Annotated in this window: 200 protein-coding genes, 1 tRNA gene, 1 rRNA gene and 10 pseudogenes; 108 read left to right on the forward strand and 104 right to left on the reverse strand. The window is 68.5% G+C overall.

The genetic code is table 11. The annotated features are described in order from the left end of the window. From rrf to ACIA6A_RS36840, 3 genes are all read left to right on the forward strand, one after another. Positions 1 to 88 (forward strand): 5S ribosomal RNA (rrf, locus tag ACIA6A_RS36830); the annotation flags it as partial. Between the two features lie 2,091 nt (positions 89 to 2,179). Continuing rightward, the gene (locus ACIA6A_RS36835) at positions 2,180 to 2,974 is read left to right on the forward strand and encodes a Replicase polyprotein 1ab (RefSeq protein WP_396102895.1); all 795 of its coding nucleotides are present in this window, start codon (positions 2,180 to 2,182) and stop codon (positions 2,972 to 2,974) included. 33 nt (positions 2,975 to 3,007) lie between these two features. Continuing rightward, a complete protein-coding gene (locus ACIA6A_RS36840; RefSeq protein ID WP_396102694.1) occupies positions 3,008 to 4,024 on the forward strand; it encodes an HAD-IIA family hydrolase in 1,017 nt (338 codons plus the stop codon). Between the two features lie 12 nt (positions 4,025 to 4,036). On the opposite strand, the gene ACIA6A_RS36845 is transcribed toward ACIA6A_RS36840, so the two are convergent. Next, the gene (locus ACIA6A_RS36845) at positions 4,037 to 4,372 is read right to left on the reverse strand and encodes an alkyl sulfatase C-terminal domain-containing protein (RefSeq protein ID WP_396102696.1); all 336 of its coding nucleotides are present in this window, start codon (positions 4,370 to 4,372) and stop codon (positions 4,037 to 4,039) included. 134 nt (positions 4,373 to 4,506) lie between these two features. On the opposite strand from ACIA6A_RS36845, the gene ACIA6A_RS36850 reads away from it, so the two are divergent. The 15 genes from ACIA6A_RS36850 (at position 4,507) to ACIA6A_RS36920 (ending at position 21,306) form a co-directional block, all read left to right on the forward strand. Further along, on the forward strand, positions 4,507 to 5,553 hold the full coding sequence (locus ACIA6A_RS36850; protein WP_396102697.1) for a phasin family protein: 1,047 nt from the start codon (positions 4,507 to 4,509) through the stop codon (positions 5,551 to 5,553). Positions 5,554 to 5,744: 191 nt separating this feature from the next. Beyond that, positions 5,745 to 5,900 carry a hypothetical protein gene (locus ACIA6A_RS36855; protein WP_396102698.1) on the forward strand — a complete coding sequence of 52 codons (156 nt, stop codon included), beginning with the start codon at positions 5,745 to 5,747 and terminating at the stop codon, positions 5,898 to 5,900. Continuing rightward, positions 5,900 to 6,760 carry a TlyA family RNA methyltransferase gene (locus tag ACIA6A_RS36860; protein WP_396102699.1) on the forward strand — a complete coding sequence of 287 codons (861 nt, stop codon included), beginning with the start codon at positions 5,900 to 5,902 and terminating at the stop codon, positions 6,758 to 6,760. Before ACIA6A_RS36855 ends, ACIA6A_RS36860 begins: the two co-directional genes overlap by 1 nt. Before the next feature lie 43 nt (positions 6,761 to 6,803). Beyond that, the gene (locus ACIA6A_RS36865) at positions 6,804 to 7,691 is read left to right on the forward strand and encodes an NAD kinase (RefSeq protein WP_396102700.1); all 888 of its coding nucleotides are present in this window, start codon (positions 6,804 to 6,806) and stop codon (positions 7,689 to 7,691) included. A gap of 55 nt (positions 7,692 to 7,746) precedes the next feature. Next, complete coding sequence (gene recN / locus ACIA6A_RS36870; RefSeq protein ID WP_396102701.1) at positions 7,747 to 9,495, forward strand: DNA repair protein RecN; 1,749 nt, start codon at positions 7,747 to 7,749, stop codon at positions 9,493 to 9,495. A gap of 84 nt (positions 9,496 to 9,579) precedes the next feature. After that, positions 9,580 to 10,758: a putative cytokinetic ring protein SteA gene (gene steA / locus ACIA6A_RS36875; RefSeq protein ID WP_396102702.1), complete on the forward strand. Its 1,179-nt coding sequence runs from the start codon at positions 9,580 to 9,582 to the stop codon at positions 10,756 to 10,758. Positions 10,759 to 10,786: 28 nt separating this feature from the next. Beyond that, positions 10,787 to 11,716: a copper transporter gene (locus ACIA6A_RS36880; protein WP_396102703.1), complete on the forward strand. Its 930-nt coding sequence runs from the start codon at positions 10,787 to 10,789 to the stop codon at positions 11,714 to 11,716. Positions 11,717 to 11,775: 59 nt separating this feature from the next. Beyond that, positions 11,776 to 12,636, forward strand: coding sequence for a hypothetical protein (locus tag ACIA6A_RS36885; protein WP_396102704.1), 861 nt, complete (start codon positions 11,776 to 11,778; stop codon positions 12,634 to 12,636). Further along, a complete protein-coding gene (murJ, locus tag ACIA6A_RS36890) occupies positions 12,633 to 14,201 on the forward strand; it encodes a murein biosynthesis integral membrane protein MurJ (protein WP_396102705.1) in 1,569 nt (522 codons plus the stop codon). Before ACIA6A_RS36885 ends, murJ begins: the two co-directional genes overlap by 4 nt. Then, complete coding sequence (locus ACIA6A_RS36895) at positions 14,198 to 15,328, forward strand: glycosyltransferase family 4 protein (RefSeq protein ID WP_396102706.1); 1,131 nt, start codon at positions 14,198 to 14,200, stop codon at positions 15,326 to 15,328. Before murJ ends, ACIA6A_RS36895 begins: the two co-directional genes overlap by 4 nt. Next, the gene (locus tag ACIA6A_RS36900) at positions 15,325 to 17,517 is read left to right on the forward strand and encodes a hypothetical protein (protein ID WP_396102707.1); all 2,193 of its coding nucleotides are present in this window, start codon (positions 15,325 to 15,327) and stop codon (positions 17,515 to 17,517) included. The genes ACIA6A_RS36895 and ACIA6A_RS36900 overlap by 4 nt, the downstream gene beginning before the upstream one ends. A gap of 91 nt (positions 17,518 to 17,608) precedes the next feature. After that, positions 17,609 to 19,333, forward strand: a complete 1,725-nt coding sequence (locus ACIA6A_RS36905; RefSeq protein WP_396102708.1) for a CTP synthase — start codon at positions 17,609 to 17,611, stop codon at positions 19,331 to 19,333. Then, positions 19,330 to 19,923 (forward strand): NUDIX domain-containing protein, encoded by a 594-nt coding sequence (locus tag ACIA6A_RS36910; protein ID WP_396102709.1) that lies wholly within the window; start codon positions 19,330 to 19,332, stop codon positions 19,921 to 19,923. Before ACIA6A_RS36905 ends, ACIA6A_RS36910 begins: the two co-directional genes overlap by 4 nt. A 115-nt stretch (positions 19,924 to 20,038) precedes the next feature. Further along, on the forward strand, positions 20,039 to 20,464 hold the full coding sequence (locus ACIA6A_RS36915) for a hypothetical protein (protein ID WP_396102710.1): 426 nt from the start codon (positions 20,039 to 20,041) through the stop codon (positions 20,462 to 20,464). A gap of 86 nt (positions 20,465 to 20,550) precedes the next feature. Continuing rightward, complete coding sequence (locus tag ACIA6A_RS36920) at positions 20,551 to 21,306, forward strand: glycosyltransferase family 2 protein (protein WP_396102711.1); 756 nt, start codon at positions 20,551 to 20,553, stop codon at positions 21,304 to 21,306. A gap of 15 nt (positions 21,307 to 21,321) precedes the next feature. Here ACIA6A_RS36920 and ACIA6A_RS36925 read toward each other — a convergent pair whose 3' ends face one another. The 10 genes from ACIA6A_RS36925 to ACIA6A_RS36970 form a co-directional block, all read right to left on the reverse strand. Beyond that, the gene (locus tag ACIA6A_RS36925; RefSeq protein WP_396102712.1) at positions 21,322 to 21,963 is read right to left on the reverse strand and encodes an HAD family hydrolase; all 642 of its coding nucleotides are present in this window, start codon (positions 21,961 to 21,963) and stop codon (positions 21,322 to 21,324) included. A gap of 27 nt (positions 21,964 to 21,990) precedes the next feature. Continuing rightward, positions 21,991 to 22,917, reverse strand: coding sequence for a phosphotransferase family protein (locus tag ACIA6A_RS36930; RefSeq protein ID WP_396102713.1), 927 nt, complete (start codon positions 22,915 to 22,917; stop codon positions 21,991 to 21,993). Continuing rightward, on the reverse strand, positions 22,914 to 23,876 hold the full coding sequence (locus ACIA6A_RS36935) for an aldo/keto reductase (RefSeq protein WP_396102714.1): 963 nt from the start codon (positions 23,874 to 23,876) through the stop codon (positions 22,914 to 22,916). The genes ACIA6A_RS36930 and ACIA6A_RS36935 overlap by 4 nt, the downstream gene beginning before the upstream one ends. Positions 23,877 to 23,893: 17 nt before the next feature. Beyond that, on the reverse strand, positions 23,894 to 24,583 hold the full coding sequence (locus tag ACIA6A_RS36940; RefSeq protein WP_396102715.1) for a hypothetical protein: 690 nt from the start codon (positions 24,581 to 24,583) through the stop codon (positions 23,894 to 23,896). Beyond that, positions 24,561 to 25,169: a hypothetical protein gene (locus ACIA6A_RS36945; protein ID WP_396102716.1), complete on the reverse strand. Its 609-nt coding sequence runs from the start codon at positions 25,167 to 25,169 to the stop codon at positions 24,561 to 24,563. The genes ACIA6A_RS36940 and ACIA6A_RS36945 overlap by 23 nt, the downstream gene beginning before the upstream one ends. Further along, on the reverse strand, positions 25,163 to 25,816 hold the full coding sequence (locus tag ACIA6A_RS36950; RefSeq protein WP_396102717.1) for a hypothetical protein: 654 nt from the start codon (positions 25,814 to 25,816) through the stop codon (positions 25,163 to 25,165). Before ACIA6A_RS36950 ends, ACIA6A_RS36945 begins: the two co-directional genes overlap by 7 nt. 42 nt (positions 25,817 to 25,858) lie before the next feature. After that, positions 25,859 to 26,953, reverse strand: coding sequence for an AIR synthase-related protein (locus ACIA6A_RS36955; RefSeq protein WP_396102718.1), 1,095 nt, complete (start codon positions 26,951 to 26,953; stop codon positions 25,859 to 25,861). A 166-nt stretch (positions 26,954 to 27,119) separates the two neighbouring features. Continuing rightward, a complete protein-coding gene (locus ACIA6A_RS36960; RefSeq protein ID WP_396102719.1) occupies positions 27,120 to 28,355 on the reverse strand; it encodes an MFS transporter in 1,236 nt (411 codons plus the stop codon). Further along, positions 28,352 to 28,930: a helix-turn-helix domain-containing protein gene (locus ACIA6A_RS36965; protein WP_396102720.1), complete on the reverse strand. Its 579-nt coding sequence runs from the start codon at positions 28,928 to 28,930 to the stop codon at positions 28,352 to 28,354. The genes ACIA6A_RS36960 and ACIA6A_RS36965 overlap by 4 nt, the downstream gene beginning before the upstream one ends. Positions 28,931 to 29,000: 70 nt before the next feature. Further along, on the reverse strand, positions 29,001 to 29,813 hold the full coding sequence (locus ACIA6A_RS36970) for a pentapeptide repeat-containing protein (RefSeq protein ID WP_396102721.1): 813 nt from the start codon (positions 29,811 to 29,813) through the stop codon (positions 29,001 to 29,003). 164 nt (positions 29,814 to 29,977) lie between these two features. Between ACIA6A_RS36970 and ACIA6A_RS36975 the strand changes: the two genes are divergently transcribed. Both ACIA6A_RS36975 and ACIA6A_RS36980 read left to right on the forward strand, forming a co-directional pair. Then, positions 29,978 to 30,397, forward strand: coding sequence for a nitroreductase family deazaflavin-dependent oxidoreductase (locus ACIA6A_RS36975; protein WP_396102722.1), 420 nt, complete (start codon positions 29,978 to 29,980; stop codon positions 30,395 to 30,397). Positions 30,398 to 30,401: 4 nt separating this feature from the next. Next, positions 30,402 to 31,136: a PP2C family protein-serine/threonine phosphatase gene (locus ACIA6A_RS36980; RefSeq protein WP_396102723.1), complete on the forward strand. Its 735-nt coding sequence runs from the start codon at positions 30,402 to 30,404 to the stop codon at positions 31,134 to 31,136. Here ACIA6A_RS36980 and ACIA6A_RS36985 read toward each other — a convergent pair whose 3' ends face one another. Then, positions 31,137 to 32,297, reverse strand: a complete 1,161-nt coding sequence (locus ACIA6A_RS36985) for a cellulose-binding domain-containing protein (protein WP_396102724.1) — start codon at positions 32,295 to 32,297, stop codon at positions 31,137 to 31,139. It abuts the gene before it with no gap. A 293-nt stretch (positions 32,298 to 32,590) separates the two neighbouring features. Between ACIA6A_RS36985 and ACIA6A_RS36990 the strand changes: the two genes are divergently transcribed. After that, entirely contained in the window at positions 32,591 to 32,998 is a 408-nt protein-coding gene (locus tag ACIA6A_RS36990; RefSeq protein WP_396102725.1) for a hypothetical protein, read from the forward strand. Positions 32,999 to 33,097: 99 nt separating this feature from the next. On the opposite strand, the gene ACIA6A_RS36995 is transcribed toward ACIA6A_RS36990, so the two are convergent. Together ACIA6A_RS36995 and ACIA6A_RS37000 are read right to left on the reverse strand one after the other, a co-directional pair. After that, entirely contained in the window at positions 33,098 to 33,415 is a 318-nt protein-coding gene (locus ACIA6A_RS36995) for a hypothetical protein (protein ID WP_396102726.1), read from the reverse strand. 38 nt (positions 33,416 to 33,453) lie between these two features. After that, positions 33,454 to 34,116 (reverse strand): DJ-1/PfpI family protein, encoded by a 663-nt coding sequence (locus tag ACIA6A_RS37000; protein ID WP_396102727.1) that lies wholly within the window; start codon positions 34,114 to 34,116, stop codon positions 33,454 to 33,456. Between the two features lie 96 nt (positions 34,117 to 34,212). On the opposite strand from ACIA6A_RS37000, the gene ACIA6A_RS37005 reads away from it, so the two are divergent. Then, positions 34,213 to 35,160, forward strand: a complete 948-nt coding sequence (locus tag ACIA6A_RS37005) for a GlxA family transcriptional regulator (protein ID WP_396102728.1) — start codon at positions 34,213 to 34,215, stop codon at positions 35,158 to 35,160. 118 nt (positions 35,161 to 35,278) lie between these two features. On the opposite strand, the gene ACIA6A_RS37010 is transcribed toward ACIA6A_RS37005, so the two are convergent. Together ACIA6A_RS37010 and ACIA6A_RS37015 are read right to left on the reverse strand one after the other, a co-directional pair. After that, entirely contained in the window at positions 35,279 to 36,595 is a 1,317-nt protein-coding gene (locus tag ACIA6A_RS37010; protein WP_396102729.1) for a hypothetical protein, read from the reverse strand. Further along, on the reverse strand, positions 36,592 to 37,170 hold the full coding sequence (locus ACIA6A_RS37015) for an RNA polymerase sigma factor (protein WP_396102730.1): 579 nt from the start codon (positions 37,168 to 37,170) through the stop codon (positions 36,592 to 36,594). Before ACIA6A_RS37015 ends, ACIA6A_RS37010 begins: the two co-directional genes overlap by 4 nt. A 364-nt stretch (positions 37,171 to 37,534) precedes the next feature. On the opposite strand from ACIA6A_RS37015, the gene ACIA6A_RS37020 reads away from it, so the two are divergent. Continuing rightward, entirely contained in the window at positions 37,535 to 37,969 is a 435-nt protein-coding gene (locus ACIA6A_RS37020; protein WP_396102731.1) for a GNAT family N-acetyltransferase, read from the forward strand. 67 nt (positions 37,970 to 38,036) lie between these two features. Here the strand turns inward: ACIA6A_RS37020 and ACIA6A_RS37025 are convergent, their stop codons facing one another. Together ACIA6A_RS37025 and ACIA6A_RS37030 are read right to left on the reverse strand one after the other, a co-directional pair. Further along, the gene (locus ACIA6A_RS37025; protein ID WP_396102732.1) at positions 38,037 to 38,588 is read right to left on the reverse strand and encodes a GNAT family N-acetyltransferase; all 552 of its coding nucleotides are present in this window, start codon (positions 38,586 to 38,588) and stop codon (positions 38,037 to 38,039) included. 104 nt (positions 38,589 to 38,692) lie between these two features. Next, positions 38,693 to 39,316: a TetR/AcrR family transcriptional regulator gene (locus tag ACIA6A_RS37030; RefSeq protein WP_396102733.1), complete on the reverse strand. Its 624-nt coding sequence runs from the start codon at positions 39,314 to 39,316 to the stop codon at positions 38,693 to 38,695. Between the two features lie 108 nt (positions 39,317 to 39,424). Here ACIA6A_RS37030 and ACIA6A_RS37035 point away from each other — a divergent pair, with 108 nt between their 5' ends. Beyond that, on the forward strand, positions 39,425 to 40,207 hold the full coding sequence (locus ACIA6A_RS37035; RefSeq protein WP_396102734.1) for an SDR family NAD(P)-dependent oxidoreductase: 783 nt from the start codon (positions 39,425 to 39,427) through the stop codon (positions 40,205 to 40,207). A gap of 12 nt (positions 40,208 to 40,219) precedes the next feature. Here the strand turns inward: ACIA6A_RS37035 and ACIA6A_RS37040 are convergent, their stop codons facing one another. Next, positions 40,220 to 41,626, reverse strand: a complete 1,407-nt coding sequence (locus tag ACIA6A_RS37040) for a polysaccharide lyase family 1 protein (RefSeq protein ID WP_396102735.1) — start codon at positions 41,624 to 41,626, stop codon at positions 40,220 to 40,222. A gap of 273 nt (positions 41,627 to 41,899) precedes the next feature. On the opposite strand from ACIA6A_RS37040, the gene ald reads away from it, so the two are divergent. The 4 genes from ald (at position 41,900) to ACIA6A_RS37060 (ending at position 45,656) form a co-directional block, all read left to right on the forward strand. After that, positions 41,900 to 43,015, forward strand: coding sequence for an alanine dehydrogenase (ald, locus tag ACIA6A_RS37045; protein ID WP_396102736.1), 1,116 nt, complete (start codon positions 41,900 to 41,902; stop codon positions 43,013 to 43,015). 14 nt (positions 43,016 to 43,029) lie between these two features. Continuing rightward, positions 43,030 to 43,932, forward strand: a complete 903-nt coding sequence (locus ACIA6A_RS37050; protein WP_396102897.1) for a site-specific tyrosine recombinase XerD — start codon at positions 43,030 to 43,032, stop codon at positions 43,930 to 43,932. 112 nt (positions 43,933 to 44,044) lie between these two features. Continuing rightward, entirely contained in the window at positions 44,045 to 44,977 is a 933-nt protein-coding gene (locus ACIA6A_RS37055) for a ParA family protein (protein WP_396102737.1), read from the forward strand. A gap of 4 nt (positions 44,978 to 44,981) precedes the next feature. Beyond that, positions 44,982 to 45,656: a hypothetical protein gene (locus tag ACIA6A_RS37060; RefSeq protein ID WP_396102738.1), complete on the forward strand. Its 675-nt coding sequence runs from the start codon at positions 44,982 to 44,984 to the stop codon at positions 45,654 to 45,656. 16 nt (positions 45,657 to 45,672) lie between these two features. On the opposite strand, the gene ACIA6A_RS37065 is transcribed toward ACIA6A_RS37060, so the two are convergent. Together ACIA6A_RS37065 and ACIA6A_RS37070 are read right to left on the reverse strand one after the other, a co-directional pair. Continuing rightward, positions 45,673 to 46,275, reverse strand: coding sequence for a hypothetical protein (locus ACIA6A_RS37065; protein WP_396102740.1), 603 nt, complete (start codon positions 46,273 to 46,275; stop codon positions 45,673 to 45,675). Next, positions 46,265 to 46,963 carry a sigma factor-like helix-turn-helix DNA-binding protein gene (locus ACIA6A_RS37070; protein ID WP_396102741.1) on the reverse strand — a complete coding sequence of 233 codons (699 nt, stop codon included), beginning with the start codon at positions 46,961 to 46,963 and terminating at the stop codon, positions 46,265 to 46,267. Before ACIA6A_RS37070 ends, ACIA6A_RS37065 begins: the two co-directional genes overlap by 11 nt. A gap of 61 nt (positions 46,964 to 47,024) precedes the next feature. Here ACIA6A_RS37070 and ACIA6A_RS37075 point away from each other — a divergent pair, with 61 nt between their 5' ends. Further along, a complete protein-coding gene (locus ACIA6A_RS37075) occupies positions 47,025 to 47,483 on the forward strand; it encodes a hypothetical protein (RefSeq protein WP_396102742.1) in 459 nt (152 codons plus the stop codon). On the opposite strand, the gene ACIA6A_RS37080 is transcribed toward ACIA6A_RS37075, so the two are convergent. The 8 genes from ACIA6A_RS37080 to ACIA6A_RS37115 all read right to left on the reverse strand — a co-directional run bounded on the left by ACIA6A_RS37080 (position 47,465) and on the right by ACIA6A_RS37115 (position 51,251). Beyond that, on the reverse strand, positions 47,465 to 47,689 hold the full coding sequence (locus ACIA6A_RS37080; protein WP_396102743.1) for a DUF6924 domain-containing protein: 225 nt from the start codon (positions 47,687 to 47,689) through the stop codon (positions 47,465 to 47,467). The genes ACIA6A_RS37075 and ACIA6A_RS37080 overlap by 19 nt on opposite strands. 71 nt (positions 47,690 to 47,760) lie before the next feature. Continuing rightward, positions 47,761 to 48,651 carry an NmrA family NAD(P)-binding protein gene (locus tag ACIA6A_RS37085; protein WP_396102744.1) on the reverse strand — a complete coding sequence of 297 codons (891 nt, stop codon included), beginning with the start codon at positions 48,649 to 48,651 and terminating at the stop codon, positions 47,761 to 47,763. Positions 48,652 to 48,710: 59 nt separating this feature from the next. Continuing rightward, positions 48,711 to 49,142 carry a MarR family winged helix-turn-helix transcriptional regulator gene (locus ACIA6A_RS37090; protein ID WP_396102745.1) on the reverse strand — a complete coding sequence of 144 codons (432 nt, stop codon included), beginning with the start codon at positions 49,140 to 49,142 and terminating at the stop codon, positions 48,711 to 48,713. A 119-nt stretch (positions 49,143 to 49,261) separates the two neighbouring features. Further along, a complete protein-coding gene (locus ACIA6A_RS37095; RefSeq protein WP_396102746.1) occupies positions 49,262 to 49,618 on the reverse strand; it encodes a nuclear transport factor 2 family protein in 357 nt (118 codons plus the stop codon). Further along, a complete protein-coding gene (locus tag ACIA6A_RS37100) occupies positions 49,615 to 50,067 on the reverse strand; it encodes an SRPBCC domain-containing protein (protein WP_396102747.1) in 453 nt (150 codons plus the stop codon). Before ACIA6A_RS37100 ends, ACIA6A_RS37095 begins: the two co-directional genes overlap by 4 nt. Continuing rightward, positions 50,064 to 50,411, reverse strand: coding sequence for an ArsR/SmtB family transcription factor (locus ACIA6A_RS37105; RefSeq protein WP_396102748.1), 348 nt, complete (start codon positions 50,409 to 50,411; stop codon positions 50,064 to 50,066). The genes ACIA6A_RS37100 and ACIA6A_RS37105 overlap by 4 nt, the downstream gene beginning before the upstream one ends. 53 nt (positions 50,412 to 50,464) lie before the next feature. Continuing rightward, positions 50,465 to 50,950, reverse strand: a complete 486-nt coding sequence (locus tag ACIA6A_RS37110) for a hypothetical protein (RefSeq protein WP_396102749.1) — start codon at positions 50,948 to 50,950, stop codon at positions 50,465 to 50,467. A gap of 106 nt (positions 50,951 to 51,056) precedes the next feature. Next, positions 51,057 to 51,251, reverse strand: a complete 195-nt coding sequence (locus tag ACIA6A_RS37115) for a hypothetical protein (RefSeq protein WP_396102750.1) — start codon at positions 51,249 to 51,251, stop codon at positions 51,057 to 51,059. A 497-nt stretch (positions 51,252 to 51,748) separates the two neighbouring features. On the opposite strand from ACIA6A_RS37115, the gene ACIA6A_RS37120 reads away from it, so the two are divergent. Beyond that, positions 51,749 to 52,156, forward strand: a complete 408-nt coding sequence (locus ACIA6A_RS37120; protein WP_396102751.1) for a hypothetical protein — start codon at positions 51,749 to 51,751, stop codon at positions 52,154 to 52,156. 172 nt (positions 52,157 to 52,328) lie between these two features. Beyond that, on the forward strand, positions 52,329 to 52,817 hold the full coding sequence (locus ACIA6A_RS37125; RefSeq protein ID WP_396102905.1) for a hypothetical protein: 489 nt from the start codon (positions 52,329 to 52,331) through the stop codon (positions 52,815 to 52,817). Here the strand turns inward: ACIA6A_RS37125 and ACIA6A_RS37130 are convergent. Together ACIA6A_RS37130 and ACIA6A_RS37135 are read right to left on the reverse strand one after the other, a co-directional pair. Next, complete coding sequence (locus ACIA6A_RS37130; RefSeq protein WP_396102752.1) at positions 52,737 to 53,045, reverse strand: AzlD domain-containing protein; 309 nt, start codon at positions 53,043 to 53,045, stop codon at positions 52,737 to 52,739. The two genes, ACIA6A_RS37125 and ACIA6A_RS37130, sit on opposite strands and share 81 nt — an antisense overlap. Further along, positions 53,042 to 53,740 carry an AzlC family ABC transporter permease gene (locus ACIA6A_RS37135; protein ID WP_396102753.1) on the reverse strand — a complete coding sequence of 233 codons (699 nt, stop codon included), beginning with the start codon at positions 53,738 to 53,740 and terminating at the stop codon, positions 53,042 to 53,044. Before ACIA6A_RS37135 ends, ACIA6A_RS37130 begins: the two co-directional genes overlap by 4 nt. Positions 53,741 to 53,794: 54 nt before the next feature. Between ACIA6A_RS37135 and ACIA6A_RS37140 the strand changes: the two genes are divergently transcribed. From ACIA6A_RS37140 to ACIA6A_RS37160, 5 genes are all read left to right on the forward strand, one after another. Next, positions 53,795 to 54,379 (forward strand): CGNR zinc finger domain-containing protein, encoded by a 585-nt coding sequence (locus ACIA6A_RS37140; protein WP_396102754.1) that lies wholly within the window; start codon positions 53,795 to 53,797, stop codon positions 54,377 to 54,379. A gap of 336 nt (positions 54,380 to 54,715) precedes the next feature. Next, positions 54,716 to 55,477 (forward strand): TnsA-like heteromeric transposase endonuclease subunit, encoded by a 762-nt coding sequence (locus ACIA6A_RS37145; RefSeq protein WP_396102755.1) that lies wholly within the window; start codon positions 54,716 to 54,718, stop codon positions 55,475 to 55,477. Continuing rightward, complete coding sequence (locus tag ACIA6A_RS37150) at positions 55,474 to 57,318, forward strand: Mu transposase C-terminal domain-containing protein (RefSeq protein WP_396102756.1); 1,845 nt, start codon at positions 55,474 to 55,476, stop codon at positions 57,316 to 57,318. The genes ACIA6A_RS37145 and ACIA6A_RS37150 overlap by 4 nt, the downstream gene beginning before the upstream one ends. 38 nt (positions 57,319 to 57,356) lie before the next feature. Beyond that, entirely contained in the window at positions 57,357 to 58,367 is a 1,011-nt protein-coding gene (locus ACIA6A_RS37155; RefSeq protein ID WP_396102757.1) for an AAA family ATPase, read from the forward strand. Then, a complete protein-coding gene (locus ACIA6A_RS37160; RefSeq protein ID WP_396102758.1) occupies positions 58,364 to 59,383 on the forward strand; it encodes a hypothetical protein in 1,020 nt (339 codons plus the stop codon). The genes ACIA6A_RS37155 and ACIA6A_RS37160 overlap by 4 nt, the downstream gene beginning before the upstream one ends. Before the next feature lie 40 nt (positions 59,384 to 59,423). On the opposite strand, the gene ACIA6A_RS37165 is transcribed toward ACIA6A_RS37160, so the two are convergent. Beyond that, positions 59,424 to 59,972, reverse strand: a complete 549-nt coding sequence (locus tag ACIA6A_RS37165) for an NUDIX domain-containing protein (protein ID WP_396102759.1) — start codon at positions 59,970 to 59,972, stop codon at positions 59,424 to 59,426. Positions 59,973 to 60,177: 205 nt separating this feature from the next. On the opposite strand from ACIA6A_RS37165, the gene ACIA6A_RS37170 reads away from it, so the two are divergent. After that, complete coding sequence (locus tag ACIA6A_RS37170) at positions 60,178 to 60,672, forward strand: DinB family protein (RefSeq protein WP_396102760.1); 495 nt, start codon at positions 60,178 to 60,180, stop codon at positions 60,670 to 60,672. On the opposite strand, the gene ACIA6A_RS37175 is transcribed toward ACIA6A_RS37170, so the two are convergent. From ACIA6A_RS37175 to ACIA6A_RS37190, 4 genes are all read right to left on the reverse strand, one after another. Further along, positions 60,659 to 61,468 carry a DUF5984 family protein gene (locus tag ACIA6A_RS37175; protein ID WP_396102761.1) on the reverse strand — a complete coding sequence of 270 codons (810 nt, stop codon included), beginning with the start codon at positions 61,466 to 61,468 and terminating at the stop codon, positions 60,659 to 60,661. The two genes, ACIA6A_RS37170 and ACIA6A_RS37175, sit on opposite strands and share 14 nt — an antisense overlap. A 16-nt stretch (positions 61,469 to 61,484) precedes the next feature. Continuing rightward, entirely contained in the window at positions 61,485 to 61,781 is a 297-nt protein-coding gene (locus ACIA6A_RS37180) for a hypothetical protein (RefSeq protein WP_396102762.1), read from the reverse strand. Then, positions 61,781 to 62,101, reverse strand: a complete 321-nt coding sequence (locus ACIA6A_RS37185; protein ID WP_396102763.1) for a hypothetical protein — start codon at positions 62,099 to 62,101, stop codon at positions 61,781 to 61,783. The genes ACIA6A_RS37180 and ACIA6A_RS37185 overlap by 1 nt, the downstream gene beginning before the upstream one ends. 125 nt (positions 62,102 to 62,226) lie before the next feature. Beyond that, positions 62,227 to 62,790: a TetR/AcrR family transcriptional regulator gene (locus ACIA6A_RS37190; RefSeq protein ID WP_396102765.1), complete on the reverse strand. Its 564-nt coding sequence runs from the start codon at positions 62,788 to 62,790 to the stop codon at positions 62,227 to 62,229. 96 nt (positions 62,791 to 62,886) lie between these two features. On the opposite strand from ACIA6A_RS37190, the gene ACIA6A_RS37195 reads away from it, so the two are divergent. Then, on the forward strand, positions 62,887 to 63,843 hold the full coding sequence (locus ACIA6A_RS37195) for an SDR family oxidoreductase (RefSeq protein ID WP_396102766.1): 957 nt from the start codon (positions 62,887 to 62,889) through the stop codon (positions 63,841 to 63,843). Between the two features lie 2 nt (positions 63,844 to 63,845). Here ACIA6A_RS37195 and ACIA6A_RS37200 read toward each other — a convergent pair whose 3' ends face one another. The 3 genes from ACIA6A_RS37200 to ACIA6A_RS37210 all read right to left on the reverse strand — a co-directional run bounded on the left by ACIA6A_RS37200 (position 63,846) and on the right by ACIA6A_RS37210 (position 65,530). Beyond that, on the reverse strand, positions 63,846 to 64,130 hold the full coding sequence (locus ACIA6A_RS37200; RefSeq protein ID WP_396102767.1) for a hypothetical protein: 285 nt from the start codon (positions 64,128 to 64,130) through the stop codon (positions 63,846 to 63,848). A gap of 122 nt (positions 64,131 to 64,252) precedes the next feature. After that, entirely contained in the window at positions 64,253 to 64,834 is a 582-nt protein-coding gene (locus ACIA6A_RS37205; protein WP_396102768.1) for a TetR/AcrR family transcriptional regulator, read from the reverse strand. Between the two features lie 9 nt (positions 64,835 to 64,843). Beyond that, entirely contained in the window at positions 64,844 to 65,530 is a 687-nt protein-coding gene (locus ACIA6A_RS37210; protein ID WP_396102769.1) for a type 1 glutamine amidotransferase domain-containing protein, read from the reverse strand. A gap of 102 nt (positions 65,531 to 65,632) precedes the next feature. Here ACIA6A_RS37210 and ACIA6A_RS37215 point away from each other — a divergent pair, with 102 nt between their 5' ends. Then, a complete protein-coding gene (locus ACIA6A_RS37215; RefSeq protein ID WP_396102770.1) occupies positions 65,633 to 66,196 on the forward strand; it encodes an isochorismatase family protein in 564 nt (187 codons plus the stop codon). 4 nt (positions 66,197 to 66,200) lie between these two features. Next, the gene (locus ACIA6A_RS37220) at positions 66,201 to 66,953 is read left to right on the forward strand and encodes a class I SAM-dependent methyltransferase (RefSeq protein WP_396102771.1); all 753 of its coding nucleotides are present in this window, start codon (positions 66,201 to 66,203) and stop codon (positions 66,951 to 66,953) included. Between the two features lie 8 nt (positions 66,954 to 66,961). Here ACIA6A_RS37220 and ACIA6A_RS37225 read toward each other — a convergent pair whose 3' ends face one another. From ACIA6A_RS37225 to ACIA6A_RS37235, 3 genes are all read right to left on the reverse strand, one after another. Then, positions 66,962 to 67,171 (reverse strand): hypothetical protein, encoded by a 210-nt coding sequence (locus ACIA6A_RS37225; RefSeq protein WP_396102772.1) that lies wholly within the window; start codon positions 67,169 to 67,171, stop codon positions 66,962 to 66,964. A 202-nt stretch (positions 67,172 to 67,373) separates the two neighbouring features. After that, complete coding sequence (locus ACIA6A_RS37230) at positions 67,374 to 68,183, reverse strand: MerR family transcriptional regulator (RefSeq protein WP_396102773.1); 810 nt, start codon at positions 68,181 to 68,183, stop codon at positions 67,374 to 67,376. A 51-nt stretch (positions 68,184 to 68,234) separates the two neighbouring features. Further along, positions 68,235 to 68,945 (reverse strand): winged helix-turn-helix transcriptional regulator, encoded by a 711-nt coding sequence (locus tag ACIA6A_RS37235; RefSeq protein WP_396102774.1) that lies wholly within the window; start codon positions 68,943 to 68,945, stop codon positions 68,235 to 68,237. 85 nt (positions 68,946 to 69,030) lie between these two features. Between ACIA6A_RS37235 and ACIA6A_RS37240 the strand changes: the two genes are divergently transcribed. Further along, positions 69,031 to 69,669 (forward strand): maleylpyruvate isomerase family mycothiol-dependent enzyme, encoded by a 639-nt coding sequence (locus ACIA6A_RS37240; protein WP_396102775.1) that lies wholly within the window; start codon positions 69,031 to 69,033, stop codon positions 69,667 to 69,669. Between the two features lie 162 nt (positions 69,670 to 69,831). Here the strand turns inward: ACIA6A_RS37240 and ACIA6A_RS37245 are convergent, their stop codons facing one another. Next, positions 69,832 to 70,017, reverse strand: coding sequence for a hypothetical protein (locus tag ACIA6A_RS37245; RefSeq protein WP_396102776.1), 186 nt, complete (start codon positions 70,015 to 70,017; stop codon positions 69,832 to 69,834). Positions 70,018 to 70,209: 192 nt separating this feature from the next. Between ACIA6A_RS37245 and ACIA6A_RS37250 the strand changes: the two genes are divergently transcribed. From ACIA6A_RS37250 to ACIA6A_RS37270, 5 genes are all read left to right on the forward strand, one after another. After that, the gene (locus ACIA6A_RS37250; protein ID WP_396102777.1) at positions 70,210 to 70,752 is read left to right on the forward strand and encodes a SigE family RNA polymerase sigma factor; all 543 of its coding nucleotides are present in this window, start codon (positions 70,210 to 70,212) and stop codon (positions 70,750 to 70,752) included. Then, positions 70,749 to 71,420 (forward strand): hypothetical protein, encoded by a 672-nt coding sequence (locus ACIA6A_RS37255; RefSeq protein WP_396102778.1) that lies wholly within the window; start codon positions 70,749 to 70,751, stop codon positions 71,418 to 71,420. The genes ACIA6A_RS37250 and ACIA6A_RS37255 overlap by 4 nt, the downstream gene beginning before the upstream one ends. A 143-nt stretch (positions 71,421 to 71,563) precedes the next feature. Further along, complete coding sequence (locus ACIA6A_RS37260; RefSeq protein WP_396102779.1) at positions 71,564 to 72,760, forward strand: segregation and condensation protein A; 1,197 nt, start codon at positions 71,564 to 71,566, stop codon at positions 72,758 to 72,760. 653 nt (positions 72,761 to 73,413) lie between these two features. Continuing rightward, positions 73,414 to 74,163: an SMC-Scp complex subunit ScpB gene (scpB, locus tag ACIA6A_RS37265; protein ID WP_396102898.1), complete on the forward strand. Its 750-nt coding sequence runs from the start codon at positions 73,414 to 73,416 to the stop codon at positions 74,161 to 74,163. Further along, positions 74,150 to 74,929 (forward strand): pseudouridine synthase, encoded by a 780-nt coding sequence (locus ACIA6A_RS37270; protein ID WP_396102780.1) that lies wholly within the window; start codon positions 74,150 to 74,152, stop codon positions 74,927 to 74,929. Before scpB ends, ACIA6A_RS37270 begins: the two co-directional genes overlap by 14 nt. Here the strand turns inward: ACIA6A_RS37270 and ACIA6A_RS37275 are convergent. Then, positions 74,871 to 75,806, reverse strand: coding sequence for a DMT family transporter (locus ACIA6A_RS37275; protein ID WP_396102781.1), 936 nt, complete (start codon positions 75,804 to 75,806; stop codon positions 74,871 to 74,873). The two genes, ACIA6A_RS37270 and ACIA6A_RS37275, sit on opposite strands and share 59 nt — an antisense overlap. Before the next feature lie 179 nt (positions 75,807 to 75,985). Between ACIA6A_RS37275 and cmk the strand changes: the two genes are divergently transcribed. The 6 genes from cmk (at position 75,986) to ACIA6A_RS37305 (ending at position 81,180) form a co-directional block, all read left to right on the forward strand. Further along, the gene (gene cmk / locus ACIA6A_RS37280) at positions 75,986 to 76,666 is read left to right on the forward strand and encodes a (d)CMP kinase (protein WP_396102900.1); all 681 of its coding nucleotides are present in this window, start codon (positions 75,986 to 75,988) and stop codon (positions 76,664 to 76,666) included. Further along, entirely contained in the window at positions 76,663 to 78,087 is a 1,425-nt protein-coding gene (gene der / locus ACIA6A_RS37285) for a ribosome biogenesis GTPase Der (protein ID WP_396102782.1), read from the forward strand. Before cmk ends, der begins: the two co-directional genes overlap by 4 nt. Positions 78,088 to 78,198: 111 nt before the next feature. After that, a tRNA-Pro gene (locus ACIA6A_RS37290) sits at positions 78,199 to 78,275 on the forward strand. 167 nt (positions 78,276 to 78,442) lie between these two features. Next, positions 78,443 to 79,570 (forward strand): tyrosine-type recombinase/integrase, encoded by a 1,128-nt coding sequence (locus ACIA6A_RS37295; RefSeq protein WP_396102783.1) that lies wholly within the window; start codon positions 78,443 to 78,445, stop codon positions 79,568 to 79,570. Positions 79,571 to 79,789: 219 nt separating this feature from the next. Beyond that, the gene (locus tag ACIA6A_RS37300) at positions 79,790 to 80,020 is read left to right on the forward strand and encodes a helix-turn-helix transcriptional regulator (protein WP_396102784.1); all 231 of its coding nucleotides are present in this window, start codon (positions 79,790 to 79,792) and stop codon (positions 80,018 to 80,020) included. Beyond that, positions 80,017 to 81,180 carry a hypothetical protein gene (locus ACIA6A_RS37305; RefSeq protein WP_396102785.1) on the forward strand — a complete coding sequence of 388 codons (1,164 nt, stop codon included), beginning with the start codon at positions 80,017 to 80,019 and terminating at the stop codon, positions 81,178 to 81,180. Before ACIA6A_RS37300 ends, ACIA6A_RS37305 begins: the two co-directional genes overlap by 4 nt. Before the next feature lie 104 nt (positions 81,181 to 81,284). Here the strand turns inward: ACIA6A_RS37305 and ACIA6A_RS37310 are convergent, their stop codons facing one another. Together ACIA6A_RS37310 and ACIA6A_RS37315 are read right to left on the reverse strand one after the other, a co-directional pair. Continuing rightward, on the reverse strand, positions 81,285 to 81,491 hold the full coding sequence (locus ACIA6A_RS37310; protein WP_396102786.1) for a helix-turn-helix transcriptional regulator: 207 nt from the start codon (positions 81,489 to 81,491) through the stop codon (positions 81,285 to 81,287). Positions 81,492 to 82,029: 538 nt separating this feature from the next. Continuing rightward, on the reverse strand, positions 82,030 to 82,533 hold the full coding sequence (locus ACIA6A_RS37315; RefSeq protein ID WP_396102787.1) for a hypothetical protein: 504 nt from the start codon (positions 82,531 to 82,533) through the stop codon (positions 82,030 to 82,032). A 269-nt stretch (positions 82,534 to 82,802) separates the two neighbouring features. Here ACIA6A_RS37315 and ACIA6A_RS37320 point away from each other — a divergent pair, with 269 nt between their 5' ends. Continuing rightward, entirely contained in the window at positions 82,803 to 83,753 is a 951-nt protein-coding gene (locus ACIA6A_RS37320; RefSeq protein WP_396102788.1) for a hypothetical protein, read from the forward strand. Positions 83,754 to 83,888: 135 nt separating this feature from the next. Further along, positions 83,889 to 84,518, forward strand: coding sequence for a hypothetical protein (locus tag ACIA6A_RS37325; protein WP_396102789.1), 630 nt, complete (start codon positions 83,889 to 83,891; stop codon positions 84,516 to 84,518). 180 nt (positions 84,519 to 84,698) lie between these two features. Here the strand turns inward: ACIA6A_RS37325 and ACIA6A_RS37330 are convergent, their stop codons facing one another. Further along, a complete protein-coding gene (locus ACIA6A_RS37330) occupies positions 84,699 to 85,763 on the reverse strand; it encodes a tyrosine-type recombinase/integrase (RefSeq protein WP_396102790.1) in 1,065 nt (354 codons plus the stop codon). A gap of 488 nt (positions 85,764 to 86,251) precedes the next feature. On the opposite strand from ACIA6A_RS37330, the gene ACIA6A_RS37335 reads away from it, so the two are divergent. Beyond that, a complete protein-coding gene (locus ACIA6A_RS37335; RefSeq protein WP_396102791.1) occupies positions 86,252 to 88,279 on the forward strand; it encodes a DUF2397 domain-containing protein in 2,028 nt (675 codons plus the stop codon). A 120-nt stretch (positions 88,280 to 88,399) separates the two neighbouring features. Here ACIA6A_RS37335 and ACIA6A_RS37340 read toward each other — a convergent pair whose 3' ends face one another. The 3 genes from ACIA6A_RS37340 to ACIA6A_RS37350 form a co-directional block, all read right to left on the reverse strand. Then, positions 88,400 to 89,050: a hypothetical protein gene (locus tag ACIA6A_RS37340; RefSeq protein ID WP_396102792.1), complete on the reverse strand. Its 651-nt coding sequence runs from the start codon at positions 89,048 to 89,050 to the stop codon at positions 88,400 to 88,402. A gap of 35 nt (positions 89,051 to 89,085) precedes the next feature. Continuing rightward, positions 89,086 to 92,655 (reverse strand): hypothetical protein, encoded by a 3,570-nt coding sequence (locus ACIA6A_RS37345; protein ID WP_396102793.1) that lies wholly within the window; start codon positions 92,653 to 92,655, stop codon positions 89,086 to 89,088. Between the two features lie 166 nt (positions 92,656 to 92,821). Then, entirely contained in the window at positions 92,822 to 93,253 is a 432-nt protein-coding gene (locus ACIA6A_RS37350; protein ID WP_396102794.1) for a hypothetical protein, read from the reverse strand. A gap of 650 nt (positions 93,254 to 93,903) precedes the next feature. On the opposite strand from ACIA6A_RS37350, the gene ACIA6A_RS37355 reads away from it, so the two are divergent. Further along, entirely contained in the window at positions 93,904 to 97,584 is a 3,681-nt protein-coding gene (locus tag ACIA6A_RS37355) for a hypothetical protein (RefSeq protein ID WP_396102795.1), read from the forward strand. Further along, positions 97,581 to 98,708 (forward strand): hypothetical protein, encoded by a 1,128-nt coding sequence (locus tag ACIA6A_RS37360; RefSeq protein WP_396102796.1) that lies wholly within the window; start codon positions 97,581 to 97,583, stop codon positions 98,706 to 98,708. The genes ACIA6A_RS37355 and ACIA6A_RS37360 overlap by 4 nt, the downstream gene beginning before the upstream one ends. Positions 98,709 to 99,488: 780 nt before the next feature. On the opposite strand, the pseudogene ACIA6A_RS37365 reads toward ACIA6A_RS37360, so the two are convergent. From ACIA6A_RS37365 to ACIA6A_RS37400, 8 genes and pseudogenes are all read right to left on the reverse strand, one after another. Beyond that, positions 99,489 to 100,749 (reverse strand): annotated as a pseudogene (locus ACIA6A_RS37365) (IS701 family transposase). A gap of 132 nt (positions 100,750 to 100,881) precedes the next feature. Further along, a complete protein-coding gene (locus ACIA6A_RS37370) occupies positions 100,882 to 101,730 on the reverse strand; it encodes an HNH endonuclease (protein WP_396102797.1) in 849 nt (282 codons plus the stop codon). A gap of 254 nt (positions 101,731 to 101,984) precedes the next feature. Beyond that, positions 101,985 to 104,828 carry a Z1 domain-containing protein gene (locus tag ACIA6A_RS37375; RefSeq protein ID WP_396102798.1) on the reverse strand — a complete coding sequence of 948 codons (2,844 nt, stop codon included), beginning with the start codon at positions 104,826 to 104,828 and terminating at the stop codon, positions 101,985 to 101,987. A gap of 8 nt (positions 104,829 to 104,836) precedes the next feature. Beyond that, the gene (locus tag ACIA6A_RS37380) at positions 104,837 to 105,805 is read right to left on the reverse strand and encodes a PD-(D/E)XK motif protein (protein ID WP_396102799.1); all 969 of its coding nucleotides are present in this window, start codon (positions 105,803 to 105,805) and stop codon (positions 104,837 to 104,839) included. A 15-nt stretch (positions 105,806 to 105,820) separates the two neighbouring features. Beyond that, entirely contained in the window at positions 105,821 to 107,329 is a 1,509-nt protein-coding gene (locus ACIA6A_RS37385; RefSeq protein ID WP_396102800.1) for an ATP-binding protein, read from the reverse strand. Between the two features lie 54 nt (positions 107,330 to 107,383). Beyond that, on the reverse strand, positions 107,384 to 108,007 hold the full coding sequence (locus ACIA6A_RS37390; protein ID WP_396102801.1) for a hypothetical protein: 624 nt from the start codon (positions 108,005 to 108,007) through the stop codon (positions 107,384 to 107,386). Continuing rightward, complete coding sequence (locus tag ACIA6A_RS37395; protein WP_396102802.1) at positions 108,007 to 109,659, reverse strand: helicase-related protein; 1,653 nt, start codon at positions 109,657 to 109,659, stop codon at positions 108,007 to 108,009. Before ACIA6A_RS37395 ends, ACIA6A_RS37390 begins: the two co-directional genes overlap by 1 nt. Next, positions 109,656 to 112,007, reverse strand: a complete 2,352-nt coding sequence (locus tag ACIA6A_RS37400) for an ATP-binding protein (RefSeq protein ID WP_396102803.1) — start codon at positions 112,005 to 112,007, stop codon at positions 109,656 to 109,658. Before ACIA6A_RS37400 ends, ACIA6A_RS37395 begins: the two co-directional genes overlap by 4 nt. Before the next feature lie 692 nt (positions 112,008 to 112,699). Here ACIA6A_RS37400 and ACIA6A_RS37405 point away from each other — a divergent pair. Then, positions 112,700 to 113,128 (forward strand): annotated as a pseudogene (locus ACIA6A_RS37405) (transposase); the annotation flags it as partial. Positions 113,129 to 113,163: 35 nt separating this feature from the next. Here ACIA6A_RS37405 and ACIA6A_RS37410 read toward each other — a convergent pair. Then, positions 113,164 to 113,955 carry a very short patch repair endonuclease gene (locus ACIA6A_RS37410; protein ID WP_396102804.1) on the reverse strand — a complete coding sequence of 264 codons (792 nt, stop codon included), beginning with the start codon at positions 113,953 to 113,955 and terminating at the stop codon, positions 113,164 to 113,166. Further along, positions 113,952 to 115,226 carry a DNA cytosine methyltransferase gene (locus ACIA6A_RS37415; protein WP_396102805.1) on the reverse strand — a complete coding sequence of 425 codons (1,275 nt, stop codon included), beginning with the start codon at positions 115,224 to 115,226 and terminating at the stop codon, positions 113,952 to 113,954. Before ACIA6A_RS37415 ends, ACIA6A_RS37410 begins: the two co-directional genes overlap by 4 nt. Before the next feature lie 181 nt (positions 115,227 to 115,407). Here ACIA6A_RS37415 and ACIA6A_RS37420 point away from each other — a divergent pair, with 181 nt between their 5' ends. Both ACIA6A_RS37420 and ACIA6A_RS37425 read left to right on the forward strand, forming a co-directional pair. Further along, on the forward strand, positions 115,408 to 116,343 hold the full coding sequence (locus ACIA6A_RS37420; protein ID WP_396102806.1) for a hypothetical protein: 936 nt from the start codon (positions 115,408 to 115,410) through the stop codon (positions 116,341 to 116,343). A 183-nt stretch (positions 116,344 to 116,526) separates the two neighbouring features. Further along, entirely contained in the window at positions 116,527 to 117,249 is a 723-nt protein-coding gene (locus tag ACIA6A_RS37425) for a DUF4259 domain-containing protein (protein ID WP_396102807.1), read from the forward strand. A gap of 19 nt (positions 117,250 to 117,268) precedes the next feature. On the opposite strand, the gene ACIA6A_RS37430 is transcribed toward ACIA6A_RS37425, so the two are convergent. The 3 genes from ACIA6A_RS37430 to ACIA6A_RS37440 all read right to left on the reverse strand — a co-directional run bounded on the left by ACIA6A_RS37430 (position 117,269) and on the right by ACIA6A_RS37440 (position 119,837). Continuing rightward, positions 117,269 to 117,832, reverse strand: coding sequence for a BTAD domain-containing putative transcriptional regulator (locus tag ACIA6A_RS37430; RefSeq protein WP_396102901.1), 564 nt, complete (start codon positions 117,830 to 117,832; stop codon positions 117,269 to 117,271). After that, a complete protein-coding gene (locus ACIA6A_RS37435; RefSeq protein ID WP_396102808.1) occupies positions 117,733 to 119,169 on the reverse strand; it encodes a hypothetical protein in 1,437 nt (478 codons plus the stop codon). The genes ACIA6A_RS37430 and ACIA6A_RS37435 overlap by 100 nt, the downstream gene beginning before the upstream one ends. An 80-nt stretch (positions 119,170 to 119,249) precedes the next feature. Then, a complete protein-coding gene (locus ACIA6A_RS37440; RefSeq protein WP_396102809.1) occupies positions 119,250 to 119,837 on the reverse strand; it encodes a hypothetical protein in 588 nt (195 codons plus the stop codon). An 85-nt stretch (positions 119,838 to 119,922) separates the two neighbouring features. On the opposite strand from ACIA6A_RS37440, the gene ACIA6A_RS37445 reads away from it, so the two are divergent. Beyond that, positions 119,923 to 120,969, forward strand: coding sequence for an ATP-dependent nuclease (locus tag ACIA6A_RS37445; RefSeq protein WP_396102810.1), 1,047 nt, complete (start codon positions 119,923 to 119,925; stop codon positions 120,967 to 120,969). Here ACIA6A_RS37445 and ACIA6A_RS37450 read toward each other — a convergent pair. Beyond that, positions 120,921 to 121,271, reverse strand: coding sequence for a hypothetical protein (locus tag ACIA6A_RS37450; RefSeq protein WP_396102811.1), 351 nt, complete (start codon positions 121,269 to 121,271; stop codon positions 120,921 to 120,923). The two genes, ACIA6A_RS37445 and ACIA6A_RS37450, sit on opposite strands and share 49 nt — an antisense overlap. Positions 121,272 to 121,298: 27 nt before the next feature. Between ACIA6A_RS37450 and ACIA6A_RS37455 the strand changes: the two genes are divergently transcribed. The 4 genes from ACIA6A_RS37455 to ACIA6A_RS37470 all read left to right on the forward strand — a co-directional run bounded on the left by ACIA6A_RS37455 (position 121,299) and on the right by ACIA6A_RS37470 (position 126,782). Beyond that, positions 121,299 to 122,876: a UvrD-helicase domain-containing protein gene (locus ACIA6A_RS37455; protein ID WP_396102812.1), complete on the forward strand. Its 1,578-nt coding sequence runs from the start codon at positions 121,299 to 121,301 to the stop codon at positions 122,874 to 122,876. 955 nt (positions 122,877 to 123,831) lie between these two features. After that, the gene (locus tag ACIA6A_RS37460) at positions 123,832 to 124,107 is read left to right on the forward strand and encodes a hypothetical protein (RefSeq protein ID WP_396102813.1); all 276 of its coding nucleotides are present in this window, start codon (positions 123,832 to 123,834) and stop codon (positions 124,105 to 124,107) included. A 330-nt stretch (positions 124,108 to 124,437) separates the two neighbouring features. Further along, complete coding sequence (locus ACIA6A_RS37465) at positions 124,438 to 125,340, forward strand: hypothetical protein (protein ID WP_396102814.1); 903 nt, start codon at positions 124,438 to 124,440, stop codon at positions 125,338 to 125,340. A gap of 536 nt (positions 125,341 to 125,876) precedes the next feature. Beyond that, on the forward strand, positions 125,877 to 126,782 hold the full coding sequence (locus tag ACIA6A_RS37470; protein ID WP_396102815.1) for a hypothetical protein: 906 nt from the start codon (positions 125,877 to 125,879) through the stop codon (positions 126,780 to 126,782). A gap of 111 nt (positions 126,783 to 126,893) precedes the next feature. On the opposite strand, the pseudogene ACIA6A_RS37475 reads toward ACIA6A_RS37470, so the two are convergent. The 7 genes and pseudogenes from ACIA6A_RS37475 to ACIA6A_RS37505 form a co-directional block, all read right to left on the reverse strand. After that, positions 126,894 to 127,058, reverse strand: a pseudogene (locus ACIA6A_RS37475) (type IV secretory system conjugative DNA transfer family protein); the annotation flags it as partial. A gap of 370 nt (positions 127,059 to 127,428) precedes the next feature. Continuing rightward, complete coding sequence (locus ACIA6A_RS37480; protein WP_396102816.1) at positions 127,429 to 128,535, reverse strand: DICT sensory domain-containing protein; 1,107 nt, start codon at positions 128,533 to 128,535, stop codon at positions 127,429 to 127,431. A gap of 144 nt (positions 128,536 to 128,679) precedes the next feature. Next, positions 128,680 to 129,927 (reverse strand): metallophosphoesterase, encoded by a 1,248-nt coding sequence (locus ACIA6A_RS37485; protein ID WP_396102817.1) that lies wholly within the window; start codon positions 129,925 to 129,927, stop codon positions 128,680 to 128,682. A 76-nt stretch (positions 129,928 to 130,003) separates the two neighbouring features. Then, positions 130,004 to 130,651 carry a TetR/AcrR family transcriptional regulator gene (locus ACIA6A_RS37490; RefSeq protein WP_396102818.1) on the reverse strand — a complete coding sequence of 216 codons (648 nt, stop codon included), beginning with the start codon at positions 130,649 to 130,651 and terminating at the stop codon, positions 130,004 to 130,006. Next, positions 130,620 to 130,922, reverse strand: coding sequence for a hypothetical protein (locus ACIA6A_RS37495; RefSeq protein ID WP_396102819.1), 303 nt, complete (start codon positions 130,920 to 130,922; stop codon positions 130,620 to 130,622). The genes ACIA6A_RS37490 and ACIA6A_RS37495 overlap by 32 nt, the downstream gene beginning before the upstream one ends. Before the next feature lie 2 nt (positions 130,923 to 130,924). Then, positions 130,925 to 131,383: a VOC family protein gene (locus tag ACIA6A_RS37500; RefSeq protein ID WP_396102820.1), complete on the reverse strand. Its 459-nt coding sequence runs from the start codon at positions 131,381 to 131,383 to the stop codon at positions 130,925 to 130,927. 38 nt (positions 131,384 to 131,421) lie between these two features. Beyond that, positions 131,422 to 132,447: an aldo/keto reductase gene (locus ACIA6A_RS37505; RefSeq protein ID WP_396102821.1), complete on the reverse strand. Its 1,026-nt coding sequence runs from the start codon at positions 132,445 to 132,447 to the stop codon at positions 131,422 to 131,424. A gap of 439 nt (positions 132,448 to 132,886) precedes the next feature. On the opposite strand from ACIA6A_RS37505, the gene ACIA6A_RS37510 reads away from it, so the two are divergent. Continuing rightward, the gene (locus ACIA6A_RS37510; RefSeq protein ID WP_396102822.1) at positions 132,887 to 133,042 is read left to right on the forward strand and encodes a hypothetical protein; all 156 of its coding nucleotides are present in this window, start codon (positions 132,887 to 132,889) and stop codon (positions 133,040 to 133,042) included. Positions 133,043 to 133,325: 283 nt separating this feature from the next. On the opposite strand, the gene ACIA6A_RS37515 is transcribed toward ACIA6A_RS37510, so the two are convergent. Further along, the gene (locus tag ACIA6A_RS37515) at positions 133,326 to 133,682 is read right to left on the reverse strand and encodes a DoxX family protein (RefSeq protein ID WP_396102823.1); all 357 of its coding nucleotides are present in this window, start codon (positions 133,680 to 133,682) and stop codon (positions 133,326 to 133,328) included. Positions 133,683 to 133,688: 6 nt separating this feature from the next. Further along, on the reverse strand, positions 133,689 to 134,504 hold the full coding sequence (locus tag ACIA6A_RS37520; protein ID WP_396102825.1) for an SDR family NAD(P)-dependent oxidoreductase: 816 nt from the start codon (positions 134,502 to 134,504) through the stop codon (positions 133,689 to 133,691). A gap of 157 nt (positions 134,505 to 134,661) precedes the next feature. Here ACIA6A_RS37520 and ACIA6A_RS37525 point away from each other — a divergent pair, with 157 nt between their 5' ends. Continuing rightward, positions 134,662 to 135,240: a TetR/AcrR family transcriptional regulator gene (locus ACIA6A_RS37525; protein ID WP_396102826.1), complete on the forward strand. Its 579-nt coding sequence runs from the start codon at positions 134,662 to 134,664 to the stop codon at positions 135,238 to 135,240. Here ACIA6A_RS37525 and ACIA6A_RS37530 read toward each other — a convergent pair. Next, a complete protein-coding gene (locus tag ACIA6A_RS37530) occupies positions 135,138 to 135,416 on the reverse strand; it encodes an alpha/beta hydrolase (protein WP_396102902.1) in 279 nt (92 codons plus the stop codon). The genes ACIA6A_RS37525 and ACIA6A_RS37530 overlap by 103 nt on opposite strands. A 235-nt stretch (positions 135,417 to 135,651) precedes the next feature. Between ACIA6A_RS37530 and ACIA6A_RS37535 the strand changes: the two genes are divergently transcribed. The 10 genes and pseudogenes from ACIA6A_RS37535 to ACIA6A_RS37580 all read left to right on the forward strand — a co-directional run. Then, positions 135,652 to 135,942 (forward strand): carboxymuconolactone decarboxylase family protein, encoded by a 291-nt coding sequence (locus tag ACIA6A_RS37535; protein WP_396102827.1) that lies wholly within the window; start codon positions 135,652 to 135,654, stop codon positions 135,940 to 135,942. Positions 135,943 to 135,944: 2 nt separating this feature from the next. After that, positions 135,945 to 136,967, forward strand: a complete 1,023-nt coding sequence (locus ACIA6A_RS37540; protein ID WP_396102828.1) for a zinc-dependent alcohol dehydrogenase family protein — start codon at positions 135,945 to 135,947, stop codon at positions 136,965 to 136,967. A 17-nt stretch (positions 136,968 to 136,984) separates the two neighbouring features. Beyond that, on the forward strand, positions 136,985 to 137,392 hold the full coding sequence (locus ACIA6A_RS37545; RefSeq protein WP_396102829.1) for a cupin domain-containing protein: 408 nt from the start codon (positions 136,985 to 136,987) through the stop codon (positions 137,390 to 137,392). 106 nt (positions 137,393 to 137,498) lie between these two features. Next, entirely contained in the window at positions 137,499 to 138,521 is a 1,023-nt protein-coding gene (locus tag ACIA6A_RS37550; protein ID WP_396102830.1) for an aldo/keto reductase, read from the forward strand. Between the two features lie 106 nt (positions 138,522 to 138,627). Continuing rightward, entirely contained in the window at positions 138,628 to 139,830 is a 1,203-nt protein-coding gene (locus ACIA6A_RS37555) for an MFS transporter (protein WP_396102832.1), read from the forward strand. Positions 139,831 to 139,975: 145 nt separating this feature from the next. Next, complete coding sequence (locus ACIA6A_RS37560) at positions 139,976 to 140,443, forward strand: hypothetical protein (protein ID WP_396102834.1); 468 nt, start codon at positions 139,976 to 139,978, stop codon at positions 140,441 to 140,443. A gap of 87 nt (positions 140,444 to 140,530) precedes the next feature. Next, on the forward strand, positions 140,531 to 141,322 hold the full coding sequence (locus tag ACIA6A_RS37565; RefSeq protein WP_396102836.1) for a hypothetical protein: 792 nt from the start codon (positions 140,531 to 140,533) through the stop codon (positions 141,320 to 141,322). 55 nt (positions 141,323 to 141,377) lie between these two features. After that, positions 141,378 to 141,836, forward strand: a complete 459-nt coding sequence (locus ACIA6A_RS37570) for a hypothetical protein (RefSeq protein ID WP_396102837.1) — start codon at positions 141,378 to 141,380, stop codon at positions 141,834 to 141,836. A 357-nt stretch (positions 141,837 to 142,193) separates the two neighbouring features. Next, on the forward strand, positions 142,194 to 145,448 hold the full coding sequence (locus ACIA6A_RS37575; RefSeq protein ID WP_396102839.1) for an RHS repeat-associated core domain-containing protein: 3,255 nt from the start codon (positions 142,194 to 142,196) through the stop codon (positions 145,446 to 145,448). Between the two features lie 278 nt (positions 145,449 to 145,726). Beyond that, a pseudogene (locus ACIA6A_RS37580) lies at positions 145,727 to 146,079 on the forward strand (transposase); the annotation flags it as partial. A gap of 456 nt (positions 146,080 to 146,535) precedes the next feature. Here ACIA6A_RS37580 and ACIA6A_RS37585 read toward each other — a convergent pair. Continuing rightward, positions 146,536 to 146,823, reverse strand: coding sequence for a hypothetical protein (locus ACIA6A_RS37585; RefSeq protein WP_396102840.1), 288 nt, complete (start codon positions 146,821 to 146,823; stop codon positions 146,536 to 146,538). 5 nt (positions 146,824 to 146,828) lie between these two features. Then, positions 146,829 to 149,291: a nidogen-like domain-containing protein gene (locus ACIA6A_RS37590; protein WP_396102841.1), complete on the reverse strand. Its 2,463-nt coding sequence runs from the start codon at positions 149,289 to 149,291 to the stop codon at positions 146,829 to 146,831. 551 nt (positions 149,292 to 149,842) lie between these two features. Between ACIA6A_RS37590 and ACIA6A_RS37595 the strand changes: the two genes are divergently transcribed. Continuing rightward, complete coding sequence (locus ACIA6A_RS37595; RefSeq protein WP_396102843.1) at positions 149,843 to 150,604, forward strand: DUF1963 domain-containing protein; 762 nt, start codon at positions 149,843 to 149,845, stop codon at positions 150,602 to 150,604. Between the two features lie 56 nt (positions 150,605 to 150,660). Here the strand turns inward: ACIA6A_RS37595 and ACIA6A_RS37600 are convergent, their stop codons facing one another. Then, positions 150,661 to 153,708, reverse strand: a complete 3,048-nt coding sequence (locus ACIA6A_RS37600; RefSeq protein WP_396102844.1) for a glycoside hydrolase family 9 protein — start codon at positions 153,706 to 153,708, stop codon at positions 150,661 to 150,663. Positions 153,709 to 153,972: 264 nt separating this feature from the next. Here ACIA6A_RS37600 and ACIA6A_RS37605 point away from each other — a divergent pair, with 264 nt between their 5' ends. Further along, positions 153,973 to 154,395 carry a hypothetical protein gene (locus ACIA6A_RS37605; RefSeq protein ID WP_396102845.1) on the forward strand — a complete coding sequence of 141 codons (423 nt, stop codon included), beginning with the start codon at positions 153,973 to 153,975 and terminating at the stop codon, positions 154,393 to 154,395. A 227-nt stretch (positions 154,396 to 154,622) separates the two neighbouring features. Here ACIA6A_RS37605 and ACIA6A_RS37610 read toward each other — a convergent pair whose 3' ends face one another. The 6 genes from ACIA6A_RS37610 to ACIA6A_RS37635 all read right to left on the reverse strand — a co-directional run bounded on the left by ACIA6A_RS37610 (position 154,623) and on the right by ACIA6A_RS37635 (position 157,251). Next, on the reverse strand, positions 154,623 to 155,204 hold the full coding sequence (locus ACIA6A_RS37610; RefSeq protein WP_396102846.1) for a hypothetical protein: 582 nt from the start codon (positions 155,202 to 155,204) through the stop codon (positions 154,623 to 154,625). Continuing rightward, complete coding sequence (locus ACIA6A_RS37615; protein ID WP_396102847.1) at positions 155,204 to 155,788, reverse strand: DUF6286 domain-containing protein; 585 nt, start codon at positions 155,786 to 155,788, stop codon at positions 155,204 to 155,206. Before ACIA6A_RS37615 ends, ACIA6A_RS37610 begins: the two co-directional genes overlap by 1 nt. Continuing rightward, positions 155,785 to 156,204, reverse strand: coding sequence for an Asp23/Gls24 family envelope stress response protein (locus tag ACIA6A_RS37620; protein ID WP_396102848.1), 420 nt, complete (start codon positions 156,202 to 156,204; stop codon positions 155,785 to 155,787). Before ACIA6A_RS37620 ends, ACIA6A_RS37615 begins: the two co-directional genes overlap by 4 nt. Beyond that, a complete protein-coding gene (locus tag ACIA6A_RS37625; protein WP_396102849.1) occupies positions 156,197 to 156,376 on the reverse strand; it encodes a DUF2273 domain-containing protein in 180 nt (59 codons plus the stop codon). The genes ACIA6A_RS37620 and ACIA6A_RS37625 overlap by 8 nt, the downstream gene beginning before the upstream one ends. A 90-nt stretch (positions 156,377 to 156,466) precedes the next feature. Further along, positions 156,467 to 156,748, reverse strand: a complete 282-nt coding sequence (locus tag ACIA6A_RS37630) for a hypothetical protein (RefSeq protein ID WP_396102850.1) — start codon at positions 156,746 to 156,748, stop codon at positions 156,467 to 156,469. Between the two features lie 32 nt (positions 156,749 to 156,780). Then, a complete protein-coding gene (locus tag ACIA6A_RS37635) occupies positions 156,781 to 157,251 on the reverse strand; it encodes an Asp23/Gls24 family envelope stress response protein (RefSeq protein WP_396102851.1) in 471 nt (156 codons plus the stop codon). Positions 157,252 to 157,486: 235 nt separating this feature from the next. On the opposite strand from ACIA6A_RS37635, the gene ACIA6A_RS37640 reads away from it, so the two are divergent. Next, on the forward strand, positions 157,487 to 158,110 hold the full coding sequence (locus tag ACIA6A_RS37640; RefSeq protein WP_396102852.1) for an RNA polymerase sigma factor: 624 nt from the start codon (positions 157,487 to 157,489) through the stop codon (positions 158,108 to 158,110). Further along, positions 158,107 to 158,565 carry a hypothetical protein gene (locus ACIA6A_RS37645; RefSeq protein ID WP_396102853.1) on the forward strand — a complete coding sequence of 153 codons (459 nt, stop codon included), beginning with the start codon at positions 158,107 to 158,109 and terminating at the stop codon, positions 158,563 to 158,565. Before ACIA6A_RS37640 ends, ACIA6A_RS37645 begins: the two co-directional genes overlap by 4 nt. Positions 158,566 to 158,612: 47 nt before the next feature. Here ACIA6A_RS37645 and ACIA6A_RS37650 read toward each other — a convergent pair whose 3' ends face one another. Further along, positions 158,613 to 159,686 carry an LCP family protein gene (locus ACIA6A_RS37650; RefSeq protein WP_396102854.1) on the reverse strand — a complete coding sequence of 358 codons (1,074 nt, stop codon included), beginning with the start codon at positions 159,684 to 159,686 and terminating at the stop codon, positions 158,613 to 158,615. 3 nt (positions 159,687 to 159,689) lie between these two features. Next, positions 159,690 to 160,487, reverse strand: a complete 798-nt coding sequence (locus ACIA6A_RS37655) for a polysaccharide deacetylase family protein (protein ID WP_396102855.1) — start codon at positions 160,485 to 160,487, stop codon at positions 159,690 to 159,692. A gap of 374 nt (positions 160,488 to 160,861) precedes the next feature. Between ACIA6A_RS37655 and ACIA6A_RS37660 the strand changes: the two are divergent. The 5 genes and pseudogenes from ACIA6A_RS37660 to ACIA6A_RS37680 form a co-directional block, all read left to right on the forward strand. Then, positions 160,862 to 161,809 (forward strand): annotated as a pseudogene (locus ACIA6A_RS37660) (GAF domain-containing protein); the annotation flags it as partial. 150 nt (positions 161,810 to 161,959) lie between these two features. Beyond that, positions 161,960 to 162,316, forward strand: coding sequence for a methyl-accepting chemotaxis protein (locus tag ACIA6A_RS37665; RefSeq protein ID WP_396102903.1), 357 nt, complete (start codon positions 161,960 to 161,962; stop codon positions 162,314 to 162,316). 17 nt (positions 162,317 to 162,333) lie between these two features. Next, positions 162,334 to 162,954, forward strand: a complete 621-nt coding sequence (locus ACIA6A_RS37670; protein WP_396102856.1) for a carbonic anhydrase — start codon at positions 162,334 to 162,336, stop codon at positions 162,952 to 162,954. Between the two features lie 48 nt (positions 162,955 to 163,002). Further along, the gene (locus ACIA6A_RS37675) at positions 163,003 to 163,728 is read left to right on the forward strand and encodes a peptidylprolyl isomerase (protein WP_396102857.1); all 726 of its coding nucleotides are present in this window, start codon (positions 163,003 to 163,005) and stop codon (positions 163,726 to 163,728) included. Between the two features lie 81 nt (positions 163,729 to 163,809). Further along, the gene (locus ACIA6A_RS37680; RefSeq protein ID WP_396102858.1) at positions 163,810 to 166,113 is read left to right on the forward strand and encodes a putative bifunctional diguanylate cyclase/phosphodiesterase; all 2,304 of its coding nucleotides are present in this window, start codon (positions 163,810 to 163,812) and stop codon (positions 166,111 to 166,113) included. 19 nt (positions 166,114 to 166,132) lie between these two features. On the opposite strand, the gene ACIA6A_RS37685 is transcribed toward ACIA6A_RS37680, so the two are convergent. The 6 genes from ACIA6A_RS37685 to ACIA6A_RS37710 form a co-directional block, all read right to left on the reverse strand. Next, positions 166,133 to 167,869, reverse strand: coding sequence for a family 20 glycosylhydrolase (locus ACIA6A_RS37685; RefSeq protein WP_396102859.1), 1,737 nt, complete (start codon positions 167,867 to 167,869; stop codon positions 166,133 to 166,135). Between the two features lie 435 nt (positions 167,870 to 168,304). Then, positions 168,305 to 168,577, reverse strand: coding sequence for a hypothetical protein (locus tag ACIA6A_RS37690; protein WP_396102860.1), 273 nt, complete (start codon positions 168,575 to 168,577; stop codon positions 168,305 to 168,307). Continuing rightward, positions 168,574 to 169,878 (reverse strand): Na+/H+ antiporter NhaA, encoded by a 1,305-nt coding sequence (gene nhaA, locus ACIA6A_RS37695; RefSeq protein ID WP_396102904.1) that lies wholly within the window; start codon positions 169,876 to 169,878, stop codon positions 168,574 to 168,576. The genes ACIA6A_RS37690 and nhaA overlap by 4 nt, the downstream gene beginning before the upstream one ends. Positions 169,879 to 170,192: 314 nt before the next feature. After that, the gene (locus tag ACIA6A_RS37700) at positions 170,193 to 170,573 is read right to left on the reverse strand and encodes a hypothetical protein (RefSeq protein ID WP_396102861.1); all 381 of its coding nucleotides are present in this window, start codon (positions 170,571 to 170,573) and stop codon (positions 170,193 to 170,195) included. Between the two features lie 13 nt (positions 170,574 to 170,586). Continuing rightward, on the reverse strand, positions 170,587 to 177,972 hold the full coding sequence (locus ACIA6A_RS37705) for a LamG-like jellyroll fold domain-containing protein (RefSeq protein WP_396102862.1): 7,386 nt from the start codon (positions 177,970 to 177,972) through the stop codon (positions 170,587 to 170,589). A gap of 445 nt (positions 177,973 to 178,417) precedes the next feature. Then, complete coding sequence (locus ACIA6A_RS37710; RefSeq protein WP_396102863.1) at positions 178,418 to 179,977, reverse strand: methyl-accepting chemotaxis protein; 1,560 nt, start codon at positions 179,975 to 179,977, stop codon at positions 178,418 to 178,420. A gap of 249 nt (positions 179,978 to 180,226) precedes the next feature. Between ACIA6A_RS37710 and ACIA6A_RS37715 the strand changes: the two genes are divergently transcribed. Both ACIA6A_RS37715 and ACIA6A_RS37720 read left to right on the forward strand, forming a co-directional pair. Further along, positions 180,227 to 180,784 carry an FAD-dependent monooxygenase gene (locus ACIA6A_RS37715; RefSeq protein WP_396102864.1) on the forward strand — a complete coding sequence of 186 codons (558 nt, stop codon included), beginning with the start codon at positions 180,227 to 180,229 and terminating at the stop codon, positions 180,782 to 180,784. 14 nt (positions 180,785 to 180,798) lie between these two features. After that, complete coding sequence (locus ACIA6A_RS37720) at positions 180,799 to 181,974, forward strand: FAD-dependent monooxygenase (protein WP_396102865.1); 1,176 nt, start codon at positions 180,799 to 180,801, stop codon at positions 181,972 to 181,974. Here ACIA6A_RS37720 and ACIA6A_RS37725 read toward each other — a convergent pair. Beyond that, entirely contained in the window at positions 181,967 to 182,491 is a 525-nt protein-coding gene (locus ACIA6A_RS37725; protein WP_396102866.1) for an AraC family transcriptional regulator, read from the reverse strand. The genes ACIA6A_RS37720 and ACIA6A_RS37725 overlap by 8 nt on opposite strands. Before the next feature lie 195 nt (positions 182,492 to 182,686). Here ACIA6A_RS37725 and ACIA6A_RS37730 point away from each other — a divergent pair, with 195 nt between their 5' ends. From ACIA6A_RS37730 to ACIA6A_RS37745, 4 genes and pseudogenes are all read left to right on the forward strand, one after another. Next, positions 182,687 to 183,175 (forward strand): MarR family winged helix-turn-helix transcriptional regulator, encoded by a 489-nt coding sequence (locus tag ACIA6A_RS37730; RefSeq protein WP_396102867.1) that lies wholly within the window; start codon positions 182,687 to 182,689, stop codon positions 183,173 to 183,175. A 64-nt stretch (positions 183,176 to 183,239) separates the two neighbouring features. Next, positions 183,240 to 183,899 (forward strand): annotated as a pseudogene (lgt, locus tag ACIA6A_RS37735) (prolipoprotein diacylglyceryl transferase); the annotation flags it as partial. Positions 183,900 to 183,961: 62 nt separating this feature from the next. Continuing rightward, complete coding sequence (locus tag ACIA6A_RS37740; protein ID WP_396102868.1) at positions 183,962 to 184,828, forward strand: MBL fold metallo-hydrolase; 867 nt, start codon at positions 183,962 to 183,964, stop codon at positions 184,826 to 184,828. 11 nt (positions 184,829 to 184,839) lie between these two features. Continuing rightward, positions 184,840 to 185,247, forward strand: a complete 408-nt coding sequence (locus ACIA6A_RS37745) for a carboxymuconolactone decarboxylase family protein (RefSeq protein WP_396102869.1) — start codon at positions 184,840 to 184,842, stop codon at positions 185,245 to 185,247. A gap of 72 nt (positions 185,248 to 185,319) precedes the next feature. Here the strand turns inward: ACIA6A_RS37745 and ACIA6A_RS37750 are convergent, their stop codons facing one another. The 3 genes from ACIA6A_RS37750 to ACIA6A_RS37760 form a co-directional block, all read right to left on the reverse strand. After that, positions 185,320 to 186,249: an alpha/beta hydrolase family protein gene (locus ACIA6A_RS37750; RefSeq protein ID WP_396102870.1), complete on the reverse strand. Its 930-nt coding sequence runs from the start codon at positions 186,247 to 186,249 to the stop codon at positions 185,320 to 185,322. Next, positions 186,246 to 186,707 (reverse strand): YybH family protein, encoded by a 462-nt coding sequence (locus tag ACIA6A_RS37755; RefSeq protein WP_396102871.1) that lies wholly within the window; start codon positions 186,705 to 186,707, stop codon positions 186,246 to 186,248. The genes ACIA6A_RS37750 and ACIA6A_RS37755 overlap by 4 nt, the downstream gene beginning before the upstream one ends. A 70-nt stretch (positions 186,708 to 186,777) precedes the next feature. Beyond that, a complete protein-coding gene (locus ACIA6A_RS37760) occupies positions 186,778 to 187,188 on the reverse strand; it encodes a winged helix-turn-helix transcriptional regulator (RefSeq protein WP_396102872.1) in 411 nt (136 codons plus the stop codon). Positions 187,189 to 187,269: 81 nt separating this feature from the next. Between ACIA6A_RS37760 and ACIA6A_RS37765 the strand changes: the two genes are divergently transcribed. Further along, on the forward strand, positions 187,270 to 188,205 hold the full coding sequence (locus ACIA6A_RS37765) for an NmrA family NAD(P)-binding protein (protein WP_396102873.1): 936 nt from the start codon (positions 187,270 to 187,272) through the stop codon (positions 188,203 to 188,205). A gap of 38 nt (positions 188,206 to 188,243) precedes the next feature. On the opposite strand, the gene ACIA6A_RS37770 is transcribed toward ACIA6A_RS37765, so the two are convergent. Beyond that, complete coding sequence (locus ACIA6A_RS37770; RefSeq protein ID WP_396102874.1) at positions 188,244 to 189,065, reverse strand: helix-turn-helix transcriptional regulator; 822 nt, start codon at positions 189,063 to 189,065, stop codon at positions 188,244 to 188,246. Positions 189,066 to 189,205: 140 nt separating this feature from the next. Here ACIA6A_RS37770 and ACIA6A_RS37775 point away from each other — a divergent pair, with 140 nt between their 5' ends. Beyond that, positions 189,206 to 189,604 carry a nuclear transport factor 2 family protein gene (locus ACIA6A_RS37775; protein ID WP_396102875.1) on the forward strand — a complete coding sequence of 133 codons (399 nt, stop codon included), beginning with the start codon at positions 189,206 to 189,208 and terminating at the stop codon, positions 189,602 to 189,604. Between the two features lie 41 nt (positions 189,605 to 189,645). Continuing rightward, on the forward strand, positions 189,646 to 190,362 hold the full coding sequence (locus ACIA6A_RS37780; protein ID WP_396102876.1) for a helix-turn-helix transcriptional regulator: 717 nt from the start codon (positions 189,646 to 189,648) through the stop codon (positions 190,360 to 190,362). A 6-nt stretch (positions 190,363 to 190,368) separates the two neighbouring features. Here the strand turns inward: ACIA6A_RS37780 and ACIA6A_RS37785 are convergent, their stop codons facing one another. After that, positions 190,369 to 192,093, reverse strand: coding sequence for an amylo-alpha-1,6-glucosidase (locus ACIA6A_RS37785; RefSeq protein WP_396102877.1), 1,725 nt, complete (start codon positions 192,091 to 192,093; stop codon positions 190,369 to 190,371). 84 nt (positions 192,094 to 192,177) lie between these two features. Here ACIA6A_RS37785 and ACIA6A_RS37790 point away from each other — a divergent pair, with 84 nt between their 5' ends. From ACIA6A_RS37790 to ACIA6A_RS37805, 4 genes are all read left to right on the forward strand, one after another. Next, positions 192,178 to 192,510: a DUF2256 domain-containing protein gene (locus tag ACIA6A_RS37790; protein ID WP_396102878.1), complete on the forward strand. Its 333-nt coding sequence runs from the start codon at positions 192,178 to 192,180 to the stop codon at positions 192,508 to 192,510. A gap of 243 nt (positions 192,511 to 192,753) precedes the next feature. Beyond that, positions 192,754 to 193,674 (forward strand): NAD(P)H-binding protein, encoded by a 921-nt coding sequence (locus ACIA6A_RS37795; RefSeq protein WP_396102879.1) that lies wholly within the window; start codon positions 192,754 to 192,756, stop codon positions 193,672 to 193,674. Next, complete coding sequence (locus tag ACIA6A_RS37800; protein WP_396102880.1) at positions 193,671 to 194,387, forward strand: lysostaphin resistance A-like protein; 717 nt, start codon at positions 193,671 to 193,673, stop codon at positions 194,385 to 194,387. The genes ACIA6A_RS37795 and ACIA6A_RS37800 overlap by 4 nt, the downstream gene beginning before the upstream one ends. 126 nt (positions 194,388 to 194,513) lie before the next feature. Beyond that, positions 194,514 to 196,169, forward strand: coding sequence for a serine/threonine-protein kinase (locus tag ACIA6A_RS37805; RefSeq protein ID WP_396102881.1), 1,656 nt, complete (start codon positions 194,514 to 194,516; stop codon positions 196,167 to 196,169). A gap of 40 nt (positions 196,170 to 196,209) precedes the next feature. Here ACIA6A_RS37805 and ACIA6A_RS37810 read toward each other — a convergent pair whose 3' ends face one another. Continuing rightward, positions 196,210 to 197,685 carry a GGDEF domain-containing protein gene (locus ACIA6A_RS37810; protein ID WP_396102882.1) on the reverse strand — a complete coding sequence of 492 codons (1,476 nt, stop codon included), beginning with the start codon at positions 197,683 to 197,685 and terminating at the stop codon, positions 196,210 to 196,212. A 1,065-nt stretch (positions 197,686 to 198,750) separates the two neighbouring features. On the opposite strand from ACIA6A_RS37810, the pseudogene ACIA6A_RS37815 reads away from it, so the two are divergent. The 5 genes and pseudogenes from ACIA6A_RS37815 to ACIA6A_RS37835 all read left to right on the forward strand — a co-directional run. Further along, positions 198,751 to 199,416: pseudogene (locus ACIA6A_RS37815) on the forward strand (glycoside hydrolase family 43 protein); the annotation flags it as partial. 366 nt (positions 199,417 to 199,782) lie between these two features. Continuing rightward, a pseudogene (locus tag ACIA6A_RS37820) lies at positions 199,783 to 201,726 on the forward strand (glycoside hydrolase family 43 protein); the annotation flags it as partial. Positions 201,727 to 201,853: 127 nt separating this feature from the next. Further along, positions 201,854 to 203,425 carry a serine/threonine protein kinase gene (locus ACIA6A_RS37825; protein ID WP_396102883.1) on the forward strand — a complete coding sequence of 524 codons (1,572 nt, stop codon included), beginning with the start codon at positions 201,854 to 201,856 and terminating at the stop codon, positions 203,423 to 203,425. 83 nt (positions 203,426 to 203,508) lie between these two features. Beyond that, complete coding sequence (locus tag ACIA6A_RS37830; RefSeq protein WP_396102884.1) at positions 203,509 to 204,192, forward strand: response regulator transcription factor; 684 nt, start codon at positions 203,509 to 203,511, stop codon at positions 204,190 to 204,192. A 49-nt stretch (positions 204,193 to 204,241) separates the two neighbouring features. Continuing rightward, entirely contained in the window at positions 204,242 to 205,276 is a 1,035-nt protein-coding gene (locus tag ACIA6A_RS37835; RefSeq protein WP_396102885.1) for a sensor histidine kinase, read from the forward strand. A gap of 397 nt (positions 205,277 to 205,673) precedes the next feature. On the opposite strand, the gene ACIA6A_RS37840 is transcribed toward ACIA6A_RS37835, so the two are convergent. The 3 genes from ACIA6A_RS37840 to ACIA6A_RS37850 form a co-directional block, all read right to left on the reverse strand. Next, positions 205,674 to 206,210, reverse strand: coding sequence for a sigma-70 family RNA polymerase sigma factor (locus tag ACIA6A_RS37840; protein WP_396102886.1), 537 nt, complete (start codon positions 206,208 to 206,210; stop codon positions 205,674 to 205,676). A gap of 338 nt (positions 206,211 to 206,548) precedes the next feature. Beyond that, a complete protein-coding gene (locus ACIA6A_RS37845) occupies positions 206,549 to 207,331 on the reverse strand; it encodes an alpha/beta fold hydrolase (protein WP_396102887.1) in 783 nt (260 codons plus the stop codon). A gap of 10 nt (positions 207,332 to 207,341) precedes the next feature. Beyond that, on the reverse strand, positions 207,342 to 208,133 hold the full coding sequence (locus ACIA6A_RS37850; protein ID WP_396102889.1) for an alpha/beta hydrolase: 792 nt from the start codon (positions 208,131 to 208,133) through the stop codon (positions 207,342 to 207,344). 200 nt (positions 208,134 to 208,333) lie between these two features. Here ACIA6A_RS37850 and ACIA6A_RS37855 point away from each other — a divergent pair, with 200 nt between their 5' ends. Next, positions 208,334 to 208,819 carry a helix-turn-helix domain-containing protein gene (locus tag ACIA6A_RS37855; protein WP_396102890.1) on the forward strand — a complete coding sequence of 162 codons (486 nt, stop codon included), beginning with the start codon at positions 208,334 to 208,336 and terminating at the stop codon, positions 208,817 to 208,819. On the opposite strand, the pseudogene ACIA6A_RS37860 reads toward ACIA6A_RS37855, so the two are convergent. After that, a pseudogene (locus ACIA6A_RS37860) lies at positions 208,700 to 209,014 on the reverse strand (aldehyde dehydrogenase family protein); the annotation flags it as partial. The gene ACIA6A_RS37855 and the pseudogene ACIA6A_RS37860 overlap by 120 nt on opposite strands. A 156-nt stretch (positions 209,015 to 209,170) precedes the next feature. Here ACIA6A_RS37860 and ACIA6A_RS37865 point away from each other — a divergent pair. The 3 genes from ACIA6A_RS37865 (at position 209,171) to ACIA6A_RS37875 (ending at position 213,723) form a co-directional block, all read left to right on the forward strand. Next, positions 209,171 to 210,514 carry an NAD(P)/FAD-dependent oxidoreductase gene (locus ACIA6A_RS37865; RefSeq protein WP_396102891.1) on the forward strand — a complete coding sequence of 448 codons (1,344 nt, stop codon included), beginning with the start codon at positions 209,171 to 209,173 and terminating at the stop codon, positions 210,512 to 210,514. 12 nt (positions 210,515 to 210,526) lie between these two features. Next, positions 210,527 to 210,736, forward strand: coding sequence for a hypothetical protein (locus ACIA6A_RS37870; RefSeq protein WP_396102892.1), 210 nt, complete (start codon positions 210,527 to 210,529; stop codon positions 210,734 to 210,736). Positions 210,737 to 210,879: 143 nt separating this feature from the next. After that, the gene (locus tag ACIA6A_RS37875) at positions 210,880 to 213,723 is read left to right on the forward strand and encodes a BTAD domain-containing putative transcriptional regulator (protein WP_396102893.1); all 2,844 of its coding nucleotides are present in this window, start codon (positions 210,880 to 210,882) and stop codon (positions 213,721 to 213,723) included. A gap of 87 nt (positions 213,724 to 213,810) precedes the next feature. On the opposite strand, the gene ACIA6A_RS37880 is transcribed toward ACIA6A_RS37875, so the two are convergent. Both ACIA6A_RS37880 and ACIA6A_RS37885 read right to left on the reverse strand, forming a co-directional pair. Beyond that, positions 213,811 to 215,238: a sugar porter family MFS transporter gene (locus ACIA6A_RS37880; RefSeq protein WP_396102894.1), complete on the reverse strand. Its 1,428-nt coding sequence runs from the start codon at positions 215,236 to 215,238 to the stop codon at positions 213,811 to 213,813. A 77-nt stretch (positions 215,239 to 215,315) separates the two neighbouring features. After that, a pseudogene (locus tag ACIA6A_RS37885) lies at positions 215,316 to 216,176 on the reverse strand (glycogen debranching enzyme); the annotation flags it as partial.

The following is a 216,176-nucleotide window of genomic DNA, read 5'->3' on the forward strand; positions in this document are numbered from 1 at the left end:
CGGTCTCATTCCGAACCCGGAAGCTAAGCCCTCCAGCGCCGATGGTACTGCACTCGGGAGGGTGTGGGAGAGTAGGACGCCGCCGGACTCAACGTACAGTCGAGGGCCTTCCCCGGATGGGGTTGGCCCTCGACTGCTTTTGTGCGTTCGGCGCCTAGTAGCGTTGTACGGACGCCGACCCGGCGTGGCACGTGCGAGCCGGCGGGCGTGAGCTCGTACGCAGCGTCGTGCGAGGTTGATCTGACGTTTGTACCAGCAGTACCCCCTGTACGTGATGTTGTGTTCCCCGGCCAGCCGCGCCCCCGCGCCGGTAGTGCCGAACCTCGGAAGGAAATGACCCGTGAACCCAGGACCGCAGGACAGCGGCAACCGCGACGACGAGGCCCGGCCCCGCCGCGAGGGCGGCTCCGAGGGCTACTCGCGCGGTGACCGAGGAGATCGGGGCAGCGACCGCGGAGCCCCGCGTCGCGACAGCTCCGGCGGCGACCGTGGTGGTTTCCGTGGCGGTTCGAGCTCGGGTGGCTACCAGGGCAACCGTGGCGGCAGCAGCGACCGTGGCGGCTACCAGGGTGGGGGTGACCGGGGCGGGTTCCGTGGCGGTGACCGTGACCGCGGCAGCTCCGGCGGTGACCGGGGCGGGTTCCGCGGCGGCTCCTCCAGCGGTGGCGACCGGGGCGGCTACCAGGGCAGCCGGGGTGGTCCGTCCTCCGGTGGGTTCCGTGGCGGCTCCAGTTCGTCCGGTGGCTACCAGGGCAACCGTGGTGCCGGCAGCGACCGTGGCGGCTACTCCGGTGGCGGCGACCGCAGCGTCGAGCGCGGTGGCTACTCCAGTGGTGGTGGCGACCGTGGTGGTTTCCGTGGCGGCGACCGTGACCGCGCCCCCCGTGAGGGTGGCGACCGCGGTGGGTTCCGTGGCGGCTCCAGCTCGGGCGGCTACCAGGGCAACCGCGGTGGCAGCAGTGACCGTGGCGGGTACCAGGGTGGTGGCGACCGGGGTGGTTACTCCGGTGGTGGCGACCGTGGTGGGTTCCGTGGTGGCGACCGTGACCGTGGCGCCTCGTCCGGTGGCGACCGTGGCGGCTTCCGCGGTCCCCGTGAGGGCGGCGACCGCGGCGGGTTCCGTGGCGGTTCCAGCTCGGGCGGTTCCAGCTCGGGTGGCTACCAGGGCAACCGTGGCGGCAGCAGTGACCGTGGCGGGTACCAGGGTGGCGGCGACCGGGGTGGTTACTCCGGTGGTGGCGACCGTGGTGGGTTCCGTGGTGGCGACCGTGACCGTGGCGGCTTCTCGGGTGGTGGCGACCGCGGTGGGTTCCGTGGTGGCGACCGGCCGGGTAACCGCAGTGGTGGCGCCGGCTACCGCGGCGATCGTCCCCAGGGCGACCGGCCGCAGGGTGACCGTCCGTACGGCGATCGCCCGCAGGGTGACCGTCCCCAGGGCGACCGCGGCCCCCGCGAGGGTGGATTCCGCGGTGGCTCCAGCTCCGGTGGCGACCGTGGTGGCTTCCGTGGCGGTTCGAGCTCGGGTGGCTACCAGGGCAACCGTGGCGGCAGCAGCGATCGTGGCGGCTACCAGGGTGGCGGCTACCAGGGTGGCGGCGATCGCGGTGGCTACCAGGGCGGCGGCGACCGGGGTGGTTACTCCGGCGGTGGCGACCGCGGTGGGTTCCGTGGCGGCGACCGTGACCGTGGCGGCTCCTCCGGTGGCGACCGTGGCGGCTTCCGTGGTGGCGACCGTGGCCCCCGCGAGGGTGGCTTCCGTCCGGACCGCGCCCCGCGCGACGCCGGCGACCGTGGTGGGTTCCGTAACGACCTGGACCGTGGATCGCGTGACAGCGCTCCCCGTGAGGGTGGCTTCCGCTCCGACCGCGCCCCGCGTGACGGTGGCGGCGACCGCGGTGGGTTCCGTGGCGGCGACCGCGACCGCGGCGCCTCCTCCGGTGGCGACCGTGGCGGCTTCCGCGGTGGCGACCGTGCCCCCCGCGAGGGTGGCTTCCAGGGCAACCGCGGCAACGACCGTGGGCCGCAGGACCGTGGTGGGTTCCGGGACGAGCGTGGGCCGGGCAGCGATGAGCAGCCGGCTTTCAAGGCTCCCGAGATCCCCGAGGACATCGCCGCGAACGACCTGGACAAGGACGTGCGTGCCGAGCTGCTGAGCCTGTCGCGGGACACCGCCGACAAGGTGGCCCGGCACCTCGTGGCCGCGGGCCAGATCATCGACGAGGATTCCGAGCTGGCGTTGCAGCACGCGATCGCCGCGCGGCGGATGGCGTCGCGGATCGCCGTGGTGCGCGAGGCCGTCGGCCTGGCCGCCTACGCCGCCGGTGACTGGACGACCGCGATCGCCGAGCTGCGGACGTACCACCGGATGACGGGCAAGCAGACCCACCTGGCCGAGCTGGCCGACTGTGAGCGGGCGCTGGGCCGTCCGGAGCGGGCGATCGACCTGTTCCGTGGTGCGGACCGGGAGACCCTCGACAAGGCCGGCGCGATCGAGCTGCTGATCGTGGCCGCGGGTGCCCGTGGTGACCTCGGTCAGCACGAGGCTGCTGTGGCGATGCTCCAGGTCAAGGAGCTCAGTGGGGACGCCGACGCGGAGTGGGCGGCACGGCTGCGGTACGCGTACGCCGACGCGCTGCTCGCCGCGGGTCGCCGCGATGAGGCCCGGGAGTGGTTCTCGCGCGCCGAGGCCGCGGACACCGAGGACCTCACCGACGCCGCGGAGCGGCTCCTCGAGCTCGACGGTGTCTCGATCGAGGGCGACGACGAGGACGACGAGCAGGCCGAGGACGAGGTCAAGGCCGAGGCGGACCAGGGCGAGGCCGGCCTGGACGACGAGGATGACGACGAAGACGACGACGACAGCGACGAAGATGCTGACGACGACGACGACGACGACGACGAGGCGGCCGAGCCGGTTGCCAAGTCTGTCGACGGTGCGGCTGTGAAGTCCGAGGGCGACGCCGACAAGGCCTGAGCCTGTCGGCTGGCGGACCGCATCCGACGGCGGATGCGGCGTGACGGAGGAGTAGGCGTGACGGATCGGCTTGTCGACGGGTACGACCTGGTCATTTTCGACCTGGACGGGGTCGTCTATCTGATCGACAAGCCGATCGCCGGGGCGGCCGAGGCCGTTTCCCGGCTACGGGCCGACGGCACCTCCCTGGCGTACGCGACGAACAACGCGTCCAGGCGTGCGGCGGACGTCGCGGATCTGCTCAACGGTATGGGTGTTTCGGCGGAGCCGGACGAGGTGCTGACCTCGGCCGGCGCCGCCGCCGCGCGTTTGGCCCAGACCTTGCCGGCGGGTGCGCCGGTCCTGGTGGTGGGGGCCGAGGCTTTGAAGGCGGAGGTACGCGACGCCGGGCTGACCCCCGTCGAACGGCTCGAGGACAACCCGGCCGCGGTGGTCCAGGGCTTCGGCCCGGACGTCGGCTGGAAGGTCCTGGCCGAGGCCGCGCTGGCGGTCCGGGCCGGCGCGATGTGGGTGGCGACGAACACCGACCGCACCCTGCCCAGCCCGCGGGGAGCGCTGCCCGGCAACGGGTCGCTGGTGTCGGTGCTGCGCACGGCGCTGGACCGCGAGCCCGACCTGGTGGTCGGCAAGCCGGCCCCGGCGCTGTTTGAGACGGCCGCGTCACTGTCGAAGTCCCGTCGGCCGCTCGCGGTCGGGGACCGGCTCGACACGGACATCGAGGGCGCGGTGGGTGCCGGCATGGACAGTCTGCTGGTGCTGACCGGGGTGAGTGGCCCGGCCGAGGTGCTGGCCGCGCCCGCGTCCCGGCGCCCGACGTATGTGGCCGCCGACCTGGCGGGGCTTTTCGCTCCGGCGGAGGCGGCGGTCATCCCGGCGAACGGTGCCGAGGCCGGTGGGTGGCGGCTGGTCGACGGGCGGCTCGACGGTACGGGTGCGCCGGTGGACGCGCTGCGGTTGCTGGCCGGATACGTGTGGGGCGGCGGCCGTCCCACGAGCGGATCCGACGAGGCCGGCAAGCTGCTGGCCGAGTGGGGTCTGACCGCCGGGTAGGCGATCCGCCGCTCAGAGCAACTTGCGGAGTTTCAGCAGGTCGAACGGGTTCGCCTTGATGGCGACCTGGCGCGACGCGATCGCCTTGGTGACGTCCAGCCGGCCGGTCACCAGGGCGATGAGGTCGTCGCTGTCCGCGGTGAGGGCGATCTTGGCTTTCGGGTCGTCACCGTCGGTGATGTCCAGCAGCCGGCCGCCTTCGAGGCGGGCGTGGAACGCGGTGGACAGGTCCGGTACGCGGCAGGCCAGGGTTCGGTCGAGGTCGAGTTTCCCCCGGGTCGCCGCGTTGGCGTCCAAGCGGGCGGCGAGCTTTTCCAGCGCCGTACGGCATTCCTCAGCGGTGGCCATTGGGGACCTTCCTTCGCGACACCTGATCTCGTACCGCACGGTACCCGACGGCCGGTGAGGGTATGCCCGGTAGCGTGGCAGCAGCGAAAAGCGCGGGCGGTGAGCCTGGTGTGGCGCTGAGAGGGGAGCCGACGATGCAGGACGCATGGCGGGCGTATCTGGAGATGGCGCTCGGCTTGACGGAGGCACCGCGCCGAAAAGCGCAGAAGGTCGCCGGAGAGCTGCTGAACAAGGGTGGAGCCACCGCGGGTCAGTTGCAGGGCCTCGTCGAGGACCTGATGACCACCGGCGTGGCGAACCGTGAGGCACTGACGAACATCGTGCGTTACGAGGTGGACCGGGCCCTGGGCAAGGTCGGGCTCGCGACGGTGGACGAGGTGTCCGATCTCAACACGCGCGTGAAGGATCTCGAGCGGCAGCTGCGCGAGGCCCAGGCCCGCGCGGAGGCGGCGGAGGCGGACGGCGGCGTGACCCTGGCCGAGCCCGGCCCGGCGAACCCGGCAGCCGCGTCGGCCGCGGCCAAGAAGGCGGCGGCCAGCAAAGCAGTGGCCAGCAAAGCGGTGGCCGAGAATGCTGTGGCCGAGAAGGCGGTGGCCGGGGACGGGGTTCCGCCCGTCCAGCGGCCCGTGGCCAAGAAGGCTGTGGCCAAGAAGGCTGTGGCGAAGAGGGCGGTCAAGGCGACGCCCGGCGCAATGCCGGCGGCGAGGACCGTGGCCCCGGATGCGATTCCGGCCGCCGATGCGGCTGCGGCTCCGGCCCCGCCGGTCAAGGCGGTGGCGAAGAAGGCGGTGAAGGCCGTGAAGGCGACGCCGGCCACGACCGGCCCCGGGGCGGAGGCGCCAGGGAAGGCGGTGCCGGCGAAGGCCACGACGGTCGCCAAGACCGCGCGGAAGGCCGCCAAGGCGGCGCCCGCTGTCCACGGTGAGCCGGGGACGGCGGTGGCGCCCACGGCGTCCGTGAAGGCCGCCGCGGCGGAGACGGAGCTACCCCCGGTGGCCGGCAAGCCCGCGGCGGCGGCAAAGCCTGCGGTGGCGGGCAAGCCTGCGGTGGCGGGGCCCGCGGCCGTGAAGAGGGCTGCGAAGAAGGTTGCTCCCGCGAAGAGGAGCACTCCCGCTAAGAACACAGCCGCCGTGGATGTCCCGGCGGCGGAGACCGACAGCGCGCCGGAGGCCACGTCGTGACGTACCCGCATCAGCAGCCGCGGCCCGGTGGGTTCCGGCCCGGGCCTCCCCCCGGGGGGCCGCGTCCCGGTCAGCCGCAGCCGGGTGGGTTCCGGCCGTCCCCGGGACAGCCGGGCCAGGGCTACCAGGGCCAGGGCAACCAGGGCCAGGTGCCGCAGGGCCAGCCGGCGCGGGCCGAGGTTACGCCGGGGATGCTCGAGGGGTCCGAGTCGACGGGGCATCCGGCCGTCGACGCTGTTCTGCAGTCGCTGGCCAATGCCGCCTCGCTCGCTCCGGCTGAGCAGCTCGCCGAGTACGAGGCCGCGCACCAGGTGCTGCAGGAGACGCTGGCGAGTATCGATCACTGATGGCTCGTCGCGCACGGCTGGACGCCGAACTGGTACGTCGCAAGCTTGCCCGGTCCCGGGAGCAGGCCGCCGCGCTTGTCGCCGCGGGCCGGGTGCAGGTGCGGGGGAGTGTGGCCCAGAAGGTGGCCACGATGATCGACCCGGCCGATCCGGTGGTCGTCACGGGGGAGGACCCGGCTGACGGGTACGTGTCGCGGGGCAGTCACAAGCTCGTGGGCGCGCTGAAGGCGTTCACAGGTATCGACGTGACGGGCCGGCGTTGCCTGGACGCCGGCGCGTCCACGGGTGGCTTCACCGATGTGCTGCTGCGGGAGGGCGCCGCCCAGGTGTACGCCGTGGACGTCGGGTACGGGCAGTTGGCGTGGCCGCTGCGTACCGATGATCGGGTCGTCATCATGGAGCGCACCAATGTTCGTACGTTGACGCCGGAGATGGTGGACGGCCCGGTCGCGCTGACGGTGGCCGATCTTTCGTTCATCTCGTTGCGGCTTGTTCTTCCCGCGCTGGCGGCTTGTACCGCGGCGGACGGGGATCTGGCGTTGATGGTGAAGCCTCAGTTCGAGGTGGGCAAGGAGCGGGTGGGTTCCGGCGGGGTGGTGCGGGACTGGCGGTTGCGGGCCGAGGCGGTGCTGGATGTGTCCGCCGCGGGGGCCGCGCTGGGGCTCGGGGTGGCGGGGGTGGCGGCGAGTCCGTTGCCCGGGCCGAGTGGCAATGTGGAGTTCTTCGTGTGGTTCCGGCGGGACGCACCACCGGCTGACGCGGAACGGGTACGCGCCGTGGTCGCGGCGGGGCCCTCCGGCGAGGTAAATTCCGGCGGGCCGGCATCGACGCCGGTTTCGCCCCCGATGGAGGACGTGTGACGGGTTCCACGCTTCTGCCCCAGACCTTCGTTGGAGACGCCGCATGAGCCGCTCGGCGCTGATGGTCACGCACACCGGACGTAAGCAGAGCCTGCAGCATGCCCAGACGATGGCCCGGGATCTGGTCGCGGCCGGTTTCGAGGTGAAGGTCATCGCCGAGGAGGTGGCCGATCTGGAGCTGCCGCCCGGTGTCACCCCGGTCGACGATCCGGCCGCGGCCGAGGGGGTGGACATCGTCTTCGCGCTCGGCGGGGACGGTACGTTCCTGCGGGCGGCGGAGCTGGCGCGCCCGGCGAAGGCGCCGTTGCTGGGGATCAACCTGGGCAAGGTGGGCTTCCTGGCCGAGGCCGAGCTGCACAACATCGATCAGACCGTGCGGGACATCGTCGCCGGGGACTACACGGTGGACGAGCGGCTCACGCTGGATGTCCGGGCGGAGTACGACGGCCGGTTGATCGCCGATTCGTGGGCGCTCAACGAGGTCAGCGTGGAGAAGGGGCAGCGGGCGCAGATGCTCGAGCTGCTCGTGGACGTGGACGGGCGCCCGTTGTCGCGGTATGGCTGTGACGGTGTCGTGTGCGCCACACCGACCGGGTCGACGGCGTACGCGTTCTCGGCGGGTGGGCCGGTGGTCTGGCCCGAGGTGGAGGCGTTGCTGCTGGTGCCGATCAGTGCGCACGCGTTGTTCAGCAAACCTATCGTGACGGCGCCGACCTCGACGTTCGTGCTGACGGTGGATCCTTACACGTCGTTCGCGTCGATGTGCTGCGACGGTCGGCGGACGTGGGATCTGCCGCCTGGTGCGCAGGTCACGGTGCGTCGTGGTGATCTTCCGGTGCGGTTGGTGCGGCTGAATCCGAAGCCGTTCACGGACACGCTGGTGGCCAAGTTCCACCTGCCGGTCGAGGGCTGGCGTGGCAATCGACGCTGATCACCTGGCGGACGCCGGTGGGCAATTGTCGGTGGGCACCGATACTGTTCGCCCTGTGCTTGAGGAACTGCGAATCACCGGCCTGGGCGTCATCGACGACACGACGCTCCGGTTGACCACGGGCATGAACGCGATCACCGGCGAGACCGGTGCGGGCAAGACGATGGTGGTGACCGGTCTGGGCCTGCTGTTCGGGGGCCGGGCCGACGCCGGTCGGGTGCGTGCCGATCCCGGCCGGGCCATGGTCGAGGGCCGGTTGCGCCTGGACGGCCGGCTGGCCGACGCGGTGCAGACCCGGATCACCGACGCGGGTGGTGAGGTCGACGACGACGGGTCGGTGCTGCTGAGCCGCACGGTGACGATCGAGGGCCGGTCGCGGGCGCATGTGGGTGGGCGCAGCATGCCCGTCTCGATGCTGACCGAGGTCGGTGAGCAGGTCGTGGCGGTGCACGGGCAGTCCGACCAGCTGCGGATCCTGCGTCCGGCCGAGCAGCGGGCCCAGCTGGACCGTTATGCCGGGCCGGAGCACGAGAAGCTGCTGGCGACCTATCGGCAGGCGTTCTCGCAGTGGCGTGCGGTGGTCGACGATCTGGCCGACCGGCGGCGCAACGCCCGGGAGCGTACCCAGGAGGCGGAGCTGCTGAAGCTGGGTCTCGACGAGATCAGCCGGGTGGATCCGCAGCCGGGTGAGGACGACGACCTGCGGGCCGAGGTGCAGCGGCTGGAGCACGCCGAGGGGTTGCGTACCGCGGCCGCGGTGGCGTCCCAGGCTTTGGCCGGCGGGGTCGAGGCGACCGACGACGACACGCTGGACGCGACCCAGTTGCTGGGCACCGCGAAGCGGACGCTGGAGGCGCAGACCGGGGTGGATCCGGGTCTGGCGGAGCTGGCCGGGCGCATCGAGGAGGCCGCGACGCTGGTGGCGGACGTGGCGTCGGAGTTGTCGGCGTACCTGTCGCAGCTGGACGCGGATCCGGCGCGGCTGGAGATGATCTACGAGCGGCGGGCGGCGTTGCGGGCGCTGACCCGTAAGTACGCCGATGACGTCGAGGGTGTCATCGCGTGGGCCGACCATGCGCGGTCGCGGCTGGCGTTGCTGGACACCTCGGACGAGGTGCTCGAGGAGCTGGAGAAGGACCGGGTCCGGCTGGCCGGTCAGGTCGCCGAGCTGGCGGGCCGGGTGACGGCGGCGCGGGTGGAGGCGGCCGGGCGGTTCTCCGAGCAGGTGAGTGTGGAGCTGGCCGGGCTGGCGATGCCGCATTCGCGGGTGGAGATCGTGGTGCTGGCGCGGACGCCGGGCCGTGACGAGCCGGTGATCGGTGAGCTGGCGGTGGGCCCGGACGGTGCGGACGAGATCGAGATCCGGTTGATCGCGCATCCGGGTGCTCCGGCGTTGCCGTTGCAGAAGGGCGCGTCGGGCGGTGAGCTGTCGCGGGTGATGCTGGCCATCGAGGTGGTGTTCGCCGGGGCCGGTGGGCCGCCCACGCTGGTGTTCGACGAGGTCGACGCCGGGGTCGGTGGTCAGGCGGCGGTGGAGATCGGCCGGCGGCTGGCGCGGCTGGCGCGTACCCATCAGGTGCTGGTGGTGACGCATCTGCCGCAGGTGGCGGCGTTCGCGGACCGGCATCTGGTGGTCGCGAAGGACACCGGTGGCGCGATCACGACCAGTGGTGTGAAGATCGTCGAGGAGACGGACCGGGCGCGGGAGCTGGCGCGGATGCTGGCCGGGTTGCCGGATTCGGATCTGGGCATCGCGCATGCCGAGGAATTGCTGGCGGTCGCTGATCGTGAGAAGCGGGGATAGTTAGGACCAACTATGCCCCTTTTGGGGGTGACGTTGTGCATGTCGCGTGCAAGCGGCTGGACGAGGCGTGTCAGGATGACGAGGATGCGACTTCCCACCTTGCGCCGGACCCGGAGCGTCGAACCCGGGGGCCTGTCCGGCACGGCTCGACTCGACCGCCGGACCAAGCGCCTGGTCGGGCGGTTGCGCCCGGGTGAGATCGCGGTCATCGACCACGTCGACATCGACCGGGTGGCGGCTGACTCGCTGGTCGCGGTCGGGGTCGCGGCGGTGCTCAACGCGAAGCCGTCGATCTCCGGGCGGTATCCGAACCTGGGGCCCGAGGTGCTGGTCCAGGCCGGGATCGTGCTCATCGACAACCTGGGCGAGGAGATCTTCGACGGGTTGAGCGAGGGTGCCGTCGTCAGCATCGACGGTGACACGATCCTGCTCGACGGGGAGCCGGTCGCCGCCGGTATCCGGCAGGACGCGCAGAGTGTGTCCGCGTCGATGGCCGACGCCCGTGAGGGTCTGTCGGTGCAGCTCGAGGCGTTCGCGGCGAACACCATGGATTACCTGAAGCAGGAGCGCGACCTGCTGCTCGACGGCGTCGGTGTGCCCGACGTCGAGACGCAGATCTCGGGGCGCCACGTGCTGATCGTGGTCCGTGGTTATGACTACAAGGCCGACCTGGACGTGTTGCGGCCCTACATCCGTGAGTTCAAGCCGGTGCTGATCGGCGTGGACGGCGGTGCCGACGCGCTGGTGGAGTCGGGTTACACCCCGGACATCATCATCGGTGACATGGATTCGGTGACCGACGACGTGCTGCGCTGCGGTGCCGAGGTGATCGTGCACGCGTATCCGGACGGCCGGGCTCCGGGTCTGGCCCGGGTGCAGGGCCTCGGGGTGGAGGCGATCACGTTCCCGGCGGCGGCCACCAGCGAGGATCTCGCGATGTTGCTGTCCGACGACAAGGGTGCGTCGCTGATCGTGGCGGTGGGCACGCACGCGAACCTGGTGGAGTTCCTCGACAAGGGCCGTGGCGGCATGGCGTCGACGTTCCTGACCCGGCTCAAGGTCGGTGGCAAGCTGGTCGACGCCAAGGGTGTGAGCCGGCTCTACAAGCAGAACATCTCCGGGTCGTCGCTGCTGCTGCTGGTGCTTTCGGCGGTCGCGGCGCTGGCGGCGGCGGTGGCGGTGTCTACCATCGGGAAGGCCTACCTCTCCGTGGTGTCCGAGTGGTGGGACAATCTGGTCTTCCAGTTAGGACAGCTCTTCTGACCCGCGATTCGGACCAAGAGGCTCTGGCGTGATCAACTTCAGGTACCACGTGGTGTCGCTCACCGCGGTCTTCCTCGCTCTCGCGATCGGGCTGGTGGTCGGCACGGCCGCCCTCAACGGTCCGGTGGCCGACAGCCTGAAGGCCAACGTCGAGGCGCTGCGCAAGGACAACGGCAACTACCGCGACCAGGCCAATCAGTATCGCGAGGAGCTCAACCGCAGTCAGGACTTCGCGACCGAGCTGTCGCCGGCGCTGCTGAACGGCCGGCTGGCGGATCGTCGTCTCGCCGTGGTGGTGCTGCCGTCGGGCAAGGACTACGCCGAGGGGGTGACCTCGATGCTGAAGGTCGCCGGGGCCACGATCACGGCGCAGGTCCAGATCGAGGACAAGTTCTTCGACCCGGCCAACGTGTACGAGCTGCTGGAGCTCGCCGAACGGGCGTCGCGTCCGACGGTGTCGTCGGAGGGTCTGCCGCTCAACAGCAACGGGGTGGAGACGTCGAGTGCTCTGCTGGCGGTGGCGCTGCTGCAGAAGACCGTGGCGGTGACCCCTCAGGACCTGACGGCGGTGCTCACCGCGTACACGGAACCGGGTTACCTCTCGGTGGGTGACGATCCGGCCGCGGGTGCCGATGCGACGGTGATCGTGTCGGGTCTGCCGCCGGTGGATCAGAACGCGGCGAAGAAGAACCAGAACGCGGTGACGCTGACCGGGGAGTTCGTGCGTAATCACCCGGTGGTGATCGCGGGCAACGGTATCGGTGACGGGAACCTGGTGTCCGAGGTGCGGGGTGACCCGACGCTGGTCAAGAGCGTTTCGACGGTCGACAACGTCAGCACCGCGCAGGGGCAGCTCGCGACCGCGCTGACGGTGATCGAGCGGCTGGTGGCGGGCAAGGTCGGTCAGTACGGTCTGGACGCCGGCGCCTCGTCGCAGGTCCCGAAGGTCGCCGGCTGAGTGCCGGTTCACTAGACTCGGGGCCCGTCGCAACTCGGGTCGAGGCAGGGAGCACACGCATGGCCAGCAGGGTGACCTCGTCCGGCCTCGGGGCGCTGGCGGCGCGGGCCGCGCTCGCCTGGATCCGTGGTGACCAGCGGGCCGCTCAGCTGGAGCGCACGAATTTCCACGGTGCCACGGTCACTCTCGCGGGTGGTCCCGCGCTGGCGCTGGGGGCGACCCTGGGTGCGGCGCTCGGTGCTCCGGGCCCGGCGGCCGCGGCCGCGGTGGTCACCGCGGGCACGGCGTCGGGTGCGGTCGGTCTGTACGACGACATCGTCGGTGACCGGCCGGGGCAGAAGGCGAAGGGTTTCAAAGGTCATCTCGCGGCGCTCGGTGCGGGCCGGGTCACCAGTGGGCTGATCAAGATCGCCGGGGTGGGTGCGGCGGGGCTGATCGCGTCGGCGTTGCTGGCCCGCGACCCGGGTGTGCGCGCTCATCCGGGCCGTCGTGACGCCGGGGCGTTGCGTCGTACGGGTGATGTGCTGCTGGGTGCCGGGGTGATCGCCGGCACCGCGAACCTGCTGAATCTGCTCGATCTGCGGCCCGGGCGGGCGCTGAAGGCGGCGACGGTGATCGGGGCGCCGCTGGTGGCCGGGCGGGGTGGCGCGATGACCGCGGGCACGCTGGGTGCCGGTGCCGCGCTGCTGCCGGCCGACCTGGGCGAGGAGATCATGCTGGGCGACGCCGGGGCGAACGCGCTGGGTGCGCTGCTCGGGGTGGCACTGGCGGCGAGGACCGGGCCGTTCGGGCGGGCGGTGGCGCTGAGTGTGCTGGCCTCACTGACCGCGGCCAGTGAGAAGGTCAGCTTCACCACGGTCATCCAGGACACGCCGTGGCTGCGGGCGGCCGACGCGCTGGGCCGGCGCCCGGCTCCGTGACCGCTACCCGTTCGCGGGCGGCCGGGCTGGCGGGTGCCGCCGCCGTCATCACCGTGCTGACCGTGCTGGCCCGGATCGCCGGTTTCGGCCGTACGTTCGTGTTCCTGCATACCGTGGGCGCCGATGGGCTGGCGAACGTCTACAACGCGGCCAACACCATCCCGAACATCGTCTTCGAGCTGGTCGCCGGTGGTGCGCTGGCCAGTCTGGTGGTGCCGTTGGTCGCCGGGGCGGTGGCGGCGGGGGACCGGGAGCGGGTCGGTGCGGTGGCGTCGGCGTTGCTGAGCTGGGTGCTGGTGGTGATGGTGCCGCTTGCGGTGCTGGTGGCGGTGCTGGCCGGCCCGATCGCGGGGCTGCTCGACGTGCCCGCCGCCGATCAGCAGGTGGCGGCGCGGATGTTGCGGGTGTTCGCCCCTCAGCTGCCGTTGTACGGCATCGGGATCGTGCTGACCGGGGTGCTGCAGGCCCATCACCGGTTCGCGTGGCCGGTCATCGCGCCGCTGCTGTCGAGTGTGACGGTGATGGGGGCGTATCTGGGTTATGCCGCGGTGGACGGGGCGCGTACGGGTTTCGGTGGTCTGAGCCGCGGCGGGGAGTGGCTGTTGTCGGCCGGGACGACCGCGGGTGTCGTGGTGCTCGCGCTGTGCCTGCTGATCCCGCTGTCCCGGCTGGGGTTGCGGTTGCGGCCGGCGTTGCGGTTCCCCGGCGACGAGGGACGTCAGGCGGTCCGGCTGGGCTGGGCCGGGGCGGTCACCGTCGGTGCGCAGCAGGTCATGGTGCTGGTGGTGATCGCGCTGGCGGTCGATGGCCCGTTGACGGCGTACAACGCGGCGCAGACGGTGTTCCTGCTGCCCTGGGCGGTATTGGCGGTGCCGTTGGCGACCGCCGTCTACCCCCGGTTGTCCACGGCGGTGTCGCAGGGTGACGAGGGCGCGTATGCCGCGTCGCTGGCGTCGACCGCGCGGACGGTCGTGCTGATGGCCGGGCTCGGTGCGGCGGCGCTCGGTGCGGTGGCCTGGCCGGCGGCGAGTCTGATCGGGGCGCCGGCGGCCGCGCCCGCGATCGTCGGGTTCGCGCCCGGGCTCATCGGTTACGCCCTTTTCGCATTGTTGTCCCGGGCGTTGTACGCGCGGGGGGCGACGGTCGCCGCCGCGGCTGCCACGGCGGTGGGCTGGGGTGTCGCCGCGGTCGCCGCCCTGGTGCTGTCGGCGGTGCTGGCCGAGCCCCGGCAGGCCGCCGGGCTGGGCGCGGCGAACGCGATCGGGATGTCGGTCATCGGGGTGCTGCTGGTGCTGGCCGTGCGCCGCCACGCCGGGCCGGCCGCGCTCACCGGGCTGATGCGGGCGACGCTCGTCGGTATCGTGGCGGCCATCGTCTCCGGGGCGGCCGGGTGGCTGGTCGTGGACAGTCTGGGCGGCGGCACCCCGGGAGCCGGGCGGAGCCTGCTGCAAGGCATGCTGGGCGGCATCGTGGTCGCGGTGGTGTTCCTCGCGGTGGTGTTCCCGCTCGACCGCCGTGATCTGGGGCCGCTGGTCTCGAGGGTAACCAGGAGGGTACGCAAGTGAGCGACGTGGCGCAGGCGCCCTGGCGGGGATCGGTGGCGCTCGTGCTGGGCTCCAGCACCGGTGGGGTCGGCCAGCATGTCCTGTCGCTCGTGCGGGGCCTGACCGGCGGTGGTTGCCGGGTGCTGGTGTGCGGTCCCGCCGCCACCGATCAGCATTTCGGGTTCTCGGCGGCCGGTGCGGACTTCGCCGCGGTGGAGATCCCGGCGAGTCCGGGCCCGCAGGATTCGGCCGCGATCCGGTCGCTGCGCCGGGCGCTGGCCGGCCGGGACGTCGACGTCGTGCACGCGCACGGGCTGCGGGCGTCGTTCGTCGCCTGTCTGGCCCGCCCGCCGGCCCCGGTGGTGGTGACCTGGCACAACGCGGTCCTGGCCAAGGGGTTGCGGGGCAGTGCGTCGGCGCTGGTCGAGCGGGTCGTGGCCCGGTCGGCGACGTTGACGCTGGGTGCTTCGCAGGACCTGGTCGACCGGGCCCGCGCGCTCGGTGCCCGGGACGCGCGGCTGGCCCCGGTCGCCGCGCCGGTGATGGCCGCGCCGAAACGCAGCCGGGCGGCGGTGCGGGCCGAGTTCCGCCTGGCGGGTGACGCGCCGCTGATCCTGTCGGTGGGCCGGCTGCACCCGCAGAAGCGTTATGACCTGCTGGTCGAGGCGTCGGCGCGGTGGCGGGAGCTGAACCCCGCGCCGGTGACGGTGGTGGCCGGTTCCGGGCCGAGCTACATGCAGCTGGCGCAGCGGGCCTCGGTGCTGCGGGCCCGGTTCCACCTGCTCGGGCACCGTACCGATGTGGCGGACCTGCTGGCCGGCGCCGACCTGGCCGTGATCACCAGTGACTGGGAGGCGCGGCAGTTGTTCGCGCAGGAGGCCCTGCGGGCCGGGGTGCCGTTGATCGCCACCGCGGTCGGTGGGTTGCCGGAGCTGGTCGGGGACGCGGCGGTGCTGATCGCGCCGGGTGAGGTGGACGCCGTGGACACCGCGGTGCGCGAGATGCTCACCGACGACGGCAAGCGGACCGAGTACGCGCAGCGGGCGTTGCGCCAGGCCGCCACGTGGCCCACCGAGCGGGACACGATCGCCGACGTCCTGGCCGCGTACGCGTCGGTTGCCGCGACCACCCGGGCCCGGCAGGGGTGAAAGCCGTCCTGCCGAGCCTGAAGGGCCGGTCGTGGGTGCCGTACCTGCTGGTCGCGCTGACGGTGGCGGCGAGCCTGGCCGGGCTCACCGTGCGCCCCGCGACCGGGGTGGGCGAGGAGACCGCCGACTACGTCATCGTCGCCGGGGCCGCCGGGCTGCGCTGGGACGACCTGGATCCGCAGCGCACCCCGGCACTGTGGCAGGAGGCGCGGGCCGGGGCGATCGGCTGGCTGTCGGTGCGCTCGGCGCACGCCACGACCTGCCCGGACGACGGCTGGCTGACGCTGGGGGCGGGGAACTTCGCGGTCTGGGACGCCGACCGGGTCACCGGGCAGTGCCGGCCGGTGGCGCCGGCGATCGAGCAGCCCGACGGGATCGGCGCGAACCTGCCGGAACTCGCCGGGGTGGTCCGGTCCAACGCCGACGACCAGCCGTTCAACGCGGTGCCGGGCGCGCTGGCCGAGTCCAACCGCTGCACGTACGCGGTGGGTGCCGGCGCCGCGATCGCGGCGGCCCGCCCGTTCGGCCGGGTGGACCGGTATGCGGCCACGCTGCCGGCCGACCCGACCGGTCTGTTCGGCATCTGCCAGCTCAACCTCGTCGACCTGGGCACGATCAGTGGTTCCGGCGCGGTCCGGCAGTCGCAGGTCGCGCAGGCCGACGCCACGCTGGCCCGGGTGCTGGCGGCCCGCCCGCCGCGGTCGCTGGTGGTCGTCGCGGGGGTCGGCGACACCGACACCACCTCCCGGCTGCACGTGGCCATCGCCGAGGGCCCGGGCTGGGACAACGGATGGCTGACCTCGCCCGGGACCGGCCGCGAGGGGTACGTCCAGCTGGTCGACCTGGCCCCGACGATCCTGACCGCGCTGGGCCGGCCCGCGCCGGACGGCCTGTTCGGCGGGCGCACGGCCACGGTGACCGGTGGCCGGCCGGTCGACCCGGCCGACGCGGTGCTCGGCCGGCACGACGCGAACCAGCGGGCCGGCGCGCAGCTCGGTATCGCCGGCACGTTCTTCCTCGGCCTGGCGATCGTGCAGATCGCGTTGTTCATCCTGGTCGTCCCGCTGATGATCCGTGCGCGCCGGCATGCCGGGCCGACCGGTCCCGCGTCGCCGTCGCGGCTGCTGGTGCGGGTCACCGAGGTGCTGCTCATCGCGTCCGGGCTGACCATCCCGGCGGCGCTGCTCGCCGACGCGGTGCCGTGGTGGCGGGCCGGTCATCCCGTCATCGTGTTCGCGTCGCTCACGTTCGCGCTGGTCGCGGCCGGCACCGCGGCGATCCGGTTCGCGCCGCGGTACGGCCGGACCCTGTGGCCGCTGGGGCTGGTCGCGGGCGCGGCCGTCGCGGTGATCACCGTCGACCTGTTCACCGGTGCGGAGTTGCAGCTCAACGGCGTCGCCGGGTATTCCGCGATCGAGGGATCGCGGTATGTCGGGCTGGGCAGTGTCGGGTTGGGCGTGTTCGTCGCCGGGGCGCTGGTCGTCGCCGGGTGCCTGGCCCAGCAGGTCCGCCGGCGGTGGCGCCCGGTCGTGGTGGTGCTGATCGGCGGCTTCGCGGTGATCATGGTCGGGAGTCCGTACCTGGGGGCGGATCCGGTGGGTGCGGTCGCGGTGACCGGCGGGGTGTGTGTCGCCGCCGCGATCAGCACCGGGGGCTGGCTGACGTTCCCGCGCTTCGCGTGGGCCACCGTCGCGGCGGTGGCGGTCACCATCGGTTTCGCGGTGCTCGACCTGCGCCGCCCGGAGCAGGAGCGGGGCACGCTGGGCCGGTTCGTGACCGAGTTGTTCGACGGCAGTGCCGGCCCGGCGATCCAGCGGGCGGCGTCGTCGAGCGGGCACGCCCTGGACAGCCCGCTGACGTTGCTGGCGCTGGCCGGTGCGCTGATGCTGGCGTTCAGTCAGTTCTCCGCGTGGGGTGGCCTCAACCGGGTCTTCGGGCTGCATCCGGCGTTACGGGCCGCGCTGGGTGGCACCACGGTGGCGGTGCTGATCGCCGGCGTGCTGCAGGGGGCCGGTTTCGGGGTGGCCGGGGCGGCCGCCGCGGTCGCCGTCCCGCTGCTCGTGCTGACCACGATGCGAGTGCTCGAACACGCTGCGGATCGGACCCGTCCCGAGGGGGAGACCGACGGGCCCGGGGGCCCGGGGTTGACACGCACGACGAGCAGCCCGGACGTACGCGTCCCGTCGTAGGTGTTACTGTGAAATCCCGTGGATGGCGCTTGCGTTAACTACGTTAGTCGCCGGTCTGCAAGACCGAACTGACCGACCACGGGAGCAGGCCTTGGCACCAACAGTGCGCGCGACTCGGCACATCTTCGTCACCGGAGGCGTCGCCTCCTCGCTGGGCAAGGGCCTCACCGCCTCCAGCCTCGGCAATCTGCTGACCGCACGCGGACTGCGGGTCGTCATGCAGAAGCTCGACCCCTACCTCAACGTCGACCCCGGCACGATGAACCCGTTCCAGCACGGTGAGGTCTTCGTCACCGAGGACGGCGCCGAGACCGACCTCGACGTCGGCCACTACGAACGGTTCCTCGACCGCCCGCTGTCGGCGAAGGCGAACGTCACGACCGGCCAGATCTACTCGGCCGTCATCGCCAAGGAACGCCGCGGCGAGTACCTCGGTGACACCGTGCAGGTCATCCCGCACGTCACCAACGAGATCAAAGAACGCATCTTCGCGATGGCGTCGCCCGACGAGTACGGCCGCACACCCGACGTGGTCATCACCGAGGTCGGCGGCACGGTCGGTGACATGGAGTCACTGCCGTTCCTCGAGGCGATCCGGCAGGTGCGCCACGAGATCGGCCGTGACCGGGTGTTCTACCTGCACGTGTCGCTGATCCCGTACCTCGCGCCGTCGGGTGAGCTCAAGACCAAGCCGACCCAGCACTCGGTCGCCACGCTGCGCAACATCGGTATCCAGCCCGACGCGCTGGTGTGCCGCAGCGACCGGGAGATCCCGGACAAGCTCAAGCACAAGCTGTCGCTGTACTGCGACGTCGACCGGGAAGCGGTCGTGGCCTGCCCGGACGCGCCCAGCATCTACGACATCCCCAAGGTGCTGCACCGGGAGGGACTCGACGCGTACGTGGTCCGCCGGCTGGGCCTGTCGTTCCGGGACGTGGACTGGTCGACGTGGGACGACCTGCTGGAGCGGGTCCACCACCCGCGCCGCACGATCACCGTGGCGCTGGTCGGCAAGTACGTCGACCTGCCGGACGCCTACCTGTCGGTCAGCGAGGCCATCCGCGCGGCCGGTTTCGCCAACCTGGCGAAGGTGCAGCTGCGCTGGGTGCCCAGCGACGACTGCGACACCCCGGCCGGTGCCGCTGCCGCCCTGAAGGGCGTCGACGGCATCGTCATCCCCGGCGGTTTCGGGATCCGCGGCATCGAAGGCAAGATCAACACTTCCATGTACGCGCGTGAGCACGGCGTGCCGATCCTCGGGCTCTGCCTCGGCCTGCAGTGCATGACGATCGACGCGGCCCGTAACCTCGCCGGGCTCACCGGGGCCAACTCGCTGGAGTTCGACGAGCAGGCCACCCACCCGGTGATCTCGACGATGGCCGACCAGGAGGACATCGTCGCGGGTAAGGGCGACCTCGGTGGCACGATGCGCCTCGGCGCGTACCCGGCGGCGCTGACCCCCGGCTCGATCGTCGCCGAGGCGTACGCGAGCACGGAGATCTCCGAGCGGCACCGGCACCGCTACGAGGTCAACAACGCGTACCGGGCGAAGCTCACCGACGCCGGCCTCACGTTCTCCGGCACGTCCCCGGACGGGCGTCTGGTCGAGTTCATCGAGCTGGACCGCGACACGCACCCGTTCTTCGTCGCGACCCAGGCCCACCCGGAGCTGAAGAGCCGGCCGACCCGGGCGCACCCGCTGTTCACCGCGTTCGTCAAGGCCGCCGTCGACTACGCGTCCGCCGACGAGCTGCCGGTCGCGGTCGCCGCGTCCGCGGAGCCGGACACCTCGGCGTCGGCGGTCGCCGCGTCATGACGGCCTTCGCCCACGAGACCCGGTCCCGGACCGAGCGGTACACCGGCCCGATCTTCACCGTGCACACCGACGAGGTCACCATGTCCGGCGGCGGCACCGCCCGCCGGGACATCGTGACCACGAAGAACGCGGTCGGTGTGGTAGCCCTCGACGAGGTCGGCCGGGTGGCGCTGATCAAGCAGTACCGGCACGCGGTCGGCACCCAGCTGTGGGAGCTCCCGGCCGGGCTGCGCGACGTCGCGGGTGAGGACCTGGTCGTCGCCGCGGCCCGGGAGCTGGCCGAGGAGGCGGACCTGGTCGCGGCCCGCTATGACCTGCTGGTCGACCTGCACACCTCGCCGGGCTTCACGGCCGAGACCATCCGGATCTTCCTGGCCCGGCAGCTGTCGGCGGTCCCGGACGACGCCCGCCACGAGCGGACGGACGAGGAAGCCGACATCGAGCTGGCCTGGGTCGGTCTCGACGAGGCGGTGGCCATGGTGCTGCGCGGCGAGATCACCAACGCCGCCGCGGTGGCCGGTCTGCTGAGCGCGGCCCGGGCCCGCGACGACGGCTGGGCCACGCTGCGCCCGGCGGACACCCCGTGGTGACGTACCGCTGAACGCATGGGGGATCGCCGCTGCCCGCGGCGGTCCCCTTTTTTTGTTGAGCGGGACCTTAGCCGGGCTTGAGACTGCGTTGAGGTGCCGAGCCGAACTATGGGGCATGAGCGCAAAGAACGAGGTTGTCGTCGGTGCGGTTTCGGTGGTCGCGGGTCAGGGCCGGGCATCGGGTACGGGGGTCGAGGCCAGCGTGGTGCTGCCGAACTGCCGGCCGGCCGGGGATCTGCGGGAGCCGGTGACGCACATCGCCCAGACCCTGTTCGCCCAGGGCATCTCGTTCGAGGTCATCGTGGTCTGCACCGAGGACACCGAGACCTGCGTGCACCCGGTCGCGGACCTGAGCTTCGTGCGGGTCATCGAGGCGCCGGGCGCCGAGCGCGACGAGGCCGTCGAGTACGCGACCGGTGAGGCCCGTGGGGTCTGGGTCGCGGTCGCCGACGACGCCCAGGTCGACCCGTTCCAGGTCGCCGAGGGTCTGCACCGCGCCCGGGAGCTGTCCCTCGACGAGATCACCGCCCCGAACGCCTGATCCCCCGGGTCGGTCGCCTGATTCCTTGCGCCGGGTTTGAGACCGGCTGGAGACCGCCTTGAGGGAGCCGCCCGATCTGATCGGGCATGAACGCCACCGCAGTCACCGCCGCCGCCCCCGATCTCACCGTGGTCGTGCCGTTCTACAACCCCGGGCCGGCGCTGCGCCGGACGGTCGAGCGGCTGGTCGGCTGCCTGCGGGACGCCGGGGTGGCGTACGAGGTGATCGCGGTGTCGGACGGCTCGACCGACGGCTCCCCGGCGACACTGGCCGGGCTGGCCGGGGTCACCGTCCTGGACAACCCGGTCAACCAGGGCAAGGGTGCGGCCCTGCACCAGGGCTTCGCCGCCGCCCGCGGCGCGTGGATCGGGTTCATCGACGCCGACGGTGACATCGACCCCCGGCACCTGGTCGACTACCTGAACGTCGCCCGCGCCGGTGGCCATGCCGTGGTCTACGCCGACAAGCGGCACGCGGCGTCGGTCAGCGCGGCCGGCGGCGTCCGCAAACTCGTGTCGATCAGTTACTCGACGCTGGTCACCGCGATGTTCGGCCTCGGTGTGCGCGACACCCAGACCGGCTGCAAGATCATCCGCCGTGAGGTGCTCACCGCGCTCCTGCCCCGGCTACGGGAACGCCGTTTCGCGTTCGACCTGGAACTGTTCGTCGCGGCGAAGGCGGCCGGCATCGACGACCTGCGGGGTGCCCCGGTGCGCCTGGAGGCCCGGGTGGCCGGCTCGACCGTCACGACGGCGAGCATCGCCCGCACGATCCGTGACACGTTCACGATCCACGCCCGCCGCCGCAACCACCACTACGCGGCCTTCGAGCTCGCCGCCTGATCCGGGCCGGGTGCGTCAGTCCGCCAGCAGGAACGGCAGGACGTCGCGCAGGTCCTCGGTGTCGACAAAATGTCCGGCGGCCTGCCGGGCGGCCTCGGACGCGTTGATCGCGACGGCGGTGCCGGCCGCCCGGAACAGCGGGACGTCCGAGCGGGAGTCACCCACCGCGGCCACGTCACCGAGTTTGTAACCGTGCTCGGCGCACCACTGCTCGACGAAGTCGAGTTTGCCGTCCTCGCTGATGTGCGCCCCGACGCGGCCGGTGAGCCGGCCGTCGACGTATTCCATCCGCGCGCCGGAGAGGGCGGCGAAGCGGTAGGCGTGCGGGAGCTGCTCACCCGCGAACGTCCAGGCGAGTGTCGCGAGCAGCAGCTGCGCACCCTGCTCGGCCAGGGTGTCGAGGGTCTCGGCGACCCCGCCGATCCAGGGTGCGTCACGCAGGTGGTGGCGGATGTCGTCGGCGGTCAGGCCGGCGAACAGCCGCGCCTCGCGCGTCGCGAACTCGACGTTGTCGATCTCGTAGGCGGTGTAGGCGCGCTCGAGTTCCTCGACCGCCGCCAGGGTGCCCATCGAGCGGGCGATGACCAGCGAGGCGCTGGTGCCGCGCAGCAGCGTGCCGTCGAGGTCGAAAGCGATCACCGGGAAACGTACGGACATCGGGGGTCTCCTTGTCGTCGGGACGGTTCAGGCCCATCCGGTACGGCGGCGCAGCCACTGCTCGCAGAGTCTGCCGAAACGGGCCTCGTGGGCGCGCAGGTGCGGTGACCACTGCGGGTCCGGGGTGCCGCCGCTGTGCAGGTAGAAGCCCGTCATGGTGGCGAGGAAGACGGTGATGGCGTCCGGGTCGGCGTCGCGGGTCGCCGGGAGCTCACCCAGCAGCGGCTCCGGGTCACCGCCCGCCGCGGCCACCGCCGGCAGCAGATAGACGAGGTCGACCCAGTCGGCACCGACGCAGGCCCACGCCCAGTCGACGGCGACCACGTCACCGGCGGTGGTGCGGATGAGGTTGTCCTGCCGCAGGTCCGCGTGCAGCAGTGTGGTGCCACTGCTGGCCTCGATCCATCGATGTTCCATGTCGAGCAACGTGTCGGCGTGGCGCCGCTGCCAGGGGCTCAACGCGTCCGCGGCGGCGAGGTTACGCCAGCCGTGGAACAGCGGGCCGAGCGGTTCGCCGATGCCGCGTACCCCGGGGACGGGGTTGGGGCTCAGCACCTCACCCATGCGGTGCAGGGCGTCCAGGACGGCCCGCAGGTCGCCGGGGTCCGCCAGGTCCGGGGTGTGGCCCTCGACGTCGTCGTAGCAGAGCAGGATCCAGTCGCCGGTGTCCTCGGCGAACCGCAGCCGGGGTGCCGGGGTGCCGGTGGGCAGCGCGGCCGAGATCGTCGCTTCCATCCGGTAGTCGCCGGCCAGTTCGTGCCCGGCCGGGATGGCTTTGAGGAACGCCCGGGCTCCGGTGGACAGCCGCAGCCGGGCGGCGACCCCGTCGGTGAAGCCGCCCGGCTGGCTGTCCGCGCCGACGACCCGGGCGTGCAGCCGGGTCTCGGCGTGGGCGCGGACCGGCGGCGGCAGATCGCTCCACCGCCGCCGGCCCCGGTGCTGGTCGCTCGTCAAGCACGCACTCCCGGCATCATCGCGTCGATCCGGGCCCGGACGCCCGGGCTCAGCACGGTGGTGGCGGCCAGCGCGTTGTCGCGTGCGTGGCCCACGTCACGTGTGCCTGCCAGCGTAGTGGTGACGTCGCGCTGGGCCAGCAGCCAGGCCAGCGCCAGCCGGGCCGGGGACAGGTCGAGTTCGGCGGCGAGGTCGCGCAGGTCCGCGGCGGTGGCCAGGTGCCCGGGCCGGACGTCGGCGGCGAAGAACCGGGCGTGGTTCTCGACGCAGAAGAAGTCGTCGTTGCCGATCACACCGCCGCGCCAGTCCGTGAACGCCGAGTCGGCCCGCACGGCTCCGGTGAGCAGGCCGTAGCTCAAGGCCCCGTACGTCATGACGCCGACGTCGTACTCCGCGCACAGGGGCCCGTACGTGTGCAGTTCCTCGCGGTAGAGCACGGAGGCCTGGATCTGCAGGTAGTCCAGGTCGCCGGTGCGGGCGCAGGCCGTGACGTCGTCGAGGGGGAAGTTCGACAACCCCACGGTGGCGGCCAGCCCTTCGGCCTTGAGCGCGACGAGCGCTTCCCAGGCGGCGTCGACCGGGGTGGACGGTGACGGCCAGTGCAGCAGGTACGCGTCCACGTGCGACCGGCCGAGACGCCCCAGGGACGCGGTCAGCGCGGCCCGCATACCGGCCGGGCTGAAATGGGTCTCGTCCTCCGGGGCGACCTTGGTGCACACCTTGATCTCGGGGTGCCCGCGCAGGGCGGCGCCGACGACGATCTCGGATCCGCCGCCCCCGCCGTACACCTCCGCGGTGTCGATCCAGTTGACCCCGGCGTCGCAGGCGGCGTGCACGGCCCGGACCACGTCGGTGGTGGAGGTGTTGGGCCCCCACGTCCCGCCGCCGCCGGCCTCCCACGCCCCGAAGCCGACGGGGGAGAACCCGGCGGGATTGACGGTGCTGGTGTTTTCTCGCATCAGATCCGGATCCCTGGTCAGATGAGGACGGGAATGGGCTGGCGGCGGTGGATCCGGGCCCAGACGGTGCCGTCCGAGCGGTCGTCGGCCACGAGCGCGTCGGCGACCCCGTCCAGGTAGGCCGGGCGGTGCCGGCGCACGTGGACGGTCAGCCGGGCCCGGACCGCTTCCGCCCAGTCGGTGTCCAGGCCGGCGCGGGTCAGCAGCCGGTCCAGCAGCCGCCCCCAGCCGTTGATCCGGCACTGCCGTTCGATGCCGTGCCCGCCCCGGAACTTGTAGGCGACCGGGAAGCGGTACAGCAGTTCCAGGGCGTGGAGTTGTTCCAGGTCGGTGGCGAGCCGGGCGGTGTCGACGGGCACGCCCGCGGCGACGTCGAGCAGCCCGGCGACGGAGGCCTCCGAGGCGAGGTAGATGTTGCCCTGGTAGACGTTCTCGGCGCGGACCACGTCGTCGAACAGCGCGAGGCTGCGGACCAGGCGTACCGGCTCGGTCAGGGTGGCGGCCACGGCCGGGTCGGTGAGCAGGGCGGCGGGGTCGCCCGTGGTGGTGACGGTGGTTTCCGCGCTGTGCCAGGCCAGCTGCCGGGCCCCGGTGAGTTCCGGAGGCACGTGCACACTCACCCCGGGCACGGTCGCGGTGGCGTTGAGGTCGGGCCAGGCCAGCAGGCGTACGTGCGGAGCCAGGTCACGCAGCGGTGTCGTCGGCACGGGTGTCTCCTCTCTCGGTGATCCGTGCGCCCCACGTGTGCAGGACCCCCACCAGGGCGGGGTCGGTGGCGGCCAGGTGCGGTGAGCAGATCAGCCAGACGTCGGCGTCGAACAGGGTGTCGAGGACGACCAGGCCGACCCGGCGCATGCTGTCACCGGTCTCGACACACTCGACGGCGATGTCCGCGATCTCGGGGACGTACTGCTCCACCGAACCACGTACCGTGCGCAGGCTGAAGTTGTCCCCCCACCGGGCGGTGGCGTAGTCGCGGGCGATGGTGCCGTATTCCGAGACGAGCCGGATCGGGCGGCGCAGCCGGCGGGGATGCGGCAGGCCGAGTGCGCAGACCCGGATCCGGTACCACGCCAGCGGGGCGACCCGCTGCACCCGGGCCACGGTCTCGGTCAGCCATTCGTCGCCGGCGATCCCCACGTCCAGGGCGCCCTCCGCGACGAGGGTGGGGATGTCCGGCATCCGCAGGTAGCGGGGCCAGAGCTCGGTACGCGGCAGCAGGGTGGACAGGGTCGTGACGGCGGCCTGGGAACGGGAGAGCAACCGTCCCTTGGGCATCCCGAGTCTCAGCACGGCATCGCTTTCCGTCGGTAGGGCCGGATCGCGCCGTGTTCGCGCAGCTGCCGGTCCTCGATGCGGGTGGTGGACTCCGCGCGCCGCATCGCCTGGGCCAGTTCGCCGAGTTCCTCCAGCGCCCAGGCGAGGGCCCGTTCCGGTTCGAGCCGCCCGTACAGGTCCCGGCAGGTGTCCTGCAGGTCCCGCAGCTCGGCGGCGTCGGTGGCGGCCGGTGTCGTGGCCAGGGCCGGGCAGGCCTTGGCCAGCGCGGGCAGGGTCTCCTGTTCGGCCTCGGCGATGGTGTTCCCCGGGTCGTCGGCGGGCGGTGTGGCGGCGCGCAGCAGCCGGAGCCGTTCGGGTTCCGGGAGCGTGGCCAGATCGGTGCCCTCGGCTTCGATCGCGCACACCGCGAGCCAGCCCGCTTCGTGGAAGGCCATGCTGCCGCGCATCACGATCGGCCCGCCACGGTCGAGGTGCAGCACGGCGGCCCGCGCTCCGGGCCGGATCGTCAGGGTGCCGAGCAGGCAGACATCGGCCCGCCGGGCGGCGAGCCAGGCCAGCAGCGGCCCGTGGTCCGGGCCGGGTTCGCCCGGGAAGTGCCGGCCCTCGACGGTGAACCCTGTTCCTGTCCGGGTCACCACCACCGCGTACGGGCCGGTCCGCATGTCACTAGTGAGGTCTTCTGCGCCCAACTCACCCTCCCAGGGTCAGCTGATGGTCAGTTGGCTTCCGGTGAACTCGACGGCCAGCGACGGCACGGACACCGATGTCTCCCCGGCGACGACCTCGCCGGCCACGAACGCCGGATATCCGGCGGCCCGGGCGATGGCGACGGTGCGATCGGCATCCGGTTCGGCGACCACGGCGACGAAACCGAATCCCATGTTGAACGTGGCATAGGCCTCGGCCGGGTCCATGGCGGTCCGGTCGACGAGGAATTGCAGAACCTCGGGGATCGGCGGCAACCGGTCGATGACATAACGGACCCGGGCGGTGGAGCGCATCATTTTCAGCAGGCCGTGCCCGGTGATCGGATTGAGGAATCGTGGTATCACCTCCGACGCGAGCAGGGCGCGGACGAAAGCGGGATAGAGGACCGAGGGATCGAGCAGGGCGGCGCCGAGATCCCGTCCGCTGGGCAGGGTGGTCCGCCACCCCTGGGGCAGCTCGGCGGCGACCCGCCGGGCCAGTGACGACCCGTTGGTGTGCAGCCCGGAACTGGGGAGCACGACGATCCGGTCCCCGGGTGCCACCTCGGTGCCGAGGACCGGGGCGCGTCCCGACGGCACCAGGGCGAGGGCGCTGCCCCCGAGCTCGATCCCGGCTCCGGTGAGCATGCCCGGCAGCGCCGGTGACTCGCCACCGCCCCAGGCGGCGCCGGACTGCTCGCAGGCGTGCTGCCAGCCGGCGAGCAGCTGCAGGGACTTGTATTTCCCGGTGTACCAGGCGGCATTCCCAGTGGCGAAATAGGCGGTGACCACCAGCGGGTTGGCGCCCACCGACACGACGTCGTTCACGATGGCCGCCACCGCGTCGACGGCGACGTCGAAGAACCGGCTCTCACCGGTCAGGTCGTACCACTGCTCGGCGATGACGGACTTGGTGCCCAGCCCCTCGGTGGTCAGCGCCAGCGTCAGCGGGCCGACCTCGATCACGTAGGCGGCGGCACCCCGCGACCCCGGCACCTCCCGGGCGCCGCCGCCGGCGAGCAGGCCGCTGGTCGCCGCGGCTCTCTCGATGGCGGACCGTTTGACCTCGTCCAGGACGGAATAATCCACTCCCGACCGTTGGTACTCCTGCACGCAACCACCTCCGTGCTCATTCACGGGCGACCGGCAAGTCGCCCGTGAACCCATTATGCGGCGGCCTGCGGACAAGAATGCATTCATTCATGGAATGCACTTCTTTCGAGGTATCCGAATTGGCACGGTCGGATTCCCGACGAAAGGGTTGGGATCTTCCAATATGCTATTTGCATTCAGCTATGTCAATGGGTGTGGATCCCGGCGCGCCCGCCCCGGGCAGGATGGCCCGGCGCAGGGTGGGTGCGCGGAGAGCCGTGGCGGCCCCGGCGGCGGCGATCGCACCGCCGAGGACGAACGTGGGGCCCGGGCCGTAGCGGCCGGTGAGCAGTCCGGTGAGACCGTAGCTGAGCGGGATGGTGCCGAACGTCGCGACGCTGAAGACGCTCATGACGCGGCCCAGCTGATCGGCGCGGGTGGTGGCCAGCGTCAGCGCGCCGGTCAGGGACGCGGCGACGCCGGCTCCCAGGCCGAGCACCGTTGCCGCGGCCACCGCCCAGGGCAGCGCCGGTGCGGTGCCGATGCCCGCGACAGCGCCTGCCATCAGCGCGGCACCGCCCGCGATGCACAGGCCGGGCCGGGGCAGGCGGCCGAGGACGGCCAGGGCCAGGGCGATCAGGGCCGCGCCGAGGCCGAATCCGCCGAGGATCCAGCCGACGCCGGCCGAGCCCCAGCCCCGTGCGGCGGCCAGCAGCGGCAGGCCGGTGTTGACCGGGCCGGTGAACGCGAACTCGGTGACGGCCGACACCAGCAGCAGGGCGGGCAGCAGCCGGTGGCCGCGCACATAACGCAGGCCGTCGGCGACGTCGCTGGTCAGCCGTTGCGGTGCGGTGGCGTCCGGGGTTGCGGGCGCGGGCAACAGGCGGGTGGCGGCCAGGGTGCCGACCGACACGGCGAGCAGCACGGCGGTGCAGCCGAAAGCGGCCGCGATGCCCTGGTGGGCCACGAGGTAGCCGGCGAGCGGGGCGCCGGCGACCAGGCCGGCGCGCTGGACCGTCATCCGCATCCCCTGCAGCCGGACGAGCTGATCGGCGGGCACCAACCGGGCGGGCATCGCGCCGACCGCGGGCAGCAGCAGGGCGTCGAGGACGCCGAAGACGACGGACACCAGGATGAGCAGGAGCGGTGACGGCCCGGTGGCGACGAGCAGGACGGCCGCGGCGGCGAGCACCAGGGTGCGGCTGGTGTCGCTGACCAGGGCCAGCTTCTTGGCGCCGATCCGGTCGCTGAGCGCGCCGCCGACCAGCAGGACCAGCAGGCGGGGGATCGAGCCGGCGGCCAGGATCAGGCCGACCTGGGCCGGTTCGGCGACCTGGACGGCGGCCCAGGACAGGGCGATGAAATAGATCTGGTCGGCGATCAGGGACAGGCCGAGACCGGCCAGCCACCAGAGCACATTCATGGCCGGTACGGGAATCCGTGCATGATGGTCATGACGTGTTCCCGGCCGTCGTCGTCGGTGGCCGCCCGGCCGGCCTCGGCCCACTTGTGGATCACGGCCTGGAGCTCCTGCTGGAGTTGCGCCAGTTCAGCATGGGTCAGGCGCAGCAGGGCGTCACTGGAGAACGACGCGCTGGTCCACTCCGGCCCCCAGCTCGGCTGTTCCTCCTCGAACTGGCGCAGCCGCATCAGGTGGTTCTCCAGCAATAGCCGTTTCACCGCCGCGGACGCCGCCCGCTGCTCCGGGGTGCCGGAGAAATCGTTCTGCGACCACCGGAAGCCCGTCGAGCTCAGCCGCCACCAGCGTTCCCGCTGATTGGGGGAGCGGTCCGGGGCCTCGGCGATCAACCCGTGCGCGGCGAGTTGCCGCAGGTGGTAACTGACCAGGGCGGGGGATTCGTCGACCAGTTCGGCGAGCCGGGTCGCGGTCGCGGCTTCCTCGGCGCTCAGGGCGTAGTAGAGGCGTACGCGCAGGGGGTGGGAGAGGGCTTTCAGCTCCCGGACGTCGTTCAGTTCACGCGGCTCGGACGGTGACATCGACCCACCGTACATCCAAAGGGTTTCTTTCGAAAGATTCCTTTAGAAGCGCACCGACCTCGGACCGGGCCTACCCCGGCAGCCGGGTCTGCGCATCCGTCCTGGCCGTGGCCACCTGCGTCGCGGTCAGGTTCGTCACGGCGGAGAGATTCACGCCCCGCAGGTCCGCGCCGGTCAGGACCGCACCCGCCATGTTCGCCTCCGGCAGGTAGGCGTTGCGCAGGTCCGCCCCCGTCAGGTCCGCGCCCGTCAGGTCGGCGCGGTTCAGGATCGCACTGTTCAGATCGGCGTTCGCGAGGTGCGCGGCACCGAGATCCGCGAGGTTGAGAGCGGCCCGCCGCAGCCGTGCTCCGCTCAGGTCCGCCCCATGGAGTTCCGCGTCCCGCAGATACGCGCTCTGCAGGTCGGTCCCCTGAAGATGCGCCGTGTTCAGGTTCGCGTTCTCGAGGCTGAGCAGGGTGTTCGAGAAATCGAGCGGCCCGGCCGCGGGATGCGGGCGGCTGCTCAGGACCGTGACGGCGGCCCGGACGTCCGCCGGGGACGGGGCAGCCGTCCCGGTCGTCGTCCCCGGCGGGCGCGGGGCGTGGGTGCGGACGAACGCGCTCAGCACGTGCACCACCGCGGTCTCGTCATCCGGTGAGTCGATCATCAGGCGCTGCAGGGCGTAGATGCCGCCGAGGCGGATCGACAGCTTGTCGGCCGTCTGCTCGTCCTCCTGCCCGAGGTGGTCGATGGCGGCGCTGAACCGGTCCGCGACCTGGCCCTGCAGCGCGATCCGGCGTTGTTCCACGTTGGCGTTGTGGCTGATCTTCACCGTTATCCCGACGAAGACGACCGAGGCGATGGCGACGACAGCGGTCACGATGCCGACGACGGCGGTCACCGACGACTGCCAGCCGGACTTGCTCGCTTCCGGCTGCGCAGTGCGGACGTCCGGATCCGAATCTTCCCGTGGATTACTCATATCGCCGGTAGCAACGCGTGGCGCGGCGTCAGGTTTTCCGCGCGGTGCGGAATCACTCCATCGGGCGCGGGTACGGTCGAGTCATGACTTCCGCTACCGATCTGCACGGTGCCGAGCACGTCGCACGCTACCTGGAAACCGAGGGTGAGGACGGGTTCCTCTGGCGCAACGACACCACCATCCTCATCCTGTTCACCACCGGGCGTAAGACCGGGGAGCAGCGCTCGCACGCCCTGATCTTCCGCGAGTTCGAGGGCGCCTACCTCGTCGTCGCGTCCAAGGGCGGCAACGACGCGCCGCCCGCCTGGTACGTCAACCTCGAGGCCGACCCGAACGTCGAGGTCCAGGTCAAGGGCGACCGCTTCAAGGCCACCGCGCGCACCGCCACCCCGCAGGAGAAGCCCGCGATGTGGGCGACGATGGTCGACGCGTGGCCCGACTACGACGAATACCAGAAGAAGACCGACCGGGAGATCCCCGTCGTGGTGCTCGAGCGCGCCTGACCGAGTGGATATCCGTACGGGCGGATGGGCCGTATCCGGACGGACGCTGACCGCCGCCGCCGGCAGTGTCGTCGGCGCGCGGTATCAGGCGAACTACGACGTGCTGCACCTCGGCGCCGCCCGGCCGGTCGCGGTGGTGGCCGACGGGATGGGCGACGGCCCGGGCAGCGCGGCCGCCGGGCGGACCTGCGTCGAGGTGTTCGTCCGGGAGACCGCGGGTGCTGTGGGGCCGGGCGCGTTGCGGGCCGCGGTGGGTGAGGTTCAGCGGGCTGTGCTTGCCGTGGGGCGGGGCATTCCCGGGCTGACCGGGTGCACGCTCACCGCCTTCGTCGGCGGCGAGGACGGTGCCTGGCTCGTGCAACTGGGCGACTCGCGGGTCTACCGGATGCGTGACGGGCTGCTCGAACTGCTCACCACCGATCACACCGCGGCCTGGACCGGAGTGCTGCACGGCTGGTTCACCCAGGACTCACCGCAGGCCCGGGCCGCCCGGTACCGGCTGCACCGCTACGCCGGGCACCCCGGCGAACCGGAGCCTGACGTGATCAACATCAGCCTCCGGTCCGGGGACGTCCTGCTGCTGTGCACCGACGGGGTCAGCGACCAGCTTTCGTACGAGCGCATGGCTCAGATCCTGCAAGGTTTTCCTGATCCGATGGCGGCGGTGCGGGAGCTGCTCGACGATCCGTTGCCGGCCGGGGACGACAACGCGACCGCCGTGATCATCCGGGTCGAGTGATCAACAGCCGATGCGGGCGCCGGCCACTTTTACGTCGTCGTAGTACAGGGTGTCGGCGCCCTCGCCGTAACTTTCCCAGCCCAGGCGCAGGTCGGTCAGGCGCGGGCGGTAGGTACGGTTGAGCCACTGGCTGTCGATGTCGTGGGTGGGCACCCCGTCCTGGCGCAGGCCCGGCACCGAGACCCCGTCGAGCCAGGTCTCCATCGTGCCATCGGACCCGTTGACCGAGAACTCCACACAGGTCCACGTGCCGACCGGTAGCGGGCGGGACAGGGCGACCCCGGCCGGGCTCTGCTCGGGCAACGTCGCGTCGTCGGAGGCCCGGTTCCACTGCAGGGCGGCGTTCTGCCCACCGAACCGCAGATCCTTGTTGCCGTCGGCGGCGTCGCGCAGGGCCACGGCCGTGGTGTGCGCGACCGGCAGGGCGGTGGTGTGCCGCACCCAGTACCGCACGTACCAGGCGGTGGCCGCCGGGTCGATGATCTTGCTGTTCGCGGCGAAGACATGGTTGCAGTACCCGGCGGCGCCGTTGATCCGCAGCGACGTGGTCCCGGTGTGCGCGACGGTCTTGTCGATGGTGGCGGTGCCCGCCCCGGAACAGTCGGGAGCCGACACCGACCAGTCCCCAGCCGGCGCCCCGGCGGCCTGCGACTCGAAACTGTCCCCGGCCCCGGACGAAGGCGGCGGTGTGGTCGGGGGCGGTGTGGTCGGGGGCGGGGTGGTGGGCGGCGGCGTGGTGGGTGCGGGCGTCGTCGGGGTCGGTGTCACGGGACCCGCGCACGAGACGCCGTTGACCGCGAAGTCGGTCGGAGCGGTGTTGGTGCCGGAATACGTTCCCTGGAACCCGAACGACGCCGACCCGCCGGTCGGCAGGGAACCGTTCCAGCCGGCGTCGCGAGCGGTGACCACCTTGCCGGACTGGGTGACCCCGGCGTTCCAGGCCGAGGTGACCTTCTGATCACCGGGGAACGTCCAGGTCAGCGTCCACGCGGTGACCGGGGCACCATTGTTGGTGAGCTTCACGTCGGCGGTGAACCCGGTGTTCCACGAATTGGCCGTCCAAGCGACGTCGCAGGCGGTGGCCGCCTGAGCCGGCGAGGCGGCGATGCCGGCCGCGGCGAGAATTGCGGCCGCTCCGGCCGCGAGAGATCTCTTGTGCACGATGGCCTCCACGTCGTCAGGGCGGCCCCGATGGCTGGGAGCGCTCCCATATATAGACGATCGTAGGTTTACAAGCCGGAAATGTGAAGCGCCGGACATTCGGGATCGGGCGTCCGGCATGACGGCCTCCGCCCGCCGCCGCGTGGAGGCCTGCCCGGTTCCGTCGCGTAAAAGGTGAGCAGGACCTCAAGTAAGACCAAGATCCTCCGATCGGCTGTGGGTCGGAGCGCTGCACACACCGAGGCTTCAAAGGGCTCGCCATGAAGAGGATTTTTGTCACCGTCTCGACGGCATTGATCAACATCGGGCTGATCGGTGCCGCCGCGCCGGCCCAGGCTCAACCCGTCGTCACCCACACCTCGGCAGGCAAGATCGAACGGGAGTTGTACCTGGTGCCCGCCGGGATCGGCGACTCTTCCTGCAGGAACGGGACCTTGCAGTACGGCATCTCGCTTGCTGCTCTGCCGAACGTCGCCCGGTCGATGGATTTCAGGACCACGGTGCCCGGCCGCGGCGTCATAGCGTTCGATGATCTTTATTTCGACCAGTACGACAGCAAAGCCTGGTATTCGGCGTGCGTGTCCAAGGGCGGCTACAAGGTCATCGCCGCGTCCAAGCGCCTCAAGGTCACCGGCAAGGACGTCGCTACCGGGCGCAGTGTCAAGCCGCGCAATGTCAAGGTCTACGTCACCGAGTGCTGAGTAAGGGCGCCGCGACGGCATCCGTCGTCTGGCCGTCGGAATGCCAAGAACGCGTCTGCCTGTGCCCAACGCTGTCCGATGTTGCGAGTGGCAACGCGGTCACTCTGGTGCGCGCTCTCCGCTGACTGTGGAGCGGGGGAGTCGTCCGGCGCGGGAGTGGCCGGTGAGTGCGTCGCCGGTCACGGTGACGTCGTACTCGAGGTTGAGTCGCAGGGGTTTGGTGATGGTCTGCTTCCAGGTCACCCGTTCGCCGTCGGGGGTGCGGTCGATCGCGATGTCACGCAGGGGTGTCTGCTCGCCTTCTCCGATCGCGGTGCCCTCGATGCCATGGGGCGTTTCGGTGAATGCGTAGCGGGCGTCGATGCTGCCGATGGGGGTCTTCATCCGCAGGTGCCAACGGCCGAGGAGGTCGCTCATGGTGATCTTCTCCCGGATTCTCGTGGTGTGGTCGGGCGTCACGCCGCGACGGGGATTCGTCCGGTGCGCTTCCAGGTGGTGCCGCGGCGCTCGTACTCGAACAGTTCTTCCACCGCGTGGGCGATCTGCGGGCCGAAGTCGCGTTCGAGCAGGTAGAGACCGAGGTCGAGGCCGGAGGTGACACCTGCGGCCGAGACGAGGTCCCCGTCGTCGACGACGCGGGCGCGTACCGCTTGGGCGCCGGTGGCGTCGAGCATGTCTATGCCCAGCGTATGGGTGGTGACGGCGCGGTTCTCGAGCAGTCCGCCCATGGCCAGTCCCAGTGATCCGCCGCAGACGGTGGCGACCGTGACCTGCGGATTGTCCAGTGCGGATCGGATCAACGGGATCGCCGGGCCGGCGGCGAACCGGGCGAGGAGGACGGGGATGGTGTCGACGTCGTCGGGGTCCCCGTCGACGGGACCGGAGGCGCCGGGAACGATGAGGTATCCCGGTACGGCAGGATCGAGTGTTGCCGTTGCGGTGAGGGCGATACCGGGGGTGCCGGAGACGACCTCGCGCGGGCCGTCGGCGCTGACGTACTCGAGTGCGAGGCCCGCGCCCATGGCGTCACTGCCCGCGGTGAGGACCTCGAAAGGGGCGACGGCGTCGAGCGGGTCGAAACCGTCGAAGAGCACGAACTGAACACGTGGTACGGGCATGGCTCCATTCTTCGGGTGACCGGCGCGCCTGGCTAATGGCTACAAGGACATCATTCGCCTTTATCTGGCCACGGCCCACGGGGTAGGTTGAGCGCCGTGCATACGGTGGTGGTGCTGGCCCTGGACGATACGATCGCCTTCGATCTGGCCACACCGATCGAGGTTTTCGGGCGGGTCAGGCTGCCGGACGGCCGGCCTGGTTACCGCCTCGTGGTGGCCGGTGAGGAGTCCTCGGTGGGGGCGGGGCCGATGCGTATCCAGGTCATGGCCGGCCTGGAGGAGACGCGCCGCGCGGACCTGATCGTGGTGCCCGGCTGCAACGATCTGTCACGCCCGTTGTCTCCCGGCGTCCTCAATGCCCTGCGGGACGCGGCCAAGGACGGCACGCGCATAGCCTCGATCTGCGTCGGGGCGTTCACCCTGGCCGCCGCCGGTGTCCTCGACGGTCTGCGCGCGACCACCCACTGGCTGGCATCGGAGCAGCTGGCCCGGCAGTACCCACGGATCCGGGTCGATCCGGACGTTCTCTACACCGACAACGGCCAGGTCCTGACCTCCGCGGGAGCCTCCGCCGGCCTCGACCTGTGCCTGCACATCGTCGAGCGTGACCACGGTGTCGCCGTCGCCGCCGATGCGGCACGCCTGGCGGTGGCGCCACTGCAGCGAACAGGCGGGCAGGGCCAGTACATCCTGCGCAACCGCCCGACTGACAGCACCGCCACGCTGGAGGGCACTCTGCAGTGGATCGAGGAGAACGCGCATCGGCAGCTGTCGCACGCTGACATCGCCGACGCCGCCCGGGTGAGCACCCGAACCCTCACCCGCCGGTTTCAGGCAGAGACCGGGCAGAGCCCGATCCAGTGGCTCACCGGCGTCCGTATCCGACACGCGCAGGAACTGCTCGAGACGACCGGACACACCGTCGAGTCCATCGCCGGGCGGGTCGGGTTCACCTCGGCGAGCAACTTCCGCAGCCAGTTCGCCCAGGCCGTCGGAGTCAGCCCCGGCGCTTACCGCAAGACCTTCCGGGCCGACGGCAACTGATGCCGCTCGCGGCCCTCCCGGCAGCGGTGATCAGCGGAAATGAGGCCGCGATCGTGCATATGGCAAAGCCGTCGAATTACCGGCCGCTCTCGATGCAGGTCCGGAGAGGTCCGACCCGTCAGAGGTTGATCGGTTGTTCGGCCAGGACGCGGCCGTCGTCGCCGTACACCGTGATCGTCCGCTGGTCGGCGCCGTCGTTGAGGTTGATGCCGGCCAGAACGAAGGTCCGGTCGATGACCGGTACGGTGATCGCGCGGTGGCCGGTGCCGCTCAACGACACCGTGGCGGCGCGGTCGTCGGTGACCAGGCCGGTGACGGCGACGGTTTCACTGCCGTGCTTCGCGGTGGAGAAGTCGTAGAAGACGGTGTGGGTGAACAGGTACGGGTTCACCGGGACCTCGTCCGCCCGTACCCCGTTGCTGTCGGCGCCGTCGTCGACCAGCAGCTCGGCGGTGCCGGCGGACCCGGCCGCCCCGGTGGTCGTACAGACCGCGAGCATCCCGTCGTAGCGGGCGAGGTGCAGGTGGTCGTTGACGGTCAGGTCGGTTCTACCGGTTGTTTTCCAGGCGTGCGCGTCCACGAGCGGCGGGAACCCGGCCAGCCCACGGCAGGGCGCAAACGCGGCCTGCCCCGGCGACGGCTGCGGCCGGTCGGTGCGTGGTGCGACGGCCGCCGGCAGGTGCGCGGCGTCGACCGCGATCGTCGTCGCCGCCCGGGATGCCGTCGCCCCGACGGACAAGCGCAGGGTTCCCGGCGCAGCGGTCAGCGAGTTCGGCAGGACGAACACGCCGTCACGGACCACCGCGGGCTCACCGTCCGTCGTGGTCGGCCACTGCAGGTGATCGTCGAACACGCTGAGGCTCTTGACGTCCGGGCCGACGATGCCGGCGGCGGTCCCGGTGGGCGACAGGTAGGTAAGGTCGGCGTCGCCGGCCGGTGCCCCCGCGACGGACAGCGACACCGTCTCCGGGGTCAGCTCGCAGAAGCGGGCGGTGTCGCCGGAACGGTACGCGACAACCGTCGCACCGCGCGCCGACGCCGTGAACAACGCCGTGCCCAAGGCCGATCTGCCGTTCTGCACTGTTCCGGCCTGGGCACGGCCGCAGCGGGCTGCATCGGCAGCAGACACCCCGTCGTGTACGGCGTACCTCTGCTCCACAGGCAGGATGTGGAAGGTGTCGGAGTTGCCCGGTCCGGCCGGCGTCGCCGCCGGTGCGTGGCCGGCGGTCGGCGCGTCACCGGTACGCAGGTGGTGCAGCAGCACGGCGCCGAGTCCCGTCACGGCGAAGACCGCCAGCGTCACGCCCGTCGCGGCAGCGCGAGCGGTCCGGGCGCCGGTGCGTTCGGCGATGCCCTCACCGAGGCGTTGCCGGGCCACGGTCCGGACGGCGGGCGGCAGGGGACGGCGGTCGGGGAGATCGTCGAGGTTGATCACATGCACTCCTCGGTGACGGTTTGCTGGAGGCGGATGCGGGCGCGGTGTAGCCGTGACTGCACGCTGTGGACCGTGATACCGAGGATGTCGGCGGCGTCCTCGATCCGCGTGTCACCGAGGAGGCACAGCTGTACCGCCTCGCGCTGGGCGCGGGGCAGGCCGTCGACCGCGGCGAGCACCCGGGTGAGGCGGTCGGCGGCGGCGTCGCGTTCCACCACCCGCTGTGCGGGGTCCGGGGTGTCCCGGCTGATCAGCCGCGGCAGCGCACGCCGCAGGCGGGCGAGGCGACGGCGTTCACCGCGGCAGACATTGGTAGTGACGACGTAGAGCCAGGGCAGCGCGCTGCCGTCCACCAGTCGCATGTCATGCCGTCGCCGCCATGCGGTCAGGAAGACCACCGAGAGCAGGTCGTCGGCCTCGGCCCAGGACCCGGCCAGCCGGAAGGCGAAGTTCCACACCTTCTCGGCGTGCTGCTCGTAGAGTTCGGTGAACGCCGCCTGTTCCCCGCGAAGAATGGCCGGGTGCAGCAGCGTATCGGAGTTCCCGGCAGGGCGGTCGGCACCGTCGAGGGCCACGGCGCCGCTGACCGTAATGCGCAGGGGCATCATCGGCGCGGGCCGTCAGGATCGAACACAGTCACATCCCACTAATGGCCGCACTACCTTGATCAGCGCACCTCGTCGTGGTGAACCACGTCACTATTCCGGCCGCTGCGCCGATCCGGGCCGCGAACCATGTGCCGGCCGCGACCATCGGCAAGGACGTGGTCACGGCACTGGCGGCCTCCCACCGGACGGGCAGGTGGCCGTGACACCGAGACAGACGGTCACAGCTGCGGTGTTCTGCTGACTCGGCCGCGCGGCAGTGCGCTCGGCGGTCACGCACATGGTGGACATAAATGGGATGCGTGGAGAAGAACCGACGGCAAGGATCGCTTTCATGCAGAGCGCGAAGGTCGACATCCGGCCCTACTCGGATGCCGATTGGGAAGCGATCGCCGGCATCCACGACACCGCACGCCTCGACGAGCTGCGCGGCTCCGCCGGTGTGGAGGCGTTCCTGACTCTCGCGCAGACCGCCGAGGACGAGGGTTTGTTCGACGGTTGGTTGTATGTCGACCCTCAGCGCTACCGGCAGGGTGTCGGCAGAGCGTTGTTACGGCACGCGCTTGCGGCAGCCGGCCCCCGGGTGGAGGTCACCGTGCTCGACGGCAATCCGGCAGCCTTGGGGCTCTACATGAGCGAGAGCTTCAGGATCACGGAGACCCGGACCGGCCCGCTCGTCGGCAACGAGGCCTTCACCGCCACGGGCCACATCATGCACCGCGACGCCCCGATGGATGCCCGTTCTCCCGTTCCGGTCCGGACCGTCTGAGGTCAACGGAAGGTGCCCGATTCCCGCATACAGCGCACGGGACCCCTCGGTGACGGGTCCTGATGGACTAAAGCTCGTGCTCCTGGGCCGAGGAGGCTTGCTGTTGTGTGCGGGCAGCGGACTGGTCCACGAAGCCGAGTCGGCGGTTCATCGCGATGGCGGTCTGGTTGCGCGGGTGATGGAAGGCCACCAGGCGTCGGTAGCCCGATGATCGAACGAAGCGGACTGCCAGCAGTTTCAACGCGAGGGACAAGCCCTTGCCGCGGTGGGGGCCAAGCACTCCGGTCATCTCGGAGAATGCGAACTGTTGATCGGGGTGCAGGGAGGTGGCAGACATCGCGATCCAATCGTCGCCCCGGGTGGCGACTATGACACCGTTCGGGTCGAAGGTTGCGACATCGATGCGCTGGGTCACGTACTCGTCGTAGGTGTAGAACGGCCCTCGGCCGGGGATGTCTGCCGAACAGGCCTTGTTCAGGTCGTAGAGCGCCCGATGGTGCTCTGGTGCATTGCCAAGGGCGGCCACCGTCGTGAACCGCGTGCCTGACGCCTCAGCCTGTTGCAAGTAGCGCTCGAAGCTCGCTTCGTCGAACCTTTTGACGTCCAGTTCGAGTTTCACCCACTCCACCATGGCATCAGACCCTACCGATGGGTTCAGATCGGGCGCGCCGGGTCGGGTTCGCTGTGCGGGAGCCGGGCTCGGGCTGTTGAGCGGGTCCGGTGTCATCCGGGGCTGTGGGACGGGCGTGAGCCGGCCGGCCAGGCGGCCATGGCCAGGTCGGCGGTGGCGGTGAGTTCTGCCGCCGTGGCGCCGTCGCGGGCGCGCTGGGACATGCCGTGCATGACGGTGATGAAGTATGCGGCCAGCTTCGCGGGGTCGGCTGTCGCTGGGATCTCGCCCTCCTGCTGGGCGGTTGTCAGGCGCTTCACGAAGGTGCCGACGTTGGCGTTGCGCAGGTCGCGCAGGTAGATGGCGACGTCCACGTCGGCTGCGGCCGCGCTGCAGAGCAAGTTGCCGGCCGGGGTTCCGGGGTCGGTGTACATCGCCGCCGCGTCGAGCAGGATGCGGCGGAACGCGTCGTGGGCCGTGGGCTCGCGTGCCATGGCGGCCCAGATGAACTCTCCGGCGGGGGAGCGGCCGTACGTCTCGACGACTTCGTTGAACAGCGACCTCTTGTCGCCGAACGCGGCGTAGAGGCTGCCGGGCCGGATGCCCATCTCCCGGGTCAGGTCGCTGATCGCGGTCGCTTCGTAGCCGTTCTCCCAGAACAAGCGGGTGGCGGCAGCCAGCGCCGCCGCCCGGTCGAAGGCGGGCGGCCGGCCTCGCCGCACGTCTGTTGTGTCCACGCTCCCATTCTAGAGCGATCACTCAAGAGTGGCGCGGCAAATTCTTGGACGATCGCTCAAGAACGGGGTACGGTGTTTCTTGAGCGATCATTCAACAAAGGAGCGGTCATGTCAGGTGCACTGGAGAACAAGGTTGCGCTCGTCACCGGCGGCAGTCACGGGATCGGCCGGGCGACGGTCGAACGACTCGCCCGCGACGGGGCGACCGTCGGGGTCGGCTACGGCCACGACGAGCCGGCCGCCCGCGACACGGTGGAGCGCATCCGCAAGGACGGCGGGCGCGCCTTCGCCGTGCACGCTGAGCTGGGCACGACGGGAGACGCGGCGCGTCTCTGGGCCGCCTTCGACGAGGCGGGCAAGGAGGAGGCGGGCAAGGAGTACGTGCCCGACGGGCAGCTCGACATCCTCGTCCACAACGCGGCCAAGGGCAGCTTCGCCCGGCTGGCCGACCTCCCCGAGGACGAGTTCGATCAGGTGATCGCGGTGAACGTGAAGGCGCCGTTGTTCATCACGAAGCTCGCGTTGCCGCGACTGCGCGACGGCGGCCGGATCATCACCGTCTCCAGTCTCGCGGCCACCGTCGCGAGCCCGGAGCTGCTCGCGTACGGCGTCAGCAAGGCGGCACTGAACACGTTCACCCGCGACCTGGCGGTGGATCTGGGCCCGCGCGGGATCACCGTCAACGCGGTGTCACCCGGCATCGTCATGACCAGGAACAGTCAGTATCTGCGCGACGACCAGGGGCTCGCGGCGCAGCAGGTGGCGCGCGTCGCGCTCGGCCGGCTCGGTGAGCCGGAGGACGTGGCGAGCATCATCGCGTTCCTCGCCTCCGACGAGGGGCGCTGGGTGACCGGTCAGGTGATCGACGCGTCGGGTGGCACCGCGCTGTGACGACGGCCCGGATCAGCCGATCCGGCCGGCTCCCGCCGCGGCCGCCACGACCAGCGGGACGGTGACGGTGGGGTCGAGGCGGTGGCGCAGGGTGGGGGTCCAGCCGGCGTCGGGGCTCAGGTCGGGGTTGTAGGCGGCGTTGTGCACGGCCACCAGGTCGACCGGGCGGGGGAGGGCGTTGCCGGTGCGGACCAGGGTGCCGATCGCGGTGATCCGGGTGCCCTTCCAGTCCTTGATCAGGTCGGCGGGGTCGACCTCGGCGCCGCGGACAAAATAGTTGTTCTCCGCGTAGATGCTGGATTCGACGCCCACGCCCAGGGCGTACGCGAAATTTTCGTCCGTTGCCTTGTAGAAGTTGTTGAAGACGTCGACCTGGCCGAAACGGACCCGCGGGGCGCGCTGCAGCGCGTTGCTGAACCGGTTGTGGTGCACGGTGACCCGCAGTTTGCCGACGTCTACGCCGGGGGTGTCGGTCGAGCCGATCAGCATGGTCTTGTCGTGGTTGAAATAGTCGTTGTAGGAGACCGTGACCAGGTCGGAGCCGCGGATGATGTCGCTGGCACCGTCGTGGACCTGGTACGGGCGGCCGAGGCGGATCGGCTGGGAGCTGTCCGGGTTGTCGCCGTCGCTGAAGGTGTTGTGGTCGAGCCACACGTTGGTGGCGCCGCTGAGCGAGACGAGGTCGTACAGCGAGTTCCAGTTGCCGGTCGTGCCGTCGGTCGGGTCCCAGGCGGGGAAGCAGTCGGCGGCGTCGGAGAACGCGATGTTGCGCACGATGACGTTGCCGATAGTGGTGAGGGTCAGGCTGCCGTGCTCGATGCTCGCGCCGTTGACGCCGAGCAGCGTGGTGTTGGCGGGGACCGGGATGCGGATCTGGGCGCCCTGGATGCGGGTGGAGCGGACCCGGGCGTCCTCGAGGGGGCCGGACGGCTTGGTGGCGCGGCCCCAGACCGCGGGGTCGTAGGCCTGCAGGAACGCGTCGAGGTCGTAGGCCGGGTCGGCGAAGTCGTCGCAGGTCAGGGGTTGTCCGGCGGCGTCGGTGCTCATGTCGATGCGGCCGCTGACCACGACGATCCTGGGCGCGGGGTCGGTGCCGTCGCCGAGCGCGGCGAGCAGTTCGGCCCGGTTGTGCACGACCGTGGTGTGCGCGGCGTCGGCCGCCGATCCGCCGGTGGTCCCGGTGCCGGCCGCGGCCCAGCCGTCGTCGGCCGCGAGAGTCTGCCGCGCCAGCCGCCCGGCCCACCCCGAAAGCCCACCGGTCGCGGAAAGCCCGCCGGTCGCGGAAAGCCCACCGGTCGCGGGAGAAGCGGGCGGGGAGAGTGCGGCGGCGGGGCCGGTGGTGGTGGCGGGGCCCGCGGTGGTGGCGGGGACGGTCAGAGCGAGGGCGGTCACGGCGGCGGTCAGGAACGGTGCGGGCATGGGTTCTGCTCCCCGGGGACGGTGGAAAGCGCTTACCCCGACACGTTCACACGGGCTCCGGAGTGGGTCAACGGATCGGCGTGTGCAGGAAGTTTGCAGTCAGCGCGGGTGCCGGCGGACCGCGTAGCCGGGGAGCGGTTCGCCGAAGAGCGTGCGCACGGTGTCGTCTCCAGATCTTGATCGGCGGGTAACCGATCGGCAGTATCGTCCATTAGGTGGGACGGTAGTCTCCGACAGAACCTCGCCTCTGCCCCCGAAAGGACGGTGTCGGCTGTGCGGGTCGGCATTCCGAGCGAAGTCAAGAACAACGAGTTCCGGGTGGCCATCACCCCGGCCGGGGTCTACGAGTTCCGGCGCAACGGCCACGACGTCGTCGTGCAGGCCGGAGCGGGTGCCGGGTCGTCGATCACCGATGAGGACTATGTGGCCGCCGGGGCGACGATCGTCGCGGGCGCGGACGACGTGTGGGCCGGCGCCGACCTGGTGCTGAAGGTCAAGGAGCCGATCGCCGAGGAATACTCGCGGATGCGCGAGGGGCAGGTGCTGTTCACCTACCTGCACCTGGCCGCGTCGAAGGAGTGCACGGACGCGCTGGTGGATCGCAAGGTCACCGGGATCGCGTACGAGACGGTCGAGCTGCCGGACCGGTCGCTGCCGCTGCTGGCCCCGATGTCCGAGGTCGCGGGCCGGCTCGCGCCGCAGGTCGGCTCGTACCATCTGATGCGCTCCGGTGGTGGCCGTGGCGTGCTGATGGGTGGTGTGCCGGGGGTCTATGCGGCGAAGGTCGTCGTGATCGGTGCCGGGGTCTCCGGGATGAACGCGGCCGCGATCGCGCTGGGGATGCAGGCCGAGGTGCTGGTGCTGGACAAGAACATCGCCCGGCTGCGGGCCGCCGACGCGGACTACCGTGGTCATCTGCAGACGATCGCCTCCAACGCGTACGAGATCGAGAAGGCCGTGATCGACGCCGACCTGGTGATCGGCGCGGTGCTGGTGCCGGGTGCGAAGGCGCCGAACCTGATCTCCAACGAGCTGGTGTCGCGGATGAAGCCGGGCAGCGTGCTCGTCGACATCGCGATCGACCAGGGTGGATGCTTCGAGGATTCGCGGCCGACCACGCACGCGGACCCGGTCTATCCGGTGCACCGGTCGATGTTCTACTGCGTGGCGAACATGCCCGGGGCGGTGCCGCACACCAGCACGTACGCGCTGACGAACGTCACCCTGCCGTATGCGCTGGAGCTGGCGAACCGGGGCTGGCGGGAGGCGATCAAGGCGGATCCGGCGCTTGCCCTGGGGCTCAACACCCATGACGGGCACGTGGTCTACGGGCCGGTCGCGGACGCGCACGGGATGACGGCGGTCCCGCTCGCCGAGGTGCTCAGCTGACGCTCGCCACGGTGGTGCGGACCTATCTCGACCACCTGACGGTCGAGCGTGGTCTGTCACGCAACACGCTCTCCTCGTACCGTCGGGATCTGGATCGGTATGTGGAGTCCTTGACCGCGGCCGGTGTCGCTGAGCTGGCCGCGGTCACCCGGGCGGATCTGACCCGGCACCTGATGGAGTTGCGGGAAGGAACAACGGACCATCCGGCATTGTCGGCCGCGTCGGCGGCGCGGGCTGTTTCAGCGGTACGGGGTCTGCACCGTTTCGCCGTCCGTGAGGGCCTCGTCGGGGCCGACGTGAGTCGTGAGGTGAAGCCGCCGCCGACCCCGAAACGGCTCCCGAAGGCCCTGGACGTGGACCAGGTGACCCGGTTGCTGTCCTCGGTCACCGGCGACGAGCCGCTGGCACTGCGGGACCGGGCGTTGCTGGAGTTCCTGTACGGGACCGGGGCGCGGATCTCCGAGGCGGTCGGCCTGGCGATCGACGACCTGGACGAGGCGCTGGTCACGCTGCACGGCAAGGGTGGGCGGACCCGGATCGTGCCGCTGGGTTCGTACGCGCGCTCCGCACTGGACGCGTACCTGGTGCGAGGTCGTCCGCCGCTGGTCACGGCGGGCAGGGGCACCCCGGCGGTGTTCCTGAACGCGCGTGGGGGAGCGCTGTCGCGGCAGAGCGCGTGGACGATCCTGCACCGGGCCGCGCAGACGGTGGGTCTGCCGGCCGACGGCCCGCGGGCGGTGTCGCCGCACACCCTGCGCCATTCGTACGCCACCCATCTGCTCGACGGCGGGGCCGACGTCCGGGTCGTGCAGGAGCTGCTGGGTCACGCGTCGGTGACCACGACGCAGGTGTATACGTTGGTGACAGTGGAGCGGTTGCGGGAGGTCTACGCCACCGCACACCCCCGCGCTCGTTAACGGGTGGGTACCAGTGCACGACACGCCGAACGGGTGACCCCGGATGGGCGGTCTTCGTGGCGTACAGTCGGGCATCGGCTCCGGATTGCGGGTCGAGAGGGGGCTAGAGGACATGGCTGGGAACGGCGAACGCGCGGAGGCCTGGACCTCGGCCCTGAGGGAGCAGCAGAATTCCCTCGACCTGGGCGCCGACCTGGGTCCGGCGGATCCGACTGCGTACACCATGCGCAGGCCGATCCCCGAACCGATGCCGAAGGACCGGCACGGACCCGCGCGGATCATCGCGCTGGCCAACCAGAAGGGCGGCGTGGGTAAGACCACCACGACCATCAACCTGGGTGCGGCCCTCGCCGAGTACGGCCGCAAGGTCCTGCTCGTCGACTTCGACCCGCAGGGCGCGTGCTCCGTGGGCCTCGGTGTCAACCCGCACAACCTCGACCTGAGCATCTACAACCTGCTCATGCAGGACGACGTCAGCGCCGAGGACGTCATCATCAAGACCGACGTCGCCGGCCTGCACCTGCTGCCCGCCAACATCGACCTGTCCGCGGCCGAGATCCAGCTGGTCAACGAGGTCGCCCGGGAGATGGCCCTCGCCCGGGTGCTGCGCACGGTGCGCAAGGAATACGACTTCATCCTGATCGACTGCCAGCCGTCGCTGGGCCTGCTCGCGATCAACGCGCTGACCATCGCGCACGGCGTGCTCATCCCGCTGGAGTGCGAGTTCTTCAGCCTGCGCGGTGTCGCGCTGCTGCTCGACACCATCGACAAGGTCCGCGAGCGCCTCAACTTCGACCTCGAGCTCGAGGGCATCCTCGCGACCATGTACGACTCCCGCACCACCCACTGCCGGCAGGTCCTGCAGCGGGTGGTCGAGGCGTTCGGTGACAAGGTCTACCAGACCGTCATCACCAAGACGGTGAAGTTCCCTGAGTCCACGGTGGCCGGCGCGCCGATCACCAGCCTCGACCCGGCATCGTCCGGGGCCCGGAACTACCGGCAGCTCGCCCGTGAGGTCATCGCCGCACAGGCGGAGCGGAGCTAGCCCGTTGCTGTTCGCCCTCGGTGAGCCGGTCGCGTTCATCGCGCTCGTGCTCTCGTTCCTGCTGGCCCTGGTGCTGCGCGCGGTGGCGATCCGGGTGTCCGCGCGTTCCCTCGGCCTGGTCCACGGCAACGAGTCGATCAGCCCCCGCCTGCGTGAGGACGTCGACCCGTTCGGCGCGGTGGCCGCCGCCATCGGCGGCATGGGCTGGGGAAAGACCATCTCGGTGGACGAGATCCCGCGCTTTCGCGGCCGGGGCCGCGCCGCCGCGGTCTTCCTGTCCGGCCCGCTGGTCACGATCGTCGCGGCCCAGTTCTTCTTTGTGGCGTACGCGCTGACGACCACCCAGAACGTGCTGAGTTTCCTGAGCCCGTCGGATCTGCTGCGCGGCCTCAGCCTGCCGGTCACCGACCAGGTGCTGCTGTCGTTCGGCGCGGGCCTGCTCACGTTCGGCCTGCTGGCGCTGATCCCGATCCCGCCGCTCGACGGTTTCGGCGTGATGTGGTCGGCGGTGCGCCGGCCCGGTGCCGGCCTGCAGTGGATGCGGCTCTGGTTCGAGGAGAAGAACATCGGGGTCCTGCTCCTGCTGGTCTTCTGCTTCTTCCCCCTGGCCCGCCCGATCCTGCTGCTCATCCTCGACGTCCTGGGCCTGCTGTTCATCCGCCTCTGGGGCAACGTCTGACCCGCAGATTCTGGTGTCATGTGGTGTCGCCGTCGAACGGCGTCATGATCGATACCTGATCACCATCAGCGAGGTTGGCTGTCGATGTCAGTTCCACGGTGTCCGTGCCGGCCGATCCGGTGACCGCTGCCCGGCCGATGGTGATGGCACCGAGGTGGTCGCCCTGCTGCGACGGGTCTGCCACCAGGACCCGGTTGCCCTGGTTGATCTCCATCTTCTCCCCGGCCGGGATGCGTTCCATGAGAAGCTTTCCGCCGGTGCCGCGGACGGACCCGGGCGAACTGGTGACCACGTCGATCGTGGCCCGGCTGCGGCTGGGGTCGATCGTTGTCACCCGTCCGACCAGGCCTTCCGCGACGACGGCGAGCTGACCCGGCCGCACTGCCCGGTTCGCCGGGAATACCACCACGATCTGCTGGTCACTGCGCTTGACGACGTCGCCGCGCACGCCTTGCGCGTCAGTCGCGGACGGGAGCGCCCGGACGATGAAACGCCCCGTGGCGGTGAGGGGGCCCGGCCTGAGTTCCTGATCGACCGTGGTGGTCGAGATCTGCACTGTGGTGACGCCGGGCATGGCGACGGCAATGGCGTAGGTGTCCCAGAAGGCGTCACCCGCCACGTCGGCCGGTCCGCTCAACCGAGAGCTGACCAGACTGACCACCGGGGTCGTGACCGGGTCGGGCACCGGTCGATCGGCGCGCAGCCGCAAGGCGCCGCCGGCGGTCGCGTCGCCGGTGAAGAACGCCAGCCGTGCTGCCTTCTGCCTGTGGAGCCGGGCCGACCGCGACCACCCGGAACGTCGTCACCAGGATCGCCAGGCACACCGCGGCCGCCGCTGCCCCGGTGACCCGTCGCCGGGCCCGTAGCCGGCGTGCTCGCCGCAGAATCCGATCCTCGTAGCCTCCGGACGGATTGACGTGCTCGACCAGCTCGGCCAGCCCATCGTGCAATTCGGTAGGACTAGGCACATCGCACCTCGTGTTCAGCCGCCGCGTCGGCGTGGACCCACCGTGTGCGCAAGGTCTGCAGGCCCGGGAGGAAAGACTTTTGACCGTGCCCACCGAGCAGTCCAGAACCTTGGCCGTGTCCTGCTCCGACAGATCCTCGTAATAGCGCAGCACGACCGCGGAGCGCTGTCGTGCTGACAACCCGTCCAGGGCGCGGCGTAGCCAGTCGCGCTGATCCACCATGACGTACTCGTCTCGTGTCCGGCCCTCGGCCTTTCCCTGATCGCCGCACAACAGGCAGGCCGTCCGCAGCAGCGAGCCGTATCTCGCCCGGACGAAGGCCGTCACCCAGAAATTCATGCTGATCAACTCTTGCTGGCCTCGGCACGCCATGTGGCCGGAGGAAGGACACAATCGGTGGATGATCAGTAATGAGATCGGCTTCGACTGCCGGCAACGCGGCGACGACGGGCCACTGGAGGTCATCGCGTGCATCGACGGAGCACCGCTGACCGAGCTGATCGACAAATTCGAGATCGCGGCCAGGATGCAGCCCGCAGGCGACTGCTACGGCGGGTTGATCCCCGAGTTCTACCGATTCGGCCCCATGGCGGACCACTTCCGTGGACAGTCCACCGCCGCACCGGGATCGAAGACGCCCGTGCTCGGCTGCGAATGCGGCGAGTGGGGATGCTGGCCGCTCGTGACCACCATTACCGTGACCGATGACCAGGTGATCTGGGACGCGTTCGAACAACCTCACCGCAAAGCGCGCGACTACTCGGGATTCGGCCCGTTCCGGTTCGAGCGCCGCCGGTACGACGAAGCCCTGGCAACCCTGACGGCGGCGGAAGCCTTGCGTCAGTCGAAGCCTCGGTAGGTTCCGGTCTCGTCGGCGGCAGCATCGATGTCGACGAGTTGCTGGATCGTCACCCCGGCGTAGGTGGTGTCGCTGACGACGGTGGCCATCCGGTAATCGCCGACGCTGCTCAGGATCTCTGTGAACGCTTCCCAACGACGGTCGTCATCGAAGTCCGTGCGAAGGACCAGCGAGGTCAGGTCATCGGATGGAGGCAACGGCGGCATGGAAAGATCATCCAGAGGTACGGGCCGGCGCAGTGAGCTGATTCGGCAGGCCGTTCATCACGGCCGGAGGCTCAGGAGCCAGCCACGTCTGTGGGCGCGGTCCAGCCGGTGGACCGGATCCACTCGGCCAGGTCCAGGGTGGCCGGCTCGATCGAGCGCACCACCTCGAGGTCCGACGGGGATCCCGCCGCCTCCGCGAACTGGCGGAACATCGCCCGGTCAAGGTCGCTGGGGAGCACGCTCAACGGGAGGGCCTCGTACCGTGCCGGGAGCCCGGCGCGCGCGCCGAACGCCGCGGCGATCTGGGGGCCGGTCAGCTCGTCGCCGACGAGCTCGACGACTCCGCCGGGGGCCTCCGCGGTGTCGAGCAGGAGTGCGGCGGTGACCCGGCCGATGTCCCTGATCGAGATCATCTTCAGGGCGACGTCCGCCGGCAGCGGCAGCCTCAGCACGATCTCCCCATGCTCCAGGCTCGGTGCCATCACGCTCGCGAAGTTCTCCATGAAGGCGGTCGCGCGCACCATCGAGGCCCGCAGGCCGGATTTCCTCAGGTGCTCCTCGATCCAGTGCTTCGAGTCGTGGTGCGGCACACCCGACTCCCGGTCCGCGCCGAAGACCGAGTTGAACACGACGTGCGGGACGTGTGCCGCGACCGCCGCGTCGACGAGCGCGGTGCCGATGCGGATCTCCGCCTCGACCTCGTCGAGGTTGTTCGCCTCCGGGCTCATGAAGGAGAACGCCTCGACCGCCGTCAGCGCGGCGGCCAGCGACGCCGGGTCGTCGGCCCGGACGGCCGCCAGTTCGACGCCGCGGGCGGCCAGCGCCTGAGCCCTGCCGGACCGCGGGTCGCGGACCAGGGCCCGTACCCGCGCCTTGTGGTCCAGCAGTGCGTCGACCACCGCCCCGCCCTGGTGTCCCGTCGCGCCGAAGACGGCGATCGTGCCGGTCGTCTGTGTGCTCATTGCTGTCACCCTTCACTAGTTCATGGCATGAACGAAACTAGTTCATGCCATGAACTACGTCAAGGTTGGTTCGAGGCAGGTGAGGAGAGGTCCGAGGTATCCACGATGGCGGTGGCTACCCGCTCGAAGTCACGCTGGTCGTCGGCGTCGAGGTTCCCCGCGATCTCGGGCAGGCGCTTGGTGATCTCGGCGTAGAACGCCTCGGCGAGCACCTTCCCCGTGGGTGTCGCACTGAGCATGACGACCCGCCGGTCCTGCGCCGAGCCCGCCCGGCCGACCAGTTCACGCCGCGCGGTGCGATCGACCAGCTGGCTCAAGGCGTTCTTGGTCATACTCAGCGACGCGGCGAGGTCAGCCATCTGCCGTGGCTCGTTCCTGACCGCGCAGAGCAGCGTGGCCTGCGAGGGGGTCAGGTCGAACTCGGCGCAGATCTGCGCATACTTGCGTTGGATCACGACCGAGAGCCAGAAGAGCTTGTCGCCATAGTCCACGCCGGCCTCCCCGTCCGATGACGAACGATCAGCCTACTCGTCGCGGGCCGCCGACCACCCTCGCAACGGTCCCCGCCCGGATCAGCGACATCGAGGTGACCCGGAACGGCCTGCACACGTCATGGCAACGGGACGACGTAGGAGTCGACCCGGGCGATGAGGCCGTCGCGGAAGGTGAACAGGTCGTTGAAGGCGAAGCGGAACGGCCCGTGCTCGGTGCTGACGCCGCTGCCCTCGCCGGTGCTGACGACCACGGATCCGTCCTCGTAGACGCGCTGGACGTCGAGGTCCGGGCTGCCGGTGAACGCCGGGTTCTCGATCTCGCCGTCGAACTCGGTTTTTCCCTGGGTGGTCCGGTGGCCGTGGATGACCCAGGCCACATCGTCGGTGAGGGTGGCGAGGATCATCGGGTGATCGCCGGCCCGGAAGCCGTCGAAATACCGGGCGACAAGGTCGCGCTGAGCGGTCTGTGTCACGGGTTTCTCCGTTCTGGCTGGGTGAGGTGTGCAACGAGGGCGTCGATGATCGACGTGAGCCCCTCGGCGGCCCGGGCGGTGCGCAACTCGGCGGGAAGCCGCCGCTGATGGATCGTGAGGTCGGTGCCGTCGCCGGCGGCCCGGAGGGTGACCGTGGTGCGGAGCCCGGTGACCGGCTCGTCGAACACCAGCTCGTACGGGGCCGCGACGCTCACGTACACGAACCGCAGTCGCCGGGTCGCACCGTCCGGAGCGCGGGTGTCGAGCGCGAACTCCCCACCGGCGCGCAGGTCGACGGTCACCGACCCGGGCGGGACGGTGACATGCGAACCGCCCCAGAACGCGGCGATGCCCGTCGCCGAGGTGAACGCGGTCCAGACCCTGGCAGTGTCCGCGGGGAGGTGCCGCCGGGCGATGAGCTCGTCGCCGTGCAGATCCGCCCGGGTCACCGCGGTGCCGCGTCGTCGGTGAGGTGCTGCTCCAGCAGGTCGAGCCGGTCGTGCCAGGCCTGGCGCTGGTCTTCGATCCACGTGCTCAGCACCGCGAGCTGATCGACGTTCAGCCGGCAGGGTCGCCGGGTGCCTTCCCGGCGCTGCTCGACCAGGCCGCACCGGCGCAGGACGCCGATGTGGTGGGAGATCGCCTGCTGGGTGAGGTCGAACGGTTCGGCGAGCTCGCCCACCGTGGCGTCACTGTGGGCGAGGCGCATCACCAGGGCGCGGCGGACCGGGTCACCGAGGGCCGCGAAGGCGATGTCGAGATCGGGGCCGGGTGGCGCGAGGGAGGCGGGCATGCCGACACCCTATTGCAAACGGAGCTTTGCACAAACAAGTGCTTGTGGATTCGTCACGACCCCTGACGGTCGTACCAGCTGGGCGTCCACTGCGAGGTCAGGAGGACCTCGATGCTGAACGGTGCGAAATCGTTGGTGCTGTCGCGAACGGTCAGGCCGTCCGACATCAGGATGTCGGTCATGACGGGAAGCATTCTTTCGATGACGAGGAGGTAGTGGCGGGCTGCCGGCTCCTCGTCCCCGACGTTCATGGCCTGCCGGAACGCTTCCTCCAGCACGTGGTCGGTACGCCAGCTGACGCGGACCGGAGCATGGCAGTCCGCCAGTGGGTCAGCCGTCACCTCGGCCCCGGATCCGCCCAGATGCAGGAACATGCCGGGCACCACGACGCCAAGCCCGGCGGCCGCGAGAGAGCTACGGACGGCATCCGCCAGATGCTCCCGGCGGACCATCTCGTCGTGCGGCACCAACTCGATCATGCTGTTCAGAGTGCCAGCCGACGCGCGGTTCCCGTGCGCCATGACCGATTCCGGCACCATGTGACCATGGTCGATGCCGCCGGCCTGACCTGCGAGCACGACGGCCCGATCACCCGGATCGTCGGATGGCAGGTGGGAGGCATTCGGGCGCCCCGCGCCGCCGGCGTCACCGGAGCCGCAGGTCAGTGCCGCCGAGGATCTGCGCCGCATCGCCGGCTTCCTGACCGCGGTGCTGGGCCACGACTGCACCTGGGTCGCGGCTGACCTCGCCGCCCGGGTGTCCGCCGAACCCGGCCAGATCGCCATCCGGGTCGCCGAGGCCGACGACCGGATCGTCTACACGGCCATCGCGGTCCGCCACCCCGGCACCGACTTCGTCGCCCTGCTCGGCGGCACCACGCTGCCGGGCTGGCGGGGACGCGGTCGCTACCGCGCGATGCTGGCCTTCCGCGCAGGGAGGCGGTCACCTGTGGCCTCCGGCTGCTGCACGTCGACGCGTCCGCGGCCAGCGCCCCCATCCTGCGCCGGTGCGTCGTCCACTTGGTTTTATTCACGAGTCCGGGCACCAAATGCCGTTGGGTTTCGGCACCACAGAGATGTGGCCCAACTCGATGTTCGCGAGTTTGGGCCCCACCCCAGCGAGACCTACTCACGCGTCGTCGGGCGGCCTATCGTTCACGCACGGTGACGCGGGCCTGAGACAGTGCGCCTGTCCGCGGCAGAATAATGCGCGGCGCGGGCGTTGCGCCTGCTGGTATGCGCGCTGTACGTGGGTCGTGCGCGGATGGGATCCCTAGCGGCTGTCGGCGCTGCCATGATCGGGCGGATGCGGACCGGTTCAGATGGCGAGGAGACCAGTTGCGACGCTACAGCTGCCGATGCGGGAAGAAGCGGTATCGAGATGAGCAGGCCGCTCTGAACGCGGCGGCTCGCGACCAGGACACGTACGGGGAGGAGGTTGCGGTTTATCGCTGCCCGGGCGGGCTGGCCTGGCATCTGAGCGCGCACGGGTTCACGCCGGAGGCTCTGCCGACGGTGGGGCGGCGGCTCGCGTACGCGCTGCTGAAGGGCGGCGTGATCAGTCTGGACGATTTCGCGCGGCCGCATCGCGTCCGGCAGTGCGCTCGACAAATGATCGGGCTGAGGTTGGCGCTGCCCACGGATGACGACGGGCTGCGGGCAGGCGATTGTAGGGGGCTGAGCCGGGTGGTGCAGATCGGACTGGACGGCTACGCGGAGGAGCAGTCACGCCCACCTGCGACGTAACCAGACTTATTCAGAGTTGTTGCACACCACAACCCCAGAACCTCGATCTGCCACCCGCCCTGAGCCCAAGGTCGGATGGCGGCCGCCGCGCGATCGGCGGCATGAGAGGACATTGCGCCGGCATGCGCGAGATCGTGGTCTACCGTGATGCCGTGGTTGCAAGGCGCCGAGAGTGACCATGGCAGCCGAGCCTGCGTGGCCGCTCACGAAATTGTCGGCGCTCTGGCTCGGACGGCGTTTGGCGGTCGAGGTGCCCGCGACGGACCCCGGACGGCGTGCTTTCGTCGACGTCACGCCGCGCGCGGTCGAAGGAGACGCACACGCCCGCCGCGAGGGATGGACTTACTGGAGCGATGCCCGATCCTTCCGGATCGAGCACTGGGAGTACGACGCCGGCCTGCTCGACGGGTTCGACTACGACATCGGTTCGACGCTTCTTCGCAGTGCCGACGCAGCCAACGAGTTGGATCTGTTGACCGTTCTGGGGGAGTGGCGCGCGAATCGCGGCAAATCAGTGCGCATGTGCCCATACCTGGATGGGACACTGCTGATGCCCACTTGGCCGGTCAATGACAGACGCTCACAAGAGTGCCCGCATCGCTGCGGTACCTATGACGGCCCCGAGGATGCAGATCAGATGCGGTCGTCCCGCAAGTCGTAGCCCTACCGCCGTGGCCAGTCCCGGCAGGACGGTCAGGTCGAGGCTCGTCCATTGGGCTCCGAGTATGTCGACGGCGAGCAGTCCGGCTAGTAGTGCTGCCGGTAGAGCTTCGACGAGCGACTGCGTGTGTGGCGGGAATTGCTGATCGCCGAGGACGGCTGGTCCGGCCGCCTTGAAGGCGATGTTGACGACCGCGAGCGTTAATACGGCAATGATCATCGTGGTCATCGAGCAGGCTCCTGCCGTGGGCTGGTCCGATACACAAGCGTGAGCAGCACCGTGGTCGATGCGAGGAGCAATGCGATCCCGGTCGGCAGGAACCGGCAGGTAACCCCGGCAACAACGGCCGCGGCGACCGCCACGGGCACAATGCGTGGTCGGCTGGTCAGCGTATCGATAAGTAAGACCAGAAAGAGGCCGGGGAACACCAGGTCAATCCCGGTGGCATGGATCAGCGACGTGGACGGCACAGCAAGCGCGCCGATCGCGGTGCCGCTCACCCATGCGGGCCACTGAACCAGGGTGGCCGCAATCATCTTCCGGCGGTCCAGCGTGCCGTCAACGCGCTGGGCGGCGACCCAGGAACCGTCGACGACCGCCTGCCCTTCCAGGGCGCGCTGCCACCGGCTGCCGTGCAGGTAGCGGGCGGTGGACGCCGCCATCGGCACGAATCGCAGGTTCATCAGACTGGCGCTCAGTAGCGCGGGCACAACGCCGCCGCCGGCCAGCGCGGTGACGAGCGCGAACTGGGCCGAGCCGGAGAAGACCAGCAGCGACATCGCGATCGTCAGCGCGGCCGGCCAGCCGTGAGTGACGGCGAACGCGCCGAAGCTCACGGCGAGGAGAAACGACCCGGCGGCCAGACCGGCACCGACGGTGAGGCCCGCCCGCCAGCCGCCGTCAGTCGTCTCGAGTGATGTCATGACCTGAACATACATGCTCTAATGGCATTTAGACCATGCGGTACTCTCGTCACCATGACGTATTCGTGGAGCCGGATCGGTGGTCACCTCGCCCTGGATCTGTGCAACACCGTGTCGTGGCGGCTGGACCCGGCGCGCACGATCGACCGCGTTCCTGATCTAGGGACCGCTTCGGAATGGTTCCATCAGCTGACCGGTATCGAGCCCTTCACCGATCACACCACCGTCGCTACGGTGCATCGCCTCCGCGCGGCGACCACCCGCATACTCGACGCACATCTGGACGCCATCACACCCGACTCTCAAAACGTCGCTACGGTGGTGACCGCCTGGCGCGACGCTCTAGGCGTCGCGGACGTGGCACCAGCCCTGCCCCTCGCTGCCACGTCGGCGGAAGTCGGCACGCACCTCGCACTAGCAATCGCCGACCTACTCGGCCACGATCGACCGGAACTGCGCCGGTGCGACGGCGACGGCTGTGGATGGCTCTTCCTGGACACCACCCGCAACCACAGCCGACGCTGGTGCGACCCGGCCGACTGCGGCAATCGCGCCCGGGTGCGCGCATACACGAAGCGGCTGCAGGCAGCGCATCCGGCAGGAAGCCGGGGACAGCACCCGACCGCCACCGCCCACTGATTACGGCATTCATTCGATACCGGGATCACCTAGTCAGGAGTAAAAATCGCACGCACTCTCATCGGCAGATCAGCGCATCCACGCTCAGAGCGGCTTCATGATCGCCTGCACGCAGCGTGAACGGGTCCGCGGTGGACCGTCGGCGCAACTAGGCGCTCAAGACCCGTATGTGGTGCCGGTTCTCGCGAACATCCGGTGCCCAAAATCGCGAACGAAGCCATCCACCAGATCACCAGTGTCCTTTGCCATCAAGGTGTGTCCCTCGTGCCAGCGAACTTTGTCCCCGTGAGGGTTTGTGCCATCGAACTCTGTCCGCTGGTTTGAGACGATCGGCCTGTGAGCGTGCAGGTCGAAGCTGGCGGAGATGACTTCGGTGCGACGGACTTCGAGATCGAGTTCGTCGACGCGGCGGGGTCTCGCTGTCGTGGCTCGTTGGCGCAGAGCTGGGCGGTGGCATTCGAGGAGGCGCCGCCGATCCGCGGTTTCGGTTGGTCACGGGGACAGAAGCACTTCCCGGGCTGGTGGTGGTCGGCGACCACTGACCGACATGTGGGATTTGAGTCCTGGGTGGAACGCGATCACGCGATGCGGCTGGACTTCGACCGTGACGTGGTGGCGTTCTCGTCGCAGCCGTTCTGGCTGTATTGGCAGGTCGGGACACGGTGGCGGCGCCACGCGCCGGACTTCTTCGCCCGGCTGATCGACGGCGGCGGGGTCGTGGTCGATGTCCGCCCGGACGACCGGATCCCGAACAAGGACGCCCAGGCGTTCGCGGTGACCGCTCGAGCTTGCGATGGAGTCGGCTGGGCGTTCCGCCGGCTCGGCGTCATGGATCCGGTGTTCGCGGCGAATCTGCGCTGGTTATCGCGGTATCGGCACCCGCGCCACGGCGCCCGGACCGACATCGTCGACCAGTTGGTGCAGGCGTTCGCGTCTCCGACGCCGCTGATGGCCGGAGCCGCTCGAGTGGGTGACTCGGTCGTGGTGTTACCGGCGTTGTTTCACCTGCTCTGGCAGCAGATCCTGGCCGCCGATCTCGACGCTGCCGTGTTAGCCGGCTCGTCCATCGTCCGCACGGCGTCCTGGAGCCGACCGTGAGCGTGTTACCTGCTTACGGGTTGCTGGACACTGTTCCGGCACCGGTGTTGCAGGAGGCGTTGTGGTGGGAGCAGCACATCTTGGAGGTGCTGACCGGAGTTCGTCCCGAGCAGGCTCGCCGCCCGCAGTTCGAGCCGCAGTATAGGAGCTTGGCCGAGCGGGAGGCGGCGAAGGCCGCCGAGCTGGCCGCGGCCGGGCGGAAGGTTACTGCTCGCAGCGTCCGGGGCCGCCGGCAGCGCTATCAAACGGATGGGTTGCTCGGCTTGGTGGACCGGCGGGCGATGCGCCCGGCCTCGGCGTCCGGCCGGGTCGATGCGCAGGTCGTGACCGCGATGCGGACAGCGATCGCGGAAGCATCGGACACCTCGACCCGGACTGCCGGGTTCGTGCTCTGGCGGACCCGGCAGCTGCTGGAGCATGCAGAGGGCTGGTCAGGGCCGATGCCGTCGCAGCGGACGCTCTATCGGTTGTTCGCCCGGCTGTCGCAGGGTCGGCAGACGACCGGCACGGCCCGCGCGCGCCGATCGCTGGCGGCCCGCCCAGAAACAGCGTTCTCGCAGGTCGACGTGGTCGCGCCAGGCGAGGTGATGCAGATCGACTCGACCCCGTTAGACGTGATGGTGCTGCTGGACGAGGGCGTGAGCGCCCGAGTGGAGCTGACCGCGCTGGTCGACATCGCCACGCGGTCGATCACCGCAGCGGTGTTACGGCCGTCGACCAAGGCGGTCGACGCGTCGGTGTTGCTGGCCCGGTCGGTGACCGCCGAGCCGATGCGTCCCGGCTGGAGCGACGCGCTGCGGATGGCGGCCTCGGTGCTGCCGCACCAGCGGCTGCTCGACATCGACGCCCGGCTGCAGCACGCGGCGGCCCGACCGGTGATCGTCCCGGAGACCATCGTCTGCGACCACGGCAAGGCGTTCATCTCCCACACGTTCCGGGCGTCCTGCCGGTTCCTGGGCATCAACCTGCAGCCGGCCCGCAAGGCAACCCCGACCGACAAACCGCACGTCGAACGGACGATCTCGTCGGTGGGCACGCTGTTCGCCCAATATCTGGCTGGCTACGTCGGCCGCGGGGTCGAGCACCGCGGCCGCGACATCGGCGAAGGCAGACTCTGGAAGCTGCGGGAAGTGCAGGACCTGCTCGACGAATGGATCGTCACGGTCTGGCAGAACCGGCCCCACGACGGGCTCCGGGATCCGGTGGCACCGGGCCGGGCGTTCACCCCGAACGAGAAATACGCGACGCTGCTCGAGGTCGCCGGCTACACGCCGGTCGCGTTGACCGCCGACGACTACGTCGAGTTGCTGCCCGCGAAGTGGCAGGCGATCACCGCCTCCGGGGTCCGGGTCGGCCGGCGCACCTACGACGGCGACGTCCTGGACCGGCTGCGCGGGCAACCGTCCGGGATCACCGCCAAGAACAACAAGTGGGAGATCCACTACGACCCTTACGACGTCTCGCGGGTCTGGATCCGCAACCACCCCACATCCGGGTGGATCATGCTGTTCTGGAAGCACCTGCGGCAGGCGCCGATCCCGTTCGGTGAGCTGGCCTGGGACCACGTCCGGCGCGGTCTTCCCGACGGCACCGAGGAAGAACTCGCCGCGGCCACGCAGAGCTTGCTGGCCCGGGCACACGCCGGCGCGGCCACCCCCAGGGACCGGCGGGTCCAAGCCAAGACCTACGCGACCAGGTCCGCCACGGCCGCCTCGGCTGACGAGCCGCTGAGCCCGCCGGAGGTCACCGATCCCGTCGATCAGCCCGGCGAACAGCTGCGGGAACCGGTCGTTCCGCTGGAGGTCTTCGATCCCTTCGCCGAAGCCCTGAAGCCATGGTGACCGGCCCCGGCGTCAGCCCCGCAGCACAGTGGAGGCAGGTGATCGAGACCGCCGATGATCACCGGCACCTGAGCACCCTGCCAGGGTGGCGGCGGTTCACCAGTGAACCGGTCACCGCACCGGACCTGCTGCCACGGCAGCGTTTCAGCAGCCTCGACGACGCGGTCCGGGCCGACTACAACGAACTACGCCTCGACTACCACACCCGCCTCGCTGCGGTTGCCACCTCGACGCTGCGGCATGTGATCACCACCGGCCGACGGCTGACCCTGCTCAACCGGCACGCAGTCTCCGCCCGGCGAGGGCTCATCCTGTCCGGGTCGGCAGGCACCGGCAAGACCACCGCGATCACCCAGTTCGGAAAAACCCACCAAGCCATCGACGCCGCCCGCCACCCTGGCCTGACCGACCGGATCCCGGTCCTCTATGTCACCGTCCCGCCCGCGGCGACGCCGCGCATGGTCGCCGCCGAGTTCGCCCGGTTCCTGGGCCTGCCGATCACCAGCCGGGCGAACATCACCGACATCATCGAAGCCGTCTGCGGCGTCGCCGTCGATGCCCGGGTCAGCGTCGTGGCCGTCGACGAGATCCACAACCTCGCCCTGAGCACCCGCAACGGTGCCGACGTCTCCGACACCCTCAAATACTTCTCCGAACGGATCCCGGCGACTTTCCTCTACGCGGGCATCGACGTCGAGAAAGCCGGCCTGTTCTCCGGTGTTCGCGGCAGCCAGATCGCCGGCCGTTTCACCATGATCCCGACCAGCCCGTTCCCTCGCACCGCCGAGTGGACCAGCCTGATCGCCACCATCGAGAACGCCCTGCGGTTGCAACATCATCGGACCGACACCCTGGTCGGACTCGCCGACTACCTGCACCAGCGCACCGCGGGCATGATCGGCAGCCTGTCCCACCTGATCCGCGGCGCCGCCCTGGACGCCATCCTCACCGGCACCGAGAAGATCACCAAGAAGCTGCTCGACGCCGTCGACCTCGACCACGCCGCCCAGAATCACGCCCGGCACCCGAATGCCGCACACCGGTCATGACCAGCGACCAACTACTGCCGCTACCCCGGCAGGTTCGGCCGTCAGCCGACGAGACAGCCGAACGCTTCGTCCACCGCCTCGCCGAGGCCAACCACCTGCGACCCAGCTACCTACGTCAGCTACTCACCACACCGCCGAACTCGCTCGGGTCGATCCAGCTAGACAAACTGGCCATGCTGGCTGGCCGGAACCCTGTCAACGTCGTCCGGGCCCTTCCCGAGTTGGCTCCCCGAACCCGCACACCTGGCCGGACCCGCGAGAACGAAGCACGGAAGACCCTGAACGAGCAGCGCAAACGCGAACGGTTCGCGGCAATCCGCTACGAAGCCCGGCTCGGCATGTCCATCCGCGCTCTCGCCACCAAGCACCACGTCAGCCGCCGCACCGTCGGCAAAGCCCTGCAATCCGAGATCCCGCCGTCCCGCAAGAAGATCGACCGGCAGCCGACGGTTCTGCTCGGACTCCGCCAGCACATCGACGCGATGCTGGAAGCGAGCCCGGGAATCACTGCCGCCGCGATCTGGCAGCGGCTGCACGACGAACACGACGCCACACCGTCCTACCCCGCCGTCCGCACCTACATCACCACCCGCCGAACGCCCCGGCCCCAACCGCCAAGACTCATCGATGAACCGCCGACCGTCCCGGCCACCGGCCAATCCGCCAACGCTCCACCCACGGCCGCCACGGAAGAAGCCACCGTCCGGCTCCTGCATCTGGCGTTCCTCGAAATCCGCTTCCTGACGGCCATCACCCACGACGACCAATCGACCAAGGCCGTCGACCAACGACGCGAACGCGCCAACGAGATCGCCGACATCTGCCACGACCTGACCTCATGGCTCGGCCCTCACCGCCGCGACGGCCTGGCCGACCGCCTCCGTCACCAGTGGCGCTCCGCCAGCACCCGCCAACGCCGCTGGCTGCAATCCCGCTTCGACCAACTCGGCTACGACCACCGCTGGCTCACCGACCTCGCGCCCGAGCCGCCAGGCCCGCTGGCCCCTGCCAGTTGAAGTGAAGCACTGCCGGAGTCGGAGGCAGGCACGCGCAGGGCTATGAAGCCGAGAAGGTGCCCGACGACAGTTGGAGCTGGAAAAGAGTCAGTGCCGCAAGCGATGGCGCATCCACGATCTGCCCCGAACGGATCATCCTGGCGATCTCCTGATCGGTGAATGCTCGATGGATCATGTCCTGCTCACTTGCCTCCCGATCAGGCTCGCCCTCCGCGAGTCCTTCCGCGAGATAGACGTCGAAGCCCTGGGTCGAGAAGCCATAAGCCTCGAACAGATGGCCCAGATGCGCGAGGGACGCAGCCCGCAGGCCGGCTTCCTCGGCGAGCTCCCGACGGGCGAGTGCGGCTTGGTCCCCGCTACCGCCACGGCCCCAACTGCCCTGGGGGAACTCCCACGCACGCCGCCCAACCGGGTATCGGAACTGCTCCACCAGCCAGAAGCCATCCCGCCAGCGGGGCATCACCAGCGCGAAGTCAGGCTTCTCCACCACGCCGAAGATGCCGGGACTTCCGTCCGGGCGGCGGATCTCGTCCTCTCGGACGACCATCCAGGGGTTCTGATACACAACACGACTATTGACCCGTTCCATCACGTGATCATCCCAGCATGCGGCAACAGCCCGAACCGCGCCGCTGATCGCGCCAAGCCGCCGGAAGGAAGCCGACGAACAAAGTTGACTGGCACAAACCCCAGCTGGCGCATTCTTCAGTGGCACGGACAAACTTCATTGGCAAAGGACAACCAGGCCCACGCACTACCCATGCACGCGGCGCTGGACCCGTAGGGTCCTGTCCATGCTCGAGTCACAGCGCGAACGCGTTCCGTTCAACGACGACAACGAGACCGACACGGCACTGGCGTTTCTGTCCTTCAGCCGGTCCTGCGTCCTGAAGAAGCTGGAAGGCCTGGACGAGGAGCAGCTGCGCCGGCGCCTGGTGGTGTCCGATACGACGCTGCTCGGGCTCGTCCAGCACCTGACCGGCGCCGAGCGGTACTGGTTCGGGTACACCGTGGCCGGCGACCCGCAGTATGCCGAGGCCGACTTGGGTATGACGGTCGCTGAGGATCGGACCGCTGATCAGGTCGTTGCCGACTACCGCGCCGCGACGGCCGCCAGCGACGAGTGCATCCGCGCGGCACGTGACCTCGACGTCCGTACCGCCCGGTCGGTGGACGCGGAGCCTCGTACGCTTCGCTGGGTTCTGGCGCACATGACCGGCGAAACCGCCCGCCATGCCGGACATGCCGACATCCTCCGTGAACTCATCGACGGCGTCACCGGCCGTTGATCGTGGGGCGGCTGTCCGCTGCCGCAGCCACTGGCGGGCACGCCGGTGGCCAGGAGCTGAGTTCGGCCGCGCCGGCGCGCACCTTGGTCCAGTCGACATCGCGGCGTACGGCCAGACGCCGCTCGAGCCAGTGGCTGCGCTGCGTGTGTTCCGCCCGCAATTGCTGGAGATCCAGCTCGACGCCTGGCGGCGGCCCGCTGCGTTCCAGTTCAGCGACTCGATCCTGCATCGCCGCGAGGAAACGCCGATCGAAGTCGTCGAGAGCTGCGAAGAGTTCTGCGGTCGGCACGGTGACATCCAGCCGCTCGGTGACCGCGAACGTACCCTGCTGCCGTGGCGCGGCCTGCTGGCTCAGCGTGACCATGTCCGAGCCGTTGCCGGCATGCCGCCAGCAGCTCAGATGCGGCGCGTCCGTCAGGTAACCCAGGTCGAGGGCGTAGTCGCTCTGCACCTCGAACGCGGCGTCCACGTCCTCCCCGATATCGTCGGCCTCGGGGAATTCCCGCGGCGAGAACGTCCCATCGACAAAGGGGATCAGGTCCTCGGGCACGGGTTCTTGCAACGCCCAGCGCAGAACAACGAGGTCTTCCCACAGCCGCGCGACGTAATAGTCCGGGTACGGGCGCTCGAGTTCCCAGGTGCGGACAGCTTCGTCGCTGTAACGCAGGAACTCGCCGTCCTGGGCACGTATCCAGTACCAGCCACTGGTCAACCCGAACCAGTGCAACCTCGGGTGGTCGCCTCCCCAGGCCGGCACCTCGGCCAGAGGCAGAAGCTCGAACTCAACCCTGAACATCGACCACCTCGAACAGTCATGAACCAGCGATCAGGCGATCAGCGACCCGCCCGCGGGATGTCGGCGATGACCGCTCATTGTCACGTGCACCGGTGACGTCGGCGGAGGCCAGCCACATGCCGGATTCGCGAGTCCGGCGGGCGCGGATCTCGCGGTGCCGGTCCTGCCACCGGAAAGCCTGCAGGAAGCACTCGGGAAACACCAGGAGGTCGACCTCCTCGGCCACCGCCCGTTCGGCGAAGTGCCGCACGACTTCTACCGCGGCGTCGACATTCCCGAGGATCTCCGGCGTCTGGCAAACCCCGATCCGCATCACCCGGCGCTATCGGCGAGGTCGAGAGCAGCGAGCCGGTTGAGAATGCCGATGAGGTGCGCCAGGTCGTGCCACGCCGAGATCGGGGGATCGGGGTGGTCTGCGAGTATGTCGCGCATCGACCGGACATCGTCGCTCAACTGGCCGACGGTCGGCTGCGGCACGTCGGCACCGAACGAGAACGCTGCCCAGGGAACGATGGTCCAGTAGAAGTCAGCGCCCAGTTCGACGACTGACCCTTGCTGCCTCTCGATCTCATCAAGTGACCGAGTCAAGGCTCGCCGTAGGTCTGCCAACGACAGGACAGTTTCGCTGCTCACGGCCGTAGCGTGGCAGACAGCCCCGAGTTCGTCTCGGGATTTTCGGCACGGTCGGGCCGCTTCGGGGCTGGTCGGCTCGCTGTCGCGTGGGTCGACGAAACAGGCTCGGTGCGCGGTGAAGGCACCTAGCCCAGCTCGTCGCGCAGGCGGTCGCGGGTCTGGGTCATGAACCAGGCGAAGTCCTGTGCTGTTCCGGGTGCGTCGGTCCATTCGCGGAACGCGGTGGTGAAGGCAGCGGCGCCGACCTGGGCGACGAGGGTGGCAGACAGGTCCTCGGCGCCGCGGTCGCGCAGGACGCCGGCGAGCGCGACTGTCAGGGACTCCATTTTGATCAGTTCGCGTTCGCGTAGCTCCATGGAGGAGGTGACGACGCGCTGGCGCTGACGGGCGGCGTCGCCGTAGTTCGTGAGGATCGTGCCGGCGTGGGTCAGGGCCGCCATGACCGCGTCGATGGGCTTCGCCGTGTCCGGGGCCTTCTTCAGGGCTTCGACGACCTCGTGCTCGAAGTCGGCCGCGCCGGCGAACAGGACTTCGCGTTTGTCGGCGAAGTAGCGGAAGAACGAGCGTTTCTTGAGTCCGGCGTGTTCGGCGATCTCGGCGACGGTGACCTGGTCGTAGCCGCGTTCGAAGATCAGCTGCATCGCGGACTGATACAGCCGGTTGTCGGCATCGGGACCCCATCGCGCCATGACGTCGATCCTAATGTGTCGACACCTGGTGTCATCACTGCTACGGTCGTCCATGAAGACACCTGGTGTCATCACTCTTCTTGGAGGCTTACGACCATGCGCGTTTTCGTCACCGGGGCCAGCGGTTTCATCGGCTCCGCGATCGTCGCGGAACTCATCCGCCACGACCACCAGGTCATCGGCCTGGTCCGCTCATCCGCGGCCGCCGAGCAGGTGCGGGCCCTCGGGGCGACCCCGCACCTGGGCAGCATCGAGGACCTCGACAGCATCCGGGCCGGCGCCGCCCGGGCCGAGGGCGCGATCCACACCGCGTTCTTCCACAAGTTCACCCACGCAAGCCTGCGCACCCGGCTGCGCGTCATTCTCGGCGGCGACCCCCGCGCCACCCCGGCCCGCTTCATGGGCGCGATGCTCAAAGCAGACCGCACAACCATCGAGACGATCGGTACGGAACTCAGCGGCCCCGACCGTCCGCTGGTGGCCGCGTTCGGCACCCTCGCGCTCGCGCCCGGACGTCTCGGCACCGAGGACGACGAGCCCGATCCCACCGCGGCCGGCGGCGCGCGTGGCGCCACCGAACGCACCATGCTCGATCTCGCGTCCCGGGGCATCCGCAGCTCGGTCGTCCGGCTCGCCCCGACCGTGCACGGCGACGGTGACCAGGGCTTCATCGCGCAGATGGTCGCCGCCGCCCGCAAGCACGGTGTGGCCAGTTATGCCGGTGACGGCCGTAACCGCTGGCCGGCGGTGCACCGCCTCGACGCGGCGCGGTTGTTCGTCCAGGCGCTGGAGAAGGGGGAGGCGGGAGCCCGCTACCACGGGGTCGCGGAAGAGGGCATCCCGCTCATCGACACCGTCACCGCCGTCGGCCGGCGCGCGGGGGTGCCCGCCGCGAGCGCGAGCCCGAAAGAGCTTCAGGCCCGGCTCGGTTTCATGGCACCGTTCCTCGGCGCCGACAACATCGCGTCCAGCGCGCTGACCCGCTCACGCCTGGGCTGGGAACCGGTGGAGCGCACCCTGCTCGACGACATCGAGCACGGCACGTACGGCTAGTCTCAGCAGTCGACGGTCTTCGAGAAGGCCACCGGCCCCCAGGTGCCGTTGTTCTGCTTCACCCGCAGGATCGCCTTGTTCTTGATGATCGAGAATCCGCAGTACAGCTTGTTCGTCCGCAGGTGCACGTATCCCGGCGCGGCGCGCAGGGTGAGGGTCTGGGTGCCGCTGCCCCACGACTTCGTGGCGCCCTGCTGCCAGCCCCACTGCGTCGTGATCGTCACCTTCGAGCCGTGGTTGTTGCCGAAGTAGTACCGGGCGTCGTAGTTGCCGTCGGCGGTCTTCACGGCGCAGACCTTGTAGTTGATGCTGACCCGGGCGACCTTCTCGGCGCCGCAGCCGGTGACGGCCGACGATGCATCGACGCGGCTGTCCAGGTCAGTGCCCGGACGTGCCCGATCACACCTCGCTAGGTGAGGCGGAGGATCTGCCGGGTCAGGGCCGTCGCGCCGTCCATCGACCCCGGACTGCGATGGATCTTGGCAATGACGCTGGCGCCGAGCCACAGCTCGTACAAGGCCTGAGCTGTGGCCCGGGGGTTGTCCTGGGCGGGCAGGGAACCGTCGCCGGCGCCGCCGGTCAGAGCCTGCTCCAGGCGGTCGACGATGCCGGTCGTGCCCGCTTTCAGGGCCAGGCGCATGGGCTCTGACAGGTCGGCGACCTCGGCGCCGAGCTTGACCGCCAGGCACCGCCCCTGACAGTCGTCCAGGCTCTGGGTGTCGCGCCACGACGCCCAGTAGGTCATCAGGCGGGTCGCCCAGTCCTGGCCCTCGGCGCTCATCATCCGGTCCATGTCGGCCAGGTAGTGCTCGAAGTAGCGTTCCATCACCGCTTCGCCGAACGCGTCCTTCGACGCGAAGTAGTGGTAGAACGATCCCTTCGGGACACCGACGCTGGCCAGCACCTCGTTGATGCCGACCGCCGCGTACCCCTTGCCGGAGAAGATCCGCTCAGCGGCCTCGAGCAGGGCGGTACGGGTGTCACGGGTCATGGCCGGAGCCTACCGGCGCTCATCCACGAGCTTCACCAGTGCGTCGGCGGCGTCCGCGGACGAGGCCGGGTTCTGCCCGGTGATGAGCAGGCCGTCCCGCACGACGTACGGCGCCCAGTCCGTACCCTTCGAGTAGTTGCCGCCCTTGGCCTTGAGCTCGTCCTCGACGAGGAACGGGACGATGTCGGTGAGCTGCACCCCGTCCTCCTCGGTGTTGGTGAACCCGGTGACGTTCTTGCCCTGGACCAGCGGCGTTCCGTCCTCGTTCGTGACGTGGCGCAGCACGCCGGGGGCGTGGCAGACCAGCGCGACGGGCTTGCCGGCCCGCAGGGTGTCCTCGATGATCCGGATCGAGTCCTTGTCCTCCGCGAGGTCCCACAGCGGGCCGTGGCCGCCCGGGTAGAAGACGGTGTCGTAGTCGTTCACGTCGATCGAGGAGAGCACCACGGTCGAGGCCAGTGCGGCGGTCGCCTGCGCATCCGCCTCGAAGCGGCGGGTCTGGTCGGTCTGGCTCGCCGGCTCGTTGCTCTTCGGGTCGAGCGGCGGCTGTCCGCCCTTCGGGGACGCGAGGGTGATCTGCGCCCCGGCGTCCTGGAAGCGGTAGTACGGCGCGGCCAGCTCCTCCAGCCAGAAGCCCGTGGGGCGGCCGGTGTCGCCGAGCTGGTCGTGGGAGGTGAGAACGATCAGAACCTTCATGGAGAACCCCTTCATTGTGGTGTCGTCGGCAACGCTAGACGACCGGTCTAATCTTTGCCAGTCTGGCCGAGAATGTCACAGGGGGCACCTAAGGTCTTCTCCATGAGCACGCTCGCCAACCGTCCGAACGCCGCCCTTCTCGTGATCGACGTCCAGAACGGCGTCGTCCAGCAGGCCCACGACCGCGACGCCATCGTGGGCACCATCGCCACGCTCGTCGGCAAGGCCCGTACCGCCGGCACCGACGTCATCTGGGTCCAGCACAGCAGCGACGAGCTGCCCCGCGACAGCGACACCTGGCAGTTCGCCCCCGAGCTCGCCCCCCGCGCCGGCGAAGCGCTGATCCACAAGCGCTACGGCGACTCCTTCGAGGACACCGAGCTGGAGCAGGTCCTCGCCGAGCGCGGCGTGGGCAGTCTGTTCGTCTCCGGAGCCCAGACCGACGCGTGCATCCGCTCCACGCTGCACGGTGCGATCGCCCGCGGCTACGACGCCACCCTGGTCGCCGACGCCCACACCACCGAGGACCTCTCCGCGTACGGCGCACCGCCGCCCGGCCAGGTCATCGCCCACACCAACCTGTACTGGCACCACCACGACGCCCCCGGCCGCAACGCCACCACCGTCACCACCGCCGACGTCGACTTCACCCGCCACGGCGCCTGAGCCGGTGACCCTCGACAGCGTGTACTTCGACGGCTGGTACACGGACATGGCCGCCGCACCCACCCGCGACGCGATCCTCGCCCGCGCCATGGGCATGCCGGCCGAGCTGCAGGACGCAGGTGCCCTCCTCTGGCAGGGCCTCGCCGAGGTGACCGCGGCCCTGCGCCTGACGCCGGGCGACCTGCTGGCCGACATCGCCTGCGGGCGCGGCGGATACGGCATCGGGGTCGCCCAGAGCTCCGGCGCCCACCTGATCGGCGTGGACTTCTCCGCCGTGGCCGTGCACCAGGCGACAGCCAACAGCGCCCGCCTGCTGCCCGCCGGGAGGGCCACGTTCCAGACCGGCACCCTGCTCGAAACCGGCCTGCCCACCGGCAGCGTCGACGCGCTGATGTGCGTGGACGCGGTGCAGTTCGGTGAGCCGCCACTCGCCGCGCTGACCGAGTTCCGCCGCCTCCTGAAACCCGGCGGCCGGCTCGCCGTGACCTGCTGGGAAGCGGTCGACCCGGCAGACGAGCAGGTCCCGTCCCGGATCCACGCGGTGGACCTGCGGCGAGACCTGACCAAGGCCGGTTTCGCCGACGTGCAGGTGCGCGAGATGCCCACCTGGCGTCAGGCCGAGCGGGAGATGTGGGAAGCAGCGGTGGCCGCCCCCGACGCCGACGCGGCGATGCGGGCTCTGCAGGCCGAGGGGCGTCGGTCACTGGACACCTTCGACGCGATGCGCCGGGTGTTCGCGACCGGCACCGCACCCTGATCGGCGGCTCAGCCCGCTTCTCGCGGGCTGAGCTCGTTCGCCTCGCGCAAGGGGCGCCAGGCGAACCCGGCGATCGCCGCCATCACCACGGCGGCGATCCAGAACGGGGCCGTGATGCTCCAGAGGCCGGCGAACAAGCCGCCGAGCAGCAAACCGATCGCGGCCCCACCCGCCGGCGCAGCGACGTGACGACGAAGCCCCAGACCATGGCTGGACACTGAAGATGATCAGTACGGCTGCCGCGACCCACACCCGGGTCGTCAGCGCCGGCGTCCCATGGGTGCCCGCCTCGATCAGCAGCCCGGCCCGCAGCGTGGCGGCCGGTCAGCGGTCACATGCTGTCAGGACAGCCCACGCCGACAGTGCCGAGTGGGCGACCTCCGCCACAGCGGTGCCCAGCGCTGCCGCCGGTGGAGCCCGTCAGGATCGGCAGATGGTCGCGGTGGTTTCGACGCCGTTGTCGTGCAGCACCTGACGGCTGCGGGAGAGGTCGGGGTAGGCGGCGTCGAGGGGATGCGCCATCAGGCGGGAGAGCGCGGTGGCGTACTTGGCCATCGAGGCCCTGCCCGGGATGAAGATCGACAGTTCGTCCCGGGCCCCGAACGTCTGCACCTCGACGAGGCCGGACAGCGCGGTGACCGCTGCCGTGTCCGCCGTGATGGGTACTTTCACCAGCCAGTGCGGGCCCTCGCCGCTGAGGTTGCGGCGCTTCTGGTCGGGGGTCTCGATGGCCGCGGTCCGCCACGGGAGTCCGGCCACGACAGCGCCGCACGATTGCACGGTCGCGACCACGTCCTGAATGGCGGTCGCGGATGCGTCCCACTCGTCCTGGTCGTGTCCGGCCGGCGGGCCGGGAACCGGCTTCGATGCCACGGTCATCTCGGGTGTGTGGCGCCGGCGCACCTCCGGCCACGAGGTGAGGAACTCGCGTGCGTCGCGGATCGCCTCGTCCTGGGCCTGCCGCCGGCGCTGCACGTCGCTGGTGTGCGCCTGCAGGAGGGCTGCTGCCGTATCCGGCTCGTCGAGTGCCTGCCGGACGAGGCTGACGCTCATCCCGGTGTCGCGCAGCACCGTGATCAGCATGGCGCGTTCGACCTGGTCGAACTCGTACGAGCGGTAGGCGGTCCGCTCGTTCACCTCAGCCGGTACGAGCAGGCCCTCGGAGTGGTAGAACCGCAACGTCTGTGGCGACAGATGACACATCTCGCTGAATTCGCTGATCGACAACACGACTCCATGGTGATCCCTGCAGTAACTACAAGGTCAAGGGCGGCCAACCCGTCAACCTCGGTGCCGGCCCGGCGGGCTGCTGTCAGCACTGCGCAATGAGGTCGCGGCCACCAGGAGTTCCACGATGGCACCGTCCCCGGTGACCGAGATGCCGGGCAGCTGGGTGAGCGGGGTGCCGCCGATGACGCAGGCTTTCCAGTCCCGGGTGGACGCGGCCACGCCCGCGTCGGCTCGGCCGGGTTCGGCGACCCGGTGGATCACGGTGGCGTCGGCCGTCATGACCGCCTGGTAATGCACCGGCGCGGGAGCCTCCTGGCGGGAGTCGGACAGGGTCAGCGACACCGTCCGTGGGCCGGGCTGGTCCGTGACGGGACGGGCGTGGGTCCGCATCGCGAGGACGAGCGTGTCCGGGCTCATGTCGGCCTCGAACGGCATCGACGGTGATTGCACAGCCCAGGCCGACAGTGCCGAGTTGACGACCTCGAGCTGACGGCCCCACGCGGTGAGCTCGTAGACGTCGGCACCGCCTGGACCGGGTAGGCGACGGCGTACGGCGACATCGTGGGTGGTCAGCTCCTGGAGCCGCCGGGTGAGGATGCCCGGCCCGATCCCGAGGACGTCGCGCTGCAGGTCGGCGAAGCGCTTGGGCCCGAGCAGCAGCTCACGCACCACGATCATCGTCCACCGATCGCCGATGAGGTCCAGTGCGTGCGCGGCCGCACAGCCGTCGTTGTACGAGCCGTAGCTGCGCCGGGAAGCCATCTACCCAGGCTACTACCGTTACAGTAGTGTCCACTACTGATTCGGTAGCACGCGGATGGACGACCGCAACCGGAAGGTGCTTGTCATGACCCCTGCGACCGACGCGGAGCTCTGGGACCTCGTCCACGCCGCCCGCCGCTCCCTGGCCGCCGACCTGTCCCACCTCGACGCCGCCCAGTGGCATCAACCGACCCTGTGCACCGGCTGGGACGTGGAACACGTCGTCGCCCACCTGACCGCCGCCGCCACGACCGGCCGCTGGCGATGGATCCGCAGCATCATGCTCGCCGGTTTCCGCCCCGCCGTGCACAACGACCGTCGCCTGCGAGAGCACCTGGGGCCCACCCCGGCGGAGACGCTCGCCCAGTTCGAGGCCGTCGTCGAGGCGACGGTCGCCCCCACCGCGGACACCGCCGCCTACCTGGGCGAAGTGCTGGTCCACAGCCAGGACATCCGGCAACCCCTGGGCATCAGCACGGGGCCGGACATCCGGGCCCTCACCGCGGTGGCGGACTTCTACGCCCGGCGCAACTTCACCGTCGCCAGCAAGACCCTGGCATCAGGGCTGCAGATGACAGCCACGGACGGCCCGTTCACGGCGGGAGAAGGTGCACCGGTCTCCGGCCCGACCCTGGCCCTCGTGATGACGATGGCCGGCCGGCTCGCCTACCTCGACCATCTCGACGGCGAGGGCCGCGACATCCTCATCGACCGCCTCGGTTGACCGGGCGCGGAGAAAGACTCATGAACGTGCAACTTTCCGGCCCGCAGCCGGCGTCTTAAGGGGAGGTGGGCCCGGACGCCGCCACGTCCGGGCCACCACCGATCTCGCGGAGACCTGCCAGCCAGACCTCGACCTCACGGCGGGTGCGCAGGCGTACGACGGTCAGTGAAGGATGCAGGGCGGTGAGAGCCGCGATCTGGGCATTTTGCGAGCATGGGTGCTCCAGGCCCACCGCACCATGTGCTGCCGGTCGGTGAAGATCGTCCACAGCGGCGACTCCACGTTGCCGTTCCAGAGGACCTCGCGGCGCACCTGACGCCGTACGGTGCGGTCAATGATCTGCTTCATCACCTGAAACCGGGACAGATTCGGTGACCCACGCCGGTGTCGCCGCGAAGCGGTGCACGACGCCGGACGGGCCGGCCACCAGGACGCGGCGGGGGAGGCGGGGCAGTGGATCGGCCGGGCCGAGCAACGTCACCCCGGAAAGATTACGGCGCCGCCATGCAACCCCAGCACGACACCATCCGTCGTGGGGGCGTGAGACGAGACGACAGCTCGGGCAGATCCGAGCGAGATGAGCAGTTCCATCAGTTCGTGCTCGCCCGGCGCGGCGAACTGGTGCGGACCGCGACGTTGCTGACCGCGGGGGACGCGCACCTGGCCGAGGACCTCGTGCAGTCGACCCTGACGAAACTGTACGTGGCGTGGCCGGCGGTGCGCCGGGCCGACAACCCGGACGCGTACGTGCGCCGCACCCTGGTCAACGCGCTGATCGACGAGCGGCGCCGGCTGTGGTGGAAACGGGAACGCCCGGTGGCGCAGCTGCCCGACCGGGCCGGTGCCGACACCGGTGGTGAGCACCTCGGTGAGGGCATGCGGGCCGCGCTCAAGGACCTGCCGCCCAAGATGCGGGCCGCACTGGTCTTCCGATACCTGTACGACCTCGACATCCAGGACACCGCCGACGCGCTCGGCTGCTCGCCCGGCACGGTGAAGAGCCAGACCGCCCGGGCGCTCGACCGTCTGCGGTCCGTCCTCGAAGCCCGCCCGTTTCTGATCCAGCAAGGAGCCTCCTCATGACCGACCTGCGTCGCACCCTCGATGAGATCGCGGGGCCGGCCGTCGAGCCCTCCGCCGACCAGCTGACCGCCGACATCACCCGGGGCAAGCGGGCCCTGCGTCGTCGCCGTGGCCTGCAGGCCGCTGGTGGCTCGGTGTTCGCCGTCGCCGCCGTCGTCGCCGCGGTGTCGTTCACCGCCGGTGGCACCGCGACCGCACCGGCCACGACCACCGCCCTGCCGGAGGCCAAGGCCCCGGCGGTCAGCACCAAGACCGTCCTCGTGGCGTATCAGGGCAAACAGCCCAAGGGATTCACGATCGACAAGGTGCCCGACGGTTTCGCCGTCGAGGTCTCCCGCGACAGCGTCCTCACGCTCGCCCCGGCCGATGCCGTGGCCGCCCCGGACCCCGACGGCTCGGTCTCCTACGTCGGCAAGATCTCGATCTTCCTGCAGTCCAAGGACGAGCAGGCCCCCACGGACGGCGACAAGGTCAAGGTCGGCTCCGGCAACGGCCTGCTGGTCAGGGCCACCGGTGGCGGCGACCAGACCGTCCTGTGGATCGAACAGCCCAACGGGGTCTGGGCCCAGATCATGGTCTGGGCCACCATTGGGCTCACCGATGAGCAGATCCTCGACTTCGGTGCCGGCCTGCACGTGGAGAAGGACGCCGTGCAGGGCGTCGGCTGACCCTGTCGAACCGCGGCGGGGCCGGCCCTTGTGGCTCGGCCCCGCCGCGCTGTGCTCTCGGAAGGAAACTCTCAGTTACCGGCCGGGTGCCGTGGCGTTGACCTTGGCGAGGGCTGTTTTCCGAGGTTGCGGGGGTTGTGCGGATGAGCCTGGAACAGCTTGTCGGTCTCGTGGACTACGGTCAGCACGTGCCTGAAGAGCCCACCACGCCCGGCGACCCGGACGCCCCGGTGCCGTCGACCGACGTCGCCACCCTCACCCCGGAGGAAGCCGCCGCCCTCGCCGGCACCGACGGCGAGGTCGACAACAACGGCTTCACGGTGCGGCTCACCAACTTCACCGGCCCGTTCGACCTGCTGCTGCAGCTCATCGGCAAGCACAAACTCGACGTCACCGAAGTCGCACTGCACCAGGTCACCGACGACTTCATCGCGTACATCCGGGCCATGGGTGACGATTGGGACCTCGGCGAAGCCAGCGAATTCCTGCTGATCGCCGCGACCCTGCTCGACCTCAAAGCCGCCCGGCTGCTGCCCGCCGCCGAGGTCGAGGACGAGGAAGACCTCGCCCTGCTCGAAGCCCGCGACCTGCTCTTCGCCCGGCTGCTGCAATACAAGGCCTACAAAGAAGCCGCGGCCCACATCTCCGAACTCGAAGGGGTCGGCACCCGGCGGTGGCCACGCCAGGTCAGCCTCGAAGCACGGTACGCCGAAGCGCTGCCCGAACTCGTCCTCGGCGTCAACCCGGCCCGGCTCCTCAAACTGGCCATCAAACAGTTCGTCCCGAAACCCGGGCCGCCCCAGGTGTCGATCGCCCACATCCACCAGGTCCGGGTCAGCGTCCGCGAACATGCCGCCCTCATCACCGAACGCCTCAGCCGGGCCGGGGCGGCCACGTTCAGCCTGCTCGTCGCCGACTGCGAGAACACCCTCGAGATCGTGGCGCGGTTCCTCGCCCTGCTCGAGCTGTACCGCGAAGGCCTCGTCGACTTCGAGCAGCCGGTATCCCTCGACGAGCTGACGATCCGCTGGATCGGCGGCGAGAAGGTCGACGTCGACCTCGACATCGACGACTACGAAGGCACCCCACCCGAGATCGACACCGCAGCCGCCGACCTGCCCACCGGCACCATCATCGACGGCGAGATCGTCGAGGACGACGACGATCTCGGGGATGCCGATCTTGAGACCCGCGCGCTCAGGCGCGACGGCCTTGCGGGTGACGTGCCTGAGGCGGATGGCCTCGGGGCTGCGGACGTCTCCGGGACGGTGGTCGAGGACGGCGCCGAGCTGGGTACTAGCGTCGGGACGGACACGGAACACGAAGAGGACAGGTCATGAGCGACGAGCGCCCCGATTCCCTTGCCGCGCAGGCGGCCTCGTGGGTTCCGCCGTGGGAACGTACGGCCCGGGCACCGGATCCTGAGTATGCGGCGGCTCACCAGGAGCCCGACGAGGACGAAGAGCTGTCCGAGGCCGGGCTCGCGGATGATGACGACGATTTTGATCCCGCTTTCGAGGGGCCGAACCCGGCCGAGGGTGGCACCGGGGTGCCGCCCGAGCTGCCGCCGACCCCGGGCGAAGAGGGAACCGGGCCCGCGACGGTCGACGCGCCGCTGGAGATCCCTGGCGAGGACGAGCTCGATCCGACCGATGTCGGTGGTGGGCCGGAGCTGCCCATGCCGGAGGCGTTCTCGGACGCGGCGGAGAACGAGATCGGGACCTCCACGATCGTGGACGCACCGCTACCCCCTGAGGGTGACGACGCCGGCGACGTGTTCGACCAGGCCGCCGACGACGTCACCGACGATGACGAGATCGACCTGCCGATCGTCGAGGAAGTCCCCGGCCCGGAAGCCGACGACCCCGACGCCGCTGACGACCACGACGGTGCCGGGCGGGCCGACGGCGTCGACGAGGCTCGGGCTGCGGGTGAGGCCGATGTCACTGAGGCCGTTCTTGCCGACCCGGCTTTCGCGGGCACCGGGGCTGACCTGGCCACACTCACCGGCTCCGAGGTGGTGGTGGAGGCTGGGAACGGGGTGGTTCCTGATGGCCAGACGTCGAGCGGAGCAGCTTCCGCCAGTGGCGGTGTGCCCGCACAGGGGCGTCGTGGCAAGAAGGCCGCTGTTGCTGTTGTGGAGCCGCTGCTTCGTACCGTGGAAGATCTTGATGACGCGCCTGAGCTGAAGCCTCTCGACGAGACCGAGTTGCGCGCGGCTCTGGAATCGATCTTGCTGGTGGTTGATGAGCCGGTCGCGGAGATGCAGCTGGCGCAGATCATGGAGCAGCCGACCGAGCGGATCGCGATCGCCCTGGAGGACATCTCGGCGCGGTACACGGCGGCTGGGCATGGCTTTGACCTGCGGCGGGCTGCTGGTGGGTGGCGGTTGTACACCCGGCCGGAGTACGCGCCGTACGTGGAGCGGTTCGTGCTGGACGGGCAGACGACGCGGTTGACGCAGGCTGCTCTGGAGACGCTGGCCGTGGTCGCGTACAAGCAGCCGGTGACCCGTTCGCGCATCTCGGCCATCCGCGGTGTGAACTGTGACGGCGTGATGCGTACCCTTGTGACGCGCGGCCTCATTGAGGAATGCGGCACCGAGGGCGAGACCGGGGCATTCCTGTATCGGACCACGGCGCTGTTCCTGGAGAAGCTCGGCCTGAACTCGGTCGACCAGCTGCCGCCGCTTGCTCCGTTCCTACCCGACGACGTGGAAGAAGTGCTCGATGCCTCAGGCTGATCCGGATACCTCCGTGCGGTTGCAGAAGGTCCTCGCGACTGCCGGAGTCGGATCCCGGCGTGCCTGCGAAGATCTGATCTTCCGCAGGCGCGTGACCGTCAACGGCCGTGTGGCCAAACTCGGTGACAAGGTCGACCCGGCGAAGGCGGAGATCCTCGTCGACGGCGCGCGTGTGGTCACCAACACCAAAATGGTGTATATCGCCATGAACAAGCCCCGTGGGGTCGTCTCCAGCATGGACGACGAGAAGGGCCGCAACGAGCTCGCCGACTTCCTCGGCACCTTCGAGCAGCGGATCTTCCACGTCGGCCGGCTCGACGCCGACAGTGAGGGCCTGCTGCTGCTCACCAACGACGGTGCGCTGGCCCACAAGCTGATGCACCCGTCGTACGGGGTGTCCAAGACCTACCTGGCCGAGGTCGAGGGTCCTCTGCCGCGTACGGTCGGGCGCCGCCTGCTCGCCGGTATCGACCTCGAGGACGGCCCGGCCAAGGTCGACGCGTTCAAGCTGATCGACGCGCTGGGCCGGACCGCTCAGGTCGAGCTGACCCTGCACGAGGGCCGTAAGCACATCGTGCGGCGGATGATGGACGAGGTCGGGCACCCGGTGTCGCGGCTCATCCGGACCGCGGTGGGCCCGATCCGCCTGGGTGACCTGCGCCCGGGTGGTTTCCGTCATATGTCGAACGCGGAGCTCGCCGCCCTGTTCAAGGCTGTCGGGGACAACGACGACGCGGACGACACCGAAGAAGACGTCGAGGACTGACCACGGTCAGCACCAGGCCGGCGCCGAGCAGCAGGGCGCCGGCCACCAGCCGTCCGGTGACAGGTTCACCGAGGCGGGCCGTGGCCAGCACCGCCGCGGTCAAGGGTTCCGCGAGCGCCAGCGTGGTCACGGTGCTGGGTGCGGTCGCGGCCACCCCACGGATCCACATCAGGTACGGCACGACGGTCGCGATCACCGCCAGGTAGACGACGACCAGCGCACCGCCCGGCTCGAGTGACCACCGCAGCGCGCCGGCACCCCCGAACGGGGTCAGCAGGAGCGCGGCACCGACGAACAGGGCCGCGAGCAGGGCGATCGGGGGCACCCCGGCGTCGAGGGCGCGCCGGCTGGTCCAGGTGTAGACGGCGAACGACGCCCCGGCGGTGAGGGCGGTCACGGCCCCGGCGGTGCTCATCAGGCCGGGGGTGAGCAGCACGGTGAGCCCGGCCACGGCGACAGTGGTGCTGAGCAGCCAGCCGGTGGTCATCCGGTTGCCGGTCAGCACACCCAGCACTCCGGCGAACATCGGTGCCGAGCCCATCGCGACCAGGGTGCCCGCGGACACCCCGCTGAGCTGGTTCGCGGTCAGGAAACTGGCCTGGTAGGTGGCCATCGCCACCGCGCCGAGCAGCAGGTAGCGGCGGGCTCCGCGCCGGTTCAGCAGCCGGGGCAGGTGCCGGCCGTGCGCCAGGACCGCGATCCTGAGCAGGATCAGCCCGGCGAGGCCGCTGCGGGCCGTCGCGAGACCGACCGGGGATCCCGCGTACGGGCTGAGCGCTTGCGCCGTGCCGATCGTGCCCCACAGCACGGCCCCGGCCACGACGAACAGGGCACCGGCGGAACGTGGAGGGGCGTGAACAGGGGTGAGGAGGGACATGATCCCTGTGTAGGCAACCGGCACAGGGTTATCAACGCGCCGCGACCGGGGCTCCGCCATGTGCGGCGGGATCTGCCGGGTCGGTCGACCGCGAACGGGTGCACCCATGCGGGCGAACCCGTGTCGAGGGCACGGGGCACAATAGGTGAGGTCTGTCGTCCGCGACGTTGGAGGTAATGGTGGAGCAAGTAGTACGGCCCGAGCGGTGTGTAGTGGCCGTCGACGGTCCCTCGGGGTCGGGCAAGTCCACCGTTTCCCGCCGCCTCGCGACCCAGATCGACGGCATCTACCTCGACACCGGGGCCATGTACCGCGCGGTGACCTGGGCGGTCCTGCAGTCCGGCGCCGACCTGAGCGACCCTGAAGCGATCACCAAGGTCGCCCAGGAAACGGACCTTTCCATCGGAACCGACCCCGCAGCCCCGCACTTCGCGGCCAACGGTGTGAACGTCGACGCGGCCATCCGCGGCCCGGAGGTCACCGGCGCGGTCTCCGCCGTCGCCGCGGTCCCGCAGGTCCGCGCCCAGCTGGTGCGCCTCCAGCAGGCCATCATCGCGGCCGCACCCCGCATCATCGTCGAGGGCCGGGACATCGCCTCCGTCGTCGCCCCCGACGCCGACCTCAAGGTGTACCTCACCGCGTCGGCTGCCGCCCGCGCGCAGCGCCGCAGCGCCGAGGACGCCACCGACGTCAAGGCCACCGAGGCCGACCTCAACCGTCGTGACCAGCTCGACTCGTCCCGTAAGACCGACCCGCTGCGCCAGGCCTCCGACGCGGTGGAAGTCGACACCACGGGCATGGGCATCGACGAGGTCGTCTCCCACGTTTTGCAGATGTTGAACAGCAAGGTGAGTTCGTGACTGACATCCCCGTCGATCTTTCCGAGTTCGACGAAGTAACTTTCTCCGACGGCACCACCGCCGGCGCCGACCAGGACAACGGACCCCAGCCCATCGTGGCCGTGGTCGGCCGTCCCAACGTCGGCAAGTCGACGCTGGTCAACCGCATCATCGGCCGCCGCCAGGCCGTCGTCGAGGACGTCCCCGGGGTCACCCGTGACCGCGTCCCCTACGACGCCCACTGGAACGGGCGCCGGTTCACCGTCGTCGACACCGGCGGCTGGGAACCCGACGCTCGCGATAGAGCCGCGGCGATCGCTGCTCAAGCCGAGATCGCCGTCCAAACAGCTGACGTGGTCATCTTCGTCGTCGACGCGATCGTCGGCGCCACGGATGTCGACGAGAAGGCCGTCAAGATGCTGCGCCGCAGCAACAAGCCGGTCATCCTCGTCGGCAACAAGGCCGACAACCAGAACCTCGAACTCGAGGTCAACTCCCTGTGGTCGCTGGGCCTGGGCGAACCGTTCCCGATCTCCGCCCTGCACGGCCGAGGCTCCGGCGACCTGCTCGACGCCATCCTCACCGCCATGCCCCCCGCCCCGGCCATGCACGAAGGCCTGCGCCGGGGCCCCCGCCGTATCGCCCTGGTCGGCCGCCCCAACGTGGGCAAGTCGTCGCTGCTGAACAGGCTCGCCCGCGAAGAACGCGCCGTGGTCGACTCGGTAGCCGGCACCACCGTCGACCCGGTCGACAGCCTCGTCGAGATGGACGGCGAAATCTTCCAGTTCGTCGACACCGCCGGCCTGCGCAAAAGAGTCAACCAGGCGTCGGGTACGGAGTACTACGCGTCCCTGCGTACCGCGGGTGCCGTCGAGGCCGCTGAGGTCGGTGTGGTGCTCCTCGACGCCGGTGAGGTCATCAGCGAACAGGACCAGCGGGTCCTGACCTCGGTGGTCGAGGCCGGCCGGGCGCTGGTGATCGCCTTCAACAAGTGGGATGTTGTCGACGAGGACCGCCGCTTCTACCTCGACAAGGAAATCGACCGGGAACTCAAGCGGATCCCCTGGGCGGTCCGCGTAAACATCTCGGCTAAGACGGGCCGAGCGGTCGACAAGCTCGCGCCCGCGATCCGCAAGGCGCTGGCCTCGTGGGAGAAGCGCATCCCGACCGGTGCCCTGAACACGTGGCTGACAGCGCTGACTCAGGCAACCCCGCACCCGGTACGCGGCGGACGGGCACCACGCGTGCTGTTCGCCACCCAGGCCGGTGTGGCACCGCCCCGGTTCATCCTGTTCACGACCGGGCCGTTCGACGCCGGATACCAGCGCTTCGTGGAGCGCAAGCTCCGTGAAGAGTTCGGCTTCGAGGGCAGCCCCGTCGAGGTCGCAGTCCGCCCACGGAAGAAGCTCGGCCCTGGTGGCCGGGGCAAGGCCCACGGCTAAGAGGTACGAACGGGCCCTCAAGCGGCACACCGGTGAGCCGGTGCAAACCCGGTTGAGGGCCTGCGGTAAGGTTATGTCGTTGCCGCGCACTGGGGTTCCAGAGCGTGGCATCGGGCTGTAGCGCAGCTTGGTAGCGCACTTGACTGGGGGTCAAGGGGTCGCAGGTTCAAATCCTGTCAGCCCGACCAGCTTTTTGAAGCCGTTGGCAAGGACGAAAGTCCTGGTCAGCGGCTTTTTCAATTGATCGGCAACGAGTTCCCAAGATCGCCCTAGTGGATCTTGTGGTCACAGGCGTGGTCACAGACGGGCCTACCGTGGATGAGGTCAGCCAAGCTCTGTGACCACGGAGGCCCCCATGACCGTCGGCTCGTACCAGCTCTCGAACAACAAGACCCTCTGGTTCTTCGTCATCGACCTGCCCGTCGGAGACGACGGCAAGCGACGCCAGTACAAGCGACGAGGGTTCCCCACCAAAACCATTGCGGAAACAGCGGAAACCGAAGCCCGCCACGCCTACGGCGAAGCCAGCATCAACGTCGACGGCAGCGTCGCCGCCGAGCTTCAGGGCTGGTTGTCCGAGCGCGAACTCGACGTCGAGGAAACGACGCAGGACAACTACCGCAACCTGTTCCGCATGTACGTCATCCCGCACATCGGCGGTCGGCAGCTCTACAGCATCGACAAACGCGTCATCCACGACATGTACAAGACGCTGCTGCGCGAGGGCGGTAACCGTAAGAAGCCGCTGTCGCCGACCACCGTGCGCACCGTGCACCGGGTCATCATGAAAGCGTTCCGGGATCTCGGCATCAACCTCGACGGGGTGCGCCAGCCGCGCCCGGCCGATCGGGAGGACTTCGGCCGTAAAGGCGTCTGGACGCCCCAGGAGTCCAAGAGGTTCCTCAAGCACCACCGCGATTCCCGCATGTATGGGGCGTGGGCGCTCGCGGTGGTGGCCGGAACCCGCCGAGGTGAGATCGCCGGCCTGAAATGGTCCAAGGTCGACCTGGAGCGTGGGCTGGTCTACATCCACCTGCAGCGCACGATCTGCGGCAACAAGGTCCTGGAGAAGTCCCCGAAAGGCAAGAGCCGCCGCACTATCGCGATCGGCCCGGCGATGGTGAAAGTGCTGCGCGAGCACAAGGCTCGTCAGGACGAGGAGAAGGCCGCTGCCGGGATTCTCTATCACGACTACGGCTACGTGTTCCCGCGCGAGGACGGGGAGCCGTACTACCCGCGTTACTACACCGACCAGTGGGAAGAGGCCTGTATCGCGGCCGGGGTTCCGCAGATCGTGCTGCACGACGCCCGGCACACCTCCGCGACGGCGGGCGCGGATGCCGGGGTGCCCGAGCACGTGATGCAGAAGCGGCTCGGTCACGCCGACGCCCGCACGACGCGGGAGGTCTACACCCACGTCCTTCCGGAGAGTGAGCGGAAGGCGGCCGAGCTGATGGACTCCGCTTTGGAGGACGCGGTGTGATCCGGGTGGGGAGGCGGGCGCCCTGGTGGCGTCCGCCTCCCCTTCGCCTCGGCCGTCGTGCGCGGTCGCGCGGTCAATGCTGGACAGCTGGAGACAGCTGTGACGGCCCCCTGGGATGTGCTGGTCTTGAAGGGGTCGGCATCAGTGGCCCGGAATCGGCACGTAGCGGCAGCTGGTGGCGGTAGCCGTACCGCAGAATTCAGGCTGGGGGAGAGGCGAATGACCAAGCACGTGTGGACGGTGGCGAAAGTGCGTGATCTGGGTGTGGCGACCGATGTCGAGACTGCGGCTTCGGTCCTGGGAATCGGACGCACAACCGCGTATGCACTCGTCCGCGAGGACAAGTTCCCGGTACCAGTCCTGCGGGTCGGCAAGCGATACGTCGTGGCGGTCGAAGGACTGCTCACGGCACTTGGTGTCGCGATAACCAAGGGGGAGGACCGCTTGTGACGCGCTACGCCGTAGACGTCCAGCAGCGCGGATTGCTGCGGACGTGGGAGAGCCGTACGGAACGCCTCGCGGCGGTGGTCCTGGATCTTCCGTCCGTGTATTCGATTGAGGATTGCCATGCGTTGGCTGAGGCTCTGACGAGCTTGTCGGAAGGGTTGTGGCGGGCGTACGCCCGGTCGGGCCTCGAACTGGGTGACGGCGCGGCCCGCGGGCGGAAACGGCGTCTCGGTAACCTGCTGGTGAGAACCGGCGGTGCCATCCGGCCAAGCTCGGCCGGAACCCTGACGGCGGTGCAGCTCTCGGCGCCTGAAGACCGCTACACCGTGTCGCTCGCCGACCGTGTGGCTGAGGCGATGTCGTCGTTGGACGACGCCGAGCTGCAGGAGCTGATCATCCGGGAGGTCGAGGAGGAGACGGCTGCTGTAGAACGCGCCGACCGGGGCCTGTTCTCCGGCCGAGCGGCTCAAGCCACGCTGATCAGCCGCGCGTTCGTCCTTGCACCGCACCTACGAGAGGCCGACGTTCGGTTCCGTGAGCAGGTCTTTGGCGATGTGTGGGGAAGCGGGCTTCTTGGTTCCAGCGGCTCTCGTGAGCTTGCGGACTTGGACCCGACGGCAGCTGCCGCAGCTGCTGTGCATTGGTTCAAGGCCGCTGTAGATGTCTTGTCCGAGGTCTCGGGCAAGACGTCCGAGGACGCCGTCATGACCGCGGACGATAGCCAAAGAACCTCGGCGGCTTTGCTGCTCTCGGTGGTCCGGTTGGTGGATTCAGGTAACACGCCGCAGGCTGTCGCGACGCTGCTGGTCTCGCGAGCGCTCCAATTCGCCGGCAGCTCCGCATTGAGCGTCCGGGCTATCCAGGAACAGGTCGACTATGCCGTCAACGAATCTATACATGGCGTTGACCTCGACGACGTCGAAGTGACGCTTAGCCCGCTCGACCCGAAGCGCCCGGCGCTGAACCTGCTGGAGGCCGCGCTGGACGGAATCGACGCTTGCCGGGCCGCCTATGACCTTCACATCGACCGGCCGGCCAACTTTGACGACCTCGACCCAAACAGGCAGGAGGAAACGTCCGCAGGCCGATTCGTCGAGGTCGGCATTGCTTTCGCCGAGGCGGTGCGGGTTCGCGCGGAGCGCGACCGAGCACGGTTGCTGTAGAAGGCGATCGCTGCCAGAAGTCGTTGCTCTGCGTAAGCGGAGGGCGGATGAATCGCCACTTTCCGTCTATTTGAGGAGCAGGCGGGTAAAGTTTATCCGGCAGGTTATTGGTTTGCTGCCTCCCGGTCCGCGACGAAGCGATCGACTACGGATCGACGGAAGCGTAGGTGTTTGCCGAGCAGAAACCCCTCGGGGCCGAAGCCTGCGGATCTCCATCTACGTAGTGTTGAAACTGGCACCTTGAGCGTCGCGGAGACCTCTCCGATGGTCAGTAGCTCGTCGCGCTGTTGCGTGATTCTTTCGTCAGTCATGCTGATCTCCCCATGAATTATTCCGGTGGTTCTAAATCTAGGTTGGCACTGCGGGAAGATCAGTGCAGACCATTATTCCGGTAGGGTGATACTGCAGGAAGCGAGCATTCCAAGCGGAGGTTGGACATCGTTTGCCCGCAGCCCGGTCGGCGGGACGACGCCGGATGACTGTCCTTATTGTCCTCGACGCCGTCCGCTCAGCCGATGGTTGCGGGTGCCTCGAAGGGATGCGGGGGAGCGCGGGACTGCTGCGCTGGCGTGGAGCCGGATACCCAGGGTGTGAATGTCAGCGCCGGGGCGGAAGGCGGCTCGACGGGTCCCACGGTCACGTGAGTAGGCGCCTCATCCTGGAGCGGACGCACCTTGGCGGTCATTGTTCTTCGGCTGGCTGGATCTCGGCGGAGAGGGTAGAGGGAGTTCAGTCGAGGTTCCTAGGATGGCCTAGCGAGTGTGCGGTGCCGACCGGTGCTTCGCCTGGTCCCACACCGATAGGTCACCGGAGAATCGGTCAGCTAGCCGCAGCGGCGGCGGCCGGTGGCTACTTGACCTGTTTCGGATCGAAGCGCGAGTCTGTGACGCCTCGCCGTCGGAAGAAGGAGCCCATCGCGGGGGAGTAGGGGCCCTCCACGAAGAAGGCACCGTATCGTCCCTCCAGCTCGGTCCAAACCTCATCGATGTAGAGGCTGCCGCGCTCGTAGGGGTGCAGCCAAATCCACTTCAGCACCCAGCCGCCGTTCTCGGACTCGAGGCCCGCCGCGCCGGCAACGATTGGGAACGTCGCGGCGAACCTCTTCGACATGATCAAGACGCCTTCGGAATCTGGGTCGTCCGGATCGAACGGTGCGCTGTCGAAGCGCAGTTCGCGCCGGAACTGCATGCCGACCTGCTCCACGACCTCGCGCTGCTGTGACGTCACCGCCCGCAGCAGCACGCTTGAGTACGAGCGCTCTTCGCCCAGTAGGGGAAACATGCGTATATCGAATCGCGGCGGCATACCGAATCGCTTGAGCTCGGAGCGGTGCGCGGCTTCCAGATCATCCATGACGCTCGTTCTACAGCATTCCCCACCCGTCATCGACCGACGAAGATCCCGCGATGCAGCCTGGCACGCGGCGCTCCCGAGTTGATGCTGGCCGCGTCGCTGCCGACGCGCACAGGGAGAGCTGGTGACCCCGCAAGAGTGAATCTGACCGGCCGATCCCCAGCTGGCGAATCCGTTCAGCCACCTGCCAGCGCCTGCGACACTCCGCGGCGCCGCGACGGCACAAACCAGGCCTCGTCCGGCAGCCGCCAGCTGTCTATCCTGCCGTCATGGACAAGAAGCGGCGTCGGTTCACGGTTTCCGCCGAGGTGACAGTCGAGGTCACCGACGAGGCCGCAGTGCGTAAGGCCGCGCTCGGCAAAGTCACGGCCACAACCTTCGGCGCCGACGGCGACCGGAGCCCTGAGGATGTCCGGTCGGACGAGCTCGCCGCTGCACAAGACGATCTTCTGACGGCCGTGAACTGGATCATCGACCCGGACGCAGTCGTCGAGCGCGGAGTAGGCGCCGAGGTGACGGGCTCGACCGTGACGGTCAGCGAAGGCGACAGCAGCGGCCTGAACGATCACAGCTCCGATGCGTCGACGCTGCCGGACTTCGCCACGTTGTTTCCCGTCTGCCGGTGCGGGACCGATAACTGCGACGCCTGCACCGGCTTCCAAATGACGCCCCGATCGGCAGTGATGCTGTGGTCGATGGCCCAGCTGCACTCCGATCACGCCTACACCGACGTCGAGCAGTTCGGTGACACCCCGGTCTCGGAGAAGGACACCATGTGGATGGCCTTCGCCGACTACCCGCCGATTACCTGGAGCCAGGACGCAGTGTGGCGGCGCCAAGCCGCCCGCGCGTTCGACGACCTGGCCGGGGACCTGGCCGGCGGTCACCTTCCGCTGGCGACCTGCCCGGCCGAGGAGATGTCCATGCACCTGATGCTGAGCTCCGCGCAAGCAGCCGCCGCAGACGGCTGGGGCATTCCCCCGGAGGAACTCGCCCTGCTACCCGAGCACGACGACGACTACGACTGGGACCTCGCCGTCGACGTGCTGCTGCAAGACGAGGACATCCTGCACCTGTTCAACAAGCAGCTGGACGGCATCGAAGACCCGGAATCGGAAGAGAACCAGCGCTTCCGGATCGGCGACTACCGACCCGAGGCATGGTTCAAACCCTTCCAGAACGCGACACCACGAGACGGCCGACGCCCCTTCCGCCGATAACCGCGCCGGCGACCGCATGAACGCATCCCAAGCCGGGGCGCGTGTGGCCACTCCTTCCAACACCCGCGGCCCTTCGTGCCGCTGCGGATGCATCCACGGCCGCCAATAGACAGACGGCGTCGATATGGTGACCGTATGAGTGGATCCGGTGACGCCTCATTCGACGACATTCTCGACGAGGTCCGCGCCAGCCGAGTGCCAGCCCGCCCCTGCGCAGGACCAACGTCGGCCGACGAACCACGCCATCCGCGACCCGCCGGCACCGGCCTGTCCATGATGGCGCTCTACGCCGTCGACTACCAGGGACGCGAACCCGACGGAACCAGGGCCGACATGGACCTTCGCCCGTTGCTGGACCTCATCGCTGCCCGATACGCCGGGTGCGAGACCTGCATAGAACGCCATACCAGAGCTATCGCAGTAGACCCTGCCCTGCTCACACACCTGGTCGGCGCTGCACTGTGCACGCTGACAACCCTCACGAACCAGACCCCAGCTCGCTTCCTGCTCGACAGACTGGACCCCGCGGGCGCCGCCATCGCAATTACCCTGCGCTCCGCCGGACTCTCGGCGGCAGTGGACGCGGCCACGGCGCTGTCGGTGGACAACCGGCGTTCAGCGATCAGAACTGCCTCCGGCAGCTTGCTACCCATGAGCTGGTACGACCATCCCATGAGCAATTTCTATGACGATAAGTCCCGGGCACGCGACGGCGACACTGCAATGCTGGAATCCTTACGCCACGACGGCTACCTACCGGGATAGCCCTCCAGTCGGGTACGGGTCAGGCTTGTGCCGGCCATCGGTAGCCCCAGCCCGAGCCGTATCTTGACCGCGACATCCGGCAACGTGCAGACCCCGACCCCGACCCCGACCTCGACTCTGACCGGGACCGGGCTACCGAGCCCTCCAGAGGAGAACCCGTCCGATGTCTTACCCGCGGCGCTACCCGAAAGCGTGGCGTGGACCGAGACTGTTTAGCACCTCCGTGACGTCCGGAGCGAGGCTTGGCTTGGCGATGTAATAGGCCCTGGTCACCTCTTCGCTGGCGTGCCCGAGCTGACGCGACGCCTCCTCGGCCTTTCCGGCATCGCCCAAGGCGGTGGCCACGGTCTTGCGGAAGCTATGCGGCGTCACCCAATCGAGTCCTGCCTGCTTGCGTACCTCGCGCCATTGCCGGCCGACGTTGTACGGCGAGAGCCAGGTGTTGTTACGGCTCGTGAAGACCGCGTCGATGCTCGGGCGCCCTCGTGCCGGGTGCTCGCGGTCGTTGAAGCGCCGCCACAACACGTCGACCACGAAACCCGGCAGGACAACCGTGCGGAAACCGGCGTCGGTCTTCGTCCGATGCTGCCGGGAGAAGCCCTGACCCTTGACGAAGATGATGGTCCCGCAGATCGTCGCGGTCGGCCGGTCGTCATCGAGGTCGATGTCCTGCCAGCGCAACGCCAGCACCTCACCGATACGGGCACCGGTAGCAATCAGCAACTCGACGATATCGGCCAAGTTGTTGTTCCACTTCGGCCCAGTGGAGCGTCGATACTGCCGTGCCAAGATGGCTTCCCGGATGATGCCGAGTTCCTCACGTGTGAGCGCGGTGATCGGGCGGCGTGGCCGGGGCAGACGCCCGACCTCACGAACGGGGTTGGCCGCCAGCGCACCATGCCGCACCGCCAACGACAGCATCTGCTTCAGCACGACCTTGGCGTTACGCGCCTGCGACGGCTTCGCCACAGCGAGGGTCTTCAGAAAACGGTCCAGCCGGCCCACAGTCAGCTCATGGACGCGAAGGTCGCCGAACGCGGGCAGCACCGTCTGCCGCAGACACCCGGTGTAGCGGTCCACCGTCTGCGCCAAGATCCGTCCCTCCAGCCGGACCTCCTCGAGCCACAGATCAGCCAGGCTGCTCACCCGCGTCGCCGCGGTCAGCTCATGCTGCGCGCGGTCACCCAGCTTCGCGATCAGCCGGATCTCCGCCCGCTCACGGCTGCTCTCGTACGCCTGCACCACCCGAGACACATCGTCGGTGTCCCGGAACGTCGCCCACGCCCGCCATCGACCTGGCCCCTGCTCGGCGACGCGGATAGGACCCCAACTGCCAGCGGGAATACGGGACCTCGACATCTATACCTCAGCGATCACGGTTCGGTCCGGCACGTTACCTACGGCACCATCCACATCGGTTCGCCGGAATGCAAATCAGCGCCAACAGGTCTCGCCGACGCTTTGGAGACTGCGCCGCAGGTCGGGGGAGCGGCCGATTCGAATCTAAGTGTCAAGGACCTGACAGTTTCCCCGCATGAGCAAGTTAGTGATGTTCAGTAGTCCCGTGACTGCGCAACGCCACCATTTGATCATGGCGGGGGTCGCTACCCGGACGAACTCGCCAACTCTGAACTACCGCAACCAGCTCCCATGCCCGCCAAGCGGCAGCTCGCCCGGCCCGCGCATCGCGGGCACGAGCGCGCGCTCAGGATGCAGACGGGAAGGGAACGCGGGTGCGGCCGGACAGTTCCGAGGTTGATGACGACGAAAGTCGCGTTGACGGCCTCGATCTGTGGCAGCTCGCCGGCCTGCCCGGCGGCCTGCTGGAGGCCAGCTACCTGACTAGCCGGTTCGCGGCGCAGTATCGGCTGATTGTGGATGTGTTGCTTGCCGAACAGGAACACACGCTGACCGGTGTCGCCGCCAGCGAGCTGCCCGGACTACTGCGCCGGCGCCTACAGGACCTCGGCGCCGACCCGGCTCTTCTCGATGACCCCGGCTTTCGGCTCAAGGAACGGATGACCCGCCTCGAACGCTGGGGTGTCGTCTACACCTTCCAGGACAAAGCCGTCCGCGATGCCGAGTTCGTTCTCGACCGTGACCGGTACCAGCTGACCGAGACCGTCGCCCAGCTGCACCGGGCGATCACCTCCCTCGGCGATGACACCGCGGCCGAGGCCGCCGCTACTCTCGCCCCCGGCATCCTGACTGCGAACCTGAATCTGCTGCACGAGTGCGCCCGGACCGACCCGGCCGCAGCCGCAGCCGCGTGGTCGGTGATCGCGACAACGCACCAGTCGATGGTGAAAGCCGCTGCCAGCTGGCAGGCCCGCCTCGCCGGAGCTCTGGCAGGACCGCCGACACCAGAAAAGATCACCACTGTGCAGGAGACGCTGCGCCGCTACGTCGACATGTGGGGCGCCGGCATCGACACCCACTCCGAAACGATCACCGCCCGCGCCGGGAAACTCGCCCAGCTCTCGACGCAAGTGTGGCGTCGCGTCGCCGTGCATACCCTCGGCGCGAACGCCGACGACCCAGCGATCGACGCCCTGGTCGACACCCACCAGCACACCCTGCAGACGTTGCAGCGCTGGTTCGACGGCCCGGACTGCCAGGCACGCAAACTACGCCGGCAGATGCGCGACACGATCGGTCCGCTGCTGCGCGGACAGCGAACCCTGGCCGCAGTCGGCGGCCATGTCTCCCGGCGCGCTGAACTGCTCGACCTGGCGGCACGCCTGGAATCGGCTGCCGACGATGACGCCGCATGGCGGCTGTGGTGCGCCGCGACCGGCCTGTTCGCTGCCAGGCACCTGCCCGGGGACACGAACCCGCCAGCCGGTAGCCCCGGCGCCGTGTCGTTCTGGGACGCCGACCCAGTTCCGATCGAAGCGCGGCTACGAAAACAAGCCATGCACGAACTGCTCGACGAACTGTTCCGGCTCACCGGCGACGAGAAGGCGAATCTGAAGACCCTGCTCGACCGCACCAGCCTCGCCGCGGTGATCAAAGCCTCCACCGGCGTGTCGGACCGGCTGACCTTCCTCGCGGCGCTCGAGCACATGGTGTTCCACCCTGAGGTCCGCAAGCTGGTCAAGGAACGCAGCCAGCTCCACAGAATTCTTGAGAACGAGGTCTGGATCTTCGGCGAGCGATTCAACCTACTCGTCAGCGACCGCTCGCTGGACACCGTCCTCGATCGGCACCTGCAGCACCTCAACCGGCAGATCCGCAACCCCGCCCCAGTGCGCCGGCTCGACAACCGCACCGGCATCGTTGACCTGATGCTCTCGCGGGCTCGTAAGGATCACGATCGCCACCAGCACCTTGTCGTCGAACTCAAGGCGCCCGATGTCATCGTCGGCCACAAGGAGATCAACCAGATTCAGGACTACGCTCTCGCCGTCCTCTACGACGAGCAGTTCGCCGATGTCCGGGTCGACTGGGACTTCTGGTTGATTACCACGAAGATGAGCGACTTCGCCCGGGCCAAGACCCACACACCCGACCGGCCACCCGGTTGCATCGAACTGTTCCAGTCCAAAACCGGCACGGCTCGAGTCTGGCTGCGATCGTGGTCGCAGGTCATCGACGACTGCAAGGAACGTCTGACCTACTTCACCGAAAAGTTCGCCCACGACCCCACCGTCGACCAAGCGATGGAATACCTGCACGACCACCATAACGGGCGCATCTCTGACATTCTTATCCCCGCAGCGCGCCCCGCGCCGACGATCGATGACACGGCCACCTTGTAGGGCACTCGGCCTTAAGGCCTAGCCTGTTACAGCTCTGCGGGAACGACCGAAGACCGACATCGATGCGCGAACAGCATCGCCGACCGCACAGTCCTCGTCGCCATGTCAGCACGCGGAAGGTCACCCGTTGCCGGCGCTTTTTGCGTCCGTTACGCTCCAGCCGATCCGGTTGACCATCGGTAAATCATCGACGCCGAGGTCGACGACATAGGTCGAGCCGTTACCGTCGCAGAAGGTCACTGTCCAGCTGCCCGCTAAGCGGTTGTCGCTCACACTGACCAGGTGGAGATCCTCCTCTTGGGAGGGCACCTGATTGAGGCTCTCGACGTCTACGGCGAAATGCGAGACTAAGACCCACGAGGCTCGGGCGACAACCTCCTGTTCGGTCATAGGCAGCCGCTGCGATCCCCGGGCGGAGGACGCGAAGCGTTTGAGCAGGTCGTACATGGCGTTGCCGATGACGCCGGTGACTGCCGCAGAAGCAACGAACAGAACGGCATGGACGATTTCGCCGCTGTCAGCGCCCCAGCTTGTCCTGCTGCGGACCTCATGGTAACTGTAGCTGGGGGTGGGCTGGCCGAGGATCGACTCGATCTCGGTCCGCAGACTGTGCAGCATCGACTCCGGCAGTTCCAGCTGGGTCAGCCAGGTCAGCGCCGGAATTGCGCCGACCCAATCCTTCTGCCCGAGCGTGAAGTAGACGAGCGCTGTCTGCTCCTCCGGATTGCCGAGTGGAACTGGTTGGGGCATCACATCATCCTCGAGCGGCATGGCCTGACTTGTAAGCATGCACAGGGAAGGGCTGATCACCAGCCGTGCCGACGCTGGTGTCGTTGGTCGGCCTCCGCTTGGTCGAGAAGGGCCTGCTGCTCACGGCGTCCAAGATCTGCGACCTGCTGCAGCTTCGGCACCGTGGCGCCGAGCTGTGTGAAGAAGTCACGCAGCTCGCGATGCTGTTTGACCGCTGAGCTCAACGTTATCGGTCGGTGGATGATGATTGCCGTTGCGATAGCTTCGGGTTCGGTCCCGGATGCGAGCAGTAGCGGGCCGAGGTGTCCGACCGTCTCGTCGCGCTGGCCATGCAGGGCTCGCAGGAGATCGTCGGCTGACAGGGCGCCGTCGTCGAGTAGGCCTCGGGCCACGTCGGGGTCAGAGCCGACGAGGTAGGTCAGCCAGCTTTGTCCGGCCCAACGGCGTCCGCCGCATCGGCGGGCAAGACGGGTGCGTTGCGCGAGTGGAAGCCGACGAATTGCACTCTCGAAGGAGGCGGGTGCGCTGTCGGGCACACGCGACGTGCCGGCGTCGTCCAAGCGGTTGTGAAACCACCGTTCAGCCAGATCGGGGTCATGGCAGGCGAGATACGTAAGGATTTCGGCTACGCGGTAGGTGTGGCTCTCGTCGCTCAGGTGGGCGCTGCGCAGTCGCCCGAAAGCGTGGCGCCAGTGCGACCGCCAATGCTCCGGTAGCAGCGGACCCTGCTGTCGTTCACTGTGATGCTGCTCGCCTTGGCCGATATCGAACGCGAGCGCTGTGCGGCCGGCTACCGCCGGGTCATGGTGAGTGAGTAGATGATGTCGGACGTCGTCGCAGGTGTCTGGCGAGGTCGCGAGGGTCATCATCAGCCAGGAGTCGTCGGGGCCCAGTTGGTCGAGAATTGTTCTCCCCGGCTCTGTCAGTGCGGTGCTCGCCAGCGCTGCCGTCAGCGCGGCATGGCGTAGCCCTTCGTCGCCCAGTATGTCGGCCAGCACAGTGTCTGGCAGCGGCTCGCTATCGTCGAGGCATCGATGTATCGCAGCGGACAGCAGCCCAGGGCAGCCCTGGCTAACAGCAGCCGATACCCACCGACTTACGCTGATCAGATGCGGTCGCATCAGCTGCGCCAGCAGATCGGTGGAGTCATGTTCCAAGCCGAACCCGTCGTGCACAGCGAGACGGGCTTGGACGGCGAGCGCGGTAAACCGGGCACATCCATCCTGCGGCCCCAGCATGGCGAGACGGATCGCCAAATTCTTCACAGCGTGGGAACGAGTTAAATGGAAGGCACTCAGATCACCGGACAAGGATGGTGTCGCGTCGCCGATCAACGCCACGAGGTCGGCATCAACGTCGAACAGAGCCGGCCGATCGGGGCGAGTTGCCGTGCGCTGCCACATGGTCTGCAGCAACCGGTTCGCGCGTAGCGCCAGCCCCGGTACTCCCTGCCACCGATCGCGCAACGACTCCAGCATCGCCTGACCTGCGTGCAGAGCGACATGCCGTTGCTCGTCGTTAATACGGGTTCCCGCAGGGCCGACAGCGAACCCTTCACCGAGGCGCAGCCACCCCGCTACCAATTCCAACAGCAGCAGAAGCGCGTGCGGAGGGCACTGATCGTCACGACGTACAGCAGCGACTACATGCGACCACAGAGCGGCCAGTTCCTCCAGATGTTCCGCGGACAGCACACTGTCCACGACTTGTAACGTGCCGGGCCGACCCGGGTCCTGCCATGCATTGCCCGCGGTTACGGAGAAGTCAGAGGCGATCAGCTCCGCCGCTGTCGACCATTGCGGGGCTTGCGGACGATCACCCAGCCAGCGCAGCGTCGCACCAAGCAGCCGCTCACGGACCTCCACACTCGGCCCGAAGTCAGGATGCAACTGCGTCGCGAGCTCCTGCAAGATCTTCAGCGGATGCCGCGGCGTGCTGTGCCAGGGGCGGTTGTCATTGACGGCCAGATCAAGCAGACTTACGACGGCTTGCGGTAGCAACCAGCCCCGCGCGACCCCCGCCAGCAGATCGACGGCGTGGCCACGGCCGGAGTCGACGACGATGCCGCGGATCTCCGGCATGTCGCCTGGCTCGGCCAGCAGCTGTTCAGCGAAGTCGACGACGACCTCGGCCGCCTGTTCGTCGAGACGGCCGTACGCCGCCACCGAATCCACGACCGCCGGCGACCAATCCCGGGGATGCGGCAACGCCTCGATGTAGGCCTGCGCCTCTTGGCGAGCCGCGGGCGCACCGGCGACCAAGGCCGCATCGATCGCGGCCCGGCCAAGGCGCCAGCCGTGCTCGGCGAAGGACTGCTGAACGCGATGCCACCGCAGTCGGGGATGCTCGGAAAAGAACCATTGGGCCACCAGCGGGGCCCGCAACGCGGGCAAGAGTTGCCAACCGTCACCGGCCTCGTCCAGCAAACCGTTGCGGGCAAGGCGTTCCACCAATTCCCGTGTCTCGCCGCGCGGCATGTCAATCACTTCGGCTGCCTGCTCGAGAAGCTCGATGTCAGTACGGCCGAGCACGGCGACGCAGGCCAGCACATCCAGAGACAACCGGGATTCGGCCGCCTGGAGCAGAATCCGCTCAACGTTGTCCATCAGCGCCGCACCGTTGACGACCGTGTCACCCTTGCCATCGGCAAGCAGCCGGCACAGCAGCACCGCCCATCCAGGGCGGCCACCGGCCTGATCGAGCACGACCGAACGCGCCGTGTACCCGGTGATATCCAACGACCTGACGATGTCGTCGATAACCGGCCTCGGCAGCGGATCCACCATGAGATCGGCCGCATCCGGCAGCGGCCGGTCGAGCTCATGCCGCTTGCTCGGCCAGGTAGCCGCAATGATCGAGAACGACAGACGTTCCTGACGCCGCGCCGCCCGCAGCGTGACGAGATCATCGATATGCGCGTGCGCGTCGTCCACGACTACAGCCGTCGGCCGTTCCTGCACCAGCGCATCCACCACGTCGACGCTAGTGCGCGCCGGCTGAAGAAATTTCAATCGAGGATGCACCGCGGTGAGTAGCCGGGTCTTGCCGACGCCGGCGGGCCCGGTGACAACGACATCGGCGCCGGCTGCGGCCAACGCCCTTAACGCCTCCAGCTCAAGGTCTCGCCCAACAAGCTCCGGGACAGCCAGCTCCTGCAGCGGCGAGTCGAGCAGTGCACTGAGTTCACCAGCAACACCGAGCAGCCGTTTACGCCACAGCGGATTCCCTACCAGCCGTAGCGCGAACCAGTCGCCGTCGTACACGAACGGCCTTACGACGCCGCACTCGTCGCAGAGCTTATCGAGCGCCTGACGCGTGAGGCCGTTGACCGGCTGGAGACTCGCGACCACCAGCACATCGACGCGAATGTCATTGTCTTTCATCCGCATGAGGCTGCGGCGCACGTTCGCAACCACGTCACCGATAGTGACCGTGAGGCGGCCGCGTCGTTCGGCATCGAGCGCGAAATAGATGTCGCCATCGCGTCCGAAGTCGTGGCCGCCACCGACACCAACCAGCTCCGGAATCTGCACCTGCAGTAGCGCAACCGCGCACTCCTCGAAGGTGCCCGGGTGCACCTTGTGCCGCTGCCGCATGGCTTGGTGAACTCGATCCAGCAGATCCACGTCCGCGGCCCTCCTAGATGCAGTTCCGGTCAGGTCGTTTAGCCCACTATGACTTCTGTTCAATCGCCGCTGACGCGAGCCCCATGCCTATCGAGCCACGGGACGCGGCGCTGCTTCGCAGTACGCCGACCGTCATCCGAGCCCGGGGCGAACATCATCCGCGCAATCAGTAGGTGGGACAGATGTGGGTCCGTACGACGTCGAGAATCTTGGCGGCGGTGGCGTCTCCGAAGCCTTCCGGATGCTCGGGGGAGGTGAACCGCTGGTTCGTCCACCACAACCACTTCGCCTCGTCATCGGGGAAGCTCTTGATCGAGTTACATTGGTCGCGGCCCCGATCGATCAACGACGCCGGGTCACGGTCCTCGACGAGCTCTGGATTGATCCGCTTCAGAGCGGCGAGGTACTTCGAGCTGGTAACGGCATCCGGTTTCGGCGGAATGCCCGCGTCTGCCAAAGCCTGCTCCATGGCCTCCTGATCGATCGGCTTCGTCGGGATCGGTGCCTTGGTCGCGGCGGGTGGCGTCTGCCCGGATTCGCTGGTGCACCCGGTGACGGCAAGAACAGCCAGGGCGCAGGCAGTCAGCTTGGAGCGCATGCGGGCCATGCTGACATCCCGTGCGGAGCGCTCATACCGCCCGATCGGGTGGTCACGAGAGACCGACGTCGCCACATGTAGCGGTTTCGGGGAGGGGCCCCAGCTCACGAAAGGATGTACGCCGGCGGTCACTCCGCGCGCACCAGGATCCGGCCCTGCCACGTAGCTGAGCACCACCCCGTCTTGCACAGCAACCACATCACATACGGCCAGAGGAGGACTCAGCCAATACGGCTTGCTCCCTCGCCTGATCATCAGGCCAGACCTTGCGGGTGTCGTGGGGCTCAATGGAGACGAGTTCTGGATGAGGCGGCCGACCTGAGCCGCCCCTACTGGCCACCCGGCCGTCGCGGCATGTCACTCGAATGAGGCCGCGGTCTTCACTCCGAAGGGTCACCAGTGAGTATTAGATAGCCATTGAAACAGGGCGCATGCGGGTTGCGCGGCGAATGCCCTCGGTGAGTCCACAAGGATGGGTAAGGCCGCAGCGCGTATCCTCAGCAGCGGTTCTGCCTAGTGTCTTCCGGTCCGTTCGGAGGCGGTTCTCGGAGGTGAGGCAGCGAACTCGGGGAGGGGCAAATTTCGTGCCTAGGGCCAGGCGCCAGGCGCCTGCTGGGAACTCGACCTCCGCGGGCCAACGCCGTCGTCGGGTGACATCGGCAGCGTCTGCGGGCGGCGCCGGTGGAGCGTTCGGCGTAGAGCTGCAGAACCAGGTATTCGCGTGGGTGGCGGCTGCGCTGGCCGCGGAACGAACGATGTTGATGCCCGACGCTGTAGCTGGCGTTGTCGTCCAGGTAGGGGCACAGACAGGACAGCCAGTAGATGATGTCGCAGCTCGCACCGATGTCGGCAACTTCGTGCTGTTCCAGGCCAAGGGCAGGCTATCGCTTGGCAAGTCGCTCACCGGACCGCTAGCGGAGGCACTGGAGCAGGCGGTCGGACAATATCTGCGGGGTCGGCTACCAGCGGCCGGCGCCGCTGCGCGGCCGCTGGACCCTGAGCGGGACATGGTGGTGTTGTGCACCGATGCGGCCGCCCCGGCCACGGTACGGGTGGATCTCGCCGTGGCGCTGACACGTACCGGCTCCCAGCCGCCCGGAACTGCGCTGGGCCACGAACTAACCCAGCCACAGCGCAAAGCCCTCGCTATCGCCTTAGCCCACATTCGCCGCTTCTGGAGCGCTGCGGGGGAGCCTGACCCGGACGATGAACAACTGCGCCGCTTCCTGCGGGCACTGCGAGTTCTTACGATCGACGCGGACGAAGGCCGGCCGGATCAGACAAGCGCGATCGCCGCGCTGTCGACGGTTGTACAAAGCAATGCCAAGGCCCGCGCCGCGTGGCCGGTGCTGGTCGCCGAAGGCCAGGCCACCGCGATAGCGCGCGGCTGGCGCGACCGGGCAGCGCTCGGCGTCGCGCTGTCGAGACGCGAGATCGCTCTTGCACCGCTGGCCAGATTCGCTGAAGACATCGCCACACTGCGCGAGGTCTCCGCAATGAACCTGCGAACTATGCGAGCGGAGTCGGTCCTGCCAGTAGCGGGCGGCATCCACATCCCCCGAGGCATCGGCACCCAGCTCGCGGCCGCCGGCTATGACGACATCCTGATCGTCGGGGACGCCGGCGCCGGCAAATCGGCCGCGGCCCAGGAATTCGCCACGCTCCGTTCCACAACGCAAGACGCGGTCGTGTTGCGGGCCGCCGACATCGTCGGTGTCAACCGGATCGTCCTGACCGCGCCGTTGTCCGTCGTGCTGAGCGACTGGACCGGACCGGCAGCCCTGCTGTTGATCGACGGCGTCGACGCACTGCGCGGGGCAGAAGACAGAGATGTACTGGGTTCCGTAGTGACCGCCCTATACGGCTCGCGCTGGCAGATAGCCGCAACAGTGCGCACGTTCGACGCCCGCAACAACCAGCAGCTGAAAACCGCATTTGCCGGAACGCCCGTCTCGGCTACACCGGCAGCCGGCGATCCACGGCTCACCGGTGTGCGACACCTACTGGTCGGCGATCTGACCGATGACGAACTAGCCGCCGCCGTCACCCCACTACCGCTGTCTTCGCTGCTCGCCGACGCACCCGCCGAACTACACACCCTGCTGCGCAACCCATTCAACCTGGCGATCGCCGCCCAACTGGCCGAACACCTGTCCGCCGACCAGCCCGCGCAACTACGAGCAGCGCGAAGCCGCGTCGACCTGATATCGGCCCTCTGGGCGTGGCGGGTGCGCGACACCGACAGCACCGCCCGCGAGGCACTGCTCGCCCGAATCAGCCACCATATGGTCACCCACCGCAGGCTACGAATCGTCGAGGCCGAACCCGCCATCACCGCCGCCGACAGCAGCGCCATACAAGCCATGCTCAGCGCGAACGTGCTGTCGACCGACGGCGGTACACACACCGCGAGCCGCCGCGTCCTAGCCTTCGCCCACAACATCCTCTTCGACTACGCAGCCGCGCTCTACGTGCTCGACGACCCCGTCGAACCGACCCACCTCCTACGACTACTCGACGCGGATCCATCCCTGCCACTGGTCGTGCGGCCCAGCTTCGAAATGCTGGTGGAACTATTGTGGGCACGCCGTCACACCGGCGACTTCTGGCCACTATGCCTACAACTCGCCGGATCAGCGCACGTGCTGGCCTCGCTAGCCTTCGCCGCCCGCCTACTACATCTGATCGAGGCACCCGACGACCTCGCCCCGCTCGGCCCGCCACCGGACCGGGCCGACAACCACGCCGGCACATCAGCGCGACAAGACTTCACCGGACACCTCGTCAGCGCGCTGCGCTCGACGGCAATACTGACCGACGCGGTCTCAGCGACCGAGCCACTATCCATGCTCGCAGCCCATCTCGCCACAAACGCGAGCGCATCCGATCACGATGCCGGCCTGGCAGCCAACCTGATCAGCGCACTGCAGGACCGCACCCCGATGATTGCCGGACAACCCGGCGCGCACCAACGAGGGCAAGCAATCGCATCGCTGCTGGACGCTTGCCGCGCCGACCCGCAACAACACGAACATCTGGCTGGCTTCATATCGCGCCAGCTGCCCCACACGATCAGCCAGAGCGCGGAAGTGCGCGCCGCCGTCGCCGCCGTCCTCGACGACCCGCACGCGCTGCGGATCTGGGGCGGCACCGTACTGAACTGGCTGGCCGCCTGCATAGCCCCCATCGCCCCAACCGATCGCGCCCTGGCACGGCGCATCGCCATCACGGTCGTGTCATTCGAGGAGACTCGCGACCAGCAAGTAGCGCTCATCGGTGGACCACTGCTGACGCTCAACGAATCCCGCCGCGACCAAGCCGCGTTCAGCATCTTCCGGCTGGGCCAATCATTTCCCGCGCTCTGCACCGCCGACCTACCGCTGAGCGCCGAGATTTTCTGCCTGCTGCTGGACGACGGCACCCGCGACTCGGACCACGACTCCTGGCCGCTAACCATGCCCGGCATCCGTGGGTGGCTCAGCTGGGGCACCGACATCACCCTGACCCGCCATGATGTCGGCGCGACCACCGCAGCCGCATTGTCTTCAGCCCTAGCTGCCGCCGGTCCCGAAGCTGTGCAACCGGCGGTCGCCGTGTTGGTTGAGCGGCTGCACAACACCTCCGCATGGGAGGCGTTGATGCCCCCCAACGACAGCACCGCCAACCTAGCTCGAGCTCTACTACCCGCTCTCGACTCCGGCGCGTTGCTGGTTCACCCAGACACTCACACGACCGCTGCCGCACTGCTGGGCGCACTCGCCGAACACGACCTAGCCCTGGCCGACCGACTCGAGACCGCAGTCCTAAAAGCCCACGCCCTGGCCGACGCCAACGAGCTACCCCAGCAGGTCAAAGACGCCCTGATCGGCTGCCTGCGCCCCAACTTGATCACCTCGGCAAGCTTGACCGCTCGCCTCGCCGAACTCGGACCCGACGGGCCGCCTTCGCCCGCACCTCGACCCCGCCTGACCGCAACGCTCGGAACATGGTCGATCAGCGACCGGCTGGCCGAACGCGGCACAGCCCTCGAATCCGAAGCCACAGCAGCCGCGGTCACGGCCCTGGAGGAAACCCTGAACGCGGCCACGAGCACCAATCCATTAGAGCGGCCAGCCGCCGCGGCGCAGCTACCCCGCCTGTTCACCGATGCCGACACCCAACTGGCCACCGTGACACCGCTGCCGGACGAGCTAAGCCTGCTGCTTGTCCGGGCAGCGCAAACCCTCGCCTACGATCCGCAAATCCTGCCGGACACCGAGATTGGCCAACGCGTCCTGGCCGTCCTCTCCGCTGCCGCAACCAGCCCACACGCCGGAGAGCTGCAATCATGAGCATCGTCTGGAGCCCCGGCATGCGCGACAGCGCCATCACCGGCCTCGGGGTGCTCCTGCGACGACCCGAATGGCGCAACAGCGCCGCCGGCCCCGACATCACCGCCGCCGTCACCGCAGCCTTGGACGACACCAACCCGCTCGTGCGTATGCACGCGGCCCGCGTGATCACCGCCTTACACCCCGGCATCCCCGCAGCTGACCTCGCCACCACGATCGGGCAGCGAGCGCTCACCGAGACGAACCGGGTAGTACGCGCCCATCTCGTCGACCGGCTGGGCGCGGCAGCACCTGGCGGGGCCACAGCGGTCGACACAGCCCTCGAACAGCTGCTCGAGTCCGACGCAGGCATCCTGGCCGACGTCAACGACGACCTCAGCGCGAGCTACATGACATTGCTGACCTATCTCGCATGCGTACCGCAGACTCCGTTCGCGGCACGCACCATCCACCGCTGGTGCCAAGAGGCGCCGCAGCATGTAACCGGCATCGAAGCATTCGTCCGGCACAGCCGCGACTACCTGGCCGCACACGGGAAAGATCAGCAGCAGACAGCGTTCAAACTGCTCGGCCTCGCCGCGCACGCATGCCTGACACGCTGGACTACCGAACCCGCCGCACACCTCACCGGAGCGGACCTGACACCCGAGCAACTCGCCGAACTTCGCGGCGCGGCGCAAGTCGCACACGAGATCAACCAGCAGATCTACTTCGCCAGCGGCGCGTTCGACCACACCCAAGGCCGCGAACCAGCCTCACCAGCCGACCTGGCAGGCTTTGCCGAACTCGCCTTTCCCATCCTGGCGACCTGCGCCAAGCTGGATAACCCGCAGGCGATCCACTACGCGGTGGAGACCATGATATTCCTCGCGATCGTCGACGAAGGCCGGGCATTGCAAGCGGTTGCTGCCGCCATACCAGCGAAGAACAATTACGCCCGAGACAGTAGCGCCGGCACCCTCGTGATCGGCTACTTGCAGCGGCTGCTGACCGAACAACGGTCGCTCGTCTTAGACGACAACCAGGGAGTCGAGGCTTTCCGTCACCTCCTGCAAACCTTCGCTGCCGCCGGTGACCAGCAGGCGCTTGCCCTGGCGTACACCTTTGCCGACGTCTTCCGGTAGGCGCTCTTGCGGAACCGCCGAGAAAGGGGTGGCGGCGGAACGTTCGGTGGATTGGTTGGGAGTATAATCGATATTGACAGTAGGGTACGAAATGCCGAACTCCGCTGTCGGTTGAGGGGGAGGGGCAAACCCCTCATGAGCTGTCAAGTGGTCTACTTCGTCGCCGGGGTTATTGGCTAAATGTCATTTAGCGCAGGCCTGGCTTGGTGTGAGCTGCGGATAGTCGCAGGGCGCAGTCAGAGCCTCTTCGTCCATGCCGATAAATGGCCTTCGAGTAAGTGGCAGGCGCCGCACTTGATTTTCCGTGGTCACACGCCTGGTCACGGCGGAGATCAACCTCTGCGAGATCGGACGAAACCTCGCGACATGGCTGTGTTGTTCTGTCCGTATCTGCGTATGTATCGACATGTCCTGGCACTCCTTAACCGAATTGTAATGCGATGGGCCGTCAAGTGGTCGAGCGCGATAAGGTGAAATGACCTTGTTGGGCGTTGGCCGGCACGCCCGGAACGATTACAGGCATTTGGTCGCGTTTTTCTGCTTGAAATGAATGATGCGACGTCGATGTATCTGACGTCAGGCGCAGCACTTGACTGGCTGTGGTCACACGCCTGGTCACAGCGTTGATCAACTTCTTCGGGATTGGGTGAAATCGGGCGGCATAACGGTGCCGTTCTGTCCATTTCTGCGTACATAAAAGCACATGCTGACAGTGCTTAACCGAATTGCAACCGGACTGGCCGCGGACAGGGGAGTTAGTAAGGCAGCCGCCATTCGTGATCATGGTTGAGTGTCGAGGCTGAGCCGGCGAGCGTAATGGGCTCGTGCCTGGTGTCGGCGTCGCCAGTGTGACCAGCGCAAACGGTAGGCGATGCTGCGAGTCCGCCGGATCAGCAGAACGTTGATCAGGCGGCGGATCTCGTTGACGGTGAGGTCGATCATGTCGGGTTGAGCGCGGCGATCTGGGGTGCGGGCGTCGGCGGCGCAGATCGCAAGGACTGCGAGGGCGGCCAGGGCGGGGGTGGTGAACCGGTGCCAGAACGTCCAGCGGCGGACCTGGTGCTGGTCAAGCCCGACCTGGCACTTTCCGGCCTGAAACGACTCCTCCACGATCCAGCGAATACCGGCCACGCGGACCAGCTGGGCGAGCGTGACCGGCCCTGGCGCCCAGCAGCGGTAGAACGCCAGCTCGCCGGTCGTAAAGTTGCGGCGGATCAGCAGACTGTGCCGGCCGTCGTTGTCCCGGTCACTGCCGACGCCGACGTCGACCAGCCAGGCCCAGCCATAGAAGCGTGGCCCTTTCTACCCGTTACCGGCACTGCGCCGAGTCCACGCCGCGGCCGGTAAGTTCTCGGCCAACTGGTCGGCACGGCAGCGGGTCTTACCGCCGTCGATCGGCACGAGGTGATCGCAGGAGACCGCCAGGGCGTAGCCGAAGACGCAGTCCGCGCAGTTCACCGCGTAGTCGGGTTTTGTTGCCGTAGGCCTCGTCCGCGGCGACCCACCGGGTCGGAACGAGGGCTCTCACGGCGGCGGTGATCATGCCGTCAGCCAACTCGGATCGGGTGGCGAACGTGATCTCGTCCGGGATCCCGGCCTGCTCACACCGCCGGCGGTCGTCGGTCCAGGACTTCGGCAGGTAGATCCGCCGGTCGATCAGGGCGTGACCGTGCGTGCTCGTATAGGCCAAGAACACGCCGACCTGCGCGTTCTCGATCCGCCCAGCGGTCCCGGTGTATTGACGCTGGACACCGACCGAGTGCACGCCCTTCTTCAGATCGCCGGTCTCGTCGACCACGAGGACACCGTCAGGATCACCGAGCCGGTCGACGACGACCTGCCGCACGTCGTCACGCACTGCGTCGGCGTCCCACTTCGCCCGGTAGAGCAACCGTTGCATCGCATACGGCCGGGCATGCCCGGCCTGCTCAGCGACCTGCCAGCAAGTCTTGATCTCCAGGTCCGCGAGCAGCCCGGTGACGAACCCGGCCGCCGCCCGGCGGGGCTCGACCCGGCGGAACCGGCCGGCGAACGAATTGATGATCAGGTCGATGGTTCGTAGCCATCGGGCAGGCTCTACGCTGTGGCTCTCGGCCACCGCAAGGTCTGATGTTGTGTCCACAACGCACAGACGATCATGCGGTGGCCGTCCTCGTTCCCGCGGGATCCGAGGTCACCTCACGAATGGCGGCTGCCGTATTAGAGTTCCACGAAAGACATGATCGCGGTGCCAGTTGAGATATGCCCGCTCAGGGCGTACGGCTTCGGACGGTAAGAATAGGCGGTCCCCCAAGGGCGGCCGGCCGAAAGCGGCATGCACGGACGGGTCGCCTGCCGCTGCGCGTTGCAGTTCGGAGTATATGTGAATTCGCAACTCCCCGTTGGCCGTGAGCAGGCCTGTATCAAACGCGACGTCGTGCGTTGGACACGCGGTAAGGCCATTGGCGACGTCGAGGCGTTCCCGGGAGTCACATTCTCGCCACGGCTTGATATGAGAGGCGATGAGCATCCGTGGAGCGCGCCGATCGTCGACAGTCACAGCGAGACCACAGAACACGCAGCGATGACCATGGTTTTTCAGTACCTCACATGCGAAGCGGTGCTGCCCGATTCGGGCTGCTGCAATCAGCAGTGATTCGGTGAGTTTATCGTCGAGGTTTGGCTGTTCCCGCCATATCGCCTCCGCCAAGTCGGCGCTGTCGATTTCATCCTGCCCAAGTAGGAGCAGAGGTGCCTCGTCGTGCTCCAGATGCAAGAAGTCGGGTAGGGCGTCCGCGTTAATGCCAACGTCACGGGCAGAGCTCACAATAATTCGGTAGACGGCGGCGAGCTCGACCTGGCCACCTAGAAGTCGGACGGCGACTTCTAGCTCATGCCGAGCACCATTGCTCCGGCTTCCATCAAGATTGGCCATCTTCGCCAGGACGCTGCTGTTGGGCCGTTTGAATAGCTTGGCGAGGGTCGGAACAGGCTCCTCGGCACGGTGCGCCGTGGATCCTCCGTAGCGACGATGGTTCACCATCAGACTCGCGGCCAGGCACAGCAGAGTTTCAACGGGGGTGAAGGTAACTTGCCGTTGACCATCACGTGGCCGATTTCGTGCAAGAATCGAGCGCCACTGGTCTCGTGCCGCAGACGGAGTGATCGCGAGATAATCCGCCGTTGTAAGCAATTATCCTCCGGTGGACACTGCGTAAGGAGTCGACTGGACCAAGGTCGAAGCCCGAACACAGGCATCTCGGTTTACACGGTCATCGCAGGCCGAGTAAGCCCTCACTACGAGTTCTCTTCCGCTGATAAGGGATGCCGTTTCGCCACGGACTTGTATACCAGGGGCTTCGTGCCCGCGGGGAGGGCCTTCTCAGGCAACTCGAGCCGGAACGCCATGACGACGTCCGCCGGCCAGTCGCCTCCGGTGAGAGTCTCGGCTCCTCGTTCTTTGTTGATCACCGGGTACACGATCGCGCAGCCTGTCGTCGGCGTTCGGTCGGCCAGGGAGGTGAGCGCTTCACGATGAAGGCTCTCCGAATTGCCGCGGACGCTCTCGTTCTCGACCTTACGGCCGTGCAACGACACTTCGCCGACATTGGTGATGTTGACACGGCGTCCAGACTGTGGCAGGACTACTATCCATTGGTCGATGGCCTTTTCTTCGAGGCCTTCGATCCAGGCCAGATCGGCTTTGAACGTGTCTTCGCGGCGCCATTGGAGTTGTTTGAGGACCTCAACCATCTCGGCCTGGGGTACTTTACCTACCAGTGCTTCGAACTGTTTTCCGGTCGCCGTGGTCAGCGTTTTCAGAGTTGACGCGGCGCGGAGCAGTGGAGTTACCGCCGCGATGTTTTTCTTTAGCTTAGCGGTATCGCCAAGCTCCGGGTATCCGGAGCTTGGCTCCTTGCTGAGGCTGCGTCTCTCCACCAGTTGGGTGTAGCGCATTTTGTTGGCTGCGGTGGGTCGCAATCCGTGGCGGGCGACCAGCGGCTGGATCTCTTCTGGGGTGACGAGCGGTCGCCCGTCGGCCATCACCGCGAACTGGCGAAGCTCTTCGCGGAATTGCTCTTCGTCGCGGCAGGCGGATTCGAAGTAGTCACGGATCTTAGGTGTGATGAACAGTCGGACCAGGTCTCGGTAGCCGGGCCGGAATCCAAACCATCGACCCATCTGCATCAACGCCTCGGTGTGGCCTACCGTCCGGGCGTAGTAGGTGATGGTGAGGCCTTCGACCGTGAAGCCGCGGGCGAGCTTGTTGCCGCCGACCAGGATCCGCCACACCGGCCGTCGATCGAAGTCGAGCTCCTCTTGGTCCAGTTCCTTGTCACTGTTGATTACCAAGACCGGGTCGCCGTTCGGCGCGATCTCTCGGACGACGCGAGTGATCAGCGGTTCGAGTTCGGCGAACGAAGGCGGCATCGGGTAGCCGAGGTTTAGCCCTTGGCTGACGGGGGCGAAGTCCCGCTCGAAGAGCGACCTGAGCCTTTCGCGGCCGGTGGATTGGTAGTAGCCCGCCGTCGTCCAAAGTTCCCGGACTGCGTCGCGGCGGAGTTTGTGGTTCAGCTTCTTCGCGGCCTCGTGTACCAGCATCGTGTGGTGCTTGTAGTCCTCGATGCCCAGACCTCGTCGGTGGAGCTTGATGGCACCGGTCAGGACGAAGGAGTCGAGCGCGCGGCGGAGTTCCTGTTCGTCGTCGCCCGCGCCGAGCAGTCGGACGTGCGCCTCTTCCTTCGAGTTCGCGAAGGTGCGCTCTGATTCGGGGACCGACGAGTCGATGTCGTGGAAGTCATCTACGCCCATGTAGCCGACCGGCCGGCGCAGGGCGAGGATGTAGTTCGACGGGAAGACGTCGTTCTTGTCTGTGTAGTCGGCGAAGACATTCGCGAACGGGGTCGCCGTGTAGCCGACGTACTGTGCTCGTGGGAGCATTCTCAGCAGCGTCGAGATTCGCTCGTTGATCGCCGTGCGTTCCTTCTCCGCGCCAGCCGGCTGTTTGTCGGGGTCGACTGTGTTAATTGACGCCTGATCGGACTCGTCGTCGATAATGAGGGCGGGGATGTCGTCGAGGCGGTCGGCGTTACTCTTCAGGTCCGCGATGAGATTCTTGAGGACTGTGGCATTCTTCTTCACCACAATGAGCCGGGCGTCGGTGGAGTACAGATTGTCGGGATGCCAAACGGGCTCGGACTTGTTGGCACGCTCGAACTCGAGTGCCGGTAGGCCCTGCTGCAGCGAGCGGTAGTCGAAGCGTCGCGTGGTCATCCGCCGGATCTCGGGCTTGCCCACCGTCAGTGGACGCACGCCAAATCGGTTGAAGCGGTCGTCGATCCAATCTTGGTCGTCGATGTAGTCGATGCGTTCGGTGGCGTCCGGTCCGTTCTCGTCCGCGCCGCGGAGGATGTTCTCTCGCCCAACCAGCTCCATGTCCAGTCGCCGCTGGGTTTGTTCCCGGAGCAAATTGGTGGTGCCGGTCATCACGATGATAAGGCGATAGCCGGCATCGATGGATTTGGCGATGACGCCGGCGAAGTTCGCGGTCTTGCCGCTTTGCACGTATCCGACAACCAAACCCTTGGTTTGGGCCGGTGCGCGTTGAGCTGGATTGGTAAGCCGCTCCACGACTCGGCTTGTCGCACCGTTCAGCGCGGAGATAGCCGGGGCGCCCCACTTCCGCTGGGTGCGGAGGTAGTTGATGTAGTTGCTCCAGTAGTAGTCCCGCTCTCGCTGGACGTCTGCCGTATACCAGGGTTCCCATTCGCCGGCGATCACGGTGTCGTCGTCGGTCGCGACGGAGAAGTAATCCGCGAACTCGGCGGCTGTCTTGTCACCGAGCCCGAGCAGCTTTGTGATGAGTGCCCGCCGGTTCTTTGTGTTCGGTCGGGTGTCGCCCATCCACAGTTCCGGCGCGATCGCGGCGTGGTCCCATGTCGCCAACCGGAGGTGCAGCTGTACGCGGAGTTCGTCGTTGGGGCCGGCGCCGATGACATATTCCCGCAAGCGGTCCTCGGAGACGTCGATGCCGAGGCCGAGGTCCTCGGCCTCTAGTGTCGCCCGTCGCACTATTGCTTTCGGGCCGTTAACCATCGCGCCGAGCGCGCTGAGGTATGCGCTGACAAGCGGCTCGTTCATAGTCGTCCTTACGATCCGAGTGCGGCTATGATAGCCGCCGGAATGACGTCTGGGCTAGCGATACCGTCGAGGTCGATGCGGTAGCGAACCTGGATGAATCGGTCGACGGCGAAGCCGGCCCGCTGTAGCGCCTCCGGCGCCAGACGCGGGAATCGACTGGTCACCTCGAAGGCGGCGCTTTCTTGACGACGTTCCCATCGCGACCTGATCCGCAAGGCGTGCGCCTCGCGCCATCCGGTCTTACTCACCTTCACCCTGTATTCATCGTGAGTCCTGCCCGTCAGGGTGGACGCTACCTCGTCGATTAGCTCCGCCAGTGTCCATCCGAACTCAGTTCCCGTGCCGGTTAACTGGTGCGAGAGCAACCAAAGCGGTCGGCCCGCTGAGGGCTGAAGCTGGGTAAACGATTCGATCCAGTGCGCGCGTCGTTCGCTGATCGTCGTCTTCACTTCGACGTCCGCGTCAGGCAAGCCGAAGTCGTGTTCCTCACCGTTCGGCCCTCGCCAGGCCTCGACCGCCGCCGGACCGCCGAGACTCGCGATAAGGCCGCGGAGAGTCAGCAGTTCGCCCATAAGACCGATCTCTCGCTCCATCGAGATCGATTCGGCTTCCCGGAGCAGGGACGTCAGATCGGAGAGTGTTTCGCGTAGCGCTGCTGCGGGCTCCATGCCATCAAGCTGGACCCGGTCGGCCGTCGAGCACAGCACAGGGTAGGCGGCCCGGAACAGGCTGGTCTCGACGACGACCACTTCGAGGTGGGGTCGCCCTCGGTGGACAGCTGGACGAGTGACGATGTTGTTCAGTCCAGTGTCCGGGATGTAGGCGCTCGGGTCGATTTCGATCCGTACACCCAGCTCGGGCTTCGATGGCCGGATGAATACCGACGTCGTCGGTGTTCCGTGTATCGGCAGGTCCACGGGGACATGGCTGCCGAGGTAACGCTCGAAGCTCTCGGTGGAGTGGTGCCGGCTATCCATGGCGCGCCGTCGGAGTCATCGGCGTTCCGCCTGGACTGCCGAGGTAAGTACGGACTGCCACAGTTCGATATTGTCCTTGTCTCGGGCGCCGTGGTACTCGCCCTCGAACGAGTCCGCTACTAACAGGTACAACAAAGCCTTGATCAGGGGAAGATCGTTCAGGCCCCCGTGCTTGTCGCCAAGCAGCATCTTCCGATAGCGCTTGTTCAGCCACAAGGTATTGTGCTCGCGGTCTACCCGAAAGAACGAGTCATCCGGGAATGTCTCCCAGCGGATCTCGATGGGCTCGTGGCCGAGGATAGGAGGGATCTCCTTCCGAATGACGTCCTTGACAGATGGTGGCAGGCCAGAGCCGGGTGGGATCATCGAGCGCCGCTTCATCGTTCGGCTGTTGGCCGACCGGTAGACCTGCTCAGCGAGGTCGAAGTAGTCGTTGAAACTCATACCGTCGGACGAGCGTGCCGCTGCGGCCAGGCGGGCGAACTCCAGGCTGACCAGGACCCGCGACTTCTCCGCGTTCATGTGAAACATGCCAGCGACATCGCCGTCGATGTTGACCTCGACTCGGGCCAACTGCAGCTTGGGGTGCGACGCGTGGATGCCTTCCCATCCTCCGAACTGCAGGAGCCGATCACGGCGGTAGAAGTAGAGACCTTGATGGTCGACCGGCGTTCCGCGCAGACGGAAGGACGGGTTATTGCTCTTACCCGCCCAGATATGACATTTGAACGCGAGTTCTGCCCCGCCAGTCCCGGCGCTCAACGTCTTAGGGAAATCTGGGTGGCCGGGGCGAGAGTATCCAAAGGGGTTTAGCGGGGTAACAGGGATTGGCGGCCCGACGTGGGCCTCGTCAACGTCGTACACCTCGAAATCGACACTCAGCCGGTCCCGCTCGAGAAAGCGGTGGAAAACTAGCCCGAGGTGCTGGCACGCCCCGGTGATCATGCGGTCGATGAAGGCCTCGACCCGATACGATTCCGCGCCAGCGGGGAAGGTGACAACGTCATCCCACCTGATGATGGTACCGGAGTCCTGGAGAGAGACTCGCCAGTCCCGATCGAACTCTGCTGCGGCGAACGACGGAGCGACCACATCACAGCCGAAATCACGCTGAGCGTTGCCACTGACGCGCCATCGCCGCCCGACCGGTGTCTGGCCGACCGCGCGAGACAGCACGGTGAGGCTTCTCGCCTGGCTGAACGACGCCGCCTTCAGGCCGAGCCCGAAATGCCCCAGATCGGAAGAGTCGTATTCTCGGCGGCCGCCCACCGTCATAGCCGCGTCAATCTCTTCCGGCGTCATGCCAGAGCCGTTATCGGCGATGTAGAGCCCGCGTGGGAGTCCATCGGCAATCACGATCCGGATCACGACTTGAGTCGCGCCGGCGTCAACGGAGTTGTCGACGAGGTCGGCGAGCGCGGTTTCGAGCGAGTGGTTGCGCCCGATCGCGTCGAGTGCTCTGGGATCTGGCGGCAACTCGATGACACCCTCGGTTGGAACGTCCGAGGCCCATTCGCTCACCATGCCTCCAACATCCACTCGGCGCGGTACGAGCCACAGCATATGCGACTAGCTAGGTTATGAGGCATCTGATCCGTAGTCTCCGGGCTTTCGGCTCACGGCGTAGGTGATCTGGTGGCAGTTGGCATCCACAATGGCGCTAAGCGATTTCATTAACTCCCAATCGGCCGGCGGCAGGGGCGCGCTATTGGGTTTGGTGATGACCACGGTGATTGGTTGAAGTGGATCACGGGCGCGGATCAGGCAGGAGTTCCAGATCAAGCTTTGGAGGGCGCTGAGCGGCCCCCAGATGATGAACATGGACGCGCCGGTGAGGCCATCGGCGAAGCACCTCATGGGCTTTATCTCGATCGTGTCCGGCCTCGGCGACCACTGGTCTCCGAGCGCGAGACGGACGACGGACGCTGGGCCAGGGTAGGCGCGTTTCGTGAAGGTCGCGTATGTTCCGATGCCCTCGAGCGCGCGACGGTACTCCTTTGCTGGCCCGTCTTTGATCCAGACCCTGATTTGGTGCGCCGTCATGAACGGCGCCAGTCTGCCGCCGATCTTCGGGTCTTTCACGAAGCGGTTGTACATGTCGGTAGCGACCGTTGCGGATAGTTCCTCCCAGCGTGCCGCGTCCATCTGGCGGATGATCTCCGTGATGACCTCGGTGCGGACCTGGGTTGGAAGCGTCGCCACTAGATTCCTCCAATGGGTGGGAATTCGAGGCGCACGCTGTCGTCGGCGCCACCTAAGTCGCCGATGTCGGCCATCCACTGTTCCAGGAGGTCCCGCACGCGCAGGTCTTCGAAGAGGAACTGGTTGCGTCCGATCGACAGCTGTTCGATCTTGGCTTCGGACACCTGTTCGCGCATGTCGTAGACCTCGGCGAGACGCCTGATGTCGCTGACGAAGTCGAGAACTTCCACGTGGGTTTTGCCCTTCGACAGGCGCAGACCTCGTCCGAGTTGCTGCACGAAGATCCGCCGGCTGTGGGTGACCCGAGTGAAACACAGGATGTTGACGTCAGGGACGTCGACGCCCTCGTTGAGGATGTCCACGGCTACGAGGATCGGCACCTCGCCGGAGCGGAAGCCCAAAAGCCGCTGGCGTCGTTCTCTGGTCTTCAGGTTCGCGTGCAGCGTCGCGGCCCGCTCCCATCCGGGGCGCAGCGCGATCAAGTCGCGCATCCGCTCCGCGTGCTCGATGGTCTGGCAGAAGATGATGGCTCGCGGATTCGGCGTTTGGTCCCAGATCTTCTCGATGTGCCCTTTGACGGCGTCGTCTCGCTCAGGGATGAATAGGCGCTTGTTCAGGTCCTTGATGGTGTAGCCGTGCTCGGAGGCCCCTCGGACGAAATCCCAGTCGATGTTGTCGGCGAAGACGCGGTACTTGACGTCGGCCAAATAGCCGAGTTTCATGCCCTGCGAGATGGACACTCGGACGACGGGGTTTCCGAACGTTCGCTCGATGTCGTACTTGTCGCCACGCCACGGCGTGGCGGTCACCCCGAGCCGTTTCACTTCGGGCAAGCGATCGAGCAACGTGGCGTAATTGCCGGTTTCGCCGACGTGGTGGGCCTCGTCCACGATAACGAGGCCGGGCGAATAGCCGGACTCGATGTAGTTGCGCGCCGTCGGAGCTACACCGAAGGTCACGCCTGGCAAGTCTTGCGGCTTCGAGTCACCGTGGAGGAGTCGCGTGGGGACGTGTTTCGGGATGTCACGCCACATCGCACGTTCCAGTTGCTCCACAAGGTCGATCATGTGTGCGGTGACCAGCACGCGTGCGCCTGAGTTCGCGAGCAGGAATCGTCTCAGCACGCGACCGGCGACGACGGTCTTCCCGAGACCGGTGGCCAGGTAGACCAGAGCCTGGCCAGCGTCGATTAGCGCCTCCCATGTGGCCTCCACCGCGCGGTCTTGGTAGAGATGCAGGTCGAACGGTTTGACATTGTCCGGGGCGCGGTCGTAGACAGTGGCGAGTCGGCGCCCGTCCCATAGGCTGATGTTGATTCCGACGTCACGTAGCGCCTGCACGCGCTCATGGGCCTTTCGAGTAAAGACCCTATTCGTAACGACCACTGCGCGGTGGATGCCGTAGTGGCGCATCGCCGTGTGAACCTCGTTCACGGCGTCATAGTCGACGGACCCTGACTTTTTCCACTTCGCTTGAAAGACCCAGTCTTGCCCCTTCAGGCGAGCGATGATGTCGGCGCCCCTGTCACCGGGGCCGTCGACGTTGACGACCTCGGTAAACGCGATGAGACCAAGTAGTCGTTCAAGCTGCCGGGTGAAGCCTTTCGGCCCCTCCTCGATCAGGAACGCCGGGTCGAGAAACGAGTTAGTCATGTCGCGACGATTTCGTCATCGAGTAGGTCAGCGGTCAGTAGCAGCCGAGACAACTCGAGCGTCTTACGGATGGGCGGTCCTGCGGCCATCCTTCGCAGATCGGCCAAGAGCGCGCCGATCCGTGAGACTTGGTCAGTCTGTGTGTCCTCACCGAGGGAAGCGTAAGTGGTCCGGAACAGGGCTCCGTCAAGTACAAGGGTGGGGCTGTTGGTCACCAGGTCGTGGACGCCCTCCGCGCTGAGGTAGCCCGCGAATTCGCCGCTTTCGACCGCGCCGCTCCAGTCGACGTCTGGCGTGACACTCACCGCGATCGCCTCGGCGGCTCGCCTTGATTCGGCGGACAGGGCACTCCAGTACGTGTGTGGACTCTTCGGCACGAGTTGGGCGAGGCGTTCGCGCATACCCTCGAGGAGGGCGTCACCGCGGGCCCGTACGGCTGCTGAGTCAACCCGGCGGTCAGGGAACTGTTCGAGGATCGAGGTCACCAGCTCGTCGAAGGATCCGTCGACGGAGTAGACGTTCTTGAGTCGTGGCGCGCAACAAACCAGGGCGACGTTCAACGGCGACCACCCGTATTGACGGATGAGTGTCGCCTCAGCGTCGACGTAGATCTCGATTTCGCCGGCGACGATCCGAATAGCGGACGGCTGTCTCTGGCCATCCATGCTCAGTTCCACTCCAGAGGTGACGTAGACGCGCAGAACAGGCTGCGCGTTGCCGATGCGGACTTCCCGGTCCGTGTCCGGCAAGAGCATCGCGGCGGACCGCCACCGGGCGAACCGCTCATCCTCGGTCTCCGGCGCGATCGGTTCCGGCTCATCGTCCGGTCGCTTTTGTCCGGAGGTCCCGCCAGCCGGGTCGTCGCCCGTCTCGCCGAGATGACCGAGGCCTTCGCTGTCAAGCCAGTCGTCATCGTCGGCCGCCGGCGGCGGGCCGGGTGGCGGACCGTTCTTGATCCGGTCGTGCGCCTCAGCGGCCTCGTACCACTTTTCATCCGTGAGGTACTCAGGATCGTTGGCACGAAATTTACTCGCCCAGCCCTTGGTGGCCTCATGGATCGAGGTGGTGCCGTTTCCTGGGACGAGGTAGCGAAGACCCGGCTTGTTCTCGCGGTAGGCGTTGAAGAAGCGGCTCATCGGAGACACGTTCTCGTGTCCGACGAGATGCTTGGCCCTCTTCGGTCTGAGAGGCTCCGGCCCGCGGATCTTCTCGACCATGAAACGCCACTCGTGCGATGAGGTGTCGAAGCTGGTCTTTCGTACATTCACGGGTGCATGGTCGAGATGAATTTCGCCGACGATCCGCCCCATCCCGAGTTCCACCGGATATTCCAGCTCGAAGTCACCGTCCGGGGTCTCCCAGTTGAACAAGGACTTGTCTTGGTACGTGATCGCCCTACCATGACGCAGAAAGGTCAGCCCGAAGTCGGACTTATCGGCGTACCGCTGGATACCGAGCCAGCCCCAGATCCGCCGTTCCCGCTCCTCGATGTCGGTGCTCTCGCAGTCGACGCATTCCTCGTAGGCCGTGCTGTACCAGCGGCCGCAGTTCATGCAGGCGTACGCGTTGGTGAGCGGAATATTGATTTTGGTCGCGGCATCGATATCGGAGCCCATATAGGGTACGGAACGGCTTGGGTCCCAAACACATGGAAGGTGGGGCGTGACCGCGCGGCCGTTGACGTACAGGCGCTGATTGGCCCCACCCATGAGCTCGGCGCCCGAGTGGCCCGCTTGCGGATCCCGCAGCATGTACGTGTACACGCGCCCCAGGAGGCTCATCGTCTCCCTGATCGCGCGCGTGGACCTCAACCTCGTCACCATGTCTTCGCGAACTTTGGTGATGGTGATCAGCGTGCCGTGCTCTTCACGCGACTTGTCCTCGTAGCGCAACGGGACTTGGTAGGTGAAGTCGCGCTGCATCGCCCTGAGATCGATTGTCGCAATCACCCACTGATCGTTACCTCTACATCCGGTCCTGACCTCGGTGACGGCTCCGAGACGTGCCGTGGCGATGTTGAACCCCATGCCAAATAGGCCAAGGCTGCCAAAGCGTTGCTTGCCTGAGGTGCCGGCGCTGAGCGCCTGCTGTAGCTGCTCGGGCGACATGCCCCGGCCGTTGTCACTCACCGTGATGACCGACGACTTACCGGCCGCGCCGGACGTCGGCAGCGTGATGTCGATCCGAGGCTCCAGCGATCGGTCTCGCGTTGACGCCTCGATCAATTCATCCAAGGAGTTGTCGATCAACTCCCCGAGGCACTGGTGAAGTTGCAGGTCGACCTCGGCAATCATCTCCAAGATTCGTGGTGACGGCGTGAGGTTGAGGCTGCTGAGCCGAGCGGTCATCGGTCGCTCATCTCCTGAGTTAACGAGGTGTAGACGCTGCCGGCGACAAATCGCTCAGGAAGCGCGGGGACCGTGTTGCCGACATGGCGGCCGACCTCCGCCCAGGGATCATAGAACTCGACGTCGTTTAGAGACGTCTGATGGCTCGCGCTCGCCCGGCTTCGCGAGGTATTGGATGGAGTCGTCGTTCGACCTGGTCGGTGGCCGGTGACCGGTCCGGCACTTGTGAGAGGCGACCGCTCGTCATCGACGAGGGATCGCGCTAGAGGCGCTGCGGACAGAACGGCGCGAGCGACCGCAGTCTCGGACATGTGTCTCCTAAACCGTTGGTGTTGCAAGTCATCTTGCCCCAGTTCATCGACGATCCTGCCGCATCAATCTCGGTGATTCGTGCGGCCGGCTTAGCGGTGAGCCCGGCCCAGCCGATTTACTGCGGCGAAGCTACCGTCGCAGCCAAGACCATACGGTTGCTGCCGCTTGTCGCAGCCCGACGGCTGGCGCGGCTTCACTGCGCCGCTGAGCCCGAGCACGGGTTGGATGACCGTAGGTGTCCTCCGGGCGCCAGTGGAGTCCCTAATAGTGGTGTAGCGCGGTTGGCGTGAGCGTCGGACAGGGCGTCCGTTACAGAACGCGGCCATCGCGTGATCTTTCGAGTGAACCTCTCACAGCACTCTCGAAAGGGATCTATTGCGATGACCGCGCCACACGTCATCGACCTTGCCGGCCTGCTCGGCCAAGCCTTGGGCGGCGCGTCACCGGATCTGATGCGCCACCTGCTGTCCACGGTGATCAACTCGCTGCTGTCGGCGGAGGTCGACGCGGTCTGCGGCGCCGAATACGGCACCAGCGACCCGGATCGGGTGAACTCGCGTAACGGCTACCGGCACCGCGAGCCCGACACCCGCACCGGCACCATCGACGTGGCGATCCCGAAACTACGGTCGGGCTCCTACTTCCCGGACTGGCTGCTCGAGCGCCGTAAGCGGGCCGAGGCCGCCCTGGTCAGCGTGGTCGCGACCTGCTACCTGCTCGGCGTCTCGACCCGCCGGAAGGACAAACTCGTGCACTCGCCGGGGATCACGAGCCTGTCGAAGACGCAGATCTCGCGGATGGCCGCCGACCCGGCGTCGGTCCTCGTAGCCACTGTCTAATGCTGCTAGCAGGTCTCGTCACGCCGTTGTCGCACCGCCGAAGCGATCCGGTCGGCCGCTTCGACTGGGTTCTCGTGCTCCCAGACCCTAATCACCAACCATCCCGCCTCACGCAGGCGCGCGTCGGTGTCGATGTCCCGGGCTTGATTAACTGTGATCTTGGCGGCCCAGAAATCACCGTTTCGCGTGGCGGGGCGGTAGTGGTCGGGACATCCGTGCCAGTAGCAACCGTCGGAGAAGACCGCGACCCGTGCCTTCGAGAAGACCATGTCCGCCCGGCGTCTCAGGCCTGTGATGAGAGGAGTGTCCACTCTGTAGCGCAGCCCCAGCCGGTGGACCGCCGATCGCAGGGCGAGTTCTGGTTTGGTGTCCCTGCTCCGGTTGGCCCTCATGACACTGCGGACGGCTGGGGAGCTGGCCCAGGAGTCGCCTGGTCCGGCCGGAGTGACCGGCGTGACGAGCAGCGCCTGCTCGAAGGCCAGTCGCCACCCGGCGGCGAGGTTGCGTTCTCGGGTCGTGTCGGTGACCTCCCCGAGGTATTTGGTCGGTGATCGTCCTTGGTCGGACCAGCGTAGGTACGCCCTGATGCGTCGTGTTCGGGGAAGAAGCTTGAGCTCGACTGACGCCTGCGCCGTTCGGCCATCACCCACGTCGACGAGGCGCCGGCCCTTGCCTCCCGCCGCCCGGTCCTGTTCCAGGGTGCGCTCCGCGCGGCTGAGCCCTGGCCGTCCTCGCCAGGCCCGTTCAAGCGGCGGTTTGTCCTTCCACCGCCCGGGCTCGGCGGGCGGGGAGCTCATGACGTGGTCTCGGCCTCGTCCAGGACGGTCGCCACCGCGGAGGCGAAGGCCTTGCCGAGGAGGACCGGGACGGCGTTGCCGAGCTGACGCATCTTCTCTCCCCGGGGCCCGGCCAGTACCCAGGTGTCGGGGAAGGTCATGACACGAGCGGTCTCTCGTACCGTCATGTAGCGGTGGCTGCCGTCGTCGAGCAGCAAAACCGACTCGCCGCCCGGCACGCCATGGACGCCGGCCTTGACTGTTTTGGCGGGGCGGTCAAGCACGTTGGGCGTATGTCCGGGGTAGATGCGCGCGTCCGGCCAGCCGATGTGGTCGGTGAATCCGCCGAGGTTGTACTCGACGCGGTCGAGCCGATCCACCGGGGGCAGCGGCCGTAGTCCGTCGACACCCTCCAGGGCGTCTCGGAGGGTGCGCCACGGCAACAAGCGGGTGGTGTCAGTCGTCGTGTGGGACTCCGAGGGAAGCTGACGCATGACGAGGTCCCGCACATGCCGGGGAACCCGTGGGTGACGGTCCCAGTAGCTACCGTTTCTCATCGCCTCGTGCAGAGCTACCTCGGAGTGGCTCGGTCGGATCAGCTCCTCGAATCGGTTCCAGTCGACGCCTAAGTCTCGCCTGAACGCGATCATGACGACACGGTTGCGGATCTGCGGGACGCCGTAGTCGGCAGCGTTGACGGGATAGTGCCGGACGTCGTATCGCTCGTGGTCGTCGACGGTGGCGGTGTCCAGCATGTGCCGCAGCACCTCGTCGTGCTCCTGCCAGGTTCCGGCCTTGCGCTCCTCGAAGGGCAGAGAGAGCTCACGCTTGATGTAGTCGAAGTAGGGCCTGAACGAGGGCCGGAGCAGTCCGCGTACGTTCTCGCAGATGACGGCCCTGGGCTCCATCTGCCGGATCGCCTTGAACATGTGCGGGAAACCGTTGCGGCTGTCGCCGTCGCCCTTGGCCACGCCGCCGAGGCTGAACGGCTGGCACGGCGGGCCGCCGGCGAGGACATCGACGCGTCCCTTGAGGTAGTCGAACTCCACCGCGGCAACGTCGCCCTCGAGTAGGGGTGGCGCCTCACCCGGCTCGGGAATGGGCGGCGTCTGGCCGACCTGGTAGGGCTCGGCCTTGTTGAGTCGCAACGTCTCGCAGGCGCGCTTGTTGAACTCGTTGAACAGCAGGGGACGGAAGCCGGCGTCCGCCACGGCCATGGCGAGACCTCCGCCGCCCGCGAAGAGTTCGACGCTGGTCCGGCCCCTCATGGCGGGTAACGACTGTTCAACCATGGCGGAAGCGTACCGCGGAGTTCGGGGCCCGACGGCGCCGCCACCCCGGGCCGTCTCGCCCGCGTCCGGGCCGCGTCGTGGTCTTGGTCCCTCCGTGTCCCGGCGTGCCCGGACCCGTACGGGGCGTGGTGTCGCGGTCCTGCGATAATGATCGGGCTAGGTTCCGCGACAACGATGCCGGATGGTGACGAGTGGTGACGGTGATCGGCGCGCCCACGACTTTCGTCGGATGTCGCGCGTGAGTGGTCAATTCAGCAACCAGTTCCGGCTCAGCATCACCGAGGCGCTGAGTACTCAGCTCTACACCGCCCTCGACGCCCTGGAGCCCGCGCCGCTGACTCGGGCGAACCTGGACGCCCTGTACGAGCAGGCGCGGAGGTTGGACCTTCCCGGAATGTCCGGTGTCTACCAGCTGTTCCGTCAGCGACCCGGCGAGGGGCCCGAGCTCACCTACGTGGGTAAGGCAGACCAGCCGCTTCCCAAGCGCCTCGGAGATCACCTCTACAAGCTGTCGGGGCGTCACGGTATCTCCCTCGCGGAGATGTCGTTCCGATGCCTGTTCGTCGAGGAGGACCTGTCCGCGGTCTCACCCGAGAAGATGCTCATCAAGAGGCATCTGCGGACTAGCAAGATCGTCTGGAATAACCGAGGCTTCGGCATCAACGACCCGGGCCGCGAGCGTGACACCACGAGAAACAAGGAGAACCACTGGGACATCGAGTTCCCCATCGACCTATCCCGCCGGGTCGCCGCCCTGACGCCCGGTCCGCGGACGCTCAGGTCGCTGCTGGACGAGGTCAAGGAGGGGTTGCCGTTCAACTTCCGCTTCCAGCAGCGGGGTGGGGGGCTCTACGAACGATCGATCACGGTACCCGAACCGGACATGACCGCCGACGAGGTGTTCCGGCTGATCGCCGCCAATCTGACCGGAGGATGGCAGATCGCGGCCTTGGTCGGCTGGGTGATCATGTACGACGACAATCACAGAATCTATCCCGGGGCCTTTCGTTACTATCGGCTCGACGGCGTGGTGGCGGATCAGGAGCCGATGACTAGGAAGCCCTCGCGGGGGGAGGCGTCGAATGACGTCGGGGACGAGGATGACGTTCTCTTCTGAGGGGCCTCCCCGGGTGGATGAAACCTGTCGGTGGCCACCTGGAGTGTCGCCCGTCGTTAAGTACACGCGCCGTCGTCGTGGCGTTGTGTCGCCCGTGGCGCGTCACCGTGTGCGCCCAGCCGGCCGCCCGAAGGGGCGCGACCTGGTGTCGGAGGCGCCGTCGCGGACGCGAAGGGAGGTTCGGTGGCCATCTGGAACGTCGGACCGTTCGACAACGACGATGCGGTGAGCTGGTGCGACCGTGTCGAGGAGCTGAGCGCTGATCAACGCGCCGGGGAGCTGAGACGGACGCTGATCGCGGCGGCCGACGACCCCACACGTCTGTCCGATCCGATGGCCGCGGAAGCGGTCGCGGCGGCGGCCGTGGTGCTATGGATTCACACCGGGTTGGTGGACGAGAAGACGCCGTACGCCCCCAGATTCCCGATCGACGTGGCGGATGACAACGACACCTCTGCACTTCGCGAACTTGCGCGGCGCGCCCTTCGTGTCGTCATGGCCGATGGCTCGCCGTGGCGGGCCCGGTGGGCCGGCGATATCGAAGAGGATCTCGCGATCGAGGCCATCACCGAGCTCTATCGCGCGCTGGGAAGCGAGGAAGGCACGGCGTCGCGCCGCGACCTCGACGGCGTCGCGCGCGAGGAGACCCTCAATCTGTGCCGGGCCGTGCGCGACGCGGGGCCCTTGTTAGGTCTCCCCGAGCGGGCGCGGTCGGAGATCTTGTTGCTCGTGGAGGCCGTCGAGCGGTCCGCGATGGCCCCCTCGTTCGGCTCCGCCGAGACACTGGCGCAGGTGCGGGCCATCCGCTACCTCCTGGTGGAGGTGGCGGACGGCCCCGTCGCCGCGCTTCTGGCGGACGCCGCCTCCCGTGTTCTCGGCGACGACATCGGCCGACTGTTCTCCTGAGAATCTGGGCACGCCTTCGTCAGCCACGGGCGAGTTGGTCGGCCAAGTCAGTCAAGGCACTACCTGCTGACAGTCCTGCGTTGGCAATTCTGGTGGTCAAACTGACGTAGAGCCGGTTGGCCGCGTCATGATCGCCAGTCTCGATGAGCAGGCTTATGAGCTGTCGATGGGTGCCTTCGTGCAGTGGGTCGATGGTAGCGGCGGCGCGTAGCAAGGTGATGGCGTGCTCGGGGGGAGCGTGCGCGGCGAGTTCGGTGTAGGTCTCGAGCGCGTGGGTACGCACGGTCTCCCGGTGCTCAGCCAACCACGGCCATTCGGTGTTTCCTGCGAGATCGCCGTGGTAGCGCTCAACGACCTTGGCGAGCGCGTTCTGGCGTTGCGGGGAACTCACCGCACTATTTGTGGCTGCGATCGCGGTGGTGAACTGCCACAGGTCGACGTCGATGGCGGTCGGGTCGAGCTGATAACGGCGTTCGGTGGTGGTCAGCAGGGGCGCGGTGAGGTGTTGGCGGGGGTGCTGCGGAGCTCGGCGATGGTGGTGTGCAGGCGGCCGGTGATCGTGGCCGGCGGCAGGCCGGGCCAGATGGTGTTGGTCAGGTCGCGTCCGGTCATGCCGTCGGGGTGCAGGGCGAGCAGGGTGAGGACCTGCCACGCCGCGTTGCGCCTCAGATGCAGGGGGCCGCTGTTGACCTCGAGGCGCAGCTGACCGAGGACGGTCAGCTGCGCGGGCCGCGGGCGGCCGTTCTCCGGGTCACGAGTGACGGTGAGCGGGAGGACGGCCGCAGCAGGGGGGACTTCGGTTGGCGGGGGTGGCTGGTGGGTGCGGCTGATGAGGTTGAGCAGGTCCGCTGCGGTTGCGGCGGGTAGCACGCACAGCCGGGTCGCCGTGCGGCCGGTCACGGTGCCGTCGGCGTCGACGGTCCACGTAGGCCCGCTCGTGGCGCTCGGGTCGTCGAACACGACGGTCGTGGTGTTTGTCTGCCGCGGTGGCGCAACGCTGGGTCGTTGTGTGGTCAGGACCAGGTCTCGGGCGTCGTTGGCTTCGGTGGGTGCGGTTGACAGATCGCCGGACCTGTCGTGAAGGTGGAGCCCGGGCACGGCGGTCAGGGCGGTCGGGCCGAGCAGGGTGCGGTAGTCGTCGCTGGTGAGGTGGACGTGGGCGTGGGGTCGGCCGACGGTGGTGTTGGTCATCAGGGTCGTGACAAGCAGGCCGCGGGCGGCGTCGTGTGCGCCGGGTCCGCGCAGGGTGAGGACGCCGGCCGGAAACCGGTCAGGGTCTACGGCGTCGGGCCGAGGTGGCTCGTGCTCGTTGAGCCAGGAGGCTGTCGCGGTTGCCGCCGTGGGCACCTGGGCCGGTGGGGCGGGCTGGCCGAGCTGGTGGGTTTGGCGTCGTCGTAGCCAGTACAGGCCGAGCATCGCGGCGATCTGTTCGGCGTCGTGGTGGGGTATCCATCCGCCGTCGGGCAACGTCACCCCGGCCGTCGATGCCGTGGTACTCGGGCTGGTGCCGGGTGGGCCTGGTGGGGTGGTGCTGCCGGTGGTGTGGGTGACGGGCGCAGGGGTGTCGGCGGGCAGGGCGGCGGGCAGGCCGAGGACGGCGGTGCCGGCCAGGGAGCTCGCGGCGACCTGGGTGCTGGTGGGCATCGGTAGCCGTCGCAGGCGTTGCCAGACGCGGCGCGCGTGGTGGGCGAGGGCGCGCAGGATCAGGGTGGCGCACAGGCCCCACAGCCCCAGTATCGCCACGGCCAGCAGGACGGTGAGCAGTGCTTCGGGCGGCGGGTCGGTCACCCAGGCCCGCAGCCGGCTGCTGGTGATGTCGGGGCGGGCGTGCAGCGCCCAGACCGTCAGCGCCGCGGGTGGCCCGGCAACGACGGCGAGGGCGATCACCGCGGTTGCGGCGAATCGCGTCCAGCGCATCATCGGCGGTCCTGGACGGCCGGTAGCGCCAGGGCCTGGGGCGTGGGGGAGACCGGTGCTCGGCTGGGCAGGCGCAGGGTGATCTAGACCCGGTAGAGCCACCAGGCGGTGATCACCGTGGTGATCGTGACGGTGTAGATGCTGTTGGCGGGCACGGTGCCGGCGATGAGCAGGCAGAGCAGGCCGAGCGGGACGGCGTAGGCGGTGCGTAGCCACCAGCGGCGGGCGAGCATGCAGGCGACGCCGATGCCGAGCAAGAGTCCGCCGATGGCTGCGGCGGTTTCGTAGCGCCAGGCGACGTCGCGGTAGATGGGGCCGCGGTAGTAGAAGCCGCTGACGCGCAGGGCCATGCCGGTGGCGGTGAGCAGGATCGCGCTGGCAGGGAAGGCGAGCAGGGTGTCCCAGCCGTGTGGTGCGGTGGCGCTTCGCCGCACGGCGAGCACTATGGCCAGCAGCAGCACGGCCACGATGACGGGCACGCAGGGCCATAGTGCCCAGCGCAGTGGTCTGGTCATGGGGGTGGCGAAGTAGAAGGCGAAGGTCACCCCGTAGAGCGCCGCGGCGGTGAGGCCGGCGCCGCAGGCGAGGAGCAGGCCGCCGGCGAGGCGCCAGCCCGGCCGTGCGGTTGGTGCCCCGTCGCGGTGCAGGGCGTGGCCGAGCGCGTTGCCCATGATCGATGCTGCGGCCAGCAGGGTGAGCAGGGCTTACAGGCTGGCGGTGGACAGTTCGGCCCAGGGGGCGTAGCCGTAGATCGTCTTGTCACGCCGCAGGGATGCCCCTGTCGACAAGCACCTGCAACGTTTCTTCCTCATCGAAGAGCCCGAAGCTCACCTACATCCCCAACTCCAAGACTCCTTCTTCCACGCCCTCAACAAGATCACCCACCACCAAATCTTCGTCACCTCTCACTCGCCAACCATCACGGCCAAGACCGACCTCGACCGAGTCATCATGATGCGCCGCAACGCCGACGACGGGCCCGCCACACCCCTGCACCTCGCCGACCAGTTCCGCAACCGCGACACCGACAAGCGCTACCTCCACAAGTTCCTTGATGTCTCCCGTTCACAACTCCTGTTCGCCACCGGCGCGGTCTTCGTCGAAGGCGTGACCGAAGCCATGCTCATGCAGCGCTTCTCCGAACTGATCAACCTCAACCTCCGCGACCGCGGCATCGAGATCGTCGTCCTCGGTTCCGCATGGGGCTTCGACCACTTCCGCCCACTGTTCGCCAGCGCAGACGGCCCATACCACCGCGCCGTCTTCATTACCGACGGCGACGAAGACCCGCAAACTGTCCCCTCCGACCACCAGTTCTTCAGCGACACCACCGCATCCCTCGACCAAGGCCTGGAAACAAACGGCCAAACCGCCATCGCCCGCGGATACGGAACCCTCGAATTCGGCCTGCTACGCACCGCCATCGCCGGAACCCGAAACACCGCCATGCACGAGATGCTCCGAGCAGCACTCCGCAAAGCCGCGCCCAGTAGCGTCACGGCGAACATGGACGCCTACCTCGACGACTTCCTCGACGCCGAGCACCCATCACTCGCCTACCGCAAGATGAAGGCGAACAACAGCGACAACGGCATCGCCCCCGAGGACTGGCGAGCGACCTGGCGAACCAATGCCTACTTCAAGAAGGTCAAATCCGAGTTCGCCTTCCACCTGTACGAAGCCCTGGCCGGCATGCCCGACAGGGAGGCGACGCGCTCCTTTACCGTCCCCCGATACATCCGCGACGCCATTGCTTACGTCACCGAACGACCGGACCCCAACACCCTGCCGGCGGCACACTGATGCCGCTCAACAGCGAACAGCGCGAAGCGCTCTGGGATCACCACGGACATCCGATCGTTGGGCACCGCATCCTGTCCGCGCGTCCCGGCACCGGCAAAACCACAACCTTGACCAGCTACTGCGTAGACCTCGCCCAAACCTGGAGCACGCGATACTAGCCGTGGCAAGGCATCGCCATCCTGTCCTACGCCGACGTTGCCAAGGACGAGCTGCAAGAAAAAATACGCAAACTCGGCAAGGCGGCGACGCTCCTGCAACACCCGCACTTCGTCGGAACCGTCGACGCCTTCATCAATGAACACATCTTCCTACCCCACGGCGCCAAGCCGATGGGCATGCTGAACAGTGGCCGTCCCACGCTGGTCGGCGAGCCCTATCAGCAATGGAAGAGCCCATCCGGCCTGGACAGCAACCGGCCCGACAGTGCCTACAAGACCATGTGGTTCGACTGCTACTCAGTCGCGCTCAACGGCCATCCCTTCCGAATCGACAAGGAACCGCGTCCAGGCGTTGGACCCGCCCAGGAAGTCACCACCGCGAAATCCGCTCGGATCCTCGCCATGAAACAGCACGTCTGGGCTCGTGGCCTCGCACTCCAATCGGATGCAAACTATCTCGCCTGCCAAGCCTTGAGCTCTTCACCAGCGCTCGTCCGCGCCGTCACTCGACGTTTCCCGGTCGTCATCGTCGACGAAGCTCAAGACCTCACCGAAATTCAGCACGCCATCGTTAATCGCCTCGTTGCAGCCGGTCTCGAGCACGCCATCCTGGTCGGCGACGAGAACCAGGCCATCTACGAATGGAATACTGCCCGTCCCGAACTGTTCACCGCCAAAGCCGCGCCTACACCGCCCTGGACTACCGCATCGCTTACTCGGAGCTACCGATGCAGCCCCGCCATTTGCCAAACCTTGACCACCCTCGCCGGGGACGGCTCATCACTAGTTCCCTCCGACGACGGTAAGAACAAGACATACGCTGCACCCGTCATCGTCCAGGCAATGGAAACCACCGACGAAAGCGCAGAAATCAAGGCGGCCATCGACCAGCTAACCATCAGTCTCGCCGGCAAGAACCCTCACAACGGCAACCATGACAACGTCAAATCCCTTCTGGTTCTCACGCGCGGTTCGCAGCACGCGCGCCAACTCGAAGCAAACTACGCCGGAGTCGCAACCGCACCAACACATCGCACAGTGTGGAAGCAACCGCTCACTCGCGACTTCTTGAAGATCGTTTACCACCTATCCCTTCATGATCATTATGTCGCCTTCAGTGCCTACGAAAACTTACTTCGAAAGCTCGGCGGTCATGCGTCGACCAGCGAGATGCGGCGTGCGGTACGCCGCGAATGGAATATCGCCGACGACGCAGACACCGAGTACCGGATCACGCTCTTCGCCGATCTCGAAAAGATCAGGCAGCGGATGCTGAACCAGCCGCTCGACAAAATCTCGGACTGCGTAAATATCCTCGACGTTCGCCTGAGAGGCGTGACCGCTGGCCAGGTCGCGGAGTTCAAGCGAGACTGTGCTGGTTTCAAGTCCGAGGCGAAGACGAAAGAAGATCGACTACTATCTGCGCTCTTCGGCGTCCGCGAAGCCCGCAAATGGAGGCGCCACGAATATTACCCTGAGGTGCAGGTGGCATTCGCCACGGCGCACTCATCAAAGGGTGAAACCCACGACGCAGTGCTGCTCATCACAAAGAAGACGGCAGGGTCATGCGGTTGCCCGGAGTCTGCGACGGCCTGGCGCAAAATATTCCAACATCCAATGAACACTTGCGAAGCCAAGCGAATCATATACGTGGCAATGTCCCGGGCGGCGCAGCACCTAATGGTCCTCACCCCGGCCGGGGTAGATGCTCCTTGGCGCGCGCTGACGTCGCATCCTGCTACTCTGTGACTGTTAAGCGTTGGTGGCGCCGCAGGGGTCATCGGTGCGGGTGCAGGCGTGCTTCTTATTGGGTGTCAAGTGGTCAGCGAAGTGGATGGCTCAATCTGCGAGTCGCCAATTCCCCATCTCTTCACCCCCTCCCGAGCTGGAGGCTGGCATTCTCAGCCTTAAAAGCGCGTGCGCATTGAATGGCAGGCATCGCACTTGATTAGCCGTGGTCACACGCCTGGTCACAGCGATGATCAACTTTGGCTGGATTGGGTGAAATCGGGCGGCGCGACAGTGTTGCTCTGTCCGGGTATGCGTACATAAAAGCATGTGCTGACACTGCTTAACCGAATTGTAATGCGACTGGGGGTCAAGGGGTCGCAGGTTCAAATCCTGTCAGCTCGACTTTGGGAACGTCTTCGCAGGTCAAGGCCTGCAGAGGCGTTTTTAATTTGCCTTGATCGATTCTAAGGGTGCGTGGAGCCCTTTACTGGGCTTCCACGCGAGCGTATCGAAGTGCATTCCGGAAGATGTTTTCGCAGCTCAAGACCGATCTTACGGGCCGAGAGTTCGTTTTCGCGGACTCCTTTACTTGGCCGCCTTCGCCGTTGGTGATCCAATGGGTCTTCGAGGCTCCGCTGTGTATCGCTGCGGGTCAGCGGGTTGTGTAGGCCGTTCGGGTATTGCCCCTTGTGGCCGTTGACCCGGCGGCACCCTTTACTCGTGGGCCGGGGTCGCGGACCGGAGTTTTGGCTGCGGGGCGTGAGTGCGTCGTTGCACGACCCCTTGACTCGGGCGGCTGTGGTGCCGAGCAGCGACTCTTGGTGGCTGATGTCGATCTGGACACTGACTCGGTCGCCCTGACGGGTAAGGGCGGCAAACAACGCCGGGTGCGGTTCGGGGCCAATGCGGGTGCTCTGCGCCGGTATGTGCGTGTCCGCAGCCGACGCCCGGGCTTGATTGGCATCGACCAGTTGTGGATCGCCGCGAAGTGCGCCCGGCGCTGAAACCGAAAGGTGTCAAGATCCGGCTCCGGGAACTGGGGGACAGAGCTGGGGTTGAGCATGTCCACGCACAGCGTTGGCGGCACAGTTTCGCCCATGAATGGAAGCTGGCCGGCGGTGATACTGGTGACCTGATGCTGCTGATGGGGTTGTCCTCGGAAGAGATGCCGCGCCGTTATGGTGCAAGCGCTGCCGCGGAACGAGCCCAGCAAGTTCACACGCGCCTCGGCATCGGCGAACGCGTCTAGCGGGTCCGGTCGGCGCCCGATTATACGCGGCCAGCGCTGAACGTTTCGTACTGCCTATCAACGATACTGGGGCGGCCTGGCAGGTCTCCATACCCATTTGCGCCAGCAGCGCGTCCAGGAAGCCCCGTGACGGGCACACGTTCACGCTCGACCTCGAACCGAGTGACAAGCTCACCGATCTGTCCGTACGGGCGGCCGGCAAGCGCGCCCCTCTCCTCTCAGAGTTGTTCCGCCAAGCCGGCGCTGGGAGCACACTGCCGATGAGCCTGGCCAGGTGGGCTGGCTCCGGCCGGTGCCCCGGCCGCGACGATAACCATTACAGTCGCATTCGTGAGCGCAGATCAGGGTCTTGTCCGGGTGTCCGATTCGTTTGGCGTACGCCGTACCCGAGCCGGATCGATCCTCGCGGATGACGGGACGAACTATCAGGTCAAGTGGGATGACACCGATGAGGAAGAGCTTGTCCCACGGGGCGCCGCCGTTCACGTCGCGACGAGGGGTTCGCTGCGTTTCCTGGCTCTGTCCGACTCCCGGCTGTTCCATGCCGTCTTCGCCCAGGAGCCTCTCGCGGTAGTTCTCCACCTGCTGGCCGAGTCGTCGGTCCCGCTGAAGGTGCGAGAGATCCGGGAGCGTCTGGCAGAGCTCGGTCTCCGGAACGAGACCTGGGCCCGTCACGGGCCCCGCGCGCTGGCGGTTCTGCCCAAGTGGCCAAATGTCGTCCGGCGGCAGAAGGGCGACACTCTGGCCTACACCTGGGTGGGGGACGACCTTCCCGAACTCCCGTCGGAGGCCGAGCCTGACCCGGAGCCGGCACCTACGCCCGCGCCTGTGTCGAAGCCCGCTCGTTCTCCCGCCAAGCCGATCGCGGCGGCTGCGATACCGGCCGAACCGGCGGTGCCGTCCGCCGAGCGCCTTCGGCGCCAGATGAGCGCCGCGCGGGGCCTCGGCGAGGTCGCTCGCCTGCTCACTCTCCCGAGAGAGTTCGTGGCTGAGTTGTCACCGGAGGTGGTTGCTTCCGCGCTTCGCCGGGTCGCCGCTGAGGATCGGCTGGTCGCGGGCTGGCTCGACGCCCTGACCGCCTCCGGGCCGATCGGTGCGCTGACCGAGGAACTGGCGACGGCCCGGGCGGCGAACGCCGCACTCCAGAGCCGGGTCGATGAGCTGGAGGAGTGGTGGACGGCCCTTGAGCAGAGCACCGATCCGGGCGCCGCAATCCGTCAGCCGGGTAGCTGAGGAGCTTCTGGTGCGCCGGCTCGGATATGCGCGGGTAGGGCGATCCGCACCGCCTTGTATCTTCCCTCGCGCCCGGCCTCCGGCCGGCGCGGCGGGCCGCACCATGGCATTCCATCCTCGCTCCTAGAGCTGGACTTCGGCCGGCGGCAGTCCTGCGGACCCAGCACCGGTACCAGGCGTCAAGGACGCTCCGCGTCGCTTCGCGATGGCCTACGGCCGCCCTTGAACCCTGGTATCGGTGCTGGTGGTGGGCTCTTGAGAGGGGCTGGCAGAAGAAGCATTGGCACTGCAACTACCAATCCGGCCGTTCTTGGTGGTGATGAACAGGCCGTCCCAGGGGTCGTGCAGATCGCCGCCCTGTTGCAGGGGTTCGGCGATGCGGCGTAGCTGGGCCGCGCTGACGTGGGCGCGACTGCACGGCCCGGGAGCCACGTTAAAGAAACTTTAAGGAACGCTGGCTCAGCGTCATGAACTGCTGCCACATCATTGCTCGTATATCTCGGCACAAGCAGTACCGAGACGAAGAGGAGCCGTGCATGTATCGACGCGGAGTCAGTAGCCGGACGCGCAAGCTGGTGATTGGAGGTGCCGCCGCAGCGCTGCTCGGCTCGGCGCTCGTGGTCGGCACGGGGATGAGCCAGGCCGCCGAACAGGGCAACGCCGGAGCCGGCTCCGGTGGCATGAACGCTTTGGTACCGGCGCTGGGTTTCAGCCCGGGCGATCCGAACGCGACGGCCGACCGCGTGGGCCCTACCGGGGTTAAAGTTCCCGGTCGCTGCCCACCCACTCAAGCCCAAGTGAACGCGCAGGTAGCGCTCAAGAATGCGACCCTTCCGAGTGGAACGGACCTCGAGAGCCGCATCCAACGTTTCGAAAAGACCTTGTCGGCGATTCAAGACTTGAAATGCCCCGCTTCTTCCACGAATTTGCTGGGCCGCTTGAATTCCTTGACCGCGCTGCGCGGAGCGGAGGACCGCGTTAATACCCTGCGTGGTTTGGGTTTGAACGAAACGCCAGCGGATAAAGCCGCCGCCACAGGATCCGGTGACGCGGCCGCGAGTGGAGCGACGGGGAACACCGGAGCCGGCTCCGGTGACATGAACGCTTTGGTGCCGGCGCTGGGTTTCAGCCCGGGCGATCCGAACGCGACGGCCGACCGCGTGGGCCCTACCGGGGTTAAAGTTCCCGGTCGCTGCCCACCCACTCAAGCCCAAGTGAACGCGCAGGTGGCGCTCAAGAATGCGAACCTTCCGAGTGGAACGGACCTTGAAAGCCGCATCCAACGTTTCGAAAAGACCTTGTCGGCGATTCAAGACTTGAAATGCCCCGCTTCTTCCACGACTTTGCTGGGCCGCTTGAATTCCTTGACTGCACTGCGCGCAAACGCGAACCGCGATAACATCCTGCGTGGTTTGGGTTTGAACGAAACGCCAGCCGGATAAAGCCGCGCGGGGAATGCGGCGCCGCAAAACGCGCCAGCGAAATGAGCGGCGCCGCGGACAACAGCAACCTGATCCTTCGCGGATCCTGATCCACCGCACGGAACTACAGAGCGGCAGTTGCCGCAGCCGGCAGATGTTGGCCGCTTCGTCGAGCACCGACAGCAGCGGCGGGTCCAGGCGCCGGCCGCGTGAGTCGCGGGCCTGGGCCTCCCCGGCGCGCAGCACCGCGTCGGTGAGCGCGGCGACCAGCGGGGCGGGGGAGCCGGGGCCACCTTGGTACCGCCGCGCGGTGAACGCCGGGGACGAGCAGTCATCAGATCACCTTGCGAGCCTGCACCCTGTCATCCAGAAATCTCAACAGCAGGTCTAACAGCGGATCGGCCTGACGTACGTCTTCGACGCCTACTGCGGCTGGTGCTACGGATTCGCCCCGGCGCTGTGCGCGTTCGCCGATGCCGACAACGACTCGGGTGCCGGGCGGTGCTTGCTGCCGCCGGACCGGCAGAGTGTGTCCCGATTGGCCGCTGACAAGCGCCATCACAGTCCTGACCGCCCCGCCGACCCGGTGACGGCCATTCGTTTACGGGCCGTCAGGAGCCGAACAACCGTGTCCAGCATCTCCCACCCTGGGCCTGCCCCGTTGTGGTCAGCTGTCGATGGTTACGACCGGGGCGTTCTGGGTGACCGCCCATTGCAGGGCCTGACGCAGTGCTTCCTCAGGCAGCGGCCGGCGACGGGTGACGGTCAGTGCCACTGTCACCGTCGCGGAGAGGAACGCGCTGCGTGCGTCAGCGGCGGCGAAGTCGGCCACCAGCCCATACGCGAACGCGACCGCGTCATCCTGGCCCAGCGCGGGCAGGAACAGCGTGAAGTCGTCCTGACCGGATTTGATCGCGCGATCACCCGGTCGTAGCCGGCTGACGAGCAGTTCGACGGCAGCCTGGTGCTGCCGGGTCCCGGTGCGCCCGATCGGGCCTCCATCGCCGCCTGCCGTGTGGGTGATCCGGACGGCGAGCATCGCCACGGGAAGCACCCCCGAGGAGGTGACGCCGGTGGTTCCCGCCCAACGGCCTACTCCGGGTTCGCCGCTCAGGTCGGTATCACCGGCATTGTCGGGATCCATACCCTGTTTCTGGCGGTGGGCTCCGGCCTGCGCTCTGGTGTGGTCCGGCTCGGCCCGTGCCGTGAACAGGCGTAACGCCGCATCGGCGCGGCTCTCGCCCGGGGTGGCCGGCAGCTCCCGGACTCGGTCGAGGACCGCATCCATGGCGGACAACGCGGCCGGGGGCAGCCGGTCTCCGAGCTGACTGCGTAGGCGGAGCACCTCGTGCAGCGCCTCGTCGCGGCGGAAGCTGGACCGGCCGTCAAAAAGGCGCCCACTCTCCAGCGTGGCGGCGCCGGGCTGGAATCGCTCGAGGTCGTGGGCTACCAGCAGTGCCCCGAATCGCGGCGTCAGCACGACGACGGTCCACTCCCGCGCGAGGTCCTCCTTCTCGTCGAGCAGCACGGGGTAGGTGCCGGCCGGGACATCCGGTGTCTGTTCGGAGACCAGGCCCACCACCGTCACGGCTGCCCGGGTCGCTATGCGCTCGTAGACCTGACGTTCCCGTTCGAAATACGGCAGGCGCTGGAACAATGCGACGACCACCATGGGTCCGTCCTCAGCGGCGGCGAGCGCAGCCTGTTCCAGCGCGTGTGAGACGGTCACCAGTGTTTTCTTGGTCAGCCGCTGCACGGCCGGGGAATCGGGCACCGCCGTAGCCTATGGACACCGTTGCGCCACCGCATCCGCTGACAGGGTCCGTCGCTTTCATCGAGGACCGGCGGAGGTGCACCTGTATATCGATGACGGGGTCTCACGGCGTGCTGGTTGGCGGCCGGAACGGCTTCCCCCCTTTCAGGCTTGCCGGGACGCCAGTTCCACGATCGTGACGTCCGATGGGGCGCCCACCCGGGTCGGCGGCCCCCACGCGCCTGCGCCACGGCTGACGTACAGCTGTGTGTCGCCGTATCGTTCTAGCCCGGCGACGGTCGGGTTCGCTGCCTCGGCCGCATACGTGAGAGGCCACAGCTGACCCCCGTGGGTGTGGCCGGACAGTTGCAGGTCGACGCCGTGGCGGACCGCCTCGTGGACGGCGACGGGCTGATGCGCCAGCAGCACCGTGGCCCGCGCGGGATCACGGTCGCCGAGAGCCTTGGCGAAATCGGGGCCTTGCCCGGTGGCGTCGCCCTCGAAGTCATTGACCCCGGCCAGCGTGAAAGCCGGTAATTCGGCCCGCGCGTTCTCCAGCGGGAGCCACCCCATCTGGCGTACCTTCTCGATCCACTGATCAGCACCGGAGATGTATTCGTGGTTGCCGGTCACGAAGTAGGTGCCGTGGGGTGCCCGCAGCTGTGCCAAGGGCTCGACGGCGCCGCGGAGGTCGTCGACGTCGCCGTCGACCACATCACCGACCACGACGATCAGGTCGGGCCGGGTGGCGTTGATGGTGTCGGTGACCCGCTGGGCGAAGCGGCGCCCGAGCAGAGGCCCGAGGTGGATGTCGCTGACCACCGCGATGCGAAAGCCGTCATGGGTACGGGACAACTTGGCGAGCGGAACCACGATGCGCTTGACCGTGGGGCCGTCGAGCACGCCCCGGGTCCCGTAGCCGACCGTGCCGACAGCCGCGGCGGCGGCAACCCCGCCGATCGTCCGGGACACGAAGAGTCGGCGAGACAGCAGGTCAGCCGACCGGCCGGCGGTACGTGCCGACGTTTCGGGTCCGGCCTGCCCGGGGCTGGCCGGTGAGTCCGGCGTTGTCATCACGACCGTCCCGCCGCGCCGGCGGGTGACCCACCGGTTCAGCAATGGCCTGACGAGCTCACCCGCGAGCACCCCGAGCAGCAGGTACAGGAACACGGCCAGCCACAGGTAGCCGGGCCAGGCCAGGACTCGTTCTACCGCCATCGGCATCGGGGTGAACCCGCCGATCACCGCCGATCCGGCGAGCAGGGGTCCCGTGATGAACAAAGCGGATCCGGCACGGCGTGCCCGCGTACCGGGTGCGGTGGTCTGCGAGATCAGGCGCCGCCACAGGTACCAGTGCAATGCGCTGAAGACGATGGGTACGACGAGAGCGGCGAGGACGGAAACGAGATTCACGGGTGGCGCGGCCTTTCAGCGGGGCATCTCGACGATCCGGCAGCACGCGGTCACGCCTGCTCTGTGGCCGGCGGGGTCAGGGGCGGACGGCAGGCAGGAGGACTCCGTCGATGATGGAGACGAGGAAGTCGCGGTCGAACGGCTTGCGCTGGATGAGTGCGCGGTAGGCGGCGATGGACGGGATGATCTGTGCGAGCGTTTCGACGTCGGCCGAGGCGCCGATCTCACCGCGGCGGATCGCCCGGCCCAGCAACACGCGGTTGGCGTCGGCCCACGGCTCGACGATCGCGTCGTTGGCCGCCTCGGCGAACCCGCGGTCCTGGCTGAGCATCGACGCCAGGCCGGCCATGATCGTGAGCTGGTACTCGCCCTCCTCGACGGATGCCGGTTTGAACAGCGCCAGGATGTCGCCGCGGAGGGTACCGGTGTCGGGCAGCCGCTCCAGGTCGACCTGACTGCGTTTCATGTGCCCGACAGCGTCGAGGACCAGTTCGGCCTTCGACGGCCAGCGACGGTAGAAGGTGCCTTTGCCGGCCTTCGCCCGTGCCGCCACCGCGTTCATCGTCATACCCGCATAGCCGACCTCCGCCAGGACCTGCAGCGCCGCGTCCAGGATCTCGGCGTCGCGACCAGGGTCAGGCTTGCGTCCCGGCCGGCGATGGACCGCCGGGCCACCGTCGGCCGGGACGGCGTCACCTGCCGTGGGGTCGTCCTGCGTCTTCACGGTGATCTCCTCGCTGCCGGATGTGTGTCCTGCTCAATGCCGGTCCGGACCCCATTGTGATGCGGACGGACCGGCGCCCAGCGCCCGGGTTGTATCGCGGCGAGGCGATGGTGAACAGCGCGGTCCCGGCCCCGGACATGCGGCGCCGGCCGAGGAAGTCGGCCAGGCGCCCGCCGAGCAGCAGGAACCCGCCGAAGGCCAGGACGTAAGAGTTGACCACCCAGGAGAGGCGGTCCTGGGGGATGACGAGCGCGGTGCCGATCGAGGGCATGGTCACTCTTCGTGGACGTTGATCAGCCAGGTGACACCGAACTGGTCGGTGACGATGCCGAAGCCGGGCGACCAGGTCGACGACGCGAGTTCTTCGACGACGACCGCGTTCACGGCGAGGCGCTTCCAGAGCGACGTCGCCTCGTCCAGGCTTGCGACGCGCAGGGTGATGAACATCGGTTGCTCGGTGATCGTCGTGCTGTTCGCCCGACGGGTGGTTCCCGGCTTGCCGAAGTCCGGCGCCTGCACGCCGGGGATGTCGTATCCCATCAGGATGACGCCGTCAACGGTGGTGATCTGGCCGAAGACGATCCGGTCGGCGTCCGGCAGGCCGGCGGGCATGCCGAAGTCCTGGTAGGTGTGCGACAGCAGGTCACCGTCGAAGACGCGGCGGTAGAACTCGAGCGCTTCGCTTGCCTGCCCGTTCGCGAAGTTGATGTGCGGGATGGCGGAGATGGCCATGCGGAGGTTCCGTTCGTTCAAAGGGCTTGCGGAGGGTGTCAGCGCCGGCGCAGGGTCGCGTCGGTGAGCGCGGGCGGGAAGTAGCCGGCGTCGCCGGCGGTCGTGTTCCGGCCCGGGGGCACGATGTCGTCGATGCGGTCGAGAATGTCCTGGTCGAGGACGAGGTCAGCGGCGCCGAGCTGGCTGTCGAGCTGTGCCACGTCCATCGGGCCGATGATCGGTGCGGTCACGGCCCGGTGGGCGAGCACGAAGCCGAGGGCGAGGTGGATCAGGGACAGGCCGGCCTCGTCGGCGAGCCGGGCGAGCGCCTCGACGGCGTCGAGCTTGCCGGCGTTGCGCGGGGCGTTGATGTCGAAGATGCCGGGCATGAGTTCGGTGCGGCTGCTCACCTGGCCGGTGGCACCCTTGCGGAAGGTGCCGGAGAGCCAGCCGCCACCGAGCGGGCTCCAGGTGAGCACACCGATGCGATGGGCCTCGGCGGCGGGCAGGACGTCGGCCTCGATCCCGCGGGCGAGCAGCGAGTACGGGGGCTGCTCCGTCACGAACCGGCCCAGTCCCCGGCGTTCGGCCGCCCACTGCGCCTCGACGAGCTGGTACGCCGGGAACGTCGAGGTGCCGAAGTAGCGGATCTTCCCGGCCCGCTGCAGATCGGTCAGCGCCCCCAGGGTCTCCTCGATCCCGGTCGCCGGATCGGGGCGGTGCACCTGGTAGAGGTCGAGGTGGTCGGTGCCGAGCCGCTTCAGGCTGCCCTCCACCGCCCGCATGATCCACCGGCGTGAGTTGCCTCGGTCGTTGACGTTGTCGCTCATCGGGTTGTGGAACTTGCTCGCCAGGACCACGGAGTCGCGGCGGGTCCCGGCCAGCGCCTTGCCGACGATCTCCTCGGCCTCGCCACGACCGTAGAGGTCGGCGGTGTCGACGATGTTGACGCCGGCGTCGAGCGCGTGGTGGATGGTGCGGATCGAGTCGTCGTGATCCTTGTTGCCCCACGACCCGAACATCATCGTGCCCAGGCACAGCGAGCTGACGCTCAGTCCGGTATCCCCGAGAGTGCGGTACTGCATGTGCTCACCCGTTCTTCGAAACAGCTTCGCCTCCCGGCGCCGGCGTGGAACGCCGTATGAGCGCCCGGCGTTCTCGACCCACGGCGTCGCGAAGCCCGTACCTAAAACGGTACTCAGCGGTTTCGATAACGTCAAGTACCGGTACCAGCCGGTATTGTGAAGCGGGGGCGTCGAGGGTTACCGGCCGCCCTGCCTGTTTGCGGGGCGTCGCTGAGGTGGCGCTCGCATGCGGTGCGAATGGCGTTCTCGACAGCTCCGGCCGCTCGCTGTGCCCGGTCGGCGAGCAGGTGGGTGCGGAGGCCGCCGGAGGACGGTGGGGCTGATGCTGCCGGCGGCGCGTTCGCGGTCTGATGCTGACACCCTTTGATGGCCTACTCGGACGGCTTGAACCAACCCCGGCTCCTTGGGGGTCGGCAGCTGCGTCCCAAGACGCCCGCGGGTGTCGGCGGAACTCTCGGACAACGTCGAGCGCAAGGCCACCGACCCGGGCAACTGTGTCCAGGGACGCGACATCGAGCAGGCCATCATGCAGGTCCGGGAGAACGACGGCAGCTGGGGAGACATCGCCTACTCGCCCGCCCGCAACTGCGCGTGACGTGACTTTCCTTTCGCTTTATGTAGCAGGGCAGCTGAGAGGCCAGTACCTGGGACGGCCGCTCGGCGGTGCTGGATGGCGAGACCGTCACGCTGCCGCCGGCGACCGGCCGGACTTCGTACGGCTACAGCAGTCCATGCGTGTCACCGCGCCCACCAGGGCCGGTAGGAGAAGCTCCGTGCTGTTCCTGGACGGCATGTCGACGCTCGGGTCGCGCTGGTTCGAGATCGAGGCGGTTGTGGACCAGGTGGCCCCGATGCCGGATGCGGCGAACAACGGCCGGTCAGATTGCCAGCGCAGCGAGAACGGCCGCCGCGGCCGCGATGAGGAGCACGACGGTGTCGGCTGCGACTCCGCCGGCCCAGCCTTGTCCCGCCTGCCGGCGGGTGATGATGGCGCCGATCATCAGGGCTGCGACGCCGATCGCGGCGGCGAGGCCGGTCACCGGGATCCAGATCCCGGTGACCAGTCCGATCACCGCCAGTATTTCGAGGCTGCCGATGAGCTTCCACCGACCGGCCGGAACGTGCAGTGAGTCCCTGATCGCGTGTGAGGACGCGACGCCGGCGAGCTTGCCTGCGCCGGTAGCGAGCACCAGCAGGGCCAGCAGGATGTCCAGGACGACGCGGACGGCTGTCATGGTTGACTATTTGCCCTCAGCTTCGCGCGAGACGGGCGCCCACGCGGCCCATTCGTCGAGGCGCTGCTGGTAGATGTGCGCGGCGACCGCGAGCGGCTGCTCCCCGAAGAACACGCGCAGCGGCGCCTTCTCGGCGTCGACGATCTTGAGGATCGCGGACCCGAAACCCACCGGCTTGGGGCTGCCACCGGCCATCCGCGCGGCCATACCCTCGTGCAGGGGCGCGTACTGCGGCTGGGCGTCGGCGAGGACAGCCGAGGCGCCGCTCCAGTCGGTGTCGAAACCGCCGGGCTCGACGAGGGTGACCTTGATGCCGAACCCGCTGACCTCCTGGGCCAGCGCCTCGGTCAGACCTTCCAGCGCCCACTTCGAGGCGTGGTAGCCGCCGAGCGACGGGAAGGCCGCGACCCCGCCGATGGTGGAGATCTGGATGATGTGCCCGGAGTTCTGCTCGCGCAGGACCGGCAGGGCGGCTTGGGTGACGTGGAAGACACCGAAGAGGTTCGTCTCGAGCTGGTCCCGCAGCTGCTGTTCGGTGATCTCCTCGACCGTGCCGAACAGCCCATAACCCGCGTTGTTGACCACGACGTCGAGGTGACCGAACCGCTCGTGCGCCGCGGCGACCGCCTCGAAGACCTGCTTGCGGTCGGTCACGTCGACCTGCAGGGCCAAGACGGCGTCGCCATACTTGTCCACCAGGTCATTCACGGTGTCGGTGTTGCGTGCTGTGGCGGCCACCTTGTCCCCGCGGTCGAGTGCGGCCTCGACGAACTGGCGGCCGAACCCCTTGGACGACCCGGTGACGAACCAGACCTTGCTCATCGCACATTCCCTTCCCGAGGCGGGCGCACTACGGCCGGAGCCGCTGGTCAGAGCCGATCTGACCGCCCGCTACGACATCACCGTACACCAAACTTGGACTCTGTCTAATGATGGACGGCGTCCATCACGGTTATGATCGGCGGGAAGGGGTGACACGATGAGCTTGCGAGAACAAAAGAAACTGGCCGCATGGCGAGCCATCCGGGGCGCGGCACTGCGACTGTTCGACCAGCGCGGCTACGAAGCCGTCAGCGTCGAGCAGATCGCCGCCGCCGCGAACGTCTCCCGCGCGACGTTCTTCAACTACTTCGCCAGCAAGGAAGCCGTCGTCTTCGACCAGGACCCCGAGGAACGCGAGCACTGGCGCACGCTCATGAACGCGCGCCCCGCCGACGAGCCGCTGTGGGACTCGCTGACCGCGATCATGATCGGCTTCAACGAACGCCTTGCCGACCGGATGCCCCTGCAACGCCGGCTCAAAGCGCAGTCACCCGCGCTCGCCCAGTCGACCCAGGACCTCGGCGAACAGTTCCGCACCGACCTCCGCGACTGGGTCGCCACCCGCACCGGCGGCACGGACCCCCTCGCGGCCACGCTGCAGTTCAACCTCGCCTTCGCCGCGGTCTCGACGGCCTACCAGACCTGGCCGGCCGACGAGTCCTTCGACCAATACCTGCAACGACTCCGGCGCTGCCTCGACCAAGCCGGCGCCGGCGCTGCCATGAAGGCGAACTGACAGGCGGCGCTCTGCCCGGCCGGCACGATGCGCGCGGGGTCGATGCCCAGCTCGTCGGCGTGGGCGGCGGTCCACAGCGGGCCGGCGTAGCAGTCCTCGACCGGATAGGGGTCGGGGTGCTCCGGGGCGAGGCGGTAGTCGACGCTGACCAGGACGACATCGTCGTGGGTGAGCAGCCAGTCGTCGTAGGAGTCGAGGTAGCAGCCGCTGGTCGAGGGCTAGTTCGGTGGTGTCGAGCATCCGCACCGCCCGCGACGCCGTCAAGATCTGGGACCTCGTCGGCGGCCGCTGCACGAACGGGGAAGGGAGGCACTGTCGTTACCTGTTTCATCAAGCCCTCCCACTCGCGTCGTCCGATCGCTTTCATGGAGATCGTGAGCAGTCCGCTCACGATGGCGGTGCGGAGACACCATGGCTGATCATCAAAAACCGTCGGGTGCGCAGAAGATGTTCGGTGACTTCGCGCCCGCCCTGGTCGCGTACACCGATGAGGTGTTGTTCGGGCAGGTCTGGGAACACCCGGAGTTGTCGAAGCGCGATCGCAGCACCTTCCACCTCGCGTTCGCCAGGCAGAACGGCCTCACCGAGGCCGAGCTGAAGGACGCGATCACCCACTTGGCGTTCTATGCCGGATGGCCCAGGGCGATGTCCGCGATGAGCGTCGCCAAGCAGGTCTCCGGCACCACTTCTGAGGAGAACTGACAATGCGTCAAGCAGTCATGTACGCCCCGGGCGACGTCCGCGTGGAACAGCGCGACAAGCCCACCCTGCAGCAGCCGACCGACGCGATCATCAAGGTGTCCGCCGCCTGCGTGTGCGGCTCCGACCTGTGGCCCTACCGCGGTATTCAGAAGGTCGACGAACCCACCCCGATGGGCCACGAGTACGTCGGCATCGTCGAGCAGGTCGGCAGCGAGGTCACCACGATCCGGCCCGGGCAGTTCGTGGTCGGCTCGTTCATGGCCTCGGACAACACCTGCGAGATCTGCCTGGCCGGCTACCAGAGCCGCTGCATCCACGTTGAGCCGGTCGGCGCCGGTGGTGCCCAGGCCGAGTTCCTGCGGGTACCTCTTGCCGACGGCACGCTGGTGGCCACGCCGGAACTGCCGGACGAGGATCTGATCCCGTCGCTGCTGGCGGCCTCCGACGTGCTCGGCACCGGCTGGTTCGGAGCCGTGGCCGCCGAGGCGGGTCCGGGCAAGACGGTGGTGGTCGTCGGTGACGGGGCGGTCGGCCTGCTCGCCGTCCTCGCGGCCAGGCAACTCGGCGCCGAGCGGATCATCGCGATGAGCCGCCACGCCGACCGGCAGAAGCTGGCCCTGGAATACGGCGCCACCGACATCGTCACCGAACGCGGCGACGACGGCGTCACCAAGATCAAAGAAATGACCGGCGGGTACGGCGCCCACTCCGTCATCGAGGCGGTCGGCACCCAGGAGTCGATGATGCAGGCCATCCGCTGCACCCGGGCCGGCGGGCACGTCGGCTACGTCGGCGTCGCGCACGAGGTCGAGCTCCCCGGCCTGGAGTTGTTCTTCGCCGAGGTGCACCTGCTCGGCGGCCCCGCACCCGTACGCCGCTTCCTGCCCGACCTGATCGACCTGATCCTCAAGCGCGAGATCGACCCGGGCAAGGTCTTCGACCTCGAACTGTCGCTGGACGACGCCGCGCGGGGCTACACCGCGATGGACGAGCGCCGCGCCATCAAAGCCCTGCTCAAGCCCTGACCTCCCCGGGAGACCCGATGGAACTCAAACACGTCAACGCCACCGTGAAGACACCCGCCACCGCGTTCACCGGCGACGTCTACATGACCCCGATCTACAACGGCACCGGCCCGTCGAGGATGACCGTGGCCCTCGTCCGCTTCACCCCCGGCGCCCGCACCAACTGGCACTCCCACGCGGTCGGGCAGACCCTGCACGTCACCGAGGGTGTCGGCTTGGTAGGCACCCGTGACGGCTCGGTCGTCCGCGCCCGCGCCGGTGACACCGTGATCTGCCCGCCCGGCGAGGACCACTGGCACGGCGCCGCCGAGGACACCTTCATGAGCCACCTGGCCATGCTCGAGGCCGAGCCGGACGGCGGCGACCCGACCACCTGGCTCGAGCCGGTCACCGACGAGCAGTACAAGACCGCCAACCAGACCTGAGGACACCGAGTGCCGGCCTGGTGATCCCACCACCTCAGTGACGCGGTCGCCGTGCGCGAACAGGCTTACACGGCACGGCAACCCACCTACTTCTAGGAGCACACCCATGGAGTTCCGACCGCTCGGACGCACCGGCGTCCAGGTCAGCAAGCTGTGCCTCGGCACCATGATGTTCGGTGACTGGGGTACCAAGGACCACGACGAGAGCATCCGGATCATCCACCGCGCCCTGGACGCGGGGATCAACTTCGTCGACACCGCCGACGTCTACTCGGCCGGGGAGTCCGAGGTGATCGTCGGCAAGGCCCTCAGGGGCCGCCGGGACGATGTCGTACTGGCCACCAAGGCCAACATGCCGATGGACGACGACCCTAACCATCGCGGCAACTCGCGACGCTGGATCGTGCGCGAGGTCGAGGATTCGCTGCGCCGGCTCGGCACCGACTACCTCGACCTCTACCAGATCCACCGCTGGGACCCTGCCGTCGACCTCGACGAGACGCTGGGCGCACTGACCGATCTGGTACGGGCGGGCAAGGTTCGCTACCTCGGGCATTCCACGTTCCCGCCGTCCACCATCGTGGAGGCGCAGCACGTTGCCGAGAAGCGGGGCCGGGAACGGTTCGTCACCGAGCAGCCGCCGTACAGCATTCTCGTGCGCAACATCGAGAACGAGGTGCTGCCGGTTGCCCAGCGGTACGGGATGGGCGTCATCCCGTACAGCCCGCTCGCGGGTGGTTGGTTGTCCGGTCGTTACAGCAAGGACGCGCAGGACGGCCCGGCGTCGGCGGCGCGCAAGCGTCTCGCGAACCGGTTCGACCTGTCGCTGCCGGAGAACCAGCGCAAGCTCGACGCCGTCGGCCGGCTGGGCAAGGTGGCCGACGACGCCGGGATCACGCTGATCGAGATGGCGATCGCGTTCGTGCTGCGCCACCCGGCGATCACCGCGCCGATCATCGGCCCGCGCACCATGGAACACCTCGAGTCGCAGCTGGCCGCGGCGGACGTCGTGTTGTCCGATGACGTGCTCGACCGTATCGACGAGATCGTGGCACCCGGTGTGACGATCAACCCGGCGGAGAACGGCTGGGTCAGCCCGTCGCTGCAGCCGGCTGCCCGCCGCCGATAACCCCCAACACCTGATGGCCGCGACCCCGCCCGGGGGCCGCGGCCGTCCGTCGAGAGGATCAGCCACGCCTACCACCCTGATGTCCGGAGCCGTGGTGCGGCGGCGCTTGCCACGTACCGCCGGGTTCGTCGTCGCGTCCGTCTCGTTCGTGTTGGTCTTCGTCTCCGCCGGCAGCCCCATCCCGCTCTACAACACCTACCGGTCGCAGAACGGGCTGACCAACGGCGATCTGGCCGTCGCCACCGCCGTCTACCTGTTCGCGGCCGCAGTGTCGCTGCTGGTGTTCGGGCGCCTGTCCGATCATCTCGGCCGGCGCGCCGTCGGCACGGGTGCGCTGGTCAGTTCCGCGCTCGGGCTGATCGTGCTGCTCAGCGTCGACGGCCTGCCGCACCTGGCCGCCGGCCGTTTCCTGCAGGGCCTGGCGACCGGGCTGGCCTCCAGCGCGCTGGGCGCCTTCGTCATCGACTCGGCGCCGCAGCGGCCCCGCTGGCTACCGGCGGCGGTCACCAGCGCCGCGCCGATGCTCGGCATCCCGCTCGGGGCGCTGCTGTCCGGCGCCCTGGTCGATCACGCCCCCTGGCCGCGGCATCTGACCTATGCCGTTCTGCTCGGGCTGCTGCTGATCGCCGCCGTGCTGGTCGCGCTGAGCCCGGAGACCGTCGCCCGGACGACGGCCCGGCAGGCGGTTGCTTCCCTACGCCCGCAGGTGCACGTGCCGGCCCGCGCTGGACGGGCGCTGCTGGCCATGTCCGGGCTGATCCTGGCGACCTGGTCGCTGGGCGGTTTCTACCAGGCGTTCGGGCCGTCGATCGCCCGCGAGCAGCTCGGCTCGAACGCGTCACTGACGGCCGGGGCCGTGTTCGGCTCGTTCACCGTCTTCAGCCTGATCGGGGGCCCGCTGACCGCCCGGCTGCGCCCCGACGTCGCGATGCGCGCCGGTGCCATCGCGTACGCGGTATGCGTGGCGGGCATCCTGGTCGCACTCGGCGCCGCGGCGATCGTGCCGTTCCTGGCCATGAGTCTCGTGGCGGGCATCGCCCAGGGCGCCGCCCAGACCGGCGGCATGCGCACGCTGCTGGCCGGGACCGCACCGGCCGGCCGCGCCGGTCTGCTGTCCACGGTGTTCCTGCTCAACTACTCCAGCGCCGCCATCCCGAGCCTGATCGCCGGGCGCCTGACCGGCACGTTCAGCATGCTGCAGATCGCCGCGGGCTACGGCGTCCTGGTGGTCGTCGGGGTAACCGTGGTCCTCGCGCTTGCCCGCGCGCCTTACCAGACAGGCCACGATTCAGAACGAAGAAGTCCATGACCGACGGTCCCGCCGCAGGAAGATCACCGTGGCGCCGACCACGTTCTTCGGCGGTGGCGCCCCGTCCTGGCTAGCACGCCAGATCGGCCTGTCCAGAGTGATCTGTCGTTCTTTCATGCCAGGATCCTAGGACGGTTTACGGACGGTGCTGGATCTGCCAGAAGACAACGCGTTCTTCCTCACGCCCGGCCGCATCGGCATCGATGTGCACCTACAACGAGAACGCGATCCGGTCGCCGTGGAGGATCTCGCCGCGCAACTGGCCGCCCTCGACGGCCGGCTGTTCACCTCCCACGAACGGCTCACCAGCAAGGCGAAACCGCACCTGCATGTCGCCGACGAAGACCAGTACCGCGACGCCGTGCGCACCACGTTGTTCGCCCCGCTGGACACCGTGCAGTTCGATGCCCTGCTCGGTGTTCTGCGCAGCGTGCGCACCGCGGAAGCGATCTCCCCGAACGCCATGCGTACGGTCCTGACCGAAGCCCTGCCCGCGCTAGATTCGCGGGCGTTGCAGTTCATCGCCGACACCATGGAACGCATCGCCGACCTGGAACGACGGCTGCAACAAGCCCGGTCCGAGACCCGCCAGCTGGAGCAGGCCGAGCAATAGTACGGACGCTACCTCGACACGGTCACCGCGGAGGAGGCCGCGCAGCTGTCCCACGCCCAAACCGTCTTTGACGATCACGCCCGTCAGGTGCGCGCCGCCGAAGACAAGTTGAGTGAGGCGACGCGAGCCGCGCAGACTGTCGCCGCGCAACGCGCCGAGCTGCGGACCGCGATCACCGAACTGAAAGGCAAGCTCCAAGCGACCGACGCGGCCCTGCGCGACCACGCCGGCGCGGAACTGCCCCAGCTCGAGGAACGCCTGACCGAGCTGCATGATGCGGCGCGGCAGCGACGAGACGACCTGGACGACGACGCGCAGCTGACCGCCAGGGCAGCCCAGGAAGCGCTGGAGCAGGCCGCCAGCGGGCAGCGGCACCTGAAAGAACTCGTGGCCCATCTACTGCCCGCCGCCGAAGTGGGTGCGCAGGCATTCGTCGACCGTATCGCCGACTCCAGCGACCAGCTCACCAGTAGTAAACCCGGTTCACCGGTGACGCTGACCGGTCTGGCCCAACTGGCCGGCACTCCCCACAGCTGGGTGCAGGCACGTCTGGATGTCCTGCAGCGCATCGACACTGCCCTGCGTGAACTCGACATAGCCCGCGAGGGTCAGCGCGGCGCCGCCGCCCAGGTACGTGCCGCCGCAGCCGACCGCGACCGGTATGACCAGACTTGCCGAGCAAGCCGTCACCGCGCGCCATACCAGAGAAGCGGAACTCGGCGCCGCCGTGCAGCAGTGGGACAGCCACCGCGTCGAGCTACCCGCCGTACCTGGACACCTGCTCGACACCGGCGAAAGGACCGACCCGGACGCGTTGGTGAGCTAACTGCACCGCGCAGGCATCAGCACCCGGCAACGGATCGCGCTCTCCGCACGTGAACAAGTCGTCCTCGACGCCGACCGCAAGGTCACCGCCGCGGAAACCGCCCTGAGCATGGTGGCCGGCAAACGCGAAAAGGCGGCAGCGGCGGTGGGCGACGCCGACCGCGGCCTTGCCCGAGCCCAGCAGCAAGCCGTCGCCGATCACGAGGCCGCCGACAACCGGGCCCGGCAGGACCACGCCGCACACGCCGTCGCACAGCAGCGCACTACCAAAGCCGTCGCCGAGGCCGCTGCCGTCCTGGCACGCGCGCTGGCCGCTGTTGACGCCACCCGCTCTGCCATCGAGGGCAGCGTGCTCGATGCCCGCCAACGGCTCGAGTCCGCCGGTGACGCCCTGCAGGAAGCCGAAGCCGCCGCCACGGGACATCTAGGCACTATGCGCGCTGAAACCTCCATGGAGTCTCCTGCGGCGAACCTGCCGCAGGCAACTGTTGCCATACAGAACGTATTTTTCTGTACCTTTATAGGCCTTTATGTGGTTTTTGTGACGTCAAGTTGTGACTACGGTTGACTGTCGCGAGTGGAAGGAAATAGGTTCATAGCGATCAATGCTTAACGGGGGATGCGAAGTGCATTTATCAAAAAACTTGGCCGGGTGTCCGTGTTTCTAACACTGGCTATAGCGGTGCCGAGTATCATTTTCCTGCTCCTTGCCCAGTCATTTGCAGGGGCCTTTTATCAGGTTGATCGCATGATCGCCGAAGTCTGCGAGTCGGGACCTGCTGACGCTGATGCTATAGACGTCCGCAGCTGAACTCGTATCACCATCACATCTTTCAGGTAAGGCGGCGCATATCGATAGCGCTGCCTTTGGCATGCCTTTCTTTCGGCGAGGATGGCCTTCGCTGGTTCGTAGACAGGAGTTCGAATGGCACGATTTTGTGCTGCGCTGGGAACGGTAACAAGTTTGCTCGCGGCGTCGTCGCTTGCGGTGATCTCGGGGGAACCGGCGATGGCGGAGCCCACATCGCCACAGATCGAGCCGGTGGTGTCGCCGCAGTCAGGACCCACAGTCTGGCTCTCCAACAGTCCTTCCCGGCCGGATGCTGCGGCAGGCAAGTCGGTCGCGGCGGGGGTGACCGATCCACCGTCGGTGCCCAAGGGCACAGGCCCGCTGCGTAACGCCAACCAGATTCCGTTCTCGTTGACTGACCGGCTGCAGATGAAGGTAAACGTCGGCTCCGGGAACCTCCTGCTGACCAGCACGGAACTGACGCTGCCCGGTGTCTCCGGCAACGTCACGCTGGGCACCTCGTACAACAGCCTGCTGCTCGGCACGAGCATCGCCAATGGTTCCCTGGGTCCTGGCTGGCGTACCCGTAGTGGTGGTGACGTCCGGCTCTACGAGGCCTCCAGTGACAGTTCGGTGACCTACGTCGCCGCTGACGGTGTCATCGGCAAGTTCACCGTCTCCGGATCTGGTTACAAAACACCCGGGCAATTCAAGGCGACGCTCGAACACAACGGCTCGGGCTGGAAACTGACCGAGCACGACAGCGGTGAGGAACTGTTCTTCACCGCCGACGGCCTGCTCGACAAGAGCGAGGACCGTAACGACAACCTCACCGACTACGCCTACACCGGCTCCCAGTGGACCAGCGTCACCACGGACAAAGGTGTTGGCTCGGGTAAGACCGTGGCGGTGTCGTACACCGACAGCAAGGTCAGCAAAGTACGGCAGGTCGGCGCGGACAACAGCTCCCGCGAAGCCACCTACGCCTACGACAGCTCGGGCCGGCTGCAGACGATCCAGAGCGCCACACCCCGCAAGGTGATGTTCGAGTACAACACCGCCGGGGACCTGACGAAGATCACCACCAAGACCGACACGTACGTGCTGATCACCTACGACGGTCAGCACCGGGTCACCTCGGTCAACCAGGTCACCGACAACGCCACCGGCCAGGGCTCGATGACCCGGTTCGCGTACACCACCTCCACGCAGACCGACGTCGCTGACCCGCGCCAGGACCTGTCGCAACCGGTCACCTCGGTACCGCACACCACCTACACCCTCGACGGCGAAGAACGCGTCACCAAAGCCGTCGACCCGGAAGGCAACGAGCGCAGCGACGGATACACCTCCTTCGGTGACGTCGCCAGCTCGCAGTCGCCGGAAGGTGGCACGACCACCAACACCTACGGGGCGAACGCGGACGAGTCGCTGACGAAGTCGGCCTCGCCAACCGGCGCGAGCGCATCCGCCGCGTACGCGAACGCGGCTACGTCGACGAACCCGACGGCGAACTTCCAGCCGTCGTCCACGATCGACACGCAGAGCAACAGCTCCAGCTACACCTACAACGGTGCCGGGAACAAGACTTCCAGCAAGGACGCCCTCGCCGCGGAGGCCAAGGTCGACTACAACGACGACGGCACCGTCAAGAAGGCCACCGACCCCGGCAACGACACCAACGGCACCACTTACACCTACGACAGCAACAAACAGCTGATCAAGATGACCGCACCGACCGGCAACAGCCTCGCGGACAAGACCTTCACCTACGACCCGTTCGGCCGGCTCAAGACCGTCGTCCACGGATCGTGCACCACGACCTACACGTACAGCGCCGAAGACCGGCTGATGAACACGGCCTACTCCGGCACCGGCTGCCCCAGCACCACCGCGGTCGCGTACGACTACGGCCAGACCGGCAACTTGATCACCCGCACCGACGTCACCGGCACCACCACCTACCAGTACGACCAGCTCAACCGGCTGCGCATCAGGACCGCACCCAACACCCCGGTCCAGATGTACGCACCCGACGCCGCTGGCAACCTGCTGCGGCTGACCGACGGGCGTGGTACCACCACGTACTACTACAACACCCGCAACTGGCTCGTCCGCATGGATACCGCCGGTGGCACCCGCTACAACTTCAAGTACGACAAGAACGGCAATCGCACCCACGAATACTTCGCCACTGACGAAACCAACAGCACCTGGGCTCTACACACCGAGACTACGTATGACAAGTCCGACCGGCCGCTGCGCATCACTTCCACGCGCAACTCCGCCGCTGCGGGGAAGGTGTTCGACACCACCTACTGCTACGCCAAATACGTCTCCGGACAGGCCTGCTCCACCGCCAAAGCAGACGACACCGGCCTACGGCAGTGGCAGAAGGACGAAATCAGCGGCGCGGTCAGCGAGTTCAGCCACGACAAGGGCAACCGCCTTACCAAAGCCACCAACTTCAACAGCAAAACCTACGAGTACGACTACGACACCAACGGCAACCGCAAAACCGTCAAGGTCGCCGGTACCACCACCCAGACGCTGACCTACAACTCAGCCAACCAGGTCACCACCACCGACAACGTCTACGAAAACCGCGGCAACCAAACCAAGACCAGCGCCCCCGTCATCGGCACACTCAGCTACAACGCGGCCAGCCAAATGACCTCCGCCTACGGGCCCGGCGGCCAGGCCAACTACACCTACGCCGGCACCGACCAGGTCGAACTCGTCCAAGCCGGCACCATCAAGCTCGACTACGGCCGCGACGACCAGTACGGCATGGCATGGCTCCAGTCCTGGACCAACAGCACCAGCCCCACCGCTTACGTCGAACGCGACGGACTCGGCACACCCCTGGGTCTGCGGATCGGGACCACCGACTACGCCTACGTCCTGGATGGACTCGGTTCAATCATGGCCATCGTGGGTAGCAACAACACCGTGGCCGCCACCTACCAGTACGACCCCTACGGCACCTCAACCGCGACCAGCGAGACCGGCCTCGGCCAAACCAATATCGTCCGCTACGCCGGCGGCACCTATGATAAAAACACCACACTGAACAAATACGGTCAGCGCTGGTACAACCCCAACCAAGGACGCTTCACCCAACAAGACAACCTCAGCTTCATCGGCGACCCCAAGCGAGGCAACCGCTATGCGTATGCCTCCGGAAACCCGGTGAACTATGTCGACCCCACAGGCATGTATGACTGGAACGCTATGGTCAATACATGGTCCAAAGACGTAGTTATCGGCGCGGTGGGAGGATGCATCGCGGGCCTAGAGACGGGATGCGTGCCAGGCGCGGTACTCGGTGGGGCTGGCGGCTTTGTGGCCGGAGCCATCGATGGAATTAACGACGGATTCGACGACTAATCCAGAGGAAAAAAGATGCGACTAACTTCGGTCTCCCGGAAATCTCTACTCATGGGAGTGGTCGTATCCGCCGCACTGTTCTTAGGCATGCTACTGGCTGACCGCCCTTGGGTAGTGGCTCTCGTGGCAGCCTGTATCGGGGGAATCGTCGCAGCGGCGCTTCTCGAAATGAGAGACCGGAATACCAGTAAATAACCAAAGACCTCCCGGGCTGCTGCACGAAGGGGTGGTCCGGGAGGGCCTCCGGTTGTATGAGCCGGACTGCAGAGTGGTGGGACCGACGACCTGCCGCAGCCGACCGGTGGACCTGACTGGTGCTGGCCGCCCACACTCAGTTACGCCTGGCCCGGCCCCCTCGCACAGGACCGACGTCGGCCCTGGGAACGCTCGATGACCCCAGAGCGGCTGACGTCATTGCGGGTGCGACGCGGGTTCCGGAACCTCCCGTGCGACCAGCGCCTCGCGAGCGCGTGCACCGAAACCCAGCCGACCCGGTCCCGGACGGCCGCCAGGCTCCCGCAACCGGCACACCGCTACCCGCCACGACGTGGGCCTCAGCCTGATTACCGGCCAGGCTCACCAGCGGCCGACCCATCACAAGAAGGGCACCAAGCCCCGTCGGTCTGGTTGAACGACAAGGTGAGCCAGACTTTGTGCGAGCGGTGGTCGGCGGCGCGGTTGGGGTGTGGCGCCGGAGGTGTCTGCCCGCGTGGTGTCGGCGTCTGCGCGGCCGTAGTGCAGATGGCGCGCTTGGTTCGCAGCCCGTCGCCTTTTGAAGTGAAGTACCGCGATGCGTCCTTCGGCGGGGCCACCGCGGGGCAGGGGCAGCTTTCATGCCGTACAACGCCCTGGAGCGGGAGATCCGCCATAGCTGGAGAGGCATTCCCGCCGCCTTCATGGAATGCGAGTCCTGCTCGCGGGGGGTGTGGCGAATCAGCTGGGCGGACGGGCCCCATGTTGGGGGGCCGGACGCGGTCGTCTATGCGGGGCAAGGGTGACGGGGCCCGCCCTGCCGGCCGAGGCCACTCGGCTACGGCTGGCGACACCGCTCGATGGGACCGGTGGGGGCGCCGGTCCCATCGAGGGCTCAGAGGCCTGAGGTGAACGCCAGACCGTGGACCACCGCGACCAGGACCGTGATGGGCAGGCCCCACCAGCGGGCTCTTGGCAGCAGGAACCACCAGGCCGCCGTCGCCGCCGCGACCAGCAGCAGGGCCAGCAGGGTGTAGCCCGTTGTCTCCGCGGCGGAGCCCGGGCCGGCCCAGCGGGCGGCGAGCAGGCTGCCGACCGCGAACAGGCCCCCGAGGTAGACCGCGGCGCCGGCGCCGGCCACGCGCAGTGCCCTGCCGATCAGGCCGGGCCGTGAACTCGTCATGGTCCTCATCCCAGCACCTTGATTGGGCCGGCGCCGACGAATGGCACACCCGCGGTGGTGGTGCCCGTGACCGGTAGCGTCGTGTCGCCGCGCTTGAGGCCCATCGCGGGGTTCCACGCGGTCAGGACGAGGTCCTTGCGCCCGTCGCGGTTGACGTCCTGGTGGATGACCGTGACCGCCTTGGCCCCGGCCGGGCCGACGCGCAGGGAGGACGCCTGGGTCCTGGTCGCGTCGAAGTCCTTGGTCGACAGGATCGCCACCGGCGTGAGCAGTGGGAGGTCCTTCGCCACCGCCTTGATCACGGAGCCGGGCAGCACCTCGATGCCGGCCGCGACGGCGGTCCGCGTCTGGTAGTCGGTGGCGCCGTCATCGTCGGTGACCACCAGTGTCACGCCGAACTGCTTGCCCGCCGCGATGGTGGCTGTGGCGGTCGCCCCGTGCAGTTCCTGTTCCGTGCCGTCGGCCTGCTGCACGTACCAGTCGTAGGCCTTGATCTTGCCGTCGGTGTCGGTGGACTTCGTGGCGTCGAGCTTGAGTTTGGTGCCGTCCGGCGTCATGTCGAACGCGCCGGTGGGCGCCTTGTTGGGGACCTCGACGCGGGTGACGCTGAGCTTGGCCTCCTCGCCCTGCGGGTCGACGTCGGCGCCGTACATGGCCACCTTCCACGTGCCGCGCTCGGGATTCGGCACGGACAGGCTGTCCCAGGTGGGGCCGAACGAACCGGTGGCGCTGCCCGGCTTGGCGGTGCGGTTGTAGACCTTGCCCGACGGCGAGGTCAGGGTCAGCTGGATGTCGCTGCCCGGCCACTCGATGGCGACGTTGATCAGGTTGAGCAGGTCGGTGACGGTGAACGTGGTGGTCACGGTCGCCTGCGGCATGACCATGAAGGCCGGGCGCCCGTCGGTGGTCAGTTCCCGCAGGATCGCATCGGCGATGGCCTGGTGCCCGGGCGGGGTCGGGTGGACCTTGCCGTCCTCGGTGATCCCGTAGAACCACGGGTCCGCGCTGCAGAACTCGTGACCGACGAAGGCCGGGTTCGGGTCGACGTAGCGGAAGCCGTACAGCTGGGCGTTGCGCTTGATGACCTCGTTGAGCTCCACGGTCTTCTCGTGCATCCAGCGCTGGTCGACCCGCTTGATCATCTCGCAGCGGAAGGTCGTGTCCGCGCCGTCCGCCGGGAAGAACGTCGGATAACCCACGACGACCCGTTCCGCGTACGGGGCCTTGGCCCGCGCGTCGGCGAACACCACCGGGTAGGGGTGGATCTTCTCCAGTGCCGTGTCGCCGCCGGCGCTGCCGCCGTCCAGGCGTGCGGTCTTGGCCGCCAGCGGCTTACGGACCTTGTCCTCCTGGTTGCAGGTGTTCCATGGCAGCAGTTCGGCGCCCAGCGCGCATTCGGAGTAGATGTCGGCGAACCCGACGTCGTTGCCGCCGATCGTGAACGTCAGCAGCCGGGTGTCGGTCGACAGGTGGTTGAGCTGCGGTTCCTCGCCCCAGTTCGCGCCCTCGCGGGTGCCCCTGGGCTGGTAGAAGTCGTCCGTGACGCCGCCCTGGCAGGCGTTGAAGTCGAGGTTGAGGCCCAGTCGATCGGCGACCATCGTGCTGTACGCCTTCTCCGAGCGCTGACAGTCGTTGGGCGCCGGGTCGAGGTGCGTGCCGGCCTCGTACGAGCCCATGCCGAAGCCGGAGGAGTACGAGTCGCCGAGGGCCACGTAGCGCACGAGCGGCGCCGAGCCACCGCGCAGGCGGAAGATGTGCCGGCCGGTCTGGGTGCTGTCGGTGCTCGCCTTCGCCAGGCCGGTCGTCGCGGCGTCGAGGAACGCGCCGGGCACGCCGGAGCCGCGCATCTCGTAGGAGGTGCCCTCCTCGCCGGAGCCGTTGGAGAAACCGGCGCGGGCGGTGCTGCCGCCGAGGCCGCCGGAGCCACCGCTGGCGTCGCCGGTCTCCCACTGCACCGAGTCGTAGTTGAACACGATGTCCATGTCGCCACTGGTGCCGTGCTGAACGAGCAGCAGCTGGAACGTGTTCTGCTTGTCGCTGTGGTTGTTGTAGTAGCCGACGGACTTCCAGGTGACGCAGAACGCGCGCTTGCCCTCGTAAACCGTGTTGCCCCAGCCGTATCCGACGGTTCCGCCGCCGCCGCGGGTGTCGACGTCGGCGAAGAACGGCGCGATGATCGGCGTACGGGTGCCGGTCAGCCCGAACGGCGTGAAGGTGGACAAGGGTGCGTCGAACGTGACGTTGCCGTTGTTGTTGACGTACAGCTTGTCGTACGTCTTGCCGTAGAAGTTGACGTTGAACGGCAGCACCACCTGCGGGGTGGAGCTGTCGTCGTTGGCCGCCAGCGGGTTCGCCATGCATTCGGCCGCGTTCACCACGGCTCCCGGCGACTCCGCGAGCGCGGGTTGCGCCCCCAGGCCGGTCAGCACGACTGCCGCGGACAGTGCCGCCACGATCTTCCTACGCACATGTTCTCCTTGCCGGTCGCCCTCGCCATCGCGAAGGAGTGCAGGCCGCCCGCCTGCACCGGCACAATCTATGATTCCGCTATGTCCGGAAATATCGGCAATCTGGTTTCATCCGATTGCCGAAAGGGGGCGTATCGGGCGGTCTTGTCGGCTCCTTCTTCGGGAACCGTGGGGCAGGAGTGGCACGAGATCAGCAGCGCCATTGCTGTGGTAACCCGGAGCGAAGCCGCGACTACGCGTTCCTCGACGCCCTTGACAGCGGCCGCCGGCGATCTCGCGTAGGTCGATCACCACCCAGGCAGAACTCCGGGCGGGCCTTTCCGTACGGGAGACCCCGCCGGTGCGGTCACCGACGGGGTCTCCCGGGCGATCTCAGCAGAGAGCCAACTGTCTGCCGCATGGTGGCAACTGTCCCCGGAGGACAGATAGCCGCGCCGGTGGGCCGGTTGCCGGTCGGGCAGGTTTGCCCTCAGCGACTACCCCGGTTTCCCTCCGCGGCAGTTTTGATCATCACCCTTCTGTGCTGGGTCAGTTGGGCCTACCTTCACAGCATGTCCGGTAAGGGGATCGATCTCGCCACCTACAAGGATCGCTTCCGGCAGGTGGCGTCCGAGCGCCAGGTCCCCGAGGCGGAGGTCGAGGCGTTCCTGGCGGTGTTGCGTCCCCGCGTCGCGCTGCATGAGGAGGCCAACGACGGGGGTGTCGTCTTCCGCTACGGGGGCCTGCCGCTTCTGCCGGAGGGCGTCGAGTGGCCTGGAGGTGCAAGCTTCCTGGGCACCCTGGACTGCGCGGCCGTACCCCGCGGGGAGCTGGATCTTCCGTACCCGGAGTCGGGGCGGCTCTTGTTCTTCTGGGGTGGCGAAGCCTCCTGGGGCGATTGCTGGGGCGAGGTGATCCACGTCGCTGATTCATCGGCGACGTCATCGGGGCAGCCACCGTACGAGGCCGGAGACGTCCCCGCTCCCGTGGACTATTACGCGACGCCGCAAGTCCGGCTTCCGTATGACACCGGCTGGTACGACGATGTCGCCTTCGACGGCCTGGAGGGCATCGCCGAGACCGTGGAGAAGACTGTTACCGAGATTTTCGAGCAGTTCACCCTGGGTGGGTTTCCGAACACCGAGGCCGGACCCGAGTGGGACGAGCAGGAGGCACAGCTGAACTTCGCTCTGCTCCGCAGCCAGTACCGGGTGCTCCTGCTGAGCGATTACGAGCCTCGGGACCAGTCTCGAATCAACTACGTCATCCGAACTCAGGACCTGGCTGCCCACCGGTTCGACACCGTCGAGATGTTCGCTGAGGTCGGCCACTGAGCCGGACCTCGGCGGAGCGGCGGGCCCGGCCGGCTGGTGCCGGCCGGGCCTCGCCGTCAGGACCGGTCGCAGGCTGCCCCGTTGAGGGTGATCAGCTCCGGTGTGGGGTTCGGTCCGCCCGGTGTCGTGGCGTTGAAACCGAGGTACACCGTCGCCCCTGGCTGGATGCGCTGGTTCGTGCTGGTGGGCCGGGCTGTCACCGTGGCGCCGGCCTGAGTCGCCTCAGTCGACCATGCCTCGCGGATGCGCTGACCGCCGAGGAAGGCGAAGCGCACGGTCCAGCCGTCGATGGCCTTGATGCCGGTGTTGGTGACGGCCAGTTGCGCGGTGAATCCGGCCTTGTCCGCCCAGTCGCCGTAGTTGGTGTAGCCGGCCCGGCAGGATACCGCCGCGGCCGGCTCACCGCCCTGATCGGCCAGGAAGGACGCCACCCAGGCCAGGGCGGAGTTCCAGTTGACGGCCACCTCGTTGGTCGCGTACGACTCGATGTCGTCGACGTAGCAGAACATCGGCTTGCAACCGTTGAGCAGGGCCTTCGCGAACGGGTCGTCCAGTCCGGCGTTCGCGCCGCCGGCCAGCGACCCGGCCGGCGGGTGCGGCAGCGTGGCGTCCTTCTGGTGGGCGTAGATCCGGGTGTGCTGGTTCTGTGACGCCTGTTCTCCCCAGCCGGTGACGTACGACTGGTTCAGCGCGTTTCGGCCGAAGATGTAGTCGACGCCCTGCACCGCGCCGTCGCGGTACTTCGCCTTGCCGGTCATGTCGAACGCGGTCGCCAGCACCTGGACGTTGTTGAGGACGTTGCTGTTCGCGCCCCAGAAGTAGCTGCCCGCGTTGCCCGGCATCGGCAGCCCGTACGCCTGGGCTTCGAGGGTTGCCAGATAGCCGTCCGCGGCCGTGACCACCGACTGGCGGATCCGCTGCCGGTCGGCGGCCGGCAGGGCGCTGGGCACCGTGGCCAGGTCGAGCCGGCCGAGCGCCGCGGTGCTCGCCCAGCCGAAGCCGGTGGCGGCGAAGACGTCGCCGGTGTGGTGCGCCGACGCGGTCACATCGGTCAGGAACGCGGCCTCGCCGGTGGTCAGGTACAGCTCGGCGGCGGCCCAGTAGAACTCGTCGGAGACGTCGTCGTCGCCGTAGCTGCCACCGCCGCCGCCCAGGTCCTGCGCCAGTTTGGCCGGGTTGGCCTTGGCCGCGGCGTACGCGGTGCGGGCCGCGGTGAGGCACGTGGCCGAGAACGCCGCGTCGTACGGGGCGAACAGCCGCGCGCACTGGGCCGCCGTGGCCGCCAGGTTCAGCGTGGCCGCCGTCGACGGCGGCTGCAGCTCGCGTTGCTCGGGGTCGTCCTCGGGCTGCATCGGCAGGCCGGTCCAGTTGGCGTCGTGGATCTTGTGGTGGGCCATCCCGGCGAACGGCTTGCCCGCCGGCACCTGCATGCGCATCAGGAACTCGAGCTCCCAGCGGGCCTCGTCGAGGATGTCGGGAACCTTGTTGCCCCGCTCGGGCACCCGCAGCGTGCTGTCGGCCAGCGCGGCACCGTGCGCGGCGGTGACCGCGGTCTTGGTGCGCTCGAAGCTGCTCATCAGCTGCTGGACGGCGATACCACCGTTGACCACGTACTTGCCGTGGTCCCCGGCGTCGTACCAGCCACCGCGCACGTCCAGCCGGTAGTCGCAGGAGGCGGCGCGGCACGGCACGTCGGTGTCGCCCTTGTTCGGGGCCACGCCCAGGTGGCCGGCCGGCCGGGCGTACTGCTCGCCGACCAGGTCGCCGTCGATCGCGATGCCGCTGCGCTGGATGGAGAAGAACTGCAGCGCGTCCGAGCGCAGCTGCCGGTAGACGGTGGCGGAGATGTCGAACGGGTGGCTGGTCTGCCCGTCGGCGACCAGCGTGTACCCCGTCCCCGCCGTGGTGTGCGCGGAGAAGTCGATCGTGTGGACGTTCTGACCCGACGCGGCGTCCACCCCGCGCGGCTTGCTGCGGCCCGAGTCGACCACGTCACCCGCGGCGTTCTCGAGCTGCCAGTCCACCGCCGCGGTGGCCGCGGTGACCAGGGTCGCGTTCTTCGGCCCGTCCGGCAGGTAACCGACCTGGTTGACCCGGACCCGCGGCCCGGTCTCCGGCTCGTACGGCGGCGCCTGCTCGCCACCGATCAGCGACACGTTGTCCAGGCACAACCGGTACTCGGCGGCGGCGCCGCCGACCTGGAAGGCGACCTGGCCCAAGGCGGTGTCCGCGGGGGCGGTGAAGGTGTATTCCAGATGCTGCCGGGTGGGCGTCAATGCGGCGTCACGAGCCAGATACGACGTGTACGGCTCCTCGCCGAGCTGGACCGCGGCCCGGACGGTGGCGCCCGGGCCGGCCGTGGCGTCGAACGACAGCGTGTACGAGGCCCCGGCCGTCAACGTGACGTTGTTCTGCCCGATGCCGGCGTCCCAGGGGTTCGGCAGCCCGGACGGCACGGTGGCGCACAGCTCACCGTCGTCGACCCCGGTCGCCGTGGTGCCGTAGGAGTACCAGCCCGCGGTGCCTTCGGTGAAGCTGCCGTTCTCCAGCTGCTCCGGCCCGGCCGGCGGTGCAGCGGCCTCACTGGTCAACGAGACGTCATCGAGGCAGAAGGTGAACGCCTCGGCGCTCCCGCCGAGCTGGAACGTCAGCGTGCCGCCGGCGGAGTCCAGGCTGGAGGTGAACGCGTACTCGAAGGCCTGCGCCCCGGTGGTCAGCGCCACCGCACGAGACAGCGCTGCGGTGTACGGCGCCTCGTTGAGCTGCACGTTCGCCCGTACGGTCACCGGCGCGCTGGCATGGGCGCGGAAGCTCAGCTCGTAGGCGGCGCCGTCCGCGAGCGGGATGTCGTTGTGCCCGAGGCTGACGTCCCAGGCGTTGCCGGTACCGGCGGGGACCTCCGCACAGAGCTGCCCGCCGACGACGGAGAGCGGAGCGTTGTCGGTGGACCACCAGCCGGTCGTTCCCGTGGAGAAGTCGCCGTTGGGAATGTGCTGCGCCGGCTCAGCCGACGCCGGTTGAACCGTCAGGCAGGTCAGCGTTAGCGTTGTCGCCGCAGCGACCGCGGTCAACACAGTGACCCGCCTACGCAGGTATGAAGTCACGGAGGTTCCTTCCCAACTTCGCGGACCGGTGGGGATGAGGTGTGGGAGCGCTCCCATCTTTTCATTGTTACCACTGGGTTACGCGGAGTCAATCGACTGACTTTGATGAATTGGCGCGATGGCCCTGTCTGACCACACCCCTCCGGAGTCGGCCGGTCAGGTGGCCCTGAACAATGGCGGTGACGTCGCCGTACAGGGAAAGGTGTGATGATGGGCTGGAACACTTCGGTACTTTTCCGTCAGGGAGTTACGGCGGACGAGGCGGTGGACGACCTGGCCATCACCGAGTTCAGCGGCGAGCTGGTCGCGGCCGAGCAGGCCACGAGTGCCCACGAGCCCGAGGCCCTGTACGCGGCCGATCCGGGTGGCTGGGCGCAGGTCTGGAACCCGATGATGGACCTGGTCATGGGCTGGGAACCGACCGACCGGGCCGACGCTCTGGTGGTCTTCTTCAGCAGCGTCTCGAGCACCTACGGTTTCACCCTGTTCACCGAGGGCGAACGCACCCGGCACTACGTCTACGCCGAGGGTGCCGTTGTGGAGGACGAAGGGACGCCACTGCCGGTCGAGGCCGAGATCGCCCTGCCGTCCTGGGGCCCGGACGAAGACTTCCTCTGGTCGATCATCACGGCCGTCACCGGTCTCCGGTACGACGACAAGCTGCAGTACCGCGTCTACCCGGTCTAGCGGACGTGCACCGTCGGCCGCGGTGTTCGCGGACGACCCTTCCGGGTCGGTCAGGCGGGGTGACGATGTTGTTGCCGGCCCCGAGGTCGACCATGGCCGTGCCGAATGCGCTCAGCGGGGCAGATCGCCCGCCGGTGGCCCCGCTGTCGCCGGACGGGCAACCAGACGGCGCTGACCCTTCTCGTCACGGCAGCACACCCCGGCCAGGTCGGGGCCGTCGTGAAGCGTCAGCGCACGCGGGGCTGTGCGCGGGCTCGGCGGGCGACGGACAGGTGGATGCGGGCCCGGGCGTCGTCGCGGCCGAGGACGGTGTTGAGGTCGCCGGCCACGGCGTCGGTGGCGGCGACAACGTCGGTGAGGTCGGCGCGGGGGTCGATGGTGGCGGTGAGGGTGACGACCAGTTCCCCGCGGTCGCGAATGACCTTGCCGGTCACGTTCCGGATGCCGGGAGTGTCGGCGAGGACCTCGGCGGCGGTGGTGGCGACGCCCGACGGGTCGATGCGCAGGCGTCCCGGACGTCCGGAGCCGGGCAGTACGAGGGTACCGACGCCGCGGCGGGGGAGATGGGCGATCAGCCACCACAGGCCGAGCAGCACGAACAGTGCGCCCGCGGCACCACCGGCCCACGGCCACCAGTCGGTGTTGAGCAGGTCGGAGGTCTTCTGGGTGGAGACTTCCTCAGGAAAGCGGGGCCAGAGCCGGCGAAGCCAGCCGTTGTACCAGGCGGCGGCGCCGACCCCGATGACGAACAAGGTCAGGCCGAGCAGGATCGCGAGGGCGCGGTCGAGGCCGAGGACGGATCGGCGCATCAGGGTGTCTCCCGGCTCTGCCAGTGGGCGCGGACACGAACTTTGACCTTGGGCGGTTCGGCCAGGGCGGACAGCCGCTGCTCCACGGTGGTGCGGACGACGTCGGCGACGCCGTCGCGATCGGACTCGACGGTGACCGTGACCGTGCGGCGGCCGGCGACGGAACCGGCGGACAGCACGCCGTCGACGTCGTCGGCGGCGGCCGAGGCGAGCCGGGCGACGTCGCGGGTGCGCAGGAACAGCCCGGTCTGTGAGGTGACGGCCAGTGTCTTCCGGGAGCGGGGGCGGACGGCGGTGACGACCATCCAGATGCCGAGCAGGGCGATCGCGACGCCGGCCGGGATCATCCACCATTCGGCGGTGGTGCGATCGAAGCCGTCGATCAGGGCGGCGGACCAGGTGCGGCCCGGACGGGAGTCTGCCGCGGCGACGGCGTCGTGCAGCAGCACCACGCCGAGGCCGGTGAGCACCAGGGCCATGATCGGGCCGAGCAGCCCGATCCGTCCGGAGCCGGTCCTGGGCCGGGCGGCCTTCATGGCCGGGCCGGAACCCGCCGGCGCGGGGCTGGTCAGGGTGTGGGTCATTGGACTCTCCGGCGTACGGGTGCTGCGACGCGCACGATTCTGGCGATGGTGACGTCGACGGCGTCGACGCGGAGTCCGGCCAGGGTCTGCAGCTGGTCGGTGACCGTCTGGCGAACCTGGGCGCCGAGGTGGGGTGCCGAGACGGGCCACCGGCCTACCACTGCCACCTCGGCGCGGACCCGGTCGCCGGCGATTTCGCAGTCGACGCGGGGGTAGGCGCGGCCGAGGGCGGCGTTGACGGAGTTGGTGCTCTGTGCGGAGGGGACCACTCCGGTTACGGACAGGGCGGCGGCCTCGGCGATGCGCTGCACCGCCCGGTCCTTGATGACCAGCGTCCCGCGCTCACCCGGATCGGAATCGCTGACGCCGACCGGAGAACCGGAGGCCGTGCCGGGAACGGGGGAACGGTCAGCCACGACTGCGCCCAGGGACCAGAACGGCGAGGTTGATGCGGCCTTCCAGGTGCGCCCCGACGACGTATCCGACGCCCGCGAACAGGACGGCCAGCAGGAACCAGCCGAACCCGGCCGTGGCGGCGATCAACGCGAGGAGCAGCCCGGCGAATAGGCCGGTGGTGGATGAGGACATGAACACTCCCGACAGAGAAGGCCGTGACGACCTGGTAGAAGGCTGAGTACAGAGGGCGAAGCGAGCCGGCGTGGCCGGCAGGCACCGGTGTCAGGCTGCGGCGACGTCCTCGATGTAGACGTGGACCGGGGTTGCCACCGACGTGGCCACCGCGGCGTGGATCAGCTGCGCGGTCTCGCGTACCGGCACCTGTCCCGCCACCACCACGTGCACTTCGATCAGGTTGTCGCCGAGCCTGATCCCGGTGATGCGCCGCCCGGGCAGGTAGGTGGCGACCTCGCCGAACCGGCCGGCGTGCAACCGCACCACATCCGGCACCGCGAGCACGAGGGCGCAGATGTCGTCCGCCGTCGTCGGAACCGGCTCGATCACCCGTCCCGGCCGTGGCTTGGAGGCCGGCGTGGTCACTGCACGCGCGGGGTACGGTCGGCGTCGTCGTCCTGGTCGTCCTCGGGCAGGTGGATGTCCGCCACCGAGATGTTGACCTCGGTGACCTGCAGGCCGGTCATCCGTTCGATCGAGTCGATGACGTTGCGCCGCACCCCGGCGGCCAGGTCCGCGATGGCCACGCCGTACTCGGCGATCATGTCGATGTCGACGGCGGCCTGGGTCTCGCCGACCTCGACCGACACGCCCTGGGAGTGGTTCACGCGCCCACCGGGGATCCGCTCCCGGACCGCGCCCAGCGCCCGCGAGGTGTTACCGCCGAGGGCGTACACGCCGGAGACGTCCTTGGCGGCGATCCCGGCGATCTTGGAGACGACGGTGTCGGCGATCGACGTCGTGCCCTGCGTGCTCTGCAGACCCTGCTCGCGCAGCGCGACGCCACCGGTGCGGGCGCCGGGCTTCGGCGCGGTGGTGGTCGAGTCGGTCATGGTGAACTCCTTAAGGACTGGGCCCGTCGACGGATCGGCGGCGGGAGAACAGCGTGGCCGCGAGGCGGCCGATCGGCTGTCACAGAGTTAGAGGACGGAAAGCAGAAAACCTCACGGTGGCTTTAGTGTGAGGTGGGTCACAGTACGGTCGGGTGGCGTCAAAAGTCCTGTTCAGCGGGGCATGGGAGGGGCAGGCGCGGCCTCACCGGCTGTGTCGTGGGCGAGAGGGGTGTCCGTGGCAGGGTGGGCGACGCGTCGTGATGCGCGATCCACGCCCTCCGCTGATCAGCCGGGCCCGGCCACACCTCAGCCGACCGATGAGGCGCTGGCCCGCCGGGCCGGGCTGGGTGATCGGGACGCCTTCGCCGTGATCGTCACTCGCTACGGTCCGGCTCTCTACCGATTCGTGTCCCGCGTCCTGGATGAACCGGCTGACGCCGAGGACGCTCTGCAGGAGACCTTCATCGACGCCTGGAAGGGACTGTCGGGCTTCCGTGGCGACGCTGCCCTGCAGACCTGGCTCTTCACCCTGGCCAGGCGCCGCTGCTATGCGCACCTCAAACGGTTCCCCCGGTCCGGCAGCCGTCCGCACGTGAACCTCGACGACGTCACCGACCGTATTCCGGCCCGCGACGCCGACCCTGCCGGCCTGCAGCTCGGGCAGGATCTGGTCGCCGCGCTCGACACCGCCCTGCGGACGCTCCCCCCGCGGCAGCGTTCCGTCTGGATCCTGAGACAGATCGAAGACTTCACCTACGCTGACATAGCGACTGTCATGGCCATCAGCCCGGATGCGGTGCGCGGGCTGCTCGAACGGGCCCGTGCCACGCTGGCGATCACCCTGAAGGAGTGGCGGTGACCATCGACCACGAAGACGACATCCTGGACCAGGCCACCTCCCTGCTCCGGCAGCACACCGACGCGGGCTGGACCGCGATCAGCGGCGACATCCTGCGCCGCTCTCTGCGCGCGTTCCGCCCCTCCGAACCCGTGCGCGGCCGGCACGACCTCGGCGACTTCTTCGTCGCCGCCGACGTCCTGGTCGCTCGCCTGCGCGAAACCGTCGATGCCGTCCCGGACGCCGCGGCCGCGCGCATCACCTGCACCACCGGCGAGGATCGCCGGCTGGCCGAGGTCACCATCCAGATCATCGCCGCGTACGGCACCCACCTGCTCAGCCTGGCCGAACTCGTCCACGCCGCCGCCGCGCGCCGCCTCACCGACGAACTCGGGACCCTGGCACCCGCGGACGACGCCATCCACACCCACGTTCACGTCGGGGACGTCACCGACGACCCCCGCGATCTGTACTGATCTTCCCCGGGACTGACAGGGTGGTGTGGAGCCTCGGTGGCGACGGTTCAGCGGCCGTGGCGTACGTCGTTGGGTGGGTTGTCGCGCACGTACTTCTCGAGGTTGTCGTCGCGGAGGGCGGCGAACAGCTCGCGGGAGCGGTCGGCGTCGGGGACCATCACCGAGCCCACGCCGGGAACCTCCATGTTCTCCGCGATGGGCAGTGTCATGAAGGTCATGTCGTTCGCCCGCAGGCCGCGCAGGGTGAACGCCAGGCGTTGCACCGGCATGTGCCGGTCCACGGTGAGCGTGCTGGCCGCGGTGCGGACCAGGCGGTCCAGGTCGCGTGGGCTGGTGAGCATGTTCTGGTCGGCGATCTTCTGGGCCAGGGCCCGTAGGTACTGCTGGTGCCGCTTGGCCCGGTCGATGTCGTCGTTGGGCAGGCCGCGGCGCTGACGTACGTAGTACTCGGCCAGTTGACCGTCGAGGTGCTGTTCGCCGGCGGCGAAGGCGACGCAGCGGCGCGAGCGGCCCTGCGGGTCGGTGCACGGGGCCGACGGGTACGGGCTGTCGTCGGGCAGGAAGCGGTACGTGTCGACGGTCGCCTTGTCGATGGTGACGTCGACACCGCCGACCAGGTCGGTGAGTTTGCGGATGCCGGCGAAGTCCACGATCACCGGCCAGTCGATCGTGATGTCGCCGTACCGGTTCAGGGTCTGCACGAGCCGGGGGGCGCCACCCCACGCGTACGCTGAATTGATCTTGTTCCGGGATCCTTGGCCGCCGGTGGCGGTGGCGATCGGCAGGTACGTGTCACGCGGGATCGAGATCACATACGCCTTGCTCGTCGACCTCGGGATGTGGATGAGGATGACGACGTCGCTGCGCCCGTCGCCCGGGTCGCTCTTCGTGCGGCTGTCCGAGCCGATGATCAGCAGATTCATCGGCCCTTTCACCCTGGGCGGTTCGGGCGTGGCGCCGGGGGAGGCCGGAAGTGCGGCGGGCAGCAGGTCGGCGCGTTCGAGGGCGCCCTCGTACCGGTGCGAGAGCAGCCGGGTGCCGGCGATCGCGGCCGCCGATCCGGCGACGAGCAGGGCGATGACGACGACGAGCACGATCCGCAGACGACGAGACTTGGCCATTGCTCACACCCCCACGAAACGGTAGCCGCGGTCGACCAGAACGGGAAGGAAATGACGCAACGCGCGTACGGTCGGGGACCGGTCACCGCCGCCGTCGTGAGTGAGCACAATGGACCGGTTGCCGACCTGGTGCAGGACCTTCGAGCGAATCTGGTCCCATCCCGCGTCGTCCCAGTCGCGCGGGTCGACGTCCCAGGCGATCGAGGTCTGCCCGAGCTGCGCGCACACCTGGAACGCGGTGGGCGACCAACTCCCGTACGGGGCCCGGAAAAGGTGGGGTATGTGCCCGGTCGTCGCGGCGACCGTGTCGACGGCGCGACCGATCTCGGTCCGTGCGCGTGCGGCGGTCATCCGGCTGACGTCCTTGTGCGACCAGGTGTGCGTACCGATGAGGTGTCCTTCGTCGACGATGGACCTGATCAAACCAGGATGGTCGTGCGCCTGCTGCCCGATCACGAAGAACGTGGCCTTGATGTGGTGCTGGCGCAGGATTCTGAGCACTTGCGGCGTGTACGCCGGGTCCGGCCCGTCGTCGAAGGTCAGTGCCACGGCCTTCGACCCCTTCGGCACGGCGGCGGCCGGTACGACGTACAGCGGCTTGCTCTGGATCGCGATGGGTGGCAGTCCGGTCGGCGTGGGTGACGGCGGCGGCACGGACGATACCGGCGAGGATGGTGGCGGTGCCGGGGTCGCTGCCGGTGCGGCCGGTTTCGGCGGCGGCCCGGCGCAGGCGCTGAGCAGGGTGAGCCCGCCCAGAGTGAGCAGCGCCCGCCGGCCGCCGGACCAACGTTGTTGCGTCATTCCCTTCACCACCTCCGGCTCCGCTGGTGCGGCTGGTGCCGCAGAGATCGACGGCGGAGTGGTGGGGAGTCTGGTGGGGAGATGTCAGGAACTGGTGAGGCGTCCGGTGACCCCGGGAAGTCTCACAAACGGCCTGTCGATGCAACCCATCTCTGAGATGTGACGTATTCCGGGCAAGAAGTTCTTATCCCGCTCCCGTGGAATACACCTGGCCGAGAGCTTCTCAGGTGGGGCCGACCGTGGCCGACAGTCTCCTCCGAGCGAGGGGGGTACCGGTGTTCGGTTCCAGCAAGCGGGGCACGGCAGAGCGGCTCGATGCTGATCTTGCCGAGGCCCGGGCCGACGTTCGAGCGGTCACCACGATCATGCGGAGGATGGACAGCGCATCCTCACCCGGGGAGGTGGTCGGCTCCGCGTTGCACCTGGTGCGGGAGCTGTTCGGCTGGGAGTACGGGTCGTACTGGCAGCTGGACCGGGGTGCGGAGGTGCTGCGTTTCGCGCAGGAGAGCGGCACCGTCGACGAGGATTTCCGCCGGGTGACGATGGAGGCATCCTTCGCGCGCGGTGTCGGCCTGTCCGGCCGGGCCTGGCACAGCGGTGACCTGGTGTTCGTCCGTGACATCGCCGAGCTGACCGACTGCGTCCGGGCCCCGGTGGCGGCCCGGGCGGGGGTGCGCAGCGGCGTGTGTTTCCCGCTGGTCGAGGACGGCCGGGTGGTGGGGACGATGGACTTCTTCGCGATGCGGGAGCTCGACCCCAGCGAGGACCGGCTGGCCGTGCTGCGCGCGGCGGGGCACCTGGTCTCGGGGGCACTGGCCCGGCTCCACGAGGTGGTCCGCCAGGAGAAAGCGGTTCAGGACGTGGAGGCCGTCTCCACGGTGATCCGCAAGATGACCCAGGTGAAGAGCCGCGACGAGGCTCTGCGGGTCGCGCTGGAGACGATCCGCGCCGACTTCGACTGGCAGTACGGATCGTTCTGGCAGCTCGACGACGACGGGCACGAGCTGCGATTCGCGCTCGAGTCCGGGGACGCCGGCGCGGAGTTCCGGCGGGTGACGATGTCGGCCTCGTTCGCCAAGGGCGTGGGACTGTCCGGCCGTGCCTGGGCCCGGGGCGATCTCGTCTTCGTCGAGGATCTCGGGGAGCTGACCGACTGTGTACGCCGACCGGCCGCACAGGCCGCGGGCGTCAAGTCGGGGGTGTGCCTGCCCATCCTCGTGGGTGGACAGATCGTCGGGACCATGGACTTCTTCGCCACCCGGACGCTGATCATGTACCCGGGCCGGGAGAGCGCGCTGCGCAACACGGCGTTCCTGGTCGGCCAGGCGCTGGAGCGATTCGCCTCGACGGAACAACTCCACCATGCCGGCCGTACGCTGCTCGACTCCATCGGTGACGTCCAGCGCAACGTGACCTCGGCGGCCACCGTGGCGGCGCGCAGCGAACAGCTCACCGAGGAAGCCAACCAGCAGGTGGCGGCGCTCGGTCAGGCGAGCGCGCAGATCAACGAAGTGGTCCGCACCATCCAGGCGATCGCGGCCCAGACCAATCTGCTGGCGCTCAACGCGACGATCGAGGCCGCCCGCGCGGGCGAGGCCGGCAAGGGCTTCGCCGTGGTCGCCGGCGAGGTGAAAGAGCTGTCGAGCGAGACCGAACGGGCCACGACCGAGGTCAGCGCGAAGGTCAGCACCATCCAGGCGCGCGTCGACGCCGTCACCGCGTCGCTGTCGGAGATCCACACCGCGGTGGAAGAGATCAACGAGACCCAGAAGCTCATCGGCGGGGTTCTCGCCGACCAGATCGCCGTCACCGGCGCCCTCCTCAACTGAAACGCGGAGACTCCGAGATGTCCGTACACCCCTCATGGGAATTGCTGCAGGACGGCAACCGCCGGTGGGTCGAGGGCCGCAGCACGGCGGACGCCGGCCGGGGCGCGGACCGCCGCGCCGAGACCAGCCGCTCGCAGCGGCCGTTCGCGCTCGTCCTCGGCTGCTCGGACTCGCGGCTGCCCGCGGAGATCCTGTTCGATCAGGGCGTCGGTGACCTGTTCGTGGTCCGCACGGCGGGGCACGTCCTCGACACGGCGGTACTCGGATCCGTCGAGTACGCGGTCGGCGTGCTCGGCGTACCCCTGATCGTGGTGCTCGGCCATGACGGGTGCGGCGCCGTCGCCGCCGCCACCAGCGTCGTCGACGGTAATCCGGCCCCTCCCGGCAACATCCGTAAGATCGCCGAGAAGATCGCACCGCATGTGTCGCTGGCCCGTTCCTGCGGCGCCGCGAGTGCCACCGAGATCGGCGGTCAGCACTCGGTGTTCACCGTGCGGGCGCTGCGCAGGCGGTCCGCGATCGTGCGGGAGGCCATCGGGCGGGGCGAACTCGCTGTCCTGCCCGCTCAGTACGACCTCAGCGCGGGAACGGTGACCGAGGTGCAACCGCTCGCCGTCACCGTGGCCGCCGGGGTCTGACGTCCCGGGGCGCTTGACGCATCCAGAATGATCGATTAGACCAGTGGCATGGTGAAGCGACCTCTGGTGTCCGTCCTGGTCTCGATGCTCGCCGCCGGGACCCTCGGCGCCACACCCGCCGCGGCGAACGGCATCGACCCGACCGGGCCCACCCCCGGCCCCTGCGCGTACACGCCCACCCCCGATGACCCGGCCGCCCGGCCGGTGCCCTTGCCCCGCGACCCACGGCACACACCCAGCCGTGGCACGGTGGACGTGCTGCTGCGCACCAACCTCGGCCCGATCCCGCTCGAACTGGACCGCGCGCAGGCGCCGTGCACGGTGCAGAGCTTCGTGCACCTGAGCCGGCACCGGTTCTACGATCGGACGATCTGCCACCGGCTGACCACGTACCCGACCCTGCTCGTGCTGCAGTGCGGCGACCCGTCCGGAACCGGTGAGGGTGGCCCCGGCTACCGCTACGGCGACGAACTGCCGACCGGCCTGCCGCCCGCGCCGACCGACCCGACCGGTGAGCGCAAGGTGTACGCCCGTGGTGTGCTGGCCATGGCCAACGCCGGCCCGGACACCAACGGCAGTCAGTTCTTCCTGGTGTACGGTAACTCGGCGCTGCGCCCGAACTACACCATTTTCGGCAGCGTGACCCCGTCCGGCCTGAATACCCTGGACCGGGTGGCAGCCGGCGGCGTGACCCCGACCGCGGAGGACCCGGCGCCGCTGGACGGCCCACCGGCGCTGCGTACCGAGATCCGCAGGGCCACGATCATGCGCTGAGCAGCTCCGGCAGGACCATTTCTCGCCACGGAGGTGGACGAAGCCGCGCAGTTCAGGCGTCAAGCTGCCGATCATGCGGATATGGAAGAGAGTGGGACGCGCTCCGCCCGGCTGCTGACGGTGTCCGTTTGGGGGGTGGGCGTCCTGCTCTGCCTGTCTCTGGTCCAGGCTCTGGCCGGATGGCACGACGAGGTGGGGTCGCCGGTCAACGACCTCATCCGCCTGCCGGTCACCGTGCTGACCGCGGTGCTGGGGCTGTGGCTGGTCCTGCGGGGAGGCCTGGCGAGACAGGAACGCCGCGCCTGGGTCCTGCTGGAGGTGGCGTTCGTTGCCCAGGTCCTGGCCCACGGGGCCTCACTGTTCGGGAAGATCCAGCCCGGGGGAGAGCACCCCTACCCCTCGCCGGCCGACTATCTGTACGCCGTGGCGATCCCGGTCACGGTCGCCGGGCTCCTGCTGCTGCCCGCCGCGCGCCGCAGCAGTGCCGAGCGCCTCAAGCTCCTGATCGACTCGTTCATCGTGGTCGCCGGCGCCTGCATGGCGATCTGGTACCTCGAGATCGCCCCGGTGGTGCAGATGGCGGGCGCCGACCTCGAGCTGATCATCTTCTCGGCCGCCGTACCGATTCTCGACCTGCTGCTGCTCTTCGCACTGATCCTGCTCATCCTGCGCCGGCCGGACATCGGGGTCGCGATCGGCCTGCTGGCCGGATCCATGGCACTGAAGGTGATCGCCGACAGCACCTACACCATCGCGTACGTCCAGTTCGGTGTCGCTTTCGGCCAAGGCAGCTGGCCCTATCTGCTGTGGGCGGCGGGCGACCTCCTGGCCCTGCTCGCCGTTCACCGCCGACTGCGGCAGGACTACCACCCGCACGGCGAGCGACGCAGCCGGCGCCGGATCAGCTGGCTGCCGTACGTGGCCGTCGCGCTCGCCGACGGCCTGCTCGCCTACGTCGGCCGCCATCAGTCGCTGTACGCCCTCGGCGGGATGATCGCCGGGGCGATCGTGCTCACCACCCTGGTCATCGCCCGGCAGATGCTCGCTCAGCGGGAGAACCGCCGCCTGGCCGTCGTCGACCCGCTCACCGGACTGGCCAACCGGGCCCTGCTCACCGAGCGACTCGACGACATGACCCGGCAACCGCTGCGCCCGGGCCGGCACAGCGCCGTCCTGCTGATCGACCTCGACCGATTCAAACCCATCAACGACGCGTACGGCCATGAGGCCGGCGACGCCGTGCTCAGAGCGGTGGCGACGTCGCTGCGATCGGTGATCCGTTCCGGCGACACCGCGGGCCGGCTCGGCGGCGACGAGTTCGCCGTCGTGCTTCCCCACCTGCCCACCCGGGCCGCCGCGGAGTCCGTCGCGCAACGCCTCGTCGAGGCACTCCGGACGCCGGTGATCTTCGGTGAGCTGGTGCTCGGCGTCGAGGCGAGCGTCGGCGTCGCCTTCCGCGACGAGAGCATCACGAACACCGAACAGCTGATGAAGAACGCGGACATCGCCATGTACGCGGTGAAACGGGCCGGCCGGGGCGCCTACCTGGTCTACACACCGGAGCTGGACATCCGCACCCGCGACCTCGAACTGCGGCGCGCCGTGGACAACAACGAACTCGTCGTCGATTTCCAGCCAATAATCGACCTCGCGAGCGGTGCACCCGTGGGTGCCGAGGCCCTGGTGCGGTGGAACCATCCCACCCGGGGGCTGCTGATGCCCGGCGCCTTCATCGAGCTGGCCGAGGAGACCGGCGCGATCGTCCCGATCGGCGAATGGGTGCTGCGCGAGTCGTGCCGTCAAGCGGTCACCTGGCGTGCCGGGAACCCGGACCCGGAAACCCTCTGGCTCAGCGTCAACCTCTCGGCCCGGCAGGTCGTGCAACCCCGGCTGCTCGAAACCATCCGCGGCATCCTCGACGAGACCGGCTTCCCCGCCGATCGGCTCGTCCTGGAGCTGACCGAGAGCGTCATCCTGCAACCCGACGAGCAGACCGTGGCGCGCTTGAACGCCCTGCGCGACCTGGGCATCGGCATCGCCGTCGACGATTTCGGCACCGGTTACGCGGCGCTGAGCTACCTGAGCACCCTCCCGGTCACCGTCATGAAGATCGACCGCACGTTCGTCGCCGCCATCGAGACCGACCCCGACGCGTACGCCGTGACCGAGGCCCTGGTCCGCCTCGCGAAAGCCTACAAGCTGAGGGTGACGGCCGAAGGCATCGAAACCGCCGGCCAGTCCCGCCGCCTGACCGACATGGGCTGCGATTTCGGCCAGGGCTACTTCTACGCCCGCCCGATGCCCGGCGCCGCCCTGGCCGAACTGCTCGGCACCCGCCACCACAGCCGCCTGACCGGACACCACCGCCCGGGCGCCCAGCCCTGAGCCCCGAGAGATGTGCGGATCAGCGGGTGACGGTGACCGGAACGGTGAACGTGGCCGCCTCCACCCTCGAACTCCCGCCGTAGCTGATGACGATCGTGCCGGTGCCGGCCCTGGTGCTTGCTGTGACGGGCACGGTTATCCGGCCCTTGCTGTCAGCGGTATGCGCTTGGTGAACTGTCCTGCCGCCGGGAACCGTGACCCGCACACTGAACTGTGCGGAGGCCATGGGTGTCCCGTTGGTGCTTCGCGTGAACGTGAAGGTCCGCCTGACGGTCTTCGACGTGCGGACCGTGATCGTGGAGGTGCCGGACGCGCGGACCTCGGCCGGAACGGTGCCGCCGGTGGGTGCGTCTCCGACAGCTCTGATGATGGCGGTGTACGTGGTGTACGCCGAGGTGGGTTTCGGTGAGCCCCAGGTGCCCTGGATGAGGGCCCGCAGCGGGTCCTTCAGGTTGGTGGCGATGTCGTTCTCGGGTTCGTCGCGGCCGGGCTCGCCCCAGAGGCTCAGCTGGGAGCCCAGCAGGTGCGGGTCCGACCTTGCGATGGTGGTGTGGCCGGTGCCGGAGGCGAACTGGTTGGGAGCGAACGATTCGTAGATGGCAGCCGGGTCGGGCCGGGTGATGCCGATGATGTAGTACAGCTGGTTCCAGTTGGCGTTGATGAGGTCGTGGCCGCGGTCGGCGAGAGTCCGCGGGGTCATGTCGGTCGAGCCGTACCAATGTGCGATCTGGACGGTCGGTGCGACGTCGACGACGGTTCCCGGTACGAGCTGGTCGTTCCAGATGCGCAGGGTTCTGCCGTTGGCCCGTACCAGGTCGTTGATCTTGTTGATGAAGTCGTATTGCAGGTCCCGGCCGGTGGCGGAGTTGCCGAACAGCTGTCGAGCGCGCCGGTTCAGCTGCGGGAACCGCGACAGTTCCGCTGTGCTGAGCCATTCGTCGGCGCCGAGATGCCAGTAGGGGCCGGTGAACAGAGGTAGGTACTCGGTTATCAGATCGCGGGCCAAGGGCCAAGCCTGATCGCTGGAGAGGTCCAGGCTGCGTGTGCCGTTGTCGCGCACCAGGCTGAGGCCGGGTTTGTCCCGCAGGATGCGGGTCATGTGTCCCGGCATGTCGATCTCGGGAACGATCGTGATCTGGTACTGCGCCGCATAGGCCACGAGGCCGGCGATCTGCGCCTTGGTGTAGTGCGTTGCCGACACGACCTCGGGATGGCTGCTGCTCTCGATCCGGAATTCCTGATCGTCGCTCAGGTGCAGGTTCAGCCGGTTGTACTTCAGGTACGCCAGTTCGCGTATCCGAGCGCGTAGCCAGTCGATGGTGTAGAACTTGCGGCCGGTGTCGATCATGAAGCCGCGATCGCGGTAGACCGGCGCGTCGGTGGCGGTGCCTCGGGGCAGGGATCGATTCTGCTTGAGCATCTGCAGCAGGGTCTGGGTTCCGTAGAAGACACCGGCGGTGCTGCCGCTGATCGTGGCGGTGCCGGCCAGCGTGAGCCGATAGCCCTCATTGCCGAAACCGCCTGTGGTGAGGACGACGTCACCGCCGGCCGGGGTGCCGGACGCGATCGGCACCGGGTAGCCGGTGACGGTTCGCAGGTCCGCGGCGAGCAGTCCCGCGGCGGTCCGCAGGGCCGCGGTACTCGTCACGATCCGTGATGCCGCCGTGAAGGTGTAGGTCCCCGAGGCTGCTGTCCATCGCTGGATGGACGGGATGGTGGCCGGTGGAGCCGGGGCGGCTCTCGCGGGTGCCGACACGGATGCGGATGCCGATGTCAACGTGCATCCCGCAGCCAGAAGGACGGCTGCGAGGAGCCTCCCGTGTCCGGGGCGCATGGCGTCACTGCCTTTCCTACGCGAGCCAGGAACGGAACCGGGGGCGACCGTTCACGAGTCCGCCGGGGTTGTTCATGGTAGCCATGAAGGCGGCGTCGCCCGCGTGGTACACCAACGCCCAACTGGCCAACCAGCGCGGCCGCCGTCCGCCGGCTCAACCGGCCACGCGCCTCGATCCGACGGGCCGTCACCTGCATCTGCAGCGTCATCCCGGCCAGCTGCTGCCGACATGCCCACATGATCGGAAACCAAGACTCCCGCCTGAGACTTTCTCTCAACGTCGCGAACGGATGATCCCGTCAGTGGTCCAGGTTCCTAGGATGGTCAGGCACGGTGACGGTTCGCATAGGTGGCCGATCATGCGTCATCGTGTCCCGAGAACGGTTCGAGTGGCCCATTGCCGATGGCGAGGAAATCGCAGAATCGGTTCGTGATGCGGGGCCGGTCCGGGCTGAACCACAGCAGCGAGAAACCGGCCTCGGCGGGTTCACGCTCGCCCAGGGCGACGCCTGCGCGTATGTGCCCGCCGTGCAGGATCAGCAGGGTCCGCGACCCGCAGCGTTCATACCGGTACTCGATCACCCCGGTGGCGAAGGCGGCCGTGGTGGTCGGCCGGTCGATCCCGGTCACCGCACGGCGTCGTCCTGGTAGACGTCAGGCACGCCGTCACCGTCGTCATCGCGGTTCTCCGCCGCGTGCAGCCGCTGGTAGTGACGGTTGCGGATGCGCAACACGACGGTGGCCAGCACCGCGGCGACCAGCGAACCGGCGAGGATGCCGATGCGGGCATGTTCGTCCTTGACACTGCCAGGGCCGAAAGCCAGTTCACCGACGAGCAGGGACACGGTGAAACCGATACCGGCCAGCAGCGACAGCCCGAACACGTCCCACCAGGCCAGCCCGTCACCGAGCCGGGCCCGGGTGAACCGCTGCACCAGCCAGGTCGTGCCCAGCACTCCGACTGCCTTGCCCAGCACCAGGCCAGCCACGATCCCGATCGTCACCGGGTCGGTCATCGACGCGCCGAGCCCGCCCGCACCAGCGATCGACACGCCGGCGGCGAAGAACGCGAACACCGGCACCGCGACACCGGCGGAGATCGGCCGCCACCGGTGCTCGAACCGCTCCGCCAAGCCGTGGCCGTCCTCGCCCTTGCGGGTCAGCACGGGCACCATGAAGCCGAGCAGCACCCCGGCGACGGTGGCGTGGATCCCGGAGGCGTGCACCAGCGTCCAGGTGGCGAACGCCAGGGGCAGCAACAGCCACCACGAACGCACCCGGCATTGGACCAGAACGGCGAACAGCCCCAGCGGGATCAGCGCTAGCAGCAGCGGCACCCAGTGCAACGAGCTGGTGTAGAACACGGCGATGACCAGGATCGCCAGTAGGTCGTCGACCACGGCCAGGGTCAGCAGGAACGTCCGTAGCGCCGTGGGCAGATGCGTGCCGATCACCGCGAGGACCGCCAAGGCGAACGCGATGTCGGTTGCGGTCGGCACCGCCCATCCCGATAACGCACCCCCGGCCGTCCCGGCATTGACCGCGGTGTAGATCAGCGCGGGAACGGCCATGCCGCCGACTGCGGCAGCGACCGGCAGCACCGCCCGCCGTGGCTCACGCAGGTCCCCGGCAACGAACTCCCGCTTGAGTTCCAGACCTGCGACGAAGAAGAAGATCGCCAGCAGCCCGTCCGCCGCCCACGCCACCAGACTCAGATCCAGATGCAGTGACCCCGGGCCGACTACTACTTCCCGCAGCCGCTGATAGCTGTCCGACCAGGGCGAGTTGGCCCAGATCAGCGCGAGAACCGCAGCGCTCAGCAGCAACGCGCCGCCGACGGTCTCGGCGCGCAGGATGTCGCCGACGCGGCGCACTTCCGGCCAGCTACCCCGGCCGAACAGTGAAGACGGACGAAAAGACTTACCAGGCATGAAACAGGCTCCTCCGGGCGCGCGACAACGAATCGCCGACCAGACTTCCCGGCACACCTGACCAGAGCATACTCCGCAAAACCCAACCGGCCGGGCACCCGAGACCACGAGCTGCCCGACCGTACGACGCGGCTCCCGCCCCCGTTGACAGCCACGGGTGCGTCCAGCGGCGGGTCAAGCAGCTCCGGTGGTGGTCACCGGGCTCCGGGATCCGGGTCGTCCATGACGGCCGGGCTTCACCGCGGTCCACGTCATGGCGGAGAGTGTCGGTGCTGGTGCCGGCCGACCGTGAATTGCGGCCGGCCGGCACCGGATCAGTGCAGGGTGATCTTCTCGTTGTCGACCGTGAGGATCATGACCTTGCGGTCCGATCGCCAGCGGCGCTTCTCGTCCTGCTCACGGCCCTCGCCGTGCAGGTAGGCGTTGGCCACCGTGAGGATCTGCGTCACGGCGTCGAGCTGGTCGGCCCGGTCGTACGCCGTGAGTTGCCAGCTCCAGCGGCCGTTGTCGAAGTCGACCAGGTAGGCGCCGGTGCCGTGGGTGGAGAAGCCGACCTCGCCGGGCAGGTCGCCGGGCGCGGTGATGCGGGCGTACAAGGTCTCGTCGCGTTCGTCGAAGGTGATCGACAGGCCCAGGGCGGTGGCCGCCCGGGTTGCGCTGTCGGCCGTCTCGGCGTAGGTCAGTTCGTCGGACACGTTCCGCCTCCTGTCAGTATCGTCGCCACCAGGTCCGGTTCCGTCCGGTTCGCCAGTTGTCGATGCCGCCGTAGCGCCGGTCGATGTGGATGTGCCAGCGGAAGATCCGCTGCTTCCACGGGCTCATCCGGCGCCAGTGGTTGCGGGCGGGGCCGATCGAGACACGCCAGTGGTTGTACTGCCCGGAGCGGCCCACCCGGAAGTAATTGTTCTTCTTGATCTTGTTGTAGCCGCTCTTTATACCGCTCCATGCCTTGCGGCCACCCCACTTGATGCCCCGCCACGCCTGCCTTCCCACGTACTTCGCGGAGCGGGCGCACCAACTGCGCCCGAGCCGGCAGGCGTACGCGGCGCCGCGCAGCACCAGGCCGATCCACTGGCCGTTGAGGTCCTGCTTGTTGACCGCGTCGGCACAGGCGTACTCGTAGGCGTTGCAGCTTCCGCCGGGGACCGGGTCGACCTGCAGGAACCGGCCCAGTTCCGGCGAGTAGAGCCGGACGCCCATGAGGATGACGCCGCCCATCGCGTCGCCGGAGCGCTGCTTGCCGCCGAACCAGCCGTATCGCTGGTGGCTCTGCCCGGCCAGGGGCACACCGAACTCGTCGTAGGTGAAGACCTCCGGCTCGCTGAGACCCGGGTCGATGGTCGTGACGACGTCGCCGTGCAGGTTGGTCAGCTGGAGGCGGACCGTGCCGTCGGAGGACGTGACAGCCGCCAGGTCGCTGTCGGGGCCGGAGACGTGCCGGGTCACCTCGTTGGTCGCCCGGTCCTCCACGACCCAGCGGATCTCGTCGGTGTCGTCGGCGTAGTGGCTGACGGCGGTCGTGCCCGGGTTCCAGGTGCCGTCCACCTCGATCTGCTTCGTGGTGGTCCGCAGCCGGTCCGCGGGGTCGAGCGTCCAGGTCTGCCGGGCATCACCGGACTGCTGGGCGCGGACCCGGTCGTTGACGTGGTACTCGGCCGTCATGCCGCCGGGCAGCGCCGTGGTCCGGCCGAAGGCGTCGTAGCGGTACCCGGCGCTGGTGAGCCGGTCGGCCGAGTCGTAGTCGTACGTGCTCACCTCGCCTCCGGAGGAGCACACCCCGTCGGCGCCCGGGCCGGAGACCTCCTTACGGTTCCGGTTGGTCCGCGCGTCGTACGAGTACGCCCGGGTCACGCACCCCTCGGTCAGCGGGCTGTCCTGCCGGGCGGTGGTGAGCCGGCCGAGCGAGTCGTAACCGAGGGTCGCGCTGCCGCCGGTGTACTCGTGCTCGATCCACTGACCGGCCGAGTTCTCCACCACCGACTCCGAGTGGACGACCATGCCGTCGGCGTCACGGGTGTAGACCCGCTCCATTGGCTGCAGGTTGGCGTCGAGCCGGTCGGTGCGGGTGAGCCCACCCGGATACGTCATCGTGGTCAACTGCCCGTCCGGCGAGTACCGGGCCTGGAAGGTGCCGGCCACGCTGTCGGTGACGCCGGTGAGCAGACCGCGAGGATCGACGGCCCGGTCGTACGCGTAGGTGGCCGAACCGGTCGGGTCGCTGACGCGTACCTTGCTGCCGTAGCGGTCGAACTCGGTGACGGTTCGCGCGCCGTCCGCGTCGGTGTAGCCGATCGTCCGGCCGAGGAGGTCGTACTCCTGGGTGATCGTCGCATCGTCGCGTGTGGTCGTGGCCTCCTCACCGGTGGTGGCGTCGTAGGTCGTGGTCACGGCGGCCAGCGCGGTGCCCTGCCCACCGGTCGTCCGGCGGCTGGTCTCCCGTCCGGCGGCGTCGTACTGCGTGGTCGTGGTACGGGTGTGGCCGGCGACGGTCTCCTTCACCTCGGCCTCGCCGCCGAAGCGGTGGTACCCGCTCACCCGGCGCTCGGGCAGCTCGGTGGTCATCCGGTCGGGGTCGTGCCCGGTGACCGCACCGGCCGCCCTGGTCACGCACAGCCGACCGGCGAACTCCGGCCGGTTGCCGCACGCCGCGTCCCGGCTGTTCGCACCGGCGCTGTAGTAGATCGTCTCCGTGGTGCGAGCGTCGTCACCGGCGGCGCCCACTCCCCAGGCCTTGGTGATCTGCCCGGTCGTGTTCAGCACCGAGTAGGTGGTCTGCTGCGCGCCACCCGGGCCGGCGTCGTGCACGACCTTCGTGGGTTGTTTCAGCGCCCAGCCGGACTCGCCACCCTTCTCCGCGTCGTAACCGTTGCGGGTGATCCGGACGTCACCGAGCGGATAGCCCTCGATGAAGGCTCCGTTGGTCTGGGTGGTGAGCAGGTGGTAGGTCGCGCCGTCCGGTTTGCCCTCGTCGTACGCCCGTAGGGACTTCGCCCGGGCGATCACGCGTGACCCGGCGCCCAGTGCGGCGAGCGGCCCGCTGCCGTCGGGATCGGCGAGCCCGCGTTCCAGCACCACGGTGGCTGTCGGCCCGACCTGTTCGACCAGGTCGACGCCGTCGGTGCTGTACCGGTTGACCGTGGAGAGCGCCAGGGCACGGCTGGCGGTGTCCGAGTCGAGCAGGCCGAGCGCGCCGAGCCGCTGGTTCGCGTCCGGTGCGCTGCCGAGCGCGAGCAGCCGGTCACTGGCCTCGAGCTTGCGGACCTCGTTGCCGAAGCGGTCGTACTCGGTGGTGTCGATGCTGCCGCCGGGATAGGCGGTGTTAACCTCCTGCCCGTTGGCGTTGAGGTAGTGCACCCCGGCATAGGCGTAGCCGCCGGGCCCGGGCACGGCCGCCCCGGCCCGGTTGCGGGCCGGCACGAGCTCCGGCTCGAACACCGCGGTCGCGTCGGTCGGCACATCGTTCTGTCCCCACGCCGAGACGGCGGTGGCGCTCAGGTCGTACGGTCCGCCGGCCGTCCTGGTCAAGGGCACGTCGTAGACGAGGTTGGTCGCGATCTCGCCGTCGGTCTCGGTCGTGCTGCCCTGCTTGAGCGCGGCACGCCGGATCCGGACGAGACGACCGGTGTTCTCGTCGCCGGCCAGGTCCGCGACCTGGTCGCCAGTCAGAGCGGCACCGTAGATCCGTACGTCGTCGATGCCCCCGGCCCACGGGTTGGAGTTGGCACCGGCCCACTTGCCCCGGCCCACCACGTAGCTGCCGGTCGCGTTCCAGCCACCGGTCGCGGCGGTGGTGCTCTGCAGCACGCCGTTCACGTACAGCTTCATCCTGGCGCCTGCGGTGTCGTAGACGCCGGCGAGATGGGTCCACTGACCGAGGGCGGGTGCCCCGTTCGAGGTGGCCCGTACCGCCGTGGCGCTGTCGTTGTCGGCGGTGACCCGGGAGAACGCCCACTTGTTCTCGGCGGCGACATAGTTCAGGAAGAAGCCGCTGGTACGGCTGCCGTCCTTGGACACGATGGTGCGGTTGACCGACGTGTCGGTGATCCGCGCCCACGCCGCGACGGTGTAGGCCGAGGTGTTCGACAGCGGCGTGCCGGCCGCGGTGATCTGTGCCGTGGCGACGTTGGTGAACACCGCCGCCCGGTCACCGGGGTTCGCCGGGTCGTTCGGCTCACCCCACGTCACCCCGGTGGCGGTGCCGTTACGGCCGCTGCCGGACGAGTCGGACGCCACGCCGTCGAGGTCCCACCGCAGGGCGGCGGCGTCCACGTCCGGGTTCGCGTAGTCGAGCTGCCACGGCAGTTCCCCGGCCGGTGTGGTCCGGACGACGCGGCCGGCGGCGTCGTACGCGTAGCTGTTCTTCAGTGCCGGGCTGATCCGCGGGTCCCAGGTCTCGCGCAGCCGGCCCAGATTGTCGTACGTGTACCGGGCGACCTCGACAGCGCTGCCGGCCGACGCCTGGGGATCCCAGGTCCAGAGCCGGACCGCCGAGACGCGGTCGACGTGGTCACCGAAGACGGTCTGGCTCAGACCGGACGCACTCGCCGTCGCATAGACGTACTCCAGGACCTCGCAGCCGCGCGGCGGGGCCGCGCCGGTGCAGCGGTTGTCGTCGTCGACACCCGGGTCGAGCGGGTTGATCACCTTCTTGAGGAGCAACCGGCCGCCGGCGGTGTCGTAGACGTACCGGGTGGTCGAGTCACTTTCCGCGGTGGAGCTGGAGGTGATGGTCCAGACGCCACCCTGCTGCTGGAACTGCGTCACGTCGCCTTCGACGTCGGCCAGCCGGAAACTCGTGGCGTCCGGTTTGGTGAGCATCAGACCCTCGTTGCCCGGCTCCGGGGTGTAACTGGTCCCGTCACCGTTGCGCGAGAAGGTGATCCAGTCCCCGCCGAGCAGGTTGACCTGCGCGACCGACGGCGACGGGAACGTCAGCGTGGTGTACTCGCTCTCCGCCGGCCCACCGGTGGCCCCGCCGCTCCAGGACGGCCCGAACGGGGCGACGACCTCGGTCACCGAGACGTTGTCCCAGTACACCTTCTTGCCGCTACCCGCGATGTTGCCGTTGTAGAGCCGGAACAACGCCTCCGTGCTGCCCGCGGGCACGGTCATGTCGACCGACAGTTCCTGCCAGCCCTCGGTGTACGAGGCCATGGCCGATGGCACCGGAGTGTAGGTGGTGCCGTTCTTGTACCAGCCCACGATCCGCAGGCCACGGTCGGCGTTGGACGGCGCGAGCGTGGTCGCGGCCGGCACGTAGATCCAGCCGGTGGCGCGGTACGTGCGTCCTACCTGCATGCCGAGCCGCATGCCGCCGGTGTCCCCGCCCAGCGCCACGTAGGTGTCGTTGCTCGTCCCGGTCGCCGCCGGGGTGATCTCCACCGAGTCGACCGGCGTCACGTCGCCCTGACCGCGGGCCGTGGAGCGCAGAGCCGTCGAGGTCGCCGGAACGGTGAAGCCGGTGAGGTCGGCCGACACCTGCTGCTGGTTGGCGGTCAGCCGCTCCGGCATCGGCACCTGACCGGCGGCCGGCCCGCGCGACTGCGCGGAGCGCTTGACGGACAGACCGGCCTCGTCGACGTCCGTCTCGTTGAGTCCGAAGTCGCCGGTCAGCAGGTTGACCTGACCGGGATCGGCGTCCTCGCTCGCCCCACCGGTCCCGTTCGAGTCGACGGTGACCCGCACCCACGGGGTGTCGTAGACAGGCGCGGTCGAGGTGGCCGTGTAGATACGGGCACGGACCTCGATGACACCACCGACCGCGCCGAGGGTGTCGGAGGCGTTCCAGACGGCATGACCGCCCAGGGCGCTGAACGCGACCGGCGCCGCCGCCGTCGCGGTGATCGGCGCACCGGTGGCCGCGGTCAGGTTCGCCGACGGGACGGCGAGCACGGCCGCACCCGGGCCCCGGCGGTACTCGAAGTAGGCACGGGCGTACCCCGCGACCGGGGTGGTCACCTCCAGCTTGGTGCGCTTCACGACGGTCGCCCCCGGCAACGGCTGCGCCAGCGCGGCATTACCGGCCGAGAAGGTGTACGCGTTGGCGGCGGACAAGTTGCCGGCCCGGTCCTTGGCCTGCACGGTCAGCGTGCGCTGGCCGTCGCGTGGGGTCAGCGTGACACTCACGGGGCCGGTCGTCGCCACCGTGGTGGCCGACGCGTCGGTGTCGAGGCGGTAGACGAAGGCCGCCAGGTCACTCGTACCCGAGGCCGGGGTGAAGGTGAACGAATCCGCCTGCGAGGCACCGCCGTGCGGTTGCCCGTCGTTGAGGTAGATCGCGGCGGACACGTGCGGCACCAGCGGCTTGGTGGTGTCGATGGAGAGGTCGGTCCAGCCGCTCCACGTCCCGTCGGCGTACGGGTCCTTCGCCCGCACCCGCCACTGGAACGCCGTGCCGTTGGCCAGGTCCGTGCTCACCTGCCAGCTCGCCGTGGAGCCGTTGGTCCAGCTGCCGGTCAGCACACCCGAGGTGGCCACCACCGCGGCGGTCGCCTTGTTACGGACCTCGAACTCCGCGCGCAGCGCCTGACCGGCGTTGGTGTCGGCCAGCTTCGCGGACAGGGTCGGGCGCACCGCGCTGGTCGCGGCGCCCGCACCGCACGACGCGTAGCAGGGCGCCACGGCCGGGGCGGACGGTGCGGCCGGCGCCGTGTTGTACGTGATCGACACCAGCGGCGGGTGCGCGCCCTCCGCCGAGTCGAACTTCTTCCAGCCCTTCGAGTCGGTCTCACTGGTGCCGCGCAGCATGACCGTGACGTCGTTCCAGTTCGCGTCGGCCGCCGACTGCAGGGCCTTGCCGACCTCGACGTAGACGTAACCGTCGGCGCACGACGCGTTGTAGCCCTTCGTCTCGGTCGAGGTGCCGACCTTCTCCCGGGCGGCCGGCTGTGCTGTCCACCGGGTCGAGGTGTCCGCCCGGTCCGTGCGCCAGGCCTCCCAGGACGCCGGCGTGCACGACCAGGAGTGCGTGCCCCAGAGCCGCAACTTGGCCGACATGACGCGGGCGCCCCAGATCCCGGTCGTCGCGAACCGCAGGTAGGACCGCGCCGTGTAGGAGCCGCCGTCGTCGACATGACCCAGCCGCAGCTCACCCGTCCCGGACTGGTCGCTGGAGTAGCTGTTCTGCACGAAGGCGTCGAAGGCCACCGGCATCGAGGCGGGCGGGTCGATCGTGACCGGGAACGTCAGATCGCGACGGTCGACGAACTCGGGGTCCGCCGTCAGCTCCATCGTCGCCTTGCCGGCGCCGCGCGCCACCGTGCGCAGGCCCACCCGAGCGCGGTTGAGGTGGTTGCCGGAGCGGGGTCCGACCGCCGCGTCCCACATCTCCGGCGCCTGGGCCCGGCCCACCGCGCGCCCGCCGGCGTCCTTGAACGTCAGGCCGCCGACGCCGTCACCGGCCACGGCGAGCTTGCCGGTGCTCATCGGGAGCGACAGCTTGGTGATCCGCTTCAGGGCAGCCCGGTTCTTGGCGAGGAAGTGCTGTTCATAGCCCGTGCTCTGGGCACGCACCACCATGTCCACCCCGGGCAGGATCTCCGGGTACGTGGCCACCGGGCCGTCCAGCACCGGCTTCGGCAGGGCGCCCTTCCAGGACAGGCTGGTGCGTTGCGCGCCCGTACCCAGCGAGACCACCTCGTGCTCGCCGCCACCGCTCGCCGCACCGCTCAGCCTGAGCCCGCGCGGATGCCACCGGGGCTCGACCTTGCCGTCGGCAGCCGGGATGAGCGTGAGATCGACGTCGGCCCACTTGTTGCCGTCACGCACGCGCACCGGTGCGAGCGCCCGCTCCTCGGTGACCGTGCCGTCCGGGTTGACGAAGACCTGCGTGGTCTCGGTCCGCTCGTCGATGGCCTCGATGCGCTGCCCGCACAGCTTCGCCGCCACCGCTGCCGACACGGGGTCGGGGCGGTTCGGCGGGCAGGGTGTCACCGTGGCGGGAGCCGGTGCCGCGGGTACGGCGGCCGCCCGTCCCGGCACGCCGGACATCGTCGCGATCAGCAGCACGACGAGTGCCGCGCATATCCTTTTTATCCATTCGAGGCGGTTGCCCGCCTGCCATCTGCTGAAAATTTCCGCACGTTCGTCGGACATCGGCGATCGCCCCCATGTCATGTCGCCGGCCAAGATCGGTCGAAGAGTAAGGCGGGCTAATGCGCGAGGACAATACTCATCTATGTCGAACCTACGGCCGTGATCGTCCACAAGCCGCTGTTCTGTCCACAAAGCCACTGTGAGCAGGTGCGACAGTAGAGTCGACAGCAGGGACGTGCATGTCACATTGACATTGGGTCATGTAAATGTTACCCAGGGCGAACTGTAGTGAGGGGGTGCATCGCTGGGTTCTCGTCGTTTTTGAGCGGGCGTGGCATCCGTACGGAAAATCGAACCTGAATCCCCGAGAAAGCATTGATGTGCAATGCAGTTAATGGACCTCGGCATGATTCGGGGAGACCCCTCGACGATCGTGACGAAAGCTCGTGGTGTGGGCTGTTCTGCATGAACCAAGACGGTCGCAGGCCCCGCCACCGTCCGGTGGTCAGACCCGGAACGACGAGACCAGCGCGCGGAGCTGCTCGGCGGTGCGGGCTACCTCGGTGCTGGCCTGGTTGGTCTGATTGACACCTTCGAGGGAGGTGGCGCCGGCCGCGGACACGTCGGCGATGCTGCCGGCGATACGTCCGGCGCCGGCGGCGACCTCGGCGATGCTGCGCGACATCTCAGCGGTGGTGGCGGTCTGTTCCTCGACGGCGCTGGCGATGGTGGTCTGGTAGTCGTTGATCTTCGCGATGACGTCACTGATCCGGTTGATGACCTCGACCGCGCCACCGGTGTCGGACTGGATCGCGGCGACCCGGCTGCTGATGTCCTCGGTGGCGCGGGCGGTCTCCTGGGCGAGATCCTTGACCTCGGAGGCGACCACGGCGAAACCCTTGCCGGCGTCACCGGCGCGTGCGGCCTCGATGGTGGCATTGAGGGCCAGCAGGTTGGTCTGCTCGGCGATCGAGGTGATCAGCTTGATGACGTTACCGATCTCCTCCGACGAGGTGCCGAGGCGCTCGACGCTCTGGGTGGCCAGGGCTGCCTCGCTGACCGCCGAGGCGGCGATCTGGGCGGCCTGGTTGGTGTTCTGGGCGATCTCGCGGATGGACAGGCTCATCTCCTCGCCGCCCGCGGCGACGGTCTGCACGTTGCGGGAGATCTCGTCGGCCTCCGACGAAGCGGCCGCGGTCTGCTCGGTGGTCCGGCCGGTCGCGTCGGCGATCTCGGAGCTGGTCGCGGCGAGTTCGGTGGCAGCGCCGGCGAGGGTGTCGGCGTTGGCGGCCATGGCCTGCATCGCTTCGTGCATGGTGGTCATGGCCCGGTCGAGGCCGGCGGCCATGACACCGAGCTCGTCACCCGAATCGACGCCGGTGCGGGTGGTCAGGTCACCGGCGGCCAGGGCGGCGACGACCTCACCGACACGGCGGACCGGGCGCAGGATGGAACGGACCAGCGGGACGGACAGCAGGATCAGGGCGAGCAGGCCGAGCCCGGCGACCAGCAGCATCCACAGCCGCGCCGAGGACTTCGCTGACGTCATGGTGTCCTGCTCGACGACGATCTCCGCGTCCAGGGCGGTGTGGACCGCGTCGATCTTGTCGGTGACGGCGTTGTTCTGCTCGGCGATCGTGTCGTAGCGGGCCTCGACGCCGGCCGTGCTGGTTCTGGCGTCGGCGACGAAGGCCGTGATGAAGGTGCTGAATCCGCTCACGCTGGTGGCCAGATCGTCGATCTGGGTGTCGATGTCACCGGGCAGGTCGAACGCGGCCGCGGCGTTCAGGGCCTCGGTGGCGGAGGTGACGTCGTCGGCGGCGTCGCCGGTGGTGTCGTCGCCGTGGGTGGCCCGGTAGGCGTCGACCTTGAGCTCGCTCTCGCGGGTATCGAGGTGGTTCAGGGCCGCCTTGGTGGCGGTGTAGGAGCGCAGGGTGTCCGCATGGCTGGTCAGTTGCTCCTGCGACCACATCCCGATCCCGGTCACGGCGGCGGTGACGATCACGCCGGTGGCCACGATCGAGGACAGTCGTTTGGTGACGCTGATGTCAGCGAGACGGACCATGAATCTCTCCTGCGCACGGGCGGCCGCTGCGGCAGCCGGGTCACCAGCAAAATCGGCGGACGACACCGATGTCTGAGCTATGCAGATAATCGACCGGACATGGGAGCGTTTCCATGGCGGGTTGCTCCGCGCCTGCACCCCCAACGGGTGCCGGTGCGGTGCAGAGCGGACACCAATCCTGGCGGGTTTTCAGTATCAAGCAGGTATTCACCGGTGGTGCCGTGCCGGCGATACGCCGATAGTGGCTCCATGGTTGACGGAGAAGTGCATAGGACGGTCGTCATCGTCGGGGCGGGAGTCGCCGGTCTTGCGGTCGGCACCATGCTTCGGCGCAATGGCATCGACTGCATCATTCTTGAGCGCCGTAGGCGCGAACATGTCGAGGCGCGGCAGCGGGCCGGGACACTCGACGCGCGTGGGGTGCGGTTGTTCCGCGAATGGGGATTGGCGGAGGTACTGGACGCGGTTCCTGCGCCTGAGATCCGGGGTGGCTTCTACATGCCGCCGATGAGCGCCAAAGGTATCCACCTGGCCCTCTTCGCCGCCGAGACGTTCGCCAGGGCCATGATCGCGCAGGTCCGCGACGATGATCCCCGGTTGCTCGACGCCTATTCCGACACGTGCCTGCGCCACGTCTGGAACTACCAGGCCTTCGCTACCTGGATCACCGATCTCATGCACGACACCGGCGACCCGTCCTACCGGGGTGAGTTCCGCAAGCAACAGGCCCGGGCGGAGCTGCGCCGGCAATTCGAGTCCGAGGCATCGAACCGGGTCTTCAGTGAATTCACCGCCGGCATCGCGTGAAAGGCCATGAGCGAATGACGCAGAAGAGAGGCCGGATCCTGGTGTCCGGCGCGAGCGTGGCGGGACTGACCGTCGCCTATTGGCTCGACCGGTACGGCTTCGAGGTGACCGTGGTCGAGCGATCCGCCGGCCTGCGACCGGGTGGACAGGCGCTGGACGTACGTGGCCCGGCACTGGAGGTGGCGAGACGGATGGGCGTACTGGATGAGTTCCGTAAACGGACCACGCAGCTGCGCGGCATGTCGATGGTCGACGGCACCGGGGCGGAGACCTACCGCACCACGGAACGCACCCTGACCGGCGGCCGGTTGGACTCCGAGGACCTGGAGGTCCTGCGCGATGATCTGGTCGACATCCTGCACACAGCGTGCGGAGCGGGAGTCCGGTTCGTCTTCGATGACCGGATCACCGCCTTGCGGCAGGACGCATCCGGGATCGACGCGGAGTTCCGGACCGCCGCGCCGGCGCGGTACGCCGCCGTCATCGGGGCCGACGGAGCGCACTCGGGCACCCGTCGGCTGGTGTTCGGTCCGGAGGAGCCGTTCCTGCGTTACCTGGGCGGCTACGTGGCGGTCATGACCATCCCCAACTTCCTGCGCCTGGACCGCTGGCAAACCTTCCTGATGGGCGACGACGATGCCGGAGCCGGGATCATCGGGCTGGACGACAGCGGAACGGCCCGGGCCTACCTCGGATTCGAGAGCACGGAACCGGTCGGGTACGACTACCGCGACGAGCACGCCCAGAAGCGGTTGCTGGCCGAGCGCACCGCCGGACTGGGCTGGGTCGTCCCGCAGATCGTGGAGCACATGCTCGACGGCGCGCCGGGCTTCCACTTCGACGCCCGCATCCAAGTGATCATGGAGCACTGGACGAAGGGGCGGGTCGCCCTGGTCGGCGACGCGGGGTATGCGGTGTCGCTCACCACCGGCCAGGGCGCGTCGATGGCGATGGCCGGCGCGTACGTGCTGGCCGGCGAGATCGCCGCAGCGGGTACCGACCTCGCCGCGGGCATCGGCCGTTACGAGGACGAAGTCCGCGAGTACGTGCTCCGCAATCAGGCGGCCGCGCGGGAACTGAACGACCGCGACCATGATGACGAGGCGCCGTCCGGGCCCGGCGACTTCACCGATTTCGGGACCCTGGTCGAGGACCTGTCGCTGAAGGGCTACCGGGCTCGGCTCACCTGATCCCGCTGCGCAGTTCGGCCTGATATCGGCCGGGGGTCTGGCCGACGATCTCGGCGAACGCCTCGATGAAGCTGGTCGGGTTGGACCACCCGCACGCGATGGCGGTCCCGGTGACCGAGCGGCCGTTCGTGAGATGGATCAGGCCGTGGTGGATCCGCAGAATCGTGCGCCAGCGGTGGAAGCTCATGCCGAGTTCGTCGAGGGCCACGGCGCGCAGCCGGTCGTACGCGCCCGGGCGGGTCTCCGGTCGATCGGTCAGAGCCAGCAGGACTGCGCGGAGCACCGCGCTGACCGTGAACACGCTCGGCTGCGCGACCAGGTCGCCGCACAGGTCGACCGGGATCGCGTCGAGCCGCACGTCGGTCTCACCGTAGAAGCGGTGAGCGTGCTGAAAACCCGGCGGCGTCCAGGTGACCCGGTTCGCGGGTGCTACCCACGTCCCCTGTTCGGTGGTGGTGGCCAGCGCGCCGGCCGCCGCGTACACCAGCTGTCCCTCGCTGTGCGAATGCAGATCCATCCGGTAGCCGTGCGGCAGCCGGCCGGCACCCTGGGGGGGTGTCCTCCAGCAGCTCCGCGGGTGCAGGCGAATGGCGGGTTCTGGCACAACCCATCATCGCATCGGCGGGCGTCACCGAAGTTCCGAGGCAAGAACTTCTTGATTGAGAAATTCTTGGGTGATAGCTTTCGGCGCAGGTGTCAACGGTTCGAGGTTGTGGGGGAGATCGTCATGACGGTTAGCGATGAAGAGGCCGCCGGCCCCCAGCCCTCGCTGGATTCGGAGCTCACCTGGCTACTGCACCGAGCAGCTCAGCACATGCACAACGTCACCGGCGAACAGGCTGAGAAGCACGGGCTCACGCTTCGCGAGTACATCGTGCTGAGCGCACTCGACAAGACCCCCGGGCTCACCCAGGGTGAACTCGGTAAGTCGCTGAGTCTGGACAAGTCCACGTTGATGAGCCAGCTCGACCGGCTCGAGCGCAGAGACCTGGTGGTGCGCCGGAACGCGCCCGGCGACCGTCGGATCCGCATCCCGGAGATCACCGAGAGCGGCGAAGCCCTTCGCGCCACGGTCGCCGAGGCCAGCGCCGCCGTCGAGGCCGCGGTGCTCGACGATTTCAGCCAGGACAACATCGCGTCGCTGCGTCAGATGCTTTTCGCCATCATCGGCGACAGCGAGGACCGGGGTTCCTGCCTATGACGACCCACAGGTCGTCCACCTCACCGTGCGGCGGGCGGCACCGTGACGACAACGGGTGCCGGCCGTGGTCATAGCCGCCATCCCCAGTCCCGCGACATCGGTGTGGCATCTGGGCCCGCTGCCGATCCGGGCCTACGCGCTGTGCATCCTCGTCGGCATCGTCGTCGCGACACTGATCATGGAAAAGCGGCTGCGCGCGCGTGGCGTGGCGCGGGGCACGTCGCTGGACATCGCGATCTGGGCGGTGCCGGCGGGCATCGTCGGCGCCCGCGTCTATCACCTGGCGACGTCCCCGCAGGGGTACCTCGGTCCCGGCGGTGATCCGCTGAAGGCGTTCGCCGTCTGGGAGGGCGGGCTGAGCATCTGGGGGGCGGTGGCCGGCGGCGCGATCGGGGCCTGTCTCGCGGCCCGGCGCCTCGGTCTGCCACTGAGCGTCGTCGCCGATGCCGTCGCCCCGGGACTCCCGGTGGCTCAAGCGGTCGGCCGGCTCGGGAACTGGTTCAACAACGAGGTGTACGGCAGGCTCACCACCCTTCCCTGGGGTCTCGAGGTGCACGACATGCCGTCGGGGCAGCTCCGGCCCGGGCTGTACCACCCCACGTTCGCGTACGAGGCGATCTGGAATCTCGGAGTCGCCCTGCTGGTGTGGCGGCTCGACCGCCGGTACGCATTCGATCGCGGACGGGCGTTTGCGCTCTACGCCATGGGCTACGCCGCCGGTCGGCACTAAACCTTCTTAGTTAAGAACATCTTGACTGAGAACATCTTGGCTCGTACGATCTCTGCATGGCACCCCTTCCCGAACCCGATCCGTGGTCACAGCCGCTGCCCGAGGCTTCCCCGCCGGCTGACCTCGCCATCTACCACCTGCCGACCGGCACCTACATGACCCGTGCGGCCCTGGCCTTCAAGGGCGGGTCGTTCGGCGACAAGCGGCACTTCGCCTCGTCGGCGGTGCTGGTGCAGCACCCGAAGGGCGATCTGCTGATCGACGCCGGCTTCGGGGCCGACGTCGCCGCGCACATCGCGATGCTGCCCCGCTTCGTACGCGCCCCTCACGAGGCGGGTCCAACGGTCAGCAGTCAGCTGAACGCCATCGGCTACGACCGCCGCCGGTTGCTCGGTGTGCTGCCGACCCACTCGCACTGGGATCACGTCAGCGGCCTCGACGCGCTGCCGGACACCCCGATCTGGATGAACGCCGGCGAGCGTGAATACGCTGCCGTCGACCCGGACGGCAAGGTCTACCGCAGGGTGTCGGAAGGTCACGAGATTCACGAGTACGGGTTCGGCGACGGGCCGTACCTGGGCTTCGCGTCGAGTTACGACGTGTACGGCGACGGCTCGGTGGTCATCGCGCTCGCCGGGGGCCACACCACCGGCTCGGTCATCGTCTTCGTCACCCTGCCCACCGCCAAGAGATATGCCTTCATCGGTGACCTCACCTGGCAGAGCGACGGCATCCGCCATCGCGTCGAACGGCCCTGGCTGCTGAGCAAGCTCGCCGACAGCGATCCCGACCGGCTCCGGCAAGGCCTCCTGCGCATGATCGCGGTCGAAGCGCTGATGCAGGTCGTCCCCGCTCACGACCTCGGCGCCTACCAGGGAATCCCGCCGCTGTCGGCGCGGGCGGCCGGACAACCCGACGAGTGAAAGAGGACACCATGCCAACCGTTCCCCCGTACGAGATGAGCGCTCGCGCCGCCGCCGGACGTGAGGTCTACGCCCGCAACCTCGGCCTGGTTCCCGCTGAAGCCGAACGCGTCATGACCGAGCACGCCGGCGCCGCGTACACCCGGGAAGCGTTCGAAGCCGCCGGGGGTCCCGGCTGGCAGGGTCACCACCTGACCGACCGCGATCGCAGCATCGCCGTCATCACCGCGCTCGTCGCCCAGAACGTGACCGACGTGCGCCTGTCCACCTACCTTTCCCTGGCCCGCCGCAACGGCCTGGACGAGGAAGCCCTCACCGAGCTGATGGTGCTGCTCACCGCCTACCTCGGGCAGCCCTTCACCTCATTGGCGATGGAGGCCGTACGCCGCTCGGCCGGCTCCGGTGCAGCCCTTCGGTGAACAACACGTCGCCCGGTGCCTGTCCCGGACGCGCGTCACCGCACGTCCGGGCCCGCCAGGTAGCCGGATGGCTCAGGTCAGGTGGCGCTGCCACCAGTCCAGCATCGGCCCGGGGCGCCGTTGGAACTCCAGGTAACCGTCCCAGCGGGCGGCCGAGTCGCGTACCCAGGCCAGGTGTTTGTCCTTGACCTCCATGACGTCGTGCATCTGTTCGAGATCCGCGGGCACGGTCAGGGTGTCGTCGTGAACCCCGTACAGGTAGGTCGGGATGCGTACGTGGCGCGCCCAGGAAGCGTCCGGGCGCTCGTCGAAGCCGAGGGAGGTGCCGATCTTGACGCGCCGGTCCAGCTCGTCGAGGTGATGTGCGCCGGCGCCGAGCAGGTCCAGCATCCGGGCCATGATGACGCGATCGGAGACGGGCTGGCACGCCACCAGCGAGTGCACGCCGTCGAACGCCGCCGGATCCTGGCGCATCGCCGCGAACGTGGAGTTCGCACCGAGGCAGCGGCTGAACAGGCTCACCCGCATCGTCGCGGTGTCGCGCCGCTGCGCGGCATAGCGCAGGGAGCCGAGCACGTCGCGTCCCTCATACCGGCCGCTGGTGACCACGCCGCCGTTCGCAGCGCCGCTGAGTCCCATGTTGCGCAGGTCGTAGGCCAGCACGTTGTAGCCGGCTTCGTGCAGGATGCGGTAGTCGGGGACGAAGTTGACCTCCATCGTGTTGCCGCTGGGACCCCAGATCGACGCCCACGGCTGCAGGTGGGTGGGCAGGCCGGCCCGGTTGAAGCCCATCGGATGGTTGGCGATGATCAACCGGTCGGAGTCGGCGGGGATGAACCAGCCTTCCAGCGGCACCCCGTCGGCTGAGGGGAAGGTGACGTCCTCGTAGGCGAGGCCTTCCTCGGCCGGGGTGTGCAGGATCGGTGAACGTGGCGGGCTGGTGAAACCCTGCGCGAGCTGGTCGAGTGCGGCCTCGGTCGCCGGGTTCATCGGTGTGCTCATCCGAACGGCTTCTCGGGACTCAGGTGCATGACCGTGCGGCCGGTGGCGAAGTCCACCGGCATCGACACGTGGTCGTGGAACATCAGCCACCGGCCGTCGATGAGGCGGAAGCAGTTCGTCGTGCGGACCCACATGTCGGTGTCCTGGCCGTTCATGGTGCCGTCGAGGCGCACGAAGACCCGGGCGACGGCGAGCTGGTCGCTGCTGTGCACCTCGAGGCCGGCGAACTCGAGGCGCAGCGGGCCGGCGAAAGCGGCGAAGAAGCCGGCCCAGTTGTCGCGCCATCCGGTGCCGCCGCGGAACTCGATGGGCGGCATGAGGTCGAAGGCGCTGAAGGCGTCGCCGTCGGAGTAGAAGGACATCATGGCGTCGACGTCCTTGGCCTCGAAGGCGTCCTTCCACTCCTGCATGCGTTGCCGGATCTGCCGGTCGATGTCGGTGCTCGGTGCGATGCTCACTGTCGGTTCCTTTCCAGGTGAGGCTCGCCACCGATGGTTGCCCAGTCCCGGATCGGTATCCATGCAGCGTTTATGCGGGTATGGCTGGTACCCCTCTCCGCTGATGACGCGGCCGGCGCGACTGAGCAAGGGGAAGAACCGCGGCCGCCTCCTGAGAATCGACCACGGCCTCGCTGTGCCGCGCGGACCAGTCGGTCAGGACCCGGATCGGCTCGATCAGGGTCCTACCCAGCTCCGTCAGGCGATATCCGGCCTGCGGTCGCGCCTCGCTCGCGACGAGACCGTGGCCGTGCAGGCGGCGCAGGGTCTGGGTGAGCACCTTGCGGGAGACGCCATGGATCACATCGGCGATCTCACCGTGACGCAGCGGACCCTGGCTGAGCGACCAGATGACCGGTACCGCCCATTTGTCGCTGAGAATCTCGACGGCGAGCCGGGCCGGGCAGTCCGACACGAAGCCGCTGGGGGCGCATCCGTACATCGCTCGACGTTACCAACAGGTTCCGGGCGCCCTCCTAGCTTGGTCGTCATGCGATCTTCGAACTCCGCACACACGGTTCTGGTGGTCGGTGGCACCGGCGCGATGGGCAGCAGCGTGGTGCGCCGCCTCCTGGCAACCTCCGACGACCTGCTCGTCGTTCCCACCCGCGATCCCGCCTCGCCCCGGGCGGCACGGCTGGCCGAACTCGGCGCCGGCCGGGTCACGCTGAGTACCGGCCCCCTGGACGCGGCCGCCATGCGCGGCGTCGACCGGGTCTTCGCCAACACCAATTTCTTCGCCGCCGCCGATGTGCTGACCGAGTACCGGCAGGGCGTCGACCTGCTCGAGGCGGCCCGCGCGGCGGGCGTGGACCGCTTCGTCTGGTCGTCGCTCGACGCGGCGGCCACGCTGACCGCAGGAACGAATCCGGTTCCTCACTACGATTCGAAGGCGGCTGTCACCGCGCACATCAATCTCATGCGGGCGCACGAGATGATGCGCCAGGAAGAGGACGGCTGGTACACGGAGCACGTGTCGGTGCTCGTCACGGCACCGTACTTCGAGAATCTGTATCTGCTCGCGCCGCAGGAGGGCCCGCTGCCCGACGGCCGGAACGGCTTGCTGTTCTCGCTCGCCCTCGGCGACGGCTCATGGCCCCTGATCGCGCTGGACGACATCGCGTGGTTCGTCAGCCACATGTTCGATTCCTGGCAGGGCTGGGGCGAGCGGGACCTGGCCGTGGTGGGCGACAGCCTCACCGGGCAGCAGATAGCTTCCGTCTTCAAACGCGTCACCGGAGTCCCCTCGGCCTACCAGCCGTTGCCACTCACCATCCTGCGCGACGCCATTCCCCGGATCGGCCATGACTTCGCGGCCATGTTCCGGTTCTTTCAGGGTCGGGACATCGCCGTCCGCGACCGCGACATCGAGGCTCTGCGAAAGCTGCACCCGCAGCTGATGACGCTGGACGCCTGGCTGCGCGCGACGAACTGGGACGGCAGGCCGAAGAACTGGTAGAGCAGGTTCCTGGTGCCCGAACGCGCGTACAGAACCACTCAGCTCTCGAGGAGCTGCCGCATGCGGCGCGCGTCGTCGTCGGTGTCCGGGGTGTAGAGCACCAGGCCCAGCCCCGGCTCGTCGTCGATGGCGTATGACGAGTACCAGATGGCGAGCTCACCGGCGATCGGATGCGCCAGGCGCTTGACGCCCTCACCGAGAGTGCCGACGTCGTGGGCGTCCCACATGCGGGCGAAGTCGGCGCTGCGGGCCCGGAGTTGCTCGACGAGGAGCTCCGCCCGTTCGGTGGCGCCCCAGCGGGTCAGCTCGCGGCGGAAGGTCGACACGGCCCGGCCGGCTTCCCGCTCCCACTCCGGGAGCCGCCGGCGGGTGACCGGATCCAGGAACAGGATCTTGAGGATGTTGCGGTCCCCGGGCGCCATGGCCTCGTAGTCCGACAGGATCAGCCGCGCGATCCGGTTCCAGGCGATCACGTCCCAGGCCGCGGTCTTGATGTACGCCGGCCCGTGCGCGAAACCGTCCAGCGCGCGCCGGAACCGCGGGTCGATCCGGTCCGCGTCGACGTGTGCCGCCTCCGGCCGCTGCCCGTGGGCGAGCAGGAACAGATGTTCGCGCTCGGCCCGGCCCAGCAACAGTGCGTCGGCCACACTGTCGAGCACCTGCGCCGACGGCGTCCCACCGCGGCCCTGCTCCAGGCGGGTGTACCACTCGACACTGAGCTTCGCGCGGCCGGCGACCTCCTCGCGGCGCAGCCCCGGCGTGCGGCGGCGGGCACGCTCGGGCAACCCGACGGCGGAGGGGTCGAGGCGCTCGCGGCGCGAGCGTAGAAAGGCGCCCAGGGTGTTTTCCGGCAGTGCCACGGCCGCACCATACGCCCGCAAGGCCGCGGTATGGCGCATGGCCGTGTGCATGCCGTCGTGGTTGATCTCAGCTCGGCGCGGTACGGCGATCTCGGGAACACCGACATACCGTTGTCGCGTCGGCGTCCGAGAGTGGACGCATGACCGAGAACGTGAACCCCACGACCAGCGTTACCGCCCGGCACTCACTCGACCTGTGGCTGACGATGTGGAACACCGACGGCGACATCGCCCGGCAGATCTGTGCCGACGACTTCCGGATCCGTTTCGGCGTGACCGAGCGCGACGGGTCGACCCCCGCGGACGCCATCCGCACCGCGGAGGATTTCGCGCGGTATCTCGGCTGGTGGCACGAGCAGCACCCGGGCGTCGTCTTCACGAGCGTCGCCGATGCCATCGACGGCGACCACGGCCGGCTGCTGTGGGACGTCGAGGAGGGCGACCAGCGCGCGGGCGGCGTCGACGTGTTCGACTTCGACGAGAACGGCCGGGTCCGGCGGGTCTGGTCCGTCGGCGGACAGCGGAGCATGCGGAGCTGACTGACGACACCGGAAGACACTGCCTCTGTCAGACTTGAGGCATGAAGCGGGCCGAGCGGCAGTACGCCCTCGTCGACCTGCTCCGCGGAGCGCGTCGGCCATGGTCCGCCGCTCGGCTCGCCGGCGAGTTCGGGGTGTCCTCGCGCACCATCGAACGCGATATCGGATCCCTCCAGCTCGCCGGGGTCCCCATCTACGCCGACCACGGAGCGGCGGGCGGCTACTCCATCCTGCGGGAGTACTCACTGCCCCCGCTGAACCTGTCCGCCGCCGAGTCGCTGGCCGTACTCGCCGGGCTCGCCCTGCTCGAGTCGTCGCCCTACCAAGGGGCCGCCCGCCGCGCGCACGCCAAGATCGCCGCCGTCATGGAGGAGGAACATCGCGCTCCCGTACAGGAGATGCTCGCCATGATGCGGGTCATCGACGCCGTCGCCCCGCCGGACGGCGCCGTGCCGCTCGGGATGCTCTCCGACGCGATCGCCGCCCGCCGCGTGGTACGGCTCACCTACCTGGGTGAGGACAAGGACGGCGGCCCGGATCACTCCACCAGCACCGTCCGTGACGTCGAGACGATGGGACTGCTCCGCGCGGGCGACGCCTGGCTGCTCTCCGGCTGGTGCCGGCTCCGTGATGCGATCCGCGGCTTCCGCATCGAGCGGATCACCCGGCTCGAGATCCTCGACGAGGTCCCGCCACCCCGCGACCCGACGCTGCTCGAGGCAGACCTCGCGCGCTGGCCGACGCGGCGTCTCGGGTGAATCGTCTCATGCCCGTGTACGGCGGCGTTCGGACGCGGCGGCCAGGATCAGGTAGCTGCCGGCGGTCCAGGTGTATGCCCGGTCGCGCAGACCCGCGCCGGTCTCGGCGTCGAAGTTCTCCGCGAAGCCCGACCGCTCGCAGAGGGCCCGGAACCGCGCGCTGATCTCGTCGGCCAGGTCGTGGTGCCCGGCACGGCGCAGGCCGTCCTCGATCAGGACGGTGGAGGGGGCCCAGATCGGGCCGCGCCAGTAACCGTCGGGCGTGTAGTACGGTGAGTCGACGGCCTCGGTGGCCAGCCCGTGGTCGGTCAGGTGGGTGCGCAGGCGGCCGGCGAGCTGGTCGCTGATCTCGCCGGGCAGTTCGGCGCCCAGGGCGACGGCCATCAGGTCGAGCAGGCTGGTGCTGGCGCGGGTGCGGCCGGTGGTGGCGCTGCGGGCCACGAAACGCTTGCCGTCCCAGAGCTGGTCGAGCAGGGCCGCGTGCACCGCGTCCGCGGTGTCGTTCCAGCTGATGGCCTCGTCCGGCCGGCCGAGCTCGACCGCGAGGCAGGCCAGCTGCCGTAGCTGCAGGACGAGGAAACCGGCGAGGTCGGCGGTCTCGATCACGCGGTCGTCGTCGAAGGTGGTGGCGTTGTCCCACCCACTGTCGTTGCCGTGCTGGTAGTGCGGCAGGACGTGGCCCGGTACCCGGCGTGCCGTGAGCCAGAACCGCGTCCAGCGCGACAGCCGGTCGTAGGCGTCGGCGAGGGCGTCGCGGCCCAGCGGGGCGGCCAGGTTGCGGCGCAGGTGGCCCAGGGCCCAGCCGTGGATCGGTGGCTTCACGAAGTTGTAGAGGACTTCCGAGTGGGTCACCGAATCCGGCAGGGCCCCGGCCGGGTCCTGGTGGTCGAAGGGCAGCAGGAACTGGTGCCACGCGAGTTCCGGATCACCGGCGGCCAGGGCGATCGCGTTGAAGCAGTGGTCCCAGCTCCACACCTTGTCCATCCAGTGCTTCGACATCAGCACGCCCGGCCGGTTCAGGAACCCGGCCGGGGCCACGGTGGCCGACCACAGCACGTACGCGGCCAGTTCGGCGGCGGGCGTCCGCGGGCCGCGCCACGGCGCCACGGCGTTCACGAACGTCGCGAACTGCGCCTCGGCCGCCTCGACGACCTCATCGAAGGTGGCGGTCCGGGTGTACGGGGCGCGGGCGCTCTCGTACTCCTCGATGACGATGTCCCACGGCGACCCGGAACTCAGCTCCAGGTGCCGGTCGTGGGTGCCCAGGGCCTGCACCCCGGTGGCGGAGAGGGTGCCCTCGAGCACGGTGATGCGGTACCGCCTACCGGTCTCGTAGGAGGTCAGCACATGCGCGCCGTCGACCGGGTCCATGTACAGGTAGCTACCGCTGAACGGGGTCAGGGTGGTGGCGGCTGTGGCCAGGCGGATGCCGAGCCCGGTGCCGCGCAGGCGGATCGTGTCGGCGTTCTGATAGGCCAGCCGGATCTCTCCGGCGTCGTGGCTCCAGCACAGCAGCGTCGGCGTCGCGGTCGTCGTCGTGACCGCCGGACGGTCACCGTGCCGTGGTTCGAAGCGCAGCACCGGGTGCAGGCCGGCCTGGTGGGAGACCAGATGCAGGTCGTCGGCGTAGGTGTTCTCGGCGATGACCGGGGAGATCCCGAACCAGGACCCGCGGTAGCTGAACGGGATGTCCTGGACGGCGAACACGGGGGTCTGCGGAGCGTCGGTCATGGGTGGCGATCTGCTTTCCGGTGGGTGCATCGGGGCGGGGAGGCGGCGGGGCCGCCGGGCGGTCCCGCGCCTATCATCGGCATTGTGCCTGCTCCGGAACCCAAGACCTGTGCCTCGTGCGGGCGGACGATCACGTGGCGCAAGAGCTGGGCCGCGGACTGGGATCAGGTGCGCTGGTGCAGCGGTGCCTGCCGGCGGCGCGGTTACCGTGCCGCCGACCGTGAGCTGGACAGCCTCCTCCTGGCGGCGGTGGGGCGGGTCCGTCGGCTGCCCCTCGCCGGTGTCGACGGGGACCGCGAGGAGGTACGCCGGGCGGCCCGCCGCCTCGCCGCCGCCGGACGGGTGCGCTGGATCCAGACGGGACGCCCGGTCGACCCGAGCACCGCGCGTGGGGACGTCGAGATAACCCTGGTCTGATCCCGCCATCCGCGACCCGCGATCGGTCCCTTCACGCAGCTATGACGCGTCGCTGCCCGACGCGTCCCCCGCACGAAGCATGGTGATCTGCCGGTGTCCCGTCGACCTCGCGTACGTAGGTCCCCAGGCTCACGGCGCCGGCTCGCGGGGGCAGGGCCTGGGGGGCGCCGACCGTTCGCACGGTGTGCCGCACGACATCCTCTCCTCTGCCTGATCGCCCGCGACCGGGGTAAGAGGAGTGGCGTGACCAAGACTGTTCTGGTGAGCGGTGCCTCCGGCTTCATAGGTTCCCACGTGGCCGCCCGGCTGACCGAGGAGGGTCACCGGGTCCGGGCAATGACGAGGCGCCCCGGCGACTACCGCGGAGCGGGCGAGCCCGTCGCGGCCGACGTGTCCGATCCCGGCAGCCTGACCGCGGCGTTCGCCGGGGCCGACGCGGCCTACTATCTGATCCACTCCCTGGGCTCGGACGACTTCGAGCAGCGCGACGCCGACGCCGCCCGCGCCTTCAGCGACGCGGCGGCCGCGGCCGGGGTGGAACGGATCATCTATCTCGGCGGTCTCGGCGCGAACAACGGCACGCTGTCGGCGCACCTGCGGTCCCGGCGCGAGGTCGAGAAGATCCTCGGGGCAGGCCCGGTGCCGGTGACCGTCCTGCGGGCCGCGGTGGTCATCGGCCACGGCGGCATCTCCTGGGAGATGACCCGGCAACTGGCTGACCGGCTGCCGGCCATGGTGACACCCCGCTGGGTACGCACCCGAACCCAGCCGGTCGCCCTGGCGGACGCGGTCCGCTACCTGACCGGGGTGCTGGAACCGCCCGAGGCCCGCGGTCGCGTCTACGAGATCGGCGGCCCGGAGGTGCTGCGCTACCTCGACATGCTGCAGCGTGTCGCCCGGATCCGGGGACGCCGCCTGCCGAACCTCACCGTGCCGCTGCTGACCCCGCGGCTGTCGTCCGCCTGGCTCAAGTTCGTGACCGACGTCGACGCGGCGACCGCCCGCAACCTCGTCGACTCGATGACCACCGAGGTCGTCGTCCGGGACGACGCCATCACCCGGCTCGTACCGGGCGCACCCATCGGCTACGACGAGGCGGTGCGACTCGCCCTGGCGGACCGCGAGCGCTCCGCCCGGCCTGACCACGAACAGCCGGTACGGTGACCCAGGCCTGGCTGGGCCGGGCCCGTCGGGTCGTCGGGCCGTCGCTGATCGACCAGGTGGAACGCGACCACCACCAGAGCGACCAGGAGTTCCGCAGGCGCCGCATCGTCGTCACGATGACCCTGGTGGCCGGGGCCGCGCTGCTGGGCATCTCGCTGTCGGTCCGCCCCGGCGACGACGTCTTCTACCTGCTGACCGTGCTGGTCGCCCTCACCTGGACCGGTGGCGCCCTGCTGTCCGGACCCCTGCACCTGGGCCACATCCCGTTCCGGGACCGGCTGCGGCGCCCGATCATCACACCGATCGTCACCGGGCTCGTGCTGGGCGCCGTGTTCGTGGCCGGCTCGCTGATCGTTCGCGAGTTGCCGGCCCTGCGCGACCTCGTCAACAGCGTCCTGGCCCACGCCCGCTACGGCGCCGTCATCCCGATCGTCGCGGTCACCCTGCTCAACGGCGTGGCCGAGGAGGTCTTCTTCCGCGGCGCCCTCTTCGCCGCCATCGGCCGCCGCCACGCCGTCCTCATCTCCACGGTCATCTACGCCGCGGCGACCATGGCCACCGGCAACCTCATGCTGGTCTTCGCCGCCTTCGTCCTCGGGATCGTCCTGGCCCTGCAGCGCCGCGCCTCGGGCGGCATCCTGGCGCCGATCCTGACCCACATCACCTGGTCGACGACGATGGTGCTGGTGCTGCCCGCCCTGGTCCACCAGTGACCCCGGAGGCCGGCGGCTCTGTCCGTGAGCCCGGCCCCCGGGTCCGCGACGACGAGTCCGGTCTCCCGCAGCCCGGACGACCTCGATAGAGTTTCGCGGATCGTCTCAGATGGACCGGGAGTAGGCATGAGCGCGCGCGATGGCCGGCTGCATCCGGGAGATCCCCGGCAGGTCGGTGAGTATCAGCTCGTCGGCCGGCTCGGGGCGGGCGGCATGGGGGTGGTCTACGAGGCACGGTCCCAGGACGGCCGCCGGGTGGCGGTCAAGGTGATCCGAGCGGGGCTCGCCGAGGACGACGAGTTCCGCGCGCGGTTCCGTTCCGAGGTCGCCCGGGCCCGGCAGGTGCCGCCGTTCTGCACGGCCGAGGTGCTCGACGCCGATCCGGACGCCGTCCAGCCGTACCTGGTGGTCGAGTTCGTGGATGGGCCGTCCCTCGCCGACGAGGTCGCCCGGCGGGGCCCGATGAGCGCGTCGAATCTGCACGGCCTGGCGATCGGGGTCGCGACGGCGCTGGCCGCGATCCACGAGGCCGGGGTCATCCACCGGGACCTGAAGCCGCAGAACGTCCTGCTCGCGCTGGGCAGTCCGAAGGTCATCGACTTCGGCATCGCCCGGGCGCTGGAGCCGGCGACCCAGCACACCAAGACCGGCGACGTCGTCGGCTCGATCAAATACATGGCACCGGAACGCTTCGGGGCTGACGCCGACGCGGTAGGCACAGCGGCGGACGTGTTCGCCTGGGGATGTGTGGTCGCCTACGCGGCCCAGGGCCAGGCACCGTTCGACGCCGACTCCGCCGTCGGGGTCTTCGGCCGGATCATGGGTGGCGATCCGAGCCTGCACGGATTGACCGGGCCGCTGCGGGGGCTCGTGGAGCGATCGCTGTCGACGTCGCCCCAGGATCGCCCGACCGCCCGGGAGCTGGTCCAGGAACTGATCGGCCCGGGCAGCGACCGTACCGAGGCGGTGCGTGACGTGCTCGCCCGGCAGCCGGAGATGCGTCACGCGGTCGACGAGATGCTGGAGGCCGGCCCGAGGGGGTCCGCGCCACCACTGAGCAGGGCCCTGATCGCCGTGATCGTGGTCCTGGCCCTGACCCTGGCCGGTGGTCTCGGGTTCGTCGTCGACGCCGGCGGCGACTGGTGGGACAACCGGGACCATGGCGGGCCCGCCGCGGTTGCCCGGACGCAGCCCTCCGCGGACACGGCGATGGACCTGCCGAGCGGCACCGTGGTGCTCTCGACCTCGCTGGCCACCGACGGGGAGTGGGAGGAGTCGTCGGTTCAGGACGGCAAGACGCACTGCGCCTACAACGACGTCGGCCTGGAGGTCCAGAACCAGGACCCCACCGTCTGGCTCTGCTCGGGGCCGGAGCTGCAGTTGAAGGGTGTCTTCGCGGTCGAGGTGACCGGCCGTATCGACCGCGCCGGCAGTTGTCTGGGCCTGTGGTTCGCCGCGACGTCCGCCATGCGCTATCTGGTCCAGGCCTGTGCGGACCGCTGGCAACTGCAGGCCGAACAGGAGGGCAACGGAGACACCACCGTCCTGAAGGAGTGGGCGGTCGACAGCGGTGCTCCCGGCACCGACATCCGCATGCAGGTGGTGGTCGAGAACAACGTCGTCCGGGTGGGCGACGCCGGCGTCCGGCTGGGCGAACAGGTCCTGCGCGAGCCGGACCTCACGGGCAACTGGTTCAACCTCGGCGTCCTCAACGAACCCGGTGACACGACCGGCCCGTTCCGGGTCACCTTCACCGACGTCAAAGTCTGGGTCCAGGCCTGACCCGAGGGGCCGGGGTGGCGAGGCAGACCATGGGCGGGCGTCAGACCATGGCCAGTGCCACCCGGTCGCGCCCGGTTCTCTTGGCTTCGTACAGGGCGGCGTCCGCGCGCGCGAAGAGCGCGTCCGAGGGCTCCTGGCCGTCCCAGACGGCGACACCCGCCGAGAAGGTCTGCCCGGACGGGGTCAGCGGGCGCAGCCGGTCGAGCAGTTCCCCGGCCTGCGCGCCGCCGGTCTCGACGACCAGGGCGAACTCCTCGCCGCCGTAGCGGACCAGCAGATCACCGGCCCGCAGTCCACTCGTCCACGCCGCGGCGGCCTCCTTCAGGAGCCGGTCGCCGGCCTGATGGCCGTACTCGTCGTTGAATCTCTTGAAAAGGTCCAGGTCGATGACGGCCAGGGAGAGCGGGTTGCCGTCACGCCGGGCGTGATCGAGCGCCAGCGGCAGTCGCTGTTCCCAGGCACGCCGGTTGGGCAGGCCGGTCAACGTGTCCCGCTGGGCCAGCTCGGTCAGCTCCTCGGCCTGGTTCTCCAACACTGACGCCTGCCGCTCGACCTGCCGGATCAACACCGTCATCCGTGCCACGACCAGCAGGAACATCGCGACGCAGCCGCCTGCGATGGCCGTGGCGTCGGCCACCTGGTTGTGGCTTGACCAGGCCTGCGCGGTGAGCAGCGCCGGCGCGATCATCGTGGCCGAGGTGAGCAGGGCCAGTCGCCACCGGGAGAAGCCCCGGTCGGTCACCTGCACCGGTTCCGCCAGGTCACGGATGCCGGGGTGCAGGCCGGCGGCGCCGTACAAGCCGAAGGCGAGCAGGTAGCCGGCGTCCAGCAGGTGGCTGGCGAAGGTGCCCGCGTCGAACTGGAAGTGGTTGGTGAAGGCCCACGCGTAGTCGGCCACCAGATAGCTGATCATGCCACAGGCCAGGAGCCGGAAGGCGCCGTTGCGTACGCCCCCGCCGATGAGGATGCGGGCCAGCAGCATCACGAGCAGCAGGTCGATGATCGGATAGCTGATCGCGACCAGGCGTCCCACCGCCGTCAGGCCGTCGTCCTGGGTGGCGGGCTTCAGCAGGAACACCCACGCGACGAGCGCCGCCGAGCCGGTGAGGATGACCGCCTCGATGACCCCGCCCGGGTCGCGGGCGGGCAACCGGCGCCGGAGGATCAGCACCAGGACCACGATCTCCAACGCGCCGCCGGTCAGGTAGAAGCCGTCGGCCGGCGCCGGGTAGAGCGAGAGATGAAGGTGGCGTGCGTACCAGGCATAGCTGAGGTCACCGCAGACCGCGATCAGCTTGCACCCGGCGAGCATGATCCACAGACCGGCGGCCGCAGCCCGGTTGCGGCGCACGCCGATCGCCATGGCGAGGATCCCGGACACGGCGATGGCGTCGTAGCTGGCGGTCTGCGCCCAGGTGTCGGGTACCCGGAAGTATCCGAGGATCGCGATCGCCAGGACCGCCGTGTACAGGAACCACGGCCTCCCGACCGCACTCATGCCCCTGCGCAGCCTCACCGGGTTATTGAAACAGCCGAGAATGCCTGGTACGTGTTGATTGGAGGTTCCGTGCGGCCATATGCACTTCTGATCATGGCCCAGCGTTAACGTGGCGGGCGTTGTCGCCCGGACAGGGCACCGATTTGATCATCCTGTCCGATGGCTGTGAGCCGTCGCCGGAACTCTGGATGAAGAATGCCACGTAAAATTCGATTACTCCTGTCCCTGGTGCTTGCGGCGGCAATGGTCGCCTCCCTTGGTGTCACGAGGCCGGCCTACGCCGCCGCGTCCGACTTCGTGCTCACCCTCAACGCGTCGGACCTCGGCCTTGACCCGGCCGTCCTGCGGCAGGTCGTGCCCCAGATCCAGGCGGACATCCGGCAGGACGGCGGGCTGAGCGCGTCGATCAAGCAGGACGCCCGGGAGCACCCCGCCGAGGGGGACACCCTCGATGTCTCGGCACTGCCGAACTTCGATGGCACGGTCACCCTGACGCCGGACGGTGCCGGTATGACGATCACCGTTGCGGGCGGGCAGATCCAGACCACCGCCGGGTGGTCGGCCGGCTTCGTCGCCCTGCTCATCGGCGCCCTCGCCGGGTTCGGCCTCCGGGTGCTCTGCGTGGGTGTCCTGGCGAGTACCGGTGTGGGGGCCGCGACCATCCCGCTCGTCTGCACGCCGTTGGGCGGCGCCGTCACCGCCTTCGTCGCGAGCCTGGTGAACCACGCGTTCATCGGTGATCTGAACAAGGCGGACGCGTGGACGCAGATCATGCTCTGGACACTCGCGGGTCTGGCCGTCGGTTTCCTGTGGGAGAAATACCTCACCGGGTTCGCCAAGAACTACCTGCCGGGTGCGCTGAAGAAGATCGGCAGCTGGATCCTCACCAAGGTGCCCACCCTGCGCACGGTGTTCGGTGCCTCAGCCGCGGTCGCCGCGGAGGACGCCGGCGACCTGGCGATCGAGATGGAGGAGTTCCTCGGCTGGGACATGCGCAGCTGGGGTACCGAGGGCGGGCAGATCCCGGACCAGTTGCCGCCTCCGTCAGTGGGCCGGACCTACATCCGGGGCGCCGACCCCAGCATGGTCAAGGTAGGGGACACGTACTACTCGGTGCAGTCCGGCGGCGGTGACGGCATCTTCATGCGGTCCGCGACCAGCCTGGCCGGGTTGAGCAGCTCACCACCACGGCGGATCTGGGCGAACCCCGGCCTGGCCGAGCTGTGGGCGCCGGAGATCACCGTGATCGGTGGTCGCTACTACGTGTACTTCTCGACCGGTGCCGGCGCCGCCCACCGGATGTTCGTGATCAGTTCGTCGTCACCGGCCAGCGGTTACGGCTCCCACCAGAAGCTCAACCTGCCGGACGACCGGTGGGCGATCGACGGTGCGGCGTTCACCTTCAATAGCCAGCTGTGGTTCGTGTGGTCAGGCTGGGAGGGCGGCAGCGACGGTGAGCAGAACCTCTACCTCAGCAGGATGAGCAACTCCACCACGCCGACCGGACAGCGGTTCCGCATCTCCCAGCCCCGGGAATCCTGGGAGCGGGTGGTCGGCAACCCGACCATCAACGAGGGCCCCGAGGTGATCGTGGACCCGAACGGCCAGCTGCACATCGTGTACTCGGCCAACGGCTCGTGGAGCGACCAGTACTGCCTGGGTGACCTGCGGTTGAAGAAGGGCGGCGATCCCACGTACGTGTGGGACTGGTACAAGTCCAACGGGTGCGTCCTCGGCTCGAACCCGCAGACGATGATGTCCGGCTTCTCGGCCACCAAGAACGTCAACGGCCCCGGCCACCACAACTTCGCGCTGCTCAACGGCGACGTCGCCAACGGTGGAGCGGCCGGTTCGCGGGTGCCGTTCATGTATCACGGTGTGCCCGAGGGCATGAACTACGGCTGGGAGAACCGCGTCTGGTACGAGGGTGCTTTCACCTGGTGGAACAATATCCCGTACGCGCGGCAGAACGTGCCCGGCGACACCGTGAACAGCGGCTACAGCCTCGGGATGATCGAGGACCCGAAGGGTCAGCTGCCGGCCGCACCGACGGTCACGCCGCCGTCCAGCAGCCCCGCCCCGCAACCGCCGACGACCGGGCCCATCAAGAACGCCGACCCCAGCGTGATCCGGGTGGGCTCGACGTACTACTCGATGGAGACCGGCGACGGCGACGTCTACTCCCGGTCGGCTTCCACCCCGGCCGGTCTGAGCTCGGCCGGCCGCCGCCTGGTCTTCGCGTCGGAGAAGAACATGCCGAACCTGTGGGCGCCGGAAGTGGTGAAGATCGGCTCGACGTACGCGCTGTACTTCGCCTCCGGCGACGGCCAGGGCGGGCAGCGCATGTACTACAGCTCCTCGCCCTACCCCGACCGTGGGTTCAGCAACCCGGTGCCGTTGCGGCTTCCGGACGACCGGTGGGCGGTGGACGGCACCGCGTTCACCTTCAACGACCAGCTGTGGTTCGTGTGGTCGGGCTGGGAGGGCGACACCAACGGGGAACAGAACCTCTACCTCGCGAAGATGAGTGGTCCGTCGATGGTGACCGGCCCGCGCTACCGGATCTCACAACCTCGGGAGGCGTTCGAACGCGCCACCGGCAACCCGTTCGTCAACGAGGCGCCGCAGCCGATCAAGGATCCGAACGGTCAGCTGCACATCGTGTACTCGGCCAACGGGTCGTGGAGCAACGACTACTGCATGGCCGACCTTCGGCTGCGTAAGGGCGGCGATCCCACGTACGTCTGGGACTGGTACAAGTCGAACGGCTGCCAGTTCGGTTCGCACCGCGAGACCATGGCCTCCGGCTGGGACCCCACCCTGTACCTCGACGGTCCGGGCAGCCACAGCTTCGTGCTGCTCAACGGGGACATCAACACCAGCCCGCCGGCCGGCCCGCAGTTCCCGTTGATGTACCACGCGGTGCCCAAGGGCACGCCGTACTCCTGGGCGAACCGGCAGTGGTTCGCCGGCACCTTCACGTGGTGGGGCGACAGCACGTACAGCCGGCAGAACGTACCCGGAGCGAACGCCGACACCGGTTACGGTCTCAAATTCTTCGAGGCCGAACCCACCGGAGGATCGCCCGGTGAGCTGGAGATCAACAATGCGGACCCGAGCGTGCTCCGGGTCGGTGGTACGTACTACTCGGTCGAGGCGAGTGGCAGCTTCATCTCCGTCCGGGCAGCGGAAGGCCTTGCCCGGCTGAGCCTGGAGCCGCCGTCGACGATCTTCCTCGGCAGCGGCATGTCCGAGGTCTGGGCCCCCGAGATCGTGCGGATCGACGGCCGTTTCTACATCTACTTCTCGGCCGGCGCCGGTGCCTCCCACCGGATGTACGTCATGAGCTCGCCGTCGCCGACCATCGGGTACGGCACGCCACAGAGGATGGCCCTGCCGAACGACAGGTGGGCGGTCGACGGGACGGCCTTCCGGTTCGACAACCAGCTCTGGTTCGTCTGGTCCGGCTGGGAGGGCGACAGCAACGTCGAACAGAACATCTACCTGGCCAAGATGTCCAGCCCGACCACGACGACCGGCAGCCGGTTCGCGATCTCGCAGCCGCGGGAGAGCTGGGAGAAGGTGGTCGCCAACCCGGCCGTCAACGAGGCGCCGCAGCCGATCAAGGATCCGAACGGTCAGCTGCACATCGCGTACTCCGCGAACGGCTCCTGGAGCGACCAGTACTGCCTCGGTGACCTACGGTTGAAGAAAGGCGGCGACGCGACGTACGTCTGGGACTGGTACAAGTCCAACGGCTGCCTGTTCGGTTCCAACCGCAACTCGATGATGGCCGGCTGGGACCCGACCCTCTGGGTCAATGGTCCGGGCAGTCACAGCTTCGTGCTGCTCAACGGCGACATCGGCACCAGCCCGCCGGCGGGTCAGAAGTTCCCGCTGATGTTCCACGCGGTGCCCAAGGGAACGGCGTACTCGTGGGGTGCGCGGCGCTGGCACACCGGTGCGTTCATGTGGTGGGGCGACATCACCTACAGCCGGGCCAACGTGCCCGGCGCCAACTCCGACACGGGCTGGAGCCTGAAGTACTTCGAGGAATGAACCGGCGGCGCTCAGAGCATTCGGCAGCCCGGTCAGCGCAACGGCGGCCGGGGCCGTGCGACGTGGACCGTAGTATCGTCGCGGCGGTGATCTGTATCGCGGACGGTAGATGGGCGGCGCGGGACCGATGAAGGCTCCGCTGCGGCCCTCCGACCCTCGGGTCATCGGCGGCTACCGCCTCACCGCCCGTCTCGGGCAGGGCGGCATGGGCACGGTCTATCTCGGTCACGGGCCTGACGGACGGGCGGTCGCGATCAAGGTCGTCAAACCCGAGCTCGCGTACGAGGACGAGTTCCGTGCCCGCTTCCGCAGCGAGGTCAACCGTGCTCGCCAGGTGCCTCCGTTCTGCACCGCTGAACTGCTGGACGCGGACTTCGACCACGAGATGCCCTACCTGGTCACGGAGTTCGTGGATGGGCCCAGCCTGCACGAGATCGTCGCCGGGCAGGGGCCGCTGGGCGGGGGGAGCCTGCACAGCGTGGCGATCGGCGTGGCCACCGCCCTGGCCGCGATCCATGGTGCCGGGGTGATCCACCGCGATCTCAAGCCGGACAACGTGCTGTTCGCCCTGGGCAACCCGAAGGTGATCGATTTCGGTATCGCGCGGGCGTTCGAGGCCACCAGCCGGCACACCGGCACGGATCAGATGGTCGGCACCGTCGCGTACATGGCGCCGGAGCGGTTCGACGCGGACTCGAGCCGGATCGGGCCCGCGGCGGACGTGTTCGCGTGGGGTGTCGTCGTCACCTATGCGGGCACGGGCCGTACACCGTTCGGAGGTGACTCGGCCGCGGCGACGGCGGGCGCGATCCTGACCCGGCCGCCGCGGCTGGACGGGCTGCCGCAACCGCTGCGTGACCTGGTCGAGCGCACTCTGGCGAAGGAACCGGAACGGCGGCCCACCGCCTTCGAACTGCTGGAGGAACTGGTCGCCGTGGGTGCCGCGACGACGGTTGCCGGGACCGGGCGACCTGAACTGCGGCAGGCGGCCCGGGCGGCACTGCGTACCGAACCTGATCATTCGGGCAACCGCCAGACCGGGATTGTCTCGAGGCGCTGGCGGCGGCTCGCGCCCTTGCTGTCCCTGCTCGGTGTTCTCGCCGTCGCCTCCGCGTTGTTCGCCTTCACTCCGGCCCGTGATCTCGTCCTGGGGAAGGAGACAGCCTCGGCGCCCGGACCGAGCTCGACCGATGACAGCGGCGATGACGATGCGGGCCCGGTCGAGGCACCAGCGGTGAGCCGGCCGCCGGCGGCCCCGGAGTGCCGCGACACCGACGTCACGATCGTGGTCACCGCGCAGAGCGAGAACCCGGCGGCGCTCGGCACGCAGAAGGGCCTCGTGACGATCGAGAACACCTCGAGCGCCGCCTGCCGTGTCGACGGGCGCGTCCATCTCAGCGTCTACGACCCCACCGACTCGCGCATCGACGTGGCGACCAGTTTCGTCGACGAGCCCGGCGAGGCCGTCGAGATCCTGCTCAGACCGGGTACCGGTGCGTTCCAGGGCATCAAGTGGCAGGCCTGCGACCGTGACGAATGTGCGGCCGGCAACACCATGCGTGGCAGCCTCGAGCCCTCCGGCCGCGGCGAGGTCGTCACGCTGGAGGGCTTCCCGGACCCCAACCGCCCCGACATCGCCATGTCGTCGCTGCAGCTGGGCACGATCCAGCCCAGCCGCCAGGGCGTCGTCGCCTGGTAGCCGCGGCGGATCCCGACCGTACGCTGACCGTTGCTGATTTTTTGATCAGCCGGCAGATGTGACGCCGTGTCATGCTCGTGGCCATGCGGGTGCTGGTGGTCGACGACGAACCGGAACTCACCGAGATCCTGCGGCGAGGGCTGCTCGCCGAAGGCTGGACGGTGGACGTCGCCCACGACGGGGTGGCGGCGCTGGACCTGGCACGGTTCGAGGAATATGCGGCGATCGTGCTGGATCTGATGCTGCCGGGCCTGAACGGATACCAGGTGTGCGCGACGCTGCGCCGGGAACGGATTCGCACCCCGATCCTGGTCCTCACCGCCAAGGACGGAGACTTCGACCAGATCGAAGCGCTGGACACCGGTGCCGACGACTACCTGGCGAAGCCGTTCTCCTATCCGGTCCTGGTGGCCAGGCTCCGCGCCCTGCTGCGGCGCGGGCCGGCCATGGCCGAGGTACAGACGGCGGTCGGCGACCTGTCCCTGAACCGGACCACACACCGGTGTCATCGGGCCGGGGTGCCGATCGCGCTGACGCCACGCGAGTTCGCCGTCCTGGACCTGCTGGCCCGCAGGCCGGGTATCCCGGTCTCCAAGACCGAGATCCTGCGGCAGGTATGGCCGGACGATGCCGAGGACCCCAACCTGGTCGAGGCGCGGATCAGCGTCCTGCGCCGAAAGATCGACGCCCCGTTCGGCCGCACCACGCTTCGTACGGTCCGTGGGCTCGGGTACCGGCTGGTCGACGACCGGGGCAGTCATGATTAGCCGGCTGCGGTCGGTCGAGTCGCGAGCCGCTCTGGTGGCCATCGGAGTCATGGCCGCTGTCATTGCCGCCGTCATCGCGTACCTGTGGGCTGTCGCCGGGTTCGGATCTTTCCGCCTTCGGGGAGACCTGGCCGACGGGCTGTCAGACGTGACCGCGTCGGCGGTGCCGGTTGTCGCCCAGTTCCTCATGGCGCTGGCACCACTCGCGGTCGTGACCGTGGCACTGGTCGCCTGGTACGCGACCCGCCGCGCACTACGCCCGGTCAAGCGGATCCGGATCCGTGCCGCCCACCTTGTATCGGCCGACCCGGGCGGGCGGGTGGAGGTACCGAATACCGGAGGCGAGATCGCCGCGCTCGCCGAGGTGGTCAACGGCACCCTCGCCAGGGCACAGCGGGCCGGGGACGCGCAGCGCCGCCTGGTCGCCGACGCCGCCCACGAGCTGCGCAGCCCGCTGGCTGTCCTGCACGCGGGGCTGGAAGTGGCCCTCGCCTACCCGGACCGCGCCGACTGGCGCCAGACCGTGGTCACCGCGGCCGAGCAGGCCGACCGATTGACCGCGCTGACCGATGACCTGCTGCTCATGGCACAGCTCGACGCGGGCAGAGGCACGCCGGTACCACCATCTCCGGTGGACGTGCCCACGACGCTGATCCGGTTGGCCACCGAGGCGCAGATCGCCCGCCGGCACGTCCGGGTGTCGGTCCTCGACCCTGAGCCGCTGTTGGTGCTGATCGACCGCACCTCGTTCGAGCGGATCGCCCGGAACCTGCTCGACAACGCCGTACGACACGCGGCCACCGTGGTCGAGGTCCGGGTCGGGATCGGGGCGGGCCGTCTGCGCATCAGCATCGCCGACGACGGCCCCGGCATTCCCGAGGCCGACCGGGAACGGGTCTTCGAACGATTCACCCGGCTCGGCGACGCCCGCGAACGGCACCGGGGCGGCACCGGTCTGGGCCTGGCGATCGCCCGTGAACTCGCCCACCGCCTCGACGGCACCCTCACCGTCGAAGACGGCAGAGCCCCCGGTGCGACCATGTCGATCGACCTACCCGCCGACGTCCTGGACGAGCCGCTCTGAGCGTCGACGAGCGGAGCGATCAGGGCGTCGATTTCGGTGATGTCTTCGCTGAGTTGCTGGTGACGGCGGGCGAGGCTTCGCAAGGCGATTCTTGCTGCGGTGGCGGGTTGCCCGGCGCGGGTGGTGTCAGGCCTGAGGGTGGCGCAGGTCCGGATGAGTTGGGCGGTGCCGTATCCGCGTAGCTGTTCGCGCAGATGCCGGGTGAGGCCGGCGCGGTAGGCGCCGGTTCCCATCTCGGCGGCAGCCGAGCGGCCCGGGGTGAGCACACGGCCGCACGGGACGCCTGGAAACGGGCGCTGGAGCTCGTCGACCAGACTGCCCCCGTCATGGCCGCCGAGCTGCGCGCCAAGATCGAGGCAACCGCGAGTCGATGACCGCTGGTCGCCGAGGGGGCTGACTACGCGACGTCGGCGTACAGCGTCTCGCGGAGGGCGCGGACGGCGTAGTGGATCCGCGACCAGACGGTGCCCCGGGGGACATCCAGGTCCTGCGCCACCTGCTCGATCGACCGCCCCCGGAAATAGACGTCGGTGATGACCTGGCGGTGGGCCGTGCTCAGCGCCAGGAAAGCTTCCAGGACGACGCCGTTGGCGATCGCGGTGGCGGAGGTCTCGTCGGCGGTTGCCAGGTGGTGCGCGCTCTCGATGCCGACCTCCCGCGGACGTACCTGCCGGCGCCGCACGTCGTCGATGACGATCCGGCGCGCCACCGTGAAGAGCCAGCGCCGGCGCTCGTCGTGGTCGTCGGGGACGCTGTCGATGTTGTTCCAGGTACGCAGCATCGTCTCCTGGAAGAGATCCTCGGCGGTGTGCCGGTGACCCCTGGCGAGACTGGTCAGGAATCGCATGAGTGCGGGTCTGTGGTCCCGGAACAACTCGGTGACGTCAGCGCTGTGACGGTCCGGTGCCGCCGTGGAGGAGAGGCGTTGGGGCATGCCGCCAACGTATTGATGGCGAATGACCTGGAAATGATTGCGGCTCTGACCGCGGTGTGACTTACGGAGCGGCGTAGCCGGCGTCGGATGATCCGTCGACGACCGGTGATGGGGTCAACGCAGATCCTGCCGTCTGCTTCTACGCGGATGCCGGTCATCTGTCCCGTTGACGGTGTTCACACCGCCCGGGAGTGCCGCCTGAGCCTGTGGGCCGGCTGCTGCTGGTCGTTTGTACGCCGCTGATCCGCTACGACGGGGAATCGTCCGCTGATAGAAGGGATCGGGAAAGGCGGCGCGGTGTGCGCGGGAGGGAACTCCCGGGCACACCGCGCCGTGGATCAGCGGGCTGCCTGTTCGATGATTTTCGCTACCACACCGGGCTTGCTGATCATGACAGCGTGCGAGGCGTTGGTCTCGGTGACCGTGGAGCCGGCCCGGACGGCCATGCGGCGTTGCAGGTCGGCGCCGATGGCCTGGTCATCGCGGGTGAGCAGGTACCAGGACGGAACGGTCCGGTAGCCCTCGACCGCGCTGGGCTCGTCGAAGGCGGCGAAGCTGACCGGACGCTGGGTCAGGGCCATCTGCTCCGCGGTGGTCCGGTCGACGTCGGCGGCGAACTTCGCGGGGAACTGGGCCGGGTCGATGCTCAGTTCGATGCTGCCGGGGGCCGCGGTGTCCTTCAGGGGCAGCGGCGGCACGGTGCTGCTGGTGAGCTGGATCAGCTTCTCGTTCTTGGCGGGGGCGAACGCGGCGATGTAGACCAGCGACTTGATGTCGGGGTCGGAGGTCGCGGCGTTGGTGATGACCGCACCGCCATAGGAGTGTCCGACCAGTACGATCGGGCCGTTGATCTTCTGCAGGAAGCTGGAGACGTACGCGGCATCGGCGCTGATGCCGCGCAACGGGTTGGCCACGGCGGTGACCGGGTAGCCGTCGGCGCGCAGCTTCTGGATGACCGGGCCCCAGCTCGAGGAGTCGGCGAACGCACCGTGCACGAGCACGATGGTGGGCTTGGGCTCCTTGGCGGTGGTGGTGGCCATGGCGGGCACGGTGACCGCGCCGAGCAGGGCGACGGTGGCGGTGGCGATGATCGCGGTGCGCCGCGACATACGGAGTTTCATGATTGACCTTTCAGAAACCCTGGCGGCTGAGCCAGGAGAGGGTGTCCTCGGCCAGCGGGCGCCAGCCGTGGTCGAACGGGGCGGAGTGCCCCCGGTCGTCGTAGGTCCGAAGCTGCGTGGTGGCGCGTGAACCCGCGTACAGCCGGGAGGCGGCCCTGACGACGGAGGCGGGGACCGTGTGATCCCGGCCGGCGGCCAGCAGCAGCAGCGGGCCACGGTTGGCGCGGGTGGTGTCGACGGCGGTGGGCGCGTCCTTGGAGAAGTTCGCCGACGACGCTTCGAACAGCGGGCGGCCCGGACCGGGGATGCTCCATCGCTCGTACAGCTGCGCGGATTCCACCGCCGGGACGGCGTTGCCGAAGGCGTAGGCGAACTGCTTCTCCGTCAGTGAGACGGCCTTCTTCTTGTTGCCCGGACGTGACAGCACCGGCAGTCCGGAGCGCAGCTGGCTGAGCGGAACGGTCCGGATGCCCTTGATCGGACCGGGCGAGATCGCCACGGCGGCGGCGCCCAGACCGAGGCCGAGCAGCTTCTGCACGATCAGCCCGCCGAACGAGTGCCCGATGAGGATGGGCTCCGCGGGCAGGTCGGCGATGACCTTCGCGTACGCATCGGTGATCTCCGCGACGCCGCGGCCGGCGAGGTTCTCCGGGGCCGCCCTGGTGTCTTCGACGGTGGCCGCGTCCCCGGGCCAGCCCGGGGCGTGGGTTTCATAGCCGTGCTGCTGGAACAGGTCCTGCCACGGTTGCCAGGAAAGGGAGTGGATCCACAGGCCGTGGATGAATATGACGGGTCTTTTCACGGTGCCCCACCTCGAGTACTGATCAGTGGCTGTGCCGCGGAAGCGGACCACGAGCGCCGCTGACGCTAATCACGGCTGATGATGCGCGAATGACCTCGGCATGACTTACCGGTGGTACCGGGATCGGCACTCCGGGTGATGGTCGTGGAGGTGTACAGAGCGCCATCCGGGCAGCCTGGGGCGCGGTTAGGATCCCGGCCATGACCGGCGGCACCCTCGGACGGCGGGTGGCCGGGTTACGCCGCGAGGAGGTCGCCGTGCTCAATGGGGTGAGTGTCGACTACTACGCGCGGTTGGAACAGGGCCGGGAACGCAACCCGTCCGCCCAGGTGATCGACGCGATCGGCCGGTGTTTCCGGCTGGCCCCGCAGGCCCGCTCCCACCTCTACCGGCTGGCCGGGCTGAACCCCAGTCTGGGCCCGGACACCACCCGGGACCGGGTGCACCCGCAACTGCTGCGTCTGCTGGACGCGTTTCCGCTGGCCGCGGCGTACGTCCTGGGGCCCGCCCTCGACGTGCTCCTCGGCCACCGCCTCGGGGTCCACATCGGGCAGCACGATCGCCGGGTCGTTGCCCCCGAGCTCGAGGGTGACCCGGGTCAGGGTCGGCGCGGCGCCGGCCATGACGTCGCGGCCCGTCGCGGTCGATCCGGTGAAGCTGATCTTGTCGAAGCCGGGGGGTGCTGACCCACGAGCCGAGGCCGCCACTGCCGGAGATGACGTTGACAACTCCGGCCGGGAAGGCTCGCGCAGCAGCTCGCCGAGGCGCAGGGTGGCCAGCGGGGTGTAGCCGGACGGCTTGACGACCACGGTGTCACCGCCCACCAGTAGATGGGTGACTGCGGAAACGGAGAAGGCAGCGCGAACCTGGGTGTCCGGCACCCAGGCAGGCAGGCGATGACGATAAGGCGGCCGTGTGAGCCGGCGATGACCTCCGGCCCCGGCTCCCCGCCCGCTGAGGTCATTGAGCGGTCACACCGGCTTCCTACGCTGCACCGCGGCTCGCCCATGCACTGCGACAGAAGAGGAATCCGCGCTGTGAATCAGTCCACCACCGGCGGCCGTACCGCGGTCGTGATCGGAGCGGGGCCCGCGGGCCTGCTGGCGGCAAGCGCACTCGCCGGGCGGTTCGCCCGGGTCACGCTCGTCGAACGAGACCTGCTTTCCGGCGAGGTCGCACCGCGGCGCGGTGTTCCCCAGGGGCGCCAGCTGCATGTCCTGCTCGCCACGGGTGCCACCACATTGGACGGCCTGCTGCCCGGCTTCATGGCCGAGCTCACCGAACACGGCGTCCTCACCGTCGACGGTCAGCGCGAGCACAACTGGTACCTGGACGGCCACCGTATGCGGCCCGCGGCCTCCGATCTGCCCGGCTACGGTGTGTCACGGCCGCTGCTCGACCATCGGCTCCGGGTGCGGGTCGCCGCACTGCCGGGCGTGGAGATCCGTGACGACACGGAGGTCACCGGTCTGCTGACCAGCGCTGACCACCGGCGGGTGACCGGCGTGCGGACCAGAGCCGGCGGCGTCGGGAGCGACCTCGCCGCGGACCTGGTTGTCGACGCGAGCGGGCGCGGGTCGCGGACGCTGCGCCGCCTCGCGGAGCTCGGTCACCCGGCGCCCCGGCAGACCAGGATCAAGATCGATCTGGTGTACGTGACCCGGCGCTACGAGCGTCTGCCGCACCACCTCGGCGGCCAGTTCGGCGTGACCATCACCCCGTTGCCGTCCCTGCCCCGCGCCGGTGTCGCGGCGCGGCAGGAGGACGGCAGCTTCGCGGTGCTGCTGGCGGGGATGCTCGGGGAGGAGCCGCCCACCGACGACGCCGGGATGTTGACGTACGCCGCATCGCTGCCGGGCCCGGAGCCCGCCGAGATCATCCGGACCGCCCGGCCGCTCGGTCCGGCGGTCAGGATGCGCTACCCCGAGGCGGTGCGCACCCACTGGGAGAAGGTGGCGCAGCCGGTGGAGGGCCTGCTGATCACCGGCGACGCGCTGTGCAGCTTCAATCCCATGTACGGCCAGGGCGTCACCGTGGCGGCCATGGAGGCCGGCGTCCTCCGCCGGTTGCTGGCCGGCGGGACGGACAATCTGCCCCGGCGCTTCTACCGCGAGGTGGCCAACCTGCTGGACGACCCGTGGGCGCTCGCGACCGGAGGCGACTTCCGGTATCCCGCCGTGGCCGGCAAGCGGCCGTTCGGCAGCACGCTCGTCGACCGTTACCTGACCGCGTACCGGCGCGCCGCGTCCATCGATCCGGTCCTCGGCTACCGCTTCCTGCGGGTCGTCAACCTGGTCGCCCCACCGGCCAGTCTGCTGACTCCGGCCACGGTGACGCGCGTGATCCGGGCGCTGGCCCGCAAGCGCCGGACCGGTCGCTGACCGCGACCGGACATGGTGGTGGTCAGGACGGACAGCGCCCGGCGCCGGGTTGAGCATCTGACGCGCCGGCCGTGGTACGACTTCCACCTGGACGCCTTCACGACAGCGGAGCGCGGCGGCACTCCGGTACTGACCGGTGCCGCCGACGCGGTCCGCACGATGAGCGTCATCGATGACATCTACGCCGCGGCCGGCCTCCCGACCCGCTTGCCGATGCGGTAACCGCTCCCGCGACAGTGCCGGTCAGAGGCGTTCCCGGTGTGCGGCTATATGATGATGCCGGGGCCTCACACCGGGAGTCGTCAGCCGATATGCACACCGCTACCGATCCTGACGGCGGAGTGTCTTACCCCACCGCTCTCCGGATGTCGATCCTCGGCCCCGTGCGGGTCCGGCGGGCAGGCGAGGAGCTCGACCTCGGTCCCCGGCAGGGCCGGATGATCATGGCGATCCTGATGGCGCACGCCGGTCGCCCGGTGCCACTCCCATCGATCGTCGACACGCTGTGGCCGGACGATCCGCCCGCGAACGCGACCACGATCGTCTACCGCAACATCGGCAGGCTTCGCCGGTTGCTCGAGCCCGGCCTGCCGGCCCGGGCCGCCGGAAGCTGGATCCTCGGGCACGGCAGTGGATACCGGCTGCGCGCCGACGAGGACGTCCTCGATCTGCTCGCCTTCCGGAGGCTCGCGGGCCAGGCCGACGAGCGGGTGCGGGCCGCGGATCTCGCGACAGCGGCACCGCTGTTCGTCAGTGCCCTGTCGTTGTGGCAGGGGCCGAGCGCGGCAGATCTGAGCGGTGACCATCCACGGTCCCTCTTCGACGCCCTGGACCGGGAGTACCTCACCACCGTCGAACGGGCCACCACGGTCGCCCTGCAGGTCGGTGCCGGCCGGTCCCTGCTGCCGCATCTCCACGAGGCGGCCCGTCTGCTGCCGACCGATGAGGCGATCCAGGCACACTTGATGGTGGCGCTCGCCACGGACGGCAAACAAGCCGAGGCACTGGCCGTCTATGAAGCCGTGCGCCACCGGCTGGACACAGAACTCGGTGTCGATCCGGGCACCGCCCTGAGGACTGCCCACCAGCGGGTGCTACGCCAGGACCTGGGGGACCGCTCCGGACCGGCCGCCCGTTCCGCCGCCGCCCGTTCCGCCGCCGCCCCGGCCGGTGACGCGGCATACCGCCCCGCCCAGCTGCCACCGCGGGTCTCCGGCTTCATCGCCCGGGACGACCTCGACCACGACCTCGACGACCTGGCCCTCGCCGGCACCGACGCGCTCGTCCTCATCAGCGGCATGGCCGGGATCGGCAAGACGACGCTGGCCGTCGACTGGGCACACCGGGTCGCCGATCGATTCCCCGACGGCGCGCTGTATCTGAATCTGCGCGGGTTCGACCCCGGCGGGCGGGCAGTTCGGCCCGTCGACGCGCTGAGCACATTGCTCACGTCGGTCGGTGTCGCACCCGCCTCCGTACCCGCCGACGTCGACGCGCGTGCCGCCCGATTCCGGTCTGCGACGACAGGCCGCAGGATGGTCGTTCTCCTCGACAATGCCTATGACTCCGGGCAGGTCCGGGCACTTCTGCCGGGTTCCGGCAACCTGGCGATCATCACCAGCCGCAACCGGTTGACCAGCCTGGTCGCCCGGCAAGGCGCGAACCCGGTGTACCTCGACCGGCTCAGCAGCGCCGCCGCCGGCGAACTGGTGCGCAGGAGACTCGGTGCGGGCCGGCTCGCCGCCGAGCCGGAAGCCGTCGCCGAGCTGGTGCGGCTCTGTGCGGGACTGCCGCTCGCGTTGTCCATCGCCGTCGCCCGCACCGCCGTCGCGCCGTGGATGCCGCTGTCCCGTGTCGTTGCCGAATTGGGGTCACCGAGGCACCGCCTGGACGCCCTGGCCACCGACGACCTCGACGACGACGTACGGTCGGCGTTCTCCTGGTCCTACGCGGCGCTCTCCGCGTCCGCGAGCCGCCAGTTCCGCCTGCTGGCAGCGCACCCCGGCGGTGGCATCTCGTTGGCCGCCGCAGCCAGCCTGGCCGGCACCGATCCCGCCCCGGCCCGGGCCGCGCTGACGGAGCTCTGCGCGGCGAACATGCTCATCGAGATCGCCGACCGGCGCTACACCCTGCACGACCTGCTACGGGTGTACGCCGGGGAACTGCTCGGGGCCGACCCCGACGAGCGGGTCGCGGCGCAGATCCGATTGATCGGACACTACCTGTACAGCGCCCGCCACGCCTACGAGCAGTTCAAACGACCGGCGGTCGTCGATCTCGACCCCCTGCCCGACGGCGTCACCGCCGAGATCGCGGTGGACCAGGATGCCGCCGCTGCCTGGTACGGGCGGGAGCGCGCCGCACTGGACGGAACCATCGATTCAGCTCTGCAACTCGGGCTACCCCGCTCCGCGGCATTGATGACCCTCGACCTGCGTCCGATCCGCGTCAAAGTGGCTGAGCCGCACAGCGAGAGGCGCGAACAGATCCAGCGGGTGCTGGACGCGATGGCCGAGCTCGATGAGCCGCTGCTGCTGGCCGCGATGTTCCGCGAGGCCGCCTACGGTCTGGCGGCCCGGGATCCCGAGCGATTCGATGCGTACGTGACCAGGTCTCTCGAGATCTCACTCGATCTCGGTGACCTGGCCGGACAGTCACATGCGTGGCGCACCCTGGGCCGCAACCCCCGCCGGCCACTCGAGGAGCGGATCGATCTGACGCGGCGCTCCATCGACGCGGCCCGCCGGAGCGGCGTGCCTGCCTTCCTGGTGATGGCCCTGCAGTATCTCGCGTTGCTCTTGGACAGCAACGCCGTGCGACATGACGAGATGGTGGAGTTGTCCGAGGAGGCCTTGGCCCTCGCTGTTGACCATGACCTGCCCGAACTCCAGATCGAATCCGCCGCACGACTCGGTGAGCATGCCCTGAGGCGAGGCGACCATGCCCGCGCTCTCGAGTTGCTGGAGCTGGCCCTGGCCCGGATGGTCGAGACCGACTTCCGCTGGTTCTCGCTGTACGTCCACTGCTGCATAGCCGAGGCAGCCCTGCACACCGGCGACCTCACCCGCTCCCGCGAAGCGCTGCTGGCCTTCCGGGACATGGTCGAACGTGAGGGCGAGTACCTCGGTGGCAAATACGACGCCGGCGCCATCAGCGAATACTCGTCCCGCGCCGACCGGGTCGAGCAGGCGCTCGCCGCTCTGCGCTGACAGCCTGACGACCGCCTGGCCGCGTCCAGCAGCCGCGGTGGGTGCCGATTCCGCTTGGCGCCTTCCCGGACGCTCACCGCCACCCGCTCAGCGGGTGGCGAAGTCCGCGGGCTTGAACGTGCCCTTCTCCAGGTGCTCCTCGATCTGCTCGAGGCTGCGGCCGCTCAGCTCCGGCATCTTGCGGTACAGGAAGACGAAGGCCGCGATGTTGAACAGGGCGTACATCCACAACGTCTGCCCCGTGCCGATCGCCCGCATGATACTGAGCAGCGAGACCGTGATCAGCACGTTCGTTCCCCACAGCGAAGCGGACTGTGCTGCGGCGCCCGCCGCCCGGGTGGCCAGCGGGTAGATCTCCGAGCCGGTCAGCCAGCCCATGAGCTGGATGCCCCCGGCGGTGAACGCCATGAACGCGATGAGCATCGCGATGATCCACGGCACCATCGACCTGCCGTCGTTGCCGGTGACGAAGAACGAGCCGAGCACGATGAGCGAGAGTGCGGCCAGCGGCAAGGTCAGAAGGGTCAGGCGACGCCGGCCGACGCGGTCGATGACGGCCAGCCCGATGAGTTGCACGATCAGGTAGGTCAGGCCGAGCGCCACTGACACGCGTAGTGCGGTCGAGTCGGAGAAACCGTTGTCGGTGAGGATGGTGGGCGCGTAATAGACGATCATCTCGATGCCGGAGAGCTGGGTGAAGACCGCCAGCCCGCAGCCGACGACGAGCGCCGGCCGGACCCACGCCGCTCTGAGGCCGGCCCACCCACGTGTGCCGGCGCGTTTCTCGGACCGTACGTTCTCCTGGATCTCGTTCATCTCGGCGCTCAGATCGCTGTCCTTGTGCCGCACCCGGGCCAGCGCCTCGCGCGCACGATCCAGGTGTCCCTCGCGGGCCAGCCAGCGAGGGCTCTCCGGCAGTCGCAGCATCAGAGCGAACATGACAGCTGCCGGCACCGCGGCCATGCCGATGGCGACGCGCCAGTCGACGACCTCCGCGGCGCCGGTGACGGTCGCGATGACGATCCCGACGCCGATCGCGATCTGGAAGAAGAGCACCAGACGTCCGCGGTGCGCGGTCGGCGCCAGTTCGGCGACGTACACGGGGGCGGTCTGGGTGGCCCCGCCGACGGCGAATCCCAGGACGAGGCGGCTGAGCGACAGGGTGATCGGCTCGGGGGACAGCGATGCCGCGACCGCACCGACGACGAAGACGACGCCGATGAGCAGCAGCGTGCCGTGCCGGCCCCGGCGTTCGGCCAGTCGGCTGCAGGTCAGTGCGCCGATGACGGCACCAACGAGGATCGACGCGGCGATCACCTGCTCCCACACATGACCGATGGCGAAGTCGTCACCGATCTGCAGCAATGCGCCGGAGATGATCCCGGTGTCGTACCCGTAGAGCAGACCGGCGATGGCTGAGACCAGAGCAACCGCGATGATCGAGCCGGTGAGTCGGTCGTTCTGCCCGGCCGGCGGTCGTGTCGACGGTGGGTCGTCCTGACGGGTCTTACTCATCTCGACCTCCGGTACCGCTACTGCTGGTGTCGGTCGACTTGTTCCCAGGAACCGCCGGTATTAACGTTCGTCACTGTTCAATACCGGGAACGCAGAACCACCAGGGTGTGCGCGGGGACGAGGACGGTCTGCTGTGCTTTCACGTTTCCCCGCTCACCGGCCGCGGCCAGCAGTGGGTCGGCGGTGTCGACGGCGGTCTCCCACATCTGCCCGTAGGCCTGGTCCGGGAGGGTGAATTCCACCGGGACAGGTGCGGCGTTGAACAGCAGCAGGAACGAGTCGTCGACGATCGGCTCGCCGAGTGCGTCCGACTCGGGGAGACCATGGCCGTTGAGGAACACGGTGACAGCCGTGATGTCGTCCGCGTCCCAATCCTGGTCCGTCATCGGCTCGCCGTCGCTGCGCAGCCAGGCGAGATCCGCGACCTGCGAGTCACCGGCCGGGGCACCGGTGAAGAAACGGCGGCGGCGGAAGATCGGGTGCTCGGCGCGGAGTCGGGTGAGCGATGCGGTGAAGCGGATCTGTACGTCGTGGTGGCGGGCGTCCTCCCAGTCGATCCAGCTCAGTTCGTTGTCCTGGGCGTACACGTTGTTGTTGCCCTGCTGGGTACGGCCCAGCTCGTCACCGTGCGCGACCATCGGCACGCCCTGCGACAACAGCAACGTGGCCAGGAAGTTGCGTTTCTGCCGCTCCCGCAGCTTGACGATCTCCGGATCGTCGGTGGGGCCCTCCGCACCACCGTTCCAGGACCGGTTGTGACTCTCCCCGTCACGGTTGTCCTCACCGTTGGCGTCGTTGTGCTTGTCGTTGTACGACACCAGGTCGGTCAGCGTGAAACCGTCGTGCGCGGTGACGAAATTGATCGACGCGATCGGACGCCGCCCGTCGATCTCGTACAGGTCCGACGAACCGGTGAAACGCGACGCGAACTCACCGAG

This window comes from Actinoplanes sp. NPDC051494 (genome assembly GCF_044454705.1).
Classification (GTDB): Bacteria; Actinomycetota; Actinomycetes; order Mycobacteriales; family Micromonosporaceae; genus Actinoplanes.

Excerpts from the sequence above, each read along its gene's own strand:
- ACIA6A_RS37105 (WP_396102748.1), bottom strand. The coding sequence starts at position 50,411 with ATGCCCGCCTCCCTCGCGCCACCCGGCCCCGATCTCGACATCGCCTTC.
- ACIA6A_RS37835 (WP_396102885.1), top strand. The coding sequence starts at position 204,242 with ATGGCCGCTGTCATTGCCGCCGTCATCGCGTACCTGTGGGCTGTCGCC.
- ACIA6A_RS37470 (WP_396102815.1), top strand. The coding sequence starts at position 125,877 with ATGTATCGACGCGGAGTCAGTAGCCGGACGCGCAAGCTGGTGATTGGA.
- ACIA6A_RS37550 (WP_396102830.1), top strand. The coding sequence starts at position 137,499 with ATGGAGTTCCGACCGCTCGGACGCACCGGCGTCCAGGTCAGCAAGCTG.
- ACIA6A_RS37395 (WP_396102802.1), bottom strand. The coding sequence starts at position 109,659 with ATGACTAACTCGTTTCTCGACCCGGCGTTCCTGATCGAGGAGGGGCCG.
- ACIA6A_RS36995 (WP_396102726.1), bottom strand. The coding sequence starts at position 33,415 with ATGAGCGACCTCCTCGGCCGTTGGCACCTGCGGATGAAGACCCCCATC.
- ACIA6A_RS36885 (WP_396102704.1), top strand. The coding sequence starts at position 11,776 with ATGGCCAGCAGGGTGACCTCGTCCGGCCTCGGGGCGCTGGCGGCGCGG.
- ACIA6A_RS37520 (WP_396102825.1), bottom strand. The coding sequence starts at position 134,504 with ATGAGCAAGGTCTGGTTCGTCACCGGGTCGTCCAAGGGGTTCGGCCGC.
- ACIA6A_RS37380 (WP_396102799.1), bottom strand. The coding sequence starts at position 105,805 with ATGGATAGCCGGCACCACTCCACCGAGAGCTTCGAGCGTTACCTCGGC.
- ACIA6A_RS37350 (WP_396102794.1), bottom strand. The coding sequence starts at position 93,253 with ATGCGCTCCAAGCTGACTGCCTGCGCCCTGGCTGTTCTTGCCGTCACC.
- ACIA6A_RS37615 (WP_396102847.1), bottom strand. The coding sequence starts at position 155,788 with ATGACCCACACCCTGACCAGCCCCGCGCCGGCGGGTTCCGGCCCGGCC.
- ACIA6A_RS37310 (WP_396102786.1), bottom strand. The coding sequence starts at position 81,491 with ATGACTGACGAAAGAATCACGCAACAGCGCGACGAGCTACTGACCATC.
- ACIA6A_RS37760 (WP_396102872.1), bottom strand. The coding sequence starts at position 187,188 with ATGTACGGATGCGCCCCCAGCGGCTTCGTGTCGGACTGCCCGGCCCGG.
- ACIA6A_RS37535 (WP_396102827.1), top strand. The coding sequence starts at position 135,652 with ATGGCTGATCATCAAAAACCGTCGGGTGCGCAGAAGATGTTCGGTGAC.
- ACIA6A_RS37300 (WP_396102784.1), top strand. The coding sequence starts at position 79,790 with ATGACCAAGCACGTGTGGACGGTGGCGAAAGTGCGTGATCTGGGTGTG.
- ACIA6A_RS37360 (WP_396102796.1), top strand. The coding sequence starts at position 97,581 with ATGAGCATCGTCTGGAGCCCCGGCATGCGCGACAGCGCCATCACCGGC.
- ACIA6A_RS36845 (WP_396102696.1), bottom strand. The coding sequence starts at position 4,372 with ATGGCCACCGCTGAGGAATGCCGTACGGCGCTGGAAAAGCTCGCCGCC.
- ACIA6A_RS37110 (WP_396102749.1), bottom strand. The coding sequence starts at position 50,950 with ATGGTGCCGGAATCGGTCATGGCGCACGGGAACCGCGCGTCGGCTGGC.
- ACIA6A_RS37540 (WP_396102828.1), top strand. The coding sequence starts at position 135,945 with ATGCGTCAAGCAGTCATGTACGCCCCGGGCGACGTCCGCGTGGAACAG.
- ACIA6A_RS37635 (WP_396102851.1), bottom strand. The coding sequence starts at position 157,251 with ATGACCGACTCGACCACCACCGCGCCGAAGCCCGGCGCCCGCACCGGT.
- ACIA6A_RS37070 (WP_396102741.1), bottom strand. The coding sequence starts at position 46,963 with ATGAATTTCTGGGTGACGGCCTTCGTCCGGGCGAGATACGGCTCGCTG.
- ACIA6A_RS37215 (WP_396102770.1), top strand. The coding sequence starts at position 65,633 with ATGAGCACGCTCGCCAACCGTCCGAACGCCGCCCTTCTCGTGATCGAC.
- ACIA6A_RS37830 (WP_396102884.1), top strand. The coding sequence starts at position 203,509 with ATGCGGGTGCTGGTGGTCGACGACGAACCGGAACTCACCGAGATCCTG.
- ACIA6A_RS37505 (WP_396102821.1), bottom strand. The coding sequence starts at position 132,447 with ATGCAGTACCGCACTCTCGGGGATACCGGACTGAGCGTCAGCTCGCTG.
- ACIA6A_RS37780 (WP_396102876.1), top strand. The coding sequence starts at position 189,646 with ATGAAGCGGGCCGAGCGGCAGTACGCCCTCGTCGACCTGCTCCGCGGA.
- ACIA6A_RS37020 (WP_396102731.1), top strand. The coding sequence starts at position 37,535 with ATGCAGAGCGCGAAGGTCGACATCCGGCCCTACTCGGATGCCGATTGG.
- ACIA6A_RS37785 (WP_396102877.1), bottom strand. The coding sequence starts at position 192,093 with ATGACCGACGCTCCGCAGACCCCCGTGTTCGCCGTCCAGGACATCCCG.
- ACIA6A_RS36935 (WP_396102714.1), bottom strand. The coding sequence starts at position 23,876 with ATGCGAGAAAACACCAGCACCGTCAATCCCGCCGGGTTCTCCCCCGTC.
- ACIA6A_RS37750 (WP_396102870.1), bottom strand. The coding sequence starts at position 186,249 with ATGAGCACACCGATGAACCCGGCGACCGAGGCCGCACTCGACCAGCTC.
- ACIA6A_RS37515 (WP_396102823.1), bottom strand. The coding sequence starts at position 133,682 with ATGACAGCCGTCCGCGTCGTCCTGGACATCCTGCTGGCCCTGCTGGTG.
- ACIA6A_RS36965 (WP_396102720.1), bottom strand. The coding sequence starts at position 28,930 with ATGTCACCGTCCGAGCCGCGTGAACTGAACGACGTCCGGGAGCTGAAA.
- ACIA6A_RS37175 (WP_396102761.1), bottom strand. The coding sequence starts at position 61,468 with ATGTTCAGGGTTGAGTTCGAGCTTCTGCCTCTGGCCGAGGTGCCGGCC.
- ACIA6A_RS37000 (WP_396102727.1), bottom strand. The coding sequence starts at position 34,116 with ATGCCCGTACCACGTGTTCAGTTCGTGCTCTTCGACGGTTTCGACCCG.
- ACIA6A_RS37270 (WP_396102780.1), top strand. The coding sequence starts at position 74,150 with ATGCCTCAGGCTGATCCGGATACCTCCGTGCGGTTGCAGAAGGTCCTC.
- ACIA6A_RS37240 (WP_396102775.1), top strand. The coding sequence starts at position 69,031 with ATGACCCCTGCGACCGACGCGGAGCTCTGGGACCTCGTCCACGCCGCC.
- ACIA6A_RS37160 (WP_396102758.1), top strand. The coding sequence starts at position 58,364 with ATGACCAGCGACCAACTACTGCCGCTACCCCGGCAGGTTCGGCCGTCA.
- ACIA6A_RS37715 (WP_396102864.1), top strand. The coding sequence starts at position 180,227 with ATGGTTGACGGAGAAGTGCATAGGACGGTCGTCATCGTCGGGGCGGGA.
- ACIA6A_RS37370 (WP_396102797.1), bottom strand. The coding sequence starts at position 101,730 with ATGGTGAACCATCGTCGCTACGGAGGATCCACGGCGCACCGTGCCGAG.
- ACIA6A_RS37705 (WP_396102862.1), bottom strand. The coding sequence starts at position 177,972 with ATGTCCGACGAACGTGCGGAAATTTTCAGCAGATGGCAGGCGGGCAAC.
- ACIA6A_RS37745 (WP_396102869.1), top strand. The coding sequence starts at position 184,840 with ATGCCAACCGTTCCCCCGTACGAGATGAGCGCTCGCGCCGCCGCCGGA.
- ACIA6A_RS37420 (WP_396102806.1), top strand. The coding sequence starts at position 115,408 with ATGGTGACGAGTGGTGACGGTGATCGGCGCGCCCACGACTTTCGTCGG.
- ACIA6A_RS37080 (WP_396102743.1), bottom strand. The coding sequence starts at position 47,689 with ATGCCGCCGTTGCCTCCATCCGATGACCTGACCTCGCTGGTCCTTCGC.
- ACIA6A_RS37295 (WP_396102783.1), top strand. The coding sequence starts at position 78,443 with ATGACCGTCGGCTCGTACCAGCTCTCGAACAACAAGACCCTCTGGTTC.
- ACIA6A_RS37525 (WP_396102826.1), top strand. The coding sequence starts at position 134,662 with ATGAGCTTGCGAGAACAAAAGAAACTGGCCGCATGGCGAGCCATCCGG.
- ACIA6A_RS37340 (WP_396102792.1), bottom strand. The coding sequence starts at position 89,050 with ATGCCGCTCGAGGATGATGTGATGCCCCAACCAGTTCCACTCGGCAAT.
- ACIA6A_RS36910 (WP_396102709.1), top strand. The coding sequence starts at position 19,330 with ATGACGGCCTTCGCCCACGAGACCCGGTCCCGGACCGAGCGGTACACC.
- ACIA6A_RS37500 (WP_396102820.1), bottom strand. The coding sequence starts at position 131,383 with ATGGCCATCTCCGCCATCCCGCACATCAACTTCGCGAACGGGCAGGCA.
- ACIA6A_RS37170 (WP_396102760.1), top strand. The coding sequence starts at position 60,178 with ATGCTCGAGTCACAGCGCGAACGCGTTCCGTTCAACGACGACAACGAG.
- ACIA6A_RS36915 (WP_396102710.1), top strand. The coding sequence starts at position 20,039 with ATGAGCGCAAAGAACGAGGTTGTCGTCGGTGCGGTTTCGGTGGTCGCG.
- ACIA6A_RS37455 (WP_396102812.1), top strand. The coding sequence starts at position 121,299 with ATGGGCATGCTGAACAGTGGCCGTCCCACGCTGGTCGGCGAGCCCTAT.
- ACIA6A_RS37275 (WP_396102781.1), bottom strand. The coding sequence starts at position 75,806 with ATGTCCCTCCTCACCCCTGTTCACGCCCCTCCACGTTCCGCCGGTGCC.
- ACIA6A_RS37680 (WP_396102858.1), top strand. The coding sequence starts at position 163,810 with ATGGAAGAGAGTGGGACGCGCTCCGCCCGGCTGCTGACGGTGTCCGTT.
- ACIA6A_RS37385 (WP_396102800.1), bottom strand. The coding sequence starts at position 107,329 with ATGGTGAGCGAATGGGCCTCGGACGTTCCAACCGAGGGTGTCATCGAG.
- ACIA6A_RS37140 (WP_396102754.1), top strand. The coding sequence starts at position 53,795 with ATGACGTATTCGTGGAGCCGGATCGGTGGTCACCTCGCCCTGGATCTG.
- ACIA6A_RS37805 (WP_396102881.1), top strand. The coding sequence starts at position 194,514 with ATGAGCGCGCGCGATGGCCGGCTGCATCCGGGAGATCCCCGGCAGGTC.
- ACIA6A_RS37040 (WP_396102735.1), bottom strand. The coding sequence starts at position 41,626 with ATGCCCGCACCGTTCCTGACCGCCGCCGTGACCGCCCTCGCTCTGACC.
- ACIA6A_RS37055 (WP_396102737.1), top strand. The coding sequence starts at position 44,045 with ATGGCTGGGAACGGCGAACGCGCGGAGGCCTGGACCTCGGCCCTGAGG.
- ACIA6A_RS37085 (WP_396102744.1), bottom strand. The coding sequence starts at position 48,651 with ATGAGCACACAGACGACCGGCACGATCGCCGTCTTCGGCGCGACGGGA.
- ACIA6A_RS37870 (WP_396102892.1), top strand. The coding sequence starts at position 210,527 with ATGGTGGTGGTCAGGACGGACAGCGCCCGGCGCCGGGTTGAGCATCTG.
- ACIA6A_RS37235 (WP_396102774.1), bottom strand. The coding sequence starts at position 68,945 with ATGGCTTCCCGGCGCAGCTACGGCTCGTACAACGACGGCTGTGCGGCC.
- ACIA6A_RS37650 (WP_396102854.1), bottom strand. The coding sequence starts at position 159,686 with ATGGCCAAGTCTCGTCGTCTGCGGATCGTGCTCGTCGTCGTCATCGCC.
- ACIA6A_RS37440 (WP_396102809.1), bottom strand. The coding sequence starts at position 119,837 with ATGGGCAACGCGCTCGGCCACGCCCTGCACCGCGACGGGGCACCAACC.
- ACIA6A_RS37255 (WP_396102778.1), top strand. The coding sequence starts at position 70,749 with ATGACCGACCTGCGTCGCACCCTCGATGAGATCGCGGGGCCGGCCGTC.
- ACIA6A_RS37725 (WP_396102866.1), bottom strand. The coding sequence starts at position 182,491 with ATGGATCTGCATTCGCACAGCGAGGGACAGCTGGTGTACGCGGCGGCC.
- ACIA6A_RS37840 (WP_396102886.1), bottom strand. The coding sequence starts at position 206,210 with ATGCCCCAACGCCTCTCCTCCACGGCGGCACCGGACCGTCACAGCGCT.
- ACIA6A_RS37610 (WP_396102846.1), bottom strand. The coding sequence starts at position 155,204 with ATGCGCCGATCCGTCCTCGGCCTCGACCGCGCCCTCGCGATCCTGCTC.
- ACIA6A_RS37740 (WP_396102868.1), top strand. The coding sequence starts at position 183,962 with ATGGCACCCCTTCCCGAACCCGATCCGTGGTCACAGCCGCTGCCCGAG.
- ACIA6A_RS37245 (WP_396102776.1), bottom strand. The coding sequence starts at position 70,017 with ATGAAGCAGATCATTGACCGCACCGTACGGCGTCAGGTGCGCCGCGAG.
- ACIA6A_RS36855 (WP_396102698.1), top strand. The coding sequence starts at position 5,745 with ATGCTCGAGGGGTCCGAGTCGACGGGGCATCCGGCCGTCGACGCTGTT.
- ACIA6A_RS37315 (WP_396102787.1), bottom strand. The coding sequence starts at position 82,533 with ATGGATGATCTGGAAGCCGCGCACCGCTCCGAGCTCAAGCGATTCGGT.
- ACIA6A_RS36960 (WP_396102719.1), bottom strand. The coding sequence starts at position 28,355 with ATGAATGTGCTCTGGTGGCTGGCCGGTCTCGGCCTGTCCCTGATCGCC.
- steA (WP_396102702.1), top strand. The coding sequence starts at position 9,580 with ATGCGACTTCCCACCTTGCGCCGGACCCGGAGCGTCGAACCCGGGGGC.
- ACIA6A_RS36850 (WP_396102697.1), top strand. The coding sequence starts at position 4,507 with ATGCAGGACGCATGGCGGGCGTATCTGGAGATGGCGCTCGGCTTGACG.
- ACIA6A_RS37035 (WP_396102734.1), top strand. The coding sequence starts at position 39,425 with ATGTCAGGTGCACTGGAGAACAAGGTTGCGCTCGTCACCGGCGGCAGT.
- ACIA6A_RS37410 (WP_396102804.1), bottom strand. The coding sequence starts at position 113,955 with ATGAGCTCCCCGCCCGCCGAGCCCGGGCGGTGGAAGGACAAACCGCCG.
- ACIA6A_RS37875 (WP_396102893.1), top strand. The coding sequence starts at position 210,880 with ATGTCGATCCTCGGCCCCGTGCGGGTCCGGCGGGCAGGCGAGGAGCTC.
- ACIA6A_RS37570 (WP_396102837.1), top strand. The coding sequence starts at position 141,378 with ATGGTGGCCGGCAAACGCGAAAAGGCGGCAGCGGCGGTGGGCGACGCC.
- ACIA6A_RS37130 (WP_396102752.1), bottom strand. The coding sequence starts at position 53,045 with ATGACCACGATGATCATTGCCGTATTAACGCTCGCGGTCGTCAACATC.
- ACIA6A_RS37180 (WP_396102762.1), bottom strand. The coding sequence starts at position 61,781 with ATGCGGATCGGGGTTTGCCAGACGCCGGAGATCCTCGGGAATGTCGAC.
- ACIA6A_RS36925 (WP_396102712.1), bottom strand. The coding sequence starts at position 21,963 with ATGTCCGTACGTTTCCCGGTGATCGCTTTCGACCTCGACGGCACGCTG.
- ACIA6A_RS37400 (WP_396102803.1), bottom strand. The coding sequence starts at position 112,007 with ATGACCGCTCGGCTCAGCAGCCTCAACCTCACGCCGTCACCACGAATC.
- nhaA (WP_396102904.1), bottom strand. The coding sequence starts at position 169,878 with ATGCCTGGTAAGTCTTTTCGTCCGTCTTCACTGTTCGGCCGGGGTAGC.
- ACIA6A_RS37195 (WP_396102766.1), top strand. The coding sequence starts at position 62,887 with ATGCGCGTTTTCGTCACCGGGGCCAGCGGTTTCATCGGCTCCGCGATC.
- ACIA6A_RS37190 (WP_396102765.1), bottom strand. The coding sequence starts at position 62,790 with ATGGCGCGATGGGGTCCCGATGCCGACAACCGGCTGTATCAGTCCGCG.
- ACIA6A_RS37855 (WP_396102890.1), top strand. The coding sequence starts at position 208,334 with ATGACCGGCGGCACCCTCGGACGGCGGGTGGCCGGGTTACGCCGCGAG.
- ACIA6A_RS37495 (WP_396102819.1), bottom strand. The coding sequence starts at position 130,922 with ATGCCCTCGATCGGCACCGCGCTCGTCATCCCCCAGGACCGCCTCTCC.
- ACIA6A_RS37210 (WP_396102769.1), bottom strand. The coding sequence starts at position 65,530 with ATGAAGGTTCTGATCGTTCTCACCTCCCACGACCAGCTCGGCGACACC.
- ACIA6A_RS37575 (WP_396102839.1), top strand. The coding sequence starts at position 142,194 with ATGGCACGATTTTGTGCTGCGCTGGGAACGGTAACAAGTTTGCTCGCG.
- ACIA6A_RS36860 (WP_396102699.1), top strand. The coding sequence starts at position 5,900 with ATGGCTCGTCGCGCACGGCTGGACGCCGAACTGGTACGTCGCAAGCTT.
- ACIA6A_RS37670 (WP_396102856.1), top strand. The coding sequence starts at position 162,334 with ATGTCCGTACACCCCTCATGGGAATTGCTGCAGGACGGCAACCGCCGG.
- ACIA6A_RS37825 (WP_396102883.1), top strand. The coding sequence starts at position 201,854 with ATGAAGGCTCCGCTGCGGCCCTCCGACCCTCGGGTCATCGGCGGCTAC.
- ACIA6A_RS37710 (WP_396102863.1), bottom strand. The coding sequence starts at position 179,977 with ATGGTCCGTCTCGCTGACATCAGCGTCACCAAACGACTGTCCTCGATC.
- ACIA6A_RS37675 (WP_396102857.1), top strand. The coding sequence starts at position 163,003 with ATGGTGAAGCGACCTCTGGTGTCCGTCCTGGTCTCGATGCTCGCCGCC.
- ACIA6A_RS37075 (WP_396102742.1), top strand. The coding sequence starts at position 47,025 with ATGATCAGTAATGAGATCGGCTTCGACTGCCGGCAACGCGGCGACGAC.
- ACIA6A_RS36920 (WP_396102711.1), top strand. The coding sequence starts at position 20,551 with ATGAACGCCACCGCAGTCACCGCCGCCGCCCCCGATCTCACCGTGGTC.
- ACIA6A_RS36975 (WP_396102722.1), top strand. The coding sequence starts at position 29,978 with ATGACTTCCGCTACCGATCTGCACGGTGCCGAGCACGTCGCACGCTAC.
- ACIA6A_RS37205 (WP_396102768.1), bottom strand. The coding sequence starts at position 64,834 with ATGACCCGTGACACCCGTACCGCCCTGCTCGAGGCCGCTGAGCGGATC.
- ACIA6A_RS37135 (WP_396102753.1), bottom strand. The coding sequence starts at position 53,740 with ATGACATCACTCGAGACGACTGACGGCGGCTGGCGGGCGGGCCTCACC.
- ACIA6A_RS37775 (WP_396102875.1), top strand. The coding sequence starts at position 189,206 with ATGACCGAGAACGTGAACCCCACGACCAGCGTTACCGCCCGGCACTCA.
- ACIA6A_RS37595 (WP_396102843.1), top strand. The coding sequence starts at position 149,843 with ATGTCCGGTAAGGGGATCGATCTCGCCACCTACAAGGATCGCTTCCGG.
- ACIA6A_RS37720 (WP_396102865.1), top strand. The coding sequence starts at position 180,799 with ATGACGCAGAAGAGAGGCCGGATCCTGGTGTCCGGCGCGAGCGTGGCG.
- ACIA6A_RS36950 (WP_396102717.1), bottom strand. The coding sequence starts at position 25,816 with ATGCGGACCGGCCCGTACGCGGTGGTGGTGACCCGGACAGGAACAGGG.
- ACIA6A_RS36840 (WP_396102694.1), top strand. The coding sequence starts at position 3,008 with ATGCGGCGTGACGGAGGAGTAGGCGTGACGGATCGGCTTGTCGACGGG.
- ACIA6A_RS37880 (WP_396102894.1), bottom strand. The coding sequence starts at position 215,238 with ATGAGTAAGACCCGTCAGGACGACCCACCGTCGACACGACCGCCGGCC.
- ACIA6A_RS37585 (WP_396102840.1), bottom strand. The coding sequence starts at position 146,823 with ATGACGAGTTCACGGCCCGGCCTGATCGGCAGGGCACTGCGCGTGGCC.
- ACIA6A_RS36865 (WP_396102700.1), top strand. The coding sequence starts at position 6,804 with ATGAGCCGCTCGGCGCTGATGGTCACGCACACCGGACGTAAGCAGAGC.
- ACIA6A_RS37165 (WP_396102759.1), bottom strand. The coding sequence starts at position 59,972 with ATGGAACGGGTCAATAGTCGTGTTGTGTATCAGAACCCCTGGATGGTC.
- ACIA6A_RS37375 (WP_396102798.1), bottom strand. The coding sequence starts at position 104,828 with ATGAACGAGCCGCTTGTCAGCGCATACCTCAGCGCGCTCGGCGCGATG.
- ACIA6A_RS37320 (WP_396102788.1), top strand. The coding sequence starts at position 82,803 with ATGGACAAGAAGCGGCGTCGGTTCACGGTTTCCGCCGAGGTGACAGTC.
- ACIA6A_RS37625 (WP_396102849.1), bottom strand. The coding sequence starts at position 156,376 with ATGTCCTCATCCACCACCGGCCTATTCGCCGGGCTGCTCCTCGCGTTG.
- ACIA6A_RS37325 (WP_396102789.1), top strand. The coding sequence starts at position 83,889 with ATGAGTGGATCCGGTGACGCCTCATTCGACGACATTCTCGACGAGGTC.
- ACIA6A_RS37415 (WP_396102805.1), bottom strand. The coding sequence starts at position 115,226 with ATGGTTGAACAGTCGTTACCCGCCATGAGGGGCCGGACCAGCGTCGAA.
- ACIA6A_RS37655 (WP_396102855.1), bottom strand. The coding sequence starts at position 160,487 with ATGACGCAACAACGTTGGTCCGGCGGCCGGCGGGCGCTGCTCACTCTG.
- ACIA6A_RS37845 (WP_396102887.1), bottom strand. The coding sequence starts at position 207,331 with ATGAAACTCCGTATGTCGCGGCGCACCGCGATCATCGCCACCGCCACC.
- ACIA6A_RS37545 (WP_396102829.1), top strand. The coding sequence starts at position 136,985 with ATGGAACTCAAACACGTCAACGCCACCGTGAAGACACCCGCCACCGCG.
- ACIA6A_RS37260 (WP_396102779.1), top strand. The coding sequence starts at position 71,564 with ATGAGCCTGGAACAGCTTGTCGGTCTCGTGGACTACGGTCAGCACGTG.
- ACIA6A_RS37435 (WP_396102808.1), bottom strand. The coding sequence starts at position 119,169 with ATGATGCGCTGGACGCGATTCGCCGCAACCGCGGTGATCGCCCTCGCC.